This window comes from Mucilaginibacter sp. (assembly GCF_965225845.1).
Taxonomy (GTDB): Bacteria; Bacteroidota; Bacteroidia; order Sphingobacteriales; family Sphingobacteriaceae; genus Mucilaginibacter.
Genome location: NZ_CBDDBL010000002.1, coordinates 2,016,782 through 2,246,232 on the forward strand (window position 1 = coordinate 2,016,782; position 229,451 = coordinate 2,246,232).

General features: G+C 40.2%; 240 protein-coding genes and 2 tRNA genes (2 of these 242 running past the window's edge). 122 read left to right on the forward strand and 120 right to left on the reverse strand.

Features of this window, described 5'->3' with window-relative positions; genetic code table 11:
• From ACYZ0U_RS13030 to ACYZ0U_RS13040, 3 genes are all read left to right on the forward strand, one after another.
• Positions 1-236: the 3' portion of a hypothetical protein gene (locus ACYZ0U_RS13030; protein ID WP_461452914.1), read on the forward strand. The gene continues 814 nt to the left of window position 1, outside the view; the window shows 236 of its 1,050 coding nt (coding positions 815-1,050); the start codon falls outside the window, past its left edge; it ends in the stop codon at positions 234-236.
• Between the two features lie 122 nt (positions 237-358).
• Complete coding sequence (locus ACYZ0U_RS13035; RefSeq protein ID WP_461452916.1) at positions 359-1,723, forward strand: exonuclease domain-containing protein; 1,365 nt, start codon at positions 359-361, stop codon at positions 1,721-1,723.
• A gap of 108 nt (positions 1,724-1,831) precedes the next feature.
• Positions 1,832-2,392 (forward strand): pyridoxamine 5'-phosphate oxidase family protein, encoded by a 561-nt coding sequence (locus ACYZ0U_RS13040; RefSeq protein ID WP_461452918.1) that lies wholly within the window; start codon positions 1,832-1,834, stop codon positions 2,390-2,392.
• A gap of 91 nt (positions 2,393-2,483) precedes the next feature.
• Here ACYZ0U_RS13040 and pyrF read toward each other — a convergent pair whose 3' ends face one another.
• A complete protein-coding gene (pyrF, locus tag ACYZ0U_RS13045; protein WP_461453707.1) occupies positions 2,484-3,314 on the reverse strand; it encodes an orotidine-5'-phosphate decarboxylase in 831 nt (276 codons plus the stop codon).
• A 329-nt stretch (positions 3,315-3,643) separates the two neighbouring features.
• On the opposite strand from pyrF, the gene rho reads away from it, so the two are divergent.
• The 3 genes from rho (at position 3,644) to purS (ending at position 6,336) form a co-directional block, all read left to right on the forward strand.
• On the forward strand, positions 3,644-5,284 hold the full coding sequence (gene rho / locus ACYZ0U_RS13050) for a transcription termination factor Rho (protein ID WP_461452920.1): 1,641 nt from the start codon (positions 3,644-3,646) through the stop codon (positions 5,282-5,284).
• A 91-nt stretch (positions 5,285-5,375) separates the two neighbouring features.
• A complete protein-coding gene (gene pssA, locus ACYZ0U_RS13055; protein WP_461452922.1) occupies positions 5,376-6,101 on the forward strand; it encodes a CDP-diacylglycerol--serine O-phosphatidyltransferase in 726 nt (241 codons plus the stop codon).
• Positions 6,082-6,336, forward strand: coding sequence for a phosphoribosylformylglycinamidine synthase subunit PurS (gene purS / locus ACYZ0U_RS13060; protein WP_461452924.1), 255 nt, complete (start codon positions 6,082-6,084; stop codon positions 6,334-6,336). The genes pssA and purS overlap by 20 nt, the downstream gene beginning before the upstream one ends.
• Here the strand turns inward: purS and ACYZ0U_RS13065 are convergent.
• Positions 6,333-6,704, reverse strand: a complete 372-nt coding sequence (locus tag ACYZ0U_RS13065; protein WP_461452926.1) for an Hpt domain-containing protein — start codon at positions 6,702-6,704, stop codon at positions 6,333-6,335. The genes purS and ACYZ0U_RS13065 overlap by 4 nt on opposite strands.
• A gap of 6 nt (positions 6,705-6,710) precedes the next feature.
• The gene (folK, locus tag ACYZ0U_RS13070) at positions 6,711-7,202 is read right to left on the reverse strand and encodes a 2-amino-4-hydroxy-6-hydroxymethyldihydropteridine diphosphokinase (protein ID WP_461452928.1); all 492 of its coding nucleotides are present in this window, start codon (positions 7,200-7,202) and stop codon (positions 6,711-6,713) included.
• Between the two features lie 88 nt (positions 7,203-7,290).
• On the opposite strand from folK, the gene sppA reads away from it, so the two are divergent.
• From sppA to ACYZ0U_RS13100, 6 genes are all read left to right on the forward strand, one after another.
• On the forward strand, positions 7,291-9,069 hold the full coding sequence (gene sppA, locus ACYZ0U_RS13075) for a signal peptide peptidase SppA (RefSeq protein ID WP_461452930.1): 1,779 nt from the start codon (positions 7,291-7,293) through the stop codon (positions 9,067-9,069).
• 74 nt (positions 9,070-9,143) lie between these two features.
• On the forward strand, positions 9,144-10,817 hold the full coding sequence (locus ACYZ0U_RS13080) for a helix-hairpin-helix domain-containing protein (RefSeq protein WP_461452932.1): 1,674 nt from the start codon (positions 9,144-9,146) through the stop codon (positions 10,815-10,817).
• Between the two features lie 42 nt (positions 10,818-10,859).
• On the forward strand, positions 10,860-11,465 hold the full coding sequence (locus ACYZ0U_RS13085; RefSeq protein ID WP_461452934.1) for a DUF4254 domain-containing protein: 606 nt from the start codon (positions 10,860-10,862) through the stop codon (positions 11,463-11,465).
• The gene (locus ACYZ0U_RS13090; protein ID WP_461452936.1) at positions 11,465-12,505 is read left to right on the forward strand and encodes a glycosyltransferase family 9 protein; all 1,041 of its coding nucleotides are present in this window, start codon (positions 11,465-11,467) and stop codon (positions 12,503-12,505) included. The genes ACYZ0U_RS13085 and ACYZ0U_RS13090 overlap by 1 nt, the downstream gene beginning before the upstream one ends.
• Positions 12,502-12,975 carry a SixA phosphatase family protein gene (locus tag ACYZ0U_RS13095; protein ID WP_461452938.1) on the forward strand — a complete coding sequence of 158 codons (474 nt, stop codon included), beginning with the start codon at positions 12,502-12,504 and terminating at the stop codon, positions 12,973-12,975. The genes ACYZ0U_RS13090 and ACYZ0U_RS13095 overlap by 4 nt, the downstream gene beginning before the upstream one ends.
• A gap of 71 nt (positions 12,976-13,046) precedes the next feature.
• Positions 13,047-14,282 carry a BamA/TamA family outer membrane protein gene (locus tag ACYZ0U_RS13100; RefSeq protein WP_461452940.1) on the forward strand — a complete coding sequence of 412 codons (1,236 nt, stop codon included), beginning with the start codon at positions 13,047-13,049 and terminating at the stop codon, positions 14,280-14,282.
• Here the strand turns inward: ACYZ0U_RS13100 and dprA are convergent.
• On the reverse strand, positions 14,279-15,379 hold the full coding sequence (gene dprA, locus ACYZ0U_RS13105; protein WP_461452942.1) for a DNA-processing protein DprA: 1,101 nt from the start codon (positions 15,377-15,379) through the stop codon (positions 14,279-14,281). The two genes, ACYZ0U_RS13100 and dprA, sit on opposite strands and share 4 nt — an antisense overlap.
• Before the next feature lie 128 nt (positions 15,380-15,507).
• Here dprA and ACYZ0U_RS13110 point away from each other — a divergent pair, with 128 nt between their 5' ends.
• Positions 15,508-15,885, forward strand: coding sequence for a BlaI/MecI/CopY family transcriptional regulator (locus ACYZ0U_RS13110; RefSeq protein WP_461452944.1), 378 nt, complete (start codon positions 15,508-15,510; stop codon positions 15,883-15,885).
• Positions 15,882-18,551, forward strand: a complete 2,670-nt coding sequence (locus ACYZ0U_RS13115) for a TonB family protein (protein WP_461452946.1) — start codon at positions 15,882-15,884, stop codon at positions 18,549-18,551. Before ACYZ0U_RS13110 ends, ACYZ0U_RS13115 begins: the two co-directional genes overlap by 4 nt.
• Positions 18,552-18,581: 30 nt before the next feature.
• Here the strand turns inward: ACYZ0U_RS13115 and rsmG are convergent, their stop codons facing one another.
• The 7 genes from rsmG to ACYZ0U_RS13150 all read right to left on the reverse strand — a co-directional run bounded on the left by rsmG (position 18,582) and on the right by ACYZ0U_RS13150 (position 23,956).
• Entirely contained in the window at positions 18,582-19,208 is a 627-nt protein-coding gene (gene rsmG, locus ACYZ0U_RS13120) for a 16S rRNA (guanine(527)-N(7))-methyltransferase RsmG (protein WP_461452948.1), read from the reverse strand.
• Positions 19,198-19,803 (reverse strand): RNA polymerase sigma factor, encoded by a 606-nt coding sequence (locus ACYZ0U_RS13125; RefSeq protein ID WP_461452950.1) that lies wholly within the window; start codon positions 19,801-19,803, stop codon positions 19,198-19,200. The genes rsmG and ACYZ0U_RS13125 overlap by 11 nt, the downstream gene beginning before the upstream one ends.
• A complete protein-coding gene (locus tag ACYZ0U_RS13130; RefSeq protein ID WP_461452952.1) occupies positions 19,794-20,912 on the reverse strand; it encodes a glycosyltransferase in 1,119 nt (372 codons plus the stop codon). Before ACYZ0U_RS13130 ends, ACYZ0U_RS13125 begins: the two co-directional genes overlap by 10 nt.
• 500 nt (positions 20,913-21,412) lie before the next feature.
• Positions 21,413-22,012: an SOS response-associated peptidase gene (locus ACYZ0U_RS13135; protein WP_461452954.1), complete on the reverse strand. Its 600-nt coding sequence runs from the start codon at positions 22,010-22,012 to the stop codon at positions 21,413-21,415.
• Between the two features lie 60 nt (positions 22,013-22,072).
• On the reverse strand, positions 22,073-23,326 hold the full coding sequence (locus ACYZ0U_RS13140) for a Y-family DNA polymerase (protein ID WP_461452956.1): 1,254 nt from the start codon (positions 23,324-23,326) through the stop codon (positions 22,073-22,075).
• Positions 23,310-23,744: a LexA family protein gene (locus ACYZ0U_RS13145; protein WP_461452958.1), complete on the reverse strand. Its 435-nt coding sequence runs from the start codon at positions 23,742-23,744 to the stop codon at positions 23,310-23,312. Before ACYZ0U_RS13145 ends, ACYZ0U_RS13140 begins: the two co-directional genes overlap by 17 nt.
• Positions 23,732-23,956 (reverse strand): hypothetical protein, encoded by a 225-nt coding sequence (locus ACYZ0U_RS13150; protein ID WP_461452960.1) that lies wholly within the window; start codon positions 23,954-23,956, stop codon positions 23,732-23,734. The genes ACYZ0U_RS13145 and ACYZ0U_RS13150 overlap by 13 nt, the downstream gene beginning before the upstream one ends.
• A 500-nt stretch (positions 23,957-24,456) precedes the next feature.
• On the opposite strand from ACYZ0U_RS13150, the gene ACYZ0U_RS13155 reads away from it, so the two are divergent.
• Both ACYZ0U_RS13155 and ACYZ0U_RS13160 read left to right on the forward strand, forming a co-directional pair.
• On the forward strand, positions 24,457-24,714 hold the full coding sequence (locus tag ACYZ0U_RS13155) for a hypothetical protein (protein ID WP_461452962.1): 258 nt from the start codon (positions 24,457-24,459) through the stop codon (positions 24,712-24,714).
• A 671-nt stretch (positions 24,715-25,385) separates the two neighbouring features.
• On the forward strand, positions 25,386-26,420 hold the full coding sequence (locus tag ACYZ0U_RS13160) for a hypothetical protein (protein WP_461452964.1): 1,035 nt from the start codon (positions 25,386-25,388) through the stop codon (positions 26,418-26,420).
• 78 nt (positions 26,421-26,498) lie between these two features.
• Here ACYZ0U_RS13160 and ACYZ0U_RS13165 read toward each other — a convergent pair whose 3' ends face one another.
• Positions 26,499-27,248, reverse strand: a complete 750-nt coding sequence (locus ACYZ0U_RS13165; RefSeq protein WP_461452966.1) for a hypothetical protein — start codon at positions 27,246-27,248, stop codon at positions 26,499-26,501.
• Positions 27,249-27,354: 106 nt separating this feature from the next.
• Positions 27,355-27,648, reverse strand: a complete 294-nt coding sequence (locus ACYZ0U_RS13170; protein ID WP_461452968.1) for a hypothetical protein — start codon at positions 27,646-27,648, stop codon at positions 27,355-27,357.
• A 333-nt stretch (positions 27,649-27,981) separates the two neighbouring features.
• On the opposite strand from ACYZ0U_RS13170, the gene tgt reads away from it, so the two are divergent.
• The 5 genes from tgt (at position 27,982) to ACYZ0U_RS13195 (ending at position 33,175) form a co-directional block, all read left to right on the forward strand.
• Positions 27,982-29,112, forward strand: coding sequence for a tRNA guanosine(34) transglycosylase Tgt (gene tgt, locus ACYZ0U_RS13175; protein ID WP_461452970.1), 1,131 nt, complete (start codon positions 27,982-27,984; stop codon positions 29,110-29,112).
• A 17-nt stretch (positions 29,113-29,129) separates the two neighbouring features.
• Positions 29,130-30,236, forward strand: coding sequence for an LptF/LptG family permease (locus ACYZ0U_RS13180; RefSeq protein ID WP_461452972.1), 1,107 nt, complete (start codon positions 29,130-29,132; stop codon positions 30,234-30,236).
• Positions 30,236-31,138 carry a DMT family transporter gene (locus tag ACYZ0U_RS13185; RefSeq protein ID WP_461452974.1) on the forward strand — a complete coding sequence of 301 codons (903 nt, stop codon included), beginning with the start codon at positions 30,236-30,238 and terminating at the stop codon, positions 31,136-31,138. The genes ACYZ0U_RS13180 and ACYZ0U_RS13185 overlap by 1 nt, the downstream gene beginning before the upstream one ends.
• 866 nt (positions 31,139-32,004) lie before the next feature.
• Positions 32,005-32,283, forward strand: coding sequence for a LapA family protein (locus ACYZ0U_RS13190; RefSeq protein ID WP_461452976.1), 279 nt, complete (start codon positions 32,005-32,007; stop codon positions 32,281-32,283).
• Positions 32,255-33,175, forward strand: a complete 921-nt coding sequence (locus tag ACYZ0U_RS13195) for an NAD(P)-dependent oxidoreductase (protein WP_461452978.1) — start codon at positions 32,255-32,257, stop codon at positions 33,173-33,175. The genes ACYZ0U_RS13190 and ACYZ0U_RS13195 overlap by 29 nt, the downstream gene beginning before the upstream one ends.
• A gap of 74 nt (positions 33,176-33,249) precedes the next feature.
• Here ACYZ0U_RS13195 and ispE read toward each other — a convergent pair whose 3' ends face one another.
• Positions 33,250-34,053, reverse strand: a complete 804-nt coding sequence (gene ispE / locus ACYZ0U_RS13200; protein ID WP_461452980.1) for a 4-(cytidine 5'-diphospho)-2-C-methyl-D-erythritol kinase — start codon at positions 34,051-34,053, stop codon at positions 33,250-33,252.
• Positions 34,054-34,216: 163 nt separating this feature from the next.
• Here ispE and ACYZ0U_RS13205 point away from each other — a divergent pair, with 163 nt between their 5' ends.
• The 8 genes from ACYZ0U_RS13205 (at position 34,217) to ACYZ0U_RS13240 (ending at position 42,069) form a co-directional block, all read left to right on the forward strand.
• Positions 34,217-35,011 (forward strand): thymidylate synthase, encoded by a 795-nt coding sequence (locus ACYZ0U_RS13205; protein ID WP_461452982.1) that lies wholly within the window; start codon positions 34,217-34,219, stop codon positions 35,009-35,011.
• A 19-nt stretch (positions 35,012-35,030) separates the two neighbouring features.
• On the forward strand, positions 35,031-35,219 hold the full coding sequence (locus tag ACYZ0U_RS13210) for a hypothetical protein (RefSeq protein WP_461452984.1): 189 nt from the start codon (positions 35,031-35,033) through the stop codon (positions 35,217-35,219).
• A 55-nt stretch (positions 35,220-35,274) separates the two neighbouring features.
• On the forward strand, positions 35,275-35,472 hold the full coding sequence (locus ACYZ0U_RS13215; RefSeq protein ID WP_461452986.1) for a Fic family protein: 198 nt from the start codon (positions 35,275-35,277) through the stop codon (positions 35,470-35,472).
• Positions 35,473-35,586: 114 nt separating this feature from the next.
• Complete coding sequence (locus tag ACYZ0U_RS13220; protein ID WP_461452988.1) at positions 35,587-36,069, forward strand: dihydrofolate reductase; 483 nt, start codon at positions 35,587-35,589, stop codon at positions 36,067-36,069.
• A gap of 114 nt (positions 36,070-36,183) precedes the next feature.
• Positions 36,184-39,162: a protein translocase subunit SecDF gene (gene secDF / locus ACYZ0U_RS13225; protein ID WP_461452990.1), complete on the forward strand. Its 2,979-nt coding sequence runs from the start codon at positions 36,184-36,186 to the stop codon at positions 39,160-39,162.
• Positions 39,163-39,247: 85 nt separating this feature from the next.
• Positions 39,248-40,561: an NAD(P)/FAD-dependent oxidoreductase gene (locus ACYZ0U_RS13230; RefSeq protein ID WP_461452991.1), complete on the forward strand. Its 1,314-nt coding sequence runs from the start codon at positions 39,248-39,250 to the stop codon at positions 40,559-40,561.
• Positions 40,554-41,429: a hydroxymethylglutaryl-CoA lyase gene (locus ACYZ0U_RS13235; protein ID WP_461452993.1), complete on the forward strand. Its 876-nt coding sequence runs from the start codon at positions 40,554-40,556 to the stop codon at positions 41,427-41,429. Before ACYZ0U_RS13230 ends, ACYZ0U_RS13235 begins: the two co-directional genes overlap by 8 nt.
• Positions 41,430-41,478: 49 nt before the next feature.
• Positions 41,479-42,069 (forward strand): hypothetical protein, encoded by a 591-nt coding sequence (locus ACYZ0U_RS13240; protein WP_461452995.1) that lies wholly within the window; start codon positions 41,479-41,481, stop codon positions 42,067-42,069.
• 6 nt (positions 42,070-42,075) lie between these two features.
• Here the strand turns inward: ACYZ0U_RS13240 and ACYZ0U_RS13245 are convergent, their stop codons facing one another.
• Together ACYZ0U_RS13245 and fbaA are read right to left on the reverse strand one after the other, a co-directional pair.
• On the reverse strand, positions 42,076-42,501 hold the full coding sequence (locus ACYZ0U_RS13245) for a GNAT family N-acetyltransferase (protein WP_461452997.1): 426 nt from the start codon (positions 42,499-42,501) through the stop codon (positions 42,076-42,078).
• Positions 42,502-42,568: 67 nt separating this feature from the next.
• Positions 42,569-43,648 carry a class II fructose-bisphosphate aldolase gene (fbaA, locus tag ACYZ0U_RS13250; RefSeq protein ID WP_461452999.1) on the reverse strand — a complete coding sequence of 360 codons (1,080 nt, stop codon included), beginning with the start codon at positions 43,646-43,648 and terminating at the stop codon, positions 42,569-42,571.
• Positions 43,649-43,814: 166 nt separating this feature from the next.
• On the opposite strand from fbaA, the gene ACYZ0U_RS13255 reads away from it, so the two are divergent.
• The 3 genes from ACYZ0U_RS13255 to efp all read left to right on the forward strand — a co-directional run bounded on the left by ACYZ0U_RS13255 (position 43,815) and on the right by efp (position 45,716).
• The gene (locus ACYZ0U_RS13255) at positions 43,815-44,063 is read left to right on the forward strand and encodes a hypothetical protein (protein WP_461453001.1); all 249 of its coding nucleotides are present in this window, start codon (positions 43,815-43,817) and stop codon (positions 44,061-44,063) included.
• Between the two features lie 75 nt (positions 44,064-44,138).
• The gene (accD, locus tag ACYZ0U_RS13260) at positions 44,139-44,984 is read left to right on the forward strand and encodes an acetyl-CoA carboxylase, carboxyltransferase subunit beta (RefSeq protein ID WP_461453709.1); all 846 of its coding nucleotides are present in this window, start codon (positions 44,139-44,141) and stop codon (positions 44,982-44,984) included.
• A 171-nt stretch (positions 44,985-45,155) separates the two neighbouring features.
• Complete coding sequence (gene efp / locus ACYZ0U_RS13265; RefSeq protein ID WP_461453003.1) at positions 45,156-45,716, forward strand: elongation factor P; 561 nt, start codon at positions 45,156-45,158, stop codon at positions 45,714-45,716.
• A 104-nt stretch (positions 45,717-45,820) separates the two neighbouring features.
• On the opposite strand, the gene ACYZ0U_RS13270 is transcribed toward efp, so the two are convergent.
• From ACYZ0U_RS13270 to glmM, 4 genes are all read right to left on the reverse strand, one after another.
• On the reverse strand, positions 45,821-46,015 hold the full coding sequence (locus tag ACYZ0U_RS13270) for a hypothetical protein (RefSeq protein ID WP_461453005.1): 195 nt from the start codon (positions 46,013-46,015) through the stop codon (positions 45,821-45,823).
• 6 nt (positions 46,016-46,021) lie between these two features.
• Positions 46,022-46,291 carry a hypothetical protein gene (locus tag ACYZ0U_RS13275; RefSeq protein WP_461453007.1) on the reverse strand — a complete coding sequence of 90 codons (270 nt, stop codon included), beginning with the start codon at positions 46,289-46,291 and terminating at the stop codon, positions 46,022-46,024.
• Between the two features lie 193 nt (positions 46,292-46,484).
• A complete protein-coding gene (locus tag ACYZ0U_RS13280) occupies positions 46,485-47,621 on the reverse strand; it encodes a cysteine desulfurase family protein (RefSeq protein ID WP_461453009.1) in 1,137 nt (378 codons plus the stop codon).
• Positions 47,622-47,721: 100 nt separating this feature from the next.
• Positions 47,722-49,110, reverse strand: a complete 1,389-nt coding sequence (glmM, locus tag ACYZ0U_RS13285) for a phosphoglucosamine mutase (RefSeq protein WP_461453011.1) — start codon at positions 49,108-49,110, stop codon at positions 47,722-47,724.
• A gap of 84 nt (positions 49,111-49,194) precedes the next feature.
• On the opposite strand from glmM, the gene ACYZ0U_RS13290 reads away from it, so the two are divergent.
• Positions 49,195-49,776, forward strand: coding sequence for a phosphatase PAP2 family protein (locus ACYZ0U_RS13290; protein WP_461453013.1), 582 nt, complete (start codon positions 49,195-49,197; stop codon positions 49,774-49,776).
• On the opposite strand, the gene ACYZ0U_RS13295 is transcribed toward ACYZ0U_RS13290, so the two are convergent.
• From ACYZ0U_RS13295 to ACYZ0U_RS13335, 9 genes are all read right to left on the reverse strand, one after another.
• Positions 49,773-50,222 (reverse strand): MarR family winged helix-turn-helix transcriptional regulator, encoded by a 450-nt coding sequence (locus ACYZ0U_RS13295; protein ID WP_461453015.1) that lies wholly within the window; start codon positions 50,220-50,222, stop codon positions 49,773-49,775. The genes ACYZ0U_RS13290 and ACYZ0U_RS13295 overlap by 4 nt on opposite strands.
• Before the next feature lie 26 nt (positions 50,223-50,248).
• Complete coding sequence (locus tag ACYZ0U_RS13300) at positions 50,249-50,407, reverse strand: DUF5522 domain-containing protein (RefSeq protein WP_461453017.1); 159 nt, start codon at positions 50,405-50,407, stop codon at positions 50,249-50,251.
• Positions 50,407-51,348: an MBL fold metallo-hydrolase gene (locus ACYZ0U_RS13305; protein ID WP_461453019.1), complete on the reverse strand. Its 942-nt coding sequence runs from the start codon at positions 51,346-51,348 to the stop codon at positions 50,407-50,409. Before ACYZ0U_RS13305 ends, ACYZ0U_RS13300 begins: the two co-directional genes overlap by 1 nt.
• An 80-nt stretch (positions 51,349-51,428) precedes the next feature.
• Positions 51,429-52,022 (reverse strand): dephospho-CoA kinase, encoded by a 594-nt coding sequence (coaE, locus tag ACYZ0U_RS13310; protein ID WP_461453021.1) that lies wholly within the window; start codon positions 52,020-52,022, stop codon positions 51,429-51,431.
• 2 nt (positions 52,023-52,024) lie between these two features.
• Entirely contained in the window at positions 52,025-52,969 is a 945-nt protein-coding gene (locus ACYZ0U_RS13315; protein ID WP_461453023.1) for a CdaR family protein, read from the reverse strand.
• A gap of 126 nt (positions 52,970-53,095) precedes the next feature.
• A complete protein-coding gene (gene yajC, locus ACYZ0U_RS13320; RefSeq protein ID WP_461453025.1) occupies positions 53,096-53,377 on the reverse strand; it encodes a preprotein translocase subunit YajC in 282 nt (93 codons plus the stop codon).
• Between the two features lie 29 nt (positions 53,378-53,406).
• Positions 53,407-53,889 (reverse strand): DUF1573 domain-containing protein, encoded by a 483-nt coding sequence (locus tag ACYZ0U_RS13325; protein WP_461453027.1) that lies wholly within the window; start codon positions 53,887-53,889, stop codon positions 53,407-53,409.
• A 4-nt stretch (positions 53,890-53,893) separates the two neighbouring features.
• Entirely contained in the window at positions 53,894-54,838 is a 945-nt protein-coding gene (nusB, locus tag ACYZ0U_RS13330) for a transcription antitermination factor NusB (RefSeq protein WP_461453029.1), read from the reverse strand.
• 56 nt (positions 54,839-54,894) lie between these two features.
• The gene (locus tag ACYZ0U_RS13335) at positions 54,895-55,980 is read right to left on the reverse strand and encodes a Glu/Leu/Phe/Val family dehydrogenase (RefSeq protein ID WP_461453030.1); all 1,086 of its coding nucleotides are present in this window, start codon (positions 55,978-55,980) and stop codon (positions 54,895-54,897) included.
• A 199-nt stretch (positions 55,981-56,179) separates the two neighbouring features.
• On the opposite strand from ACYZ0U_RS13335, the gene ACYZ0U_RS13340 reads away from it, so the two are divergent.
• A complete protein-coding gene (locus ACYZ0U_RS13340) occupies positions 56,180-57,967 on the forward strand; it encodes an ABC transporter ATP-binding protein (protein ID WP_461453711.1) in 1,788 nt (595 codons plus the stop codon).
• Positions 57,968-58,103: 136 nt separating this feature from the next.
• Entirely contained in the window at positions 58,104-58,436 is a 333-nt protein-coding gene (locus ACYZ0U_RS13345; protein ID WP_461453031.1) for a DUF3276 family protein, read from the forward strand.
• A gap of 72 nt (positions 58,437-58,508) precedes the next feature.
• Here ACYZ0U_RS13345 and mgtE read toward each other — a convergent pair whose 3' ends face one another.
• Complete coding sequence (mgtE, locus tag ACYZ0U_RS13350; protein ID WP_461453032.1) at positions 58,509-59,882, reverse strand: magnesium transporter; 1,374 nt, start codon at positions 59,880-59,882, stop codon at positions 58,509-58,511.
• A 171-nt stretch (positions 59,883-60,053) separates the two neighbouring features.
• Between mgtE and ychF the strand changes: the two genes are divergently transcribed.
• Entirely contained in the window at positions 60,054-61,157 is a 1,104-nt protein-coding gene (ychF, locus tag ACYZ0U_RS13355; protein ID WP_461453033.1) for a redox-regulated ATPase YchF, read from the forward strand.
• Between the two features lie 69 nt (positions 61,158-61,226).
• Here the strand turns inward: ychF and ACYZ0U_RS13360 are convergent, their stop codons facing one another.
• Entirely contained in the window at positions 61,227-63,647 is a 2,421-nt protein-coding gene (locus tag ACYZ0U_RS13360) for a M1 family metallopeptidase (RefSeq protein ID WP_461453034.1), read from the reverse strand.
• A gap of 30 nt (positions 63,648-63,677) precedes the next feature.
• Positions 63,678-64,256 (reverse strand): HupE/UreJ family protein, encoded by a 579-nt coding sequence (locus ACYZ0U_RS13365; protein ID WP_461453035.1) that lies wholly within the window; start codon positions 64,254-64,256, stop codon positions 63,678-63,680.
• A gap of 126 nt (positions 64,257-64,382) precedes the next feature.
• On the opposite strand from ACYZ0U_RS13365, the gene ACYZ0U_RS13370 reads away from it, so the two are divergent.
• A complete protein-coding gene (locus ACYZ0U_RS13370; RefSeq protein ID WP_461453036.1) occupies positions 64,383-64,850 on the forward strand; it encodes a DUF6702 family protein in 468 nt (155 codons plus the stop codon).
• Here ACYZ0U_RS13370 and ACYZ0U_RS13375 read toward each other — a convergent pair.
• The gene (locus tag ACYZ0U_RS13375; protein WP_461453037.1) at positions 64,847-68,800 is read right to left on the reverse strand and encodes a Pls/PosA family non-ribosomal peptide synthetase; all 3,954 of its coding nucleotides are present in this window, start codon (positions 68,798-68,800) and stop codon (positions 64,847-64,849) included. The two genes, ACYZ0U_RS13370 and ACYZ0U_RS13375, sit on opposite strands and share 4 nt — an antisense overlap.
• A 105-nt stretch (positions 68,801-68,905) precedes the next feature.
• Between ACYZ0U_RS13375 and ACYZ0U_RS13380 the strand changes: the two genes are divergently transcribed.
• From ACYZ0U_RS13380 to ACYZ0U_RS13390, 3 genes are all read left to right on the forward strand, one after another.
• The gene (locus ACYZ0U_RS13380) at positions 68,906-69,535 is read left to right on the forward strand and encodes a 4'-phosphopantetheinyl transferase family protein (protein WP_461453038.1); all 630 of its coding nucleotides are present in this window, start codon (positions 68,906-68,908) and stop codon (positions 69,533-69,535) included.
• A 48-nt stretch (positions 69,536-69,583) separates the two neighbouring features.
• Positions 69,584-70,273: a MarC family protein gene (locus tag ACYZ0U_RS13385; protein WP_461453039.1), complete on the forward strand. Its 690-nt coding sequence runs from the start codon at positions 69,584-69,586 to the stop codon at positions 70,271-70,273.
• Between the two features lie 150 nt (positions 70,274-70,423).
• The gene (locus ACYZ0U_RS13390) at positions 70,424-71,029 is read left to right on the forward strand and encodes a hypothetical protein (RefSeq protein ID WP_461453040.1); all 606 of its coding nucleotides are present in this window, start codon (positions 70,424-70,426) and stop codon (positions 71,027-71,029) included.
• 489 nt (positions 71,030-71,518) lie between these two features.
• Here ACYZ0U_RS13390 and ACYZ0U_RS13395 read toward each other — a convergent pair.
• The 3 genes from ACYZ0U_RS13395 to ACYZ0U_RS13405 all read right to left on the reverse strand — a co-directional run bounded on the left by ACYZ0U_RS13395 (position 71,519) and on the right by ACYZ0U_RS13405 (position 73,746).
• Positions 71,519-71,590: transfer RNA gene (locus ACYZ0U_RS13395), tRNA-Arg, on the reverse strand.
• An 85-nt stretch (positions 71,591-71,675) separates the two neighbouring features.
• Positions 71,676-72,113, reverse strand: a complete 438-nt coding sequence (locus tag ACYZ0U_RS13400) for a DoxX family membrane protein (RefSeq protein ID WP_461453041.1) — start codon at positions 72,111-72,113, stop codon at positions 71,676-71,678.
• A 124-nt stretch (positions 72,114-72,237) separates the two neighbouring features.
• Positions 72,238-73,746: a carboxylesterase/lipase family protein gene (locus tag ACYZ0U_RS13405; RefSeq protein ID WP_461453042.1), complete on the reverse strand. Its 1,509-nt coding sequence runs from the start codon at positions 73,744-73,746 to the stop codon at positions 72,238-72,240.
• A 98-nt stretch (positions 73,747-73,844) separates the two neighbouring features.
• Between ACYZ0U_RS13405 and ACYZ0U_RS13410 the strand changes: the two genes are divergently transcribed.
• The 3 genes from ACYZ0U_RS13410 to ACYZ0U_RS13420 all read left to right on the forward strand — a co-directional run bounded on the left by ACYZ0U_RS13410 (position 73,845) and on the right by ACYZ0U_RS13420 (position 75,474).
• A complete protein-coding gene (locus ACYZ0U_RS13410; protein ID WP_461453043.1) occupies positions 73,845-74,090 on the forward strand; it encodes a DUF2630 family protein in 246 nt (81 codons plus the stop codon).
• Positions 74,091-74,201: 111 nt separating this feature from the next.
• Positions 74,202-74,543 (forward strand): hypothetical protein, encoded by a 342-nt coding sequence (locus ACYZ0U_RS13415; RefSeq protein WP_461453044.1) that lies wholly within the window; start codon positions 74,202-74,204, stop codon positions 74,541-74,543.
• 91 nt (positions 74,544-74,634) lie between these two features.
• Complete coding sequence (locus ACYZ0U_RS13420; protein ID WP_461453045.1) at positions 74,635-75,474, forward strand: oxidoreductase; 840 nt, start codon at positions 74,635-74,637, stop codon at positions 75,472-75,474.
• Between the two features lie 106 nt (positions 75,475-75,580).
• On the opposite strand, the gene ACYZ0U_RS13425 is transcribed toward ACYZ0U_RS13420, so the two are convergent.
• Positions 75,581-76,060, reverse strand: a complete 480-nt coding sequence (locus tag ACYZ0U_RS13425) for a Dps family protein (protein WP_461453046.1) — start codon at positions 76,058-76,060, stop codon at positions 75,581-75,583.
• Between the two features lie 96 nt (positions 76,061-76,156).
• Between ACYZ0U_RS13425 and ACYZ0U_RS13430 the strand changes: the two genes are divergently transcribed.
• The 3 genes from ACYZ0U_RS13430 to ACYZ0U_RS13440 are packed head-to-tail and all read left to right on the forward strand — an operon-like array spanning position 76,157 to position 78,523.
• The gene (locus tag ACYZ0U_RS13430) at positions 76,157-76,915 is read left to right on the forward strand and encodes a DUF4905 domain-containing protein (RefSeq protein ID WP_461453047.1); all 759 of its coding nucleotides are present in this window, start codon (positions 76,157-76,159) and stop codon (positions 76,913-76,915) included.
• A 20-nt stretch (positions 76,916-76,935) separates the two neighbouring features.
• Complete coding sequence (locus ACYZ0U_RS13435) at positions 76,936-77,889, forward strand: DPBB and LysM peptidoglycan-binding domain-containing protein (RefSeq protein ID WP_461453048.1); 954 nt, start codon at positions 76,936-76,938, stop codon at positions 77,887-77,889.
• Complete coding sequence (locus ACYZ0U_RS13440; protein ID WP_461453049.1) at positions 77,882-78,523, forward strand: uridine kinase family protein; 642 nt, start codon at positions 77,882-77,884, stop codon at positions 78,521-78,523. The genes ACYZ0U_RS13435 and ACYZ0U_RS13440 overlap by 8 nt, the downstream gene beginning before the upstream one ends.
• 258 nt (positions 78,524-78,781) lie before the next feature.
• Here the strand turns inward: ACYZ0U_RS13440 and htpG are convergent, their stop codons facing one another.
• The 6 genes from htpG to ACYZ0U_RS13470 all read right to left on the reverse strand — a co-directional run bounded on the left by htpG (position 78,782) and on the right by ACYZ0U_RS13470 (position 85,488).
• Positions 78,782-80,665, reverse strand: a complete 1,884-nt coding sequence (gene htpG / locus ACYZ0U_RS13445) for a molecular chaperone HtpG (RefSeq protein WP_461453050.1) — start codon at positions 80,663-80,665, stop codon at positions 78,782-78,784.
• 527 nt (positions 80,666-81,192) lie between these two features.
• Positions 81,193-82,437 carry a beta-ketoacyl-ACP synthase II gene (fabF, locus tag ACYZ0U_RS13450; RefSeq protein ID WP_461453051.1) on the reverse strand — a complete coding sequence of 415 codons (1,245 nt, stop codon included), beginning with the start codon at positions 82,435-82,437 and terminating at the stop codon, positions 81,193-81,195.
• 90 nt (positions 82,438-82,527) lie between these two features.
• Positions 82,528-82,953 (reverse strand): secondary thiamine-phosphate synthase enzyme YjbQ, encoded by a 426-nt coding sequence (locus tag ACYZ0U_RS13455; RefSeq protein ID WP_461453052.1) that lies wholly within the window; start codon positions 82,951-82,953, stop codon positions 82,528-82,530.
• Between the two features lie 43 nt (positions 82,954-82,996).
• Positions 82,997-84,253 (reverse strand): aspartate kinase, encoded by a 1,257-nt coding sequence (locus ACYZ0U_RS13460; RefSeq protein ID WP_461453053.1) that lies wholly within the window; start codon positions 84,251-84,253, stop codon positions 82,997-82,999.
• 63 nt (positions 84,254-84,316) lie between these two features.
• On the reverse strand, positions 84,317-84,784 hold the full coding sequence (locus ACYZ0U_RS13465; protein WP_461453054.1) for a GNAT family N-acetyltransferase: 468 nt from the start codon (positions 84,782-84,784) through the stop codon (positions 84,317-84,319).
• Entirely contained in the window at positions 84,784-85,488 is a 705-nt protein-coding gene (locus ACYZ0U_RS13470; protein WP_461453055.1) for a YggS family pyridoxal phosphate-dependent enzyme, read from the reverse strand. Before ACYZ0U_RS13470 ends, ACYZ0U_RS13465 begins: the two co-directional genes overlap by 1 nt.
• A 40-nt stretch (positions 85,489-85,528) precedes the next feature.
• Between ACYZ0U_RS13470 and ACYZ0U_RS13475 the strand changes: the two genes are divergently transcribed.
• Positions 85,529-86,083 (forward strand): DUF4296 domain-containing protein, encoded by a 555-nt coding sequence (locus ACYZ0U_RS13475; RefSeq protein ID WP_461453056.1) that lies wholly within the window; start codon positions 85,529-85,531, stop codon positions 86,081-86,083.
• Positions 86,064-88,424 (forward strand): endonuclease MutS2, encoded by a 2,361-nt coding sequence (locus ACYZ0U_RS13480; RefSeq protein ID WP_461453057.1) that lies wholly within the window; start codon positions 86,064-86,066, stop codon positions 88,422-88,424. The genes ACYZ0U_RS13475 and ACYZ0U_RS13480 overlap by 20 nt, the downstream gene beginning before the upstream one ends.
• A gap of 230 nt (positions 88,425-88,654) precedes the next feature.
• Here the strand turns inward: ACYZ0U_RS13480 and ACYZ0U_RS13485 are convergent, their stop codons facing one another.
• Positions 88,655-89,227, reverse strand: coding sequence for a hypothetical protein (locus ACYZ0U_RS13485; RefSeq protein WP_461453058.1), 573 nt, complete (start codon positions 89,225-89,227; stop codon positions 88,655-88,657).
• A 106-nt stretch (positions 89,228-89,333) separates the two neighbouring features.
• Here ACYZ0U_RS13485 and ACYZ0U_RS13490 point away from each other — a divergent pair, with 106 nt between their 5' ends.
• The 3 genes from ACYZ0U_RS13490 to ACYZ0U_RS13500 all read left to right on the forward strand — a co-directional run bounded on the left by ACYZ0U_RS13490 (position 89,334) and on the right by ACYZ0U_RS13500 (position 91,364).
• A complete protein-coding gene (locus tag ACYZ0U_RS13490) occupies positions 89,334-90,044 on the forward strand; it encodes a CoA transferase subunit A (RefSeq protein ID WP_461453059.1) in 711 nt (236 codons plus the stop codon).
• Positions 90,045-90,115: 71 nt separating this feature from the next.
• On the forward strand, positions 90,116-90,772 hold the full coding sequence (locus tag ACYZ0U_RS13495) for a 3-oxoacid CoA-transferase subunit B (protein ID WP_461453060.1): 657 nt from the start codon (positions 90,116-90,118) through the stop codon (positions 90,770-90,772).
• 91 nt (positions 90,773-90,863) lie between these two features.
• Positions 90,864-91,364, forward strand: coding sequence for a DUF4251 domain-containing protein (locus tag ACYZ0U_RS13500; protein WP_461453061.1), 501 nt, complete (start codon positions 90,864-90,866; stop codon positions 91,362-91,364).
• Between the two features lie 4 nt (positions 91,365-91,368).
• Here ACYZ0U_RS13500 and eutC read toward each other — a convergent pair whose 3' ends face one another.
• From eutC to eat, 3 genes are read right to left on the reverse strand one after another with little or no spacing between them, the layout of a single operon-like run.
• Entirely contained in the window at positions 91,369-92,136 is a 768-nt protein-coding gene (gene eutC / locus ACYZ0U_RS13505) for an ethanolamine ammonia-lyase subunit EutC (protein ID WP_461453062.1), read from the reverse strand.
• Positions 92,124-93,518, reverse strand: a complete 1,395-nt coding sequence (locus ACYZ0U_RS13510) for an ethanolamine ammonia-lyase subunit EutB (RefSeq protein ID WP_461453063.1) — start codon at positions 93,516-93,518, stop codon at positions 92,124-92,126. Before ACYZ0U_RS13510 ends, eutC begins: the two co-directional genes overlap by 13 nt.
• Positions 93,519-93,521: 3 nt before the next feature.
• The gene (eat, locus tag ACYZ0U_RS13515) at positions 93,522-94,862 is read right to left on the reverse strand and encodes an ethanolamine permease (RefSeq protein ID WP_461453064.1); all 1,341 of its coding nucleotides are present in this window, start codon (positions 94,860-94,862) and stop codon (positions 93,522-93,524) included.
• Between the two features lie 201 nt (positions 94,863-95,063).
• Between eat and ACYZ0U_RS13520 the strand changes: the two genes are divergently transcribed.
• Positions 95,064-95,306, forward strand: a complete 243-nt coding sequence (locus ACYZ0U_RS13520; protein WP_461453065.1) for a hypothetical protein — start codon at positions 95,064-95,066, stop codon at positions 95,304-95,306.
• Positions 95,307-95,376: 70 nt separating this feature from the next.
• Here the strand turns inward: ACYZ0U_RS13520 and alaS are convergent, their stop codons facing one another.
• Positions 95,377-98,139 (reverse strand): alanine--tRNA ligase, encoded by a 2,763-nt coding sequence (alaS, locus tag ACYZ0U_RS13525; RefSeq protein ID WP_461453066.1) that lies wholly within the window; start codon positions 98,137-98,139, stop codon positions 95,377-95,379.
• Positions 98,140-98,268: 129 nt separating this feature from the next.
• Between alaS and ACYZ0U_RS13530 the strand changes: the two genes are divergently transcribed.
• The 3 genes from ACYZ0U_RS13530 (at position 98,269) to ACYZ0U_RS13540 (ending at position 101,552) form a co-directional block, all read left to right on the forward strand.
• Complete coding sequence (locus ACYZ0U_RS13530) at positions 98,269-98,604, forward strand: MerR family transcriptional regulator (protein ID WP_461453067.1); 336 nt, start codon at positions 98,269-98,271, stop codon at positions 98,602-98,604.
• A gap of 154 nt (positions 98,605-98,758) precedes the next feature.
• Entirely contained in the window at positions 98,759-100,858 is a 2,100-nt protein-coding gene (locus ACYZ0U_RS13535; RefSeq protein WP_461453068.1) for a ComEC/Rec2 family competence protein, read from the forward strand.
• A gap of 61 nt (positions 100,859-100,919) precedes the next feature.
• Positions 100,920-101,552: a hypothetical protein gene (locus ACYZ0U_RS13540; RefSeq protein WP_461453069.1), complete on the forward strand. Its 633-nt coding sequence runs from the start codon at positions 100,920-100,922 to the stop codon at positions 101,550-101,552.
• Between the two features lie 73 nt (positions 101,553-101,625).
• On the opposite strand, the gene ACYZ0U_RS13545 is transcribed toward ACYZ0U_RS13540, so the two are convergent.
• Genes ACYZ0U_RS13545 through ACYZ0U_RS13560 form a run of 4 tightly spaced genes read right to left on the reverse strand, consistent with a single transcriptional unit; the run spans position 101,626 to position 104,916 of the window.
• Positions 101,626-102,237, reverse strand: a complete 612-nt coding sequence (locus tag ACYZ0U_RS13545) for a hypothetical protein (protein ID WP_461453070.1) — start codon at positions 102,235-102,237, stop codon at positions 101,626-101,628.
• A 2-nt stretch (positions 102,238-102,239) separates the two neighbouring features.
• Positions 102,240-103,505: an adenosylmethionine--8-amino-7-oxononanoate transaminase gene (bioA, locus tag ACYZ0U_RS13550; protein WP_461453071.1), complete on the reverse strand. Its 1,266-nt coding sequence runs from the start codon at positions 103,503-103,505 to the stop codon at positions 102,240-102,242.
• Entirely contained in the window at positions 103,502-103,942 is a 441-nt protein-coding gene (locus ACYZ0U_RS13555; protein WP_461453072.1) for an NUDIX domain-containing protein, read from the reverse strand. Before ACYZ0U_RS13555 ends, bioA begins: the two co-directional genes overlap by 4 nt.
• Complete coding sequence (locus tag ACYZ0U_RS13560) at positions 103,942-104,916, reverse strand: cation diffusion facilitator family transporter (RefSeq protein WP_461453073.1); 975 nt, start codon at positions 104,914-104,916, stop codon at positions 103,942-103,944. Before ACYZ0U_RS13560 ends, ACYZ0U_RS13555 begins: the two co-directional genes overlap by 1 nt.
• Positions 104,917-105,101: 185 nt before the next feature.
• Between ACYZ0U_RS13560 and ACYZ0U_RS13565 the strand changes: the two genes are divergently transcribed.
• Positions 105,102-106,295 (forward strand): pyridoxal phosphate-dependent aminotransferase, encoded by a 1,194-nt coding sequence (locus ACYZ0U_RS13565; protein ID WP_461453074.1) that lies wholly within the window; start codon positions 105,102-105,104, stop codon positions 106,293-106,295.
• 67 nt (positions 106,296-106,362) lie between these two features.
• On the opposite strand, the gene ACYZ0U_RS13570 is transcribed toward ACYZ0U_RS13565, so the two are convergent.
• A complete protein-coding gene (locus ACYZ0U_RS13570; protein ID WP_461453075.1) occupies positions 106,363-106,896 on the reverse strand; it encodes an outer membrane beta-barrel protein in 534 nt (177 codons plus the stop codon).
• A gap of 174 nt (positions 106,897-107,070) precedes the next feature.
• Positions 107,071-107,634, reverse strand: coding sequence for an outer membrane beta-barrel protein (locus tag ACYZ0U_RS13575; RefSeq protein ID WP_461453076.1), 564 nt, complete (start codon positions 107,632-107,634; stop codon positions 107,071-107,073).
• 924 nt (positions 107,635-108,558) lie between these two features.
• Between ACYZ0U_RS13575 and spt the strand changes: the two genes are divergently transcribed.
• From spt to ACYZ0U_RS13635, 12 genes are all read left to right on the forward strand, one after another.
• Positions 108,559-109,764, forward strand: a complete 1,206-nt coding sequence (spt, locus tag ACYZ0U_RS13580; protein ID WP_461453077.1) for a serine palmitoyltransferase — start codon at positions 108,559-108,561, stop codon at positions 109,762-109,764.
• Entirely contained in the window at positions 109,761-110,879 is a 1,119-nt protein-coding gene (locus ACYZ0U_RS13585) for a GNAT family N-acetyltransferase (RefSeq protein WP_461453078.1), read from the forward strand. The genes spt and ACYZ0U_RS13585 overlap by 4 nt, the downstream gene beginning before the upstream one ends.
• The gene (locus tag ACYZ0U_RS13590) at positions 110,876-111,862 is read left to right on the forward strand and encodes an NAD-dependent epimerase/dehydratase family protein (RefSeq protein WP_461453079.1); all 987 of its coding nucleotides are present in this window, start codon (positions 110,876-110,878) and stop codon (positions 111,860-111,862) included. The genes ACYZ0U_RS13585 and ACYZ0U_RS13590 overlap by 4 nt, the downstream gene beginning before the upstream one ends.
• Positions 111,863-111,891: 29 nt before the next feature.
• A complete protein-coding gene (locus tag ACYZ0U_RS13595) occupies positions 111,892-113,214 on the forward strand; it encodes an inositol-3-phosphate synthase (RefSeq protein WP_461453080.1) in 1,323 nt (440 codons plus the stop codon).
• 2 nt (positions 113,215-113,216) lie between these two features.
• Entirely contained in the window at positions 113,217-113,672 is a 456-nt protein-coding gene (locus ACYZ0U_RS13600; RefSeq protein ID WP_461453081.1) for a phosphatidylglycerophosphatase A family protein, read from the forward strand.
• Positions 113,672-114,043 (forward strand): GtrA family protein, encoded by a 372-nt coding sequence (locus ACYZ0U_RS13605; RefSeq protein WP_461453082.1) that lies wholly within the window; start codon positions 113,672-113,674, stop codon positions 114,041-114,043. The genes ACYZ0U_RS13600 and ACYZ0U_RS13605 overlap by 1 nt, the downstream gene beginning before the upstream one ends.
• A gap of 341 nt (positions 114,044-114,384) precedes the next feature.
• Positions 114,385-116,892, forward strand: a complete 2,508-nt coding sequence (locus tag ACYZ0U_RS13610) for a DUF5686 and carboxypeptidase-like regulatory domain-containing protein (protein ID WP_461453083.1) — start codon at positions 114,385-114,387, stop codon at positions 116,890-116,892.
• A 30-nt stretch (positions 116,893-116,922) separates the two neighbouring features.
• Complete coding sequence (locus ACYZ0U_RS13615) at positions 116,923-117,645, forward strand: CDP-alcohol phosphatidyltransferase family protein (protein WP_461453084.1); 723 nt, start codon at positions 116,923-116,925, stop codon at positions 117,643-117,645.
• A gap of 204 nt (positions 117,646-117,849) precedes the next feature.
• Complete coding sequence (locus ACYZ0U_RS13620) at positions 117,850-118,470, forward strand: sterol desaturase family protein (RefSeq protein ID WP_461453085.1); 621 nt, start codon at positions 117,850-117,852, stop codon at positions 118,468-118,470.
• Between the two features lie 97 nt (positions 118,471-118,567).
• Complete coding sequence (locus ACYZ0U_RS13625) at positions 118,568-119,407, forward strand: phosphatase PAP2 family protein (protein WP_461453086.1); 840 nt, start codon at positions 118,568-118,570, stop codon at positions 119,405-119,407.
• A 208-nt stretch (positions 119,408-119,615) separates the two neighbouring features.
• A complete protein-coding gene (locus ACYZ0U_RS13630) occupies positions 119,616-120,353 on the forward strand; it encodes a hypothetical protein (protein WP_461453087.1) in 738 nt (245 codons plus the stop codon).
• A 114-nt stretch (positions 120,354-120,467) separates the two neighbouring features.
• Positions 120,468-121,034 carry a CAP domain-containing protein gene (locus ACYZ0U_RS13635; RefSeq protein ID WP_461453088.1) on the forward strand — a complete coding sequence of 189 codons (567 nt, stop codon included), beginning with the start codon at positions 120,468-120,470 and terminating at the stop codon, positions 121,032-121,034.
• Here the strand turns inward: ACYZ0U_RS13635 and ACYZ0U_RS13640 are convergent.
• From ACYZ0U_RS13640 to ACYZ0U_RS13660, 5 genes are all read right to left on the reverse strand, one after another.
• Positions 121,031-121,237, reverse strand: coding sequence for a DUF1456 family protein (locus ACYZ0U_RS13640; RefSeq protein WP_461453089.1), 207 nt, complete (start codon positions 121,235-121,237; stop codon positions 121,031-121,033). The two genes, ACYZ0U_RS13635 and ACYZ0U_RS13640, sit on opposite strands and share 4 nt — an antisense overlap.
• Before the next feature lie 25 nt (positions 121,238-121,262).
• Positions 121,263-122,564: a DEAD/DEAH box helicase gene (locus ACYZ0U_RS13645; RefSeq protein WP_461453090.1), complete on the reverse strand. Its 1,302-nt coding sequence runs from the start codon at positions 122,562-122,564 to the stop codon at positions 121,263-121,265.
• Positions 122,565-122,619: 55 nt separating this feature from the next.
• On the reverse strand, positions 122,620-123,183 hold the full coding sequence (locus tag ACYZ0U_RS13650) for a DUF4337 domain-containing protein (RefSeq protein WP_461453091.1): 564 nt from the start codon (positions 123,181-123,183) through the stop codon (positions 122,620-122,622).
• A 65-nt stretch (positions 123,184-123,248) separates the two neighbouring features.
• A complete protein-coding gene (locus tag ACYZ0U_RS13655) occupies positions 123,249-123,500 on the reverse strand; it encodes a hypothetical protein (RefSeq protein WP_461453092.1) in 252 nt (83 codons plus the stop codon).
• Between the two features lie 44 nt (positions 123,501-123,544).
• The gene (locus ACYZ0U_RS13660; protein ID WP_461453093.1) at positions 123,545-124,222 is read right to left on the reverse strand and encodes a pseudouridine synthase; all 678 of its coding nucleotides are present in this window, start codon (positions 124,220-124,222) and stop codon (positions 123,545-123,547) included.
• Between the two features lie 216 nt (positions 124,223-124,438).
• Here ACYZ0U_RS13660 and ACYZ0U_RS13665 point away from each other — a divergent pair, with 216 nt between their 5' ends.
• Complete coding sequence (locus tag ACYZ0U_RS13665) at positions 124,439-124,876, forward strand: hypothetical protein (RefSeq protein WP_461453094.1); 438 nt, start codon at positions 124,439-124,441, stop codon at positions 124,874-124,876.
• A gap of 75 nt (positions 124,877-124,951) precedes the next feature.
• Here the strand turns inward: ACYZ0U_RS13665 and ACYZ0U_RS13670 are convergent, their stop codons facing one another.
• Positions 124,952-125,371, reverse strand: coding sequence for a response regulator (locus ACYZ0U_RS13670; RefSeq protein ID WP_461453095.1), 420 nt, complete (start codon positions 125,369-125,371; stop codon positions 124,952-124,954).
• Between the two features lie 140 nt (positions 125,372-125,511).
• Here ACYZ0U_RS13670 and ACYZ0U_RS13675 point away from each other — a divergent pair, with 140 nt between their 5' ends.
• The gene (locus tag ACYZ0U_RS13675; RefSeq protein ID WP_461453096.1) at positions 125,512-125,898 is read left to right on the forward strand and encodes a DoxX family protein; all 387 of its coding nucleotides are present in this window, start codon (positions 125,512-125,514) and stop codon (positions 125,896-125,898) included.
• Between the two features lie 5 nt (positions 125,899-125,903).
• Here the strand turns inward: ACYZ0U_RS13675 and ACYZ0U_RS13680 are convergent, their stop codons facing one another.
• Positions 125,904-127,463, reverse strand: a complete 1,560-nt coding sequence (locus ACYZ0U_RS13680; RefSeq protein ID WP_461453097.1) for a DHA2 family efflux MFS transporter permease subunit — start codon at positions 127,461-127,463, stop codon at positions 125,904-125,906.
• Between the two features lie 76 nt (positions 127,464-127,539).
• Positions 127,540-128,394: a helix-turn-helix domain-containing protein gene (locus tag ACYZ0U_RS13685; protein WP_461453098.1), complete on the reverse strand. Its 855-nt coding sequence runs from the start codon at positions 128,392-128,394 to the stop codon at positions 127,540-127,542.
• 117 nt (positions 128,395-128,511) lie between these two features.
• On the opposite strand from ACYZ0U_RS13685, the gene ACYZ0U_RS13690 reads away from it, so the two are divergent.
• Genes ACYZ0U_RS13690 through ACYZ0U_RS13700 form a run of 3 tightly spaced genes read left to right on the forward strand, consistent with a single transcriptional unit; the run spans position 128,512 to position 132,453 of the window.
• A complete protein-coding gene (locus tag ACYZ0U_RS13690; RefSeq protein ID WP_461453099.1) occupies positions 128,512-129,138 on the forward strand; it encodes a 2Fe-2S iron-sulfur cluster-binding protein in 627 nt (208 codons plus the stop codon).
• A gap of 10 nt (positions 129,139-129,148) precedes the next feature.
• A complete protein-coding gene (locus tag ACYZ0U_RS13695) occupies positions 129,149-130,132 on the forward strand; it encodes an FAD binding domain-containing protein (RefSeq protein ID WP_461453100.1) in 984 nt (327 codons plus the stop codon).
• Positions 130,129-132,453 carry a xanthine dehydrogenase family protein molybdopterin-binding subunit gene (locus ACYZ0U_RS13700; protein WP_461453101.1) on the forward strand — a complete coding sequence of 775 codons (2,325 nt, stop codon included), beginning with the start codon at positions 130,129-130,131 and terminating at the stop codon, positions 132,451-132,453. Before ACYZ0U_RS13695 ends, ACYZ0U_RS13700 begins: the two co-directional genes overlap by 4 nt.
• Here the strand turns inward: ACYZ0U_RS13700 and ACYZ0U_RS13705 are convergent.
• The 10 genes from ACYZ0U_RS13705 to ACYZ0U_RS13750 form a co-directional block, all read right to left on the reverse strand.
• Entirely contained in the window at positions 132,442-133,020 is a 579-nt protein-coding gene (locus tag ACYZ0U_RS13705) for a nucleotidyltransferase family protein (RefSeq protein WP_461453102.1), read from the reverse strand. The two genes, ACYZ0U_RS13700 and ACYZ0U_RS13705, sit on opposite strands and share 12 nt — an antisense overlap.
• A complete protein-coding gene (locus ACYZ0U_RS13710) occupies positions 133,021-134,130 on the reverse strand; it encodes an XdhC family protein (protein WP_461453103.1) in 1,110 nt (369 codons plus the stop codon).
• 115 nt (positions 134,131-134,245) lie between these two features.
• Complete coding sequence (locus ACYZ0U_RS13715; protein WP_461453104.1) at positions 134,246-134,974, reverse strand: esterase family protein; 729 nt, start codon at positions 134,972-134,974, stop codon at positions 134,246-134,248.
• A gap of 59 nt (positions 134,975-135,033) precedes the next feature.
• A complete protein-coding gene (locus ACYZ0U_RS13720; RefSeq protein WP_461453105.1) occupies positions 135,034-135,642 on the reverse strand; it encodes a GDSL-type esterase/lipase family protein in 609 nt (202 codons plus the stop codon).
• A 106-nt stretch (positions 135,643-135,748) separates the two neighbouring features.
• Entirely contained in the window at positions 135,749-136,654 is a 906-nt protein-coding gene (locus ACYZ0U_RS13725; RefSeq protein ID WP_461453106.1) for a metallophosphoesterase family protein, read from the reverse strand.
• Positions 136,655-136,835: 181 nt separating this feature from the next.
• Positions 136,836-139,316: a TonB-dependent receptor gene (locus ACYZ0U_RS13730; RefSeq protein ID WP_461453107.1), complete on the reverse strand. Its 2,481-nt coding sequence runs from the start codon at positions 139,314-139,316 to the stop codon at positions 136,836-136,838.
• A gap of 114 nt (positions 139,317-139,430) precedes the next feature.
• Positions 139,431-139,817 carry a hypothetical protein gene (locus ACYZ0U_RS13735; protein WP_461453108.1) on the reverse strand — a complete coding sequence of 129 codons (387 nt, stop codon included), beginning with the start codon at positions 139,815-139,817 and terminating at the stop codon, positions 139,431-139,433.
• Between the two features lie 176 nt (positions 139,818-139,993).
• Positions 139,994-140,497, reverse strand: coding sequence for a hypothetical protein (locus ACYZ0U_RS13740; protein ID WP_461453109.1), 504 nt, complete (start codon positions 140,495-140,497; stop codon positions 139,994-139,996).
• 130 nt (positions 140,498-140,627) lie between these two features.
• Positions 140,628-140,837: a hypothetical protein gene (locus ACYZ0U_RS13745; protein WP_461453110.1), complete on the reverse strand. Its 210-nt coding sequence runs from the start codon at positions 140,835-140,837 to the stop codon at positions 140,628-140,630.
• Between the two features lie 429 nt (positions 140,838-141,266).
• Positions 141,267-141,629, reverse strand: a complete 363-nt coding sequence (locus ACYZ0U_RS13750) for a hypothetical protein (RefSeq protein WP_461453111.1) — start codon at positions 141,627-141,629, stop codon at positions 141,267-141,269.
• A 547-nt stretch (positions 141,630-142,176) separates the two neighbouring features.
• On the opposite strand from ACYZ0U_RS13750, the gene ACYZ0U_RS13755 reads away from it, so the two are divergent.
• Complete coding sequence (locus tag ACYZ0U_RS13755; protein WP_461453112.1) at positions 142,177-142,425, forward strand: hypothetical protein; 249 nt, start codon at positions 142,177-142,179, stop codon at positions 142,423-142,425.
• Positions 142,426-142,437: 12 nt separating this feature from the next.
• Here the strand turns inward: ACYZ0U_RS13755 and mnmE are convergent, their stop codons facing one another.
• The gene (mnmE, locus tag ACYZ0U_RS13760; protein ID WP_461453113.1) at positions 142,438-143,838 is read right to left on the reverse strand and encodes a tRNA uridine-5-carboxymethylaminomethyl(34) synthesis GTPase MnmE; all 1,401 of its coding nucleotides are present in this window, start codon (positions 143,836-143,838) and stop codon (positions 142,438-142,440) included.
• A gap of 151 nt (positions 143,839-143,989) precedes the next feature.
• Here mnmE and ACYZ0U_RS13765 point away from each other — a divergent pair, with 151 nt between their 5' ends.
• Positions 143,990-145,048, forward strand: a complete 1,059-nt coding sequence (locus ACYZ0U_RS13765; protein WP_461453114.1) for a nucleoid-associated protein — start codon at positions 143,990-143,992, stop codon at positions 145,046-145,048.
• A gap of 8 nt (positions 145,049-145,056) precedes the next feature.
• Here ACYZ0U_RS13765 and ACYZ0U_RS13770 read toward each other — a convergent pair whose 3' ends face one another.
• The 8 genes from ACYZ0U_RS13770 to ACYZ0U_RS13805 all read right to left on the reverse strand — a co-directional run bounded on the left by ACYZ0U_RS13770 (position 145,057) and on the right by ACYZ0U_RS13805 (position 153,638).
• Positions 145,057-145,416 (reverse strand): DUF5655 domain-containing protein, encoded by a 360-nt coding sequence (locus ACYZ0U_RS13770; protein ID WP_461453115.1) that lies wholly within the window; start codon positions 145,414-145,416, stop codon positions 145,057-145,059.
• Between the two features lie 91 nt (positions 145,417-145,507).
• On the reverse strand, positions 145,508-146,308 hold the full coding sequence (locus tag ACYZ0U_RS13775) for a TIGR02757 family protein (RefSeq protein ID WP_461453116.1): 801 nt from the start codon (positions 146,306-146,308) through the stop codon (positions 145,508-145,510).
• A gap of 74 nt (positions 146,309-146,382) precedes the next feature.
• Positions 146,383-147,522 carry a cystathionine gamma-synthase gene (locus ACYZ0U_RS13780; RefSeq protein ID WP_461453117.1) on the reverse strand — a complete coding sequence of 380 codons (1,140 nt, stop codon included), beginning with the start codon at positions 147,520-147,522 and terminating at the stop codon, positions 146,383-146,385.
• Between the two features lie 72 nt (positions 147,523-147,594).
• On the reverse strand, positions 147,595-149,067 hold the full coding sequence (gene proS, locus ACYZ0U_RS13785) for a proline--tRNA ligase (protein WP_461453118.1): 1,473 nt from the start codon (positions 149,065-149,067) through the stop codon (positions 147,595-147,597).
• Positions 149,068-149,235: 168 nt separating this feature from the next.
• The gene (locus ACYZ0U_RS13790) at positions 149,236-151,137 is read right to left on the reverse strand and encodes an alpha-L-rhamnosidase (RefSeq protein ID WP_461453119.1); all 1,902 of its coding nucleotides are present in this window, start codon (positions 151,135-151,137) and stop codon (positions 149,236-149,238) included.
• The gene (locus ACYZ0U_RS13795; protein ID WP_461453120.1) at positions 151,112-151,900 is read right to left on the reverse strand and encodes a glycoside hydrolase family 78 protein; all 789 of its coding nucleotides are present in this window, start codon (positions 151,898-151,900) and stop codon (positions 151,112-151,114) included. The genes ACYZ0U_RS13790 and ACYZ0U_RS13795 overlap by 26 nt, the downstream gene beginning before the upstream one ends.
• A 191-nt stretch (positions 151,901-152,091) precedes the next feature.
• Entirely contained in the window at positions 152,092-152,841 is a 750-nt protein-coding gene (locus ACYZ0U_RS13800) for an ABC transporter permease (RefSeq protein ID WP_461453121.1), read from the reverse strand.
• 14 nt (positions 152,842-152,855) lie between these two features.
• Entirely contained in the window at positions 152,856-153,638 is a 783-nt protein-coding gene (locus ACYZ0U_RS13805; RefSeq protein WP_461453122.1) for an ABC transporter ATP-binding protein, read from the reverse strand.
• A gap of 140 nt (positions 153,639-153,778) precedes the next feature.
• On the opposite strand from ACYZ0U_RS13805, the gene ACYZ0U_RS13810 reads away from it, so the two are divergent.
• The 4 genes from ACYZ0U_RS13810 (at position 153,779) to ACYZ0U_RS13825 (ending at position 156,542) form a co-directional block, all read left to right on the forward strand.
• A complete protein-coding gene (locus ACYZ0U_RS13810; RefSeq protein WP_461453123.1) occupies positions 153,779-154,510 on the forward strand; it encodes a peptidase in 732 nt (243 codons plus the stop codon).
• A 12-nt stretch (positions 154,511-154,522) separates the two neighbouring features.
• Positions 154,523-155,371, forward strand: a complete 849-nt coding sequence (locus tag ACYZ0U_RS13815; RefSeq protein WP_461453124.1) for a transglutaminase-like domain-containing protein — start codon at positions 154,523-154,525, stop codon at positions 155,369-155,371.
• An 89-nt stretch (positions 155,372-155,460) separates the two neighbouring features.
• Positions 155,461-155,958, forward strand: a complete 498-nt coding sequence (locus tag ACYZ0U_RS13820) for a TspO/MBR family protein (RefSeq protein WP_461453125.1) — start codon at positions 155,461-155,463, stop codon at positions 155,956-155,958.
• A 41-nt stretch (positions 155,959-155,999) separates the two neighbouring features.
• A complete protein-coding gene (locus tag ACYZ0U_RS13825) occupies positions 156,000-156,542 on the forward strand; it encodes a hypothetical protein (protein WP_461453126.1) in 543 nt (180 codons plus the stop codon).
• A 21-nt stretch (positions 156,543-156,563) separates the two neighbouring features.
• On the opposite strand, the gene tamL is transcribed toward ACYZ0U_RS13825, so the two are convergent.
• Entirely contained in the window at positions 156,564-158,969 is a 2,406-nt protein-coding gene (gene tamL, locus ACYZ0U_RS13830) for a translocation and assembly module lipoprotein TamL (RefSeq protein ID WP_461453127.1), read from the reverse strand.
• On the opposite strand from tamL, the gene ACYZ0U_RS13835 reads away from it, so the two are divergent.
• From ACYZ0U_RS13835 to ACYZ0U_RS13845, 3 genes are all read left to right on the forward strand, one after another.
• Positions 158,960-159,709 carry a TrmH family RNA methyltransferase gene (locus ACYZ0U_RS13835; protein ID WP_461453128.1) on the forward strand — a complete coding sequence of 250 codons (750 nt, stop codon included), beginning with the start codon at positions 158,960-158,962 and terminating at the stop codon, positions 159,707-159,709. The genes tamL and ACYZ0U_RS13835 overlap by 10 nt on opposite strands.
• Before the next feature lie 48 nt (positions 159,710-159,757).
• Positions 159,758-159,828: transfer RNA gene (locus tag ACYZ0U_RS13840), tRNA-Cys, on the forward strand.
• A 30-nt stretch (positions 159,829-159,858) separates the two neighbouring features.
• Complete coding sequence (locus ACYZ0U_RS13845) at positions 159,859-160,032, forward strand: spore protein (RefSeq protein ID WP_461453129.1); 174 nt, start codon at positions 159,859-159,861, stop codon at positions 160,030-160,032.
• A 137-nt stretch (positions 160,033-160,169) separates the two neighbouring features.
• Here ACYZ0U_RS13845 and ACYZ0U_RS13850 read toward each other — a convergent pair whose 3' ends face one another.
• Positions 160,170-161,216, reverse strand: a complete 1,047-nt coding sequence (locus ACYZ0U_RS13850) for a quinone-dependent dihydroorotate dehydrogenase (RefSeq protein ID WP_461453130.1) — start codon at positions 161,214-161,216, stop codon at positions 160,170-160,172.
• A gap of 183 nt (positions 161,217-161,399) precedes the next feature.
• Here ACYZ0U_RS13850 and ACYZ0U_RS13855 point away from each other — a divergent pair, with 183 nt between their 5' ends.
• The 4 genes from ACYZ0U_RS13855 (at position 161,400) to purE (ending at position 164,525) form a co-directional block, all read left to right on the forward strand.
• Positions 161,400-162,158: an SGNH/GDSL hydrolase family protein gene (locus ACYZ0U_RS13855; protein ID WP_461453131.1), complete on the forward strand. Its 759-nt coding sequence runs from the start codon at positions 161,400-161,402 to the stop codon at positions 162,156-162,158.
• A 160-nt stretch (positions 162,159-162,318) separates the two neighbouring features.
• Positions 162,319-162,711, forward strand: coding sequence for a hypothetical protein (locus ACYZ0U_RS13860; RefSeq protein ID WP_461453132.1), 393 nt, complete (start codon positions 162,319-162,321; stop codon positions 162,709-162,711).
• A gap of 36 nt (positions 162,712-162,747) precedes the next feature.
• Positions 162,748-163,887 carry a 5-(carboxyamino)imidazole ribonucleotide synthase gene (locus tag ACYZ0U_RS13865; protein WP_461453133.1) on the forward strand — a complete coding sequence of 380 codons (1,140 nt, stop codon included), beginning with the start codon at positions 162,748-162,750 and terminating at the stop codon, positions 163,885-163,887.
• A 137-nt stretch (positions 163,888-164,024) separates the two neighbouring features.
• Positions 164,025-164,525, forward strand: coding sequence for a 5-(carboxyamino)imidazole ribonucleotide mutase (gene purE / locus ACYZ0U_RS13870; protein ID WP_461453134.1), 501 nt, complete (start codon positions 164,025-164,027; stop codon positions 164,523-164,525).
• Positions 164,526-164,590: 65 nt separating this feature from the next.
• On the opposite strand, the gene ACYZ0U_RS13875 is transcribed toward purE, so the two are convergent.
• Positions 164,591-165,154 carry a YqgE/AlgH family protein gene (locus ACYZ0U_RS13875; RefSeq protein ID WP_461453135.1) on the reverse strand — a complete coding sequence of 188 codons (564 nt, stop codon included), beginning with the start codon at positions 165,152-165,154 and terminating at the stop codon, positions 164,591-164,593.
• A 106-nt stretch (positions 165,155-165,260) separates the two neighbouring features.
• Here ACYZ0U_RS13875 and pdxH point away from each other — a divergent pair, with 106 nt between their 5' ends.
• Both pdxH and ACYZ0U_RS13885 read left to right on the forward strand, forming a co-directional pair.
• Entirely contained in the window at positions 165,261-165,911 is a 651-nt protein-coding gene (gene pdxH, locus ACYZ0U_RS13880) for a pyridoxamine 5'-phosphate oxidase (protein WP_461453136.1), read from the forward strand.
• On the forward strand, positions 165,908-166,405 hold the full coding sequence (locus tag ACYZ0U_RS13885) for an NADH-quinone oxidoreductase subunit C (protein ID WP_461453137.1): 498 nt from the start codon (positions 165,908-165,910) through the stop codon (positions 166,403-166,405). The genes pdxH and ACYZ0U_RS13885 overlap by 4 nt, the downstream gene beginning before the upstream one ends.
• A gap of 24 nt (positions 166,406-166,429) precedes the next feature.
• On the opposite strand, the gene ACYZ0U_RS13890 is transcribed toward ACYZ0U_RS13885, so the two are convergent.
• Positions 166,430-167,641, reverse strand: a complete 1,212-nt coding sequence (locus tag ACYZ0U_RS13890) for a leucine-rich repeat domain-containing protein (RefSeq protein WP_461453138.1) — start codon at positions 167,639-167,641, stop codon at positions 166,430-166,432.
• Positions 167,642-167,853: 212 nt separating this feature from the next.
• On the opposite strand from ACYZ0U_RS13890, the gene ACYZ0U_RS13895 reads away from it, so the two are divergent.
• On the forward strand, positions 167,854-168,978 hold the full coding sequence (locus ACYZ0U_RS13895) for an NADH-quinone oxidoreductase subunit D (RefSeq protein ID WP_461453712.1): 1,125 nt from the start codon (positions 167,854-167,856) through the stop codon (positions 168,976-168,978).
• A gap of 54 nt (positions 168,979-169,032) precedes the next feature.
• On the opposite strand, the gene ACYZ0U_RS13900 is transcribed toward ACYZ0U_RS13895, so the two are convergent.
• Positions 169,033-170,124 carry a S1 family peptidase gene (locus ACYZ0U_RS13900; RefSeq protein ID WP_461453139.1) on the reverse strand — a complete coding sequence of 364 codons (1,092 nt, stop codon included), beginning with the start codon at positions 170,122-170,124 and terminating at the stop codon, positions 169,033-169,035.
• 10 nt (positions 170,125-170,134) lie between these two features.
• Positions 170,135-170,704, reverse strand: a complete 570-nt coding sequence (locus ACYZ0U_RS13905; protein WP_461453140.1) for an RNA polymerase sigma factor — start codon at positions 170,702-170,704, stop codon at positions 170,135-170,137.
• A gap of 138 nt (positions 170,705-170,842) precedes the next feature.
• On the opposite strand from ACYZ0U_RS13905, the gene ACYZ0U_RS13910 reads away from it, so the two are divergent.
• The 3 genes from ACYZ0U_RS13910 to ACYZ0U_RS13920 all read left to right on the forward strand — a co-directional run bounded on the left by ACYZ0U_RS13910 (position 170,843) and on the right by ACYZ0U_RS13920 (position 171,774).
• On the forward strand, positions 170,843-171,040 hold the full coding sequence (locus ACYZ0U_RS13910) for a hypothetical protein (RefSeq protein ID WP_461453141.1): 198 nt from the start codon (positions 170,843-170,845) through the stop codon (positions 171,038-171,040).
• A 136-nt stretch (positions 171,041-171,176) separates the two neighbouring features.
• Entirely contained in the window at positions 171,177-171,416 is a 240-nt protein-coding gene (locus tag ACYZ0U_RS13915) for a hypothetical protein (RefSeq protein WP_461453142.1), read from the forward strand.
• Positions 171,417-171,546: 130 nt separating this feature from the next.
• On the forward strand, positions 171,547-171,774 hold the full coding sequence (locus tag ACYZ0U_RS13920) for a hypothetical protein (protein WP_461453143.1): 228 nt from the start codon (positions 171,547-171,549) through the stop codon (positions 171,772-171,774).
• Between the two features lie 70 nt (positions 171,775-171,844).
• Here the strand turns inward: ACYZ0U_RS13920 and ACYZ0U_RS13925 are convergent, their stop codons facing one another.
• Entirely contained in the window at positions 171,845-172,015 is a 171-nt protein-coding gene (locus ACYZ0U_RS13925; protein WP_461453144.1) for a hypothetical protein, read from the reverse strand.
• Between the two features lie 94 nt (positions 172,016-172,109).
• Between ACYZ0U_RS13925 and ACYZ0U_RS13930 the strand changes: the two genes are divergently transcribed.
• A complete protein-coding gene (locus ACYZ0U_RS13930; protein ID WP_461453145.1) occupies positions 172,110-173,612 on the forward strand; it encodes an ATP-binding cassette domain-containing protein in 1,503 nt (500 codons plus the stop codon).
• A 92-nt stretch (positions 173,613-173,704) separates the two neighbouring features.
• Positions 173,705-174,829 carry a cyclic dehypoxanthinyl futalosine synthase gene (mqnC, locus tag ACYZ0U_RS13935; protein ID WP_461453146.1) on the forward strand — a complete coding sequence of 375 codons (1,125 nt, stop codon included), beginning with the start codon at positions 173,705-173,707 and terminating at the stop codon, positions 174,827-174,829.
• A 66-nt stretch (positions 174,830-174,895) separates the two neighbouring features.
• On the opposite strand, the gene ACYZ0U_RS13940 is transcribed toward mqnC, so the two are convergent.
• Positions 174,896-175,771, reverse strand: a complete 876-nt coding sequence (locus tag ACYZ0U_RS13940; RefSeq protein ID WP_461453147.1) for a ferritin-like domain-containing protein — start codon at positions 175,769-175,771, stop codon at positions 174,896-174,898.
• 23 nt (positions 175,772-175,794) lie between these two features.
• Complete coding sequence (locus ACYZ0U_RS13945) at positions 175,795-176,481, reverse strand: ferritin-like domain-containing protein (RefSeq protein ID WP_461453148.1); 687 nt, start codon at positions 176,479-176,481, stop codon at positions 175,795-175,797.
• Between the two features lie 118 nt (positions 176,482-176,599).
• Here ACYZ0U_RS13945 and scpB point away from each other — a divergent pair, with 118 nt between their 5' ends.
• The 3 genes from scpB to ACYZ0U_RS13960 all read left to right on the forward strand — a co-directional run bounded on the left by scpB (position 176,600) and on the right by ACYZ0U_RS13960 (position 178,705).
• Positions 176,600-177,160 (forward strand): SMC-Scp complex subunit ScpB, encoded by a 561-nt coding sequence (scpB, locus tag ACYZ0U_RS13950; RefSeq protein ID WP_461453149.1) that lies wholly within the window; start codon positions 176,600-176,602, stop codon positions 177,158-177,160.
• Positions 177,161-177,296: 136 nt separating this feature from the next.
• Positions 177,297-177,497, forward strand: coding sequence for a hypothetical protein (locus ACYZ0U_RS13955; RefSeq protein ID WP_461453150.1), 201 nt, complete (start codon positions 177,297-177,299; stop codon positions 177,495-177,497).
• A gap of 83 nt (positions 177,498-177,580) precedes the next feature.
• Positions 177,581-178,705 carry a GNAT family N-acetyltransferase gene (locus tag ACYZ0U_RS13960; protein WP_461453151.1) on the forward strand — a complete coding sequence of 375 codons (1,125 nt, stop codon included), beginning with the start codon at positions 177,581-177,583 and terminating at the stop codon, positions 178,703-178,705.
• Between the two features lie 48 nt (positions 178,706-178,753).
• Here the strand turns inward: ACYZ0U_RS13960 and ACYZ0U_RS13965 are convergent, their stop codons facing one another.
• The 9 genes from ACYZ0U_RS13965 to ACYZ0U_RS14005 form a co-directional block, all read right to left on the reverse strand.
• Positions 178,754-179,095 (reverse strand): helix-turn-helix domain-containing protein, encoded by a 342-nt coding sequence (locus ACYZ0U_RS13965; RefSeq protein WP_461453152.1) that lies wholly within the window; start codon positions 179,093-179,095, stop codon positions 178,754-178,756.
• A gap of 159 nt (positions 179,096-179,254) precedes the next feature.
• Entirely contained in the window at positions 179,255-180,091 is an 837-nt protein-coding gene (prmA, locus tag ACYZ0U_RS13970) for a 50S ribosomal protein L11 methyltransferase (protein ID WP_461453153.1), read from the reverse strand.
• A gap of 12 nt (positions 180,092-180,103) precedes the next feature.
• Positions 180,104-180,559 (reverse strand): hypothetical protein, encoded by a 456-nt coding sequence (locus tag ACYZ0U_RS13975; protein WP_461453154.1) that lies wholly within the window; start codon positions 180,557-180,559, stop codon positions 180,104-180,106.
• 79 nt (positions 180,560-180,638) lie between these two features.
• Positions 180,639-181,403: a triose-phosphate isomerase gene (tpiA, locus tag ACYZ0U_RS13980; protein WP_461453155.1), complete on the reverse strand. Its 765-nt coding sequence runs from the start codon at positions 181,401-181,403 to the stop codon at positions 180,639-180,641.
• 23 nt (positions 181,404-181,426) lie between these two features.
• Positions 181,427-182,620: a putative sugar nucleotidyl transferase gene (locus ACYZ0U_RS13985; RefSeq protein WP_461453156.1), complete on the reverse strand. Its 1,194-nt coding sequence runs from the start codon at positions 182,618-182,620 to the stop codon at positions 181,427-181,429.
• A gap of 65 nt (positions 182,621-182,685) precedes the next feature.
• A complete protein-coding gene (locus ACYZ0U_RS13990) occupies positions 182,686-182,934 on the reverse strand; it encodes a type B 50S ribosomal protein L31 (RefSeq protein ID WP_179412777.1) in 249 nt (82 codons plus the stop codon).
• 125 nt (positions 182,935-183,059) lie between these two features.
• Positions 183,060-183,407, reverse strand: coding sequence for a nuclear transport factor 2 family protein (locus ACYZ0U_RS13995; RefSeq protein ID WP_461453157.1), 348 nt, complete (start codon positions 183,405-183,407; stop codon positions 183,060-183,062).
• 5 nt (positions 183,408-183,412) lie between these two features.
• Positions 183,413-183,685 (reverse strand): hypothetical protein, encoded by a 273-nt coding sequence (locus ACYZ0U_RS14000; RefSeq protein WP_461453158.1) that lies wholly within the window; start codon positions 183,683-183,685, stop codon positions 183,413-183,415.
• A complete protein-coding gene (locus ACYZ0U_RS14005) occupies positions 183,666-184,199 on the reverse strand; it encodes an RNA polymerase sigma factor (protein ID WP_461453159.1) in 534 nt (177 codons plus the stop codon). The genes ACYZ0U_RS14000 and ACYZ0U_RS14005 overlap by 20 nt, the downstream gene beginning before the upstream one ends.
• 161 nt (positions 184,200-184,360) lie before the next feature.
• On the opposite strand from ACYZ0U_RS14005, the gene map reads away from it, so the two are divergent.
• On the forward strand, positions 184,361-185,125 hold the full coding sequence (map, locus tag ACYZ0U_RS14010) for a type I methionyl aminopeptidase (protein ID WP_461453160.1): 765 nt from the start codon (positions 184,361-184,363) through the stop codon (positions 185,123-185,125).
• Between the two features lie 13 nt (positions 185,126-185,138).
• On the opposite strand, the gene ACYZ0U_RS14015 is transcribed toward map, so the two are convergent.
• The 3 genes from ACYZ0U_RS14015 to ACYZ0U_RS14025 form a co-directional block, all read right to left on the reverse strand.
• Positions 185,139-185,480 (reverse strand): HopJ type III effector protein, encoded by a 342-nt coding sequence (locus ACYZ0U_RS14015; RefSeq protein ID WP_461453161.1) that lies wholly within the window; start codon positions 185,478-185,480, stop codon positions 185,139-185,141.
• 213 nt (positions 185,481-185,693) lie between these two features.
• Complete coding sequence (locus ACYZ0U_RS14020) at positions 185,694-186,695, reverse strand: hypothetical protein (RefSeq protein ID WP_461453162.1); 1,002 nt, start codon at positions 186,693-186,695, stop codon at positions 185,694-185,696.
• Positions 186,696-186,829: 134 nt separating this feature from the next.
• Positions 186,830-187,180, reverse strand: coding sequence for a winged helix-turn-helix transcriptional regulator (locus ACYZ0U_RS14025; protein ID WP_461453163.1), 351 nt, complete (start codon positions 187,178-187,180; stop codon positions 186,830-186,832).
• 103 nt (positions 187,181-187,283) lie between these two features.
• Between ACYZ0U_RS14025 and ACYZ0U_RS14030 the strand changes: the two genes are divergently transcribed.
• The 3 genes from ACYZ0U_RS14030 to ACYZ0U_RS14040 all read left to right on the forward strand — a co-directional run bounded on the left by ACYZ0U_RS14030 (position 187,284) and on the right by ACYZ0U_RS14040 (position 189,988).
• A complete protein-coding gene (locus ACYZ0U_RS14030; protein ID WP_461453164.1) occupies positions 187,284-188,027 on the forward strand; it encodes an SDR family oxidoreductase in 744 nt (247 codons plus the stop codon).
• A 141-nt stretch (positions 188,028-188,168) separates the two neighbouring features.
• On the forward strand, positions 188,169-188,528 hold the full coding sequence (locus ACYZ0U_RS14035; RefSeq protein WP_461453165.1) for a hypothetical protein: 360 nt from the start codon (positions 188,169-188,171) through the stop codon (positions 188,526-188,528).
• Between the two features lie 20 nt (positions 188,529-188,548).
• On the forward strand, positions 188,549-189,988 hold the full coding sequence (locus ACYZ0U_RS14040) for an amidohydrolase family protein (protein ID WP_461453166.1): 1,440 nt from the start codon (positions 188,549-188,551) through the stop codon (positions 189,986-189,988).
• A gap of 76 nt (positions 189,989-190,064) precedes the next feature.
• Here ACYZ0U_RS14040 and ACYZ0U_RS14045 read toward each other — a convergent pair whose 3' ends face one another.
• From ACYZ0U_RS14045 to mce, 3 genes are all read right to left on the reverse strand, one after another.
• The gene (locus ACYZ0U_RS14045; RefSeq protein WP_461453167.1) at positions 190,065-190,790 is read right to left on the reverse strand and encodes a peroxiredoxin family protein; all 726 of its coding nucleotides are present in this window, start codon (positions 190,788-190,790) and stop codon (positions 190,065-190,067) included.
• Between the two features lie 29 nt (positions 190,791-190,819).
• Positions 190,820-191,224 (reverse strand): hypothetical protein, encoded by a 405-nt coding sequence (locus ACYZ0U_RS14050; protein WP_461453168.1) that lies wholly within the window; start codon positions 191,222-191,224, stop codon positions 190,820-190,822.
• A 176-nt stretch (positions 191,225-191,400) separates the two neighbouring features.
• Positions 191,401-191,811 (reverse strand): methylmalonyl-CoA epimerase, encoded by a 411-nt coding sequence (gene mce / locus ACYZ0U_RS14055; protein WP_461453169.1) that lies wholly within the window; start codon positions 191,809-191,811, stop codon positions 191,401-191,403.
• Positions 191,812-191,914: 103 nt separating this feature from the next.
• On the opposite strand from mce, the gene ACYZ0U_RS14060 reads away from it, so the two are divergent.
• The 8 genes from ACYZ0U_RS14060 to ACYZ0U_RS14095 all read left to right on the forward strand — a co-directional run bounded on the left by ACYZ0U_RS14060 (position 191,915) and on the right by ACYZ0U_RS14095 (position 199,532).
• Positions 191,915-193,126, forward strand: coding sequence for an IscS subfamily cysteine desulfurase (locus tag ACYZ0U_RS14060; protein WP_461453170.1), 1,212 nt, complete (start codon positions 191,915-191,917; stop codon positions 193,124-193,126).
• A gap of 113 nt (positions 193,127-193,239) precedes the next feature.
• Complete coding sequence (iscU, locus tag ACYZ0U_RS14065) at positions 193,240-193,653, forward strand: Fe-S cluster assembly scaffold IscU (protein ID WP_461453171.1); 414 nt, start codon at positions 193,240-193,242, stop codon at positions 193,651-193,653.
• A 120-nt stretch (positions 193,654-193,773) separates the two neighbouring features.
• Positions 193,774-194,100 (forward strand): HesB/IscA family protein, encoded by a 327-nt coding sequence (locus ACYZ0U_RS14070; RefSeq protein ID WP_158992955.1) that lies wholly within the window; start codon positions 193,774-193,776, stop codon positions 194,098-194,100.
• A 160-nt stretch (positions 194,101-194,260) separates the two neighbouring features.
• Positions 194,261-196,174 carry an AMP-dependent synthetase/ligase gene (locus ACYZ0U_RS14075; protein ID WP_461453172.1) on the forward strand — a complete coding sequence of 638 codons (1,914 nt, stop codon included), beginning with the start codon at positions 194,261-194,263 and terminating at the stop codon, positions 196,172-196,174.
• Between the two features lie 10 nt (positions 196,175-196,184).
• Positions 196,185-196,772: a DUF262 domain-containing protein gene (locus ACYZ0U_RS14080; RefSeq protein WP_461453173.1), complete on the forward strand. Its 588-nt coding sequence runs from the start codon at positions 196,185-196,187 to the stop codon at positions 196,770-196,772.
• A gap of 56 nt (positions 196,773-196,828) precedes the next feature.
• On the forward strand, positions 196,829-197,767 hold the full coding sequence (locus ACYZ0U_RS14085; protein ID WP_461453174.1) for a hypothetical protein: 939 nt from the start codon (positions 196,829-196,831) through the stop codon (positions 197,765-197,767).
• A 565-nt stretch (positions 197,768-198,332) separates the two neighbouring features.
• The gene (locus ACYZ0U_RS14090) at positions 198,333-199,073 is read left to right on the forward strand and encodes a hypothetical protein (RefSeq protein WP_461453175.1); all 741 of its coding nucleotides are present in this window, start codon (positions 198,333-198,335) and stop codon (positions 199,071-199,073) included.
• Between the two features lie 54 nt (positions 199,074-199,127).
• A complete protein-coding gene (locus ACYZ0U_RS14095; protein ID WP_461453176.1) occupies positions 199,128-199,532 on the forward strand; it encodes a YciI family protein in 405 nt (134 codons plus the stop codon).
• A 120-nt stretch (positions 199,533-199,652) separates the two neighbouring features.
• Here the strand turns inward: ACYZ0U_RS14095 and ACYZ0U_RS14100 are convergent, their stop codons facing one another.
• From ACYZ0U_RS14100 to ACYZ0U_RS14110, 3 genes are all read right to left on the reverse strand, one after another.
• A complete protein-coding gene (locus tag ACYZ0U_RS14100) occupies positions 199,653-200,378 on the reverse strand; it encodes an SDR family oxidoreductase (RefSeq protein ID WP_461453177.1) in 726 nt (241 codons plus the stop codon).
• 72 nt (positions 200,379-200,450) lie between these two features.
• Positions 200,451-201,344: an AraC family transcriptional regulator gene (locus ACYZ0U_RS14105; RefSeq protein ID WP_461453178.1), complete on the reverse strand. Its 894-nt coding sequence runs from the start codon at positions 201,342-201,344 to the stop codon at positions 200,451-200,453.
• Positions 201,345-201,614: 270 nt separating this feature from the next.
• On the reverse strand, positions 201,615-203,096 hold the full coding sequence (locus ACYZ0U_RS14110; RefSeq protein WP_461453179.1) for a TonB-dependent receptor: 1,482 nt from the start codon (positions 203,094-203,096) through the stop codon (positions 201,615-201,617).
• Positions 203,097-203,303: 207 nt separating this feature from the next.
• On the opposite strand from ACYZ0U_RS14110, the gene lysS reads away from it, so the two are divergent.
• From lysS to tsaB, 5 genes are all read left to right on the forward strand, one after another.
• Entirely contained in the window at positions 203,304-205,034 is a 1,731-nt protein-coding gene (lysS, locus tag ACYZ0U_RS14115; RefSeq protein ID WP_461453180.1) for a lysine--tRNA ligase, read from the forward strand.
• Between the two features lie 140 nt (positions 205,035-205,174).
• Positions 205,175-205,333, forward strand: a complete 159-nt coding sequence (gene rpmH / locus ACYZ0U_RS14120) for a 50S ribosomal protein L34 (protein ID WP_461453181.1) — start codon at positions 205,175-205,177, stop codon at positions 205,331-205,333.
• 70 nt (positions 205,334-205,403) lie between these two features.
• On the forward strand, positions 205,404-205,790 hold the full coding sequence (rnpA, locus tag ACYZ0U_RS14125) for a ribonuclease P protein component (protein ID WP_461453182.1): 387 nt from the start codon (positions 205,404-205,406) through the stop codon (positions 205,788-205,790).
• On the forward strand, positions 205,787-206,032 hold the full coding sequence (yidD, locus tag ACYZ0U_RS14130) for a membrane protein insertion efficiency factor YidD (RefSeq protein WP_461453183.1): 246 nt from the start codon (positions 205,787-205,789) through the stop codon (positions 206,030-206,032). The genes rnpA and yidD overlap by 4 nt, the downstream gene beginning before the upstream one ends.
• Before the next feature lie 69 nt (positions 206,033-206,101).
• Positions 206,102-206,785 (forward strand): tRNA (adenosine(37)-N6)-threonylcarbamoyltransferase complex dimerization subunit type 1 TsaB, encoded by a 684-nt coding sequence (tsaB, locus tag ACYZ0U_RS14135; RefSeq protein WP_461453184.1) that lies wholly within the window; start codon positions 206,102-206,104, stop codon positions 206,783-206,785.
• Here the strand turns inward: tsaB and ACYZ0U_RS14140 are convergent.
• The gene (locus tag ACYZ0U_RS14140) at positions 206,782-208,218 is read right to left on the reverse strand and encodes a DUF5723 family protein (protein WP_461453185.1); all 1,437 of its coding nucleotides are present in this window, start codon (positions 208,216-208,218) and stop codon (positions 206,782-206,784) included. The two genes, tsaB and ACYZ0U_RS14140, sit on opposite strands and share 4 nt — an antisense overlap.
• A gap of 110 nt (positions 208,219-208,328) precedes the next feature.
• Positions 208,329-209,924, reverse strand: a complete 1,596-nt coding sequence (locus ACYZ0U_RS14145) for a hypothetical protein (RefSeq protein WP_461453186.1) — start codon at positions 209,922-209,924, stop codon at positions 208,329-208,331.
• A gap of 87 nt (positions 209,925-210,011) precedes the next feature.
• Here ACYZ0U_RS14145 and ACYZ0U_RS14150 point away from each other — a divergent pair, with 87 nt between their 5' ends.
• The 4 genes from ACYZ0U_RS14150 to ACYZ0U_RS14165 all read left to right on the forward strand — a co-directional run bounded on the left by ACYZ0U_RS14150 (position 210,012) and on the right by ACYZ0U_RS14165 (position 214,138).
• Positions 210,012-210,404, forward strand: a complete 393-nt coding sequence (locus tag ACYZ0U_RS14150; RefSeq protein ID WP_461453187.1) for a DUF423 domain-containing protein — start codon at positions 210,012-210,014, stop codon at positions 210,402-210,404.
• Positions 210,404-212,890, forward strand: a complete 2,487-nt coding sequence (gene priA, locus ACYZ0U_RS14155) for a replication restart helicase PriA (RefSeq protein WP_461453188.1) — start codon at positions 210,404-210,406, stop codon at positions 212,888-212,890. Before ACYZ0U_RS14150 ends, priA begins: the two co-directional genes overlap by 1 nt.
• Before the next feature lie 18 nt (positions 212,891-212,908).
• Positions 212,909-213,373, forward strand: coding sequence for an OsmC family protein (locus ACYZ0U_RS14160; RefSeq protein WP_461453189.1), 465 nt, complete (start codon positions 212,909-212,911; stop codon positions 213,371-213,373).
• Positions 213,374-213,481: 108 nt separating this feature from the next.
• Positions 213,482-214,138: a protein-L-isoaspartate(D-aspartate) O-methyltransferase gene (locus ACYZ0U_RS14165; RefSeq protein WP_461453190.1), complete on the forward strand. Its 657-nt coding sequence runs from the start codon at positions 213,482-213,484 to the stop codon at positions 214,136-214,138.
• A 66-nt stretch (positions 214,139-214,204) separates the two neighbouring features.
• Here ACYZ0U_RS14165 and smpB read toward each other — a convergent pair whose 3' ends face one another.
• From smpB to ACYZ0U_RS14180, 3 genes are read right to left on the reverse strand one after another with little or no spacing between them, the layout of a single operon-like run.
• Positions 214,205-214,657 (reverse strand): SsrA-binding protein SmpB, encoded by a 453-nt coding sequence (gene smpB / locus ACYZ0U_RS14170; RefSeq protein ID WP_461453191.1) that lies wholly within the window; start codon positions 214,655-214,657, stop codon positions 214,205-214,207.
• A gap of 21 nt (positions 214,658-214,678) precedes the next feature.
• A complete protein-coding gene (locus ACYZ0U_RS14175; protein ID WP_461453192.1) occupies positions 214,679-216,565 on the reverse strand; it encodes an Nramp family divalent metal transporter in 1,887 nt (628 codons plus the stop codon).
• On the reverse strand, positions 216,562-217,212 hold the full coding sequence (locus ACYZ0U_RS14180; RefSeq protein ID WP_461453193.1) for a metal-dependent transcriptional regulator: 651 nt from the start codon (positions 217,210-217,212) through the stop codon (positions 216,562-216,564). The genes ACYZ0U_RS14175 and ACYZ0U_RS14180 overlap by 4 nt, the downstream gene beginning before the upstream one ends.
• A gap of 128 nt (positions 217,213-217,340) precedes the next feature.
• Between ACYZ0U_RS14180 and ACYZ0U_RS14185 the strand changes: the two genes are divergently transcribed.
• Positions 217,341-217,811 carry an Lrp/AsnC family transcriptional regulator gene (locus ACYZ0U_RS14185; protein WP_158992989.1) on the forward strand — a complete coding sequence of 157 codons (471 nt, stop codon included), beginning with the start codon at positions 217,341-217,343 and terminating at the stop codon, positions 217,809-217,811.
• Positions 217,812-217,880: 69 nt separating this feature from the next.
• Here ACYZ0U_RS14185 and ung read toward each other — a convergent pair whose 3' ends face one another.
• Positions 217,881-218,558, reverse strand: a complete 678-nt coding sequence (gene ung, locus ACYZ0U_RS14190; RefSeq protein ID WP_461453194.1) for a uracil-DNA glycosylase — start codon at positions 218,556-218,558, stop codon at positions 217,881-217,883.
• A gap of 73 nt (positions 218,559-218,631) precedes the next feature.
• On the opposite strand from ung, the gene ACYZ0U_RS14195 reads away from it, so the two are divergent.
• The gene (locus ACYZ0U_RS14195; protein ID WP_461453195.1) at positions 218,632-219,183 is read left to right on the forward strand and encodes a DUF2892 domain-containing protein; all 552 of its coding nucleotides are present in this window, start codon (positions 218,632-218,634) and stop codon (positions 219,181-219,183) included.
• 99 nt (positions 219,184-219,282) lie between these two features.
• On the opposite strand, the gene ACYZ0U_RS14200 is transcribed toward ACYZ0U_RS14195, so the two are convergent.
• On the reverse strand, positions 219,283-219,495 hold the full coding sequence (locus ACYZ0U_RS14200; protein ID WP_461453196.1) for a hypothetical protein: 213 nt from the start codon (positions 219,493-219,495) through the stop codon (positions 219,283-219,285).
• A gap of 129 nt (positions 219,496-219,624) precedes the next feature.
• On the opposite strand from ACYZ0U_RS14200, the gene ACYZ0U_RS14205 reads away from it, so the two are divergent.
• Positions 219,625-220,503: a ChaN family lipoprotein gene (locus ACYZ0U_RS14205; RefSeq protein WP_461453197.1), complete on the forward strand. Its 879-nt coding sequence runs from the start codon at positions 219,625-219,627 to the stop codon at positions 220,501-220,503.
• Between the two features lie 87 nt (positions 220,504-220,590).
• Here the strand turns inward: ACYZ0U_RS14205 and mscL are convergent, their stop codons facing one another.
• A complete protein-coding gene (mscL, locus tag ACYZ0U_RS14210; protein ID WP_461453198.1) occupies positions 220,591-220,992 on the reverse strand; it encodes a large-conductance mechanosensitive channel protein MscL in 402 nt (133 codons plus the stop codon).
• A 150-nt stretch (positions 220,993-221,142) separates the two neighbouring features.
• Here mscL and rpoN point away from each other — a divergent pair, with 150 nt between their 5' ends.
• The gene (gene rpoN, locus ACYZ0U_RS14215; RefSeq protein WP_461453199.1) at positions 221,143-222,618 is read left to right on the forward strand and encodes an RNA polymerase factor sigma-54; all 1,476 of its coding nucleotides are present in this window, start codon (positions 221,143-221,145) and stop codon (positions 222,616-222,618) included.
• Positions 222,619-222,666: 48 nt separating this feature from the next.
• On the opposite strand, the gene ACYZ0U_RS14220 is transcribed toward rpoN, so the two are convergent.
• From ACYZ0U_RS14220 to ACYZ0U_RS14235, 4 genes are all read right to left on the reverse strand, one after another.
• Positions 222,667-223,683 carry a PorP/SprF family type IX secretion system membrane protein gene (locus ACYZ0U_RS14220; RefSeq protein ID WP_461453200.1) on the reverse strand — a complete coding sequence of 339 codons (1,017 nt, stop codon included), beginning with the start codon at positions 223,681-223,683 and terminating at the stop codon, positions 222,667-222,669.
• Between the two features lie 261 nt (positions 223,684-223,944).
• Positions 223,945-227,460 (reverse strand): PKD domain-containing protein, encoded by a 3,516-nt coding sequence (locus ACYZ0U_RS14225; protein ID WP_461453201.1) that lies wholly within the window; start codon positions 227,458-227,460, stop codon positions 223,945-223,947.
• 131 nt (positions 227,461-227,591) lie between these two features.
• Positions 227,592-228,296 (reverse strand): NUDIX hydrolase, encoded by a 705-nt coding sequence (locus ACYZ0U_RS14230; RefSeq protein WP_461453202.1) that lies wholly within the window; start codon positions 228,294-228,296, stop codon positions 227,592-227,594.
• A gap of 92 nt (positions 228,297-228,388) precedes the next feature.
• A protein-coding gene (locus ACYZ0U_RS14235) for an ABC transporter ATP-binding protein (RefSeq protein WP_461453203.1) crosses the window boundary here: on the reverse strand, positions 228,389-229,451 show its 3' portion. Its footprint extends 698 nt past the window's final position; only the last 1,063 of its 1,761 coding nucleotides appear in the window; the start codon falls outside the window, past its right edge — the gene reads right to left on this strand; the stop codon is at positions 228,389-228,391.

A 229,451-nucleotide genomic window follows, 5' to 3' on the forward strand; every position in this document is an offset into this window, starting at 1 on the left:
TTTTGCTTGAAAATCCAGAATATATACCAAAGAGTTGGCAAGAAGTGCCTAATACTGACTTTGGTGAAGGTAATGATATCCGTGAAATTTACTTTTACGGAACAATTTATAAAGATAAAGTAGGGCACCTTCTTGTTCGTTGTTTAGACTATCAGAATGGCGAGTGGGAAGAACATCCTATGTGGCTGGTAGATACAATTACCGGAAATCAGTTTGCTGCAGTACGAGTAAAATAAATTTGAAACCAGTAAAACTGCATTTAAAATTCCACTAAATAACTACCTCAAATAGTGATATATCTTTATACTTTTTTATTTTTAACTAAATATATTAGCAAACATTTTCTACATTTACATCCATGTATGCAATTGTGGATATTGAGACGACAGGGGGGCATGCCAGCGCGAATGGCATAACTGAAATTGCTATTTGCATTCACAATGGCAAAAAGGTAATTGAACGATACGAAACCCTGGTCAATCCGCAACGCGATATTCCTATCTATATCCGTGCTTTGACCGGTATTAGTAACGAAATGGTGAGTGAAGCGCCACTGTTTAAAGATGTGGCGCATGATATTTATCACCTGCTGCATGGCAAGATCTTCGTTGCGCATAATGTTAATTTCGATCATTCTTTTGTGCGTCATCACTTGGCTTCGGTTGGGTATGACCTGCAATGCAATAAGTTATGTACGGTAAGGCTTGGGCGCAAGATATTGCCGGGATTGCCGTCTTACAGTTTGGGTAAGCTTTGTCACCATTTAGGTATTGGCAATAATAGCCGCCACCGTGCAGGCGGGGATGCGGACGCGACTGCAGAGCTATTCACATTGTTGCTGCAAAAAGATAAGGATAACCACATTACCAAAGCTTTAAAGCAAAACTCTAAAGAGCAGGTTTTGCCGCCTAACCTTCCCAAGGCTGATATTGAAAAGCTACCAATGATGCCCGGCGTTTATTATTTTCATGATGAAAAGGGCAAGGCAATTTATGTGGGTAAGGCGAAGAATATTAAGAAGCGTGTCTGCAGTCATTTTACAGGTAACAATACCGGCCAGCAGCGACAGGAATTTATGCGGAACATTCACCATATTACTTTCCAGGAATGTGGGACGGAATTAATTGCATTTGTGCTGGAGGCTGTAGAGATTAAAAGGTTATGGCCTAAATATAACCGTTCATTAAAACGATTTGAGCAAGCTTATGCACTATATGATTATATAGACCAACGCGGCTACATACGCTTAGCGGTTGATAAGCATCATAAATTTCAGATGCCGGTTTACACCTGCAATACGCTGTTTGAAGGTTATAGCTTGCTGAATAAGCTGATAGATACCTTTGAGCTTTGCCCTAAGCTATGTTTCATCCAAAAGAACAATGCAGAATGTATTGGCATACATAAGGATGGCTGCGCCTGTACTGGTAGCATGTCGCCCGATGAATATAATCAAAAGGTGACCATAGCTATTGAATCACTAAATGAAGCATTGCCAACTTTTGCTATCCGCGATGAAGGCCGCAGCGCCGACGAACATAGCTGCATATTGATCGAAAAAGGCCGTTTTTATGGGATGGGTTATGTATCGCACCATTTTAAGGTTGATGATATGCAACAGCTAAAGCAACACCTTACACCCTACCCGGGCAATGACTACATCAGGAATATCGTAACAGGCTACGCCACTAAGTTCCCGGAGCGGAAGGTGATGTTTGCATAGTACAACCTATTTCACTAAAGTTATTATTCTATCAAAAAAATTAATTAATGTAACACAATAGCATTATTTGTTGGTTAGTATTTAACATCTACCAATTAAAATAACGTTATGGACAGTATTAATAAAGAACAGCCAGAAGATAATTTCAAGAATTTAGAAGGCGCTGAAGCATGGGCCAAAGCCAAAGAAATAGCCGAAGATGCTAAAACCTGCTTTTTTTGCAGCGATATTAAAACCGGCTTGCCATTTTCAGCAAGGCCAATGTCGTTTCAAAAATTTGACGATAACGGCGATATCTGGTTTCTGAGCGCGGTTGACAGCCACAAAAACGAAGAAGTTAAGGAAGACCCAATGGTTCAACTATTATTCCAGGCATCGGCGCATGCGGGCTTTTTAAGTTTGTACGGTACTACCACCATTACTGCCGACAAGCAAAAAATAGAAGAATTATGGAACCCATTAGTTAAAACATGGTTTACCGAAGGTAAAGATGATCCTCGAATCCGTGTGATTCAGTTTTCGCCTACACAAGGCTATTACTGGGATAACAAGCATGGGGCAGCCGTTGCTTTTGTTAAAATGGCTGCGGGAGCGGTGTTAGGTAAAACGTTTGATGATTCTATTGAAGGGAAGTTGGAACCGTCAGAGGATGACGCGATAAAAAATTAAAAACCATGTCATTGGAAGGAACGAAGCAATCGCACGAAGTAAAACGAATATGTACATTTCGCGATTGCTTCGTTTCTCGCAATGACATTTTTTATATAATTCTAACCTTTTTTAATTCCACCTGCATTTCCTGCTGAATCTTTAAAGCCTCGGCACGGGCTGCGTCAGCAAAATCTTCGCCATTGCTTGCGTAAATTATAGAACGTGATGCATTTACGATTAAACCGCAATCTTTGGTCATTCCGTATTGGCAAACCTCTTGCAGGTTTCCGCCCTGTGCACCAACTCCGGGAACAAGTAAGAAATTGTCAGGTGCATATTTGCGAATATTCGTAAATTCAACGCTTTTGGTTGCCCCCACCACATACATTATCCTATCCGAACCGGCCCAGGTATTGGCTTTTTGGATCACTGACTCATATAGCGTACCGTTCTCCGTTTGTAAATATTGAAAATCCTTACTTCCCACCGATGAAGTTAGTGCTAAAATGATCACCCATTTTCCTTCGAAAGCTAAAAATGGGGTTACACTATCGTTACCCATATATGGCGCTACGGTTATGGCGTCAAAGCTCATCCCGGTAGCTTCCTTGTCAAAAAAAGCTTTGGCGTACATACCTGATGTATTGCCTATATCTCCCCTTTTGGCATCAATAATATTTAAAGTGTCAGCAGGTAAATAGTTTTCAGTAGCTATGAGGCTTTGCAGGCCTTTTAAACCACGGCTTTCATAAAAAGCAGCATTGGGTTTGTAGGATATGCATAAATCTTTTGTAGCATCTATGATCCGCTTGTTAAATTCAAAAATTGGGTCAGGATAGCTTTTCAGGAACGTAGGTATCTTATCGATATCGGTATCGAGGCCTACACATAAAAATGATTTTTTTAGTTTTATCTGCTCTATTAGCTGTTGGCGGGAGATCATGAACTGGGGAGATTATTTAATCATCAAAAAAACTAAAAAATAGCTTAACAGTTATAGGTATAAGCGATATTTATTTAAATAATTTGAAATCTGAAATAAAATGTCTACAATTGCATCGTTTTCCTTTGAATTTTTCTTGCGCTAAAGAAACAATTTAAAAATCCACGTCAAATATTAGTAGTACAGGTTTTTAGATATTCACAGCAAATTGCAGGATAAATTTCTCTCAGATAAATACTTCCGGGTTAATCTTAAAAACAGCGGGAATATTTATTGTTGCAAAACAAATAAACAATAACAATCTTTTTTGAACTATAATCCATCTCATGTCTGATACAATTGAATTGAACGACAAACTCGTTTCGGAGTTGCGCGAAATTGCAAAAAGTTTAGGTATTGCTGAAGCTGATGACCTTAGAAAGGCACAGTTGATCACAGCCATAGTTGAACAGCAAAATTTAATAGAGGCCGCCCGGGCCCAGCAAAGCACAGTTGAAAATAACTACTCTCCTAAACAAGATGATACCGAAAAACCAGCCCCTGAAGCAGCAGACAAAGGCCGCAAAAGGCTACGCACTATAAAAAGCTCTACCGAACCTCGCATTGAGGTTCCTTTGGATGACACCAACCTGTTTGATGAACAGGATGATGAGCCCCAACAGGAAGAAGAACAGGAAATTGTTGCTGCTGATCCCGTTGCTGAAACAGAACAACCGGGCCAAAGTGATGAAACACCAGTAAAAACTGAAGAACAGGCGGCTCCTGCTGAAGCTCGCCCGCAAAAATTCGAGCGCCGCATTAACCAGAATAACGTCCAGGCTAAAAACCAGGAGCCTGCTATTAACCTTGATTTTGATAATGTTATTATAAACGAAGGTGTACTGGAAATAATGCCCGATGGTTACGGTTTCCTGCGTTCATCTGACTATAACTATTTAACTTCGCCTGATGATATTTACGTATCACAGTCGCAAATAAAACTATTTGGCTTAAAAACCGGTGATACCGTTCGCGGTAGCATCAGGCCGCCAAAAGAAGGCGAAAAATATTTCCCTTTGGTGCGTGTAGAAGCGATTAACAACCGTTTACCTGCCGAAGTACGCGACCGTGTACCATTTGACCACTTAGTACCGCTTTTCCCATCAGAAAAACTGAGCTTATTTACAGATCCGGGTAATTATTCAACCCGTATTATGGATTTGTTCTCGCCTATAGGTAAAGGACAACGTGGTTTGATCGTAGCGCAACCTAAAACAGGTAAAACCATGTTATTGAAGGATGTGGCTAACGCGATTGCTAAAAATCACCCTGAAGTTTATTTGATCATCTTATTGATCGACGAACGTCCGGAAGAGGTTACCGATATGGCCCGCAGTGTACGCGCCGAGGTTGTTTCATCAACATTTGATGAGCCTGCTGAGCGCCACGTTAAAATAGCCAATATTGTACTGGAGAAAGCAAAACGCATGGTTGAGTGCGGCCATGATGTAGTTATTTTATTAGACTCTATTACCCGCCTTGCGCGTGCTTATAATACAGTTGCGCCAGCATCAGGTAAAATATTATCAGGTGGTGTTGATGCTAACGCGTTGCATAAGCCAAAACGCTTCTTCGGTGCTGCGCGTAATATTGAGGATGGCGGTTCATTAACTATCATTGCTACTGCTTTAACTGAAACCGGATCTAAAATGGATGAGGTTATTTTTGAAGAATTTAAAGGTACGGGAAATATGGAGTTACAGTTGGATCGTAAATTATCTAACAAACGAATCTTCCCGGCTATCGATATTACAGCATCGAGCACCCGCCGTGACGATTTATTGCTTGACCGTGATACCTTACAGCGAATTTGGATTTTACGTAACCACCTGGCTGACATGAATTCACAGGAATCAATGGAGTTTTTACAAGGCCAGATCAGGGGTACGAAAACTAATGAAGAGTTCCTGATCTCTATGAATTCATAATATTTTTATATTTATGAAGTTATATTTTTAATGAAAAGTTAATCTGTAACTTCATAAATATTTAAAATAATCCTGATACCTTCATCCGATAATGAAGAAGCGAGTGAAAAAACATCTTCCAAACGCAATAACTTGTTGTAACCTCTTCAGTGGTTGTATTGGTATTGTTTTTACTTTTCAGGAAAATTTAATCTACGCAGCTTACGCTATATTCCTGGCTGCTATATTTGATTTTTTTGATGGACTTGCCTCGCGCGTACTTCAATCCTATTCGGGTATAGGCAAGGACCTGGACTCATTGGCTGATATGGTAAGCTTTGGCGTATTGCCCTCAGCCATTATGTATGAACTGTTTTTACAAGCGCCGCAGGTACACAAACTTAGCCCATATTTAAACTTTATGGCATTTTTGATCCCGGTATTTTCAGCGTTAAGGCTGGCTAAGTTTAATGTTGATACCCGCCAGGCCGAAAGCTTTATTGGATTACCAACCCCTGCCAACGCTATCCTGATCGCGTCCTTTCCATTAATCATGGAACAGCACAGTGAATTATCCAAATATATCCTTAATCCTTTTGGCTTATCTATTTTTACTTTAGTAATGTGCGGATTGTTGGTGGCAGAATTGCCGCTGATGTCGCTCAAATTTAAGAACCGCGATTTCCAGGAGAATATTTATCGCTATTTACTGCTGTTATTTTCGGCTATATTGATACTATTTTTTAAATTCGCGGCGGTTCCGGTCGTGATACTTTTTTACATCGGCCTATCCATAATTCAATTCAAAAAACTAACACATGAGCAAATTCCAGGCTGAAATAGATGTAATGCCAAAAAAAGAAATTCTTGACCCACAAGGTAAGGCTGTAACAGGAAGCATGAAAAACCTTGGCTTATCTGAAATTCAAAATATCCGTATAGGTAAACATATTTCCCTTGAAATTGAAGCCGATAGTGCAGAAACCGCTCATGCTAAGGTTGAAGAAGCGTGTAAAAACTTGTTGGCTAACCTGATTATGGAAAGCTATTCTTTCAAAATAGAACAGATCTAAAGATTTGCTTCCTTTTCTGCCTTTATTTTCGCAAGCTCAGTTAGGTTGGCATTTATCATGCTGTTTACCTCGTTAAATTTCGAGGTTAAAGCTGCAAAATCAGGTGCTCCTGTTTTACAATCGTGCTCAATTTCCTGAATTAGAGCTTGTGAATTAAGCATCCCGAAGAAACCCAGGTTAGCTTTTATTTTATGCGCAGCCGATGATGCAGTCGCCCAATCCCGGGCTGTAATAGCAGTGCTGATCTCCTGCATTATTTGCGGAGATTGATCTAAAAACATGGCAATTGATTCCACAATAAATTCATCGCTGCCATCAGCAATGTCATGTAGAAAGGTTAGGTCAATATCGTTATTGTTCTCTGTCATAATGGTTTATGCTTCAAAATTATAAATTTTTACAACTAAATCATCCCTTAATTCATTATTCAATTCAAAAATAGTCTTTTTACAACCAGGGTGTTTAAATTTTGATGCAATTTCATTTAAGGGTGACAATGTGAAGCGCCTTTTATGAAGTTCAGGATGCGGAATTTGTAGATCAGGTTCATTTATTATCTCATCGCCATAAAATAAAATATCGATATCTATCGTCCGCGATCCCCATTTCTCCTCCCGTTTCCGGCCCAGCACAATTTCAATTGCCAGTATTTTTTCCAATATCAAACGCGCAGGCATATCAGTTTGTAATAATATTACCTGATTAAGGTAATCAGGCGCATCGCTTTTTCCCCAGGATTGCGTCTCATATATTGATGATTTTTCAATAATCAGCGCAATTTGTCCACTAATACGTTCTATTGCCTGTTGCAAAAACAATTGCCGGTTACCGAGGTTACTGCCTAATAATAAATAAACCTTATTCATGTTGTAACAAATATTATAGAACGCGCTCTTAATATTATACCATATTGAATTAGTAAATTTGCATAGATACTTATATTTATAACATTTAATGAAACAATTTTTCAAATTTGTACTGGCCACTATCGTAGGGCTTATCTTCACATTCCTTATTATAGTTTTTATCTGTTTCTTGATCGTAGTAGGCGCAAGCAGCGATAAAGGAGTACATGTTGATTCCAATTCGGTACTGCATATTTCCTTCAATGGTACCATTCCTGAGCGTACACCGAATAATCCATTAGCTGATATTCCATTTTTAGGTTTAGATGATAATAAAAGTGTAGGCCTTAACGATATTTTAGCCGACATTAAAAAGGCTAAAACCGACGATAATATTAAAGGTATTTACCTGGACGAAAGCTATATTGAATCGCAACAGGCAACAGTTGAAGAGATCCGCAACGCGCTTATTGACTTTAAAAAATCCGGCAAATTTATTATTGCTTATGCCGAGGTTTACACCCAAAGCTTTTATTATTTAGCTTCAGTAGCCGACAAGGTGTACATCAATCCAAAAGGAATATTTGAATTTAAAGGATTCAGTTCACAGATCACCTTCCTGAAAGGTGCTTTGGATAAATTAGGTATCGAAGCGCAGATCATCAAAGTAGGCACTTACAAAAGTGCGGTTGAACCGCTGATCTTAACCAAAATGAGCGATGCAAACCGCATGCAGGTTACCTCCTACTTAGGTTCTCTTTACGATCATTTTTTAACTAACATCGGCAAAAGCCGTAACATCAGTAAAGATTCATTATTTAATTATGCCAACAATTTAACTATACAATACCCGGAAGACGCTTTAAAATATCGACTGGTTGATGGTTTGAAATACAAGGACGAGATTTTAGATGAATTAAAGGCCCGCACCGGTACCAATAAAAAATCAAACGTAGCAAGCGTTGATTTGAACGAATATGCTAAAAGTGATGCCGAAAACGATTATAAAGATGAGAAAACAAGTTCATCGGGTGGTCGCATCGCTATAATTTATGCATCGGGCGAAATTACCGGTGGTGAGGGTGATGATAACACCATAGGTTCTGAAAGGATCTCGAAAGCTTTGCGTAAAGCACGTTTGGATAATAAAATTAAGGCAGTAGTGCTGCGTGTAAATTCACCGGGTGGCAGTTCTTTAGCATCAGATGTAATGTGGCGCGAGGTAATGCTTACTAAAAAAGCGAAACCTATCATCGTTTCAATGGGCGACTTGGCAGCATCAGGCGGTTACTATATTTCATGTGCAGCGGACTCGATATTTGCTGAACCGAACACCATTACCGGTTCTATAGGTATTTTTGCTATCCTGCCCAATATGCAAAAGCTGTTTAATGACAAGCTGGGGATTACTTTTGACGGCGTAAATACCGGCAAATATGCCGATTTGGGCGATATCAGTAAACCGCTTACACCTGATGAACGTTTAATTTTACAAAACCAGGTAAACCACGGTTATGATGATTTTACCAAAGCAGTAGCTGCGGGGCGCCATAAAACACAGGCATATATCAATAGCATAGGCCAGGGCCGGGTTTGGACCGGTGAGCAAGCCATAAAAATTGGTTTGGTTGACAAGTTAGGCAATATAGACGACGCCATACACAGCGCGGCAAAAATGGCTGGCTTACATGAATATAACCTGATTACTTATCCTGAACAAAAAAGCTTTTTTGATAAAGTCGGGTCGAACTTTAATGTAGAAATGAAAACCCGCGCGCTTAAATCGGAGCTGGGCATCAATTATAAATATTACGAGCAAATTAAAGGTATGACCGAAATGATGCGCACACCGCAAACCAGGTTACCTTACGATATTGTTGTGAACTAAATCAATAGTAAAATGTTTGGTGTAAAGCCGCTTTTACAAGCGGCTTTTTTTATTTTTACCGTTATAAATCTGCCATGGAAAATAAACCAATAGCCCGTACACTTCGCCTGTTATCACAACTGATGGAACTGCATGAGGTTAACCCGTTTAAAATAAAATCGGTTGCCAACGCAGCTTTTAAGGTTGATAAACTCCCTTTCCCTGTTGCAGGTAAAACTTTGGCGGAACTTGAAAAAATTGAGGGTATTGGCAAAAGTACCGCGGCTAAAATTATCGAGCTGATGGAAACCGGCACCATGGTCGATCTGCAGGATTTATTGAAAACTACCCCTGAAGGTGTTGTTGAAATGATGGGCATCAAAGGTATCGGCCCAAAAAAAGTGGCTATCATCTGGAAAGACCTGGGTATTGAAAACACCGGCGAGCTATATTATGCCTGTAATGAGAATAGGTTGATCGAGGCTAAAGGTTTTGGTTTAAAAACGCAAGAGGAAATTCGCAAGGCTATTGAGTTTAGAATGGCGAGCAACGGCAAGTTCCTGTATGCGCAGATCACACAGGAAGCTAATGATCTGCTTGAGCAAATAAAAACTGTATTTGTTGGCGGGCTGGTTGAATTCGCCGGGGAATATCGCCGCCTGTGCGAAATTATCAGTGAACTGGTTATCGTTTTAGGCAGCCGCGATCAACAACTGGCATTTAATACGTTTTGCAATTCGGGCATCCTGCAAAACATCACACAAAACGACAATCATATTAATGGTGAGCTCCCAAACGGCCTTTTGGTAGATATTGTTTGTGTAGAAAAGCGTTATTTTTATGAAGAACTATTCAGGCAAACAGGCAGCGATGGGCATGTGAAAGCTGTTTTAGACCGCGTAAATGATGAGTTAGACCAACCTACAAGTGAGGAACTTGTTTACATGAAGGCAGGCCTTGAATTTATGAATCCGGAGCTGCGTGAGGGTGATATTTTTATTGAAAAAGCTGCCAATAACAACCTGCCAACACTCATCAGCTATAATGATTTGAAGGGAACGCTGCATAATCACAGTACATGGAGCGACGGTATACATACCGTTGAGCAAATGGCTTTATATTGTCGTGACACACTAAAATTGGAGTATTTGGGCATGTGCGACCATAGCAAAAGTGCGTTTTATGCTAAAGGATTAAGTATTGAACGCGTTTTACAACAGCAGGAAGAAATAGATCACCTGAATAAAAAATTAGAAGGCTTTAAGATATTCAAGGGTATTGAATCTGATATTTTAAACGATGGTTCGCTGGATTACCCGGATGAGATCCTGAAAAAGTTTGATTTTATCGTGGCATCTGTACACTCCAACTTAAAAATGGATGAAGAAAAAGCAACCGCTCGTATAATAAAAGCGATTGAAAATCCTTACACAACCATTTTAGGCCACCCAACCGGTCGCTTGTTATTAAGCCGGAAGGGCTACCCTATCAACTACAAAAAAGTGATAGATGCGTGTGCCACGAATAATGTAGTTATCGAGATCAATGCAAATCCTTTCCGCCTTGACCTTGACTGGCGCTGGCACCAGTACGCGTTAGAGAAAGGCGTTATGCTATCTATCAATCCGGATGCGCACCGAAATGAAGGTTTTTTGGATATGCACTTCGGTATACTGGTTGCCCGTAAAGGCGGCTTAGCTAAGGAGCAGTGTTTAAACGCATTATCATTACCGGAGATCACAACTTTTTTTGAAAAGAAAAGAGGCTAAACCCACAATGAGCAGAATAAAATAATCTATTACCTTTGCAGAATGATAAGTGCGCAATGCAACCGTATTTTTGAACAGGTAGTTTCTGACTATCATCAGTTTAATGATATTTTCAAGGTGATTGTCAGTCCGTTTGCTGTTGGTAGTATTGACCATATACTATATACCAAATGCTGGATAGATACCGCGCAATGGCACATGGAAGATGAGATCCGTAACCCGAATATCGATCCACTCGAGGTTATCAAATGGAAACGTGCTATCGATAAATCAAACCAGGACCGTACGGACATTGTGGAAGTGATCGACTCTTACTTCTACGAAAAATATAAGGATATTATAGCCTTACCAACGGCGAAGATCAATACAGAAAGCCCTGCCTGGGCAATAGACAGGCTGTCGATATTAGCGTTAAAGGTTTACCACATGCAGGAAGAAAGCACCCGTACCGATGCCAGCGAATACCATTTATTGCAGTGCAGCGAGAAGCTATCGGTATTGTTGCAGCAACAGGTTGATCTTTCTTTAGCGATAGACGAGCTATTAGAAGACATTGAAAATGGCGATAAATACATGAAGGTGTACCGCCAAATGAAAATGTACAATGACCCCAACCTGAACCCGGTACTGTATAATAACAAAAAATAATGCCGGAACTGAAGCATATACTGGTGTTGCGCTTTACGTCCATGGGCGATGTGGCAATGACGGTACCGGTTTTAAAAGCATTGCTGGATCAAAATTCCGGGCTGCAAATTACCTACATTTCGAGGCCGCAGTTTGCGGATTTCTTTCAGGATATCCCCCGCTTAACCTACTTTCCTGCTAATCTTGATAAAGACTACAAAGGTTTTTTAGGAATGATTAAGCTATTCAATCAGCTTAAAAAACAACATAAATTTGATGCCTTTGCCGATCTGCATGGTAGTTTACGGACTAAAATTTTACGCAGGCTATTCAGGTTTTCAGGTGTAAAATATGCTTATATTAATAAAGGCCGAGAGGAAAAAAAGCTGCTTACCCGTTTTCCGAACAAAGTGCTTAAACCGTTAAAACGCACTACAGAGCGTTATGCTGATGTATTCCGTGCGCTTGGCTTTTCGCTGGATCTCGATTATAAATTAGTTAGATCGCCAAAACTTTTAACTGAAGATGTCACCAAAATAACAGGCGAGAAAACTAAAACATGGATCGGCATTAGTCCTTTTGCCAAACACGATGGTAAGATTTTCCCGTTGGAAAAGATGGAAGATGTGATTAGCGAGATAAGTAAACAGAATAATACTGTTTTTCTTTTTGGAGGGTCGGATAATGAAATGGCAACCAGTAATACCTGGGCATTGAAATATGAAAATGTTGTTTCGGTTGTACGAAAACTAACTATTAAACAGGAGTTGGTATTGATCAGTCGACTTGATGTGATGCTGAGCATGGATTCTGCTGGTATGCACATGGCATCGCTGGTTGGAACGCCGGCAGTATCCATTTGGGGAGCAACCCACCATTATGCGGGTTTTTTAGGCTATGGACAATCAGAAAGTGATATTGTAGCGGATAATATTGAATGCAGGCCATGTTCGGTTTATGGTGATAAACCTTGTTTCAGGGGTGATTATGCTTGTTTGCATCGCATCGAAACAAAAACGGTAATTGCACATTTAAATAAGTATACGACTAAGAAACCATGAAAAGATTATTGCTGATACGCCACGCAAAAGCCGAACAAGGATCTAATTCTGCTGATTTTGACCGCCCGCTTACACAATCAGGCATGCAGGATGCAGCCGTAATGGCGCAAAGACTGGTTGCAAAAGGCTATAAACCTGAACTTATCATTTCCAGTCCGGCCCTGCGCACGCATACCACCGCTAATATTTTTTCGGAGCATTTGTTATCACACGAAGTTGAAACAGACATTAAAATATATGATGCAAGCGAGAATACCTTACTGCATATCATCAATAACTTACCAGATGATCGGGATTTTATTGCGATAGTTGGTCATAATCCGGGCATCAGCCAAATACTGTATTATCTAACCGGTAAAATTAAAGATGTTCCAACCTGCGCCATTGCTGTAATTGAATTCGACGAGGACGATTGGAAAACCTTAAGCATGGAAATGGGCGATTTGATTTATTATGATGAGGTGAAATAAAACCTGGATGACTTGTTTTTCGTTAGTACGTTAAACTGATCATCTATGGTGAATATTAACTCAACTTGTAATTGAATAAACTTAAATTTTCACTATTAATACTAATAGTACCTTTTACACTAAAAGGATATAGCCAAACCGACTCTTCGAAAACGTCTTCTACGAAATTAAAAAATCAAGAAATAACACCTGTTGATTCATCAAAACAAAGGGATATTGCAGATGAGATCTATAAGTTTTTAGGCAAAACCGCCAAGCTTGAACAAGCTGCGCACCCAAAAAAAATAAACTTTTCTGTAGTGCCTGCAATTGGCTATAGTTTAACAACAGGTTTCGCTGCCGATTTAACATCTAATGCAGCATTTTATACCAGCAAAACTCATGATGAGAATCTATCCGAAATTGTAAGCAGCCTCGCTTTTGATACAAAAAGTCAGAAATTTTTTACTTCTAAAGGTGAAGTATGGGCAGATCACAACAATTATAAATTTGTGTCTGATATTCGGGCTGAAGAATACCCTATTGATACTTATGGCTTGGGCACCAACAGCACGTTAGCTGAAACCAATCCGTTAAAATATGATTACATAAGATTTTATGGTACTTTATACAAAAAATTCTTACCTAACTTTTATTTAGGAGCAGGTTATAATCTTGATTATCATTATGATATTATGCAACAAGGTAACCTGGATAAATCTGCTTCTGATTTTACAAAATATGGGTTTAGTACCTATTCGACCTCATCAGGCATAAACCTCGACGTTTTGTATGACAGCCGCAAAAACCCAATAAATCCATTAAACGGTGCTTATGCCAGCCTTATTTATCGCCAAAACATGGACTTTCTTGGCAGCACTTCTTCATGGCATTCGTGGTTACTTGATCTTAGGAAATATTATAAACTATCTCCCGCATCAAATAATATACTTGCTTTTTGGGCAATGGCAAACTTAGCTTCAGCCGGTACACCTTACCTGGATTTACCTGCAACAGGTATGGATATGTACAATAACAGCGGCCGGGGATATGCGCAAGGCCGCTTCAGGGGCCGGGATATGCTTTATTTAGAAAGCGAATACCGCTTTGGGATAACTCAAAACGGTTTATTGGGCGGTGTACTATTTATTAACGGAGAAACTCTGACCAACTATCCGGATAACCAGTTTCAAAAAGTGGCTCCCGCTGTGGGAACAGGAATAAGGATAAAGGCAAATAAGCACTCCGACAGCAATATCTGTATTGATTATGGCTACGGGATAGACCATTCGCACGGCTTTTTTGTAAACCTTGGGGAGGTATTTTAATTGATCAGGTACGTTTTGCCTGGTAGCGAACGGATATAACCCTGCATTTCCATATTTAGTAAAGTCATGGCTAACTGGCTCATGGGAATGTTAGCCTTTATGGTTAGATCATCAATAGCTAAAGGTGATTTATGCTGACGGATCAGTTCAAAAATCAGCATTTCTTCAGCCGAGAGATCAATCGGCAAAGTCAATTGCTGTTCGAAAGCAGAGCCATTTTCTACCTTTTCCCACCCCAAACTATTAGCCAGGTCGGCCGGGTTAGTCAACAAGCCTGCCTTATTATGCCTGATCAGGAAGTTGCATCCTTCAGAAAACTCATCACCTACTCTACCCGGGAAAGTAAATACATCCCGGTTATAAGAATTGGCTATTTCGGCAGTGATCAGCGCGCCGCCTTTTACACTGGCTTCAACCACTACGGTTGCATCGGCAATACCGGCAACAATGCGGTTCCGTTGCGGAAAGTTTTCCCTGTCGGGGATGGTGCCTGATGGATATTCGGTGAGCAAACCACCGTTCGCGATCATCTTTTCGGCAATGGCTTTATTCTGACTTGGGTAGAGTTTATCTAATCCATGTGCCAATACACCAACCGTGGGTACATCTTGCTTAACACATTCCTTATGGGCGCAAACATCTATCCCATAAGCTAATCCGCTTACAATTAATGCGTTGTAGGGCTTTAATTCTTCTACCAATTGCTGGCAGAGTTGCTTACCATATTCCGTAGCGTTACGTGTACCTACTACGCTTATAATACGCTGGGTATTCAGATCTGCATTACCTTTACTATATAACAAGATAGGTGAATCATTACAGATCTTTAAGCGCTTCGGATAGCGCGGATCGGTATAAAAAAGTACGTCTATATGATTCTTTTCTATAAATTTAAGTTCCTCTTGGGCTTTCCGCAGCGCTTCGTTTAGGTTCAGTTGCTCATAGGTTTTTGGGCCGATACCCGGCACACCCATCAATTTGCCCGGCGGTACGGTGAACACACGCTCGGCACTGCCGAAATAGCTGATCATGGATTTGGCTATTGTTGGGCCAATGTTTTTTAAATATGTAAGGGCAACCTGGTGAAGTGTAGACATAAAGGAATAAGTGTTCTAAAATAAAAAATTTCAAGCTAAAAATCGCTTTTTTAAATAAAAACTATAAAAATAGTTTGCAAACTAAAAATATAGTTTATACATTTACTCAACTATAAAGATAGTTTATTATGCAGATCAAAGAACTTACAAAGGCAGAAGAGCAGATAATGCAAATACTATGGCAATTGAACGAGGCTATTGTAAAAGATATCATTGAGCAAATACCTGAGCCCAAACCAGCCTATAATACGGTATCAACTGTTGTTAGGGTTTTAGAGGGTAAGGGTTTTGTGTATCATAAGGCCTACGGCAACTCGCATGTATATTTCCCGGTCATCAGTGAAGCGGCTTATAAAAAATTCACTTTTGATAAAATGATGAGCAGCTATTTCAATAACTCCTACAAAAGCCTGGTATCCTTCATCGCTGATGAAAAAAAATTGGGTATAAAAGAGCTGGACGAACTAACCAAACTAATTGAAAACCTAAAAACCAACAATAAATGAACTGGCTGTATTATCTTGCAGAAGCAAATTTGTACCTCGCTGTATTTTATTTAGCCTACTGCCTTTTTTTAAACCGCGATACGCATTACAGGTTAAAGCGTATTTACCTGATAGCTACCTGTATAGTTTCGTTTATACTGCCGGTTACACAAATAAGTGTGTTAAAGCCTGCCATACCAACCGAACCTGCAAGTGCTGTTACTTATGCAATCACCCCGCAACAAGCGATTTTAGGTACAGTTACTCAAGAAGTAGCTGTAACAGCACCCGTTATTGCTGCACCTGTGATAATTGAACATTATCCTTTAACTGAACACCATTTTACTTTAGGAGATTATTTATGGTATGGGTACCTGGCCGGCGCTGTGGCATTCTTAATCCTATTTTTTGTGAAATTATATGCATTATTTAAGTTGATGCGTAACAAAAACAGCGTTAAGCAAGGCGATTATAAAGTGATCTATCTATCAGACACAAATAGCGCATTTTCATTTTTCAACTATTTATTTATTGGCACTAACGCTAATGGTGCCGATACGATTATGAGGCATGAACTGGTTCACATCAGGCAAAAACACTCCGCGGATATTTTATTTGTGGAGATATTAAAGATCATCAATTGGTTTAATCCATTTATATATTTACTGCAAAACAGCTTAAAAACTGTACATGAATACATTGCCGACGAACAAACCGCGGCTAATGAAACCGACACCTTAACCTACTCTTCCTTTTTGGTAATGAACGCCTATGGTACAGGCGGTTCATCTATCACTCACTCCTTCTTCAATTATAACCTTTTAAAAAAGAGAATTATTATGCTAAATCAACAACGCTCCGGTAATTTGGCAAGGCTGAAGTACCTGGTAATTATCCCAATTTGTGCAGCATTATTATGCACATCAACACTCGCATTTAGTAAGAGCTATGTTTTGGTAGATCTTACACCCGCAAACCTAAAATCCGCAAACCGGTTCGCTACGGCAGGTCACGCAGCAAAACGAAAGCTTTTAAAAATCACTAAAAACGGCGTAGTAACAATAAGTGACCGGCTTGCTATCGACCAAAAAAACAAAAAAGTGGTATACACAGCAGCAAACATTACCGCTACAGACAAATCGTTACTGCTAAAAAATCAGCATATTAAGGTTGAGGTGGTTGACAGTACTGAATATACAACCACCGATGGAAAACCAATGCTACCCATTGTAAATGCTGACGGGTATTATATGATGGATCATTTTTTACACAAGAATATACATTATACCACTACCAAAGGCGAAAAAGGCGGAATGGTTGAAGTTGGATTTACGCTTGATAACGACAGGCATATAACAAATGCCAGGGTAGTTAAAAGTGGTGGAGCTAAATTGGATGCTTTGGCACTAAATGGTTTCAACAGTTATAAGGGAATTGTTAATGATGATGCCGGGAAAACTTTAAAAATAGATGTATTCTTTTTCACCAATGATTATTCCATATTCCCGCCTGATACAGGTAAAAATGATCCTGAATTTGGTGGAGCATTGATCATTACCAACTATAAATACCCTGAGAAAGTAACCAGTAAAGGTTATGAGTATGATGAAAGTGGTTTAGGCATGCCCGGTGCACATGGTGCGGAGTATGCAAAAGTTTTAATATATGGCAAAAACGGCGAGACAAACTGGTTTTATAAAAACAAATGCACCGATGCTGATTTACAAATGCTTAAAGACAAGTATGGCTATATATTCCCTTCGGGGTCATCTACCATTATACAATTTATGCACCCAAAAGATGTTAATAATAAGCACTTGGCATATATTTATGACGTTACCTCATATTTAAATGCCCCATATTCCGATCAGTTTTATGATTATATGATTAATAATGTTCAATACCCTGCCGGGGAGCAAAAAGCACTTAAAGGCGGAACGGTAGTGCTAAATTTTAACCTGGGTAATAACGGAACAATAAGCGATATACATGTAGCCCAAAGCGCAGGTAATGATTTTGACGAAGCCGCAGTAAATGCTTTACAATCATGTAAATTAACTATTAAAGATAATGCCGGTAAGCATAGTATAGCAATAGTATTTTGTGTGGCCGAAAAGAAATTCCGCCCTGCTGTTAGTGATAAGGTAAAGCAAAACGGCTATATAGGCGAATTAGCGGTATCGGATTTAAAATCACCGTTTGGAGAATTTAAACTTACACCACTATCTGCACCCGCATCACCCAAAACTGATGGCGCTATTACCGTACCGGAATATACAAAACCATTGAAAGAAATATACATCACAAGCCCATTTCCAAATAAAATACAGCTTAACCAAATAACACTTACAAGGGAAAAACCCAGTAATTATATACCCGGTGAACATCCATTGTTAATAGTTAACGGCATAATGTATTTTGTAAGCGGTAAATTGCCTACCGACGAAAAATTTCAATTTAATGCAACAGATTCAATGGTTGTAGCTAAAAAAAACAATGCTCAAATGATTAAACAACATGGTGACCGCTATAAAGAAGATCAGTTTTTCTTATATGGCAACGTTTCGGTAAGCATTTTAAAGATGGATGCGGGTTTAAAACCGACATCCAAAACTTATGCTTTAGCAAACCCATTAGACAAATTCAGCGACTCATTTAAGCATACCCAACCTATGGTAACGGGGTAGTTATTTACGACAAATAATTGATAATTAGAACTAAGCCTTTACGTAGATAACCTGCTTGGTTTCAAAAAACTGCTCCTCAAAATAATTTTTGAGGTGATATTGCTGAACGGCTAAACCCGATTCGGCAATTTCTTCGTTAAGGTCGCCGCCCTTTAAATACAGGATCCCGTTAGCCAACGTATTTTTTGATTGCTTGCTGAACTTACCTTTCACCCAGGGGTAAAATTCTTTCAATCGTGTAACCGCACGCGACACCACAAAATCAAACTTTTCATTCACCTGCTCGGCACGTAAATGCCCGGCTTTCAGGTTTTGCAAGCCCAAAGCCGAAGCTACTTCCTTAACAACCTTTATTTTTTTGCCGATAGAGTCAACCAAAAAAAACTGTGTTTCAGGGAATAAGATAGCTAATGGGATGCCGGGAAAACCGCCGCCGGTACCTACATCAAGCACATTTTCGCCGGGCAAAAAGGTTATTACTTTAGCTATGCCTAAAGAGTGCAGCACGTGGCGCTCATAAAGCTGGTCAATATCCTTACGCGATATTACGTTGATCTGGTTATTCCAAAAATTGTACAACTCCGGCAATTGTTCAAATTGTTGTTGTTGTTTTGGGGTGATATCAGGAAAATATTTGAGTAGAATGTTAGATGTCATCCCTGTTTACACGGTTAAGGATGTTGCCTAACAAAAAACGCGCCCTGAATAATTGGGCCTTTACTGTACCCAAGGGCAGATCAAGCTGCTGGGCAATTTCTTCGTAGGATAGCTCATCAAAATACCTCAGGGTGATCAGGTTACGGTAGCGCATCGGCAGGGTCTCTATCAAAAGCTTCAACTCCTCGGTTTGTTGTTTTTTGATGGATGATTCTTCGGGGTTTAACACATCGGCCTTGATCTGTAAGGTTTTATCCTCACCATCATCATCCATCATCCCGTGTATGGAGGTTGTATTAAGTTTTTTCTTGCGGATAAAATCGATACAGTTATTAGTTGCCACTCTAAAAAGCCAGGTACTAAAGGCGTAATCAGGCTGGTATTTTTCAAGTTTTTCAAAGGCTTTGGCAAAGGTTTCAACAGTAAGGTCCATCGCGTCCTCTTTGTTGTTAACCATTTTAAGCACCATAAAATAAATGGAATCCTTGTAGCGGTGCATCAGGTCGGCATAAGCCTTTTGGTTGCCTTCACGGGCTTTAACTACCAGGTGAAAATCGTTCTTCGCGTTCTCGGTAAAGTTTGCGTTTATTTCCATTGGGTGGTTTTAATAAAAGTAGCCATTAATCCAAACGTGTTAATATAAATGTAATAGCAAAAATCAAGCCCGGGTAAAAACCAAAGTAAATCCCTGGCATCCAGCTTCTTAAAAGTCTTGCTGTAAATAACTATCTGCAATATCAGCCTGAATATAAATATGCCTATTACCAGCATCGGTTCAAAGCTAAATATAAGGCATATCAGCAATAAAACATAGAATAAATATCCACTGATTGCATCGGCGCTCAGCATTCTTCTATGCTCGCTTTTATAATATTTTCCTACACCAAAATGGCGCTTTTTCTGCCTGTACCAACTGGCTAAAGTGCTCTTGCCATCGGTATAAACAAAGGTATCCGGGTGCAGCTCAACTGTTGTATTATCCTCGGTAGCATGCTGGTTTACAAACAAATCATCGTCACCAGCCATCAGGTGCATATGCGATGCAAATCCTTTAGCGCTGAAGAACAAGGTTTTAGTATAAGCCAGATTACGCCCTACGCCCATGTACGGCTCGCCATTCAGCGCGGCCGAAAAGTAGTTGATAGCCGCTTTCACCGCCTCGAACCTGATAAAGGGGCTCAAAAAGTTTTTGCTCCTGTTATAAGGCGCGTAGCCTAAAACAATTTGTGCGGGTGTAGTAAAGTTTGCGGCCATCCTGGCTATCCAATTTGCTGAGGCCGGCATACAATCCGCATCCGTAAATAACAAATGCTCGTTTTTAGCCGCCTTTATACCCAATGTTAAGGCAAATTTCTTACCAGTTTTAAAGCGGTCGTGCTCGGTTATGGTTACAACCTTTAGGTGTTTGTATTTTTTCTCAAATTCCTCCAATACCAGGTCCGATGTATCGTACGAACAATCATTAATAACAACTACTTCAAAATCAGGATAGTTTTGTTCGAGGATATGGGACAGGAAATGTTGTAGATTTTTAGCCTCATTGCGGGCACTGATGATGACAGAAATGGGGATGTTTACGGGCAATAATTCCTCCATCGGTTTATACCCGGCAAGCCTGCTATAATTATTAACCAGGTAATACAACTGAATAATAAAACAGAATTGAAACAGCAGAACTAACGCTTCCTTAATATACGTTTCCAAGCAATTATATAATAAGGGGCAAATTTGTTAAAAATCAGCGGATTTACAGTGTTTATAAGTGGGTTAAGTTTCCACAAATGGTGTTTTTTGATGGATAAGCGGATGTGTGTTGTTGAGCCGGTCGAAGTGTTGTGCGGTGGGTTAACAACGGCTTTTCGGTTGCCACTCATTGCCGCGGCAGGGGGCTAGTCCTTTTGTCTTGAAACAAAAGGACCAAAAATTCAAGTCAGTCCGAAGGCTTCTTTGCCGCACCGGCCTTTGCCCTGCAAAACGGGCAGAACCGGGGCTGGAATCTTTTTACTCCTTCGCTTCGCCGCTCTTGGCCTATGCTTCAGTAAAAATTTCCTATGCCCTGCAGCCACACTGGGCCGGCATTGTTCTGCCAGTTTTCAGCCGAAGCTGTCGGACTGACGGGGGTTGAGGTTCATAAATTAGCACGTCTTTGCGAGGTACGAAGCAATCTATATGCTATACAGAGCTACCCCGCAAGTTAGACGATACTACTTCTCAACCGTAATTTTAAGCGTTTCGGGCAAACAAGGCTTGCTTTGCAAAAACGCAACACGTTGTGTTCCGCTGTAATTTTGGTTAAGCCAGGTTTTGATGTCGCCGCGTTCTAAAATGGCGGGCATTCGGTCGTGGATCTCTGCCATTGCGCGGTTTGGGGGCATGGTGATCATTGCGAATGTGGGCAGCAGCACATTGGTTTTAATATCGATCCAAATATCCCAAAGCCCTGCAATGTAGAATGGTTTGCCATCTGCCCGCTCGATGCGGTAGGTTTTTTCGTGTTCCTTGTTATACTCAAAAAAAGCCTGGATGCGGATAACACAATGTTTTTTTCCGGTTAGCTCTCTCCACATACCTACTTTGAATAAACTTTCGATACGGGCATGTTTATTTTTACTGTGGATATTATCGTCTTCCATAGTTAACAATCCCCAACGGAATTGTTGAACTTTATCCGGCATGGCATCGGTCACTACCGGCAACATGGAACCGGGATTTCCTAAAGCATTTGCTTTAGGTGTGAACTGCCTGCCATCACGACCTGTTATGACGAGGTCTTTATTTTCTCCAATTAATACTCTTCCGCACATAGTATAAAAATAACGTACAAAAATACTAATTATTTTAGTAATTAAAATATATCTTTTAAATTAACGGGTTACAATAATATCCTTCCAACAAGTAGTGTATTGCTTACTCAGGTAATCTTGCTTCATTTTCCATGTTTTTTCATAGCCTTCGGCTGCCACTCGTAACGCCCCCCTGCCATAGCGGGCATTAATATCATCCATCACGCCGCTTAACACTTGCTGTTTGCTGTTGTCGTAATTGCTGAAAATATTGTATTGCACTTCGCCGGCGGGGATGATGCCCGTTGCGCGGATACCTGTTTTAAGATAATTGTAACCCGGCTGCCAAATTGCCTTTAGCGCTTGTACGCATATTTTGGTGATTTCCTGTGTACTATTGGTAGCGAAAGGGACTTTTACGGTTATGGACGGATAATGCTGATCGTGCTTTACATTGTGCTTGTTTGTCCTTATATATACAGTAAGCAGCATAGCCATACTTTTTTGCTGCCTTAGTTTTAGCGCGATAGTGGCTGAGTGCATGGCGGTGGCTTCTTCAATTTTTTCCAGTTCGGTTTGGTAATTGTTGAAGCTTTGGCTTGATTCGATACCTTTTGAGCGTTCCGCCACATCTTTTATCACGTTACAGGGTTTGCCCCAAAGTTCCTGGTGCAGGCGCCAGCCCTGTACGGTCATGTGTTGGCGAACCAACTCCGGTTTGAGCTGACGGAAGTCTTCGGCAGTTTTGATATTTAATTCCTGTAATTTGTTGTAATAAGCACGGCCAATGCCCCAAACATCTTCAATCGGGAAATTTTTTACGGTTTTAGCTATTTTGTCTTCAGTGTCAAGTACTAAGTAATCACGGCCCAATTTCTTGGCTGATTTATTGGCCAGTTTAGCCAGTGCCAGTGTTGGGCCTATGCCAAGCGTGATGGATAAACCGGTATCGCGCATTACATTGTGGCTCACCATTGCCGCATGCTTTTCAATGTCGAGTCCGCTGATGTTACCCAAAGCCATAAAGGCTTCATCAATACTGTAAACCATCAGCATGTAGGTATAACGGGCAAGGTTATTCATCATGCGGGCGCTCATATCGGCATATAATGCATAGTTACTGCTGAAGATGACCGCGTTATGTTCTTCCAATACCTTTCGCACCACAAATTCAGCATCAGCCATTTTAATGCCGATGGCTTTTGCCTCGTTACTGCGGGCTATGACACAACCATCGTTATTGGACAATACCACCACCACCCTGCCTTTTAACTGCGGCTGAAAAAGCGTTTCACAACTTACGTAGCAGTTATTGATATCAACATGCGCAAACAAAGCTGTACCTCCCTACACGATGCTGCGGCTGGATAACCGGGTTTAAAGTTAAGGTGACCACGCCAAAGCAAGTCCAGCTTTGGATATCTTCAATTATAATGGACTCGGCAGGTGTGTTAGCTTTGAGTACCAGTTTATTTTTTTCGGGGCGATATTCCCGGGTGTAGAAATAGCCTTCGTGGAAGAATACCACGATACTACCTGTTACGGGTGTTAGGGTGCGGTCGATAACCAATACATGATCCTCGCCGATCTGGTAGCCGGTCATCGCTTCGCTGCCCATGCGCATAAAAAAGGTGTTATCCGCATCGATAATGGTAATATCCGTGATATCCAGGGTTGGCTCTTCATGCGTAAGCATCGGCAGGCGAAAACCCAGTACATCTCTTTTTGTTGCCTGTTTTTTTATGCGCAGCATTGGCTTTCTTCCCTCCCGTCTTCCGCCGTAACGATCTCGTTTAAACCAACTCTTAAGTCCTTACCGAGCGCCTCATGCTGCTGGATACGCTTTTTTAATTTACCGTAATACTGCGTTTGGAACATACTCATGTGGTGCTTTAAGCTTTCCAACATTTCCATTGCTTCGCGCAGCATGGTTTCGGTGTAAGTAATATCGGCGGGTGCTTTCATGCTAGTTAAAATTGAAATCAAAAATATTAAACAATTATTTTAATTGCTAATATTTTTAGTATTTAATTATTAACATAAGTCGGAGGAATAGCAGTAAGTTGCCACAGGATGTACTCGATTGTTGCGCGGTGGGGTAACGATATTTTCGTTTTGATGAAATGTTTTCGCCTGCTCATTGCCGCAGGGGCTAGTCCTTTTGTCTTGAAACAAAAGGACCAAAACCTAAGCGAAGCGACCTCATGAACACCTTTAAAAAAAGCAAACAACAAGTGAATAATTCAAGACAGCAGGAAGGCTTCTTGCGCGCCTGGCCTGCTTCGTTTTCCCTGATTTCGGCTGAAGCTTTTCTGCTGACGGGGAGTACACATTTTTGCCATTGCGAGGAGGAATGACGTGGCGATCTTGTAGTTGGGAAGAGCGAATTATAAAAGGGATGCTTGTGCCTGTATCACTATTGCCAACAACATAATTATATTTAACTTCCAATAAAATTTTGGGAAATGGCTACGACAAAAAAATATGGTATCACCGAAAATAAAAAAGTTGAACTGGTTGCTTTAATGGCTAAAGTTAACCATGCTCAATTGGATGTGGACCGGTTACAGAATATTGTTGATGCGCTTTCTATAAGTAAATCTTCTGTTGCCACCTATCAGCAACTGGATGAGGCCACAACAAATCTTACAAAGGCACAAATAACACTAAAATCTTTTCAGTCTGCGTTAACAGCTGCAAATGCCGCAGCTTTAACCTCATAAATTTGAATGCTTGATTGGACACATGATTACGCGTACACCAGTAGAGGCTTCTTTTCTTTTTGTGATTGCTGTAAGGAAGAATGACGTTGCAAATTCATAGCAGAGCGGACTCACAAGCGGGACGCTTGCGATAGCGTGGGGGTAAGTTGTCGCAAGAAGTACTCGATTTGTGCGTAGTTTAACGAAAGCTTTTCGGTTGCCGCTCATTGCCGCTGCAAGGGCTATTCCTTTTGTCTTGAAACAAAATGACCAAAACCTAAGCGAAGCGACCTCATGAACACCTTTAAAAAAGCAAACAACAAGTGAATAATTCAAGACAGCAGGAAGGCTTCTTGCGCTCCTGGCTTTTCTGCAAATCAGGGAAAACCTGGGCTGGAAAGTTTGCGCCTTGCTTCGCCGCGCTTTGGCCGGCGCTCCGGCAAAAATTCCTATGCCCTGCATTTGCGCTCCGGGCCTGCTTCGTTTTCCCGGATTTCAGCTGAAGCTTTTCTGCTGTCGGGGATTGTGGGTATCACAAATTGTCATTGCGAGGAGGAACGACGTGGCAATCTCGTAGCTGTGCAGAGCGGTCTCACAAGCGGGACGCTTGCGGTAGCAGGGCAAAATTATTGTGGGAGTAGGAAATTATCTTAATTAAAATTATTACTACATTTAATAACTAAACTTTTACAATGCAAGCAACAGAAAGTTATTACAAACTAAGAGAATTGAATATTGACAGTGTTATTCATCCGGAATGGGGAATAAACGATTTTAGCAAGTTGAAACCAATTATTGAATCACTTTTGAAAATGATGCTAAGAATGGGTAATAATATCGCGAAGGTTCAAGAAATTCCGATACCACTTGCAGAGAAAGGAAATGAAATTATTGATAGATTTTATGCATCATTAAATGGCTTGTCCAAATTTGATATCGTTGCATCTCGTAATTTAGGTTTTAAGGATCAAGATGCAATGATTAAATCAGCTGATAAGATATTTTTTTCTTTTTTAACAGGTTCTACCAGTTTAGATAGCAATTCTGAAATCTTTTTAAACATTTACAATTCTATAATTAGTTTTGAGGATAACAGGATAGAGGATTTAAGCAGTCAGTTTTCTTTATTAGGTGCAGAGTTTGAAATTAATAAAAATTCTTATTTACAAAAAAATGAGGAGTTAGAAAAAGCTCAAAAACAATATCAAGATTTGATTGAATTGTTGACTAACAAAGCTAAGGAAATAACTACTGAAGATTATGCAGAAATTTTTAAATCTGAAGCTGACCATAATAAAGTTAACTCCTATATTTGGTTAAGTATAGCAATTATTTCATTTATTTTATTTCTACTGTTCCTGAAAAATGAAGATTATTTATTAGCTATAGATCCAAATAAAAGTTCTACTGTTATAACTATTGAATATTTGAAGCGCTTATTAGTTGTAAGCTTTTTAATATATGTAATCACATTTATTATAAAACAATATAGTATAAAAAAGCACTTACAAACAATAAACACTCATAGGCAAAACACGCTTAATTCTTATAATTTGTTCTTGAAGAGTATGGGTACTGCAGATCAGGATATTAGAAACTCATTAATGGTAGAAGTTGCGAGGGCAATTTATGAATCTGGACAAACTGGGTATATTAATTCAAAAGATGATAATACTAATAGTTCATCAATCTTAGAGGTAACGAAATTTATAAAGCCCAATTCTTAGTTACATGGTGTACCTTTTGAGTAAATAACGCATGGAACAATTCGATTGGAGAAGATATAGGATTTGAGGAAGTAGGAATTAAAGCGAATTTGCGATTAGCTCAGAAAGTAACAAATCAAAATCATTTCTAAAATCAACTTGCGTATCATTTGGTAACGGGTCTTTTTTTCGAGTGACTGAATGAGTAAAATTATCAGCTATGGACCTTAAAGACTCATTTAAAATACTCATACTTTTTTTAAAAGATTTTGAGCCATAACCACCCACAACTTGCTCGAAAGTTTTAAATCCAAATATTGGAGGAATATGATTTATTACTGTTCTAATTAATAACCCTACAGAGTAATAATTACTACTCCTCCAATTTGAATTAATTTCCTCACATAAACGTATTAACTTTGATAGGTCATAATTCGGATGGTCAATTGCTTTTAATTCATTTAATCTTTCCAAGTTCACAAACACACTTTCCTTCAAATTTACCAGTTTAGTTTTTTCATAGCCATAACTTAAATTTCCAATTTGTTGCTCTGTAACTTCTACGCCAAAAGTTGTTAGTTTTTCTGGCTTAACGTAAGCACCACCAAAGCTTTTGCTAAAAAGCATCCTTGACACACTCACCTCATTTATTTTATTAGTGTCCCAACCGCTTTCATTCATAAAAATTCTAAATTCAGTGACATCATTAAATCCATATTCTATTCCCGCTAATGTGACTGATGGTAATCCTTGTTTATAAGCAGTAATTAAAATATTAAGTTTTTCTTCTGATATGTCGAAAAGGCTTGTTACCGGGAAACTACCTTTAAAATATACATTGTAATTCATTTGTTGTTAAATATTATATCAAATCTATCATTAAAAGCCAATATTTTTCAGCCGCACATGTAAGTACTTAACTCACCTAATCGTTTATAAAGATATATTGTTCATCTTATCCGAAAATGTCCGTATCACAAGCAGGCAGACAGGTGTCAGTCATACTTATAATGTCATTGAAAAGTGGTGACAGGCATTTATGCTTCGAGTGCCTCGGCATGACAGTCAGATTTTGTAACCTGTTAGAGTTCTTACTAAATTTTCCCCGCATTAGCGATAGAAGTGGATACCGGCATTCGCGCTTAATGCCTGCGGCGTATGAACGTATAGCGCGGCCCGCTTCTACCTGCGGGAATGCCCTAATTAGCGAATGGAAAATGGCTGTTTCGTGACTGGTGAGTGGTTGCATTGGCGGGATTATGTTTCAAGTGTTGAAACAGGGAATTTGCAACTCACTTAATAACAATTACTTACTTGCAATTCTTGTTTCAGTGGTGAAACAAGTTGATATGATTAACTTTATGACTGACAATACTTTAGGTGTTCGGGCTTGTTTCAGTTATTTTGAGATGTTCGGGTAGTATCCGGTTGTGTTTCAGTGTGTTTCGGGGTATTTAGGTGTTATTTCTATACTGTTCGATCTTATTTGTTTATAGTGAAACATCTCCACATCTACCTATTTGCACATCTGCACATCCCCTATCTGCACATCCGCATAAATTTGCTAATTTTGCGCACTTAGATGAAATTTAAATTAACAGCCCAGGATCCGCATTCAAAAGCCCGCGCGGGCGAGGTCGAAACCGATCACGGAACCATACAAACGCCTATTTTTATGCCTGTTGGTACGGCAGGTACCGTAAAGGCCGTGCACCAGCATGAGCTAAAAAACGATATTAAGGCACAAGTTATACTCGGCAATACCTACCATTTATACTTAAGGCCGGGCCTGAATACTATTGAGCAAGCCGGCGGCCTGCATAAATTCAACGGCTGGGAAGGCCCTATTTTAACGGATAGCGGTGGTTACCAGGTATATTCACTTACCGAGGTTCGTAAGATCAAGGAAGAAGGTGTTACCTTCCGCTCGCATATCGATGGATCCAAACACCTGTTCACGCCTGAGAATGTGATGGATATACAACGCACCATCGGCGCGGATATCATCATGGCATTCGACGAGTGCACACCCTACCCTTGCGATTATAACTACGCCAAGCGCTCGATAGAAATGACCCACCGCTGGCTAAAACGTTGTTGCGACAGGTTTGACAGCACAGGCCCTAAGTATGGCTATAGTCAGACGCTTTTCCCTATTGTACAGGGCTCTGTTTATAAAGATCTGAGGGTGAGGTCGGCAGAGGTTATTGCGTCTTTCGAGCGTGAGGGCAATGCCATAGGCGGGCTCTCGGTAGGTGAACCCGCCGAAGAGATGTACGCCATGACAGAAGTTGTATGCAATATATTACCGGAGCAAAAACCACGTTATTTGATGGGAGTTGGCACACCGGTAAATATTTTAGAGAATATTGCGTTAGGTATTGATATGTTTGATTGTGTAATGCCTACCCGGAATGCCCGCAACGGTATGTTATTTACCAAAAACGGCATCATCAACATCAAAAACGAGAAGTGGAAAAATGATTTTTCGCCAATTGAAACTGATAGTGACCTGTTTGCGGATAAAGCATACACCAAAGCCTATTTAAGGCACCTGATACATAGCGGCGAAATGCTTGGCGCCCAGATAGCTACTTTGCATAACCTGCATTTTTATCTTTGGTTAGTGCAGGAAGCTCGGGAAAAGATCATCAGCGGGGAGTTTTATAACTGGAAACAGGTGATGGTGAAAAGACTGGCTGAAAGATTATAGTATACAAATAACTATAAATGAAGGAATTATATAACAGATACGTTAAAGTTATTGATAGATACATTATCAATAAATACCTGGGTACATTCGTGTTTACACTGGGTATTTTTATAGTGATATCTGTTGTGTTTGATATATCTGAACATTTGGATAATTTCCTTTCTAAACATGCTACGCTGTACCAAATCGCCTTTCAGTATTACGCGGGATTTATACCGTTTTATATCAATTTGCTGTCGCCGCTGATCAACTTTTTGGCGGTGATTTTCTTTACCGCTAAGATGGCAAATCAAACGGAAATCGTGCCGATTTTGAGTGGGAAAGCCAGCTTTAACCGCTTTCTGCGCCCCTATTTTTTGGCGGCTACCGTAATCTTTATTGTGTCATTTTTCGCCAATGTATACCTGATTCCTTATACCAACAGGTTAAAGATAGACTTCGAAAACACGCATGGTTTTAATGGAGACCAAAGCTCTACTAATAGCCAGGTGCACTTGAAACTCGACTTGCACACTTACGTTTACCTGGAGTCATTTCAACAGGAAAGCCACACCGGTTATAACTTTATTTTAGAGAAATTTAATGGTGATGACCTGAAGGAAAAGCTGTACGCGCCTACCATACAGTATGATTCTGTTAAGCGTGATTGGAAGCTTAACAACTGTACTATACGTTATGTAAATGGCCTCCACGAACGCCAGTTGATGGGGGTAAATAAAGATACAACACTGGATATGGTACCTTCCGACTTTGATGTTTTGCACGATGACAGTTATGATGCCATGAGTTTAAAGGTGCTGAATGTAGCTATTGCCAAGGAAAGAATTCGCGGATCCGGGGTTTTAAATAACATGCTTTATCAGAAATACAGGCGCTTTATTTACCCATTTTCCACCTTTGTTTTGATGCTTATTGGGGTTGCATTGTCATCACAAAAGGTACGCGGCGGAATTGGTTTACCCTTGGGGATAGGCATAATTTTGTGTTTTGCTTTCATCATAGCGGACAAATTCGCCTTTGTTTTTGCCGAAAAAGGAACCATGTCATCGTTGATGGCAGCCTTTATACCCAACATTTTATTTGGCTCATTAAGCGTATATTTGCTGTACAAAGCACCTAAATAATGCCCGAAAACAATGCGCCGCAAGGCATTAATAAGAGTCTTATAATACTTCATTTTACCGTATTCATCTGGGGATTTACCAGTATTTTGGGTAAATTAATCACTATTGAGGCCGTACAATTGGTATGGTACCGGGTTTTAATTGCCGCAATCTCGCTGTTTTTATATTTTAAATTCAATAAAAACAGCGTTAAAGTTGATAAAAAAACATTGCTAAAACTGGTATTAACCGGTGCCCTGGTGGGTGGTCACTGGATACTTTTCTTTGCCGCCATCAAGGCTTCAACAGTTTCTGTTACGCTGGTTTGCCTTGCGTCAATTACATTTTTTACGGCAATTTTTGAACCGATAATCAATAAAAAAAGCATCTCTAAATTGGAGATCGTTGCCGGTATATTTATTATTATTGGTATCCTGCTCATATTTGAATTTGAAACACAATACACTAAGGGTATCATTTTAGGCCTGATCAGCGCCATTTATGCAAGCCTTTTTTCCATTATAAATGCCCGGCAGGTAAAGAAAATTGAAGCCCCTGTAATTGCCTTTTATGAGCTTTCAGGTGCTTTTGCCTGGATAAGCATCTACCTTTTTTTAACTAATGGATTCGGCCAGGGCATGGTTTTACAACCATCAGATATCGGTTATTTACTCATCCTTGGCACCATCTGCACATCGCTCGCTTATGTCGCCGGCGTATCCGTAATGCGTGAATTCTCAGCGTTCAAAGTTGCGCTTGTTACTAACCTCGAACCCGTATACGGCATCATATTAGCATTCATTTTTTTTGGCGAACTACATAAACTAAAGCCTGGTTTTTGGTTAGGCGCGTTGGTTATTCTCTCAACAATCTTTCTTTATCCGGTAGCACAGAAGCAGATAGCAAGGCGTAAAAGCAAGTAATTATTACTTTTATTCAATCGATATATTCTCTACTAATCTTCAAATTTCTTGAAAATAACATACCTACACTTAAATAGGGGATAAGAAATCAGTATACACCAGGCACATTTTAAGCCATTCTAAGCGCTTATTTTTCTTTATGTAATTATCAAGGCTCAATCAAAAAACAATCATTCCTAAGCAAAATTCAATTATTAAATAGTGTATTGAAGCTTAACTTTAGGTCACCTTAAATTTCAAGCTATTTACCTCCATTTATTAAAACAAATAAGGGTAAAAAAATACAAATACAACAAAAAGTAAATTATATAAACATCATATAATCAGTATAATTATATAGATCAATAAAAAATTAAATTTAGCATAAACGCCTTATTGCAAACTCTAAATTACTATTATTTTTAGCAATTAGATAATTCAAGCTTAAAAATAGTATTTTATACATTAATAATCAGTTATTTAAACCATCAAATATAAAGTTTTTATATACATTTAGATTTACCAATTGCAATTGCAAACAAAGTGTATTGAAATCTAAAGCCACAGATTTTAAAAATTCCGATCAGAGAGCAAAAAATTCGAACAGATACAAGTAATGTTAAAAAACTTAATTTTTTAACGAAATCCATTTTCAAAAAAACAGGACGATTAAGAGTTTGTTATCTCAACAAGATCGCTTGTACCAATCATTAACAAAATCAAATAGGATAATTAATCATTTGCAACAATGGTGCCACATTAATTAAAAAGAAAATTATGTTATAATTCTATTTTTCAAAAAGTATTTAAAGCGATTAAAGCGGATTTAAAAAACCTCGCTAAAAAATCGGATATTGTAGAATGATCATCCATTATTAAAAATCATTATGAGAATAAAAACCATTCTAATAATCCTTATCACGGTAATGCTTACCGTAGTGCTGATGCAAAATACCGAATCGGTTACTTTTTCATTTTTGTGGGCGACTTTCAGAATGTCGAAATTAGTGATGATGACTGCCGTGGCAATTGTTGCTTTTATTTTAGGCGTGCTGGTCGGCAGGCCATCGCGGGTAAAAAAATTAGGGGGCACATTCATTGAAGGAGAACACCAACGTGAAGACCCCGATACACTAAGTGACGAAGACAAAGAATACATCAACTAATTATATGGAGAAGAAAATAGGATTTATAGGACTTGGCAACATGGGAATGGCCATGGCAAAAAATTTGATCGAAGCGGGTTATCACCTGCAGGTTTACAATCGCACAACATCCAAAGCCGAAGAGTTGGATGCCGCCTCTGTCACCATTTGCAAAACGCCGGCAGAAGCTGCCAACTGCGTAGAGGCATTAATCAGCATCGTGTCGGAAGACGATGTACTGTATGAAACCACCACAGGTGAAAATGGCATCCTGAAAACCTTTCCGAAAGGCGCTGTGCATATTTCGATGAGCACCATCGCCCCTGATACATCTGAGAAGCTTTATAAGCTTCATAAAAACTCGGGCAGCAACTATGTCACCTCGCCTGTATTTGGCCGCCCTGAGGCAGCCGCTGCAAGAAAGCTATTCATCTGCATCTCCGGGGATGCGGAGGCTAAAGAGATTGCCAAACCAATTTTGGAATGCCTTGGGCAACGGACTACAGATTTTGGTGAAAAAGTCGGCGGTGCCAATGTGGTTAAAGTAAGTGGTAATTTCATGATCATGGCATCAATGGAAATGATGGCAGAGGCTTTTACTCTCGCAGAAAAAAATGGGCTTGACCGAGCACAGGTGGCCGAGTTTTTTGGCTCAAGCCTTTTCGCCGCTCCCATCTATCAAAACTATGGGAAGCTTATCGCCAATAAGCAATTTGAGCCAGTTGGCTTCAAAGCCAGGCTAGGGCTTAAAGACGCCCGCCTTGCCCTTAAATTATCGCAGACAAGCGTTACCCCTATGCCGACTGTTTCATTAGTCCACAACAGGCTGCAGTCGGCTGTAGCTAAAGGCTGGGGCGACCGTGATTGGGTAGAGGGCGTATCGCGCGGTGTTAGCGAGGATGCAGGAGTTTAATTGATTTCTTAATTGAGATTTTCGATTTCGGATTTAGTCAAGCACTAAATCCGAAATCGAAAATTTGAAAAATTCTATATGTCATAAAACACCTGATTATCATCTTCCAGGTGCGACAGATCCGGCGTTGTCTCAAAGATCCCGAAAACAGACGCCCCGCTCCCGCTCATGCTGGCGAACAATGCGCCGGCTTCGTACAAGGCTGCTTTCACGCCACGGATCATGATGTGGTTTTTAAATATAGATTCTTCAAAATCGTTTTTGATATATTTTTTCCACTGGGAAACCGGCAGATCGATCAACTCATACAAGGTTGTTTTGATCGGCGCCGGCTTTACGCCTCGATAAGCTTCGGCAGTTGATACGTGCGCCGGCGGCATCACCAGCACAATTTTATATTTCGACAGATCAAGTCTGATGATTTCAAATTCATCACCAAGCTCAAAAGCAAATACTGGTTTACTTTCAATAAAAAAAGCACAATCGGCACCAAGTTTACGCGCGTAATTCTGCATTTGGTCAATGCTTAATTTCAGGCCGAATTGCTGATCCATCAATTTAATAAAAAAAGCCGCATCGCTTGATCCACCACCCAGGCCTGCCCCTATCGGAATATTTTTATGCAGATGAATTTTCACCGGCGGCAAGTCATGATCCTTTTTCATCAGGTGATAAGCCTTAATGCAAAGGTTGTCTTCCAGCCTGCCGGGAATTTCTAAACCCGAGGATTCAAAACTTAATTCATCAGCCGGGGTGATCTCCAGCACATCATTTATTTTTACGGGATAAAAAACAGTTTCAAGGTTATGATAGCCATCGGCGCGGCGCTCGATGATATTTAGGCCGATGTTTATTTTAGCGTTCGGAAAAATTACCATTATAAAAGATTAACAACGGTATGTATTTTTGCACATCCGTAGGATGGTAAAATTAGAATATTTTTATTTGTGTTTGTTAGTGGGTGTTGATTGTGTTTAAGTGGTGAATTAAGTTTAACCGAATCAACTCAATCAACATAACGGACCAATCAACTAAAACAACATGAAACAATACCTGGATTTAATGCGCCATGTGATGGAAACCGGAACGCAAAAGCACGACCGCACCGGGACGGGAACGATTAGTGTATTTGGCTACCAGATGCGTTTCAACCTGCAGGATGGATTCCCGCTGGTGACTACCAAAAAACTACATCTTAAATCTATCATCCATGAGCTGATCTGGTTTTTAAGTGGTGATACCAATATCGCTTACCTGAAAGAAAACGGCGTACGTATATGGGATGAATGGGCAGATGCCGATGGCAACCTTGGCCCAGTGTATGGTTATCAATGGCGATCTTGGCCTACGCCTGATGGTGGTCACATCGACCAGATAAGCCAGGTGGTGAACCAGATCAAAAACAATCCTGATTCCCGCCGCATGATCGTATCGGCATGGAACGTGGCTGATGTTAATCAAATGGCTTTGCCGCCGTGCCATAGCTTGTTCCAGTTTTATGTATTGGATGGAAAATTGAGTTGCCAGCTTTACCAACGCAGCGCGGATATATTTTTAGGTGTACCTTTTAACATCGCATCCTATGCCCTGCTCACTATGATGATGGCACAGGTTTGCGGTTTGGAGTATGGCAATTTCATCCACACCTTTGGCGATGCCCACATTTACAACAACCACTTGGAGCAAGCCAAACTGCAATTAAGCCGCGACCCAAGGCCATTGCCGACAATGAAGATCAACCCGGATGTGAAAGATATATTTGCATTTAAATACGAAGATTTCACGCTGGAGAATTATGACCCGCACCCGCACATTAAAGGGGTTGTTGCGGTTTAAAATTTTATTAAATTTGTATATGACCACAGTGCAGTTAAAATCAAAGATACAAAAAGCAATAGATAACGTGGCTGAAAATGTATTGCCTGAAATTCTTGATTTTATAAATTCAATTCAAAATCAACCTTCGAACAAGCCCGACGTAGATAAATTTATCGATAAGTTTTTTAAGGAAGATGACAATCTGTTAATATGCCTTGCTGAATGATTAATTTAGCATTCGCACTTAAAATTCATGATAGGTCTATGGCGGAAGTGAGGAAATGAGAGATAAAGGTTTGTTACTTTCAGCTCTTGCAAGGCCTTACGCAACTTTTGATCATCAAGAGCTATATCACACTACAGCAGACAAAGCTGATGCTATATTTGAAAGTCTAAATATCAATCACCCGTTTATCGATGGTAATAAACGCACAGCTTATATTTTTTGTTATATCCACTTTGTATTATTTCGGATTTGACATTATGGCTTTCGACAATAAAAAATATGAAATGACCATTGCAGCAAGCAGCGGTGATATTCGCTTTAATGAAATCAAATCATAGATCGAAGAACATTTAATACAAATTAATTCATGATAGTCTCCATTATAGTCGCTATAGGCGAAAACCACGCCATCGGCAAAAACAACCAATTGTTATGGCATATGCCTAACGACCTTAAACATTTTAAGGATATTACGTCAGGCAGTACCATCATTATGGGTCGCAAAACTTTCGATTCAGTTGGTAAGCCATTGCCACGCCGAAGAAACATCATAGTTACCCGCCAGAATATTACCATTTCCGGTTGCGAAGTAGTTAAATCTATTGAGGATGGATTGGCTTTATGCAAAAATGAAGACCAAGTATTCATTGGTGGTGGTGCCGAGATCTACAAACAGGCGATGCATTTAACTGATCGTATCTATCTGACCATTATTCACAAAAGTTTTGATGCGGATACTTTTTTTCCGGAAATAGATAAGTCGGAATGGAAAGAAGTTAAACGTGAAGATTTCGAGCCAGATGAGAAAAACCCACTTCCATATTCATTCATCACACTGGAACGGCTTTAACAATTTTTGTCATTTTTTTGTTTTAATTTAAAATTTCTTGATAGCGAAATTTTATTAGATTTGCCGTCTATTTTAAAAAAGCTATAAACTAATAATTTACATATATAATTAAAGATGCAAGGTAAAGGGGTTGTTAAATTTTTCGCCATATTGCTGGCGGTGGTGTGTTTGTACCAGCTTTCATTTACATGGGTAGCACGCAGAGTTCAAAATGATGCAAAGGCATATGCAAAAGGCGATCAGCTTAAATATAACGCTTATCTGGACTCTATGTCCACAATCCCGGTATATCCTATATTAGGTCATGATTACCAATACTGCGCAAATAACGAGCTTGCTTTAGGGTTGGACCTTGAAGGCGGTATGAGTGTTACCATGCAGATCTCGTTAAAGGAACTGGTAAAAAAATTATCAGACAATAATCCTGATATTGCATTTAACACTGCATTGAATAATGCGGAGGCTGATACCAAAACCAGCCAGAAGGATTTCATCACGCTTTTTGTAAGCGAATATGAAAAATTGAACCCTAACGGAAAGTTAGCCGCCATTTTCTCAACAAGAGATAACCAATCACACATCAAGTTTGATGCGTCAAACTCTGAAGTTGAAAGCTGGTTAAAAGATCAGGGTACTGCTGCGGTTAAACAATCGTACACTGTATTGAATACCCGTATCGACCAGTTTGGTGTAACTTCACCTAACATTCAGTTACAGGAAGGTACAAACCGTATCTTGATTGAGTTACCGGGTGTAAAAGATGAAGACCGCGTACGCAAACTGTTATCAGGTACTGCTAAGCTGGAGTTCTTCGAAACTTTTGAAAATGAGCAAGCTTACCAGGTACTGTCAAACGTTAATAAGGTTTTGGCTGCTACTAAAGCAAGCGCTGCTACCGATACTGCTAAAATTGCTGCTAATTCAACCGCAAAAGCAGATACTGCTACCGCTCCTGCTAAAGGTGGCTTATCATTATTAAATAAAGTTAATAAAACCGCTGCTACTGCTAAGGATACCTCAAGCGTGTCAGGTAAAAGCAAATTGGCCCAGCAAAATCCACTGTTCGCTATTTTGGCACCGGTTACTTACCAGGATCAAACAGGCCAGCAAAAATTACGCCCGGGACCAACTGTTGGCTGGTGCGCTATGAAAGATACTGCTACTGTTGATGCTTATTTAAGTAGCCCTACAGTAAAATCGGCTATCCCAAGCAACATGAAATTTTTATGGAGCGTTAAACCGATAGAAAAAACAAAAATATTTGAATTATATGCCATTAAATTAGTTGGTGCCGACGGTGCTGTGCTTGCAGGCGATGTAATTAATGATGCCCGTTCTGACGTTGACCAAAAAGGGAGCCCTGATGTAGTTATGGACATGAACTCACAAGGCGCTCAAAAATGGGCTACTATAACCCGTGAGGCATCTGCTGATCCAAACAACTTACAATCAATCGCCATTGTATTAGATAACAATGTTTACTCTGCTCCAAGGGTTGATGGTGAAATTTCAGGTGGTACATCTTCTATTTCAGGTAGCTTTACTACTGACGACACTAAAGATTTAGCCAACATATTAAAAGCGGGCCGTTTACCTGCTCCTGCTCAAATTGTTGACGAAAGCGTTGTAGGCCCGTCATTAGGCCAGGAAGCAATTAACGCCGGTTTATTATCAGAAGGCTTGGGATTGCTGGTAGTATTGGTATTTATCGTTTCTTATTACAATCGTGCGGGTACTGTGGCCGTTGTTGCTGTAATTGTAAACATGTTCTTCCTGATGGGTGTATTAACAGGATTACATGCGGTGTTAACCATGCCGGGTGTTGCGGGTATCGTATTAACCCTGGGTATAGCGGTGGATGCAAACGTATTGATCTATGAACGTGTACGTGAAGAAATGGCCTTAGGTAAATCAGTTCGTATTGCTATCAATGATGGTTTTAAACATGCTTTATCCTCCATCCTCGATTCAAACATCAGTACATTCTTAACTGGTTTAATCCTGTTCGTATTCGGTTCAGGTCCGATACAAGGTTTCGCAACTACTTTGATGATCGGTATAGTAACTTCATTATTCTGTTCATTGCTGATTTCAAGATTGATCTTTGAGTGGATGCTGTCTAAGGGATGGGATATCAAATTCTCAAACCCATGGAGTTCACATACCTTTAAAAATGCGAATTACGCATTTGTAAAAAACCGTTTCAAATTCTACGCCTTCTCCGGTATTTTCATCATTGCAGGTTTAATATCAATTGCAACCCGTGGTTTTAATTACGGCGTCGATTTTGAAGGCGGCCGTACATATGTAGTTCGTTTCGAGAACAAAAATGTAACTACCGAAGATGTTCACAACGCAGTTGATAAAACATTGGGCCGTGGTACTGAAGTAAAAACTTTCGGTACTGACATTAGTGTAACAACTAATTATCTGATTGATGATACCTCAGCAAATGCTGAGAATAAAGTAAAAAGCGCCTTAATATCTTCACTAAACGCGGGGGCATCTACGCACGTAGCAAAAGATGGCATCTTAAGTTCGCACAAAGTAAGCGCGACGATTGCTGATGAGTTGAAAAAATCAGCAGTTTGGACAGTGATCTTCGCCATCTTAATTATCTCAGCCTACATCCTGATCCGTTTCCGTAAATGGCAGTTCAGCTTGGGCGCGATGGTTGCAACAGCGCATGATGCCTTAATGGTGTTATCGTTCTTCTCTTTATTTAAAGATGTGCTACCGTTCTCCTTAGATATTGATCAGGCGTTCATCGCGGCGATATTGACCGTTATCGGTTACTCAATCAATGATACCGTGGTAGTATTTGACAGGATCCGTGAGTTCCTTGACTTGCACCATGCTAAAACTGATGATCCTAAAGTAGTAATCAATAACGCGATCAACAATACATTGAGCCGTACCATTATTACAGCTTTAACTGTATTCTTTGTATTGATCGTATTGTTCATATTCGGTGGTGATGTTATTAAAGGGTTCTCGTTTGCATTATTGATCGGGGTATGTTTTGGTACATACTCGTCTATATGTATCGCAACCCCGGTAATTGTAGACTTTGGAAAGAAAGATCTGAACTAATAATAAACTCAATATTTTAAAAGGCTCCAAAGAACATTTGGAGCCTTTTTTGTTTATACAATAGTCTGATTTAACAGCGTGTATTATGAACACTACCGATCAATCAAAATTTCCATTAGTTGTAATTGTTGGCGGCGGCTTTGGCGGCCTCGAGGTTGCCACAAGGCTTGCAGACGCACCTGTTGAAGTTTTAATGCTGGACAAACATAATTACCATACATTTCAACCTTTATTATACCAGGTGGCTTTAGGAAGCCTGGAATCGGAGTCTATCGCTTTTTCTTTGCGCAAAAACTTCGGCGGACAAAAGAATTTCCGCTTCAGGCTGGCAGAGGTAAATAGTGTAAATGCCGACAAAAATACCATTGATACCAATATTGGCGAGATAGCTTATGATTATCTGGTGATCGCTACCGGGTCAACCACAAATTTCTTTGGCAATAAAGAAGTGGAGCATTTTGCCATGCCGATGAAATCAATACCCGAGGCATTAAACCTGCGTTACCAGATCTTTCAAAATTTAGAAGATGCTGTATTAAAAAAAGTAAAAGAAGAACGAGAGCCTTATTTAACATTTGTATTGGTTGGGGCCGGCCCTACCGGTGTTGAGCTGGCAGGAGCAATCGCGGAATTCCGTAACCATGTGATGGAAAAAGATTATCCGGAACTCAAAAAAGAGGATGTTAAAATCTACTTGGCTGATTTTCTGCCTAAGGCTTTAGCACCTTTTTCTGACCAGGCATCAAACGCGGCGCATGATTACCTGCAAAACCTGGGCGTTGAATTGTTATTAAATGCCAAGGTTAGCAATTATGATGGTAACCAGATAACTTTTGAAGACGGCAAAGTCATCAAAACAAAAAGCGTGATTTGGTCGGCGGGTGTAATGGGTGTTGTGCCTGAAGGCTTTGCTAAAGATAAGATAGAGCGCGGTAACAAGATCCGTGTAGATAATATTTGTCGTGTTGATGGCCTAAGCAACATATTTGCCATTGGTGACGTGGCGGCGATGATCACGCCTGAAACGCCAAAAGGACATCCGGGTGTAGCACAGGTAGCTATTCAAATGGGCGATAATGTAGGTAAAAATATTCTTCACCTGGTTAACGGCGAAACTACCGAACCCTTTAAATATAATGATAAAGGCTCTTTAGCTACTATTGGGCGAAATAAAGCAGTTGCTGATTTGGGCAAGATCAAGTTTCAGGGATTTTTTGCCTGGTTAATTTGGATTTTTGTGCATTTATTCTCGCTTTTGGGTACGCGTAATAAATTGATCGTTTTTTTAAACTGGATGGCTAATTATGTAAATTACAATGGTGGCAGCAGGTTGATTATACGTAGATTTGTGCACGGCGAAGTAAAAGAAAACGCCGAAGAAGTAACCAAAGGTGAATAATATAACTGACCAAAGCATTAAAATTACCGAATGCCCGCGTGATGCTATGCAGGGTATACATGATTTTATACCAACCGAAGTAAAAGCTAATTACATTAATTTGTTATTGCAAGTCGGCTTTGACACCATTGATTTCGGCAGCTTTGTATCTCCCAAAGCTATTCCGCAAATGCAGGATACAGCTGAGGTTTTAAAAAAGCTTGATCTAAGCACTACAAGTTCCAAGCTTTTAGCCATTATCGCCAATTATCGCGGCGCAGAAGATGTGGTACAGCATAATGAAATAACTTACCTGGGCTATCCTTTTTCTATTTCGGAAACATTCCAGCAGCGTAATGCCAACACTTCGATACACGATGCCTTTGATACCGTAAAACGCATTAATGAGCTTTGTGCGGTTAAGAATAAAGAATTATTGGTATACCTTTCGATGGGCTTTGGTAATCCTTACGGCGATGAATGGAATGTGGAAATTGTACAAAAATGGACAGAGAAATTAGTTATCGAAGATATTAATTTCATTGCCTTATCAGATACTGTTGGTGTAGCAACACCTGCGCAAATCAGCGAAATTTACCCCGCACTGTGTAACACATTCCCTGATACTGAATTTGGGCTGCACCTGCATGCCACCCCGGATAACTGGCAACCCAAAATTGAAGCGGCCTATAATAGCGGCTGCAAACGTTTTGATGCTGCCCTTAAAGGTTATGGTGGTTGCCCAATGGCTAAAGACGAGCTTACAGGCAACATCGCTACAGAAAACCTAATAGGCTATCTACAAACACAAAACGAGTACCTTGGGCTTAATTTAGATAAGTTTGGCAAAGCTTTAGAATATGCCAATACTGTATTTAACATACATTAACAATTATTCCGAATTTTCATTCTTAGCTTTATAAATTAATTTCGAAATCATGAAAAAGGGCTTGTTCACTTTACTAATTCTTTGTTTTTTTGGTAAATGCTTTGCGCAAGGAACGGGTACCGGCTATTCTTTACCATTACCGGAAAAATGGAAATCAGAAACTATCCCCTTCCCTATCGACTTTGCACCTGGTATACCTTACCAGGGTATCGAAGAACTCCGCTTTACACCGGGCTGGGGTGATGCAAACAGCAATGAATATTGGGCTTATACTTTTCTATGGTTTATTGATGGCGCACCACAAGTAAACACCAGCCTGTTAAACACTTACCTTACAAGCTATTTTAATGGTCTGTACCATAGCAACAATAAAACATCCGCAGATAGTACCGGTTTCACAAAAACAACTATAAACACAACCACAACAACCTCTGGCGACCAGGAAACCTATAGCGGAAAAATATCTACACTAAATTTTCTAACCAAAAAACCAATTGAGTTTTATGCTACCGTCCACGTTCAACGTTATGCGGATGCAAACGAGACAGCTATATTTTTTGAAATTTCACCAAAACCTTACAGCAACCGGGTATGGAGCCAGCTAGATAATATTGTAAGCGGCTTTCAAATACAAAAATAGTATTGATTAAGCTTTCACCATTTTATAATGTCTTATACCCGCCTCGGTAAACTCGAGACCGTCTTTTACAAAGCCAAACTTCTCATATAAACCCACCGCATCCAGCTGCGAATTCAGATAGATATATTCAGCATCCTCAGGCAAATCATCTAAAACAGTCTTAACCATTTGTTGCCCTACTCCCATTCCCCTAAAATCATTTAATACAGCAAAACGTTCCAATTTATAACCGTTCCCGGTTTTACGCCAGCGACATGCACCGGCAGGTACGCCATTAACCTGAGCTAAAAAATGTGTTGATTCATCCTCATCAGCTTTTTCCAAATCGGTGGGACAATTTTGCCCTAAAACAAAAACTTCGTAGCGTATAGCATGCGCTATTTTTAACGTTTCAGCGTCATTGATCTTGTTTACTTCTACTTTCCTGTTCATCGTATTCTTAAAAGAAAAAAGCGCCAATGTTTATAACATAAGCGCTTTCAAATATACTTATCAGCAATTATAATTTGCTGGTAGCATCAATACAATTTAAGTCAGCAAACGCTTCAGTAAGCCTCTTTACAAAGTTCTCTTCACCTTTACGTAACCATACGCGTGGGTCATAGTATTTTTTGTTTGGAGAATCCTCACCTGTCGGGTTACCTATCTGGGTTTGCAGGTAGCCTTCGTTAGCCTTGTAAAAATCTTTAATACCTTCCCAGTAAGCCCATTGCATGTCGGTATCAATATTCATTTTGATAGCGCCGTATGATATCGCCTCACGAATTTCCTCCTGAGTTGAACCTGATCCACCATGAAATACAAAGTTGATGGGCTTTTCAGCAGTAAGATTAAATTTCTTTTTCACATACTCCTGTGAGTTATGCAAAATAACCGGTTGTAACTTCACATTCCCCGGTTTATAAACGCCATGTACGTTACCAAATGCAGCGGCTACGGTAAAGCGAGGGCTAATCTTTGATAATTCTTCATATGAGTATGCAACATCTTCTGGCTGAGTATATAAACGTGAGCTGTCAACATCAGAGTTGTCAACACCATCTTCTTCACCACCGGTAACACCTAATTCAATTTCAAGTGTCATACCTAATTTAGCCATGCGTGCTAAGTATTTTGATGAGATTTCGATATTCTCTTCAATCGGCTCTTCAGAAAGATCCAACATATGTGAGGAGAACAATGGTTTACCTGTTTCAGCAAAGAACTTTTCACCGGCATCTAATAAACCGTCTATCCATGGTAATAATTTTTTAGCGCAATGGTCGGTATGTAAAATAACCGCGATACCATAGTGCTCAGCCAATAAATGTACATGTTGAGCTGCTGATGTAGCGCCCAAAATACAAGCTTGTAACTTTGAGTTATCTAATGATTTACCGGCGTAAAATTGAGCCCCACCGTGCGACAATTGAATAATGACCGGGGATTTTACTGCAGCAGCAGTTTCCATCACAGCGTTAATAGTGTTTGTACCTATAACGTTAACAGCAGGCAACGCGAACTGATGCTTTTTAGCTGCTTCAAATAGCTCCTGCACCTGGTCTCCGTGCAATACGCCTTTATAATTTTTTAAGTCCATTTACTTTGATTTGGGCCTCGAAGTTATAAAAATTTTGAATATACGGTATCGATTTTTTAGATATAGCAGCTTCGATATTAGATTTTTGGATTGAAAATAAGAAGATTAGTGAGCAATAGTCAAATTATTTATATATTTAATCAGCCTATAAGCTTTTATTTACATAATGAAATGGACATTGATAATTACAGCAATAATTATTGGAGTTATAATAACCTTTTTAAGTGGAATATTACTTTTAATCGGTTTACTTAGTTTCTTTGTTGTTTGGAAACGTAATCCTGACTTAAATCCTATAGGTAGGTTTGTCTTTTTTATAACTATTCCCTTTTTCAGTTTAGGAATTTATATCTTAAAAAAGAATATCCAATATCTAACAGGTAAAAAATCATGGTATAAAGAAATTTCAAATTAAGCCTGTAATTCAAAAATCCCATATCTAAATAAAAATTCGTTTCTTTGTACCATATTGAAAGAGCTTGATATTGATATGGCCTGGTTTAAACGCGAGATAAAAGGAATAATTACGACCACTGAAGAAAAGAAGGAAGCACCGGACGGTATATGGAACAAATGTCCGGAATGTAAGAAACCGCTTCACTACTCAGAACAAGTCGAAAATCAATACGTTTGTCACTATTGCGGTTTTCATTTAAGAATAGGATCAAAAGAATATTTCTCCATCCTGTTCGATAATAACGAGTTTACCGAACTATTTGGCAACCTGCAATCGGGTGATCCGCTGCATTTTGAGGACACCAAAAAATATACAGACAGAATAAAAGATACCCAAAAGAAAACTGGGTTAAAAGATGCTATCCGTTCAGGAGTTGGTAAAATGAACGGCGAAGAGTTGGTGATTGCCTGTATGGATTTTAATTTCATTGGCGGGTCAATGGGATCTGTTGTTGGAGAAAAGATCGCACGCTCAATTGATTATAGCATTGCACATAAGATCCCTTTCCTGATGATCTCTAAATCAGGCGGAGCGCGTATGATGGAGGCTGCTTATTCATTGATGCAAATGGCTAAAACTTCAGCTAAACTGGCATTGCTTTCACAAGCTAAAATACCTTACATATCCTTATTAACAGATCCTACTACAGGCGGTGTAACTGCATCATATGCTATGCTGGGCGATATTAATATTGCTGAGCCAGGGTCATTGATCGGCTTTGCCGGGCCGCGTGTTATTAAGGAGACTATTAAAAAAGACCTGCCGAAAGGTTTCCAAACTGCAGAATTTGTCCAGGAACATGGTTTCCTTGATTTTATAGTTGACAGAAGAGAAATGAAAGAGAAACTATCATCATTTTTGAAAATGATATCAGCTTAAAAAATATACTATTTAATAAAGGGCTGTTCTTACAAAAGAGCAGCCTTTTTCATTTATAACTGTTATATAAATACTTACAAAAACAGCACACTGAAAATAACAACAATCAACTATTTATAATTCCCATAACTAATCTATCTTTGGGGTTCAAAAAAATACAATCATATTCTCATGGCAAAAGCGTCTGAAGTTAAAGTAGGAAACATATTACGTTTTAACGGTGAACTGGTAACCGTTATAGAAGTTTTACACCGCACACCAGGTAAAGGCGGTGCATTTTATTTAGATAAATTCCGTAATATAAAAACAGGCAGAATTGTTGAAGCACGTTTGGCTACTGACGAACAGGTTGAAATTTGCCGTGTTGAAACGAATGATTACCAATATTTATATGAAGAAGGTGATTATTTTGTGATCATGGATAATACAACTTATGATCAATTTAATATCCCGAAAACATTATTTGGCCCGGCAGCAAAATTTTTGAAAGAAGGAATGAGCGTAATCGTTTCGTTCGAGAGCGAAGAGCCTATAATGGCCCAGGCGCCTAACTTTGTTGAGTTAGAGGTTACTTATACCGAGCCTGCTGTTAAAGGTGATACCTCATCAGGTGCGTTAAAAAATGCTACTACCGAAAATGGTATTGAAATTAAAGTTCCTCTTTTTGTAAACCAAGGCGACAAAGTTAAAGTTGATACCAGGACAGGCGATTATGTTGAGCGTGTTAAATAAGTTATAAAACGCTTATACAACAAAATGCCCTGATTTCTCAGGGCATTTTTCATTACCGGTGTGTTTATAAAAATGGGATACTTACTCCCTCATTAGTCCGGCAATTATAACATTGGGCGCCTAGTGCTTTTCGTTCTTTCGGAGTTCTTTTTCTTTAATGCTCTTAAAGTACTTGCACCATTATCGTTTCCTCCTTCAGCACCTATAGTTCCCGAGTTTTGCTCGTTATTATAATTATTGCTGTGGATTGGTGATTTGCTGTCGCGAGAATCTCCCGACATGTTGTTTTCGGTTTTCATAATGTATTATAAGTTGTTTTCTGTACCTGGTTCGTGACCTACCATGCGGCCAGTTGTACGTCCGTTAGGGCGGCTAACAAAATCCGTTTCTGCGGGCCCTACTGATGGAAATTCTCTTCTTTCAGGTGGGGTTACATCATTTTTTTCACTGTATGATGTATCGCTTCCTTCAGACGGTTCAGCGAACTCATTTTCATGTGGGTACTCAACTTTTTCAGGCTCCGGTTGGTTTTTTTCAGGAAACTTGTTCGGATCTTTATCTTTATAATCTTCCATGACTGATATTTTGTTGTGCAGATGTTTTGGTACATCCACGGCTACATAATTTAACTATTAATTGATATATAGTTAAAAGCCAATATCATGCCAATAAGTTTATAAAGGTGAGCAAAACAAAACTCAATACACTAAGCTAGCTATATTACAACCTGTTACAATTTAAAAAAGTATAGATTTTTATTAAATACTATCAGGCATTAACCATACACAATTCGCGTATTTTAGCCAGTGTATAGTCAATCTCTTCTTTTGTAGTGTTTTTTGAAAAGGAAAATCTAACTGATGGACGTGATGGGCTTGCGCCAATAGCGGTAAGCACATGCGAACCGATATCGCTACCTGAGCTACACGCGCTGCCACCGGATGCGGAGATCCCCGCTATATCAAGATTAAATAATAGCATATCGGCCATCTCCATTTCTGGAAATGAAACATTCAAAACGGTATACAAACTATTCTCGGGGTCAATATTACCATTGAACTCAACACCTGGAATGCTTTCCTTTAGTTGCGCTATCATGTAGGATTTTAAATCCTGCATATGTTGCTGGTGTTGCTCCATATCACCATAAGCCATTTCCAGCGCTTTGGCAAGGCCAACAATACCATAAATATTTTCGGTACCACCGCGCATGTTACGCTCCTGTGCGCCGCCGTAAATAAGCGGTTTAATTTTTATACGGTGATTGATGTGCAAAAAACCTACACCTTTAGGCCCATGCAGCTTATGTGCTGAGCATACTACAAAGTGGGCTTTAAGCTTACTCAGGTCGTGTTTATAATGACCCATAGTTTGTACAGTATCACAATGATAAATGGCGTTGTAAGTCTCGCACAAGTCGCCAATGCGCTCCATATCCGATAGTGTACCTATCTCATTATTGGCGTGCATAATAGATACAAAACTGCGCTCATTACCCTTTAATAATTGCTCCAGGTGATCGTAGTCAATATTGCCCTTACTATCTAAATTAACAAAGCTCAATTTAATAGTTCCTACTTTTTCAAGTGCTTCAAAGGTGTGTATAACCGCATGGTGCTCAATGCGGCTGGTGATGGCATGTTTAATATTATGATCATTAATGCCGCAACGGATGGCCATGTTATCAGCCTCGGTGCCACTTGAGGTAAAGAATATTTCTGAAGGAGAAGTACCTAATAAATTGGCAATCGTTTTACGTGAACGCTCGATTAGCGTACGGGCCTCGCGGCCATGTGAATGGATTGATGATGGATTACCGTAAGTGGATTCCATCACTTTACACATTTCCTGTATTATTGCAGGATCAAGCGGAGTTGTAGCAGCATTGTCTAGATAAACGCGCATTTAGCAGTTATTAAAGGTCATTCAATTAAAGATTAGTTGAATAATCCGGACTAAAATTTTCGGAATTTCCGCCTTCGAGTCTTACGGACTTTTTAACCAATCAATGCAAATTCAAAATTTCTTTTATATCGGCAATAATCTTATTAGCCAGATTATTTGCGATCGTTTCCGAGTTTGCTTCCGAATAGATACGGATGATAGGCTCAGTGTTCGATCTGCGCAAATGTACCCATTCTTTGTCAAATTCTATTTTCAAACCGTCAATTGTGCTGTGCGGTTGTTTTTTGTATTTCTCCTCTACCTTTAAAAGCAAGGCATCAATGTCCATTTCAGGCGTTAACGTGATCTTATTTTTCGAGATAAAGTAGTCAGGGTAAGATGCTCTTAAAGCTGAGACTGTTTTGCCCGACTTTGCTAAATGTGTTAAAAACAAGGCTATCCCCACCAAAGCATCACGGCCGTAATGCAATTCAGGGTAGATAACCCCGCCATTACCCTCACCACCGATAACCGCATTGGTTTCCTTCATTTTGTTAACTACGTTAACCTCTCCTACTGCAGCCGCATTGTAAACCCCGCCAGCTTTCTCGGTAACATCGCGCAAAGCACGTGTTGATGACAGGTTTGATACCGTATTACCTTTATTATGTTTTAATACATAATCAGCTACCGCAACCAATGTATACTCCTCGCCGAACATGCTGCCATCTTCACAAACAAAGCAAAGGCGGTCAACATCCGGATCTACAGCTATGCCGATATTTGCCTTTTTGCTCAATACCTCTCGCGATAAAGCCTGCAGGTTTTCCGGTAAAGGCTCCGGATTGTGCGGAAACTTTCCATCAGGCTCGCAGTACAATTCGTGGATGGATTTAACACCCAAAGCTTTAAGCAAAGCCGGTACAAATATGCCACCTGTTGAGTTAACACAATCAATCACAACCTTAAAATCGGCAGCAGCAATTGCTTTAGTATCAACCAAAGGCAAAGCCAAAATTACGTCGATGTGTTTTTGCAGATAGCTGTCGTCTACAGTTACCTTGCCTAAATCATCAACTACAGCATAACTAAACTCACTTTTTTCGGCTATTTCCAGTACGGCTTGCCCGTCGGCATCGCTGATGAACTCGCCATTTTGGTTTAGTAGTTTGAGCGCGTTCCATTGTTTAGGGTTATGGCTCGCTGTGATGATGATACCACCCGCAGCCTGCTCGGCAGGAACAGCGATTTCCACCGTTGGTGTGGTAGATAAACCCAAGTCAACCACATCAATACCCAGACCCTGCAAAGTACCGATCACCAGGTTATTGACCATGCTACCTGAGATACGTGCATCGCGCCCTATAACTATCTTTTTTATACCTGATTGCTGCATAGCCCAGGTGCCAAATGCCGAAGTAAACTTTACAATATCTACAGGTGTTAAACCATCGCCCGCCGCACCGCCTATGGTGCCCCTAATGCCCGAAATTGATTTTATAAGTGTCAAAGTGTTCTTGTATTATTTGTAAGCAAAATTAAAATAATTAACGGATAGCCGCTTCATTTATTGGTTATATTTGGCGATATAATTATGCTTCAGCAGCTTCTACAATTCGACCGGCACTTATTCTACGCCATTAATTACGGGATGAGTAATCCTTTTTTTGATTGGCTGATGCCGCTGTTGCGAACGCCTAAGTTTTGGATACCGCTGTATATTTTTATTGCGGGCTTTTGTTTATGGAGATACGGCAAAAAAGGAATCATTATTATTGTACTGATGTCTTGTGCGGTTGGTTTTGCTGATTTTACCGGCTCAGGTATTGTTAAACCACTGATACAGCGGCAGCGCCCCTGCCACGACCCGATAGCCTCAATTAATGATGTAGAACGTGTTGGTTGCGGCGGTTATAGCTTCCCTTCATCGCATGCAACTAATCATTTTACCATGGCCATTTTTATGATTTTGCTTTGGTATAAACGCTGGCGCTGGATATGGTTTTGGGGAATATTTTGGGCAGGTAGCATTTGCTTTGCACAGGTTTACGTAGGCCTGCACTTCCCTATTGATGTTTTTTGTGGTGCCTTGTATGGTGGTTTTGTAGGATGGTTGTTTTATCAGTTATTTAAAAAGCTTCAGCCAAAATTTCCTGAATGGGTGCCAGCTATTTAACCCCTTAATTTATCTAAAAGATCGCTTAATTTACCTGCTTCTTCTTCGGTAAGGTTTTTTCCGATCATGTCTTTCGTTTTAAATTCAACTTCTATTTTCGACAGAATTTCAAGTCCTTTATCGCTTATACGGATATCAACTGCTCTGCGGTCGCAGGTGTTGGTACATCGTGAAACCAGTTCCTTTTGAACCAAGCGATCAACAATGCGCGATGCATCCGACATTTTATCCAGCATACGTTCCTTCAGCAAATTTACAGTAGCAGGTTTTGGATATTGCCCCCTTAATATACGCAGGATATTAAACTGCTGCATTGTAAGGTTATATTTTTCAAACTCTCCACGCAAGTGATTACTAAGCCAACTTTGGGTGTAGTTAATATTAATTACCGCCTTTTGGTAATTATCTTCAAACTTGGTGCTTTGTATTTCGTCTTCTATTCGCATTGCCTTATTAAATATAAATATCCTTATTATTTTTCAATTTGAGGGTCATCTTTAGGTTTTCCATAACTCCATGGGCAATGCAGGCACATGTTTTTGCAGCAATAACCCCGTTTTAAATGGTACACTTCTGTAAAAACGAAATTACCCTCCTCGTTAATATAATAGTCGATATTCTCTTCGAGCATTAATCCAATATTTTTACAAAAACATCATTTCCAAAATGTTCTTTTAAATGCCTGCCATTGCCATGCAGCGTCCAGATCTGCTCAGGGTCAACCTGTTTTACCGCCTCCAGGATATCATTCCAATCCACATGATCCGATATATACAGCGTATCATTTAAATTTACCTGCAAATTTTTCCATCCTGAAGCAAACAGTCGCTTTACACCTTTGGCATTGATATAACTATCGAACGTAAAAGGCGGCACGATATATACATACTCCTGTTGCTCCTTCATTAATTTGCGACCGTAAATTTGATACTTACCCGGTGAATAACCTAATTTTTCATAAATTGTGTTAATTGGCATAATACGGTGGTGTACCAGAATTTTTTTCTGAGGAGCATACTCATTAATCATTTGTATCAGGCGCTGACTTTTACCCAGGCCATAGGCACCCAATAAAACATTGATCTTGATGTCATTGAGTTTTTTGATCTCTTCAACCGGATCCGGGTGTAAAACCTCCGGATCAGCGAAAGTACTCTCGGTGATCAGCACGTCGGCCTTAACCCATTCAATCGGCTCACAGGTAGCATCGGATTGTACTTTGTAATCGCCGGTATAAAGATATCTGACACCCTCATAAACCATCAATACCTGCGCGGAACCCAGCATATGCCCGGCTGAGACAAAAGTAACCTCAACGCCTTTAATGGTAAACGACTGATGATATCCAACTATATTAAATACATTTGCCGCGTTTTTACCATACCGCAACTGCATAAAAGCTGCCGTAGCATCGGTACAAAAAACTTCGGTATTGCCGCTAATGGCATGATCGGCATGGGCATGGGATATTACGGCTTTGGCAACCGGCTGCTTAGGGTCGAGGTAAAAATCGCCATATTTACAGTAGATGCCGTTTGTATTGATAGAAAGAAAATCGTCTTTGATAGTCATTATAAATAACAAGCCAATTCAAGCGTCCACGCTTGAATTTTGTTGATTGTAAGCGTGGACGCTTAAATTGTCATAATGAGTTAAGCCCTCATGTTTAGAAATTGCTCATGCAAGGCCAAAACCTGCGGTATAACCAATTCGGTATTATCGTTCTTAATGGAATAATCAGCTAAATCCAGTTTTTTATCTTCGCTGAACTGCCGGGATTCTCGTTTTGATATTTCATCCTTGCTAAACCCATCACGAAGCATCACCCTTTCTATTCGCATGTCCAAAGGCGCTGTAACCATAATGGTTTTATCGCACAATTTATACGAATCACTTTCAAATAAAAGGGCCGCCTCTTTTAACAGGTAAGGCACATCAGTATAACGCTTTTGCCAGTCATCAAAAGCCCTAAACGTTGCCGGGTGAACTATGCTGTTCAGTTTTTTCAATTCAGCTTCATTATTAAAAACTATACCGGCTATGTATTTACGATTAAGCGTCCCATCTTCAAAGTACGATTGCTTCCCAAATGTTTCTCTGATCTCGTTGATTAAGATAACATCTTCGGTCATTACCTTTTTAGCCTCATCATCGGCATAAAAAACAGGGATACCCAATACCCCGAATATTTTGCTTACCGTAGTTTTGCCGCTGCCAATATTACCGGTTATTCCTATTTTAAGCATCTCTATTTTTTAACAATGAAGTCAATATTTTGCGGATTAACACTTATTATTTTACAAAATGGCGGCATCCGGGTAAGTTTTACAGGCAGGGTACTGTATCCGTTATTCTTCCATAAATTTAAGTCGGCCTCAGCCTCAAAATAATCCTCGTCGGTTTCGGCATAACGCCTTAACGAGGTTACAAAAGTAACAGTAACCTTTTGCGGAAACATATTTACGTTATAAAACTCATTGTTATTAATCAATTTTACAGGTATCTGTAATGTCTTCTCAGTAAACTCATCTATGGGATAAACGACATCAACAGATTTAGGGTAGATCGTAATATTACCCTCGTTAACAGGTTGCAGGTTTACACGGGTTCGGATAGTTTCACTCGCCTTTTTTACGATCAGCGAATCTGTATCCCATTCGGTTATTTTATTAAGCCGTTCGGTTGGGCCAACTATATTGATATAAGATGGCCTTAAAATAGGATTATTTGCCTGCGCGAATTGCTGCTGATAGCTGATACGGCTCAATAATTTTATAGGTACGCGCTTTTCCATTCGATTTAAAAAATCGAAGTAGAGTGTATCAGGGTTAAAGTTTACCACTTCGTGGTTTGCATCGCCATCTACAATTTGAGTTTGCTGCAAGCCGAGTACCACATAATTGCCGTTACTAAGCGGACTAAGATCAGCATACAGAACATTGCTGCTACCATGCATCATAGTATACAACATTTGCCAGCCGGTACCTTTAATGGTAACATCAACTGTATCTGACTGTAAAGAGTGGAAAGAGCGCTTCTGCGGGATGTTTTTATAACTCAGCACCCTTTTTACGGTGTAATTATACGGGTTTGACAATGTAATACATAACCACGCCAAAGCAGCCAGCACCAGGCATGTAAAAAATGCCGATAGTCGCCTTTGTTCATTAGCGGATAGTTTTATTATTGCCATTTATTAAAAAAGTTAAAAGGTAAAAGTTGAAAGTTAAAAGCCAATAAATGCCTTAATCTCCATCTTTTACCTTTTTATTTAATTTGAATGTTACTTTTAACACTGAACATTCAACTTTCAACTCAACTAAGCTTTAACCGGCGTGTTCAATGCTTTTGAGGCATCTAAAGATATTGCCGATTTATCATAACGGGTTTTGTGTCCGCTTTCGTGCTCAATTAAAAAAGTCGTCTCACCAACTTCGGCAATTTTACCGTGAGCTCCTGCGGTAGTAACTACCTTATCGCCTTTTTTCAAGTCGTTTACAAAGTTTTTCTGGTCTTTTTGTTTTTTAACCTGCGGACGGATCATGAAGAAGTAAAATACTACTACGATCAGTACCAGCATTACAATTTGCTGTGTAGCCATGATTTATTTTATGTGTTATTTTATTAAATTTATTGTTTCTGCAAAACCTCGCCAACCAAATGCACAACATTTTGTGCAGGATTTGTATTGGCAGTAATGGTAACCATTTTATCCTGTAGACCGTGTTTACCCAAGCTGTTAAATACAACTTTTATTGAATCGCTTTGACCCGGGTTTATAGGCGTTTTAGGCCAGTTTGGCGTTGTGCAGCCGCAACTTGCTACCGCGTTAGTTATAATTAACGGCAGTTTGCCTGTATTGGTAAATTTAAAGCTGTAGGATACCTTATCGCCGGTTTTTATCTTGCCAAAATCAAACGAGTCTTTGTCAAAATTCATTACCGGGCCTTTGCTTGTTGTAGCTGATACCGTACTTCCGGCAGGTGTAGCTGATGCGCCTGCCGCTGCAGGTTGAGCCGCAGATGAGTCGGCTGTGGTTGCGGTTTTTGCAGCCTGGTTACAAGCTGATAATAATATGCCTGTTGCTAATATGCTTAAAACAAGTTTTTTCATGACATTATTCTATTAAACCCCGTCCTATTTTATTTATTTTTTTCTGAGCCTTCAGCTCGATCAAAATCTTGTCCAAGATACCGTTTAAAAATGAATTACTTTTAGGTGTACTAAATTCCTTTGAGATTTCCAGGTACTCATTAATAGTAACCTTAACCGGTACTGAAGTAAAGTTAAGGAACTCGGTAATTGCCATCTTCATCAGCAAAGTGTCCATCATCGCAATACGATCAGGTTCCCAGTTTTGCGTTTTTTCAGCAATCATTTCTTGGTATTCTTTATCGTGCTTTATATTTTGTTCAAACAAATTCACAATAAACTCGCGGTCTTCTTCCCAGTTACCGGTAACCTCGGCCAATTTATTTTGCTTAGCATCTTCAGATGCAAAATTCTTAAATGTTTTGGCTATTAAAGCTTGCAATACATCCTTATCAACCGGCCAAAAAATAAACATGTCTTCAAAAACCTGTTCAGCTAATGATGATTTTAGAATTACTTTTTTGAAAATGAATTTGATAATGTCCTTATCAGTTTGGATGGTATCACCGGTATGTTTCAGGTATTCCGCATACTCAGTTGAGTTTTTCAGAACGATAAAAAGCGTTTTGGCAAGTTCAGGCTCAAAGCTCCATTCAACTTTATACTTTTTTAAAGCGACAAGATATTCCTTATTATCATTTAACGTGGTGATAAAACGGTTGCTCAGGATCTTCAGATTTGGGTTTCTGTCCTCTTCACTTTTAATGTGTTTGTTTGAGCGCTCAATGGCATCAATTTCGGCATAATTAGCTACTTCTGAAATTAACGATAACATCCAGATATACATTTCATATACCTTATCAATGCTCTGCAGCAAATTTTTCTCCTGGACTTTAATGTCGCTGTCTGTTTGATGAAAAGCATACAATGCCTGTAATACTTTTACCCTTAGGTGCCTTCTGTTTAACATAATTGTAAGAACGATTTTTTGCCGGCTACATCCCGGCGGTTGTTATTTATTTATTATTAGTATGACGATTTTACTTTTTTAATGTCCGCTATTCGTTTTTCTGCAATTTTATTTGCCGCTTCTATTGATGAAATACTTTCGGCTTTAGAAAGTTTTAAAACATTTCGTGTTGCATCATAAATATTTTCGGTAAGCTGCATGGTACGCTTTTTTGTAAAGCCCATCAACTCTGAATAACAATTAATTAGCCCACCCGCGTTAATTACGTAATCAGGTGCGAACAGAATGCCTTTTTTAAGCAGCATTTCTCCATGAACCTGCTCATCCTCCAGCTGGTTATTGGCAGATCCGGCTATAATTGCGCAATTCATTTTATTAATGGTTTGCGTGTTTACGGTTGCCCCCATTGCGCAAGGTGAATAAATATCCGCGTCAATGTCAAAAATATTATTGTGCGCTATGGCTTCCGCGCCGTATTTTTTGGCTACCTGCCTTAACAGATCCTCGTTAATATCACTGATATATACTTTGGCTTTTTCATCGCGTAGTATCTTCACCAAATTCTCGCCCACATGGCCTATACCCTGTACAATAACCGATTTGCCTGCTAAGCTATCATTGCCATAAAGCTCTTTTACAGCAGCTTTCATCCCCATAAAAACACCTTGTGCTGCTACAGGTGCCGGGTCGCCGCTACCGCCAACGCTTTCGGGCATGCCGGTAACATATTGCGTTTCCATGCGGATGTATTCCATATCGCGCGGGTTCGTACCTACATCCTCGGCCGTAATAAACTCACCGTTCTGGTTTTTAATAAAGCGACCAAATTTGCGCAGCAATGCTTCGTTTTTATCCCTGCGTGAATCACCAATGATCACAGCTTTACCCCCACCCAGGTTTAAACCGTTAATAGATGCCTTGTAGGTCATGGCTTTTGAAAGCCTTAACACGTCGCTTAAAGCATCTTCTTCGGTTTTATAGGCCCACATGCGGGTACCGCCCAAAGCAGGGCCTAATGTAGTATCATGAATAGCGATGATAGCTTTCAACCCCGTCTCAGGGTCGCTGCAAAACACAATTTTTTTATGCCCCAGCGCCTCAAGCTGGCTAAATATTGATTCGGTTGATTTTTGGAGCGGCATTTTATTAAGCGTAAGGCTTGCTGCAAAAGTAGATGTTTTTTTCGGTGTGACAAAATGTATTGGCCGATAGACTATAGTCGATGGTCAATAGATATAATCATAGCGTCATGCTATGATCTTTAAATTGAAAAATCAAATCGATTAATGTAATTTTGAACTTTGGGGCCATGAACTATCGACCATGGACTTTAGACTTACTATGAACGATCTCGCTTACCTCAATAAATTTCTTTATAAATACCGCTGGCGATTAATACCGGGAATATTGTTTGTAGTTATCTCGAATATATTTAGCGTTTTGCTTGCCCCAGTTGTGCGCATGGCATTTGATATGGTAGCCGATAACATCAGCATTTATGAGCTTTTCAGCGGATTTAACAGGCAGGAGGTTATCTACAAAATATTCGGATCTGGCTTATTACTATTTGGGCTGGTGGTGTTGGGTTTATCGCTGGTGCGGGGTTTATTTTTGTTTTTTATGCGGCAAACTATCATCCTCATGTCGCGGCATATTGAGTATGATCTTAAAAACGAGATCTATGCACATTACCAGGTACTATCACTGGCTTTCTATCGCCGGCATAACACCGGCGATCTAATGAACCGCGTAACCGAAGATGTATCCCGTGTACGCATGTACCTGGGGCCGGGGATTATGTACAGCATGAATACGATCATCCTGTTTGCCATGGTGATTTATTTAATGCTCACCGTAAACACCCGTTTAGCTATATTTTCAATATTACCATTGCCTGTTTTGGTAGTGATCATATTTTACATCAACAACGTCATCAATTTCCGCAGCGAAAAGATCCAGGAACGCTTATCCATACTTTCCAGCTTTGTGCAGGAGAATTTTTCGGGTATCCGGGTAATCAAATCATATGTTCGTGAAAACTTCGTCCGCAAAAACTTTGCTGATGAAAGCGAGCATTATAAAACGCACTCTATGGCATTGGTAAAGGTGCAGGCACTGTTCTACCCTACCATGTTGTTGTTAGTGGGTATCAGCAACGTGGTCATTATTTATGTTGGCGGCGTGGAGGTGATGAAAGGCAACATCAGCGCAGGTAACATAGCTGAATTTATTGTGTACCTCAATATGCTTACCTTCCCGGTAATGTCGTTAGGATGGGTAACTTCGCTTATCCAGCGTGCGGCCGCTTCACAAAAACGGATCAACGAGTTTCTGCATGAGCAACCCGAGATCATATCGCCCAAAGTGCCCAAACAAAACATCAGCGGACAGATCACATTTAATGATGTTTCTTTCAAATATCCGGATACCGGCATTCAAGCCTTGAAAGATGTATCTTTCAAAGTAAACCCCGGCGAAATGGTGGCTATTATCGGGCGTACCGGCTCGGGTAAATCAACTATAGCTAATTTACTGATGCGCATGTACGATACCACAGGTGGCGAAGTATTGATTGATGGGCAAGCGTTAACACAGTATAATTTGGAAGGTTATCGCTCCCAGATTGGTTTTGTGCCGCAGGAAGTATTTTTATTTTCGGACACGATTGCCAATAATATTGCTTTCAGTGCCGATGTATTAGACATGCCTGTTGTTGAGCAGGCTGCAAAGGACGCTGCCGTTTATAAAAACATAATGGAGTTGGAAAAAGGCTTTGAAACGTTAATTGGTGAGCGTGGCGTAACCTTGTCAGGCGGACAAAAACAGCGTGTTTCCATAGCCCGTGCCATTGTTAAACAACCGCAGATATTGGTGTTTGATGATTGCCTTTCTGCCGTAGATACCCGTACTGAAGAGGAAATCCTGAATAACCTTGGCCACGTAATGAAAGGCAAAACCAGCATCATTATTGCTCACCGTATATCAACCATAAAAAATGCCGACAAGATATTAGTGATGGATAACGGTCAGATTATTGAACAAGGTAACCACAAATTTCTGATGGAGCAAAAAGGTACCTACTTTGAGCTTTACGAGAAGCAATTGCTGGAAGAGGAAGAAAATGCATAAATGCTGGATAACGTAAAAACGACTGAATTATTTTACACTAAAGCAACTATTTATTACAATAATATTGAATTAAATACTTGCAAATTGAAAATTTATTTATATTTATGCCAATCAAACTAATTACAATTGATTTTATATGGGAGATTTTGACAACAGAGAGCGTGAAGAGGTATTCTCAAAGAAGGTAAGAGCAGGGAAAAGGACTTATTTTTTTGATGTAAAAGCAACACGATCAAACGACTATTATGTTACGATTACAGAAAGTAAAAAACGTTTAGAGGACGGCGTTTTCATCAAACACAAGATTTTTTTATACAAAGAGGACTTTGAGAAATTTGCTGAGGGATTAAAAGAAACTGTTGAATATATAAAAGATCACCAGGAAGTAATTGAGAAACGTTACGAATTCAGCGAAACCCCGGAAGTAGCCAAAACATCGGCTGACGAAGATTTCTCTTTCGAAATATAAGCCCAAACTAAACTTATTATAATTTATGTAGCCTCCTGTTTTTTGAACAGGAGGTTTTTTTTGATATTTTTATCAGTGATGCATTACGGGACCAAAAACTATCATCGCTATATTAAAATATATAACTAATCCGGTTACATCAACTAATGTAGCTACAAATGGCGCTGATGAAGTAGCCGGGTCAAACCCGATTTTCTTTAAAATAATAGGCAGCATTGAACCTGCAAGCGATCCCCATAACACTACACCTATCAAAGCAAAACATACAGTTAAGGCCATCAGCAACCAGTGCACACCGTAAATGCTGCTAAAAGTAGTCCATAACGCCACCCGAGAAAAGCCAATTATACCTAAGATAACGCCCAGCATTAAACCGGAGAGTATTTCGCGCCGCATAACACGCCACCAATCTGCAAGTGTAACTTCGCCCAATGCCATAGCCTGTATAATTAATGTTGATGCCTGCGACCCGCTGTTACCACCGCTGGAAATGATTAGCGGAACAAAGAATGCCAGCATGGTTACGGCTTGCAATTCGCCGCCGTAGGATTGCATGGCTGTTGTGGTAAGCATCTCACTTAAAAACAAGATGATGAGCCAGCCAACACGTTTTTTAACCAATTTAAACAGGTTGATATCTAAATAGGGTTCATCTAAAGCTTCGGTACCGCCAATTTTTTGTATGTCTTCCGTGTACTCTTCGTTTGCTATCCACAAAATATCGTCGACAGTAACAATACCTAACAGTACATTTTCCTTATCAACTACCGGTAATGCAGTGCGGTTATTCATCCTGAAGGTATTAATAGCTTCTTCCTGCGGATCGCCGGCGTTTAAGGCGATCATACGGCCATCCATCAAATCGCTGATTTTTGTTTCCGGGTCAGCCAGCAATACTTCGCGTATGCGGATATCGTCCAATAAAACACCTTTATCGCCAATTACATAAATTACATCAATTGTTTCTGAATTTTTACCATACTGCCTGATGTGCTTTAACACACGGTCTACATCCCAGGTTCTCTTAACACTGATGTAATCCGGGGTCATCAACCTGCCAACGCTATTTTCTTCGTAGCCCAATAATGCTAAAGCTTGCTTCCTGTCGGCTGCTGAAAGGTGCGTAATAAGTATGGAGACGGTATCACCATGCAAATCGCTAAATAGAGAAGTACGGTCATCGGGTGGTAATTCGTTAATGATCTCAGCAATTTTTTTCCCGGATATCTTTTTTAGGATGCGTTCCTGGGCATGAAAATCCAAAATACGAAATACGTTTACGGCACGCTTAACAGAGAGTGTTTCTATAAATTTAGGCCCATGTTCCGGCAGCTCACTAATTAGTTCTTCTACGTCAGATATATTAAGGTTGTCCAGATAATTTTTTAATTCTGCATCATTCTTCTGTTGCAGCAATAATTCTACTTTTTCAACCATATCTTCCATAAATTCAATTTTACATGTTTTTAAATTTTGCTTAGCTATAAACGTCGACAAAAGTGGGTTTAATTTTTCGAATAACAAGGCCGTTTTTTCTGTTATCTTTGCGCCCGAAAAGAATAAAACAATATAAAGTTGGTATGTCTTTATACTAACTGCTTGATACTAAAATAATATATGGGATTACAATGTGGTATAGTAGGTTTGCCGAATGTGGGTAAATCAACACTTTTTAACAGCTTATCTAACGCTAAGGCACAGGCGGCAAACTTTCCGTTTTGTACTATTGAGCCAAATGTTGGCGTAATTACCGTGCCGGATGAGCGTTTGACAAAATTAACCGAGATCGTAAATCCGAAAAGCATTGTTCCTAATGTTATTGAGATAGTTGATATCGCGGGCCTTGTAAAGGGCGCCAGCAAAGGCGAAGGCTTGGGTAACCAGTTTTTGGCTAATATACGTTCAACCAATGCCATCATCCACGTTTTACGTTGCTTTGATAATGACAATGTGATCCATGTTGATGGTTCGGTTAATCCTATCCGTGACAAGGAGATCATCGATACTGAATTGCAGTTGAAAGATCTTGATTCAATAGAAAAAAAGATCCAGAAGGTTGAAAAAGCTGCCAAAGTAGGTAACGATAAAGAAGCTAAAAAAACTTATGATGTTTTAACGGTTTATAAAAACCACCTGCTTTCAGGCAAATCAGCGCGTACAGCGCCTGTTGCGGAAGAAGACCAGGAATATATTGCTGATATATGGCTGCTTACCGCAAAACCTGTAATGTACGTTTGTAATGTTAGCGAAGGTGATGTTAACACCGGCAACACTTATGTAGAGCAGGTAAAGGAAGCTGTAAAGGATGAAAATGCACAGGTATTGATCATATCTGCACAAATAGAATCGGAAATTGCTGAATTAGAATCATACGAAGAGCGCCAGATGTTTTTGGATGATCTGGGTTTAACTGAATCAGGTGTAAACAAACTGATCAAGTCTGCTTACAGCTTGTTAAACCTAGCTACCTACTTTACCGCAGGTGTGCAGGAAGTACGTGCCTGGACTATTACCAAAGGCTTTACAGCCCCACAAGCTGCCGGTGTTATCCATACCGATTTTGAAAAAGGATTTATTCGTGCCGAGGTTATTAAATACGAAGACTTTGTGAAATTCAACGGATCTGAAACCGCTATCAAAGAGAACGGTAAGCTGGCTGTTGAAGGCAAAACTTACATAGTTGAGGATGGCGACATCATGCACTTCAGGTTTAACGTATAACCATAAAAAAATAAAACTGAGCAGGCCGGTCGCATAAACTACCGGCCTTCTCTATGTATGAATTTATCTTTATTTATTTGAACTGCCTGACACCTGCATAGGATTAATAGCACCTGTAGATTGCCCGCGTGCAGCAGCGTTGCCCAATTTCTGTTTAAAGATCTCGAACTTTGACGGTGACGGTAGTTTACCCCAATAGTTATTGGTTTCGTCAATATCGGCAGTTTCGCGCATTGGATCCAGTTTGATCGACGCTACTTCTTTATCCTGAACATAGAATTTTGAACAATGCTTTTCATTCAGGCGCCAGATCTGGGCAGGAATACGGTCGATTTGCTTGGTTCCGTCAACAAAAGTAAACTCCACAATAATTGGCATAACCATACCTCCTTTATTGCTAAAGTTTAGCTCGTAAAAATATTTACCTGCATATTTTTGGCGTTCCTCATCGGTTAGTTCTTCTGCGGGGGCATGCTGCGGAGGCGTCTGCGATTTGATCATCCCGTTAAATTTCGCGGTATCAACATTTGATAAGCCACGATCATATTTGTAATAAAAATCGTGTACAGCAGTGTCCTGATCAACATAAAACTTAATGTTCTTGTCTTCCCTGTTTCTAACCTTAGAAATATCATCAAAACTGTTAACAGCAGGAGCGGCAAGTTTGGCGGCAGCAACGGATTGCCTTCTTTCCTCACGGTCCGCACGCCTGTCGTTTAGGTCAGCCTTGGCGACTTTAACCGAGTCGAGCGAGATATCAACCGGGTCGGTTCCGTAAAACCAGCCTCTCCAAAACCAATCCAGGTTTTCGCCGCTGGCATCTTCCATCGTTCTGAAGAAATCAGCCGGGGTTGGGTGTTTAAATTCCCAACGGCGCGCATATTCTTTAAAGGCAAAGTCAAATAACTTACGGCCCATAATGGTTTCACGCAAAATATTAAGCCCGGTGGCCGGTTTGGTATAAGCGTTAGGCCCGAAACGAACAATATTTTCAGAGTTGGTCATGATAGGCTCTAACTCATTTTTAGGCAGTTTCATGTAGTCGACTATGGTATATGCCGCGCCTTTTTTACTTGGGTATTTGTTATCCCAAAGCTCTTCGGTCAGGTATTCAACAAAAGAGTTTAAGCCCTCATCCATCCAGGTCCACTGGCGCTCGTCGCTGTTTACGATCATCGGGAAAAAGTTGTGCCCAACCTCGTGAATGATCACACCTATCATACCATTTTTGGTGCTTTCGCTGTATGTACCATCCTTTTCGGTACGGCCGTAATTAAAGCAGATCATCGGGTACTCCATACCGTTTGATGCTTCAACACTTTGCGCCACCGGGTATGGGAAAGGGAATGTAATGCTTGAATAGGTTTTTACCGTATGTGCAACCAAACGGGTGGAGAACTTGCTGTATAAGCCGTATGCTTCTTTGCCGTAATAGCTCATGCACATAACCGTATTTGGGCTGCCTTCAACCTTTTGTCCCATACCATCCCAAATGAATTTACGTGATGATGTCCATGCGAAATCCCGGACATTATTTGCCTGGAAAACCCAGGTTTTTTTGGCTGTAGATGGATGTAATTCCGCATATTTAGCCTCATCAAGCGTCACCATTTGTACAGGCACATTTGATGTTTTGGCCCTGTTATAACGCGCCAATTGTTTTGGTGATAATACAGCGCTGTAATTTATACATTGCCCTGTACCACCCACGATATGATCTGCAGGAACAGTCATTTGCACATGGAAGTTACCGAAGGTTAAAGCAAACTCGCCCCTGCCTGTAAACTGGTGGTTTTGCCATCCCTGGAAATCGCTATATACGCACAGGCGCGGGTACCATTGCGTCATGGTGAACAGGTAGTTTCCATCACCCGGAAAATACTCATAACCACCACGGCCGCCAAGGCTTAACCTGTCGGATATTTTATATGTCCACTTAAGATTAAAAATGTATTGCTGGCCGGGCTTTAACGTCGCAGGCAGATCAATACGCATCATGGTTTTATTGATAGTGTAGGACAGCGTTTTACCTAAAGCATCGGTAATGCTTAAAATTTTATCTCCATAACCATTGTCCTCGTTTGACTGTTCAAGCCTGTCCAAAGCCAATGTTCCGGCACCGCCCGGCATTATAGAGCTGTTTTGATAGTTAGCGTTGTTAAAGTTATTATGCTGATTTTCATCCAACTGCATCCAGATATAATCCAACGGATCGGGTGAATTATTGTAATAGGTGATAGTCTCCGTACCGGACAGCTCCAGGTTCTTTTCGTCCAGGTCGCATTTAATGTTGTAATCCGCACGTTGCTGCCAGTATTTTGTTCCGGGCGCACCGCTGGCGGTACGTTGCTCATTTGGGGTTGTCAGGATAGTACCTAACTGCTCAAACTTGTTCCCGTGGTTGCTGCCGGGATTGTTTTGAATATCCTGAGCGGATACAGCACCCGCGATACTCAATACAGCAATAGATAAAGTACAAAACTTTCTCATGTTCAATAATATAATAAGATCAGTTAATAGTTAAAACGGTAACCTTTCCAATGCCATCTTCAAAGCGAGCGCGAACACACCCGAAGAAAGGAAAAAAACCCAGTTGCGCCTGTTTACCTTCATATAATTCAAAAAGAAAACAGACAGCAATAATATAATAGCCACTACAAATATTTGCCCGGCCTCAAGACCTATATTAAAGCCAAATAAGCCCCAGCCTATGGTTTGATCCTGTGCCAGCATAATGCGGATAGCGTTTGCAAAGCCCATGCCGTGTATCAAACCAAAAAACAATGCAAAATAATAATTTATCCGTTCACTTTTAACTTTTGAATCAACTTGATACAAGTTGATTGCTGCTGTAATGAAAATAGTGCACGGAATTAAGAATTCAACCCATTTTGAGGAGAAACGGATAACATCCAAAACCGAAAGGGCCAGGGTAAGCGAATGCCCGATAGTAAAGGCAGTAACCAGGATCAGTACGCGTTTAATATCCTTTACAGTGTATACACAGGCAAGGGCCAATATAAACAACTGGTGGTCGAGCGCATCTTTGCTGATGATGTGCTCCCAGCCCATCTTAAAATAAAAACCAATATCAGACATTGCAACGAGGGGTTAAAAGTTCTAAATTTAACGCCTTTAGCTTATTTATACAACAAGCATCCATTCATGAGCTTATTTAAATTTCAAACGGCATTATATTGTTACATTTTGGTCGCGAATTTTGCAATGGCAAATAGCATAATCAAGCCTCTACCGCACCCTATCCATGTAAGCACTACCAGTATTGAACACAGCAAAAAGGATGGTAAATTACAGGTGATCTGCACTATGTTTACTGATGACCTTGAAGCCGGACTGGCTAAACAGTATGGCGGCAAAATTGACCTTACCCGTGCAGATATGCACGCAGCAATGGATGTGCTGGTGAAAAAATATATTGCTGCCAACCTCGACATAAAAACACCTGCGGGTACTGCAACGCTGCATTACCTCGGCTTTGAAATTAACCGCGAGGCCACCGATGTATACCTGGAATCAGATGCAATACCTGCACCGCAAAAAGTTACCGTGCAGGTAAGTTTATTACAGAATTTATTTGATGATGAAATAAATATCGTACATATTATTGTAAACGGCCTTAGAAAAAGCGAGAAGCTCGATTACCCCGATAAATTAGTTACGCAAGTCTTTTAATTATTCAGCGGTTTAACCGGGCTGCCTGTCCAATCTGTTCCGGGAGCAAGGCGTTCGCCCTTCATTACCAATGAAAGTGCTTCAATGCGGGTGTCATCGCCAATCTCGCTATCATACAAAATGATAGTTCCGGGGCCAATACTACTACGGCAGCCAATTTTTATCGGGCCAACCTTCATCACCCTGTCTTCAAACAAGTGGGTTTGCGGTCCGCAGTCTTCGTTTAAGGCGCTATCATCACCAATACTTACCATATCAAACTCGGTAACATCGGTAGTATTCATAAACACGCGTTTGCCGGTTTTTAAACCTAATAAACGCATTAGTACCGGCAACCAAGGTGTACCACGCAAGAAATCAAGCATAAAAGGAACAGACAATGCTTCGTAGGTAGAGGTGATCGCTTCGCTGCGCCACACATGCCATGTCCACATCGGTTTTTGCCTGGCTTTGTATTTGCCGACAAACAACCATTTCAACAGCACCGTTAACAGGAATGCCGGTAAGCCCATGTAAAAAAGATAATAGAACGGGAAATATAGAATGATCTTCCATAATGGCTCTTGTGTCACCAAATCGTGTCCATAGGCTATGAATAGTATAGACGAACAAATGATAGCGCTCTCCGGCAAAATCACACGGATAAACTCCACTATGGCACGAGCGGTATAGCGCAGCTTCGTTGGTTTCGTGGTCAATTTATCCGAAAATAAATTACTCTCCTGCCGGCGCGGAAGCGGGATAGCCGGCGAACCGAACCAATCTTTAGCAGTATTATCTGTCATTTGCTGCTCATCAGGCGGTGTGGAGAGCACACCGATCAACATATTGCCTTGCAGATGATAGCCTTGCGGTATAAGCGCGCTGTTGCCTACAAAGCTGTAGTTATCTATGGTAGTTTTGCTTAACACCAATTGCTGTCCGCGGATATCAGCCTCGCCCAAAGTAACTGCATCGGCAACAAAAGCGCCGTCGCCTATTTCGAGTAATGGATGGGTAACGCTGCTTGCGGTTGAGATTTCAGTACCCTTACCAATTCTTGCACCAAGCGAACGGAAGAATCCCGATACAAATACAGTAGCGTATATGGGGTGCATTACGATGAGGTTTAATGACAATAACTGATCTGCAAACCATTTTCGCACATAAAATGGGCTATAGATAGGATATTTGCCTGGTTTAACATCCCGTTGTAAGATGCGGGTTATGATCACGGTTTCAGCTGTAAATAAGATAATGTATAGCAATGCCAGTAAAGGTGCACCAATCATATAAGTAAAATCGTAGTCGGATGCCGCATTATCCAGCTTATTGATCTCGATAATGGTTGGTAATAAAGGGATCAGGATGATAAATGGAAAAACCAGTATCGACAACAAAAACGTAAGCTTATATTTTCTCCTAACAGCATCAGAAACAAAAAGCGGCTGCGGCAGATCTTCAATGTTTTTTTTGTCTTTAAGTATTGCAGGGCTTCCTTGCCAAACCTCGCCCTCAGCAATTGTTTTACCGGACTGCAGGTGACTCAGATCCTGTAATTCGCCCCAGTCTTTAATCACAGTACCACCTGAGATAATGGCGTTACTGCCAATGTAAGCATGCTCGCCAATAGTTATTGAGCGTAGCTTGAGCAGGCCATCCTCAACGTAAGCATTATTGAGTGTTACCTTTGAGCTGAGGCTTGCATCGCTGCCAATAGTTATCAAATCCTCGGCACCAAAATAAAAATCGCTGAGCTGAGCGTCGGGCGCAATCTTCATTCCCAACAAACTTAAATAAACCGGGTAGAGCGGCGTACCGTTCAAAAACTGTGCAGGCAATAAACGCTGCATGGTTTTTACAAACCACCACCTGAAATAATATGTGCCCCATAAGGGATAATCACCCTCCCTCATTTTACCGATAACCAGCCATTTGGTACTGATACAAAGCACGGTGAATAATGGCGGGATAGCAGCAAATAACACTAAAGAAGTTATTATGGAGTACAACACGCTATCCGTTTCCTGGTTTACATAGTAATAGCCTAAATAAGGGATGAATATCTGGAAAGCGAATAAGCCGTAGATCACTAAAACAGCAACACTTTGCGCAAGCCAGCAGCTGATATGGCGTAAAAAAGGCACATTTTGATGTGTTTTTGTACGGATATTCTGCGTGGTTCGCTCTTTGTCCCATTCGATAATTAATTTACTTAATGGGCGGTGCATGTAAATATCTTTTAACGATGCGTGCGGCAAACCGGCATCCCTGCGTAATTGCGAAACAAAACCCGCTGCCAGTAAAGAGTGGCCTCCCAGGTCATCGAAAAAGTCCATTGATGGCGCGATGGTTTTGTTCGGGAAAACGCGATGTAAAACCACCATGATCCTGTCATGCACAGGAGCGTTCAGGTCAAGCGCCTCTTGCGCGCCAGTTTCTGCAAACACATTCGGTATAGGCAATCCCTTGCGGTTTATCTTGCCGCTTGGCATGCGCGGCATATCCTTTAGTGTGACGATCGTATCCGGCACCATGTATGATGGCAATGACCTCGCCAGGTCAACCCTGAACAGGTTTTCCTCAATGCAAACCTCATCTTCCATCACCACATAACCAACCAAATGCTCCTGCCCTATGCTATCCTTTTTTACAGCAACGGCAGCAGACCTTACACCGGTTATGGTATTTAGCACAGTTTCTATTTCACCCAATTCAATACGGTAGCCGCGCAGCTTGATCTGGTCATCCAAACGGCCGTGCAGATCTATATTACCATCAGCATCCATTACAGCGGCATCACCGGTGCGGTAGATCCTATCGCCCGGCAATTGAGCAAGACTTGCGGGTTTGGGTATAAATTTTTCGATAGTTAAGGCCGGTAATTTCACATAGCCTGATGAAAGCCCCGGACCGGAGATCACCAATTCGCCCTGCTCGCCGAAAGGGACCGGGTTTAGGTTTTCGTCAACAACGGCCATATTATAATTTGGCAATGGCTGCCCGATCACGATATCATCGCCCGGCGTTAAATTAGCTATGCTGGCTGTTACCGTAGTTTCTGTAGGGCCGTAACTGTTGTAAAATTTGATCCCCTGCTTTGCCCATTTGGCTAAAACCTGTTGGGTACAAGCCTCGCCACCGGCATTTACTAATCGCAGTGATGGTATACTGTTTTCCATAATCGCCAATAAACTTGGCACAGCATGCAAAATGGTTATGTTTTCCTTTTTTAGCGTATCACCTAATTCGTCAATGGCTTTCGAGGTGGTATTGTCTGCAATCCACATAGTGGCACCGGCAAAATAGCTCATCCAGGTTTCCTCGCACCACATATCGAACGATACCGAGAAACCCTGGTAAACCTTATCCTCTGGCTTAATATTAAATACACTTTGCTCGGCCCTTACCAGGTGGCAAATTTGTTTATTACTGATGGGAATACCCTTCGGCTTGCCTGTACTGCCTGAAGTGTAAAGCACATAAGCGCAATCGTTGGGTTGTGGTCCTTCGGGTAATTCGAGTGGGTTAGCAGCGTCATTTTTTATTTTTCCGAACTGTTTAGGGATCTGAAATATCGGGCAATTAGCGTTTAACTGATCCATACTGAAACAGGCCGAAGCGCCAACTTCTTCTAAAATCACTTCAACCCTTTCGGCAGGCATTTCCCTGTCGATAGGTACATAGGCAGCGCCTGCCTTTATAATACCCAATATAGCAATATGTAGCTCTAAACCACGTTTCCACCAGATGGCTACGGATTTGCCGCGGCCGATGCCTTTTTTCATCAGGAACGATGCAATTCTATCGCTCCAGGCATCTAATTCCGAATAAGTTAATTGCTCATTATGAAAAATCAGGGCGGTTTTATCGGGGTATTGTTTTGCTGAGGCTTTAAAAATGTCCGAAAGCGTTTCTTCCCTGATCAGATCGGGGCGGTCATCGCCTAAGGCAATACTTAATGAGTTCATAACTGGAATTTGTGTCTGTATGACAAAATAAATAGGCTAAGGTTTATAGGTTTATTTAATAAACACGTAACTCTTCTATTACATTTGCTGCTGTTATATTTGGTTATGATGATTTGCCTCTATAGTGAAATAAATGACCTATGGGACGACCAAAAACTTGGTGCGAAACTACAGCTATTGCCTGAAAATTTGCAACCGGATGTGTTAAATAAAAAATATCTTTCCGACAGGGAATTATCTATTACGGGTAAGTTGCTCTTACAAAATCTCTTAAACAAATTCGACATAAACACCCGGTTAGATAATCTATTGTACAACCAATACCACAAGCCCTATTTTAACGCCGGATTTGATTTTAATATATCCCACTCCGGAAATTTAGTGATTTGCTGCGGTACGGATAAAGGCAAGATTGGCATCGATATAGAACTTTTTAAACCGATAGACCTCGCTAACTACACCAACTATTTCACTCAAAATGAATGGGAACACATCAACAGCAGTTCAGACCCGATCAGCGAGTTTTATTACTATTGGACGCGTAAGGAAGCTGTGTTAAAAGCAATAGGTACCGGTTTTCATATTGCGTTGGATTCCATTGATGTATCGGGCGAGAGTTTGATAGATGATAACATCCTGTATCATTTAAAAGCCTTAAATATTGATAAGCGTTATCAATGCCATATAGCGACAACCGAGCCTCATCAACAGATCGATATTTTTAAGATCGAATAGTTAATTCGTTATTTTGTATTTTTAACGCATCTACCAACTGATCTCAACATGCCTATACATTTCAACACCTTTATACATCTTATTTTTATTGGGTTTGTGGCACTTTTTCCAGTGGTTAATCCCCTGGGGACGGCATTTATTTTGAGCCCTTATTTCTCGGATCTGACCCGTAAGGAAAGATTAAGCGCGGTAAAGCGGATCACCTTTTACTCCTTTATTATTTGCGCCGTAACGCTGTTTGTAGGTCATTGGATTCTGGAATTGTTTGGTTTGTCAATACCCATCATCCAGCTTGCAGGCGGGATCATGATCTGCAAAATAGGATGGGAGTTTCTCTCGTCCAACAATACTGATGCTCAAAAAGATAAAGCCAGCAGCAGTAAAGAACTGGAAAAGATAAAGGAGCTGGAGAATAAGCTTTTTTATCCGATAACTTTCCCCATCACAGCCGGCGCAGGAACCATTGCCGTACTTTTTACCCTGAGCGCGCAAAGCGCGGATAAAGACATTTCGATCTATCTGGTCAATATGGGTGCATTATTTATTTCGGTGATCGGGATTTGCTTACTCATATTCATATTTTACCTGAATACCAACCGTTTGATCAGCTATATCGGCACCCATAATGAGGAGATCATCAACCGGGTAATGGCATTCTTGATCTTTTGTGTAGGGTTGCAGATCGCATCCGGCGGTATCATTCATTTGGTGAAGGCCGGGTTTAATTGGGGCAATTAATACATAGCTTTAAGCACACGCATAACGCTTGCACCAGCAAAATAAACACAGGGCTTTATATATGAATCTGCAAGAACTTAAAGCATTTGGTAAAATTTTGAAAACAAATTTCAAGTATTGTGAATTATTAATTTCATATTTTTACGGCAAATGAACCATTTCACAGAAACCAATAAGCTTCTCAAAAACAGTAGTTTTTTCTATACCATCGCGATAGGCATGGATAGTAACTATATGTATGTAAGTGATAATTATGATAAGAATTTTGATTTTGTAAAGGATTCCTTGCTGGGCAAACAGTTTTCTGTTACGCTTCATCCCGATGACATACGTATTTGCGCCGAAGTTGGTATGAAATGTTTTCAAAACCCGGGAAGGCTTTTTCCGGCTACTTTGCGTAAACACGACGGTAAAGGTGGCTTTGTGATTACCCAATGGGAAATGCAAGCTATGTTTGACGACCAAAACCAACCTTTAGGCATTTATTGTATTGGTTATAATATTACAGATTACGTGCAGTCTCGGTTTGAACTTGCTAATGCACAAACAGAAATAGAAACGCAAAATAATAAGCTGACAGAGATCGGCCTTTTACAATCACATGTTATACGTAAGCCCTTAGCAAATATTATGGGCCTTGCCAATATATTAAGCACTATGGAAATGGACGCCAACGTACAAAGTATCATCCAAATGCTGATGGATAGCGCCAAAGGGCTGGACAGCGTTATACAGGATATTTCTAATATGATATAGCAAAGGATTCTTGCGGGAACTGTAAATATAAATTACACTGCTATTCCTGCCTTCTCAGGTTCCTCTCCGAGAGAACCTGAGAAGGCTAACCAGGGAAGCTATTATAGCTATTACCTCTGAAGTTTAATAATCTTAAAAAATAATAATGTGGTTATAATTAGCAAGCCACTAAATCCCACAGGAGCAAGTATCATCTTCCATTCGATGTGGCTTTTAAAGGAATTTATTACAACAACAAAAGCCCACACAGTTAGCATAAGGTTAGGTATGAAAATAACCTTTGCTTGTTTCAACTTATCACTTTTTTGATCCATGTTGTAAAAATAGAGAATAATATTACTTTAAAAACATTAAAGATCTTATAGTTTTAGTCTTCGCAGGGTACTCTCCGAGATACCCGTCGGACACTGCTTAGAGACTTTGCGGGAATTCACAAAAAAAGCTTTTCTAAATATAGAAAAGCTTTTTGAATTTTGACTTGATTAGGCGTGTTCCCGACGAGATTCGAACTCATATCAGCTGAACCGGAATCAGCAATTCTATCCATTGAACTACGGGAACAATAGTTGTGCAAATATAGAATTTTGTTAGCTATATCGCCATTCCAATTCAAATTACATTGCAGGCGTTTTTCCGTTCAATATATTTATACCGATGCGTTCTCTGTGCTGTGTTCAACAACAGGTTGTTTATTCTCTAAGAATAAAAAGCTTACAATACACACCAGCACCACTAACGGTATCCAGAATTGGCTATGCGGATTGAAACCGTCTTGCCGCATGTTCACAAAAAAGACGGCGCCAAGTATTACAGGTAAGTTAAACAGCGAAAACATGCGCGCGTAAATATTCAGCGCTATGCAGATGCCGCCAAAAATATTCAGGATCACAATAAGCTGTGCCAGGAAGTTTATAGAAATAGATAAGCCTAAAATATCATCAACCCCGGTTTGTTTCAGGTAGAGGTCGAGCAGGTCAAGGTTCATCAGGAATGATACACCGCGCCAGATCAGTATCAGTCCAAGAATTATTCTTAAATAATCAACCCATTTAGGATGGTTTTCACCCCAAATCTTAATTTGCATCAACGATTTCATGGTGTTATATATTGGTTATATAAATATAACGGAAATGTTACACAATTGTGCAAATTATTTTTCAACTAAATAACTCATGTACAACTATTTAAACTCAATGCAAATTACCTCATCACTTTAACAAAAAACAACCCGACGGAAACGAAGGATCATTATAAACGTGCTTTAAATTGTTGATATAAGGCGATTTGTCCAATACAAATACAGGCCGTGTTTCGGTATTATAATTCGGCCAAAGCTGGTCGCCTATTTTAATGTTATCCTCCCCCTTTATAAAGCTCACCCATGCGCTGTGTACCTGCAACGCCAAAAGTGAATCTACCTGTTTAGCATGTTCGGGCATATACCATACATAAGATAATTCGCCGCCATGGGTAGCGCTGCCGCCATTCTTATTGTAGTCAAATCGGTATTTCCAAACCGGGTTGCCATCCTGCGCCAGTTCAGCTGCGAAGCGGTAGCTGTGCATTTGATACATGTATTGCGTTAACACCTTTATAGCGGCGGAATCCGGCGTGTTGTGTGTTAAAGCCATTTGATAAGCAGCTAAAATCTGCTTAAAGTTATCGCCGAACCATCCTTTTAAAACAATACTATCTGGGCGATAGAGCCGTTTATCGCCCCACATAAATAACAGGCTTTCATATTTTGTGGTACCGATAAGTACCCTGACCTTGGGGCTACCATGCTCATTGATATATTGATAAGGGTCTCCGGTAATAATTAAGCCGTCATTAACCGGCCCGAAGTAATTGGTGCCTTGCCTGCTTATAACTTTGCCCTCAGCTTCTATTATTTTTTCGGTGGATAACCCAAACAGATTAGACGCGTTATTGACCGATAAGCTATCCAACATCCTTTTCCTGATCGATTTAGCTGTACTGCTGTCCCGTATGCACTGTACTCCCCCGCTTTCAATAATCAGCTGGCTGTAATATCCCTTAGCCGCCGGACTAACATAAATTGCACTCACCAATTTAGCCCCGGCGGATTGGCCCATTACAGTTACTTTGGATGGATCGCCGTCAAATGCAATGATGTTTTGTTTGATCCATTTAAGTGCCATAATACAATCCAGCAAGCCGTTGTTGCCTGATGTTGCGTAGGCTTTATTCACATCACCCAAATAAGTAAAACCGAAAGCGCCCAAACGGTAATTTATAGTGATAGTGATGATGCCGTCGTTATCCGAAAATGCATGCCCGTTATTACCTTTGCCTGCACCGTTGGTCATACCGCCGCCGTGGATCCAAACCAGCACAGGCATTTTTCCTGCTGGATGATTTGCGGGTTGATAGATATTCAGGCTCAGGCAATCTTCGCTGCCGATAACTTTTTTCTGCGCGCCGACATATTGCGCAGAGATACTACCGAATTTATCACACAAAAGTGTATCAGTCCACGGTGCATGATTTTGCGGGGCTTTAAAACGCAGGTTGCCAACCGGCGGCTGAGCGTATGGAACACCCTTAAAAACGATCGATTGATTTTCTGCAACGCCCTTTATGTATCCGTCTGAAGTTTTAACTACTGTGTTCTGAGCGTTTAAACTGTGACTAAATATTAACGATATTCCTAATAAGGCAAACTTTGTAAGTCCACATTTTTTTTCTGAACGCATAATTAGGTAGTTGGTTATCAAAGTTAAACTATCTTTAATAAATATGTGCAACCTATTCAAAGCAAGTAATTATCTTAGCAATTCACAAAACATCTATTATGAGCAATCCATCAAACGACGGCGCGGCAATGTCGCACATTAAAGCATTAACTGAACGCGAGCAGGAATTATACGGCAAAGAAAACTTAAGCGATAACGACGTAAAGGAACTGCACAAGATCAAGTTAGAGCTTGACCAATACTGGGACTTACTGCACCAGCGCCAAGGTTTACGCGATGCCGGTAAAAATCCTGATCAAGCCGAAATGCGCAGCTCGGATATGATTGAAAATTACGAAGAGTAGTATCGCATTTGCCTGATTGTTAACCTTATATTAAAAACAAGTGTAGCTTTTGGATTAAAAAGGGTGGTTTATCCTGCAATCCTTATTTTTAATTATACCTTTACACCCTACATGGAAGAAAGAACTTACCTACAAACCTGGAAAAAATATCTCCCGGTTATTCGCCTGCATTTAAAAAGAAGTTTGACCGAAGATCAGAGCTTCAAGTTGAACATTACAGATTTTGAATCAGCCGGAGATCGCGGTAAATCAGGTTATACTTTCAGCATCACTATTGAAAACGGTAAAGCTACTACCAGCTTAAGCGGCGCTCCCGTAGCCCGCGACCTTTACGAAGCGTTAAGATCAGACGAAGCGATCAAGGCTATCCTGCAGGATAAAAGCGTAAAAATAGCTGTTGGCAAAACATTCTTATTAAGCATAAAAACTTCTACTATATCAGCTTATAAATAGCATTATTCCTCTTTTATAATTATCAAAATGTATTTGGCCTGACAAACATTTTGCTCCTGTGTTGTTATTTTAATTACAAATAAAATCACCTATGAGCAAAGTATGGTTTATAACAGGCTGTTCCACCGGGTTTGGGCGCGAACTTGCCAAACACGTATTGGAATCGGGCCACAAAGCAGTGGTCGCATCGCGCAAAACTGAGGATGTTGAAGACATCACCAAAGATTACCCGGATACAGCCATCGCGGTAAAACTGGATGTAACTAAGGAAGACGAGATCAAATCATCAGTTGATGAAGCAATTAAAAATTTCGGGCAGATAGATGTATTGGTTAACAATGCCGGTATAGGCTATTTTGGCGCGATAGAAGAAAGCGAAGACGATGAAGTCCGTCGCATGTTCGAGATCAATTTCTGGGGCTTAGCCAACATGACCAAAGCTGTATTACCGCTAATGCGTAAACAACGTAGCGGCAATATCGTTAACATCGCTTCTATTGGCGGTTTAGTAGGTTTTCCTGCGGTGGGTTACTACAACGCGACTAAATTCGCGGTTGACGGTTTCTCGGATGCATTGTCTAAAGAAACTGCGCCATTGGGCATCAAAGTTACCGTGGTTTGTCCAAGTGGTTTCCGTACGGATTGGGCTGGAAGATCAGCCAATAACAGCAAAATTGTAATTAATGATTACAAAGATACCGCTGAGACCAACAAAAACAACATCCGCAATGTGAGTGGCAAACAAGCCGGTGATCCGGTTCGCGCCGCAAAAGCAATTGTTGTAGCAGTTGAATCAGCAAATCCGCCGTTGCACTTGTTGTTAGGCGTTGCTGCCCTAAAGGGTGCACGCAATAAACTGGAAGTTTTGAAAAAAGATTTTGATGCGTGGGAAGATACTACCACAGGTGCGGATTTCCCGGCTGGAGAATAAATAAACAATGTCATTGCGAGAACGAAGCAATCGCGAACTGTGCATTTTGACCTGTATAGCATCCGGTTGCTTCGTTTTTCGCAATGACATTTTAATAGTATGCTAATTAATCCTCGTTAATAAACGAGCGCAGCATCCAGGTATTTTTCTCTTTAAACTGCATAAAACGGTTCACCATATCGTTGGTACCGTCATCGCCGGCATCAGCAGTGATCTCTAATATTTCGCGTTCTATCTCAATTAGTTCAGCCATGTCATCAACCAAAGCTTTAACCATCGCAGTATCTTTCATGCCGATGGTATCAATCTCCTTTAACCTGGCCGTTTTAATATAATCAGCAAAAGTACTGTATGGCGATTTGCCCAGGGTTAAAATACGCTCCGCAAGCTCATCAATGGTAACCAAAGCTTCGGTATATAATTCTTCAAATTTAACGTGCAGCGTAAAAAAGCTTTCGCCTCTAACATTCCAGTGGCAACCACGCAGCTTTTGGTAATGGATGTGATAATTGGCCAGCAGATCATTCAAATGATCTACAACAGGTTTTACTTCTTTTTCTTTTAAACTAATTTTTTCAGCTTTCATAATATGATAATTGTGCCATAAAAAAACCCGTATACATCGGGCTTTGTTTCACAAATTTAAGCTGAAATATGATTAATAAACCTACTTTTACCTTTTATGACAGTGCATCAACCTTACATAGCTCAGCAATTTAACGGGGACATCTGGCGGATGGAAATTGATGAAATTACCGACACAATTTTCATCGAGATCCGTAACGAAGCCGAAAAACAGGTGAGTTTTTCATCGATAGATCTGAATACAGGCAATTTAAATTTCAAGGATCTTGTCACCTCCGAACGCTGGCTTACCGGGATAGAAACCGCTTTTGATGGTGTGTTGCTTTTACATAATTACCAGTCGGCAAGCGGGCCAACACATCGCGGGATTACCGCCATTGATACTGATGCAACTGTATTATGGACCAATTACAACCAGGCGTTCGATCACCTAACCATTAAAGGGCCAATACTTTACGATACCCAGATCCAGCCAAAAAAAATCTATTTAGCAGATGTTAAAACAGGAGCCGTAACACGCTTATATGAACCAACTGTTTTGCCCGGTATAAAAAGCAATATTACTGTCCCAGGCATGGTTTTACCTGAAACTTTGCCGCACGATTTGCTTACCTTTTCGGTTTTTGGAAATAGTGTGCATTATCTGGAGTACAATAATTTCAGAATTGTATCTTTGCACACTTTGCAGGCGGGGGTGTTAAAACAATATCTGTACGTAATGGATGGATCGGTTAAAGTATACGAAGATTTATTGAATACTGATATACAAAAGTTACAACCGGAGGCGTTTATATTACATAAAAACCGCTTGATCTATATTAAAAACAAGACCGAATTAAAAGTTTTAAGCTTATAAATTAAGGATTATAATTTATTATGAAATTTAGGATTTTACTGCTCGTTACGCTTCTGTTATTATCAACAACCGCTGTTTTTGCTAACTCCCTGCGCGACTCTATCGGCGTGGAAAACAAGGATGGCAAAAAAGTTATCCTGCACAAGGTAGACCCAAAAGATAACTATTACTCTTTAGGCCGTAAATATAAAGTGAGCCCGAAAGAGATTATGGCCTTTAATAATAACGCAACCATGCAAATTGGTGTCATCATCAAAGTACCAACCGACAGGCCTTTTTTAGAGTCATCATACAATACACCGCAAAAACCGCAGGTAGTAGTGGTTAAGCCTCAGCAGCGCTCAAATCCGCCGATACCGGTACAGCAGCCTGTTCAACAACAACCTGCGGCCCAGCCGCAACAAACTGTTGCTACCACAAGCAATGTGCCTACTCAGAATTATAAGGTATCAGCTGGTGAAACCCTATATTCAATAGCCAAACGTTTTGGTACTACCGTAGAAGATATTACCCAAATAAACGGTTTAACATCAACAACATTATCGCCGGGCCAGGTAATTAAAGTACGTGCCGGCCAGGGAGCAGCTCCAGTTCCTCCTGCAGCAACCCCGGTTGCGCAACAAAACACCACAAGTGTGGTAGCTGCCGATAGCGCCAACGCCACAAAATTTAACGCCAACCACTATGGTTTGTATGAAAAAGACGAAAAAGGCGTAGCCAGCTGGATAGATGATGCCGACCTTGACCCTAATAAAAAATTAGTATTGCACCGCACTGCGCCAATTGGCACAGTTATTAAAATAACCAATCCAATGACTAACCTGACCACTTATGCTAAAGTGGTTGGCCGTTTTACCGATAACCAGGCAAACAAGGATGTGATCATCGTGGTAACCAAAAATGTGGCCGATTCTTTAGGCGCCTTGGATAAACGCTTTCATGTAAACATAAGCTACGGTAGCCCTAATGAATAAACCTTTTATAATTGGTATTGCAGGAGGCAGCGGCTCAGGCAAAACCTTTTTTTTAAAGTGTTTCTTAAAGCATTTCAGCCACAGCGAAGTAAGTTTGGTATCGCAGGATGATTACTATTTTCCTGTTCCGCCCGACATGACCGCGGAAGAAAACAAGCATTTCAACTTCGATTTACCAGACACGATAGACCATCAGCATTTTGAGGATGATATACAAAGCCTGTTAGATGGCCGGTCAATTACTAAAAAGGAATACACGTTTAACAACCCAAGCGCAATTCCTAAAATTCTCGAGATCAAATCAGCGCCGATCATCATTGTTGAGGGTTTGTTTATCCTGCATTTCAGAAAGATTGCGGACCAACTCGACCTTAAAATTTTTATTGATGCCGATGACGATGTTGCGCTGCAACGCCGCATAAAACGCGATTTGGTTGAACGCGGCTATTCGCACGACGATGTGATGTACAAATGGATAAACCACGTTGTACCCGCCTATAAAGAGTTCCTGCTACCCTATAAAAATGAATGCGACCAGGTGATCGTAAACAACTCCCACGTTGCCGAAGACATTATTTGCGTAACAGAGAATATTTCTGAAGATTTAAGGAAAAAGGTTTTAGAGGATAAATAATTGGTCGTTCCCGCTGTTTATACACCCCATCAGAAGAAGTGAATCGCGCTATCCCGCTGGCGGTTTCACATTTTTGCTAAAGCGGAAATTTATTTTTTTATGTCACTTCGATCGGAGGAAGAAATCTTATAAACCATGCATAATTGGACTATCAAGTCGGAGAGAATTTCGTCCTCTGGTCGAAATGACAATCTAAAATATTATTAAAAAAAAGCCATCCGTTAAAAAACAGATGGCTTTCTCATAAACTTATTAAACTTAAATCAAATTAACACTTCTGTTAACAAACTCAGTAAGCTCTGCTCCTTTTAACAGGCCTTGGGATAGCAGCGCCAAATCAAATGCTTGTTTGGCTAAAGTTGCCTGGGCATCTTCGTTATTATCCTGCAAAATGCGGCTGATCAGTTTGTGGTTGCCGTTTACAACTACTTTGTAGTTGTCGGGCATGCTGCCGTAAAAGCTCATTCCGCCGCCCATAGCTGCCATATCTTTCATGCGGCGCATAAACTCATCCATGGTCACGGTTACCGGTAGCTCGTCAGGGTTAAGGCTTTCCAGCTCAACTTTGTAGGCCGGTTTGTTGATGGCTTTGTCGAATATCGATTTCACCTTGGTGATCTGCTCTTCAGTTAAAACTGATTCAGGGTTTTCATCCTTCGCGATCAGCTTGTCGGCTACATCGGCATCAACACGTTTAAGTGATGTTTTCTCTAATTTTTGCTCTAACTGGCTGATAAAGTGCGTATCGATAGGAGAATCCATCAATAACACATCATAACCCTTTTTATTGGCTGATTGGATAAACGCATCCTGTTTTGACGGATCGTTGGTGTAGATGTATACCAACCTGCCGTCTTTGTCAGTTTGTACCGGTTCTACCTTTTCTTTGTATTCCTCTAAAGTGAAATTTTGTTTAGTGGTGTTGGTCAGCAAAACAAAATCTTTGGCTTTGTCATAAAATTTATCTTCGCTGATCATCCCGTATTTTACAAATACGCCGATGTCGCTCCATTTCTCTTCAAAGCCAGGACGGTCGTTTTTAAACAGTTCTGCTAATTTATCAGCCACTTTTTTAGTAATATAGCTGTTAATTTTTTTAACGTTGCTATCAGCCTGTAAGAAGCTACGGGATACGTTCAACGGGATATCCGGTGAATCGATAACGCCATGCAATAACATTAAAAATTCAGGCACGATATCCTTTACCTCGTCAGTAATAAATACCTGGCGCGAGAATAATTTGATCTTATTTTTTTGTACCTCGAAATCGTTTTTCAGCTTAGGGAAGTAAAGTACACCTGTTAAATTGAAAGGATAATCCACATTAAGGTGGATCCAGAATAAAGGATCTTCGCTGAAAGGATAAAGTTCTTTATAGAATTTTAAGTAATCCTCATCCTTTAATTCAGATGGCGCTTTTGTCCAGATCGGGTTGGTATCATTGATGATATTATCAACCTCAACAGAAATGTATTTTGGTTTGCCTTCTTCGTCAACACCATCTTCTTCCTCTTCGGTTTTTGTGCCGAATTTGATTGGTACTGGTAAGAATTTGCAATATTTATCCAGGATCTCCTGTAATTTGTATTTGCTTAAAAACTCTTCAGATTCGCTGTTGATGTACAAAGTAATCTCTGTACCACGTTCTGCTAAAGTGCCTTCGCCAATTTCAAATTCAGTACTGCCATCGCATACCCAGTAAGCAGGTTCAGCGCCATCCTGGTAGCTCAGGGTTTGTATCTCAACCTTATCGGCAACCATGAATGCAGAGTAAAAACCTAAACCAAAGCGGCCGATGATCTCATTGGCATCTTTAGCTTCTTTAAACTTCTCCATAAACTCGGTAGCACCCGAGAAAGCGATCTGATTGATATATTTTTTTATTTCATCGGCTGTCATACCCAGGCCGTTGTCGCTGATGGTTATTGTCTTTTTGTCTGCATCAAAAGCAACTTCAACGCGCAGGTCGCCCAGCTCGCCATTGTACTGGCCTAATGATGCCAGGCGTTTGATCTTTTGGGTAGCATCAACCGCGTTTGATACCAGTTCGCGCAAAAATATCTCATTATCTGAGTATAAGAACTTCTTAATTATCGGGAAAATATTCTCGGTATGTATCGAGATCGTTCCTTTTTCTGACATAGTATTTTCTGTAAATTGTTTATTAATGATTATGATTTAAGTCATAACAAGGGTTGTTCCAAAAGGATTAAGCTTGTCAAATTGGCAGTAGAGAGAAGAGTTTTCTTTATTTAGATATTAAGGAAAATTGTGTATTGCATTGTAAACTTATCACATGCAAAAGCACGAGATACTTACAATTATCATTTATATTATATTGCCTTTTATTGGGCTTGTAATTTTTCTTCGGCTTAGAAAAAAAATGGAGAATGAGAAAATCATGAGCCCGCCAATATTAGCCTACTTTATAATTTTTTTTAATTATGGAGGTTTATTGACGGTGGTTTTAACAAATTATTTTTTGCAATGGTCAGGAATAGCTTCGTTAGGCGTGTTTTATTTATAGCCTCAATACTAATGATTACAATAGCCTTTTATCTTTACAAAGACAGGAAAGTATCATCTATCACAAATCTGGCTACATAGCAAGCGCAATGTATGTTATATTACTTCCCTTAATCTTTGCAATTATATGTATGTTTGAATAATCAAATCTTCTTAAACACAACAATTCCATTATGCCCACCGAAGCCAAAAGTATTGCTCATAGCCACGTTTACTTTATGCTCGATAGCGTGATTTGGCACCAGGTTCAAATTTGCCGGGAATGCAGGATCAAGTATTTCGGTATTAATGGTTGGTGGTAGTATTTGTTTATCAATAGCTAACAAACACAGTATGGCTTCAATAGCTCCTGCCGCACCTAACAAGTGACCGGTCATTGATTTTGTTGCACCTATTTGCATAGCAGTTGGGCCTGTGCCGGTTAACGAGGTTACGGCCTTCAATTCAGACAGATCTCCTATCGGGGTAGACGTAGCATGCATGTTTAGATAATCCACATCAGCCATGCTAATACCTGCTTCATTTAATGCTAACTGCATTGCTTTTGCTGCACCCAAACCTTCGGGATGGGTAGAGGTCATGTGGTAAGCATCCGCTGTCATAGCCGCGCCGGTTAACTCGGCATATATCTTAGCACCGCGCGCAACAGCGTGCTCGTATTCTTCTAAAACTAAGGCACCTGCACCTTCGCCCATAACAAAACCATCACGATCTATGTCAAACGGCCTTGAGGCATGCTGAGGATCATCATTACGGTTCGACATCGCTTTCATCGCACTGAAACCGCCGATAGATGCTTCAACAATCGGCGCTTCTGATCCGCCAGTGATCACAATCTTAGCCTTACCTAAACGGATGTAGTTGAATGCATCCATTATAGCTGTATTTGATGTCGCGCAAGCTGAAACCGCAGTATAATTGATTCCCATATAGCCATGACGAAGCGAGATCATCCCTGATGCCATGTTGGTTAAAAACTTAGGCACAAAAAACGGACTATAACGGGGGCTACCGTTGCCTTTTGCATATTCAGTAACCTGTTGCTCAAAGGTTTCCATACCACCCTGGCCCGATCCCCATATAACACCCACATCAAACGGATCCATTTTCGAAAAATCAAACCCTGAATCTTTTATTGCCTCATCTGATGATACAATAGCATATTGGGTAAAGGTATCTGTACGTTTAATATCCGCACGATCCATGTGATCCGCGGCGTTAAAATCTTTTAATTCACAGGCAAATTGTGTACGAAATAATGTAGGGTCAAAGCGTGTAATACGGTTTGCGCCGCTTTTGCCGGCTAATGCGTTTTCCCAAAATGTTTTGATATCGTTTCCCAGCGGAGTTAAGGCGCCGATGCCTGTTACAACAACTCTATTAAGCATTATAGTTCTGTATAAATGATCACAAAATTAATAAAATATACCACTTGGTATTATTCTACTGACTTGCAAAGGTAAAATTTATATTAATATTTAGGCTTCTCCCCAGGCAGTAATTACCAGGCTTCGGCTACCGCCGTAATTGCGATGCTCGCACAGGTAAATGCCCTGCCAGGTGCCCAAAGCCAACCGGCCATTGCGGATAGGGATAGTAACCGAACTACCCAGTATGGCCGCTTTTAAGTGAGCAGGCATATCATCGGGACCTTCATCATCATGCTGATAATCTGGGTCGTTCTCAGGCGCTACTTTGTTAAAATACATTTCGAAATCCTTACGCACGGTAGGGTCTGCATTCTCATTAATGGTAAGTGATGCCGAAGTATGCTGAATGAACACCTGCATAATGCCTGTTTTAAACTCGCTGACCTGCGGCAGCGCTTGTATCACTTCAGAAGTTATCAAATGGAAACCGCGCTTGCGTTGGGTAAGTGATATATGTTGCTGGTGGATTTTCATAAACAATTAACATTTATGTTGATGAAAAGTTCAAGCCACATGCTTACCTGACAACCATTTGTGCAGTATTCCTGCTGATCTGTTCCAATAATGTAACCTTACCTTCAGTTAATTTTTTCAACGATCCAAGGGTGTAGTGGCGGGTGGTGAACAGTGTAAGGTTATTGTTATATTTAACTTTAAAGTTACTGCTAACCAATTGCAATAGCCTTTTTAAACGTTCATCATCCTCATCAAAGCAAACGGTGAAGCTTAAAGCCGATGTTTGCATCATGTTAATCTTGATATGGCATTTAGCGAACAGGCTAAATATCTCGCTTAAATGTGTTTCTGAAATAAAAGCGTAGTCCTTCGCCGATAGCGATAATAATACCTGGTTTTGTTTCAGGATGATAACCGGCTTCACATAATGATCGTGGCCATTTTCCTTAATAACGGTCCCCGAAGCAGTTGGATCATTAAATGGTTTTACCAGCAAAGGTATCTTAGCGTTTTGCAGTGGCTTTATTGTCTTGGGGTGGATGACAGATGCACCATAGTAAGTCATTTCAATGGCCTCTGAATAGGGAAGCTCATCAAATTTGATGGTATCCTTAAATAGTTTAGGATCAGCATTTAATATGCCGGGGACGTCCTTCCACGTAGTAACGGATTCCGCACCCAAGCAGGAAGCCAGGATAGACGCTGTATAATCCGAACCTTCGCGACCTAAAGTAGTGGTGAAGTTTTCCGATGTTCCACCTAAAAAGCCTTGTGTAACTATTATGCTTTTTTCAAGCATGGCAGGAATATCTTTTACAGTGGTTTCCCTGGTTTTATCCCATTGTACTACACCTTCGCGGTAAGTATTATCGGTATGAATATATCCGCGTACATCCAGCCATTGACTTTTTAAGCCGATCTTATTGAGATAGGCATTAACTATTCGTGTAGAAACCAATTCACCCACAGAAACGATCTGATCATATATAAAGTCATAATCATCATGCGGCTCGTCCTCCAGCATCCAGTCTATCTCAACAAAAGTATTGGCTACCTCATCAAAAACAGGATCGTTAGCATCAAATATCACGGAAAGAATGTGATAATGGTATTTTTTTATTTCTTCGTAAACCTCGTGTACATCTTCGGTTTGGTTAAAATATTCCTTTGTTAGTTTTTCGAGCGCATTAGTTGTTTTACCCATCGCCGAAACCACGATCAGCAATTGATCGTCTGTATAATTGTTAACTACTTTACCAAGATTTACTATACCGGCAGCATCCTTTACCGACGCGCCTCCGAATTTAAAAACAAGCATTATTTAAGATATTGAGATTACCATACCACGGCAATATTAACGAATTTATTTTAGCGCGACAGATCAATATTTAGCAGCCTGTTCTTGTGACAGCGATGCATTTAGCCAGCCACCCTCAATGTTCGCTTCGTATTTTTTATAAAAACCAATAGCAGGCTCGTTCCAATCCAGCACCTGCCAAACCATTCCGCTGTAACCTAATTCATTTGTTTCTTTAATTATTTGCTCAAATAGCAGCTTACCTATGCCTTTACCCCGGTATTCTTTGGTCACTATAAAATCTTCTAAATATACCCGGCGGCCTTTCCATGTTGAAAAACGGACATAATATAAAGCAAAGCCGATTATTACATCATGATTCACCGCCACAAACGCTTTCCATACAGGGTTGTTTCCAAAACCGGCATCTTCAAATTCCTGTAATGCTACAGTTACTTCTTCGGGTGCCTTTTCAAATATAGCCAACTCATTTACCAGCTCTAACAAACGCGGGCAATCTTCTTTTTTAGCAACTCTTAGGGTAATGTCCATTAGTTTAATTCCGGATTGATAGTTTTAAAATGCTTAATTACTCTGGTGCCAAAAATGGTACTGCCTAATCGCACCATTGTGCTACCTTTTTCAATTGCGATCTTGTAATCGGAAGACATGCCCATTGACAAGGTATCGAAACTCTTTTCTTTACGGAAAAAACTTTGTTTAATGCCTTTAAAAAATGTATCTAATTCATAATATTCATCGGCTATTTGTTTTTCGCTTTCGGTGTTGGTAGCAATACCCATTAACCCTCGGATCCTGATATTTTTCAATTCTGCAAATTCGTCAGACCGAAGTAACTCTATCGCCTCGTCAAAACCTAAACCGAATTTTGTTTCTTCATCCGCTATATATATTTGCATCAGGCAATCAATAACACGGTTGGCTTTTAGCGCATGTTTATTGATCTCCTGCAAAAGCTTCATACTATCAACCGACTGGATCATGCTCACGAATGGCGCTATGTATTTTACCTTATTGGTTTGCAGGTGTCCTATTAAATGCCATTCTATGTCCTTTGGCAGTTGCTCCTGTTTTTCAACCAATTCCTGCACCTGGTTTTCACCAAATATTCGTTGACCGGCTTCATAGGCCTGCAATATATCTTCGTTGGGTTTCGTTTTTGATACGGCTACCAGGGTAACTTTTAGTGCACCGGTTTCTTTTTTTAGGCTGATGATATTATCTGCAATGCTCATTTATACGTATTTTTGCTGAATTAAAGCGCTAAATTACAGAATGCACAAATATATAATCTTGTTTTTTTCAGTATTGACCTTATTATGTTCCTGCAAGGGCGGCGATACACCACCTGATGGCATTCTGGACACGGAAGAGATGATCAATGTACTTATCGATGTACATACGGTTGATGGGAGTATGGTGATGTATAGCCAAATGCAGGATACTTTATATAAATATGGTCTATTGCGCTATAGCATGATATTTCAAAAGGATCATACAGATTCGTCGCAATTCAGAAAAAGTTTTAAATACTACACATTGAGGCCCGCAGTATTTAGCAATATGTATACAACAGTTTTAAAGCGTTTACAGAAAAAGACAGATTCGCTTACAAAACTCTTAACTATACAAAATAAAAATAAGAGCCCCGTTCCCCCGTCAACAGGTGGCAGGGTACCTGTACAGCCTGTGTCCCCGGGCCAGCCAATACCGGCAAAGCCGGGAATGATGATGAATCCTAACCAGGCAGCGATCACGAAGTTTTCTGCCAAAAGAGATTCAATTCTAAAACAACGTTTAAAAGAACAAAATGCTTTACCCAAAAAGTAGTGTTGATAAGCTTGGATTTACCGAGATAAAAGAACTTATAAAGAAGCATTGCCTGAGTATTATGGGCCAGCAAATGGTAGATAAGATACAGGTAATGAATAATTATGACCTTATCCGCAAATTTTTAAGCCAGGCCAATGAGTTTATGAATATCCTGATGAATGATGCTGTTTTACCAATTCAGCATTTTTTCGATATTAAAACGCTGGCTAATAAAGCCCGAATTGAGGGCGTTTTTTTAAGCGAGGAGGAATTTTACCAGGTACAGGCGTCGTTAACTACGGTGTTTGCTGTTATTGCCTATTTTAATGAGCGTGAGGGTCAATATCCTAATTTGGAAGCCTTGTTTGAGTATTTGCCGATAGAAAAGTCCATCCTCAAAAAGATAGACCAGGTTATCGATCCCAAAGGAAAGATCAGGCCGAATGCATCACGCGAATTGATGGATATTACATCAGGTATTGCCAAAGCTGAGCAGGAAGCCCGCAAGAAAATAGATCAGGTATTTAAAGCCGCATCCGGTAATGGCTGGACGGCCGATGGCTCACTAACGGTGCGCGACGGGCGCTTATGTATTCCTTTATTGGCGGAGAACAAGCGTAAACTGAAAGGTTTTATTCATGATGAGTCAGCTTCAGGCCAAACGGTTTATATGGAACCTGAAGAGGTTTTTACACTTAACAATAAAATCCGCGATCTTGAATTTGACCGCAGTCGTGAGATCATCAAAATACTCACCGCTTTAACAGATGAATTAAGGCCTTATGTGCCATTGTTATTAAGCTATCACGGTTTATTAACCAAACTGGATTTTGTTAGGGCTAAAGCCTTATTTGCGATTGACATTGAGGCCGAAATGCCGGTTGTGGTTAACGAGCCGGGATTAAAACTGGTAAATGCACGCCATCCGCTGCTGTTTTTGAACTTTAAGAAAGAGCAGAAAACGGTTGTACCGCTAAATGTCCGGATAGATAATACCGACCGAATTGTTGTGGTATCCGGTCCAAATGCCGGGGGGAAATCCGTTTGCATGAAAACGGTTGGCCTATTGCAGATGATGGTGCAGGCTGGTTTGCTGATTCCTGCTGATGAAGCCAGCGAAATGGGTGTGTTCAGGGAGTTTTTTGTTGATATTGGTGATGACCAGTCGATTGAAAGTGACTTGAGTACGTATAGCGCCCACCTGTCCAAAATGAAAACGTTTGTGGAGCAGGCTAATGGTAAAGCCCTAATCCTGATTGATGAGTTTGGTACTGGTACCGACCCGCAATTTGGTGGCCCGATAGCAGAAGCGGTATTGGAATCACTCAACAATAAAAAGGTGCGTGGCATGGTAACCACCCACTATTCAAACCTGAAGATCTTTGCCAGCAATACCGAGGGATTGGAGAACGCATCGATGTTGTTTAACAATACCGAGATGAAGCCGCTTTATATTTTAGAGGTAGGCAAGCCAGGTAGTTCCTATGCATTTGAAATTGCGCAAAAGATCGGCCTGCCGCAAAATGTGCTCAATTTAGCCAAAAGTAAGATCAGCGCAGGACAAAAAAAGGTGGATACTTTATTGGTTGATCTTGAGCGTGAAAAGAAAGAGATATACGATACCAAAACAAAACTCGACAGGCAGCAAAGGCAGGTAAATATATTGTTAGCGGAGAACGAAAAGCTTAAAAGCTATCTGGAGGAAAACCAGAAAGCACTCATCCGTGATGCAAAGCAGGAGGCTAAGAACATCATCCTGAATGCTAACAAGCTGGTTGAGAATACGATATCCGAAATCAAAAGCAGCAATGCCGATAAGGAACGTACCCGTGAATTACGCGAGAACCTGACCCGCGAAGTACAAAAGAATACTGTTAAAGTTGAGGTTAAAAAGCCGGTTGCTGATCCGGATGAATTAAAGGTTGGCGATTGGGTTAAGCTAAACGACTCCGAAACTACAGGGCAAGTGATGGAGTTTGCCCGGGATAATGTGATCATCGCCATTGGCGACCTGCGTACAGTGGCTAAGAAGAATAAAATACATAAGGTATCTAAGAAAGAAGTGCCTAAAGAGATCAGGAAGAATTTTAGTGCCAATACAGGAGATATAGCCAGCTTTAGCCCGGAGATCGACGTTCGTGGAATGCGCACAGAGGACGCTTTAGCAGCCATTGAACGTTTATTCGACAGAGCGGTTATGATGAGTTTCGGCAGTTTGAAGATCATCCATGGCAAGGGTGACGGCATCCTGCGTAAGATGATCAGGCAGTACCTTAAAAAGTACGACCAGGTTGACCGCATGGAAGATGAACATGCCGATCGTGGTGGTGATGGAATCACTTACGTCTACCTTAAGTAACAGGATTTCGTATTAGTGTATCACGAAATGAGTGAAACAACTGGTACATTTGGAACTATTAAAGCTCTAAAAACGACCTTAAACAGGGCAAAAAAGGCATTGTTATGTTGATTTTATGCCCAAAAACAAGCACTTTTAGCCTAAAACCACCTGTTTTTGCACATAAAAATACATAAAGAGCACCAAAAATAACATCTTTTACCGGTATTATTCGGTTTTTTGAAACAGTTTTATTCGCCAACTTTTAGCTGGGCCGGCAGTTCATTTGGGCCGGGGATGTTGGTTTCGCGTTCCTCTTTTTCTATTTCATCACCATCGGTTCCGTCGTTATCATCTGTGCCTTCGGTGTAGGGTTGCTGCGGATGCGGGCGGTCGTTTTCGCCGTCACCTCTTTTAACTTCTTCGGGTTTTGGATCTGTATTTTCCATGGTTTTATTGAATTCTGCTTTGCTGTAATTGGGTGCGCCGTCCTGATTTTTGACGGTGAAGTTACTATCCTCAGGATGTTCTTCCGACGGTTCTTTCCTGTCAAAATACGCATTCGTGCTGCCTGCCAATTGCGATGGGTTATTTTTGTCATTCCCGGCAGGTGTTAAGTTCTCCTGTCCGAATTTTTCACCGCCCGTACCTTGCCCTTCTGTTGGGTGCGGCTCAAAATCGCCCTTACCGAATAGGTAGGTCTTCTCCAGGTCCTTTTCATCCAAACCCGCGCCGTCATCGGTACGGTAAGCGTTGGGTTCGGTATTATTATTTGTTTGCTGACGATTATCATCTTCAGCAAATTCTTCATCTTTATAAATCATTGGTTTACTATTTATCGTATTAATATAATAAACCTAAACCAATAATTGTTTTAACTAATCATCATCAAAAAAGCCTAATTTTACAGTACCAATTATATAAAAATTCATGAATAAAGTTGTTAGCGGCGCCGATGAGGCCATTCGCGATATTGAGGATGGCATGACCCTGATGTTAGGCGGGTTTGGATTGTGCGGCTTGCCCGAAAAATGTATCGCCGCACTGGTTAAAAAAGGCATAAAGGAACTTACCTGTATCTCCAATAATGCGGGTGTTGATGACTTCGGGATAGGCTTGATGCTGAAGCAGCGCCAAGTTAAAAAAATGATCGCATCCTATGTTGGGGAGAATGCCGAGTTTGAACGCCAGCTATTGAGCGGTGAGCTTGATGTTGAGCTCATCCCGCAAGGTACTTTGGCTACCCGCTGTATGGCTGCAGGTTATGGGATGCCTGCTATATTTACCCCCGCAGGTATCGGCACCGAGATCGCCGAAGGCAAGGAAATACGTAATTTTAACGGCAAGGATTATTTGATGGAAATGGCTTTTGATGCCGATTTCGCCATTGTAAAAGCCTGGAAAGGTGATACCATGGGCAACCTGGTTTATCGCAGTACCGCACGTAATTTTAACCCGGTTATGGCGATGGCGGGTAAGGTTACCATTGCCGAGGTGGAGTATTTGGTTGAACCGGGCGAACTCGATCCGGATCATATACATACGCCCGGAATCTATGTACACCGGATTTTTCAGGGCGAAGATTATGAGAAGCGAATTGAAAATCGGACAGTGAAGCCCCAAACAAACCCTCCCCGATAGGGAGGGCTTTAAATATTTATTAATTATTTATACAAAGTCTCCCCTGCCGCGGGAGATTTACAGGAAGCAAGATGTTAGACAAAGAAGGTATAGCAAAACGTATTGCTAAAGAAATAAAAGACGGTTATTACGTAAACCTGGGAATCGGGATTCCAACGCTTGTAGCCAATTATATCCCCGATACCATGGATGTAGTGCTTCAGTCCGAAAACGGGTTGCTGGGCATGGGGCCGTTCCCTTTTGAGGGTGAGGAGGATGCGGATACCATTAACGCCGGTAAGCAAACTATTACCAAATTGCCCGGCTCTGCTATTTTCGACTCGGCGATGAGCTTTGGGATGATTCGCGCTAAAAAAGTTAACCTGACCATCTTAGGCGCGATGGAGGTTTCAGAAAATGGCGATATCGCCAACTGGAAGATCCCCGGAAAAATGGTGAAAGGCATGGGTGGCGCAATGGATCTGGTAGCATCGGCAGATAATATCATCGTGGCTATGCAGCACGTAAATAAAGCTGGAGAATCAAAACTATTGCCACAATGCAGCTTGCCTTTAACCGGGGTAAATTGCGTTAAAAAAATAGTGACCGAATTAGCTGTATTAGATGTGTTGCCGGGTGGTGGGTTTAAATTGCTTGAACGTGCGCCGGGTGTTAGTGTGGATGATATTATTAAGGCAACTGCAGGCAAACTGGTTATTGAGGGAGACATCCCGGAAATGCAACCATAATATTATGTAATGAACTAGCTGATAAACAATTGTTCCCGATCAATGTATTGATAACATATTTTCTTCGTTAATCTATTTTAATCGATGTTTTATGAAAACATTTATCAAACTATCAATAACTATCCTGGTGTTCTCGTTTGCAACTGCCAGTGCCCAGCAAACCGCAAAACAGGCCAGGCAGCAGGAAAAAGCTAAAGCTATAACTGATAAAATAAATTCCCTTAAATACACTTTTGTTGCAGAATATGTGCAGCCATTAGGCGGTAGGCAAAGATACCTTACCAGTGAGTACGACCTGCGGGTCACTCCGGATTCGGTAATTGCTTATTTGCCCTATTTTGGCCGCGTATACATGGATGTTCCGTATAATCCTTCCGACGATGGTATAAAATTCACCTCTACAAAGTTTGATTATAAAATAGATCCTAAGAAAAAGGGCGGCTGGACCATTATTATTGATTTGCATGATGTTAAGCGTACCAGTCAAATATATTTACAGGTATTTACAAATGGATCAGCCACATTACAAGCTACCAGTAATACACGCGACGCGATTACTTTCCTTGGGCACATTAAAGACAATGAGAAATAAGGAATTATTTTCCTGAAAGCAAACCCTGGTTATCCTTTAACCCTACGCCGGATAATTTAATGCGGAAAGCTTCCTGTATCAGGTAAAATATCTTTTCAGCGGCAGGCTTAAACTTCAAACCCAGTGGGCGGATATTGGAAATACAATTACGTGATTCATCTGTCAGTCCTGGCTTTGGTTCATAAGTAAGATAGGCGCCAATACTATCTGCCGAACTTAACCCGGGCCGCTCACCAATAAGGATAACAGAAAGCTTCGCGTTTAAATGATGAGCGATTTTATCGCTCACCGCCACCCTCCCCTGTTCTACAAAGCATAATGGCGCGATACTAAATTTTGCATCGGTTAAAAGTGGTATCAAGAAAGCCAATAACCCGGTGATATTTTCATTAATGGCAGAGGCAGAAAGTCCGTCGGCTATAATTAAACAAACATCATAGTTTCCGGCTTGCGACTTTAGTTGGTTGGCGGATGATTTCTTTAGCTTTCTTCCCAAATCAGGCCTTTGTAAATATTGGGCGCGGTTTTCCGCTTTGCTATGCAGCAGCATCACGGGCAGATTGAATTGTTTCAGATCATTCGTAAGGGTGTCGACATCCAATACCGAATAAACGGCATCGCGCGCATGCGCATGTGCCAGTTTAAATCCCAGCATTTGTTTGGTGGGGATGCTCGCCCCAACGCGGCCTAACCCTATCCGCGCAGCGGTAAATTGCTTCAAGTGATCGATTGGATCATCCGGAATATCTGAACCTTTAACTACTTTATCCATAACGCCCCGAAATGATTTAATAACCTGCTTTGATTATTATCTGCAAGCTCGCCTTTTGTATCCACAATCCCTTGCTTCATCAGCCAGGCTCCAAACTCGGGAGCGGGTTTTAAGCCCAGCACCTTTCTTAAATACAAAGCGTCATGAAACGAGGTCGACTGGTAATTCAACATAATATCATCCGAACCGGGTATGCCCATAATGAAATTGCAGCCTGCAACACCTAATAAGGTAAGCAGGTTATCCATATCATCCTGATCGGCTCCGGCATGGTTGGTGTAGCAAACGTCCACACCCATCGGCAGGCCCAAAAGCTTACCGCAAAAGTGGTCTTCCAGCGCCGCGCGGATGATCTGCTTGCCATCATACAAATACTCAGGCCCAATAAAACCAACTACGGTATTTACCAGCAAAGGCTTAAACTTTCGGGCAATTGCATAGGCCCGCGCCTCGCAGGTTTGCTGATCAACACCATGATGCGCGTTGGCCGAAAGTGAACTACCCTGCCCTGTTTCAAAGTACATTACATTATTGCCAACCGTACCGCGATTTAACGATAGGGTAGCTTCATAAGCTTCCTGTATCAAGCCAAGGCTCACACCGAAACTTGTATTAGTAAGCTCGGTACCGCCAATGGATTGAAAACAAAGGTCAACCGGTGCATCCTGATTTTTATTAATGAGTTCGAGCGTTGTGGTAATATGGCTCAATATGCAGGATTGCATAGGGATGTCGAACTGCTGCCGGAGCGTGTCAATCATCCGCAGCAAATTCATTACATGGGCGGGACTGTCTGTAGCGGGATTAATACCGATACAGGCATCGCCGATGCCATACAGCAAACCGTCGATCATACTGGCGGCTATTCCTTTTGGGTCATCTGTTGGGTGATTAGGTTGTAAACGGGTTGAGAAATGTCCTTTCAAACCAATCGTATTTCTGAATTTGGTAACCACCTCGCATTTTTTTGCCACTGCGATCAGGTCCTGGTTGCGCATGATTTTGGATACCGCCGCAACCATTTCAGGCGTTAAACCGGCTTCAATGCTTTTTAGGTTTGATGTTGAAGTTTCGTCCAGCAACAGCCAATCCCTGAACTCGCCAACGGTCAAATAGCTTATCGGGCCAAAGGATATTTCATCATGACTGTCGACGATCAGCCGGGTAACTTCATCCTCTTCATAAGGTATAACCTGTTCGCTCAAAAAATTCTTTAATGGCACATCCGCCAATACGATCTGCGCAGCAATACGCTCCTCGTAACTTTCGGCACACAAGCCTGCCAGCGCATCCCCTGTACGGAATGGTGATGCTTTTGCAATCAAGGTTTTCAGGTCTTTAAAGCCGTAAACTTGTCCGCGTATAGTGGTTTTGTAACTCATAATTCAGACGATAGCTGGTGCCACCATATTTTCCTCCACCAATAGTTCCTTATGTTTTCCCATCAACACAAAAACAATGGTAATTACAGCTAATAACGCGAAAAACACCAAACTCACCATAAAATGATAATAAATGATCGCGAATAAAGATACCGCCGAAATGATCAAAGCCACCGCCGGAAATATTGGGTAAAATGGTGATGAAAACGGCCGCTCCAGGCCAGGTTCTTTTTTGCGCAGGATAAATAAGCTGATCATGCTCATCATGTACATAAACACCGCGCCCATTGCGGATAATATCACAATATTTTCTGCCGTATTATCAAAATACAAAGCAATCATGCTGACAACTCCTCCTGCTATCAGCGCCCAATAAGGCGTTTGAAAATGTTGGTTTAGTTTGGATAGAAACCGGGGTAAGTATCCACTGCGTGCCATGGCATAAACCTGCCGCGATGAAGCCAGTATGGTACCATGAAATGAGGCGATCAATCCAAACAAACCAATACTGGCGAATATCTTGGTTAAGCCGTTGGCTTTGCCTAAAGCAATGGCAATCGATTCAGGCAATGGATCGAGCACATTACTTAGCCGGTGCCAGTCGGTTATGCCTCCGGTGAGTATCATTACCCCAAAAGTTAGAAAGATCAATGTAGCCAAGCCTGATATATACCCTATCGGTATGTTTTTTTTAGGTTCTTTTACTTCTTCGGCAACCATGGCCACGCCTTCAATCGCCAAATAAAACCAAACCGCGAAGGGCAAAGCCGCGAATACCCCACCCCAGCCAAATGGCATCGGGTGACTTAAATAATTACTCATTTTAAAATGCGGACCAACCACGCCCATGAATAACAATAATTCTGCTACTGCGAGGATTGTTATGACGACTGAGAATGTAGCGGATTCCTTCATGCCGGAAATATTGATCCCGATGAACAGGACGTTAAAAAACAATGCCGACGGAATAATGGGAACAGCTGGATATAAAAAATGCAAATAACTGCCCAAGGCGGCAGCGATTGCGGGCGTGGCAAACAAAAAATCGATCAGCGTGGCATAACCGGCAATTAATCCGCCGAACGGCCCCATCGCCCGGTACGCATAAGCAAAAGCGCCGCCTGCATGCGGGATGGCTGTGGTTAATTCGGTATAGCTGAAAATGAACGTGATGTACATTACCGTAATGATGACGGTGGCTATTAAAAAGCCGATAGTGCCTGATATGCCCCAGCCATAATTCCAGCCGAAATATTCGCCGGAAATGACCAGCCCCACGGCAATTGCCCACAGGTGGATGGGTTTTAAAACTCGTTTTAACTGTGCGGTTGCGGTATCAGCCATAAGCAAAATTTGTTCTGCTTAAATTACTGAAATAGTTTGATTTTCAAATCGTTATTTCCGCTTTTTTAATCTGATAGAGATTTGGTTACAACGCTCATAACTTTGTGATAAAAAAGTTACAAAAAATATAATTCCACCTCAAACACTTTTATTGGGGTATTGTTTATTAGTTATCAGAATAAACCAAAAATTTATTTTATCATGTTAAGAATTAGTATCCCGTCTAACGGGCCATCAAAGATCAATTTTTCGTCGTTTATGAACTACCTGTTGCCTGTGCCGCCAAAAGGCATTGATAGTGAGGTAAATAACGATGCAGTTTTGTTGTTTGATAATGAACAGGAAGCCATAAAATATGCAGATAGCCTGAAACAATTGCCGGGTTCACAAAAGAAGGTAGGTAACGAAATTGTAAATACTATTATGCGTTTAGCACGCAGATAATTTTAAAAATCAGGTTAAATATAAAATTATATAAAAAGAGCGTCAAAAAAAACTGGCGCTCTTTTTATATTTAAGCGATAAAGCTTTTCGCTTTTTCAAGTGCCCTGTCCAACCCGCTTAGATCTTTGCCGCCGGCTGTAGCAAAAAACGGCTGACCGCCGCCGCCGCCCTGGATCTCCTTAGCCAGTTCACGAACGATGTTACCCGCATTCAAACCTTTATCTTTCACTAAGTTTTCGCTTAGCATTACGGTCAGGTTTGGTTTGCCGTCGATATCAGCAGCAAGCACCAGGAACAGGTCGCTTACAATATCCTTTATTTGGTAAGCAAGGTTTTTAACCGCATCGGCATTAGGCAATTCAACCTTTTGGGCGATGAAGTTGATGCCATTGATATGCTCAGTCTTCTCAGCCAGTTCAGTTTTCAGGCCGGATGATTTTTCAAGGATAGATTTTTCTATTTCTTTTTTAAGCTTGGCATTTTCTTCTATCAGGCTTTCAACGCTTTTGGATATATCCTTCGGGTTTTTTAGTAATTCCTTTAATTGCTGGACCAGTTTACTTTGCTCGTTAATAAAGTTTTCAGCAGCAATACCGGTAATAGCCTCAATACGGCGTACACCCGCAGCAACTGCGCTTTCTGAAACTATTTTAAAGTAACCGATAAAACCGGTAGCCTTTACATGCGTACCACCGCAAAGCTCCTTACTAAATTTATCATCGAAGGTAATTACACGTACCTTATCGCCATACTTCTCACCAAATAAGGCAGTTACGCCGCTTTGGATGGCAATGTCATAAGGCACGTCGCGCTCCTCTTTTAAAGTAATATTTTCGCGGATCTTTTCATTAACAATGGCTTCTATCTTGCTGATCTCTTCCTCAGTTACTTTAGCAAAGTGCGAAAAGTCAAAACGCAAATACTCCGCATTCACCAATGAACCTTTTTGGTTTACGTGCGCTCCCAAAACCTGTTTCATGGCAGCATGCAGCAGATGCGTTGCCGAGTGGTTATTGTTGGTACTGTTACGTTTTTGAACATCAACAATGGCGGTTAGTGCGTCGTCAATATCTTCCGGCAGCTTATCCACAAAATGAACGATCAGCCCGTTCTCTTTTTTGGTATCGGTTACGTTGATTACCTCACCATCCGGGAAGACCAGCTCCCCGGTATCACCTACCTGGCCGCCGCTTTCGGCGTAGAAAGGTGTTTTATCCAGCACAACCTGGTATTGTTCTTTCCCTTTTGCGGTTACCTTGCGGTATTTTACCACGTGGGCAACGCTTTCCGTTTCATCATAACCGGTAAACTCAACGGTATCATCATCTTTTAAAATAATCCAGTCACTGGTATCAATAGATGTGGCAGCACGGGAACGAGATTTTTGGGCTTGGAGGGCTTCTTCGAAACCCTTAACATCAACTGTAAGCCCTTTTTCCCGAGCCATTAATTCGGTTAAATCTAATGGAAAACCGTAAGTATCTGATAGTTCAAAAGCAAAGTCGCCAAAAATAATTTTGCCTGCTAACAGGTTAGCAATATCTGCCGAAAACTCGAAACCCTTTTGCATAGATTCTTCTACTGATTTCGGTTCTTCATTCAATAAATCATGTTTTTGGATAAGATTAGCCTTCTCTTCACGATTAATTAATCTCGTTAAATAAACTGTAAATCTTTGCAATCCATTTTCTAAAGTCCTCAAAAAGCTATTTTCCTCCTCTAAAATCACCTTCTGCACAAAATCCTTCTGACTGTACAACTCGTCAAAAACACCCTTAAACTGCTCCGCCAACAAAGGCACCAAAGTATTTAGAAATGGCTCTTTAAAACCTAAATATTGGTACTGATACCTAACCGCCCGGCGTAATATCCTGCGGATAACATAACCCGCTTTATTATTTGATGGCAACTGCCCGTCGCTTATCGCAAAACTGATCGCACGAATATGGTCAGCCATTACACGCATGGCAACGGCTTCGCTCCAATCTGCATCGCCGGGTTTAGCGGCGCTATCGTATTTCTTGCCTGATTTTTCCGCAATGAATTGGATCATCGGCTGAAAAACATCCGTATCATAGTTCGAAGTCTTACCTTGCAGCACCCTTACCAAACGCTCAAAGCCCATCCCCGTATCCACATGTTGCGCGGGCAGAGTTTGCAATGAGCCGTCCTTTAAACGGTTAAACTGCATGAACACGTTATTCCAGATTTCAATCACCTGGTCATGGTCGGCGTTTACTAGTACTGCGCCGCTTTCAGTGTCGCGCACAGCTTGCGGGCGGCTATCGAAATGGATCTCCGAACATGGCCCGCAGGGACCGGTTTCGCCCATTTCCCAAAAATTGTCCTTCTTGTTTCCGGGTAGTATGTGGGCTTCATCTACATACTGTTTCCATAGGTCGTAGGTTTCGGTATCTTTCGCCAGGCCTTCCTTTTCGTCACCCTCAAAATAGGTAACGTAAAGGCGGTCTTTATCTAATTTATAAACTTCGGTCAATAATTCCCAGCTCCAGGCAATTGCTTCTTTTTTAAAGTAGTTGCCAAAGCTCCAATTACCCAGCATTTCAAACATGGTATGGTGATAGGTATCGATACCCACTTCCTCCAGGTCGTTATGCTTGCCCGAAACACGCAGACAACGCTGGGTATCCGCAACGCGTGGATATTTGGCTGGTTCCTCGCCCAAAAAAATGGCCTTAAATTGGTTCATACCGGCATTGGTGAACATCAATGTCGGGTCGTTTTTAACAACTATAGGTGCCGAAGGAACAATAGTATGTCCTTTAGCAGCAAAAAAATCTAAAAAAGCCTGGCGTATCTCGGTAGCGGTCATAGGATGCAAATATAGGTTTTTGAATGATTTCGGATGTCGGATTTTCAATTTCGGATTGATAGAAAATAATCAATCTTTTAAATCGGAAATCGAACATCCAAATTCCGAAATTCATAATTACATTTGCAAATGCCTTACAAAGAACGCGAGATCAGCAAAATGTACTACACCATGGGTGAAGTATCGGCTATGTTTGATGTTAATCAATCATTGATAAGGTTTTACGAAAAAGAATTTGACGTTCTTCAACCCAAAAAGAATAAAAAAGGCAACCGCTATTTTACCCCAGAAGACCTTGAAAACCTGAAGATCATCTTCCACTTGATCCGCGATAAAGGCTATACGTTGAATGGTGCCAAAGAGCACCTGAAAACCAATTCCGGCGAAACCAGGGAAACCCAGCGTGTGATCGATTCGCTCGAGAACATAAAAAAATTCCTGTTAGAGGTTAAAGACCAGTTGTAATTATTGGGGGAAGGAGTATCTTTATTGATTAATGCTCTAAACCCTGTCATTTCGACCGACAGGAAGAAATCTTCTTCTCCCTGCATAGTTCGCTTTACAGATCAAAGAAGATTTCTTCCCGTACCTCGTTCGAAATGACAATTGGAAAGTCACAATGATAGCAAATCACAAAGGCGAAGTCCCTTTTGTAATTTTAATAATTCCGTTTTTGTTAGGCCTAACTTTAAGCCTAAACTATGCGGGTTTTATTGTTCCATCTATTCTAATCATCCTGCTTATTGCTTTTTCCATTACATTCATAACCTTAAACATCGGTTATAAACGGTTTAATATTTATAAGATAAGATGGATAGGCGGAGCGCTCATTAGCCTGATATTAATTTTAGTGGGTTGGATAAGCGTAGCCAACCACAGCGAACTTAACCGCAACAACCATTTCTCTAAAACACCATCGCAGTTTTTGGTCATGCGGATCAATAACGAACCTGTTATAAAAAAAAGTTTGTTGAGATTTACCGGTACAGTTGAAGAAACAATTAATAAAGGCACTAAAATAGCCAGCAGCGGAACGTTATTAGTTACCTTAAAAGATAGTTTAGCGCAAAGCCTATCTTATGGCGATGAAATATTGCTGCCATCAAACTACTCCCCTGTAGACCCTCCCTTTAACCCTGCTGAGTTTAATTACAAGAATTACTTAGCTGACCAAAACATTTATTACCAGTCGTTTTTTTTTGGGCACCATTTTGTTCTGCTGGCGCACGATTCAGGCAATCCCGTTGTTGCCTATGCTTTAAAATTAAGGCAACAATTAATCAGAAAATTAAGAGCTAACATCCATGATCCCAATGCCTTTGCCGTAGCATCAACCATGCTATTAGGTTATCGGGCAGATTTAAGCAATGACATATTACAAGCCTATTCCCAAACCGGGACGGTTTATGTGTTGACTGTTTCAGGTTCGCAGGTGGCGATTATTTATTTGCTGCTGACTTACTTGTTAAGTTTTTTGAGGCACCACAAATATGGAAAAGTATTTAGAGCACTATTGATCATCGGCATATTAGGTTACTATGCCTTGCTAACCGGATTTTCGCCCGCAGTATGCCGCGCGGTTTTAGTAGTAAGCATGATCGTGATCGGCAGAACGTATAATCAATACATTAATACCTTGAATATCCTGGCATTCTCCGCATTTGTTTTGCTGTTATACAACCCGCTGTTTATTACCGAGGTTGGATTCCAATTGGCATACATTGCTGTTGCAGGATTGATCATTTTCAGGCCGATAGCGTATGGTTGGTTCAACTTCAAAAACAAATTTGCCGACAGGCTTTGGTCGATATCAGCGGTGTCGATATCAGCGCAACTCGTTACATTTCCGTTGAGCGCGTTTTATTTTCATCAGTTCCCGGTTTATTTTTTGGTGAGCAATGTGCTGGTTATTATTCCCGCGGCAATTATTATGTATACCGGGATACTTTATTTACTGCTGCCGCAGATAACTTTTGTATCGCAATATTTAGGCTGGATTTTGGAGAAAACGATCTTAATCATGAACCGGGCACTGACCGCTATTCAGCATTTCCCTATAGCAATTATCAATAAGATATGGCTAAATACCGCAGAATATCTTTTGCTCTATGCCATCATCATCAGCCTGTTTTATTTTCTGTATGATAGAAAAGTTTGGCTGCTTCGATTGAGTTTAATTTGTTTTTTATTATTGAGTTTAAATTTAAGTTATGATAGAATTAGCTCCCTGCAAACTAATAGCATCGCCTTTTTAAACCTGCGCAGCCATACCGGAATTGTTATGAGGCGTGGCAACAATGCGATAGTATTGTCGGATTTGGGTGATACGGATAAAAACTACCGCTATTCCGTTCAGCCTTATTTGGATAGCTGCAAGATTAATATCGTAAGCGTTTGTAATTTAAAGCAGGATATCAACACTCCATTCGTGCTAAAAAAATCAAACCTTATTCAGTTTGAAAATAAGCGGGTTGTACTTTTCGACAGATCAATTAAAAATTACCGGTTTGATGATAAACTAAGAACAGATTATTTATATATAACGGGTAATCCTTACATCGATTTTAGCAACATCAACAAGAATTACACGTATCAAAAATTGCTCATCAGCGCAAGCAACAGCGATCGGTTTTTAAGTGAAATTCGGCAGATAAAATGGCCTGCTGCAAATTTTATGGTGTTAAAACGTAACAAAGCGCTGGTTGCCGTATCTAATTAAAATAAAAAGAATTTGGTTTACATAAACAAATCCCTAAATTGGTTTAAAATCTAAAGAAATTATGAACATTAAAGTATTAGCAGCTGCACTGGGCCTTACCCTTACAGCAGGTGCAATTAAAGCAAACGCTCAAAAAGCCTATACAAACGGATATTTCTCCTTTGATACCGAGCTACGCGGCAACCCTGCAACTGTAAACAACTATTTTTCGCCGGATTCATCTGCATCTGTTATCACTTTTGGTGCCGGTAATGTTAAAATATTGGGCGATGCTAAACATGATTATTTAGCCATTGTGTTGGATATACCCGTTGCGGGTATTAAAAAAGCCGGTATTGCAACTCCTGCAGAAATAGAGCAGTTTGCTACCAATGTACCAACTTTTACCTACACACCTTCTACTGAAACTAAAACCATATCCGGTTTTAATTGCAAAAAGATCGTAGCGAAAGATAACAAAAGCGGCAAAACCTACGATGTTTGGGTAACCAACGATGTTACTGTTCCATCAACGGCAATACCTTTTTACTACAGCGCTATTGGTGCATTTCCTGTTCAATATACAGCTTTTCAACAAGGCCAGGAAATTAGCATAACTGTTAAAAGCATAACTGAGGGTAAAGCACCTGCAGGAACATTTGTTATCGCAAAAGATATTGATAAAGTAGGTATGGACGATCTGAATGCCCAATAAGTAAAAAAGCCTTCAACGTAAAAAAGCCATCCGTTAATTAACGGATGGCTTTTTTACGTTGAATTTATATTTCTTAATTTTTTAGAATAGCTCCCAGTTCATTTACCCAGCTATTAAATAAACGGGTTTCCATATCTACAGCCTTTTGGGCGTGCAGTTGCCAGTCAGGCGAAAAATGCTGCAGCTGGTTAATCATTTCTTCTAAATGCCCCTCCTCTTCTAATATAATCGATTTTACGTTCACCTTGCTTCCTGTGCTATCCAAAGCACCCTGATAAACCGGGTAAAGCTCATCGGCACGAACTTCAATAGCGTAGGTAACTAAAAGGTATGCGGCAAACCTAAGCTCACGGCCTGACAGTTTTAGCTCGTTTTTAAGATAGCGACAAACGTCAACATCCAGTTGGTTCAAATAATATTTGCTGTAAGCAGGTGCCAGCAGGTATTCGCCGGAATATGTTGGGCATAAACCTTCAGCCACTTTTTCTATTTGCTTTTTGAGGTAGAAAGCATGGCGATGCTCTTCAGCAGCATGTTTAAGTATAATGTATGTTACAGTAACCGGGTCTTCGCTTGCGGAGATTTTTCGCGCGCCGGTATTTTCCATCAACGAAAGGGTGTTTAGCCAGCGGGCATGTAATTGATTATCGGCTATTATTGTAGGTAGTATGTTTGATAGTTCCATTTTTAGATCTCTTCGAGCGCCTGCTCAATTTTGGCGTAAATATAGTTTAGCTCGTCATCGGTAATGCAATACGGAGGTAAAATATACAGGATGTTGCCCAAAGGCCGCAAAATTATACCGGCATCAATAAAATACTGGTAAAGCCTGTCACGAAGCGAGCTAAAATAAGAGGTGTTGTCGCCTATCTCCCATTCAAATGCTACAATTGTACCTGTTTGGCGAATAGTTCTCACCTTTGGATGAGCCTTTATTTTATCAGCGAAAGCACTGTGCCTGGCCTCAATCCGCCTGATGTTTTGCATAGTGGCATGCTGCAAAGTAATATCCAAGCTCGCTAATGCGGCTGAACAGGCAACCGGGTTCGCGGTATAAGAATGCCCGTGAAAGAGTGTTTTTAACTTATCATCAGATAAAAAAGCATCGTAAATTTGTTGCGTGCAAGTAGTTAAACCTAAAGCCATGGTACCGCCTGTTAAGCCCTTTGAAAAGCACATGATATCCGGTTGCTGAGTTAAATAATCACAGGCAAATAACTTACCGGTACGCCCAAAACCGGTGAATACTTCGTCGGCAATGGTTAGCACACCCTCTGTAATACAATGTTCAAGTAGCTCATCCAAGTACTCCGCCCCGTACATGATCATTCCAGCCGTTCCCTGGATCAGCGGCTCGAATATGAAGCAAGCTAATTCAGATTTGAGATCTGAGATCTGAGATTTGAGATCTTCAATATTTGACGCATCTGGCAGGTCAATAAATTCTACCTCAAATAATAAAGAATCAAACGCCGCTGTAAAAGCGCTGCGCCCACTTACGGCCATAGCGCCAAAAGTATCGCCGTGATAAGCGTTTTTAAATGCCAGCATTTTGGTACGTGGCTTGCCCTGGTTGTTCCAGTATTGCAGGCACATTTTAATGGCAACTTCAATAGCGGTTGAGCCATTATCAGAATAAAAACTTTTTCGTTGGTTTGATGGTAATACCGCGAGCAATCGTTCTGCCAATTTAACTGCAGTTGGATGTGTAAAACCGGCAAATATCACGTGTTCTAAAGTTAATAGCTGCTCCGCTACTTTTTGGCCGATATATTTATTGGCATGCCCGTGAATATTAACCCACCATGATGATACCGCGTCGATATATTTTTTTCCATCCTCACTATATAAACAAGCACCTTCACCCCTAACTATTGGGATTGGCCGGGCGGCGGTTTTCATTTGGGTATATGGGTGCCAAATTACGGCAAGGTCCCTATCTGCTAAACTCATAAATTCTTTATTAAAAGCCCTGCAACATATTTATCAATTGGGAAAGTGAAATCAGCTTCTGTTAATTCGCTCAACTTAATCCAGCGGAACGATTGCAATGGCTCAACATCTCCGTCAAAATCAAAAACTTTGGTTTTAAACTTTAATTGCAGAGTATCGGTATTCTTAATTAAATAATAAACGCTGATGATCTGTGAATCGTTAAAAGCCGACTTCACGAAAAAGTCTGTCGTATAAAAATGATTTAAAATCTCAACTTCGGCATTGCATTCTTCCACAAACTCACGTTTCAGGCCGTCAGTCATTCCCTCACCATACTCCAAACCACCGCCGGGGAATTTAGTGAATTGCATGCCGTATTCCTGCTCATCGCTCACCAGAATCTCCTGGTATTCATTTATAAGTAAGCCATATACTCGTACATTAAAATAGCTCATTAATCTTCAAAGTGTTTTTTGTTCCTGATAACCTTTTCCATTGTCCATGGGATGCGAATGGTTTGCGCCTCTGATCGTATCGGGCAATTCGGCATGCTGCAATAGTGGCAGCAATCCGGCAAACATGGGTCGGCGTGTATAAATAACTCTGTTTTGGTAATATTACTATTCACCAGCTTATCTACCAGCGATACCTCGGAATGAACACGGTTCAAATCAAGGTAATTAGGCAGCGTTATGTGGCAATCGATGTGCAGCTCATTACCATACTTCTGTGCACGGAAGTTGTGCAGGTCTATCCACTCATCCCGACGTTGTTCATCCAACATCTGAACAATTTCAGTAACTACGCCAAAATCGGCTTCATCCATTAATCCTGCAACCGAGCGTCGAACCAGTTTATAACCTGTAAACAATATGTATAAACCAACAAATATGGATAGCAGGCTATCAAGCAATAAAATCTTGGTAAAATAAATCAGTAACAAGCCAACAACTAAACCTAAACTGGTCACCATATCAGTTATCAGGTGGCGGCCATCGGCCTCAATAGTTATAGATGGGATCTTTTTACCTTGGCCAATCATATAATATCCCAGGCCGCCATTTACAGCGCCGGTTATACCTATAATAATAGCACCGACTAACAGGTCATGAATAGCATTAGGATAAAAGATGCCATAAACTGATTTTGCGATAATGATAACTCCCGCAATGCCAATCAATGAGCCCTCAATAAATACGGAGAAATATTCTACTTTTCCGTGGCCGTAAGGATGGTTCTCGTCCCGGGGTTGCGACGCCAGGTAAATGCTAAAGAATGCGAACGAACTTGCCAATACGTTTACAATACTTTCAGCAGCATCAGTTAATACAAAGTTTGATGATGTTAAAAAATAAGCTCCAAATTTAGCCCCCATGAGTATTATACCCGTGATAAGCGAAATAAGAATGATCCGTTTTTGTTCGCGCAAAGCAGTTAAATTTATTGCCAAATTTATAAATAACCCTTGTATTATTTCAGCTTAAACTCGAAACTTACAAGTATTAAGTTTACCACATTTAATTATCTGCAAAAATTCACGTTCGCTTAACACAACAGGCCAAACACTTACGAGTTTTTATATATTTGCCGCAATTAATAAATAATTTATTTAACATGAGTGCACTAAGTAACAGGATCAACAACCTGTCTGAGTCGGCAACTATAAAAATGGCTAAAATGGGCCGTGAGCTTGCCGCCAAGGGCGTAGACGTAATTAGCCTAAGTTTTGGCGAACCGGATTTTCATACACCTGAACACATTAAGGATGCTGCCAAGAAGGCGATGGATGAAAATTACACCTATTATACACCAGTAGCGGGTTACCCTGAACTACGAAAGGCCATTGTTAAAAAGTTAAAGGACGAAAATGGTTTGGATTATGATTTTAGCCAGATTGTGGTTTCAACAGGTGCAAAGCAATCAATCGCCAACGCCGTATTGTGTTTGGTTAACCCGGGCGATGAAGTGATCATCCCAACCCCATACTGGGTATCATATAGCGAAGTTGTAAAATTGGCTGAAGGCGAAAGCGTATTTATTGATACTGACGTCAGCACCGATTTTAAAATATCTCCTGAGCAATTAGAAGCGGCAATTACGCCGAAATCAAAATTGTTTATGTTCTCTTCGCCAAGCAACCCAACCGGCAGTGTTTACAGCAAAGCTGAGTTAGAGGGTTTAGCGAAAGTATTTGAAAAATACCCAAATATCTGGATCATGTCCGACGAGATCTATGAGCACATCAACTACGGCGAAAAACATGAGTCTATTGCGCAGTTTGACAGCATTAAAGACCGTGTAATCATCATCAATGGTTTCTCAAAATCTTACGCTATGACCGGCTGGAGGATTGGCTACTCCGCATCAAACAAAGAAACCGCCGCTGCTTTTGATAAATTACAAGGCCAGATCACATCGGGTACCTGCTCTATTACACAACGTGCTGGCATTGCTGCTTATGAGGGTGGTTTAGAAACTGTTTTGGCAATGCGTGAGCAATTCAAAAAACGCCGCGACTTAGTTTATGGCTTACTAAGCGAGATAGAAGGTTTAAAAGTTAACCTGCCTGATGGCGCATTTTATTTCTTCCCGAACGTAACTTCATTTTTCGGTAAAAGCTACAATGGCAGAACGATCAATGATTCTGACGAGTTAGCAATCTATTTATTAGAAGAAGGACATGTTGCAACTGTAGGCGGCGATTCATTCGGTGACCCTAAATCATTACGTTTATCATACGCTGCATCGGAAGAGCAATTGACCGAAGCCGTTAAACGCATAAAAGCTGCTTTAGCAAAATTGCAATAAACTAAATATAAATGCAAAGAGAAGCCCTTGCCAATTATTGGGAAGGGCTTCTCTTTTAACTAAAAAATTACAGTTTAAAGCCGTAAGCTATTCTTAAGCCAATTATACCATAGCTGTAATCCTGGCCCGATAAGTTTTCGTAACGTAAGCCCAAATCAATCCCTGCAGAAGTTGCATAACCAATGCCCGGAGATAATATTAGTTTGACGTCCTTTTTGTCGGTCGAAATATCTTCTTTGGTTTCGAAACCGGCACCTCCTTCAGCACTAAAATACCATTTTGGCGCGAAGAAAATTTTTGCGCCAATTTTTACCGGCACAATGCCAATATCTTTACCACTATAGTTTTTAGAGAACAGGTTATAATAACCCGATGTAAGCATTAATGCAACAGGGTTACCAACATTGTATTGTAAACGTGCTGTACCACCCAATTCAAATTTATTATAGCTGGCTGTTGCATCAGTTAAACCCGTTTCAAGGCCAATACCTAACCTCCATGGGCTTGGAGCTGGAGTAGTTGTTTGTGCTTTTGCACTCGATCCGAAAAATAGAGCCGCTGCTGTAATCGCGGCAACTATTAAGTTTGTAGATTTTTTCATAATTGTAGTTGTTTTTCTATTCTTGGTCACAATTACGTTGCCAGCCCTGCTCAATATAGCTTTAGGGAATGACAACTATCTACAACCTCAGTGACTACTCAAAATAGTATGAACATAAAAAGCCCACTGAATAATTCTCAATGGGCTTTCCTTCTTGTTGTGAGTTATTATTTCTTATAATCCAAAACCGTAAGCTAAACGTAGGCCAACTACACCGTAGTTAAAGTCCTGACCTGAATAGTTTTCATAACGTACACCAAGATCCCAGTGTTTGCTCGCATAACCAACTCCCGGAGATAATAATAATTTAGTACTGGTTTCTGATGCTCTGTCATCAACTACTCCCTGGTGTTCAAAAGCTTTGGTTTCAATACCAATACCTGCTTCACCACTTAGGTAAAAACTTGGAGCAAAGAAATATTTAACACCTACCTTAACCGGTACCATACCTAATGACTGATATTTTTCACCTGTTAAAGGATCGTTTTTACCAAAGAAGTTGTAATAACCAGATGTTAAAGTAAGGGCTACATTTTTTGATACCCCGTATTGTAATCTTGCTGTTCCACCTAAATAAAGGTTTGAATAATCATGAGCATCACCTGTTACTACACCACTTTCAACGCCTAATCCGAAACGAAATTGGTTTGGTGTAATTGTTTGTGCTTTTGCACTTGATCCGAAAAATATAGCTACTGCTACTGCTGCTGCGGCTACTAAGTTTGTTACTTTTTTCATTGTTGTGTAATTATAAGTTGTATAAATAAATTGTTCTTTATTTAACACCGACTTTACAAATACTTTGCCAACGTGCCAGTTTTTACGTAAAAGTTAATCAAACGAATAACTTTTTTTTATACTCTTCAATAAGTTATAAATCAATTTCAAAAGCTTATTAACTGATAATCAAATGTTTTTAGCTAAATCTGTTTAAGATATATAAACGGGCATTTTTATTAAAAAAATCAGCATATAAATTATGCATGCAAGTTTTAAGGTGAGGATAAATATGTATGCTATTTTATATTTTTAATGGTCAACAAAGCTAAATTTCTTCAAATTTGAGCACTGTTTTCATTTGTTTTTCATGCCAAACACATTGTTTAAGTTTTTTTTTGGCAAAAATTTACAATAGGATTTTATAGTCAAATTGTCTATATAAAAGCCTTACCTTGTTATTAATTAAACTATATGATATAAATCTAGTCAATAACTTTAATTATTTACGTATATGTACATATCTTATATCATTACAAAAAATAAGTTTACGTAAACAAAATGTTAAATTAATTATTGAGACAGATAGATTATTTACTTATATTAGAAGTATAATTGTAAATTATTAACCTAAAATAATTATAAATCATTTGTTTTTTTTATAATTTCCAAGAGCTCAAGTCAGTATTTTATTTTTGTTTTAAATATGTAAACGTTAAGTAAAAATGAGATTATTGAGTTATAAAAGGCAGAGCTATTTATAGCTGATTTAGATGTTTTTACAACAAATTTTAAAATATTGGTACCGTTTTTATAAAAAATTTAATTAATTTGCAGAACATGAATAAGACTGCGATTACTTAGTGTTTAAAAAAATTACACGCTAAACATAGGTTATATAATTATTCATGGTATTTTTACAAAAAATTTAAGCAGGGTTAATACATGGTTAAAAAACTACATGGGAAGATTGCTCAGTTCCAAGTTGCAAATTTACTTAGGGAGCGAGGATTGTACCCTTATTTCAGGCCAATTGAGTCGGCACAGGATACCGAGGTAATGATAGACAATAAGCGGGTGCTAATGTTTGGCTCAAATTCATATTTGGGTTTAACAAATCATCCGAGAATTAAAGAAGCTTCAAAAAAAGCTATTGATAAATATGGTACAGGTTGTGCAGGATCAAGATTTTTAAATGGCACACTTGATATACACATAGAGTTAGAGAATAGGTTAGCCAACTATGTTGGTAAAGAGGCTACTGTTTTATTCAGTACTGGTTACCAGGTTAACCTTGGTGTACTTTCATGCGTAACCGGGCGTAATGATTATATTATACTTGATGAATATGACCATGCTTGTATAATTGATGGCAGCAGGCTTTCCTTTTCAAAAGTAATAAAGTATGCCCACAATGACATGGCCGATTTGCAGCGCAAATTGAGTATACTTCCTGAAGAGGCCGTAAAAGTTATTGCCGTTGACGGTATTTTCAGTATGGAAGGAGATATTGTCAAATTGCCACAAATAGTAGAACTTGCCGATCAATATGGTGCTAATATTATGATTGATGACGCTCATAGTTTGGGTGTAATAGGTGACAAAGGTGCAGGTACAGCTTCCCATTTCGGCCTAACTAAAGATGTTGATTTAATTATGGGAACCTTTAGTAAATCATTAGCTTCATTAGGCGGATTTATAGCCAGCGATAGAGACACTATTGATTACCTTAAACATCGTGCCCGTTCATTAATGTTTAGTGCAAGTATGACACCAGGCTCTGTAGCAAGCGTTATTGCGGCATTAGATATAATTGAATCTGAACCGGAACGCATCAAAAAACTTTGGGACAATACCAATTACGCTATGAAACTCCTTTTAGATGAAGGATTTGACCTTGGACCAACAGAAAGCCCGATATTACCTATATACGTACGCGATAACGACAAAACATTTTTGGTAACTAAACATTTACAGGCGGCAGGTGTATTTGTTAATCCTGTTGTTTCGCCGGCCGTTCCATCTGATTCATCTTTACTGCGTTTCTCATTAATGGCTACTCATACGTTTGAGCAAATTGATGAAGCTATAGAAAAAATAGTTAAAGCATTTAAAGAGATTGGCGTAACTGCTGTTAAAGAAAAAATATGATTGAAGTAATTCCTGTCAGCTCTAAAAAAGAGCTGACAGATTTTATAGATTTCCCACACGATCTATACAAAAACGATCCCTGCTACGTTCCCGAACTATTCATCGCTCAAAGAGACTTGCTGACCAAGCATCCTTTTCACAAACACAACTCGTTACAAACATTTATTGCTTACAAGGATGGTAAAATTGCTGGCCGTATTGCCGCAATTTTAAACAATTCGCATAACGAGTTTAATAAGCGTAACGACGGTTTCTTCGGCTTTTTTGATTGCATTAATGACGATGCTGTTGCAGCTGAATTATTCAATACTGTTAAAAACTGGTTAAAGGAAAAAGGTGTTACTCAAAAAATTATCGGCCCGGTTAATTTCTCAACCAATGAACCTTGTGGTTTATTAGTACAAGGATTTGACAGCTCGCCGGTTTTAATGGACACCTACAACGCGCCTTATTATATAGACCTGTTAGAAAAATTAGGCTATGAAAAACAGATCGACCTGATATCATGGAACTGGGAAGGACAAAATTATGATGATAAATCAGTACGCTTATTAAACACTTTGCAGGAGCGTTTAAAACGGAATAATATAATTATTCGCAGTATAAACCTTAAGGATTTTAAGAATGAGGCTATCAAACTTCGCGAAGTATATAATAAAGCATGGGATCAAAATACAGGATTTGTGCCGATGAGTGACGAGGAGTTTGATTATCTCGCTAAAGATCTTAAACTAATCCTTGACCCGGAATTTTGCCTTATAGCCGAGCAGCAAGGAAAAATCGTGGGTTTTGGTTTGGCTTTGCCGGATTATAACCAGATTTTCAAAACCATAAAACGCGGCCGCTTATTGCCCACCGGGATCTTTAAGTTATTACTTAATAAAAAGAAAATATCGCGCATTCGTATTTATGCTTTAGGGGTGATAGAGGGTTATCGTAAAATGGGTATCGAGGCCTGCCTTTACGGAACCATTATTAAACGGTATAAGGAACGTGGCTTTAAATGTGCCGAAGCCGGCTGGACGTTGGAAAACAATGTACTTATCAACAACGCCATCATCGCCATAAAAGGCGATCCCTACAAAAAGTACAGGCTTTACGAAAAAGATATATGAAAAAGCGGGTTTTAATAACCGGCGCAAGCGGCTTCGTTGGTTATCACTTAATTGAAGAAGCGCTGCAACATAACCTGGAAGTTTTTGTGGCTGTGCGCAAAACCAGCAAGGTAGATCATCTGAAGCATTTAAATATTATTTTTACTTATCCTGAGTTAGGGAACATAATCGAACTCAAAAAGGAACTAAAAGAAAAGCAATATGATTATATCGTCCATGCCGCTGGTGTTACTACGGCACGATCTGCCGATGAGTATAATATCATAAATGCCGAATACACTTTTAACCTTGCCGCTGCCGCCAAAGCAACCGACATTAATTTAAAAGCTTTTGTATTAATAAGCAGCCTTGCAGCGGTTGGCCCGCTTAACACTTTAGAAGGCATAATTACAGAAGAAACACTACCCCACCCAATTACTGCTTACGGTAATAGCAAACTTTTGGCCGAAGAAAAGCTAAAAAGTATATCATCACTAAATTATACCATTTTAAGACCAACAGCCATTTACGGCCCAAGGGATAAAGACATATTTATTTTTTTTAAACAACTGAAAGCTGGTATTGAACCGTATATAGGCTATAAGGATCAGAAATTGAGTTTTATTTATGTAAAAGACCTTGCACGCGTGGCAATTAAAGCATTGTTTACCAGCGATCAGCGTACTTATAACTTAAGCGACGGTAATTTTTATAACCGTTATGAATTAGCTGCGATTGCTAAAAATGTGCTAAATTTGAAAACCGTTAAATTTCATCTGCCTGTAAATTTTGTGCGACTTATTGCATTACTATCAGAAAAAGTCGGTTCTTTGAACAATAAAGCGGCTGTACTTAATTCTGAAAAATTGCTGGAATTAATGGCCGTCAACTGGTTTTGCGAAATTGAAAAAGCAAAATACGATCTTGGTTACTACCCCCTTTACAACCTTGATTCAGGCCTGGCTGAAACTCTTAACTGGTACAAAACAAATAAATGGCTTTAGCCATAACACGATTAATTAAAATAAAGTAAATGAAAAGTAACATTCAACCTGCCGAAGGAAAACTGGGAATTTTAATACCGGGATTAGGCGCAGTAGCTACTACACTGATTGCCGGTGTTGAAGCTGTAAAGAAAGGTGTATCACAACCAATAGGTTCTCTAACGCAAATGGGAACAATTCGTTTAGGTAAAAGAACGGAAAACCGTAACCCTAAAATTAAAGAGTTTGTACCAATTGCTGATTTGAACGATATTGTTTTTGGTGGATGGGATGTTTACTCAGATAACGTTTACGAAGCTGCCATGCACGCTAAAGTGCTTGAAGAAAGCTTGTTAAACAAAGTAAAAGATGGTTTGGAAGCAATTGTACCCATGAAGGCTGCTTTTGATAAAAACTATGCTAAAAACCTGATAGGCACACACGTTAAAACCGGTACCCGATATGAGCTTGCTCAAGAGGTGATGCAGGACATTAAAAATTTTAAAGAAAAAAATGGTTGCGACCGTATAGTTTTGATCTGGTGCGGATCAACTGAGATTTATTACGAAACTTCAGCAATTCACGAAACTGTTGAGGCTTTTGAGCAAGCTTTGTTAGATGATGATAAGCTGATTTCTCCAAGCATGATCTATGCTTACGCTGCTTTAAAAATGGGCATCCCGTATGTTAACGGTGCACCAAATTTAACAGTTGATACCCCTGCTTTGGTTGAGCTTGCAAAACGGACCAATACGCCGATTGCTGGTAAAGATTTTAAAACAGGCCAAACTTTAATGAAAACTATACTTGCACCGGGCCTGGCTGCACGTTCATTGGGCGTATCTGGCTGGTTCTCTACAAACATATTAGGTAACCGCGATGGTTTGGTTTTGGATGATCCGGATAACTTTAAAACCAAGGAAGTTTCAAAATTAGGTGTACTGGAAGATATTCTTCAACCTGAAAGAAACCCTGAGTTATATGGCGATCTGTATCATAAAATACGGATTAACTATTATCCGCCTCACGGTGACAACAAAGAAAGCTGGGACAACATCGACATATTTGGCTGGTTAGGCTACAAAATGCAGATCAAGATCAACTTCCTGTGCCGCGACTCTATTTTAGCAGCGCCAATTGCACTCGACTTAGCTTTGTTTATTGATTTGGCTAAACGTGCAAACATGAGCGGCGTTCAGGAGTGGTTATCATTCTATTTAAAATCGCCTCAAACCGCACCGGGTTTGCCTGCAGAGAACGATATATTTAAACAACTAATGAAACTGCAAAATACTCTACGACACATTATGGGCGAAGATTTGATCACACACCTGGGCTTAGATTACTACCAGGACCTGGTTGACGTTTTATAGGAATGTTATTTTTTAAACTGAGTGCCACCAGCCTGGGCATTGGGTATATTGGCAAAGGCGCCGGAACAGTTGCTGCTGTTGCGTGTTGCATTTGCTGGTACCTATGTTGGGCTGGTGGTTATCCACCCTTATTATTATCAGTTATAATTACCCTGCTCATTACTGCTTTAGGAGTATGGGCAGGTAATGTGGTTGAACCCCTATGGGGAAAAGACCATCAGCGTGTGGTGATTGATGAAGTAGCCGGAATGTGTATCGGCTTGCTTTTTTTACCGGTTAATGTAAAATATGTGTTATGCGCATTAATATTATTCCGGTTCTTTGATATAACAAAACCGCTTTATATACGTAAAATGGAGCATTTCCGCGGCGGATGGGGTGTTATGGCCGATGATGTGCTTGCCGGTGTATATACTAACGTGCTAATGCAGGCCGTTGTAGCGTTTAAACTATTTTAATGTCAACTTTTATTAAAGCCCAGGCTTCCTCCATTATTTCAACAGGAGCCGATTTGCTTACAACTGTAATTTGCAAAGAGTTCCTGGGCATTTGGTATGTTGCGGCCAGTTTTATAGGCACATTTGTGGGTGGTGCAACAAATTTTGGTTTAGGCAGGCGTTGGGTTTTTGATGGCAGGCATAAAAAAGTGCCCGTTCAGCTGGTGAAGTATCTGATAACCTGGAGCGGTAATTTATTATTAACAACTTCCGGAGTGTTTATCATAACCCATTACTGTGGTATCAGTTATTTTATATCAAAAATCATAGTGGCTGTTACAGTAGGTATATTCTATAACTACATGTTACAAAAACGGTTCGTATTCGCATAGTCAAATATCGAGAGCGTTAAGAAATATCACTCTAAAGATTTTTTGACCTTTTAACTACACTTTACAATAAGTTAATTTACAAATTAATCAAGCGATTAATTAACTTTGCATCCAGAAATAATACAGAATTGATTTGATAGTATTATTTAAAACTGATAGTTAGTTAAAATCGTAACTCAATTCATTTCTAAATATCAATATCAATTTATAAAACGTTAATCATTAGAAATTTCTTAAACAAATAGCTAATTTTTAAAACAAAAATTGTATTGCTGAATTGCATTAAATACATGGAATATAAACACTTACTTAAGAAATTTTCTTTTTTAACATTCCTTCTGATGTTTGCCAACACCTTGTTTGGGCAAACTACTACAGTAGTAAACGGAACCGTAAACGATGCCAGTACTAAAAGGCCATTGTCCTATGTTACAGTTACATTTGCCGGTACTTCTATCGGTGCCAATACCGACGATCACGGAAAATTCAGCATAAGTACTACCCAAAGTGTTGATCATATCAGGATATCATTTGTGGGTTATAAAGATGCGGTTTTACCAGTGGTTGCCGGCCAAACACAAACCGTGAACGCCAGGATATTCCCCCAAGCACAAACTTTAAGTACAGTTACAATTCGCGCAGGTAAAAAACCTAAGTACCGTAATAAGGACAACCCGGCGGTGGAATTGATAAGGCAGGTAATAGCCCATAAAGAAGCAAATCGTCCTTCTTCCTATAACTATGTTCAATATAAGGAATACGATAAAATGGTATTCTCTTTCGCTAACGTTTCAGATAAGTTTTCAGATAGAAAATTTTTTCAAAAATATAAGTTCATTATTGATAATCGCGATAGCACATCTGTTCCCGGTAAATCATTGCTTCCCGTGTATCTCGATGAGAAATTAGCCCAGGTATATTACCGCAAATCGCCATCGAAAACAAAAACTGATATCATAGCACAAAAAAAGGTTGACTTTGGCGCCGCTGTAGACGCGGATGGTGTTAGCCAATATTTTAAGCACATGTATGCCGATATTGATATTTATCAAAACAGCATATTTTTAATGACGAACAACTTCCTTAGCCCAATTGCTGTAAGTGGCCCAACATTTTACAAGTATTTTATTACAGATACGATTCAAGTTGACGGCAAAAAAGTGGTTGAGCTAAGTTTTACCCCTCGTAATACTACAGACTTACTGTTTATGGGTAAAATTTACGTAACGCTTGATGGTAATTACGCGGTTCAAAAAGCAAGGCTGTATGCCAATAAAAACATTAATCTAAACTTTGTAAAAGATTTGCATGTCGACCTTACTTTTGAAAAAAATCCGGACGGACGTTATCATTTGAGTAAAAACAGCATGATAGCTGACTTTGGATTTAATAAAAACAAAGATGGTGGTTTGTATGGCACCAGGACGGTTACATTTAACGATTATAAAATAAATGTGCAGCAACCTGATAGCGTTTACGCTGGTAATGAGGTTACTGAATTAGAAAATTCATCAAGTAGAAGCGATCAGTATTGGAGCCAAAACCGATTAGATACCTTAACTACTGCTGAATCCAAAGTTTATAAAAATACCGATAGTTTAAGAAACATGCCGTCGTTTAAACGGCTTACAGATATCGCGACTATACTATTAGCCGGTTATAAAGGTTTTGGCTGGTTTGAAGTTGGGCCTGCTAACACATTTTACAGCTTTAATCCTGTTGAAGGCTTACGATTGCGTGTAGGTGGCAGAACTACACCGCAGCTTAGCACAAGGTACTATTTTGAGACTTACGCGGCCTATGGATTTAAAGATGAAAAGTGGAAGTACTTTTTAAGCGCTACTTACTCATTAAACGATAAATCTATTTACAAATTTCCGCAGGATTACATCCGGGCAAGTTATCAAAAGGATGTAACTATACCGGGCGAAGATTTACAATTTGTACAGGAGGACAACTTTTTGCTGTCATTTAAACGTGGTAATAATGACAAATACCTGTATAATGATTTTTACCGGTTGAACTATGTTCACGAGTTTGATAGCCACTTTTCGTATAATTTAACATTTACAAATCGCACACAATCCCCTGCCGGTTCATTATCGTTCTTAACTGAACAGAATAACAATCTGACAAATATACAGGACCTGACCACATCTGAAGCTAATTTACAATTACGCTATGCGCCGGGTGAGCAATTTTACCAGGGTAAAATATATCGTATACCAATCCCTAACGCGTTCCCTGTTTTTGAGCTTGATTATACGCAGGGTTTTAAGAATGTATTTAGCAGCAGCTACTCTTACCAAAAACTACATGCCCAAATTGATAAACGGTTTTACAATTCACAGTTTGGTTTTGCAGACGTAAGGGTTGAAGCCGGGCATATATTCGGGCAAGTGCCTTACCCTTTGTTAAATATCTTTCGTGCGAATCAGACGTATGCTTATGATCTTTACTCATACAACTTGATGAACTTTTTAGAGTTTGTGGGCGACCATTATGAAAGTATAAATATCGACCAGCATTTCCAGGGGTTCTTTTTTAACAAGATCCCGTTGCTGAAAAAATTAAAATGGCGCGAAGTGGCATCATTTAAAGGTATATGGGGCGGCGTTAGTCCGGAAAATAATCCATATTTACACGCTAATTTATACCAGTATCCAGTTTATCCTGACGGAAGGCCAATCACTTATTCTTTAGGAAGTACACCGTATATTGAAGCCAGTGTTGGTATAGAAAATATATTTAAATTTGTTCGCGTAGACTTTGTTAGGCGCTTTACTTATTTAGATAACCCGGACGTTGCTAAATTTGGTGTACGTGTATTAGTTCAATTTGATTTTTAAATAAAACAACCTAACATTATATTATAAATAATGGCACAAGAAACCTCAGCTCGCAAAAACATTCAATTAGGTATTTACAAGGTTATTGATCCTTTTGTTAAGGTATTGATAAAATTGGGCCTGACACCTAATGCAGTAACCACTATTGGTTTCGTGTTGAATGTTGGTGTAGCCATAATATTTATTATTGGTGGCGAAAAAGGTAACCGCGGCGATCTTACTTATGTAGGCTGGGCTGGTGCTTTGATCTTATTTGCAGGTTTATTTGATATGCTTGACGGACAGGTTGCACGTTTAGGCAACATGAAATCAACCTTTGGCGCCTTATATGATTCTGTTTTAGATAGATACAGCGAACAGATCATGTTTTTGGGAATATGTTATTACCTTGTTGCACACCACTATTTCCTTAGCTCAATTTTCGCCTTTATTGCCCTTATGGGATCAATGATGGTGAGTTATGTACGTGCCCGTGCCGAAGGACTGGGTGTTGAATGTAGCGGCGGGTTAATGCAACGCCCCGAACGTGTTATTACGACAGGGGTGTTCGCTATTATTTGTGGTGTTGCTTCTTTATATATTGGCGGTGATTATAAACTATATGTACCCGGCATCAAATTCCATGTTTTTGAAACCATGTCTATATTCACCATACCAATTACAGTGATGGCCATATTAACCAATATTACAGCTTACAACAGGTTAATGGGATCAAAAAAGTCCATTGAAGAGATGGAAAAAAACAACAAATAAGTTATGCGATAAATTCATTTATCACGTTGATAAATAAGAGCATTGTAAAATATCATATCTTAGCAATAATTAACCAAAGCGTTTATACTTCAAAAAAACTTTAGTAGAATTGTAACCGGTTAATTTTTTAAGGTTAACTTAACATTGATTAATAAGTTTTATAAACAGGCAGAGAAATTTTACCATTTTAAACCCTGATGCACTATGGCAAAAAAATTTGTATCCAATTCAGAGGAATCAGTAAGGATGTTTAAAAGCGACCTGTTGGAGGGCTTGTCAAAAGTCCACTTCACTGTGCCCCTATTTATTTTTATCCCTGTTATTGGCTTTTGCATTTACAAGTGCTTTGAACTTTCAATCGGCATAATTTCTTTTTTTGAAATGTTTGCACTTGGCTTATTCATCTGGACCTTTGTTGAATATGTAATGCACCGTTTTGTATTTCATTACATGCCACCGGATAAACCGTGGGCCATGCGTTTGCACTTTATCTTTCATGGCGTTCACCATGATTACCCGAGTGATGCCAAAAGGCTTGTATTACCACCTTCGGTTAGTATTCCATTAGCTACAGGATTTTTCTTTTTATTTAAGGCGATATTACCTGTTAATACCATTTTCGCTTTTTTCCCGGGCTTTATTTTAGGTTACCTTTTTTATGACATATCGCATTATGCTATACATCATTTTAATTTTAAAGGAATTATCTGGAAAAAGATCAAACAACACCACATGCTTCACCATTACCAGGACCCCGCAAAAGGTTATGGTGTAAGTTCACCCCTATGGGATAAAATATTCCGTTCAGATTTTATAAAAAAATAGCACAATGGGGGCTATTGACAATAGCATTAGAGTAAATTTCAAGTCAATAGTAATTGTTTCGCTGCTTTCTGTCGCGTATCTTTTGCTATCATCTTACATGGTAGGGTATAAATCCGATCAGCTTACGCTGGTATTCATATTTAATATCATGTTTTACTTGTCGGCTATTACCCGCAAGTTTATACTGGGTTTTTCAATCTTTATTTTTTACTGGGTGATCTTCGATTATATGAAGGCCTTCCCCAATTATAATTATTCTACAGTTCATATCGCCGACCTTTACAACTTCGAAAAGCATATTTTCGGTATTAATGTAAACGGAAAAACCCTAACCCCAAATGAATACCTGCGCATAAAAGGCACTAACTTTTTAACCATTGTTACCGGCTTGTTTTATTTATGCTGGATACCTGTGCCGCTTTCATTCGCCGCATATTTGTTTTTCAGGAACAGAAGACAATTTTTATATTTTGCATTCACTTTTTTGTTGGTCAACCTATTAGGGTTTGTTGTATATTACTTGTATCCCGCGGCACCGCCATGGTATGTGCAAATACATGGCTTTACCTTCCATCCCCTAACAATGGGTAACACTGGCGGACTTGCTAAATTCGATACCTATTTTCATATCAATCTTTTCAAATCTATCTACGCAAAAGGTTCAAATGTTTTTGCGGCTATGCCGTCGCTGCATTCTGCATATCCTGTTATCGTGGTATATTATGGTTTCAAGAATCGTTTAAAATGGGTTAACGCTATATTTATCCTGGTAATGATGGGCATATGGTTCACGGCAGTATATGCAAGTCATCACTATGTAGTTGATGTTATTGCCGGAATAATCACCGCTACAATAGGTATTAATCTATTTAATCTTATTATCCGCAGTAAGTTTATTGATCGACTTTTGAACAGATACGAGGCTGTGATTAGTTAGTTTTTATATTTTACAAATACTGTACTAATTTTAGTACTATCTTATTTCCACTCTCATACTCGCATGTGGGAAAACAAAATAGTTATCAACATTTTCGTCTCACTACCAGCCATTTAACTCATAATATTTGCCATATATAAAGCAGAGTTAATTATATTATAAACGGGCATGTTATTTGAATATAGTAAATATATTTAGGTTCCGTTTTATGAAGATACTACTTACAATATCAGCTTTCATACTCTTAGGCATAGCGAAATTATCAGCAACACCGGTAAACATCGATAGCCTTAAACAACAAGTTGCTTTAACCAGCGACTCATTAAAAGCACCTTTATATACACAGATTGCCGGTACTTATCTTAATTACGATACTATAATCAGCAAAAGGAAAAGATATATATACCAGGAAAACGCAATTGCTTATACCTTACAAGCTATCCATTATTATTCCAGGTATAATGATACTACGGGCTTGCGTACAAGCTTTGATAATTTAGCAAAGGTATACCGTTCAGAAAAGAAGTTTAGCCAGGCAAAATGGTTTATTTTACAATCTAATACGCTGGCACGTGCTAAAAATGATGTTCCGAATATCATATCGTCGTTATTAGAATTAGCGCTTATAAAAACCGATATAAAAGATTACACTCTTGCTATGCGTGATTTGAATGAGGCATTAAAACTTTCATCAGCAAATCACCTGTCAAAAACCGAATCAGATGTGCAGATGGGTTACGTTACGCTTTATAATAATATGAAGCTATATACCAAAGCAGACATTGCCCTAAAAAGGCACGATGCCATAATTGACAGCATCACTCGTGGTAATGATATGAAAATAGTCGCCGCAACCGACTCTATCCAACGCAAAAAAAAATTATACTTAACCAGCAACAGGCGCGTTTACAAAGCAAACTCAGCAAAGAGAATAGCCTTATTATAGTACTGGTCATAGCAATCGTACTCATATCAATGTTTATAATCTTTCTTTATAAACAACGCAAAAGCAAATAAGATCAAATTAAACTTCTGCGGTTTTTTACAGTCATACTACGATATGAGAAGATTGATTTTAAGCTGTTTGTTTATGGTATTGTTCCTGTCAAGCAAAGTTTATAGCCAGCAAACAGGTACACCGGAATTTAAGCACGAATTTTTAAAGCAGATAAACCACGTAAGAGAAACAGGTTGCACATGCGGCACAATTTATATGCCTCCTGCTCCGCCATTGACCTGGAATGATAATTTGGAAAAAGCAGCGCAAGGACACGCCTGGGACATGTCGAACAATAATTATTTCAGCCATACCAGCAGGGATGGCCGAAGCATGGAAGATCGGATTGTTTTTGCAGGATACATTTTTAAAGGGTTCAAGAGTTTCGCGATCGGCGAAAATATTGCTTTTGGGCAAAATGATATTAACGAGGTAATGAACGGCTGGATAAAAAGCCCGGGGCATTGTAAAAATTTACTGAATCCCCAATTTAAAGAGGTTGGCGTTGCCGAAAATCATAAGTATTGGGTGCAGGATTTCGGCGGCAGGCAATCATTCACATTAGAGCAGCAACGCGAAATAAAAAGCGGCCAGTTAAAATTGGTTTCAACCAGCAGCCCAGAGCATTAATCTGTTTTGGGCCCGCGTTTGTAAATAATCAATCCATTTAAAAAATTACGCAGAATCTGGTCGCCGCATGGCTTAAAATTTGGATGGTCTTCTTTACGGAAAATCGCTCCTAATTCAGTTTTTGTTATTCTGAAATCAGCGAGTTGTAAAACTTCAATAATGTCATCATCAGTAAACTTCAGGGCTACCCTAAGTTTTTTCATAATATCATTGTTGCTCATATGTTATTTATCTTGAGATTTCAATTTTAACCTTTTTATTTTTTATTTTCTCGTTTTTTATCAAGTTAACCGCCTTTACTATCTTATTACTTTTCACGGCTACATAGGATGTATGGTCTAAAACTTCTATTAAGCCAACATCGTTTTTTTCCAGTTCACCTTTTTTCAGTAACAGGCCTACAATGTCTATCTTGTTTACCTTATCCTTTTTACCTGCGGCGATATATAGGGTTTCCCACGGAGTTGACCTTGGCAGGGTATTATTAGCGGGCAGTTCCTCTATCTCCGGCAACGTTTTTAAATACGAAGGCAGCTCATCAGGCGCAAGTATTAAATAAGATGTCCCTTTGGCGTGCATACGAGCTGTACGCCCGTTACGATGCGTAAAAGCCTCCTCACTATGCGGCAATTGATAATGGATGATATGTTCGATTTCCGGAATATCTAAGCCGCGTGATGCCAGATCAGTGGTGATCAATAAGCGATGGCTGCCGTTCCTGAATTTTAATAATGCGCGTTCCCTGTCTTCCTGCTCCATTCCGCCATGAAAAATATCATGTACCAAGCCCTGATGCCACAACAATTCGCTTATTCGTTCCACTGCATCGCGGTGATTACAGAAGATTAGGGTAGCCTCGTTACCTATCTTGCAAACTAAAGAAAATAACACATCAAGCTTATCAGCCGCATCTGCTATAACCGCTTTTAGCTTAAGATCGGGCACATTTGATTTATTGCGAAGAAAATTCAGTTCGATAGGATGCTTTATGCCAGTAAACGCCGGGATATCCTGCATCTGTGTAGCAGAAGTAAGCACGCGTTTCTTTAATGATCTTAGTTGTTTAATAATGTACGACATGTCATCCTGAAAGCCAAATTCAAGCGCTTTATCAAACTCATCCAATATCAGCGTATGAATTTTATCGGCACTAAAAGTTTCGCGCCTTAAATGGTGGGCTATTCGCCCCGGAGTACCAATAAGCAAAGCCGGCGGTTGGGATAAATTATCTCTTTCAATTTTGGTAGAGTGGCCACCATAGCAGCAATTCACCTTGATGCCATTGCCCATGGCTTTAAAAACCTGTTCTATCTGTAAAGCAAGCTCGCGCGAGGGTACTAATATCAGCGCCTGTACAAATGGGATATTAGCATCCAAACTATCCAACAAAGGTACAAGGAAGGCAAGCGTTTTACCGGAACCGGTTGGAGCAAGCAGAATAATGTCGCTACGTTTATCAGCATTCAACGCGGCATGCTGCATTTCGTTTAGCGCGCTTATCTTTAAATTCTCCAGTACCTGTTTTATCATTTGCCTTGCTTATAATGCAAAGGTAACAATTACAAGCTGCGCGAAATAAACTTAATTAGTAATGCAAAAAGAAAAGCTCCTGCAACAGGAAGAATAAACCGATAGCCGCAAAGCTTAGGCTTACGAGCCACAAAGGCTTTCGCCGGGTGATGATTGATATAGCGCCGATAGCTATAGATGCCTGGAAAAGCGTTACCCCACGGGCCAGCACATCATGCCGTTCAACGTGCGTATCCGATTCCCTTTGGTACTCGGTAGCTTTTTGCATGATCTCCTTTAGCTGTTGCTTGTATTGGGCGATCTTTTTATTATCGACAGTATCAGATTGTTTCCCCAAAATTACAAGCATATGATCAGTCGAACTTAACAATTCAGCCTTAATGCCTTTCGACTGGTAAAAAGCCCATTGATCTGATGCATGGATCTGGGTTAACATAGCATCATCGGCATGGTTGCCGGCCAAAAGGCTTGTTATAGCGGCTAAAACAGCAATCACAGCTGTAGATAGGGCAACGTACATTACCCACTTTTCCTTATCCTCGCCATAGTGTAATATTTCATGCGCGTGTTCATCACTTTGCTCATGAATTTTTTCTGAAAAGTCCTCTATCTCGTCCATGTAATTATATATTTCGCGGTATGATTACGGGATAAATATAACAGGATTTTTTGCGAACCTAAAGATCAATTATTGCTATGGGGCAGGTAACTTTCCTGGTTAACCTTTATAAAATCAGCTATGGCAATCAACTCGTCGCGGGTAAACTCACATAAGCCATTGTATATCCAGTAATCCTGTTCAAACTTCATATCACCCAGTAAAAGTTCGCCTTTACTTAAAACAAATTCGTCTGATTGTATTTTGGTGTCGTTTGTAATAGTGACATTTTGCTCGCTACCGTTTAAATTAAAAGCGTATTGTAAAGTAGTATTCATTTATAAATAACGTAGTATAAATTCTTTTGTTTAGGCTGAGGCCTTTACCAGCCCACCAATTGCATAACCCGCTTAAATTCAGGTTGTAATTCTGCCGTAATGTTTACAACATTGCCGGTAACAGGGTGTATGAATGATAGTTTTGACGCATGGAGCAACATAGTTGTCATTTCCCAGTTGGCTTTAAAAAAACGGTTCTGCTTATTGCATCCATGGGTACGGTCTGCAATTATTGGGTGAGAGATATGTGCCATATGCTTCCTGATCTGGTGCATTCTGCCTGTCGAAGGTGTAACCTCTATCATGGAATATCTCGATGTTGGATGCGAACCTAATGGCACATCAATTTCGGCACGTTGTAAAGTGTTATAACTGGTGAAAGCATCCTGTAAAGTGCCATTTTCCTTTCGTAACGGATAATCAATATCGTCGCTATCAGGCGTATGACCGCGTACGATAGCTAAATATTTCTTCTGCACTTTATTTTCGGCAAATTGCTGATGCATCGCTATTTCAGCATCTTTATTAAAGGCAAATAATAAAACGCCGGCAGTTTTTCTGTCCAGCCGATGAACCGGGTTTACCCATTGCCCTACTTGGTCGCGCAGCATTTGCAGGGCGAACTCATCTACATCAGCTGCAATTGACGAACGATGAACTAAAAGGTCGTGCGGTTTATTGATAGCGATTAGATGTTCATCCCTGAATAAGATTTCTAACATGCGGTGTATTGTGTTTTTTCCGCAAAGATAGTTTATTATAGCTGATGCCTAATCCGGGCGATATTATAAAATCGTATGTTTTATAACGTAGACTAATAAAAACAACTTTGGATTCATTCTGTGCTTTTTGTTCATGTTAAGCCCTATCTGCATACTTAACATAAATATAATATTAACTTCACATTATATTCCTATACATTTGTTGCACAAAAATTTATGAAACAGCCAAAACAACAATCACCCGTTAAGTCGGCCCGCAAATCCGCGAAACTGGATATACAACAACGCATTATTGCAACAGTAAAAGCAATAGCCACAAATTTTGGACAGGACGAAAGTAAACTGGCCAAAAAGTTCCAGAAAAAGTCAAAAAAACTGGCAAAAAAAATATCTGAAGAATTAAAAATAGCTAAACCTGCAGCAGCAGAAAAAGTTAAAGAAGCTAAAACTGCTAAAGCAACTTTAGCAGTAAAACCTTCAGAAAAACCCACCAAACCAGTTGCCGCTATAAAAGAAGAAACAAAAGCCACTGAGGCTAAAGCTACTGTAAAAAAAACTGTAGAAGCTAAACCGGCTGCAGAAACAAAAGCTGCACCTAAAGCTAAAGCTGCAAAAACAGCTGCACCTAAAGCAAAAGAAGAAGTTGCAAAATAAGTAACTAAAAGTTCTTAAAAAGAAAAGGCTGCTCTTTTATAAAAGAGCGGCCTTTTCTTTTTTCTAAGAAACTAATTAAGCCGTTTGGCTAACAATGTCTCTTGAAATGGAGATCAGGTTATCGCTGGTAAAGGGTTTGGAAATAAAGTTTTTAACAAAATAATAATCCTTAGCACGATTAATATCTTTATTAAATATTGATGCCGATACAATGTACACATTGATCTTTTTTGACAACATTGGATAAATTGAAGCCAATGCATCTAAAACTTCCCATCCATCATACTCGGGCATACTTAAATCCAGAAATATCGCGTCAGGTAAGTGTTCAGTGTTATTCTGATGTTTGACCAAATAATCAATTAATGGAAGGCCGCTATTATAATAAGATACCTTGTTAAAAACAGGATGTTTTACAAGGTTAAACTTTATTATAAATTGATCCATCTCGTTATCATCCACTACAAACAAAGTACTCATAACTTTTTTAGTCATCTAAAAACAATTATCAAGCCAATAATCTAATTACATTAATTATAGATTAACCTTTTTTAATTAAAAACATAAAAAAGTTTTTTTCAATAAAGTAACTTTTTATTTAATCAACAAATAATTAGCTATGCTGTTAGTTGTATATGAAAAACGAAACGATTAAAACCGGTGCCAGAATATTGTTAGGAGGTGCTTTGATATTTGCCGGAATTAGCCATTTAACCTTTGCCAGAAAGGAGTTTCGTGCCCAGGTGCCGGATTGGGTACCTTTGGAAAAAGATGAAATTGTAATCTATTCAGGAATTGCAGAGATTGCGCTGGGAACCGCCCTTGTGGTAACTCCGAAGAAATATAAAAAAACTATAGGAGTGGTAGCTGCCGGATTTTTCACCGCGGTATTTCCAGGTAATATTTCGCAATTCATGTATCACCGTTCTGCATTTGGGCTTAATACTAATGAGAAACGCTTTGCAAGGTTACTATTCCAACCGGTTTTGGTATATTGGGCATGGAAAAGCACTCATAAATAATATTATTAATGCGCATCCGGGAGTGTTACTTTTCCCGCTTTTACCGCTTTTCGTTTTTTTATGGTCATTAAAACTAAAGGTATACAACCTGCATTTAAAATAGCCAGCAGCAGGAATGCATCCATATAACTCATTAAAAAAGTTTGCCTTACTACAGTATTTTCCAGCGCACCAAGGGATTGTTGCACCGCGCGCAGATAAGTGGAACCATGAGCCATAAAATTGCGAATAAAGGATTGCTGCCGCATTATGGTTTGCGTGTCAGATGCAGTAACATGGCTGATAAGCGATGTGCGGTTAGCTGCAGCACGTTGCGCAATATAAGTATTGATCAGCGCGATACCAAATGACCCTCCCATTTGCCGCATCATGTTATTAAGGGCTGCGCCTTGCGGTATTTCTGCAGGCTTAAGCTCAGATACAGCCAATGCGGTTAACGGTACAATAAGTAATGCCGCACCTAATCCCCGGCAAACAAGCGGGATAAAAAAGTAAGCGCTGCCGGTTTCTAAATTCGAACCCGACATCATAAAACCAAACATGGCCGATAAACCGAATCCGCAAATGATTAAATATTGCGGGCGGATACCGCTTTGCAGCATCTTGCCTAAAAATGGTGAAATCATGGCTGCCATTAGTGTCCCCGGCAATAGCATAGTGCCCGTTTGGAATGCGGAATAGCCAATGATTCGCTGCGAATACAATGGGAACACAAATACTGCGCTGAACAAACCAAAGCCCAAAACAAAGGTCATGATGGCGGAAATGGATAACGTGGTGCTTTTCAACACCCGAAGGTTTATTACAGGGAATGGGATCTTCAATTCCCACCAAATTAATGTGCTCAGGCAAATGACAGAAATAATAGTCAGTACAACAATATACGCTGCCGAGAACCAGTCGTCAGTTTCCCCGCGTTCCAAAACTACCTGCAACGCCCCCACACCAACTGCGAGCAGAAAGATACCAAGCCAGTCAATCTTTCGCCCGTCTACCGATCTTTTTGTAGGTTTAAGATAGATGAAAGATAACAGCGCTGCCATTAAACCGATAGGAATATTTACATAAAAGATCCATTGCCATGATAAATTATCAACAATATAACCACCCATAACAGGTCCTATGGATGGACCAATAATGATACCCAAGCTGAATATTCCACTTGCTGTACCGCGATCTTTTGGAGCGAATGTCTCAAATAGAATGGATTGTGAGGTGGATAACAAAGCACCACCACCAATACCCTGGAAGAACCGAAACGCAACAAGCTCCCATAAATTATGCGAGAAGCCGCACAGAGCAGATGCCAAGGTGAATAATAAGATTGAACCTATGTAATATTGTTTCCTGCCAATTTTTTCAGCTAAAAAGCTGGTCATTGGTATTACAATAACATTGGCTATGGCGTATGATGTGATCACCCAGGCTGTATCCTCTAACGAAGCGCCTAAATTACCGCTCATGGTATTGATGGATACGTTGACAATGGTCGTATCTATCAGCTCAATAATTGTAGAGGTGATGATGGTGACAACGATGATCCACTTTCTGAAACCGGTTTCCATTAGTATAAATTTTGATGGCGCAAATAAACCGGCTTTTTAAAGCTGATGAAATAGCTGCTTCCGCTTAATGATAGGACTATTTGCGGTATTGCTCACGAAAAGCTATAGCAGATATACCTGTCACTTTGCGAAAGATACGGGAAAAGTAAGAGTGATCATTATAACCCAGGGCGTGAGCTATCTCTTTTACGGTAAGATGACTGTAGTATAGCAGGCGCTTGGCTTCCATAATTATTTCCTGGTGTATCCAATAACTTACAGGGAAGCCTGTCATTTTTTTGAGTGATTCGTTTAGATAGGACTCTGATACATTTAGTTTGGCCGCATATTCAGCGGGACTTTTGACGCATCGCAATTCAGCAACAAGCAGGTTTTTAAATTGACGTGTGAGTTGTGCCGGTCGTGATACTTTCAAATCCATACCAGAATAACCACTGTAACAACCTGCAGCAATGGCTAAGAAAGAGCGTAACAAGGCGTGAACTACCGGTACATAAAAAGGATCGGAACTATCCTCGTTATATTTCTCATAGAGTAAAGCCAACAAATTATGACATTGGTTGAGCTGAATTTCGCTCATTAAATAAGGTTGCTGTAAAAGCAAATTGCTTTCAAACACATTCCTGCATTCAGGTGGAATCAACGCGGTATCAATAGCAAGGAACCAGCCATCAACCTCTTTATTTTGAATACGATTGTGCACCTGCGTTGGTAACACATAATACAAATTGCTAGCCTTTATGCAAACCCGGTTAAAATCGATCAGCAGAGATCCGGAACCGCTTTTAAGTACAAAAAATATATAGTGGTCATCCCGGTGGGCTTCTAATGCCTTTTGATCTTCGCGGGGAAGATCGCCATTTTCAAAGCGTTTAAGCTCTAAACCAATACTGGATTTATCCTTTAATGCATGTACCGGGATGCCTTTCATCGCTCAAAAGTAAACATTTTACTTATTGATAGTTAAAGCAGCCTAAGCGTATAATTATTTCATTATAAATTAAACATTTGCTTTATAAGAAGTGTTCTTAAAGTAATCAATAGCACAATGGAGAATATGGACAACTCATCCAAAGATAAAGATAGCCCCAAAGGTGGCACAACCCGGCGACAGTTTTTGGGCCAGGTTGGATTTGTAAGCGCTGGTTTGCAATTGGCACCGTTGCTTTCGAAAGCGACAGGCGTATTACCTGATAATGAGGCTTTGCCTGCAGAGCCAATAAACGTTACAATGATGGTTAATGGCAGCCAAAAAACATTAACGCTTGACACACGTGTAACTTTACTTGACGCCCTGCGTGAAAAAATGCATTTGCCTGGCACTAAAAAAGGATGTGACCATGGCCAATGCGGCGCCTGTACCGTTTTGCTTGATGGCAGGCGGATTAACTCATGCCTGCACCTTGCTGCAATGTGCGAAGGAGCGCAAGTAACCACTATTGAAGGCCTTGCCAATGGCGACCAGTTGCACCCTATGCAGGAAGCCTTCTTAAAACATGATGGTTTTCAGTGTGGATATTGCACTCCGGGGCAAATCTGTTCAGCAGTAGGATTAGTTAAAGAAGGCCATGCCAAAACAGATGCTGAGATAAAAGAGCTGATGAGCGGCAATATTTGCAGATGCGGCGCTTATCAAAATATTGTGGCAGCCATAAAAGAAGTTCAAAACGCTTAAACCCTGAACTATGCAACCATTCAGATACATTAGGGCACACGATAACCAGGCAGCAATTCGCGCTGCGGGCACAAACGAAGCCAAATTTATAGCAGGCGGCACCAATATGCTCGATCTGATGAAACTAAATATCGAAAACCCTAAACAGGTAATAGATATCAACAAACTTTCACTTTATAAAATTGAGGAGCTTGAAAACGGCGGTATCCGAATTGGCGCGCTGGTTAAAAACAGCGATCTGGCTTATCATCCAACAATCATTAAAAAATACCCGGTACTCTCAGAAGCTATATTAGCGGGCGCATCCCCGCAATTAAGAAACATGGCCACAACCGGCGGCAACTTAATGCAACGCACACGCTGCCCTTATTTTTATGATACCGATTTTGCCTGTAATAAACGAATGCCGGGTTCGGGATGTGCTGCCATTTCCGGATTTAATCGCATGAATGCGGTTTTGGGTACAAGCGACAAATGTATTGCTACACACCCATCAGATATGTGCGTTGCTATGGCAGCCTTAGGTGCAATTATCCATATACAAGGGATTAAGGGTACACGTGCTATATCATTCGCAGATTTTCATTTATTGCCGGGACAAACGCCGAATATTGAGCACAATTTGCACCAGGATGAACTCATTACGCACGTGGAGATCCCTGCATTATCGTTCGCTAATAAATCACATTATTTAAAAGTGCGCGACCGGGCATCATATGAATTCGCTTTGACTTCGGCTGCGGTAGCGCTGGATGTTGAGGGCGGAAAAATTAAAGGGGCGAGAATTGCATTAGGAGGCGTTGGTACCAAACCCTGGCGCACTATAGCTGCGGAACAAGCTTTGATCGGAGCGCCTGCAAACGCGCAAACTTATCGTAAAGCCGCTGATATTGCTTTGGCAGGTGCCAAACCATTTAAAGATAACGCATTTAAAATTGAACTGGCTAAACGTACTCTGGTACGTGCTTTAAAAACAGCGGAGGGCATGTCATGAACGAATCACTTGGAAAACCGATAGACCGCGTTGACGGCAGGTTAAAAGTTACCGGCGCTGCAACTTACGCTGCCGAGTATCAAATTAAAAACCTGGCTTATGGTGCGCCGGTTTTAAGTACTGTCACTAAAGGCCGTATTAAAGATATAGACATACAACAGGCAGAAAAAATGCCCGGAGTAATTGGTGTAATGACAAGCGAAAACTGCATGATGTTGCACTCGCCATCGGGTTCAGACCCCGGCAGCGGAAAATTCGCTGAAAAAGATTTGCTACCATTGCAAAATGATCGTGTGCTTTACGGCGGGCAATATGTTGCCGTAGTAGTTGCCGAAACCGCGGAACAAGCAGAACAAGCTGCGGCAGTAATAAAAATAACTTACGAAGAACAAAAACCTGTTGTAGGATTCGAAGCTAATTTTGCTACTGCTTATCAACCGGGTTCGGGATTGGGTGGCGCAAAAACCCAGGAAAAACGTGGAGATGCTGATGCTGCAATGAAATCCGCCGCAATTACCACCAATGAAACTTATACTACCCCTGTTTACAGCCATAATGCTATGGAGCCACATGCTACGATTGCTGAGTGGAATGGTGATAAGCTAACTGTTTACGACGCTACGCAATCTGTGATGGGTGTACAGGGATTGTTATCAACAATATTGGGTGTCCCTAAGGAAAATACGCAGGTATATGCTTTATATATTGGCGGTGGTTTCGGGTCGAAAGGATTTACATGGGCGAACACCTTATTGGCGCCAATGGCCGCCAAGCAATTTAACCGCCCGGTAAAGATCGAGTTGAAAAGGCAGCAGGTGTTTTCTGCCGCAGGCAGGCGTACGCAAACACAGCAAAAAATTGGCTTAGGCGCAGGCGTTGATGGTAAATTGACATCTATTAAGCATGATACCATTTCGGAAACATCATTTGTAGATGAATTTGTTGAAACAGCCGGCGTTGCCACCAGCATGATTTACAGCAGCCCTAACGTTGAAGTTAAACATAGCCTGGTACGACTTAACCGTGGAACTCCATGCCCTATGCGCGCGCCCGGGGAATCAGTTGGGATGTATGCGCTTGAAGTTGCTATGGATGAATTAGCCAGCAAATTAAAAATGGATCCCGTTCAACTCAGGATATTAAACCATTCTGATATGGATGAGCAAAAGAAAAAGCAATTCTCATCAAAATATTTAAAAGAATGCTATCAGCGTGGCGCTGAAGCTATTGGCTGGAGTAATCGCAACGTTGAGCCTGGCACAACCAAACAAGGCAATTTATTAGTTGGCTATGGCGTAGCTACCGCTACTTATCCGGCTAACAGGAGCGCTTCATCAGCCAAAGCAACCCTATTTGCTGACGGGCACGCTGAAATACTTTGTGGTACGCAGGATATTGGCACAGGCACCTATACAGTTATGACCCAAGTGGCTGCTGATGCTTTTGGGCTGCCCGTTGATAAAGTAAATGTTAAATTAGGTAGTAGTTCTTATCCTAAAGGAGCGCAATCAGGCGGCTCACAGGTGTCAGCAAGTGTCGGGCCTCCAATTAGAGCTGCCGCTTTGGGTGCTGTAAGTAAAGTAGTTAAAATTGCTATCGCTGATCCAAAGTCACCCCTGTTTGGTAAAAAAGAAGAAGATATTATTGCTAATAATGGCCACATCCAACTGAAGGATAACGCCAATAAAGGTGAATCTTTTATGGCTATACTAAGCCGTAAAGGCATGGATAAAATTGAAGCAAGTGCTAAAACTGATGTCTCAACGCGCCAGCAGCAGCAGTCCTCGCCTGCGCCTGATGGAAGCCCCGAAGCGAAAATAGAAGCGGAAAGTAAAACCAATGCGGCTGTACAAGCCGATGAAAAAACAGACCGAAAGGATTATGTTTTCCATTCATTCGGCGCTCAGTTTGCTAAGGTTTTAGTTGATCCTGACTTGGGGACTATTCGAGTGGAAAAAATCTCCAGTGTTATGGACATCGGAACTGTAATGAATTTAAAAACCGCAACTAATCAAATAATGGGGGGTATTTTATTCGGCATGGGTATGGCTTTGATGGAAGAAACAAAATACGATCCAAATAATGGCCGTTTAGTGACACGCGACTTAGCGCAATATCTTGTTCCGGTACATGCAGATATTCCGGAAATTGATGTGCAATTTATTGAAAAACCGGACCCGTTCATTTCTCCCATCGGCGCAAGAGGCATTGGAGAAATTGGTGTTACAGGTATGGCAGCAGCGATTGCAAATGCGATTTATAATGCCACTGGAAAACGTGTTAGGGATTTACCTATCACGCCGGATAAGCTAATCGTTTAATAATTTTAATCTTTCATAATCCTCGGGAGTGTCAATATCGATACTCCCCTTTTCAAATGGGATGTAATCAACAAATTGGGTATTCTTTTGAATAATTTTTTTTGCGCCCTCATGCCCTTGCAGCTTTAATAAATCGTTAAATATTGCCCTTTCAAATAATGCCGGCACCCCTGCTATGCCATTATACTCACTGGCAATTATCAATTTATTCGTTTCCGCTTGTTTTGATACCAGGTTACTCAGTAATTTTTCATCTGCAAAAGGCTGATCGCATAACAGGATAATGGTTTTGTCAACCATTTCATCTTTCATAATTTCATTAATACCCGACCTTATGGAAGATGCCATCCCCTCTTTCCAATGTTTGTTATAAATGGTTTTAACATTTGCTGGTGATGAGATATTATCAGCGTTAGCGCCGAGCACAACAACAATAGGTTCGCATGCTGATTTAATCCCCGTCTCCACAGCGAGCTGCAAAAGCGTTAGGCCATTAAATATTAAATTTTGTTTGGGCTGCCCCATCCTGCTTGATTCGCCTGCTGCAAGTATGATTAAAGCTGTCATTTAAGCGCTGTGAATAACAGTTGTTTTATATTTTAACGGATGTCCGTTTCTTTCAGAAAATACTGCTTTTATTTCAGCAACAATTGATAAGGCTATTTCTTCAGATGTTTCAGAACCTATATCCAAACCAACAGGACCGTGAATAGCTTCCAGGTTTTTGTCTGTTATAACAGCACCGTCTTCCTCCAACTCATCTAACATTCGTTCCAGCTTCTTTTTAGGCCCTAAAATACCAATGTAAGCGGGTTGTAAAGGCAAAAGTTCTTTCAGAAATGCAATTTCATAATTATAATTATGTGTCATCAGCACAAAAGCTGTCCATTTATTCAACACCAGGTTATTCAGTACTTTTTCCGGCCTGGCCAGTACTATTTTTTGGGCAGACGGAAAGCGTTCGACAGTAGCATAATTAGGCCTTCCGTCAACAACCGTTATATTCCAGCCAATTATTCCTGCCATTCTGGTTAACGGTATGGCGTCGTTACCCGCACCTAAAATAACCACGGATATCAACGGTTTAATGCATTCGATAAATACGGTATGATTATTATAAGTAGTGATAGATGAGTTACGGCTGCATAATGCATTTTCTGCAACATTATACAATTCATTTTTATAATCCAGCAAATCTAATCCTTTCGAAATTTCCTGCCCGTCGGTCAAACATAAACATGAACCGGGCTGTGGTGCTTTCCTGTCCTTTAATGAAAATATAGTAACCAAAACTGAGTAACCTTTTGAGGCAATTACAGCCCTTAATAAACTGATCGGGTTTATTTCCTCATCATTAATTGGTTCTATTAAAATATGTATAATACCATTACAACCTAAACCTACGCCTAATTTAGCATCATCATCATCCATTGTATCATAGGTAACTAAAAGAGGTTCTTGTTGCAGGATAACCATTCGCGCTTTACGCAGTGCGTCACCTTCAAGGCAACCTCCGCTGATCGCTCCGGTTAGTTGGCCGTCTTCGGTGATCAACATTCTTGCGCCGGCCCGCCTATATGCGGATCCTTCGACCAAAACAACTGTGGCAAGCGCTGTCTTCTTACCGGCCTTAAGGGCCTGATCATGGGCGGCAACAATGTCAATCATCTCTTTCATGCTAAACTAATAACATTTACTACCGTTATTGGTTTTAAAAGTATGTTGACGTATGGATACCTGGCTTTTTATCAATGGTTATTATAAAACATGCAACCATGTGTTCGCGATATATTTAAAGATAGAGTTTCACCATCTTTCTCCAGCTACGCGCTGTATGGGCAAAACCATCCCAGGTGTAAAAGCGGTGATCAATGCCCTTGTTCCAAAGCAAATTATCAAATTCAAGGTTATCGTACTTAAAAGGATCTGTATCACCTATAACCAGCATGATATCAAGTTTGCGTATAGCATCTAATAATATCCCTTCGCTTATATTGGCCATAAACTGCAGCGGCATATTAAAATAAATGTTTTCATTATGATAACCATCAAACAAGTCCCTAAAATATTGAACTGAACGGGTAAGATCGTACCTGCCGCTCATGCAAACCAATTTATTAAATAATTGAGGGTATTTGAAAACAATATTGGCCGCGTGATAAGCCCCCATGCTACAACCGGCAACTTCAAAATCGTTTTCAGGTTTTCTTATGCGCATAAAGGGCAAAACTTCGTTTAGGATATACTGTTCATATTGCAAATGGCGGTTTATCCTATCGGCCGGGTGAGAGCACTGGCGATAAAAACTCTCGTTATCAATACTATCTACACAAAAAAGCTGTAACTCACCGTTATTTATACGGTCGGCAAGGGCGGCAATTATACCCCAGTTCTCATAATCGTAAAAGCGACCCATTCTTGGCGGAAAAAAAAGTACAGCTTTACCGGCATTACCAAATGTCAGCAGCTCCATGTCTCTTCCAAGCTTGTCACTGTACCAACGATGATACTCCCTGTTCATAACATGCCTAATTTTTGCCGAATATCCCGGTTGTATATTAACTACTGATTAAAAAACGATTAAATATATTCGTTAAAAGCACTTTTAACAGCATTTTTCCAAATCTGATAGCCTTTTTCACTCATATGCAGGCCATCGCTTAAATAATATTCCGCGTTAGGATAACCGTCAGCGTTAAGCATTGCCGCGGAAATGTCTATCCAATGCCAATTCGGATGGTTCTTATTTATTTCAGCTGCTATTAATTCATTGGTATATTTAAACTGACCGGCCAAGCTCCAGCGGTTAATACTTGGTTTTAATGAGATGAAAAAACAGGGTAATGCGTTAAACCTCTCTGTTACCCGCTGGGTAAACTCCTGGAAAAAAATAAAAACTTCTTCCGGATTTCTCCCATCTCCGAGATCATTATCTCCTGCATAAAAAACCAATCTTTTAGGTTGATAACCGGCCATTACGCGATCAAAAAACCAGGTACAGGCGGCAAGCGTAGAGCCACCAAACCCAAGATTTATTGGTTTATATTCTTTAAAGTGATCAAAAAGCGAACCCCATAACCTAATGGAAGAACTACCATAAAATAATGTTTCTGGCTCAATAGTTATTTCTGCACGTACTTTTTCTAATCTTTTTATTTCATCTTCATACCAAACCATTATTTCTTTCATTATCTGTCGCCAAACCTAAATAAATGATTTGAAAAAGAGCGTTCGTTATTTTGATGAAAATTACAGCCCATTAAAATATGATGGAATAAAGTACAGACAAAAAATCTTAATAATTGACGTATTGCTCGTTAAAACTGCCATCTGCAAAAAGATCGATAACGCCATAGCCAGGGGCTGTTTCACGCCTGTTACCCTCCCACCAGGCGCCACTTACCGCACCATCGCAAATGTAGGTCACATTGTTATAAACTACCTTATCACGCAGGTGGATATGCCCGGCAAGGCATAACTTTACATTGGGGTGTTTGTAAAACAGGCTTATAATTTTTGCATTATCGGTATGCATATCGCCGCCGAGCATTGTCCAGCGGTTAACCGTATCATCTTCAATCAGATTTGTAGCTGTTAGAATAGGTATATGCGACATAATCATAATTGGCATATTAGCGTCAGTAGCTTCAATTTCGTTTTGCAGCCAGGCAAATTGCTCATCTCCAAGTTTACCTATATACCATGTATTGTCAATATCAAGGTGCACGCTATCCAATATTATAAATTTCCAGCCAGCCTGTATAAAACTATAGTAAGGTTTAACCAATTGCAGCTGCCCCATACTATACTTTTTACCATAAAATGTTTGGCCCTTGTCGTTCTCACTCCACCAAATGTCGTGGTTTCCCAGGCAGTAGTGTACAGGTAAACCGCATTCAGATTTCATAATATCATGCGTTAGTTTCCATTGCGCATTGATCGTGCTTATGTTTTCTTTATTTATATCGAAAACAATATCACCTCCATTCATGATAAGATCAGCCTTGGGTGACAAATTCTGCACGTGATGTAAGCATCGTGTAAATCTTGCAGGTGCATCAAATTTATCCTTCAAATGAATATCGGTAAGGTGGGCAACGCGCAATACGGGCTTATTGTTACCTGCCAGGGTGGTACTTTTGATAATAGATGGCGCCAATAACAGGCCGCCAATATTTTTTATGGCTGAACGTCTTTGCATATATTGCAAAGTTGATGTTTTGATTTTAATTTAACATTAAATTTCGAGCCCTAAACTGGAAAAATGTACACCCAATCGTATTTGAATGTGATCAACAAAGTTTTGTTTATAAAAAAGTTAACTGCTTTGAACTTTATTTCGAAGGAATGGCAATGCTTAATCATTGCCATTCCTTATTCTTTTATTCTGAAGCGGCTGATTTGTTGATGTTACTACTAAAAGGGAAGATTAGTTTGAAACTGATGTTCCGTCCCATGTTATAAATACCCTGGCTTTGGCGGATTACTGTTGCCGGAGTGCCATTATACGCCAAAAAATATTGCGCCAAATTCAAATGATCGGCATAAGCCACATTGGTTAGATTAGTGCAATTAACATATAAAGCGCATATCGTCCTTCCTGATTTAGGATTGACTATATTGGTACCTACACCGGCATTAAATATGGTGTACTGCACAGAGGGTAATTCGGTATAAAACGCACTGTAGACATTCTTTTGCGCCCAGTCGTGTTGTAAGCCAAATTTCATATAGCATCCTCTTAAAACAGCGTTATGCCCGTCAGCCAGCCTTAATTTAATTTCGGAATTTAAGTGCGGGGCCGGGATATAAGGCAGGTGCTTTGTTGAATCTGTTTGATTAGGGATACGCGAATGAATATAGGTGAACCCGTTATCTAACTCAAACCATTTAGCCTCAGCCGGATGCATATTTAAGAAGCCGGAAACACCTTCAATTATAGCGGTGTTGGCAGATAAGTATTGATATATAGGAAATCCGTCTGATAACTGGTCTGTACGGTCGGCAAAGATAAAATTACTGATATGGTTGTAAAAGCCATCTGCCTCCACACTTACGTCCTTACCATCATAACCATAAGCCAGGTCCACTTGATAACCCTGCTCTGCTTTCAAATTAATATTACCGATATCCACCAAATTGGAGCCGATATTCAACCCATTGCTGGTCAGTTCGTTGATCGCCGGAGCCCGATAACTTTTGGAAATGTTCAGTTTAATATATTTATTATCAGGCAATTGGTAAGAAGCGCCAAGGCTTCCGGAGAACCCACTATAGGTATTATTAAACCCATTAAACTGCACAGTAGATCCTGGGGTTCCTGCCGAGACAATATTTCCACTGTCATCAAGTGACATCGGATCGCCAACGAAGTCCGTGCGATCAAATCTTAAACCTCCACTCAATGTTAGGTTTTTAAAGTTTTTTTCCACAATAGCGTATCCGCCTAATTCAAAATTGGTGTAATTAGGAATTTCGTAATCCGGCACGTAAGGTGCCTGTGGCGCAGCTCCATTATGCTGAAATTCATACAAACCATTAACTCCAGCGGTCAGTTTCCATCCCGAGCTATCGCCGGCTAACTGGTATTTGAACGAAAAAGGCACATCGTTTACTAACAAATTTCCGGAACCCATGATGCCTGTATCAATATCATGGTGCACACTCCTGGTGAAACCAACATCCAGCCCGAAACGACCTTTACCCGCATTAATACTGTTTTGCCACCAGGCCTGGTATTCACCCAAACTTTTATCACTTGCGATGTTCGCGCTGTAGGATAAAAAATCGGCCCTTGTTGGGTAAATCTTTCCGTTCTGTGGGAAATCAAACATAAAACGTCCTGTACTATCGCGGTTCCCATCAGGCAATTCTATCCTCCGGTGTAAAGCACTTAAAGTAAGACGCGAATACCCCCATGACCTGTTGATGCAAAGTATCAACCTCGCGTTTACCTGGTTCCAGGCAGTTCCCCAAACATAACCATCTTTAGGATCAGAATAGCTATGTGCTTCTTCGCCGCTTGCCTGTAAACTCCAAACAAAACCATTATGATTACCTGCTACATTTAATGATGTTCCCAGGTAGCCGTTGTTAGTATGATATTCTGTAAGCACGCTACCTAAAATGGTACCATTTTCAGGTAAAGGAGCGGATTTGAAACTAATTACCCCTGCTTCAGCGCTGGCACCATATTGCAGCGAAGCCGGCCCCCTGATAATTTCAGCATCATGAACCGCGTAAGGGTCAATCAGTATGCCATGATCATCTCCCCATTGGAAGTCTTCCTGCGGAACACCATCCATTAAGGTGAGCACACGGTCAAAACCAAGCCCGTTAATTTGAGGTTTGGTTGTACCCGAACCCTCCGTAGTCTCGTTAACACCTGGCTGCGAGGCTATCTCATCAATGGCTGTATTATAAACGCCCTCAAGGATCATTTTATTAGTAACAACTGCTATTGGTATGGTGGCACGCTTGCGGGTAGTTGTATTACCCAAGGCTGTAACTACAATATCCGAAAGTTCATAGTTTGATGTTGACAATTTAAAATCAACAGAATAGGTATCACCCAGATTAATTACCTTGGTTTCACTGGCATATCCTATTGCGCTCACTTGGATAAGATACTCACCTTTCGGCAATCGTTTAAGGATGTAAAAACCGTTTGCGTCAGTACTGGTACCTAACTTCAGATCGGGTATGGTAATACTTACGCCTGGTACGGGCTGACCTGTAACTTTGTCGGTTACTCTGCCTGTGATCTTACCATCAACCGGAGTTGTTTTACAAAAAGCGGTTTGAGCTGATGAGATGATCAATAAAATAAAAAATAAAATAAAATATCGTAATTGAGTTTTCATATCATTATATCGTTCAAGTGCAGCCATCCATATGTTTAATATTTAACGGTTACACTTATTAATTCTTAAAAAATAGGCTTCAACCTTTCGCAGGTTTAACTTGAATAGAATGTACTAACTCAATGACTTGGGAGGTCTAAAAACAGTGTCCAAATAATGACTGGTGTAGGCATAGGCTAAAGTATGAATGCTTACAGACACCTGATCAATTATAGCCGGCTCTTGGAATAAAAAGCTGAAAGGTTCCTTTAAAAATGATACTTCAACACGATTTGAGCCACTTCTAGAAGTTTGTTTTTTCTCGTTTTCTTCAGCTTGTTTTATCTTTCGCATAAAATAGCATCTGCCATTACAATGAAGGCTGGGCTTAAAACGATTAATGCAAAGGTTTTGAGAGATATATTGCCGGTTCAATTTAAATCCGGCATATTCTAACACCATCGAGAAGTTCGCGATGAAAACCGCAAAAATCAGGGACCATATGATCAGGCGTTTGAGCATATCTACTTTATACTTGTTTAATTATTAACTGGATTCTTCAATTAGTTGATATATTTCTTCTTTATTTAAGCCTTCACATACGCAAACATATCCCTATGCTGATCAATCTGCATCAAGACACCGCGATGTAAATAATACCCTGACTAAAAGTAATGGTAGTAAGATATCTACATACCTTACATCTTCATTTTGCTGTCCATATGCACTGAAGTATCCGGCTTAATTTTCAGTTGCTTTAAATAATTTCCCGATGCTTTCAGCACGTCCTTATATAAACTATCAATCTTCAGCACTTCGATCTTTTCAGCGGTGAAATATTCCAGTGTTTCCTGGCTTGTTTTTCCTTTAAAGTCGTTGTTATAAGCGTGCATCCAACTTTCCATCTGGTCATCGGCATACCCGAGTTTTTTATTTAGGGCATTAATCTGTATCCGTGTTAAGGAGGTATCTAAACCAGCTTGCCGAAGTTTTAATTGTTTTAATCCGGATTTCAGCAGGGCATTAAATCTAATTTCGTCGTTTTCAGCCATGCCGTCTTCATTCATGATTTTATCATGGATATCAAGTACTTGTTTCCTCGCAGCCAGGTAATCTGCATCATGCTTACACGAGCTGATGACGATCGGTGCACACAGGATTATTAAGGATATCAGGTAGTACCTGATAGATATGGTAAACATAGTTTCGCTTTAAAAATGAATTTATCCTTTGAATAATTAGGCTGTTTTTTAAACCAAACCGATTTAAGATAAACTAAAATTGAATTATATAATGCAGGCGGTTATACGGGGTATCGACCTGTAAATTAAATTAAACGACTTTTGGCGGGAGTAAAATTGAATAGGAAAGGTGGATCAAACCTGGGATAATGGCTTTGGGGTAGATTGGCTTTGGCATATCTTCTTTAAATGCTGAAAGCGCAACAGGAATTATTGCCGGAAGTGCTTCCTGGTAATGATTTTGCTGGTTAGCGCGGTCCTGTTTTTTTTCATTTTCCTGCGCTTCTTTGATTTTTCGCATAAAATAACAATGCCCGTTGCAATGCAACCATGGACGAGATTTGTTTACGCAAAGGTTTTCGGCAATATATTTATGGTTGAGCTCAAAACCAGCATAAATGAAGAAACGCGAAAAGTTGGAGCTGATCAGCGCTACAAGCAAACATATAGCAATTGTTTTTTTGAGCATTTGCGCAAAGGTAACAGATAATGCAAGCGATATTTAAAATTTCTACTTGTTTAGAACCGTTCTTAACAAGCTTAATAAAGAATTTATTAAGCGATGTATTTGTATATAGACCTATATAAATTTTATAATTAAACTTAGGGGGTATCATAATCTTAAATATTTGAATATATCAATATTAATTACGTGCCTACAAACAAAATGTAGATTATGCCGTAGTATACTTATGTTTTATTCGCCGCGACAAAACGATAAGGTTATGATTTACAAGCGGTCTTTTTGGGTTACTTTTGCCAAAAACGCAGGCAGTGCATTGATACTTCTTTTAGTAATAAATACCGGGTGTAAAAAGAATGATACATCTCCGGCACGATCGAACATATCATTCGATATTACGCTCGGCTCAGAGGAAAACGTCATTCCACCTTCTTCCCCAGGCCTTTCATATAGCCCTGACGAACATTTATCATACTTAGCCAATACGGGTGGTGGTTTCAGTATTTGGTTTGCTGCCGATGGTGGTACCGTGGGCTTTTCTACGCCGGATCTATTGCATTTGACATCCTTAAAATCGGACAATGGAGTTCCATCACCGCTCCTTGCTCCCAGTGGCCCAGGTACTGCCACATTTGATGCGGATTACGCTGGTTCAGGAAGTGTAATCAAAGCGGCAAACGGATCAGCTTTACTGATGATCTATCATGCAGAAAATCACCTGTTTGGGACAGTTCATAGCAATGGAAATCCTTTTTATGCAGGAATAGGATTGGCTCGGTCAACCAATGGCGGGATCACATGGGCGCGCACAGGTGAGATTCTTTCAGCCCATGATCCCCAGATGTCTACACAAACTTCAGGCGGAGCAGGGATTGGGACACCGTCGGCCATAGAAGCGAATGGATATATTTATGTATTTTTTCGTGAGATAGATCCTCAAAGCAATTTGGAAGGTATTGGCATTGCCCGTGCGCCAATTGCTGAAGATGCAGCAATTGGGAGCTGGCAAAAATATCTTAATGGGGTTTACACTTCGCCGGGGCTTGGTGGTGCCTTCACTCCGCTTAAAATTACTTTAGATGTTAATGCCAAGTCCGACCACCGGCAACCTTTCGTCACTTTTAATACTTACCTTAATGTTTATGTTCTTACCATAGTTGGGAACGGCGGAATATATATGTGTACCTCGACAGATCTGGTTAACTGGACAGCAGGGAAAGTGATATTACCTGCACCCGTGCCCGATGCAACTGTAACTGCATCAACAGCCCCTTATAATTGGTACCCTACGCTTATATCACCCGATCAGCCATCAGAAACAATAACCGATAAGGCAGGATATCTGTATTATGCAAAGGGCGCTAATAACGGAACTTCCTATCATACCATGTATAGACGCACCTTTGAGTTATCACTTACAAAGTAAATAGTGTCCCCATTACTTCCCGATACAGAACTTACTAAATATATTCTCCAACAGATCATCAGTAGTAACAGTCCCTGTAATCTCGCCTAAATAATGCAGGGCTTGTTTAATATCGGTCGCCAAAAAATCAGAAGTTATGTTGGAATCAATTCCGTTCAGTACTTTTAATAACGATTCTTCAGTTTTTTGAAGTGCCTCGAGGTGACGGATGTTGGTCACCAGCGTTTCATTACCGGTTAACTTATCTTTTATGGCTGTGTGATAGATCTTATTTTTAAGTTCATCGATATAAAATTTCTCTTTAGCTGAAATTATCACAGACTGCTGGCTGTGCGGTAAATTATTAATCTCTTCCTGCAATAATAAATCGATCTTGTTAGCTACAATCAGCATTACTACACCTGGCTTTTGCAGGCTTTCTAAATCCTGATTAAGCTCTGCTAAAGTAATCTGCTCAGCATCATAAACATAAATCAATAGCGCTGACTGCCTGATCTTTTCCATTGTACGCTCTACTCCTATGCGCTCAATAGCATCCGTTGCTTCGCGGATGCCAGCAGTGTCTATCAGCCTGAAATTGATGCCATGAATATTTAAAACTTCTTCAATAGTGTCGCGTGTGGTGCCGGGGATATGACTTACAATGGCTCTTTCTTCGTTTAACAGGGCATTTAACAAAGTTGATTTCCCTGCATTTGGCCGACCAGCTATCACCGTATTTACACCCATTTTAATGGCGTTACCCAATTCAAATGATTGTATTAAAGAGCCAATTATACGTGTAATATCGTGCGTTAATTTTTTAAGCTGATCGCGGTTTGCAAACTCCACATCTTCTTCAGCAAAATCCAGTTCTAATTCCACTAACGAAGCAAAATTTACTAATTGCTCCCGTAAGCCCTTTAATTGATTGCTAAAACCACCACGTAACTGGTTTAAAGCCACTTGTTGTGAAGCTTTTGAGTTTGACGCGATCAGATCGGCAACGGCTTCGGCCTGGGAGAGGTCCATTTGCCCGTTTAAGAAAGCGCGCAAGGTAAATTCACCAGCTTTTGCAGACCTTGCCCCTTTTTTAATCAGCAGCTTAATGATAGACTCAATAATATAAGCGGAACCATGACAGGATACCTCTACCACGTTTTCGCGTGTATATGATCTCGGAGCGATAAATAATGAGACTAAAACTTCATCTAAAATTAGGTCGCCATCAGCAATACTTCCGAAATGGATAGTGTGTGATTCCTGTTTGGTTAAGTCCTTTCCTTTGAAAACGCTTTGGGCAATATTAATTGCTTCCGGACCGGAAAGGCGTATAACGCCAATAGCTCCGCTTCCGGAGGGTGTGGCAAGGGCAACAATGGTTTCTTCTGTATTGGTCATTTGGGTCGTTTCGCTTCGCTGTAATTGAGTCATTGATCCGACTAAATAATAGCATCAATTCTGTAAATTCTATAATCCCTTAAATTCTGATCAAAAGTCGTTATTTAAGCGCAATGTTCCTGCCATAATTTTGTAAGTATAAAATCGGCAGGCATCATACAAAAAACCTAAATTCGCAAGTAATATGGTAACTTTTTTTGAAGCTTCGCTCGATACTATTTCTGTTCACCACGTTGGTAATCCAACTAATAATGAATTCTATGCCTTATCAGATAAGCCGCTTGAGCTTAAAGACGAGGTGATCCCTACCCTTTTGATGCAGTATTTTTTAAAGCCGTTTGAAAAAGCGAACGAGGTTTACCACCTGATGCACAGCAGCGGCGACTTGAATCTGAACGAAATTCATCATTTTGCCACACAGGTTTTTGAGGATAAGAGCAAATTTCATGAAGTATCGGAACAGATCACCAAATACCTTCACGGCGTATCTAATCATCCTAATATTAAAACCGGGGAGTTGTATATAGTTTACTTTAATAAAGTACAGATTGAGGGTAACCCGCTGGATGCAATAGGCATTTTCAAATCAGAAAATAAAGAAACTTACCTGAAGGTGTACCCGGAAGAAGGTGGCTTTGGTGTTGATTACGAGGAGAATGCCATCAACATCAACAAGCTGGATAAAGGTGTTTTGATCTTCAACATTGAAAAAGAAAATGGCTTCAAGGTTGTAGTAATTGACAAAACCAACACCAACCAGGAAGCTGCAGTTTACTGGAAGGATAATTTTCTGCAATTAAAAATCCGTAACGACAGTTTTAACCAGACCAGCAATACCTTAGGCATCTACAAAAACTTTGTGACCCAGAAACTGGATGATGAGTTTGAAATGAGCAAGGCTGATAAGATCGACCTGTTAAACCGCTCAATGAAGTATTTTAAGGAGAAGGACACCTTTGATATAGATGAATTTGCGGATGAAGTTATCGGTAACGAAAAAGCAATTGAATCATTCAAAAACTTTAAAAGCCAGTACGAACAGGAGTTTGATTCGCCTATTTCGGATACATTCGAAATTTCAGATAATGCGGTTAAGAAGCAAGCCCGCGTTTATAAAAGCGTACTAAAGTTGGATAAGAATTTCCACATTTACATTCATGGCGATAAGGAGTTGATAGAGAAAGGTTTTGACGATGGCAGGGCCATGAATTATTATAAGGTTTATTTCAAGGAAGAAAATTAGGATTTCACTCAATAGTCATACGCTATCTGCATAAACTTTAATACCTCTTCATTCACATCTTCCACATTATAGATCCTTAAATGATGGTTAAACTGGTGAGCATCGCCGGGTACTTGTGCTATTTTTTGGAAACATAAGTTGTCGGGATATTCCTGTTTAAATGGGAATACTACGTGGATAAAGTTTTTGCCTAACTGAGTTACCCAGGCAATTCTGCGGTGTGAGTTGGCAATGCCAATCATGGTTTTGGCTGGATGGATGGTGACAGGAGCAAGTTTTTGGTATTCGTTAATGAAGTGATTAAAGAGCGATAAGGTTTGTTCGGATTTACCGGTAAGGAAAGCAGAAAATTCGTTATCTGATTGCATAATTTAAATATACTAATCAGACTTTAAAGTTGAAGAAGATTTTTCGCTGCGCTCAAGAGATAGTTTCTCCTATCGTCGAAATGACAATTAATTAAAATTTCTCCTCTATCCCCAAACCAAACAAAGCGAAATCATATTTAACAGGATCAGCCGGATCAAACTCCCTCAAGCGTTCCGTTAGCTCAACGGCGGTTTGCCAGTCTGTTTGTTTGCGGGCGATGAGGTTGAGCTTGCGCGCTACCCGGTCTACATGCAGATCGCAGGGCATAATCAGGTCGGCGGGTTTGAGCTGATTCCAGATGCCGAAATCTACACCGTAATCGTCTTTACGCACCATCCAGCGCAGGAACATATTCAGCCTTTTGCAGGTTGATTTTTGCGAGGGTGAGGAAACATGTTTTTTGGTGCGATGCGGGAAATCAGGAAGTGAAAAGAAATACTTTCGGAAGTGATTTAATGCCGATTCAACCGGCGTTTGGAGGTTTACAGATTCTTTGCTACCGCTCAGAATAGCAGTTTTTGCTGGAATAAACGCATCTTCTAACGACTCATGGTTTTCATAATGATAGCGAAAGAAAGCTATAAAATACAGTGTATCAATATCATTAAATGTGCGGTGCTTAAAATGGAGCAGCTTTTTAAGATCGGTTTCGTGGTGGTTGATGATAAAATCGTAGGGTGCGCCATCCATCAGGTCGATCAGCTCTTTGCATTTGTTTATGATGGTAACACGTTGACCCCAAGCTAAAGTCGCCGCCCAAAATCCCATGATCTCGATATCCTGCTTTTTGGTGAACAGGTGCGGGATGGAAACCGGGTCGTTTTTAATGAAATCCGGCTGGTTATATTGCGCGACTTTGGAATCAAGAAAGGCTTTGAGATTTTCTATCATTTATTTAGTATCAAGTAACTAGTATCAAGTAGTAAGACAAGGTTTACTTGATACTAGCTACTTGATACTATGTACTATGCTAACGCTTGTTTCAAATCTTCTAACAAATCTTCCACATCTTCTACTCCTACGCTTAGGCGTAACAGGTTATCGACTACGCCGGCTTTGTCGCGCTCGGGTTTGGGGATGGAGCCGTGGGTCATGCTTACGGGGTGGTTGATGAGTGATTCAACGCCGCCTAATGATTCCGCCAAAGTAAAAACTTTGAAAGATGAAGCTACGCGGAAAGTTTCTTTCAGATCAGCATCCTTCAATACAATGGAGATCATGCCACCAAAATCTTTCATTTGCTTTTTGGCAATATGGTGATTTGGATGATCGGTAAAGCCCGGCCAGTATATCTTTTCAACTTTCGGATGTGTTTTCAGGAATTCGGCGATGATCCTGCCATTCTCGCAATGGGCTTTCATGCGCAGGTGCAGCGTTTTGATACCGCGCAGTACCAGGAAGCTATCCATAGGCCCTGGAGTGGCTCCGCAGGCGTTATAGATGAACCATAGTTTCTTGTAAGTGTCCTCATCATTCAGCATTAAAGCGCCCATCACCACATCAGAGTGGCCGCCGATATATTTGGTTACTGAATGCATCACAATATCTGCACCCAGATCGATCGGGTTCTGCAGGTATGGCGAAGCAAAGGTATTGTCAACCACCAGCTTCAGGTTTTTTGCTTTGGATATTCTGGCAACCGCTTCAATATCCACAATACGCATGGTTGGGTTAGTTGGCGTTTCAATCCATATCAGTTTAGTATTTTCATTTACATATTGGTTGATCAATTCCGGATCAGCCAGGTCGATAAAATGGAATTTGATGCCATAGTTGGCATATATTTTAGTGAAGATCCGGTAGGAGCCACCGTATAGGTCATTGCCTGTAATTACTTCATCACCCGGCGCTAATAGTTTCATTACCGCATCGGTAGCGCCCATTCCGCTTGAAAAAGCCAAACCATATTTGGCATTTTCCAAAGCTGCCAAACAATTTTCCAGGGCATGGCGGGTTGGGTTGGTACCACGGGAATATTCATAACCCTGGTTATCGCCCGGCGATTTTTGCCAGTAGGTAGATGTTTGGTATATCGGCGTCATTACCGCCCCTGTTGACGGATCGGGCTCCTGCCCTGCGTGTATAGCTTTAGTTGCGAATTTCATTTAACTGGTTAATTAAGTGAATGGTTGATTGGGTGAGTGGTTAAACTTCAACTAATCAACCATCAATCAATATTAATAGGCACGGGCAAACAATACTCTTTGGGTTGATGGCTTACCGGTTAAGATACATTTGCCTTCTTCCTGTTTATTGTTCAAAGGTATGCAACGGATTGTTGCCTTAGTTTCATCTTTTATCTTTTGCTCGGTTTCAGGCGTACCATCCCAGTGCGCTGAAAGAAACCCCGGTTTTTCATCTAACAAGCGTTTGAAGTCCTCGTAATTGTCAACCTCGGTGGTATTTTCAGCACGGAAAGTTGATGCCTTTTGGTAAATATTGGTTTGGATATCTTCTAACAACGCTTCAATGTGTGCTGCCAGACCTTCCTGGTTAACGGTTTCTTTGGTTTTAGTATCACGACGGGCAAGCTCAACTGTTCCGTTTTGCATATCGCGGCTACCAATAGCAACGCGTACCGGTACGCCTTTCAATTCGTATTCAGCGAATTTTGCGCCGGGGCGGTGGGTATCGCGTTTATCGAATTTAACAGAGATATCTTTTGCTTTCAATTCTTTAGTAAGCGATGCTACAAAGGCTGAAATATTCTCCAATTCTTCATCATGCTTATAGATCGGCACAATTACAACCTGGATTGGCGCTAATTTTGGTGGCAATACCAAACCTGCGTCATCAGAGTGGGCCATGATCAAAGCACCTATCAAACGGGTTGATACGCCCCATGAAGTAGCCCAAACATAATCCAGTTTGTTATCCTTGCCTGTGAATTTCACATCAAAAGCCTTAGCGAAATTTTGCCCTAAAAAGTGCGAAGTACCTGCTTGTAAGGCTTTGCCATCCTGCATTAATGCCTCGATGCAATAAGTATCCAAAGCACCTGCAAAACGCTCGTTTGGTGTTTTGCGGCCTTTTACAACCGGTAACGCCATCCAGTTTTCAGCAAATTCTGAATATACTTCCAGCATTTGTTCAGTTTCGGCAATGGCTTCGTCAGCTGTAGCATGGGCGGTATGTCCTTCCTGCCATAAAAACTCGCTGGTGCGTAAAAACAAACGCGTACGCATTTCCCAACGCATTACATTAGCCCATTGGTTAACCAAAATAGGCAGGTCCCGGTAAGATTGGATCCAGCCGCGGTAAGTGTTCCAGATAATGGTTTCAGATGTTGGGCGGATGATCAGTTCTTCTTCCAGTTTGGCGTCTTCATCCACAATGATATTGCCGTCGCCATCGTTTTTTAAGCGATAGTGGGTTACCACGGCACATTCCTTAGCGAAACCTTCTACGTGGCTCGCTTCTTTTGAGAAAAAAGACTTGGGGATTAGCAGCGGAAAATAAGCGTTACTGTGGCCGGTGTCTTTAAACATCTTGTCCAAAACAGCCTGCATTTTTTCCCAGATAGAATAGCCGTATGGCTTAATGATCATACAACCCCGAACCGGCGAATATTCGGCCATGTCGGCTTTTATAACCAGGTCATTATACCATTGCGAGTAATCTTCTTCTTTACTTATAACCCCTTTGCTCATTATCTTAAAATAGAATTGTGAAAACGTATGAACGCCAAATTTAGAAATTAAAACTTATTTAAGCGGATGTTTTCAGATTGATTTGAAAAGCATGGCGGCACCAACCCAACCCCACTTCGCTTGTCGGCCATCTTTTCGCATTCGGCGGAAAGATGGTGAAAAATGATCTTATTTCACGTCAAACTCGTAACTACCTGCTACAACTTTGTATTGTTGAGTCTGATTGATCGAACTACCTTTAAAATAAACCTTTTCTCCAACAGGGAAATTAATGGTCGCGGTTGAATTTGCAGGAATAGTTACCTTATACTTTACCATTTTCCCCTCACGTTTCCATGAAGAAACTATCTGGCCATAAGGACCAACGTGCGTGGCTTCGAAATGATCAAGACCATCTACAAAGTTTGGCGACAGGATGACGTTTTTAAAGCCGGGTTGATTTTCATCTATTTTGATTCCCGCCAATCCTTTATACATCCAGGCACCTATCTCGCCGAACATGATGTGGTTTAATGACAGGTCTCTTTTCGCGCTGATGTTCCAATTCTCATATAACGTGGTCGCACCATTCACAATCCACCAACCCCAAGATGGAGCGGTATCCTGCGAGGCTAAACGATAGGCGGTTTGTGCTTGTCCGTTATCACTTAATGCGCCTAAAATTGCTTTGGCGCCTAAGATTCCAACATCCAAATGAAAGTTGTTGGCGGCTACTGAATCGGCAAGGTTGGCGGCTACTTTAGTTTTCAGGCTGTCGGGTACAATACCCCAGTAAAGCGGTACGGCTTGCTCGGTTTGATGACCTTTGGCGTAAACACCGCTTTTGGGGTCAAGGTATTTAGCGTTTATAGCATCCTTAACTTTTTTAGCTAAAGCTGAATAAGTTAAATAATCACCATTTCTGCCTAATAATTTAGCTGCCCTAGCCAGGATATTTACATCGGTATAATAATAAACTGACGAAGTCAGTTCAACTGGTGTGGTCGATTTTACCGGCGCCCAATCGCCCAATCCCCAGGTTGTTAATCCTGTTGGGTACATGTAATTGATGTGATCTACATAACGTTTAATGTTATCATAATTGTCGCTCAAGATCTTAGTATCGCCATAAAATAAATAAACATTCCAGGGGATGATGGCGATGGTACTCGTCCAATCCGGACCATTACCCCACTCATAACCCCAGCCATCTGTCGGCACTATGGACGGCAACACCCCATTAGGTTGCTGCTCATCGCGGTGGTCGGCCATCCACTTTTCGTAAATGGTGATGCCATCAAAATTATACATCCCGGTTTCGCTGGCTATCTGGGCATCGCCTGTCCAGCCGTTCTTTTCACGTTGCGGGCAATCTGTTGGGTATCCCTGTAAGTTCGATAAATAAGATGCATTTGTTGCGGCCCAGATTTTATTGATCAGATCACTTGATGAATTGATGGTACCAACCGGGGTTACATCGCTGTGCATGAAATAACCAACCAGACTTTCTTTGTTTAATTTGATGGCTTTATTGCTTTTTACCTCAACGTACTCAAAGCCCTTGTAGTTAAAGTGCGGCATAAAGGATTCTTCACCTTTACCGTTTAGTTTGTAAATGTCGGTAGCATAAGGATCATAGGTTTTGCTTGCAGAATCAAGGAAGTAATCAACATTGGATTGGTCAGGGTAACCATCTTTATACAACCGTTCAGCGTGGATCAACTTTACTACCGTATTTGAATCGCCATTTAATGTGATCTGGCTCACGCCAGCGATGTTTCTGCCCAGATCGAATATGTAGGTTGAATCATTGATCTTGTTCATGCTTTTGGCAGGGATCCGTTCCACATTGCGGATAGGCTGCATAGCCTCCGATACAATATTTGCAGATGGTGCCTGGCGAAGTGTTATGCCATTCCATTTTTTATCATCAAAATCAGGCAGATCCCAACCTGACTTTTCTAAACGGGCATCGTAATGTTCGCCGGTGTAAATACTATTAAAGACTATCGGCCCGGTTGATGTTTTCCAACTTCTGTCTGAAGTGATCGTTTCAACCGAACCATCAGTGTAAGTCACTCGTATATCCAAGCAGAAAGTTGGCCTTGCACGCCAAGGGGGCACGCTCATAATCCCAAACACCAAGGGATTGAAAATTATACCAGCCATTCCCTAAAATTACACCGATAGCGTTTTTACCATCTTGTAATTGATTGGTAACATCATAGCTCACATACAGGTTGCGGCGGTCGAAACGTGTGAACATCGGGTCAAGGCGGTGGTTTCCGATCTTTTTACCGTTGATATACAATTCGTACAAACCAGCGGCAGCTATATACGCCTTTGCCGATCTGATGTGCTTAGCAGCCTTAAAAGTTTTACGGAAGTACCCGGCAGGTTTTGTTTTGATGTCGTTATCATCACTTATCCAGTAGCCCTTCCAATTATGCATGCCCATTAAACCGGTTTCAAAGCTGGCTACCGATGCTGATTTAGTTACTTTGCCGGTTTTATCCCACAAACAAACTGTCCAGTAATATTTGGTGAAGGGTTGTAATGCTTTGCCCTGGTAGCTTACCAGGTTTTTAGCGGATGTAACTTTAGCGGTTTGCCATACATTGCCTTTACCATTTTTTACTGCAAGTGAATCAGTGCTAACAAACAGTTGATAGCCAGACTGGAATGCTCCTGCCCTGTCATCCTTTAATTGCCAAATAAACCGCGGATGTGTCGCATCCATCCCGATAGGATTGATCAAATATTCGCATTTTAAATTTGTTGGTTTGGGCGATTGGGCAAATGTATTTAAAGATAATAACACAAAAACAGACAGGCAGAATAACGGTAATTTCATAGTGTAAATGGTAGTTTGCTAAATGCTTGACCTTATTGAGCATCAAAGTATAAGGATACCTCCAAATATCAGAAATAAAATTATAAAAAGTGCTGACACTGTTTTGTCAGTAATCTTGCGCTCGTTTGCAACGAGTGCTTAATAAGGGTTTGCGATTGTATTGCGATACGCATTGCAAATGCGAAAAACTATTACTTAGTATTCCACTTAAAGTTTTTTATGCCGATCACAGCAAATACGATAGTGTAGCCAAGGGTTACTAAAAGCGCATTTGTGGCATCAATAGTCCATGAACCAGGTGTCATGCCAGCAGCAAGGATAGTTTTTACCGTGCCGTACGGCGACCACTGTGTCATTTGCCCAATCTGCTTTCCCAGTAGTCCCATCCCACCAAATAAACCTATGATGACAAATGAGAAGTAAACCAGCCTTGAAGTGGAGTTTACTGTTTCAGGATTTTTGATCAGCCCAACAATAACCTGACCCAAAGCTAAATAAACTGCACCGCCAATTATTGCTGTAATATATGTTACCAAATATCCTATTGGGCTTAGCGTAATTTTATCATAATCATAGCCTACAATAAATATGGCTGTGGTTATTAACGCGATCATAGTCAGTTGCACAAGTATGCGGCTCATCATAATCGTCCAGTTTGGTGCCGGGGCGACACGCAAGCGTTGAAAAATGCCTTTATCCCTATCGCGGGCAATAGAATTGGTATAACCCATTAAACCGATTGCAATTAAACCATAAGTAAGGCTGTTAGATAAAGCAAACGGACCGCCCATTTTAGCAACCAAGTCTTTCCATGAAACCAATATAACTATCGGCACTAAAAAAACCATTACAACGGCCCGACGGTTGCGCCATAACGTGGTGAAATCAGCTTTCAGTAAAGCGCCAAGTACGGTAGATGTTTTTGGTATGATTGTTTCCATAATATTTTTTGATTTTATGCGCGAACGGCTTTACCGGTTAGCGCGATGAATACGTCTTCGAGTGTTACCCGGCCTTTGCGGGATACTGCAATTACTTCAGGGTCGTTTTTATGTTTTTCTATCAGCGCCTGTGGCGTATCAATTGTAATTACCTTACCATGATCTATAATACCGATACGGTCGCAAACGGATTCCGCCTCTTCCATGGAGTGCGTGGTCAAAACAACCGCATGCCCGCGTTCGCGGATAGCTTCGATGCGTTCCCAAAGCTGTCGGCGTGATTGCGGGTCTAGGCCGGTGGTGGGCTCATCCAGCAAAACTAATCTGGGGTTATGAATGGTTGAGATCACCAGCGATACCCGTTGCTGCTGTCCTCCGGAAAGTTGCCCAAACCGTTTGCCCGCAGAATCTTCCAAACTAATATCCTTTAAAATTGCTGATAAACGTTCCCTGGTTAATTTAACGCCATATATACCTGCAAAGAGTTGTAATATTTCGCTAACCTTTAATTCCGGCTGAAAGCTGGTTGACTGTAACTGTACCCCCATCGATGCCCTTGCATTTAAGGGCTTTTCTCTGGCATCATGGCCATCAACCAAAACTGTTCCTGATGCGTATTTGATCAAACCTTCTATAGCGCTTAACGTACTGGTTTTGCCTGCACCATTCGGGCCGAGCAAACCGAAGATTTCGCCCTGACGGACATCAAACGAAACTTCTTTAACTGCCTTAAATGTGCCGTACTGCACACACAGGTCGGTCACTTTTAAAATACTTTCCGGTAGTATATTATCCATTGATGATCGGTTTTATTAGTTAGATACAGCACTTACAAGAATATTACACCTCAATATTAATTAATTTAAATTAGTTTATCCCACCTGTTAATCTTCATTAATTGTCTATTTTGGCACCCACAAATTTTTTATATTCAGTAATGACGTATTGTTTAGGCATAAAGGTTAAAGAAGGTTTATTGGCGTTGGCCGATACCCGCATTACCTCCGGAACGGATACCACCGTAAAAAAGAAAATAACGATAGAACAAAAAGACGGCTTTTCGCTTTTTATCATGACCAGCGGGTTAAGGTCAACAAGAGACAAGGCGATAGTTTATTTCCAGGAATTGCTTGAAACCAAAGATTACAATAAGCTTTATAAAGCCGTAAATGCTTTTGGCGAACAGGTAAAACGTGTTGCATCTGAAGACAAAGCATCGCTGGAGAAAGCAGGATTTAACTTCGACCTGAACACCATAATTGGCGGACAATTGAAGGATGATGATGAACATAAGCTTTTCCTGCTGTATCCTGAAGGTAACTGGGTTGAGCTGGGACAAGGTGCCCCATATGTTATAATCGGGAACTCCGGGCATGGTAAGGCGATACTGAACCGTACGCTAAACGAAGATTCGAGCCTGAAACTGGCTTTAAAAACCGGTTTCCTGTCGTTTGATTCAACAAGGGTAAGCTCCAATAATGTTGATTTCCCGATTGACGTCGCGCTCTACAAAAAAGACAGTTTTCATATTGTGGAGCAACGTTATGAGAAACGTGACCTGGAGAATATATCCATACAATGGGCCGAGGAATTGAAGGCCGCGCTGGAGCATATATCCGAAGATTGGATGGATGTGGCGTTTAATAAATTAGCTAAAGAGACTACTTAAAATAGAAAAAGAATGAAATTTGATGTGTTCACCGAAATGCAGTATACCGCCAATTCCCCGGGCACATTAATTTTAAATATACATGCTTTACGCACCCCAAACCAAACGGTAATAAAGGAAGCTTTTACCATTGAGCCCTATATTAAAGTTGAAGAGTTGGTTTTAGGAAATACCGAGAACCGGTTGATCCGTTTTGAGATCACTGAGCCGGGAAACATCAAACTATCCTACAACGCAACAGTTGATAACTGCTATACCATCAGCGATCATTCACAAAAGGAGGAGCCATTCATCGCGCATATGGATGCTTCTGTCCTGCCTTACTTGTATCCAAGCAGGTATTGCCAGTCAGATAAATTGTATCGCTTAGCAAATAACCTCTTTGGTCATATCCCCCACCAGTTCGACCAAGTTATAGCTTTGACAGGCTGGATCAATAAAAACGTGCAATACATGAGCGGTTTTTCCAACGCGCAAACCTCGGCCTATGATACTGTCACCCAACAGGCTGGTGTTTGCAGGGATTTCGCGCACTTGGGCATCGCGCTTTGCCGCGCATTAACTATACCCGCCCGTTACTTTACAGGCTATGCCTACCATTTAAAACCGGCAGATTTTCATGCCTGTTTCGAAGCCTATTTAGGCGGTGAATGGGTTTTGTTTGATGCCACGCACCTGGTACCGCTAAATGGCCTGGTTAAAATAGCAACAGGGAGGGATGCCGCCGATACCGCCATCGCTAATATTTTTGGTGACATTATTTTTACTACCATGCAGGTAACCTGCGAGCTGGCCGAGGGTGAAACCTTTGAGCCTTTCTTTTATGCTGATGGGGTTTACCAGGGGCTGTCGTATTTATAGTTATTATCACTCATGGCGAAGAATAACATGGTTCACATAAAGACGTTCAAAACCAAACTTAAATCTATATATTTGGTTGATAGCAACATATGCGACCAAAATCTTTAAACACAAAATTCCAGTTTGTTCCATTTGTCATTAGCCTGGCTATTACGCTTGCTATTGGTTTTGTTGCGTCTATATTCACCCGGCCACAGATAGCAACCTGGTATTTAACTTTAAAAAAGCCTTCGTTTAATCCGCCTGATTTCGCTTTCCCAATTGCGTGGACCATCTTGTATATTTTGATAGCGATAGCTGCTTACATTGTCTGGAAAAAAAGAAACCGGGCTATTACGTATAAAGCCACAGCCACAATTTACTTTATACAATTGCTACTCAATTTTTCATGGTCGATTATATTTTTTGGGATGCATCAAATTTTTGGCGGGCTCGCAATTATTACGTTTTTATGGATAAGCATAATATTTAACATAGGCTGGTTTGGTAAATTCAGCAAAACGGCGGCATGGCTGCTGGTGCCTTATTTACTTTGGGTGAGTTTTGCATGGCTGTTAAATTTGAATATTTACTTGCTTAACCGATAACAAAAACTGTACTTTTATTTTACAATCACAAACCATACTACATGAGGAAGCCGTTTTTAATTTTCTGCCTGATGATGATCACAAGCGTTTTTGCTTTAGCCGATACATCGCCCATACAACATTTTAAGATAGCAGAAAACCCTTATGAGCAAAACCAGGTATCATTAGTAATAACCGATTCACTTAATAATACGTTGGATAATGTTAACGGTGATTACGTATTTACGCTAAATGGCTTTGAGGATACTTTGAAATTTACAAGCGGCGTTGCGTTTTACAAGCACAAAATTGATAAATCAACTTTTTTATACGCCCGCCATGTGGATGAGAACGGCGGCGCAACCTTATCATCATTATACTACGTTTATAAAAGCGAAAGTAAGCTAGTGCCAATACACATCAGCTGGATGTGGTTGCTCATCATCCCTTTAGCACTTATTTTATTAGCTTATTTATTTAAACGGTTTATTATTATAGCGGTAATCATTTTTATTATTTTCGCCTATTTTAACTTCCATAATAACTTGAGCATACCAATATTTTTCCAGAGTATATTCGATGGTTTGAAACACATTTTTAACTAATCTATAGCCCTAATCTTCAGCTTAAAAAGGCATCCCTATACCAAAGTTCAACTGCAAAAAGTTGTATGTATTGGGGTAATTGGTAAATGCATAGTTAGATTTAAATGACCCCGAATGAAACAGTTCGTTGAAATGTTCAATCAACACCCATTGATCGGATCCGTTAAATTCCGGGTCTTTAAATTTAAGTGCAGCATCAAGTCTGAATACAAAAAATCCGAGATCGAAACGTAACCCGGTTCCTATATCCATAGCTATCGATTGTGGTAATTTTACAAGATTAAACAGGCCATTGGGGTTTTCGATAGCACTGAACGGATTTGCCGGATCCTCTTTAACATTACTTAAACGCCAAATGTTACCCGCATCCATAAATAATGCACCCCTTAAAATCGATCCAAAAAAATTATCGGATAATTTATACCTGAACTCTGTATTAGTAACCAATTTTATCTCTCCAAACTGGTCTAAATACTGAAATTTTGCCCTATCGTTACTCGCCGCACTACTGTCCCCTCCAGGCCCATAACTTGCCCTGTTAAACTGACCGGGGCCCAAGGTACGGGGCAACCAGGCACGCATATCGTTTGATCCCCCTGCGTAAAACTCCTTTTCAAATATCATAGCAGTACTATTGCCATAAGGCACGCCCAATCCGGCATCTACTCTAAAAATTAATTGTTTTTCGCCGCCTAAGCTTTTATATAGCCTAAGGTCAACCTCGGTTTTTGAATACTGCGCAAAGGGATAACCAAACAAGGTGTGCTCCCCTAAAGAATCTTTGGCAGAATGTATTAAATGGCTTAACGCCCACAACGTATTGCCGCCAATATCAAGGTTTCCCCTAAAATAAATAAAATCTCGGTAAGTGTTTAGCTTATTGGCATTTAGTATATAACTATACTGGCTACCTGTTGTAAAAACTGTACGGCCAATAAGGTCTATGTACGCATATCTGTCCTGGCTTCTTAATGTTGCTGCGGCGGCCGGATCAATAACGCCTTTTGTAAACTCAACATCAATTGGAGTGATGAGGTGTTCTTTATCCGGCGTTTCAAAAAAGTCGTAAGTGATTGAATTTATAAAACTCTGGCGTTTAACTAACTGGCTTTGATAAAACAGTGTATAATTTGTTGAGAACGTAGTATGGGGAACACCATACTTACCTGGCTTTGCAAAATTAAACGGAGAAATGATACCCGGGAAGATCAAGCTTACACCCGCGCTAAAATCCTGGTTTTCTATTGAGCCTTCAGTAGCGGCATTTGCACCTGTATTAAATAAAATACTCTCGTTAAGCTTTATCTGTAATATCGCCGCATCTTTAAAAAGATCTCTTTCGGTAAAGGTGTTTCCGATATTGTAACCATACTGGCCTGCTGCAAACAAAAACTCACCTTCCACCCTGTCTGACATCTTTTTTAATGGTACAATATCAATTTTCGTATCTAACCGGTTGCTGCTGTCAGCCAATTTAACATAGGTTGGATTGGGCACATTCTTAAATACATTTAACTCGGATAGCCTGTTTGTAGTTAAATTTTGATTATCGATATTATAAACCTGGCCTTTCTTCTGGAAAATATAATCGGTTACCACATGCGGCTTAAACTTGTGCGAAAAATCAACAAACCGAAACTGTGAATCAACCTGTATGGTATCAGCTTTGCCGGGTGTTTTGCCATTACTTTGGGCTATTGTTATCAGCGTATTATTTATTTTATAAATAGGATGTGCCGATTTACCATCGGGGTTGTTGATGATCATTTTTACATCAACAATCCCTTTATTAAAGGTGGTATCACTATTGAAACTGATATACTGGCGATAAAAATCATAATAACCATTGCGCTTCATTTGCAAATAAAAAGCGTCCCTGTCTGCCGAGAGGCTGTCGGTATCAAAACGTTTGCCCCTTACCACATTTGAAAAAATCCCGGGTGATGTTTTATATAATGCTTCCACCTTTTTATCGGCAATGCTGTCTGTAAAGTTCCTGACCCTGAACATCGGGCCCTCGACCGTGGTAAAGATAAGTTCCGCTTTTTTCTTTTTTATGCTGATAGAATCAGTAACCCGGGCCTTCAGGTAACCTTTATTCTGAATATACTTCTCAATTTGAAAACGCGAAAATTCGACAAGTCCGCTATCTAATATCGCAGGTGGTTCACCAATATCTTTTTTACCATTCTTACTGAACAGGTAATAGATCTCCAGGTTGATCACATTGTTAGGCTGCTGCTCCTTATCTACATAGTTTACCGCGTTAAGGGCAAACTCCTTATCCATACCTTTTATGGTTATTTTGCGCACCAGGGCCTGGTCAGGCTTTAATCTGCGGGTAAGGCTACAGTTTGAAAGTGTAAAAACCAGGAATATGCTTAATATTGTAAGGCGAAAATTATACCTGGCTAAAAATGCTTTCAAAATCACAAATCAGTTTTTTAAAATCTTTACAACAAAAAAAGTTTCGTATTGAGCACGGCGCGTTCATAGTTGAAGGTTACAAATCAATTGTTGATTTTGCAAATTCCGCCTACTCAATTGTAACAATTTACTATACAAATGCAATCGACCCAAAATTGCTGAAATTATCGGGAAAAATAAACTTTAATGAAATTTCGTTAACCGATTTGGAAAAGATCAGCTCATTAAAGTCACCACAAGATATTATAGCGCTGGTAAAAATACCCGATTGGCCTGTTTTAAATGCTTCTTCATTAAAAAATAAATTTGCCATAGTACTTGATGGTATCCAGGATCCCGGAAATATAGGTACCATCATCCGTACGGCCGACTGGTTTGGCATTAATCATATTATTTGTTCCGCCGATACGGTTGATGTTTATAACCCAAAGGTTGTACAAGCAACCATGGGTTCATTGGCGCGAGTTAACATTTATTATGTTGAGCTTACTCATTTTTTAAAGGACATCAAACTGCCGATTTTTGGCGCGGCCCTGGATGGGTCAAATATTTACAAAACCGATTTCGGTAATGAAGGACTGGTAGTTATGGGTAACGAAGGCAATGGCCTGAGGCCCGAAATTATTGACCTTGTGCAACATGCAGTTACCATACCGCGAACAGGTAGGGCAGAATCCTTAAATGTCGGGATCGCTACGGCTATATTTTGTTCAGAAATAAAGCGGAATTCGTACAAATAAAACTTGGCAGCCAAATAATTATTGCTATTTTTGCAGCCTTGAAAAAAAGGTCGGGTGGCCGAGTGGCTAGGCAGAGGTCTGCAAAACCTTTTACAGCGGTTCGAATCCGCTCCCGACCTCAAGATAAAAAACATTAAAAATACAAAGTCATGGGTGTTACACGTTTAAAAAGAAAAGATAGAAAAAACAAAACTACTTCACGTTTAGAAGTACAGTTTTTAAAGAACGCTACTAACCTTGAGCCGGGAAGCCGCTCAGCAGAGCCAAAAAATAGCCAGATTGCTAAAAACAATGCTGCATTATTAATTGCTGCAGGTAAATAATTCAGCGCTTTATATATGAATTAAATCCTGCTGGTTAATAACCGGCAGGATTTTTTGCGTTTTATAGTTTGGTTATTCTCTCTCTCTTACACCTTTCATTCCCCACCCCGTTCAGAAAGACAAAACTATAAATTGAATTATATGGATTTCAATATCGCCTTATTAATCCTGCCGATCAACCCGGGTCCTTCGTAAATAAAACCGGTATAAAGCTGTACCAACGACGCGCCGGCAGCTAATTTGTCCAAAGCATCCTGCGGAGAGTGAATCCCGCCCACGCCGATTATCGGGAACGAGCCATTAGATTTTTCAGATAGATATTTAATAACCTCGGTTGAGCGTTTGGTTACCGGCTTGCCGCTTAATCCGCCTGTTTCATTTTTGATGTTATCAGGCGAAATTAAATTCTCCCGTCTAATGGTAGTATTTGTAGCAATTACACCTGCAATGCCGCTTTGCTGAACGATCTCCACAATATCATCCAATTGTGTATCTGTCAAATCCGGCGCAATTTTTAACAGGATCGGCCTGCTGATACCATTTTTTGAATTACGCTGCTGTAAGGTGCTTAGCAAATTCATTAGCGGTTCTTTTTCCTGTAATTCGCGCAAGCCGGGCGTGTTAGGTGAGCTTACGTTTACCACAAAATAATCTACAAGATCAAATAATCTGACAAAGCATTTGATGTAATCGTTAACTGCTTCTTCGTTTGGGGTAACCTTATTTTTACCGATGTTGCCACCAATTATAATTCCTTTTTGTGATGACGGTGTATTTTTGCGGTATGCTTCAATATGCTTGGCTACTACCTCCATCCCCATATTATTAAACCCCATACGGTTTATCAAGCCACCATCGGCAGGCAGCCTGAACATGCGTGGTTTGGGGTTGCCATCCTGAGGTAAAGGTGTTACTGTACCTACCTCAATAAAGCCAAAGCCAAGATTAGCCATTTCGCTGATGACGTCGGCATTTTTATCAAAACCTGCAGCTAAGCCAACAGGGTTTTTAAATTTCAGCCCAAAAACTTCTTTTTCTAACCGGGAATCATTCATAGCCCAAACCGACCTGATAAAAGCGCTGCCGCCGGGAATGCGGTTAAAACGTTTTAAATTACGGGTTACAAAATAATGCACCTTTTCAGGATCGAACTTAAAAAGTATGGGCTTAAGTAAAGAATACATACCGCGAAGTTAAGGGTTTTTTGGTTAGTTGATAGTTCATGGTTGATAGTGAAACCAGTGATACTATTTTAACTTTTATTTTTGATATTTTGCAAATAGCAATCGTCAACAAAAACATTAATTATATTAGCAATACCAATTCGAAGCAACATTTGCGTAACCGATTAACTATACACATCTGCCATGATCCTAAAAAACAACCGCCGTAACTTTATTAAAAATGCCGCCATTGGCACTCTGGCCGCTATAGCTATACCCGATATTATTTCATCTGCATACGCTGAAGAAAGAGGCAAAAAAACTGTACTCGATCAAAACGATATTATACTTTTCCAGGGGGATTCTATCACCGAATGGGGGCGCGATAAAAACAAAACCATTGCAAATGATTTTGGCTCATTAGGTTCAGGTTATGTTTTATTGACCGCTACCGAGATTTTAAGGGCTTACGCGCCCAAAAATCTGAAAATTTACAATAAAGGCGTAAGCGGCAATAAAGTATTTCAATTGGCTGACAGGTGGGATACAGACACTATAGCACTAAAACCTAATGTATTAAGTATTATGGTTGGTGTTAATGACTATTGGCACACAATTACTTCAGGGTATAAAGGTACATTAGAAACCTATCATATTGATTATAAGAAATTATTAGGACGTACTCAACAAGCTTTGCCGGGCGTAAAACTGATTATTGGTGAAGCTTTCGCCATGAAAGGTGTAAAAGCAGTAGATGATTCATGGTACCCGGCATTTGATGGTTACCGCCAGGTAGCCCGTGAAATAGCCGATGAATTTGGTGCGACTTTTATACCCTATCAAAATGTTATGGATGAGGCTTTGAAATTGGCCCCGGCTGAATACTGGTCTATTGATGGCGTACACCCTACACCGGCAGGTGCAAGTTTAATGGCACAGGCCTGGTTAAAAGCGGTGAAGTAACCCTTTAAATCTTCCTCAAGGAGAGAATTTTGATATGTGCTACTCCTCCCCTTTTTGCAGGGTGGGAGTGGGTTTACCGTCATTCACAATTCATCATTACAAGCTCATTATGACTTTTTGCTGGTTACGCTTACCTTTGCAGCATAACAGCATCGCCCCCATGACAAAACAATTGCTCAAAACGCTCTTTACAACCTTTATCATATCGGTAATTTTAGATATTGCTACAACTTGTATTTATTTCGCCATTACACAACGACACAGCAATTTTGACTATATGACCATCCTCAAAATGGTCTCGTCAGGTGCATTTTTACTGAATATCATTTTATTGCTAATGGTATTGCCAGTGTTATTTTTCTCACTACCGCATATTCGCGCTAATATTTCAATGCGTTTCTTACTATATTTTGCCGGGCCTATCGTTTTTTTGATCACAGCATCGGTAATGCAGTTGGGGCCGGTAAATAAATTGTTCTATTTATCAAGCGGCATTATATTTACAATCGTTCATGCCATTATGTATTTCAGGTTGGTAAGAAAGATGGTTTAGGCTTTTTGAAAGATTTAGGGTAAACTTGCAGCATAAATGAAAACATTTTACGGAGACTTAAAACTCGGCATTTTGGGCGGCGGACAATTAGGACGTATGCTGATACAACAAGCTATTAATTATAATGTTACCGTTAAGGTACTTGATCCTGATCGTGAGGCGCCCTGCAAAAAGTTGTGCGATGAATTTGTAGTCGGCTCCCTGGGTGATTACGAAACCGTTTATAATTTCGGTAAAAAAGTGGATATGCTTACCATCGAGATAGAGAAGGTAAATGTGGAAGCAATGGAACAGCTGGAAAAAGAAGGCGTTTTGGTTTATCCGCAACCGCGCATCATCCGCTTGATACAGGACAAAGGCTTACAAAAACAGTTTTTTAAAGAAAATGGTATCCCGACTGCTGATTTCAAGATCATATCATCACCTGAAGAATTAGAAGAAAGCCATATCCCGTTCCCATATATTCAAAAACTACGAAGGGATGGTTATGATGGCAAGGGCGTTTATAAAGTTATTGACGAGTCGTACCTTGATAAAGCTTTTACCGAGCCAAGCCTGATTGAGCGTTTGATTGATTTTGAAAAAGAAATTGCCGTAATAGTTGCCCGTAACGAGAACGGCGAAATAAAAACATTCCCGATGGTGGAAATGGAATTTAATCCCGAAGCTAATTTGGTGGAGTTCCTGATCCAACCTTCTACTTTACCATTTGAAGTGCACCAGGAAGCAGAGAACATTGCTAAGAATATTGCTGAGACACTTAAAATAGTAGGCATATTAGCGGTAGAAATGTTTTTAGATAAACATGGCAAAATATTAGTAAATGAGTTGGCTCCGCGTCCGCATAATAGCGGGCACCAAAGCATTGAGGGTAATGTAGTGTCGCAATTTGAACAACATTTAAGGGCGATATTTAACCAGCCTTTGGGCGATACCGCCTGCCTGAACAATGCCATTATGGTAAACGTTTTAGGCGAAGGTGGTTATGAAGGCCCGGCAGTTTATAAAGGCATCGAAAAGATATTAAAATGCGCCGGGGTGTATGTACATTTATACGGCAAGGCGCTTACTAAACCTTTCCGCAAAATGGGGCATGTGACTATTGTGGATGCGGACAGGGAAAAGGCGGTTGAGAAAGCCAGGTACGTGCAAGAGACATTAAAAGTGGTTAGTTAATTGCCACCCTTCATTGCGAGGAACGAAGCAATCTATATGCTCTACAGGGCAGAAAGCAAAGTTTTAACTCGCAATTAGGATAAGCTTATATATAGATTGCTTCGACGCTCGCAATGACGCACTTAAATAATAAAACTATGAGTCACTCTCCCAAAGTAGGAATTATAATGGGCAGCAAGTCCGACTTGCATATTATGCAGGATGCTGCCGATGTTTTAAAGGAATTAGGTGTCGATTACGAAATTACCGTAGTATCGGCTCACCGAACGCCTGATCGCATGTTCAGCTATGCCCGTGCTGCTGCTGACCGTGGTATAAAGGTGATCATTGCCGGTGCTGGCGGCGCCGCTCATTTGCCGGGTATGGTGGCTTCTTTAACTCATTTACCTGTAATTGGTGTGCCGGTTAAATCAAGCAATTCTATTGATGGCTGGGATTCAATTTTATCTATCCTGCAAATGCCAAATGGTATTCCTGTAGCAACAGTGGCGCTAAATGCTGCAAAGAATGCAGGTATTTTAGCTGCGCAGATCCTTTCAACCGGTGATGAGTTCCTGGTCAAAAACCTGATCGCTTATAAAGAAGAATTGAAGAGAAAAGTTGAAGAATCGGCAAAGGAGTTAGAGAATAGAGATTAAAAGTAGAGATTAGTTAAGTTTCAATCACTTCAAAATCACTCATCATCCCATCACTAAATCGCTCATTAATTTAAAGCCGGATTTTCCGGAAAATTGGCGATGTGCGCATAACGCGTACCAAGGCTGATCACTACATCACGCCATAAGGTACCTTCGTCATGACTGAATAAGGTATCCTGATTAAATTTATCGGCAACCATCCATACATTTTCATGTAGTTCAGCATCTAACTGGCCAATTGTCCAGCCAGAGTAACCGGTAAAAAATTTGATCTCACTTTCTTTTAGCTGGTAGTTGGATACCAGGTCTTTCACCACCTCAAAATTTCCACCCCAAAACATGCCTTCTCCAATTTCTATTCCATTAGGGATCATGTCCGGGCGGCTATGGATAAAATGTAAAGTATTTTTACCAACTGGGCCGCCAACGTATACAGGCATTTCTGAGTAGGAGGTATCAGGCAAAATATCACCCAGCAAATATTCACTTTGGTGGTTCAATACAAAACCCACCGCACCTGATTCAGCATATTCTGTCAGGATAATAACAGATCGTTTAAAATTAGGATCCATCATAAATGGTTCCGAAATTAACAAGCGCCCAACAGCGGCGGAGATTGAGCTAAGCATATGCGTATATTTAAATATATAACAACGATAATAAAAATATGTTCATTTTCTGAAAAATGAGACATATATCATATATACGGTTCATTTAATTAGTAAGTTTGTATTAATGGACCAAAACGAGTTACAAAATATGCGGCAGGACTATAGCGCTGCCGAATTATCAGAAGACGCAACAAAAGGCGACCCGATTAAACAATTTGAAAAATGGTTTAACGAGGCCGTGGAAGCACAAGAACATGAGCCCAACGCCATGACTTTAGCTACCGCGACTTATGACGGCCGCCCATCAGCCAGGATAGTATTATTAAAGGGTTTCGATGCTTCTGGATTTGTGTTTTATACCAACTATTTGAGCCGTAAGGGGAAAGAGATCACCAAAAACCCATTGGGCGCATTGACTTTTTTTTGGGGAACGCTGGAAAGACAGATTCGCATTGAAGGTACTATCGAGAAGTTGAGCAAAGAGGAATCAGATAAATATTTTAAAGTACGCCCGCGTAAAAGCCAGTTGGGCGCTGTTGCTTCGCCGCAGAGCCAGGAAATACCGAGCCGTGATGTTTTGGAAAAGAAATGGGAAGAACTGGTTGAAGAATATGGTGAGGATAAGGATATCCCAAAACCATCTTACTGGGGTGGTTATGTGCTGAAACCACGTTATGTTGAGTTTTGGCAGGGTCGCCGCAGCCGTTTGCACGACCGCATCGTTTACAAAAAGATTGACAACAAAAACTGGAAAAAAGTCCGTTTGGCACCATGAGTTTTGAGGGTATTAAAGCATTACTGGTCGCTAAATTTGGCGATGACATAATTGTTGGTGAGGAAACTAATGGCTTACAAGAAGCATTGCTTATTGATCCTGATCGCATTGCCGATGTTTGTTTGGAGCTTCGCAATAACCCGGACACTTACTTTGATTTTTTAAGTTCGTTATCAGGCATTGATTATGGCGTTGAACCGGGTAAGTTTGGTGTGGTTTATCATTTGGCATCTATCCCATATAAAACACAATTGACTTTAAAGATTAGTAAAGAGAATAGTCGCGAAGAAAACAATTTGCCATCTTTTCCAAGTATTGTTTCGGTTTATCGGTCGGCAGATTGGCACGAGCGTGAGGCATATGATATGCTGGGGATACTTTTTGAAGGCCACCCGGATTTAAGGCGAATTTTAATGCCGGATGATTGGGAAGGATTTCCGTTGAGGAAAGATTATAAGAATGCCGAGTATTATAAGGGAATTAAGATTGATTGATTTGGGATTTCGGATTATAACATTTCAATTACCTATATATCGATTATCCTCGTTTTTTTTGAATCTATCCGGTACTACCAAACTCTTGTTACGTCTTATATTAATATATTTAATATAAAGTAATTGTTGAATCTCGGAGATTTTTATTAGTTGGTCATTATCTGTTAATGTAAAGTTTTTCAATAAAGTACTATTTGTAATATCAATGTTTTCCAATTTAGGTAATGACCTAATTTCTATTACTTGTAAATTATTATTTTTTACAAAGTTTATCGTTTTCAAAGAATCTAACCCCATCAAATCAATTTCTTTTATCGATCTGCAGTTTAATATTCCATCAATATTTTTTACAGGCGTATAACTCAGGCTTACAATATTTAAGTTCATTTTGCTCATGTCAAAATCCCATTTTTTCAAAGATGGTAAATTCCCAATATATAGCTTCTTCAAGGATTTAGACTCAGATATTTTGGATATATCATTCAAGTTTTGAATATATTCAAGCGACAATTCTTCTAAATTCATCGAACCTAAATCAAAATCCAGTTTTTTCTTTGAATTATTACTATCCTCGATGTAAAGACTTTTTAATGACCTACACTTATCCAAGCCTCTAAGGCTTTTTAAATTTCGGTCCTCATCTAAAGATAAAGTAACCAGATCAAGTTTTGATAGTTTTTGAAAATCTATTATTTCCAATTTGAGACCTTGTAGTTCAAGTGTTTTGATTGATTTACACGTGGAGAGAGAATTTAGATCTTTTAATTGATCAGCTCCCCGTATAACAAGCGATTTTAGTTTTCGTAAATTATTAAATTCAGGTAATTCAAAACCTGTGTAATATTCTAAATTAACAGATCTTAAGTTTTTCAATTTATTGAGTACAGAAACGTCAAATAAGTTTGTGGGGATAATATCACCTCTCATTTCACCATTCCTCATATCGTCACGTCTTACAGTAATATCTTGCAGAGAATCAGACAAAAGACTAATTTCTTTAGGTAATACCTTAACACAGACAATAAGTGTAAGCTTATGAAAGAATTTTATTTTCTCAAAATTTGCGAGGTCTGTCGTAGAGTCAATAATAATCTCATAATGAGACGAACTATGACTTGTTTTAACCCATGCAATATCTCTTGCAGTCAAATTGTTCAAATTTAGCCTAATCGTTCCTGGCTGCGCGTATAAAAAACATGAATTAAAAAGCAAAAAAAGTAATAAAAGCTTTCCCATAAGTTATTAGTGCCAATATTAAACAAAACTATGTAAATTATTCTTGCCGCTATATATTATCATTTTGCAGACATAACCACCTTTTAAAGTAGCCAGCTATAAAAACTTACTATTATATTTACCCAATTAAAAAAGGTTAAACATTCATACTGAAATTGAACCAGGCATTACAACGATATACTGAAAAAATAGCCAACGCTGCTGTTGAGGATATGGTGCTGAACATGGGGCCGCAGCATCCGTCGACGCATGGAGTTTTGCGGTTGGAGTTGATCACCGACGGTGAGATTGTTAAAGAGGTTATCCCCCATCTGGGTTATTTGCACCGTTGTTTTGAGAAGCATGCAGAATCGCTCACCTATCAGCAGACCATTCCGTTTACCGACAGGATGGACTACCTGGCATCGATGAATAATAGCCACGCCTTTGTAATGGGCGTTGAACGGATGTTAGGCATTGATAAAGATATCCCGAAACGTATTGAATATATCCGTGTATTGGTTTGCGAGCTGAATAGGATCGCTTCGCACTTGATAGCGATTGGTACTTATGGTATTGATATCGGCGCATTTACACCTTTCCTGTGGTGTTTTAGGGATCGAGAGCATATAATGGGTATGCTGGAGTGGGCTTCGGGCTCTCGAATGTTGTACAATTATATTTGGGTTGGCGGTTTATTTTATGATTTACCCGTTGGCTTTGAAGAACGCTGCCGCGAGTTTGTGGATTACTTTAAACCCAAAATGGTTGAGCTGAACCAACTTTTAACCGATAATCAGGTATTTATTAGTCGCACCGCTAATGTGGGCGTATTGCCGCTGGATGTGGCTATTAACTATGGTTGCTCGGGGCCAATGCTGCGGGGATCGGGATTGAAGTGGGATTTGCGGAGGATTGACGGGTATTCCATCTATCCTGAACTGGAATTTGACATCCCGGTTGGTACAGGCCTGATGGGTAGTGTGGGTGATTGTTGGGACAGGTATAAAGTCAGGATCGATGAAATCGAGCAATCGCTGAAGATGATCGAACAATGCCTTGATCGTTTACAAAAAGAATTGAAACGCACCCCGGAGTTTGACCCGCGTGCTAAAATGCCTCGTAAGATTGTTCCCAAAGCACAGGATTATTATGTGCGTTGCGAAGGTGCTAAAGGCGAACTGGGTTTTTATTTTATGTGCGACGGAAAATCAGAGATTCCTACACGGGTAAAATCCCGCGGACCGAGCTTCAGTAACCTGTCTGTACTGCCAGAAATATCCAAAGGCGTAATGATTGCCGACCTGATAGCGATCGTCGGTTCTATAGATTTTGTATTGGGCGAGGTTGACCGCTAAGCAATAAAAAGGCCTCCGTTTGGAAGCCTTCTGTTATTGTGAGTTGATGATTGCTTATTGATAAACCTTAACAATGAACACATAATTGTTCAATTTTTTAACTTGCTGCACCAGGCTTAATCCGGCTAAAGTATTTTTTGTATTCAGGCTGATCTTTTTAGATAAAGAATCAGAAGGTATATTGTGGATCGCATCTAACAGGTAGCTGGTTTTCACCGCGAAATGTACACCTTCTAACTGTGTTTGTTTCGCCTGCACAATACCTACTATATTTCCATGATTATCAATTAATGGACTGCCGCTATCACCAGCGTTTATTGGGATCGAGATCTGGTAATCCAAACTATCGCCGTTTAAACCTACTGCTGATGTTACCTTTCCTTCTTCAAAATGAGCTGCATCCTGTGGATACCCATAAGTATAAACGCTTTCAGCCAGGTCGCTTTCAGCCTTTTTAAAGGTATACGGTACAGCACCCAGGTTTCTGAATGAGGTATCAACAATCTTTAAAATAGCGATGTCGTTTGCAGGTTCTGTATATAAAACTTTCGCTTTAAATGATTTTCCGGCACCGTTCTGTACATAAACAGAATCGGCACCATTGATTACATGGTAATTGGTAACGATTAAACCATTAGAGGTAATGGCAAAACCTGTGCCCCTAAACCTTTCTGTATTGGCAAACCTTTCAGCCCTGCCGTTTTGCGAAAGCTTTTGGTTAATCTTATCCGTCTTATTTTTAAGGTTACCTACTTCACGGCGCAATGCAATGTATTGCGAATCCTGGTTGGTCATTTTACCTGTTAAGAACATGATACTTAACACAGCAAAAATAGTAACAGAAGCCGCTACCGATATTTTTGAATGATGGTTACGCCATAACCTCACCACCCATGACGGATGAACCATCAATTCTTCGGTTAAGGTATGCACATCTATCTCGTCATGAATCGCATTCAGGCGGCCTTCAAGCGCCAAACGGTCACTGTACTGTTTTAACAGCCTGGTAAAACCTTTATGCTCGTTAACCTTAGCATCAACAGCAGTATTTTCCTTACGGAGCAATTCAAACTGGTTTACTTCTTCCTGGCTCATATCGCCATTAAGATAACGTTCAATTTCTTCCTGTAATTTGTACTCGTTCATTTTTCGCCTATTATTTCTGCTGAAAAAAAAATTTCTTCAGCCGTTGCAAACATTTATATTTCTGCGTTTTAGCATTATCGGCATTGGTATATCCAAACTTTTCGCATATATCCTGCATGCTCAGGTTGTGGATATAAAAATCCTCCATTATTGTCTTGCACGGTTCGCCTAATAACTGGAGCGCACTCTCCATTTTACTAAACTGTATATCCATGTCGCTCTGTTTTTCAACCTCATCCTCAACATGCATATGATCCTGAAAATCCCTTATATCTCCACCAAACCTGCTCATGTGGCTCAGTCTTTTTAACCAAAGCCGCCTGCAAACCGAGTAAATAAAGGTTTTAAGCTTACTGCTTAATTCAAAATCGCCCGCTTTTATTTTGTTATATAATATAATAACGGCCTCCTGGTAAATATCCTTGGCATCATCCGCGGTACCGTTATTATTAATTATCAGCTGTAAGATCATCGGGAAGTAAGCCACATACATGCGCTTTAATACACTTTCCGAATTGTTTAAAATCCCTAAAATAACCTCACTATCTGTTGGTATTGAATCTTTTAATTCTTTATTCACCTGATAATATCACTATTAATACAAATTATATGAAATTGTAACCCTGTTATTTATAAAAAACTTTTTTAAAAAATATCGGTTACCTTTTTGCGAAATGCGCATTAATGCAAAGTAAACACTTAAATAAATATAAACATTATGAAAAACATTCTTAAAACATCATTAGTAGCTTTAACAGTATTAACATTTGCTGCTTGTGGTTCAAAAAAAGCAACTTCAGGTGTTGACTCAACCACTGTAAAAGTTGACTCAACTACAAAAACAACAGTTGACAGCACTAAAAAAGATACTGTTAAAGTTGATACCACTAAAAAAGATACAACCAAAAAAATGTAATTTGATAAGCAGGCCGGCAGACCAAATCAGCCAGCCTGTTTATTTAAAAATTGCTGGCCATATTAATTATTTGACAGGCAATGGGTTACTTTTTATAAATAATTGTATTAAACAGATATCACTAAAAAATATAACCATGAAAAACACATTTAAAGTTACTGCATTAGCATTAGTAGTTTCACTTTCAGTTGCTGCTTGCAGCGGAAACAAAAAAGGCGGTTCAGGCGATAGCACTGCTGACAGTTCAAAAAAAGTAGATTCAACAAAAGTTGTTAAGGACACCCTTAAAAACGATACTACAATTAAAAACGACAGCACTCACAAAGACACTACAGTTAAAGTTGTAACCAAAACAACTGAAACTAAAAAGAAATAATAAACCCCTGATTATTAGTTTTTTTTCAATTTAAAAAGGTAATCCGTGATTTTTTTTTCAAATTCATGGGTTACCTTTTGTTATTTTAGGTATTAATCAGCAAAACTATTAATCACTTAAAAAAATTAACATGAAAAATTCAATCAAAGTTAGCGTATTAGCTTTAGCTATCGCTTGTTCTTTCGCAGCTTGCAAAAGCAAATCTTCTTCAGCTTCTGCAGATTCAGCTAAAATGGCTGATTCAGCTAAAGCAGCAGATTCAGCTAAAATGGCTGATTCATCAAAAATGAAAGCTGATACCGGCAAAATGAAAGCTGATTCAGGTAAAATGGCTAAAGACACTGCTAAAAAAATGTAATTCTTTTTTTAGAAAAACAAAAAGCCCTGTTCGCAGGGCTTTTTGTTTTGTAGATTTTTGTAAGTTATATTTATGACTTACCACCTGTGAAAAGCGATATTACCCAAATAATAATTGCTATAACAACAATTACTGCTATAATACCTACAACAGCGCCTGCTTTAAAAATACCGCCGATAACGGCACAACTGCTCATCGTCATCACAACAAGAGCCACTAATAGTAAACTTAAATTTTTCATGATAAATAGTTTTTTGATTGAATTTTGAAAATTAACACAATAACTATACCTGTTTGTAAAACAGATAAGTATTTTTACCGCCTTACTATCTGCTATGAACAATCTCCTACTATCCATACAGCACGCAGGCGTTCGCAATTTAAATAATCATATATTCAAAAGCCTGTCATTCAGCATAAAAAAGGGTGAAAACTGGGCACTAATAGGCAAAAGCGGTTCAGGTAAAAGTGCCTTGTTGCAAACTATTGCAGGCAGGTTTAATGTTACCGGAGGTGAAGTAAAATATGTTTTTTTTGACGAGTTTTTAGCACACCACCCAAATCATAATCCTACCCTAACTCATCATAAGCTGATCGCATTGGTGGAGTCGAAACATCATTTCAGGAACCTGTCAAACACCACCGAGTTTTATTATCAACAGCGCTATAATTCATCTGATTCGGAAGATGCGCAAACTGTTGCGGAATATTTAAGTGACATTAAACCAGTTGAAGGCAGCAATAACTATTGGAACTTTAATAAGGTTATTGAAACATTACGTTTAGAAGCTTTACGAAGCAAACAACTTATAAAACTATCCAACGGGGAAACCAAGCGGTTACTGATCGCGGCGGCACTGATCAAAAACCCTGTTTTGTTATTGCTGGATACACCTTTAACAGGGTTGGATGTGCAAACACGTGCGCTGTTTAATACCATATTAAGTGAGATTACAGATTCGGGTATTTCGGTAGTGATCGCTACCTCTCCACGGGAGATACCAGACGCGATAACTGACATTGCTGTTTTTGAGGATGGCGAAATTGTACAGACCATCAAAAAGGCAGATTTCAATCCTGATCATTTTAAAGATGAAATTCAGCCAAACGTCGATACTGACAAATTAATAGCCCTACTCACCAACGTTGAAAAGCCTACCTATACCTACATGGTGAATATGAATAACGTCCATATTAAATATGGCGAGAAAGTCATTCTAAATAAGGTTAACTGGCAAGTATTGCCCGGTGAGCGCTGGGCATTGCTTGGACCAAATGGTGCGGGAAAATCGACCTTATTAAGTTTGGTTAATGGCGATAACCCGCAGGCTTATGCCAATGATATTGTTTTGTTTGATAAAAAGCGTGGCAGTGGCGAGAGTATCTGGGATATTAAAAAAAAGATAGGCTTTGTATCGCCGGAGCTGCATCAATACTTCCCGACTGATAATAGTTGTTTACAGGTGATCGAATCTGGGTATTATGATACGCTAGGTTTATTCAGGCCAAGTCAAAGAGCTAAGGCTGATACCGCTTTGAGCTGGATGCAGGCGTTAGAGATTGATAAATATTCCCGCACGCTATTAAAAAACATCCCTGCCAGCGCCCAGCGTTTGTGTTTGCTGGCAAGGGCATTAATCAAAAACCCCGACCTCCTGATATTTGACGAGCCATGCCAGGGAATGGATGAATATCAGCAAATGAATTTTAAGCAGATTGTGAATACCATTTGCGATATGAGCGATGTAACACTGATCTATGTTACCCATTATCAGCATGAGATACCGGATAGTGTGACGAAGGTTTTGCGGTTGGATAAGGGAATGTCAGTAGAATAGTTGCCAGATTTAAACTTCATAATCTAAATGTCAGCCTATTGTTACTAATCGCTAAAAACTATTCGCTAATCAGTTTTTAGCTATATTTGTGTATGAATACAGCCGATCTGTTACAGCGCGCTTTACAGTTTGATTTCCTGAGCCAGGAAGAGGGTGTTTTTTTGTATAACAATGCCTCTACACCCGATTTGATGTACGTAGCTAACGAGCTGCGTAAAAAGCAGGTTCCGCATGGTAAAGTTACGTGGCAAATTGATAGGAATGTAAATACCACTAACGTTTGTATAGCTAACTGTAAGTTTTGTAACTTCTTCCGTCGTCCGGGGCACGAAGATAGTTATATAACGGATATCGAAACCTACAAAAAGAAGATTGAAGAAACCTTCCGTTATGGTGGCGACCAATTGCTTTTACAGGGCGGCCACCACCCTGATCTGGGTTTATCTTTTTATACTGACCTGTTTAAACAATTAAAAGAATTATATCCAACCCTGAAACTACACTCTTTAGGCCCGCCGGAAATTGCCCACGTAGCGAAACTTGAGAATATGAGCCATATTGATGTATTGCGTGCGATGAAGGAATCAGGTTTGGATTCTTTACCAGGTGCAGGCGCCGAAATATTGAACGACCGTGTACGCAGGCTGATCTCCAAAGGAAAATGCGGCGGCAAGGAATGGCTTGATGTGATGCGCGCGGCCCATCAGCTTAATTTGCCGAGCTCGGCTACGATGATGTTTGGTCACGTGGAAACAATTGAAGAGCGTTTTGAGCATTTAGTGTGGATCCGCGAGGTACAATCCGAAAGACCGGAAGGCCATTATGGCTTTGTAGCATTTATTCCATGGCCTTTCCAGGATGATGGTACTTTGTTGCGTAAAGTTAGAGGTATCACCAATAACGTCACCGGCGATGAATACATCCGCATGATCGCTTTAAGCCGAATAATGCTACCAAATATTAAAAATATTCAAGCGTCATGGTTAACCGTGGGTAAACAAATAGCTCAAATATGTTTACAAGCCGGTGCTAATGATTTTGGCTCCATCATGATCGAAGAAAATGTAGTATCTGCCGCAGGCGCACCGCACAGGTTTACTGCAAAAGGCATCCAGGATTCCATTTCCGAAGCAGGATTTGAACCACAACTTCGGAACCAAAAATATGAATGGCGTGATATACCGGTTCAAATTGAAGAGCAGGTGATCAATTATTAAAAATAACATTTACAAAAAAAAGCACCGCATAAAATTTATGCGATGCTTTTTATACAGTAAACTATTTTAATTAGTCATAGCAAAAGCCGGCACTAAAATAGCCAATACTTCTGCCATTGTTAAAGGCTCATCAAATGCAGCTGTTGCAGTTGCTTCTGATGTTGTAGTACCTTCCGGACTTGGCAAATTCAGGATATTTACACCACCCTGAACAGTAGTATTTTCAGGAGTTGCACCGGCATAGTTAGCATTAACCTGAGCAATTCCGGTATCGTTACCTAAAGCAACACTGCTTGTGATCCAAGGAGTGATAGCCACCCCTTTAGTTGAAAGTAAATATCGGATTGCAGATGCGTGTCTTGCTTCAACCGCGTGGATATCCAATGCTGCAGTTAAATAAGTTTGGTTACCTAATAAATTAGGAGCCTGGCCTTTGTAGGCACGTACACCTGTATCTTCAAAAGCTAAAGCAACTTCTAAAAACGTAGTGTAGTTGCTGAATACGTTTGCAAACGGACCATTACCTGAGCCACTGCCACCAGTATAGTCAACATATTTAAATGAAGCTTTAGTAACCGGGGTACCACCAGCTGCGCTGATAGCGTTTGTTAAAAAAGTAACGTGGTTGTTTTCATCAGCCTGTATGTGCGCAACGTATGATGCATCACCAACTAAACCTGATGTTCCCATACCTGTGTTGTAAAAACCTGCTTCTAACAACTCTAAAGTTAAAGCGAAGTTAAGAGTTGCCAATACAGTAGCAGATGCGGTTTGGCCATATGCTTTTTTAAACAATGTACCTAAAGCAAATGGTACGGCAGCTACAGCTACTTTAGAACCAAAGCTGGTAATATTTTTTATCGCGTCGCGACGTGGGCTGATCCTGTCATTAAATTCCGGGTCAACTTTTTCTATTTCTTCTATTATACTAAATAAGTTCATGATCTTGTGGGATTAAAGGGTGATTAACTAAAGCTGGTTGCTGAAACCTTTGTTTTTAAATAAACATTTGCACCAGCTAATACAGCACTTGGGGCGTTGCTGATATTTAACCCGGTACTAGTACTAACCTGATCGCTTGAGGTAAAATTACCAGCTGTTATTAAATTACCGATTAAAGATGCATGCCTTGCCTCAACAGAAACAATGCTGCCTGCAATCCCTAAATAAGCAGGGTTTTGAATGTAGTAAGCAATACCATCATAAGCAGTTACGCCTAAATCTTCAAAAGCTTTAGCAGCTCCTAAAACTGATGCCCTGCTTGAAAAGTTAATAGCACTAAAATCAGGAGTTAAACCCATGATAGCACTTGTTCCCAATGCAGCCTTAAAAAACTCACGGTGACATACTTCGTGGTCGCGTATTTCAGTTAATAACGTTAATTCAGTTGATGGCATGCTTGCATATGGAGTAGCAATTACCTGTAAGTAAAATGCTGCTTCTAATTGTTCCAAAGCGTAAGCGAAGTTTAATACACCAACGTCGCCACTGCCAACATCAGTAACACCAGCTGTTGGTGTAACGTTATGGTCTTTATGGCAGGCTGCAGCGGATAATAATCCAATTCCCGCTACTCCTGCACCGGCATAACGTAAAAATGACCTGCGGGCCATATTTACATTACCATTGTTTAAATCTGTTTCTGTTTTCATAATAGATTGTTAATTTTATAAGTTTATAGTTTATATACGCTTGAATTGAACAAACAGTTTTTACAATAGGTTTACTTTGCTACAACCACACAGAATACGCTCCACATTTACAGCTAAAATGTTAAATAAAGAACTACATATTGAGGCATTAATATTTTCATCAGAGCAAAGTTTGCGTGTTGAGGAAATAGCCTATTGCCTGCAGGCCTCCTTAGAAACCGATGTTAGTATTGAAGACATTAACCAATGCATTTTAAATATACAGCATAAATACAGTGCTAAGCATTTGGCTATAGAACTGGTTAAAGTGAACAACGGATACCAGTTTTTAACAAAAAAGGAATTTCACCCGGTTATTAATTTATTGCAGGCCCAACGATCAAAAAAGAAGCTGAGCCAGGCGGCTTTGGAAACACTTGCGGTCATCGCTTATCGCCAGCCAGCAACCAAAACCGATGTTGAACAAATACGCGGCGTAAATTGCGATTACTCGATACAAAAGCTGCTTGAAAAAGAGCTGATTGCCATTGTGGGGAAATCTGAAGCGGTTGGGAAACCAATTCTTTATGGCACAAGCGGCCTTTTTATGGAGTATTTTGGGATAAACAGCATGAATGATTTGCCTCATATAAAAGAACTTACTACTGAAGAAAGCTCGATTGGAGATGTTACAGAATAATTTAAATCATTTTTTTAATAAAAATGGATTTTAATTATTTTTACTAATAAATAACTTCACTATTTGTGAAAACACAATTTGTATTTTATTTGACTTAAATTTACATTGAATTAAGTTTTAAACTAAAAATTCGACAATGGGAACTCCGAAAAAACCTGCAAAGAAACAGCCAGATTCAAAAAGTACCGGCGCAAAAAAACCGGCACCGGCACCGACGGATCCTAAGGCTAAGAAAAAGATTATTGATGATGAGGACGATGAGGAGTTTGACATGCCGCTTGATGAAATAGGTGGCGGGTACGACAGCTTTGAGTTTGACGAAGAAGACGATTTTTAAAATATTACATCATATAAGTGATAAAGCATTCAGGACATGCCTCTGGATGCTTTTTTTATATTTGGCAAACGCATCAACATAAAATGGTTATAAAAGAGGTTAAGGATAAGATCACAAAAAAAAAATTTCTGGATGTAGCGCGCAAGATCTACCAAAATGATGAGATTTGGGTTTGCCCGTTGGATAACGACATTGAAGCTATATTCGATCCGCAGAAAAATAGTTTTTATAACCACGGCAAATGCACCCGCTGGATATTAACCGATGACAACGGTGGACTAATTGGCCGTATAGCTGCATTTATCAATAACGAAAAGGCCTTTAATTACGAACAACCTACCGGCGGAATGGGCTTTTTCGAATGTATCAATAATGAAAAAGCCGCCTTTTTATTATTCGATACAGCAAAAGAATGGTTAAAGCAAAATGGTATGCAAGCCATGGATGGCCCGATCAATTTTGGCGAAAATGACACCTTTTGGGGATTGCTAAGTGAAGGCTTTACCTCGCCGCCATCCTACGGAATGAATTATAACCCGGAATATTATAAAGATTTTTTTGAGCATTATGGGTTTAAAACGCAATACGAACAGATCACTAATTATTTAAATGTTTTAAAGCCCTTCCCTGAACGATTCAGGCGGATTGCTAACTGGGTGATACAAAAGCCGGGATATAGCTTTAAAACACTTAAGGCAAACAAAATTGAGGAATTTGCCGCCGACTTTATTGAAATTTATAATGACGCCTGGAACGGTTTTGAAAATTTTGTACCGATAACCCATGCTACTATTTTAGAAAGCTTTAGAAAGATGAAACCGCTGATGGATGAAAACCTCATCCTGTTTGCCTATGTAAACGGCGAGCCTGCATCCTTCAATATCGTTTTGCCGGATGCTAACCCTATGATAAAACCATTAAAGGGTAAGCTTGACCTTAAAGGAAAACTAACCTTTTTATACCAAAAATGGAAGGGCGTTAAACGCATGCGCGCCATTGTTATGGGTACCAAGCAAAAATTCCAAAACCATGGCCTGGAGTCCGCTTTATTCATAAAACTGGGTGAATATGTATTACCATTAAGCCAATACGAAGAAATGGAACTTTCCTGGGTTGGCGATTTTAATGAAAAGATGATCGCCCTGCATGCGGCAATGGGCAGCACATTCGGCAAAAAACATTTAACTATGCGCTATATTTTCGCATAAAAAAAGAGCTTAGTTTTCACTAAGCTCTTTTTTAAAATCTCTATCTTGTTAAGCTATTTCGCGTTTGTGCCTTAATTCTTCAAAAAGCTCAATTACTTTCTTTTGAAGTTCTATAACTTCATTTTCACGGTCGTTAAGGCGTTTATGAACGTTTTCAAGTTCAGTAATAAACTTTTGATCGTTCTCGGTTTCATTAAAAGTAAGTAACTGTACAACACCCATTTCAAACAGTGTTGCTATTTGCTCTAGTCTCGACAAATTGATATCCGTAATACCGGTTTCTATTTTTGAAAACGCCGGTATCGAAATATCAAGACGTTTTGCAACATCTTCCTGGCTCCAGCCCTTTTGATGACGTAGTAACCTTATTTTTTTTCCCAGTGTCTTCATATAAAAAATTAAAAATCGTGAGTATTGCGCAATAGTTAATAAAGTTATGATTATTTTTTAATAAACTAATAAATTATTAAAAAATAATTTTACTAATTTATTTATTTCCAGTTCATTATCAATTTATTAAACCCTTATACGTAAAATAAAGTAAAAAAGTTATTTAACAAACTTTGCAGCTACCCAGTCTTTATCTTTTTTATGAATAATATATTTTAATCCATATTTACGGGCCTCATCCATAATAATATCAAGGTCGGGCTGTTCATAAAATCCGCTTAAATATAGCTCACCGTCAGTTTTTAATATTTCGCTGTAGCTCAATATTTGGTCCAGTAAAATATTACGGTTAATATTAGCCAATATGGTATCATATTGATCATTAGGTATCACTTCTTTTGATCCGCACAACGCTTCAATATTATCAATATTATTAAGCTGTGCGTTCTCTATCGTGCTGTCAAAACACACGGGATCATAATCAATCGCGGTAACCTTTTCAGCGCCTAATTTTGAGGCCATTATAGCGAGTATACCTGTCCCGCAGCCCATATCCAATACATTTTTACCGGCGAATTCATTCTCCAGCATCAACTGCAGCATCATAGATGTGGTTTGATGGTGGCCCGTCCCAAATGCCATTTTGGGATCGATCACGATCTCATATTCGAACTCGGGCCTGGGTTCATGAAAAGTAGCGCGTACATAAATTTTGTCGCCAATCAGGATCGGTTCGAAATTACTTTCCCAAACCTCGTTCCAGTTTTTTTGAGGGATGAGCGTGATCTCATAACTGAAAGTAAACATTTCGCGGTAAGGCTCTATGGCGTCTATCAGTTTTGCCTCATCAAAATCATTAACCCGGATGTAGGCTTTAAAGCCAAATTCCAGTTCCTCAAAAGTATCAAAACCCACTTCGCCCAGGGTGTTGATCAGCATATCCTGCTGGTAATCCTCCGTAGCGATCACGATAAAAAGTAGTTCGTAATAATTCATTCCGGATAGAAATTATTCAGTAGCGGGCTTGGCTTTGTGTTTCAGTTTTATTTTGCCGCCAACAATCAAACCCAGCATAAAAAAGTTAATGATCCAGTAAGCCAGTTGAATTAGTAGCATTTGTACCGCCATATCAGCAAGATGTAGCCAGCCGGTTTGTTCATCCCAAATGATGTAAGCGATGGCTCCTGCAAATCCTGTACAAATTAAGCCCAAAACAGTTACGGCGGCATCTTTGCCCACCATTGACCAGGAGTGCGCTATTTCCCAAACAGGTAGTACGATCACATATTGGGTTAACAAAGCGGTTATAAAATACAAAGGCCAGAAATAGTAAAAGCAAGCCATAAAAGCATGTAAACTCCCCTGCCCCATATCGCCCAAATGAATTGGGAAAATGATAGATTGCAGCAACACGATTACCGCGAAAACTACAAAACCTGCAAATGGGGGAAGGAATGTTTTCATGTTAGATATAAAATTTGAGACGTGAGATGGGAGTAAAAGATCTTGTCTCAATACTCATATCTCACATCTAGTACCTAAATTAATTGAACACCTTTACAATATCAACAAAATCTCTCGATTTTAATGATGCGCCACCTATCAAACCGCCATCAATATCCGGCTGAGCGAATAGTTCAGGAGCATTTTTAGGATTACAGCTGCCACCGTATAAAATGGTTGTGTCATCAGCAACCTGCTGGCTATATTTTGTAGCGATTTCCTTACGGATAAAAGCGTGGATCTCCTGTGCCTGATCGCTACTTGCGGTTACACCTGTGCCAATAGCCCAAACCGGTTCGTACGCGATAACTAATTTAGCGAAGTTAGTTTCATCTAAATGAAAAACACCGTCAGCCAATTGGTCTTTAATTACCTGGAAATGCACTTCCGATTCACGTTCTTCCAAGGTTTCGCCGATGCAAAAAATTGGTTTTAAGCCATTTGCTAAAGCTGTATCAGTTTTTTTTGCTAACAATTCATTAGATTCATGGAAATACTGGCGACGCTCAGAGTGGCCTAAGATCACATACTCTACACCTACTGATTTTAGCATTTTGGCTGATATTTCGCCTGTATAAGCGCCGGCTTCAGCCTGATGAGCGTTTTGCGCACCAACCGAAACTTTATCATAACCTTTTGCCATTTGCACCAAACTGTGCAGGTGTATAAACGGACTGCAAACAACGGCTTCCTGTTTACCGGTAATTTCGTCCTTAACCATATTGGTTATTTCTGAAAATAAGGCCAAGCCCTCGTTATAATCAAGGTTCATTTTCCAGTTTCCGGCAACTATTTTTTTTCTCATTTTAATTGTGTTGTGTAAAAATTCTAAATGTAAGTTTCTCTATATGTTTTGGTCAGTTCAAATACTTCTTTCAGGATATTCTGCTCGTTCTCATCAAAATCACGATGCTCACGGCGCTCAAACACCTTGGCTGTGGTTTCCAGCATTTTATTCAGGGCATACTCTTCAAAACCAAACTGTGCTCCGCCCCAGGCAAAATCGGGTATATTGTTGGGTGGATACCCGGCGCCAAAAACATTGGAGCCAACACCTACAACCGTGCCCGTATTAAACATGGTGTTAATGCCGCATTTCACATGATCGGCCATGATCAAACCACAAAATTGCAGGCCCGTTTTACGATAGGCTTGAATAGTATAATCCCAAAGTTTTACTTCGGCGTAATTATTTTTCAGGTTGGAGTTATTGCTGTCTGCACCAATATTGCACCATTCGCCAAGTACAGAGTTACCTAAATAACCTTCGTGCCCCTTGTTGGAATATCCCCAGATAACGGCATTATTAATTTCGCCGCCTACCCGGCAATACGGACCAACAGTAGTTGCCCCATAAATTTTAGTCCCCATTTTCACCTGCGAATCGCCGCAAATAGCAAATGCACCACGGATGTTGGTTCCCTCCCATATCTCGGTATTTTTACCAAGATAAATTGGACCGTTGATGGTACTGAAGGTATTGCACTCAGTTTGTACATCATCCTCAGCAAAAAAATCATTGCCGATGATAGTGTTTGTATTACTGATGGCAGCGCTTGTACGGCCGCTGGTTACCAGCTTAAAATCTTTTCTTAGTTCGATATCATTCTTGCGGAAAATATCTTCGGGATATTTGATGGTTACTGCAAGGTTTTCGTAATTGATCGCCTGCCCATAGTTGAAATTCGTGGTAAAGTGTTTGGCATCCGATTCATTTAATCGAACCGCGATCAATTGATCCTTATATTTCAAGGCATCGCCAACGCGAAGTTTATCAATAACTTCCACCAAATCAGCATCCGGACAAAAAGCGCCGTTGATGAAAATGTTATCAGCCGTGATGTTTATTGGGAACTTACCCTGCAAATAAGCGTGGGTATGAAACGAAAAATCAGTTTTCAGATGCTTGGCCCACTTTTCGGCAATGGTAAAAATGCCAATGCGTAGGTCGGCAACAGGGCGCGTATAGGTTAGCGGGAGTAGGGATTGGTGCGCGTTATCTTCAAAAAGAATAATTGCCATGGCGCAAAAATAAAAAAGTCTCCCGATGTATCGGGAGACTCTCCATATTATTTATGAACAAATAATTATTTCTTGTTATAACGGGTACGGAATTTATCGATACGACCAGCGGTATCAACCAATTTCATTTTACCAGTGTAGAACGGGTGTGACATGTGTGAAATCTCTAATTTCACCAATGGATACTCGTTACCATCTTCCCATTTTACAGTTTCACGGGTATCGATGCATGATTTAGTGATGAAAGAATAGTCGTTAGACATATCTTTGAATACAACTAATCTATAATTTGATGGGTGCAGATCTTTTTTCATTATATTTACTTCTTATAAAAGAGGTGCAAATGTAGTAATAAAAGTTAAAAGTCAAAAGTGAAAAGTAAAAAAAAATGCTAAACCTTGATTTATTAAATTTAAGGGTTTTCGTGACATTACACGCTTCATTCAATATTCATACTATTAAGCAAACCCTCATTAATTATATATACGTGCTTAACGTTTCCATCAAATAAAATATTTCCTTCCAGATCTTTTACCAGTTGATAAACTTCAACTTCAATCTCTCCGTTTGGGCGTTCAGTAATTGATAGCGGCTCAACTTTTGGGTTTAACTCGTTCCATTGCCTTGTCCAATATTCCCTGACGGCATCCTGACCTACCACGTAACCATCCTCAAATGCTTTGGGCCAATGGATATCGGGGTGTATTACGGTGAATACGGAATCAATATCCCTGCTGTTAAAGCCTGCATAAGCTTTTTGAATTATAGCTGTGTAGTTTGAATTCATTGTATTTAATGCTTTTTGAACAAATTAGCGATGCGCTGCACAAAGCCGCGATGCTGTGGATTGGTTGTTAAAATATTTTGTACGGCGATGATCTCATCCTTTATCCTTTTTCGGCCATATTGCCCCATAATTGTATAGGTGCTTTTTTGATACTTTACATCGTTCTCCAAATCCTCACTCAATATCACATTCGCTTCAAACAAAAGTTTGTCGCCGGGGTGCATGCTGCCCAACAAATAATCGTCGATAGCCCTGATTTTATTCAATGAAGTCCGCATAGCTTAATGATTTTTGTCTAACCGTTTCCCTTACTTTCTCCAGGCATTTATATTTTGCTACCGTTGCCGAATGAGTGCTTGTATAGCCAAATAGTGTAGCCACATCCCCTACCGGCAAATGATCGTAGTAATAAGCTTTAAGCAACTCCATGCATTTTTTACCTGCGGTACTTAGGTAGTGCATTAATTTGTTGGTGGAGTGCTGTTCATCTGCAATCTCCACAGCGTCAAAATCATTTAAAGGCTCGTTTTTATTGGTCGCTTTAGAATGTTGCAGCCATAACCTTTTGGCTATCCCTACGAGGTAAGCTTTCTCATTTACAATAGTTTCAGTTTGCGCTGATACAACTTTTTCGTAATAGATGACCAGCGTATCCTGGAAAATATCCTGTGCTTCTTCTAGGCTGCCACCCATCCGGGCCACATATCGCGCAAATTGGGGAAACGCTTTTTTATAAAGCGCCAGGAAGAAAGCTTCACGCAATTCGACTGTTGATAATCTGTTATTTTCCATCGCTGTAAGGAGTGTTTATTTATCAGGTGTAATATATGCAGGAAATATCACCCATGAAATTACATTTTTGATTTGTATGATTAATGATCACTTGATATCAGCCATGAAATACGGCATCAAATAAATTATTTGTTATTTTTGCGACATATAAAAGTTTAAAAATGTCTATAACTACCGAGGCTGAAAGAATTGGGATACAGCAGGCAAGTGATGCTGTTGCCATTACGCTTAAAAGGATGCGCGAGTTTGCCAAACCGGGTATTTCCACCAGGCAACTTGATGAGTACGGCGGCGAATTACTGGCACAGATGGGCGCGAAATCTGCACCATTGTTAACCTACGATTTCCCCGGATACACCTGCATCAGCATAAATGAAGAGACAGCGCATGGTATCCCCTCGGCAGATAAAATTCTTAAAGAAGGCGACCTGGTTAATATTGATGTATCAGCAGAATTAAATGGTTTTTGGGCTGATAACGGTGGCTCGTTTGTTTTGGGCGAAGATATCCATGGGCATGGTAAACTGGTGGAGGCATCTAAAGATATCCTGAGAAAGGCGATCAGTAACATCAAAGGCGGTGTCAGAATTTCGGAGATCGGCAGGTTGATCGAAACCGAGGCTAAAAAAGCAGGTTATACAGTCATTAAAAACTTAACAGGCCACGGCGTTGGCCGCAGTCTGCACGAAGAACCGCACGAAATAGCTAACTACTGCGACAGGTATAATACTGATCGTTTCAAAAAGAATTCGGTGGTTGCGATAGAGACCTTCATTTCAACAAAATCAACCATTGCGGAAACACAAGCCGATGGCTGGACACTACACGGTAATAAAGGCGGTTTTGTAGCCCAGCACGAGCATACCATTATGGTTACAGGCGGCGAACCTGTGATATTTACGGCACAAAACGGTATTTGGGATTAGTGACTGACTTAACTTATTTTAACACCAACGCCGGACTTTCAAACGAAACACCTTCCCAGCCGTGGATCATAAATTGCCTGATGTTTTGATGATCGGTTGCATCCGGGTGAGCCAGTACGGATTGGTAATGCTCTGCAAACAGGTAAAGCGTATCTTCCTTGCTTAGGTTGTTTTGCTGAGCAAAAGAGAAAACTTTGGCGCTACCCTGGTTTTGTGTTGCTTCATTATAAACATCACCATTTTTAAACGCGGCGGGCTGATGCTGATAATAGGTTTCTATAAAAGCCAAAACCTGGCTAAAAGATATTGAATTTTGCTTTAGATCTTTAATTAGCGTTGATAGTTGCTCAGTCATTGTGATTGTGTTTTCGGGTTCGAAAATACGATAAAAAGAAGAACAGACGGGATATTGCCAACTATTGAAAGCGATCAAATCTCCTCAGGGTTTAAATTCAGCAAGGTTTCTGGAAGATCGGAAATTATATTTCTTCTGCCTCCTGTTAGAAAGAACTTAATTGATTTGTCTATAACCATCTATTAAAGAACCTCTTATCTGATGCAGGCAACGCTATAACTCACCTTCTAATGCCTTCTTCAACTGACTCAAAAATTCGGCTACACTTTTCGCACTTCCCGATGTCGGTTCCTTCGCAGCACACCCCATTATAACGAAATTTTTCACATCATCCATCTGCCATATCGCCGCACCGCTCATTTCGGGATAATTCTTCTTAAAATCTTTTAACTGGGTTTTTATCTCCTCAACTGATTTGCTTCCCTTATAAGTATCACATGTGCTAAACGAACCACGTACCATAAATATCGGATATATCGGTTGCTTAGGTTTAAGCGCCAATACCCAATCTTTTATTTCGTTCTTTATGCCACCGTCGTAACACTGCAAATACAAGGCATCAACCACATTTGCATCTGATGACTTTAAAATATCGCCCCAATAAGTGTAGCCTGTAAAAGGGCATAACGTCATGTGCATGTTTAGTTTTGCCGCAATCTTACCCATCGCATTAATAGAAGGGCTGTCATAAACAGACTCGTCATCAATACAAAATGCATCGGCACCCAGCACTTCTTTTAACACCTTACAGATATTATATAATGTACTTTGCTCGCCAATGCCGGTCACAATACCAGGCACCGTCTTAGCTGGATCGTACCAGTCGCGGATAAAATCATAGGTGTTTGGCGGCTGCCCATACCAACGCCCTTCCAGTAAAATTTCAATCCGGGATATAGAAGATTTCTTTTTGAGATCAACAACCCTTCTCACATAAGAAGAATCTCCCACCCATTTGCCGTTATGGATAACGGGTTGATGAGAATCACCTGAATACAAGTCTCCATTTGCATGAATATAAAAACTGGATAACAGCAGCGTATTAAAGCCGCTGTTTTTTAATAATCTATATGTTGTATCATTGCCAGGATATAAACCTCTGCCAAACATGGCCAAATTCCTGGCAGGCAACGGAGCGGCGGGAGCATATATTTGTTGTGTGAAACCTAAATGAGAAAAAGCAAATAAAAAGATAACTAAAAATAATGCCTTCATAATTAACGATAAATAATAAAGCCTAATTTAAGCACAAATTTGCTGATAATTCCAGCACTGCGCCCAAGCATTGTTTAAACTTGTTGGCAGAGCCTTTTGGTATCAGGCTCAAATAGCCTACTAAAATTTAATTATTATTTACCGGTAATCACTCGTCGGTGCTCCATTCCCCACACAGCAAGATTGTTTATGATGGTCTGCAAGGTCATGCCGTATTCGGTCAGCTTATACTGGACGCTTATAGGTTGTGTATCTAAAACTGTTCGTTTTAATAGCTTATTCATCTCCAGCTCCTTTAATTCTTTGCTCAGCATTTTGTTGGATATGCCGGTTACATCATTCAATATATCAGAAAACCTTCTTTCGTTATAATAACAAATAGACGAGAGGATCGAGATCTTCCATTTGCCGTTCAGCACATCCATCGCATCATGAACGGCCATTATTTCTTTTTTGTGCCCCGGCACACATACATAGTCAGCCATAAGTTACCTTGTTACCCAAAAGTTGCCGTTACTTTTGGTTACAAAGTAACTAAAATAAATTTAAGTACCCTATGTTTGCATCGCAATAAATAAAAATCAAATCATGAATTTTACAAGTAAAAATGTAGTTATAACCGGCGGAACAACCGGAATTGGATTGGCAACCGCAAAAGCATTTATAAACGCAGGCGCCAATGTTTGGATAACAGGCAGGAGTGCCTGCAATTTGCAAAGGGCTGCCGAAGAGATCAACAGTGCGAAACTAAAAACAATTGTTTCAGACACCTCGAAGCTGGCAGATATTTCGATCCTTGAAAAAACGGTGATTGAAAACGGTGAGAAATTAGACGTACTTTTCCTTAATGCAGGAATAGCCACATTTACCCCAATTGTACAAACAACAGAAGCCGATTTCGATGCGCAATTTAATACCAATGTAAAGGGCCATTTCTTCACCCTGCAAAAAATGATTCCGCATTTGGCAGATGGGGCATCGGTAGTGTTTACATCCTCAGTAGTATCAACAGCAGCCAATTTAGGGACCAGTGTTTACTCCGCAACAAAAGGCGCGTTAAATAAAATAGCCCAAATTGCGGCGAACGAACTGGCGGAAAGAAAGATCCGCGTAAACATTGTTAGCCCCGGACCAATTTTAACGCCGGGCTTAGAGTCTGTAGTGCCTGAAGAAGCAAAAGCATACTTAGCCGGAGCTACCGCATTGCAGCGATTAGGCCATGCTGATGAAATTGCCAAAACGGTATTGTTCCTTTCTTCAGCTGATGCAAGCTTTATTACCGGCACGGAAATAGTAGCCGATGGTGGTTACCTTACTTATGTGTCGAAATAAATTCCCCCTCCCATCTTTATTCAACACAAAAAGCGGCGTAATGCCGCTTTTTGTGTTTGAGGATAACCAAACCTTGATCTGTGGGCTAAATAATTTATTTTTAATTAAGCTATTTAATTGTGAAACAGCTATTTTAGTATTATGAAAACTAAACTAACCTTATTATTAGTGGCATGTTGTGGGCTGATGGCTTTTGTACAAATAAATTTAACCGGTAAATGGGTTGGCCACATCCCGCGCCCTCACAGTACAGATACAGCCACGTTTGTTTACGAGTTGCAGCAAACCAACAATACCCTTACCGGTGATATTATTGGCCCTGATGGTGGCAGCGTTCCTATTGATAGCGGCAAGGTTGCAGGCAACAATTTTTCTTTCGGCATTACGGAGGGCAATGGGTATGTGAAAATAACCGGCATTTATTACACCGATTCGCTAAGCTCAAATGTGGCATTGCCTAATGGCCGCGTATTGCATATGAAGATGCTGCGATCAAAATAGCTTATCAGTCGGTAATATATATGAACAAACTTTCGAGGATCATCATCATTGGTTTTGGTACCGTTATTGGTTGCCTGGGTTTTGCCGATCGTGTTCATGCACAGGCTGCCTATCCTTATTCGGCGCAGGCTTATATTGCATACAAACAGGATACGATAGCCTTTACCCATTGCTACCTTGCTGATGTGATCCATAAAACGGTTTTGAACGATGAAACGATTGTCATCGCCCACGGCATTATCATTAAAACAGGTAAAACCAAAGCGGTGCAAATTCCTCATAGCGCAACCATAATTGATTGCACCGGGAAAACCATATTACCCGGTTTTGTACTGCTGCATGAGCATATGTTTTATCCGGCAGCCAGCGTATCGCCCTACTATGTACATTACAAGCAGTTGCCGGTAAGTTTCCCAAGTCTTTACCTTGCCTGCGGCGTTACTACCGCACGCACTGCGGGCAGTGTGGAGCCATATTCTGATCTGTCATTAAAAAAAGAAATAGACACCCATCAAATCATTGGGCCTTCACTTTATGTAACGGCGCCTTATATGGAGGGCGAAGGTGGTTTTGCGCCGCAGATGCATGAGATCACCACAATAGATGAGGCTAAAAGATTTGTGAATTTTTGGGCTGATGAGGGTTTTACTTCCTTTAAAGCGTATATGAACCTCAACCGTTCTGTATTGAAAGCTGCGATTGATGCAGCCCATGCAAGGGGATTAAAAATAACCGGGCATTTATGCGCGGTAACCTATCGCGAAGCGGCTGAAATGGGGATAGACCAGTTAGAGCATGGTTTTTTTGCCGCTACGGATTTTATACCCGGCAAGCAGGAGGATGCCTGCGTATCGGAACTTAATCCGTTTAAACACATTGATCCGCGTGGCAAACAGGCGAAAGATTTGATAGATGTGCTGATTAAACATAAGGTGATCCTTACCTCCACCCTGGCGGTTTTTGAAGGATTGTGCAAGCAGGATACGATAACACAAAATGTTCTTGATGCGATGTCGCCGGATACACGAGATATGTACCTGAAGTACTACAGCCACGAAAGGAGTGCTGATATGGATAGCGCTATGGTCAAGGAATTTGTAATGGAAAAAGAGTTTGCCGATGCAGGTGGTTTGCTGTGTGCCGGGACTGACCCAACGGGTAATGGCGATGTACTTGCGGGCTACGGAAGTCTGCGCGCTATTGAACTGCTGACCAAAGAAGGATTTACGCCTATTGAAGCTATCCGCATAGCTACCTATAATGGAGCACTTGCTTTACAGGCACAGCAAAACATTGGTTCTATTGAGGTGGGCAAGCATGCCGACCTGGTAGTGATCGATGGAAACATTACAGACAACATTAACAACATTGAAAAGACCGAATGGGTTTTTAAAGATGGCGTTGGCTTTAATTCGCAGAAGATATTGCAGGGGTTGAAGGGGCAGGTTGGAAAGTATTGATTAACTTATCAGCAGTTAAATTTACACCATGCACAACCACAAGCTGCAAGCTAGCGGTGGGCAAGGATCTGGATTATTACTTAGTCAATAAACTGCTAATTAATGGTATTATTTTAGATTCGAAATCATCGTTGTAACCGGAGGTCGCATTGGCTATTTTCCCTTCTTTATCGATACAATAAAAAAGAGGCGCACCAGATAAATGATATGATCTGGCCACATTATTCCCATCGCCACATACGGTATTTTTTATATGGTATTTTTGTTTAAATTCTGTTACAGCCTTTCTGCTATCTCTGTTGCTAATACTTACTAATACGAAATTTTGGTCTTTATATTTGTCACAAATCCTATCCAGTGGTTGAAGGGATTCCATACAGGTACCGCAACCAATAAAAAAGAAGTCCATAAGTACAACTTTGCCTTTCAATTGTGACAATGATATACGTTTACCTTCCGAGGTATATAAAGTCCAATCAGGTGCAACTATTCCCGGCGCTAACAGCGGCAATTTGGTTTCATTCTTTTGCGGATGAAAACCTGTTGGTATGTTCATCATATTTAGGTGAACATTATGCTGATTAAATTTAAAATTTGAATATTGGAAAGATGTAGTATAGTTAATAACTTCGGTCGATAACAGCACTCTCCCCTTTACAGTTGTTAATTTCGGCAGACCTGATACTTTATCAACAAATACATCTATATCGGTATGAAGATGCTCGTTATTTATTATGGTATCATAAATATGAAAAATTGAATGATTGCAAAGGGTACTATTTATCAATGTATCGCCAGCCATTTCCGATGGTTTCTTTTCAGGTCTTTCCTTTAGCCATCTAAAAAACAGAGCAGTGCCGATGTATTATTTCTCATCCAATACCTTTTGATATCATCATAGGTATATGTGCGATCATCTGGAGATAGGATCATGAAGTTTTTACCATTGTACAGGTCTATGATATGTTGATCTTTTCCCTGCGTTTCACGACTAAACAAATAACCTGTATTTACATCACCGGGGGTTTTTTGAAATGTATCTTTATGCTGCCTTATGGTAGTTTCATCGGTATGATCAAGTACTTTTTCAATCGCCTGATAGCTAAAATTTTTATATCCCTCCAGTTTATTTATTGCATTTTCAATTAACGATATCTGTGCATCTGCATTAACGGCAAAAAGAATGACTGAAAAGCAAACTAAGAATTGAATAAATCCCTTTTTAAGATAATTCATAATTTTGTGATAATGTGATGATTTCAGCTAAGTTTTAATTGAAATACAGGTTATAAACTTTTTCAAATTAAGGTGTGTGTTTACACATCTCTCAAATAATGTTAAATCAATATTTCTAACTTATTTCGGTATCCATTTATTATCAGGAATAAGTTCACTTAACACATTTTAACAAATTAATTCGTTTCCTCCACACTTTCACACAACTCCACCAAAACCCCATTCGTCCCTTTCGGGTGCACAAAGCAAACCAGTTTATTATCTGCACCCATCTTGGGTTTCTCGCTCAATAAAACAAAGCCTTCATTTTTGAGGCGCTGCATTTCGGCGTGGATATCATTTACCTGGAAGGCAATGTGGTGGATGCCCTCGCCTTTTTTGGCTATGAATTTGGCTATGGGGCTATCGTCGGAAGTGGCTTCCAGTAGCTCTATTTTGTTGGGGCCGCATTGCAGGAAAGCGGTGAGTACATTTTCGGATGCCACCTTCTCGGTCTTATAAACCGTCGTATTCAGAAGCTTTTCATAGATACTACCCGCTGATTGTATGCTGTTTACGGCTATGCCGATGTGCTCGATTTTTTCCATTCCCAAATATTGCAAATTAATGACTGCCTGCATTTATTTGTCCTTGTTTTGAATGATTTTAAATAAAAACTTTGTATATCTTTGTACTGTTTAATTGAAAGATATGAATATCCCCGTTTATTTGGATAATAATGCTACCACTCCCATGGATCCAAGGGTACTGGAAGCGATGCTGCCTTATTTTGTTGAGAAATTTGGAAACGCGGCAAGCCGTAACCACCCTTTTGGCTGGGTAGCTGAAGAAGCTGTTGACTACGCCCGCGAGCAAGTGGCTAAATTAATAGGTGCAAGCGAGAAAGAGATCATCTTTACCTCTGGCGCTACTGAATCGGACAACCTGGCTATTAAAGGCGTGTTCGAGATGTATAAAGAAAAAGGTAACCACATTATTACTACCGTTACAGAGCATAAAGCTGTGCTTGATGCTTGTAAACACGTAGAAAAAATGGGCGGTAAGGTAACTTATCTTCCTGTTAAAGAAGATGGTTTGGTTGACCTGGAATTATTAGAAGCCAGCATGACCCCTGAAACTATTTTAGTTTCGATCATGTATGGTAACAACGAGATCGGCGTTATTCAGCCAATAAGGGCTATAGCGGATATTGCACACAAGCATGGCGCTTTAATGATGACAGACGCTGTACAGGCTGTTGGTAAAATACCGGTTGATGTTAATCGTGATGGTATTGACTTGTTAGCGTTATCTGCCCATAAATTTTACGGCCCTAAAGGTGTTGGCGCATTATACGTTCGCCGTAAAGGACCACGTGTTAAAGTTACTGCCCAAATGGACGGTGGCGGCCACGAACGCGGTATGCGCAGTGGTACTTTAAACGTACCCGGCATTGTTGGTTTAGGTAAAGCCTGCGAGCTTTGCATTGCCGAAATGGAAAGCGAAGCAAAACGTTTATCAGCTTTACGCGATAAATTACAGGCTGGTTTAACTGTGCTGGAGGAAAGCTATGTAAATGGCAACCAGGAGCACCGCTTACCACATGTAGCTAACATCAGCTTCAAATATGTTGAGGGTGAAGGTTTAATGATGGCGATGAAAGACCTGGCTGTATCATCAGGTTCGGCTTGTACATCAGCTTCGTTAGAACCATCTTATGTGTTGAAAAGTTTAGGCCTGTCGGATGATTTGGCACACTCTTCAATCCGTTTTGGTTTAGGCCGTTTCACTACCGAAGAGGAAGTTGATTACGCTGTTGAAGTAACTAAAAAAGCGGTTACCCACCTGCGCGAACTTTCACCACTTTGGGAAATGTTTAAAGAAGGTATCGACCTTGACTCGATTGAGTGGGCGGAACATTAATTGATTTGTAAATAAGAGATGGGCAGATATGCAAATGCCTGCGCTCTTCATTAATAAAATATATAAGATAAAAAGCTTTTGACTTTTTACTTTTGACTTAAAAACTTAATAAAATGGCTTATTCAGAAAAAGTAATTGATCACTATACTAACCCCCGCAATGTTGGCACTTTAGATAAAGCCAGCCACAAAGTAGGTACAGGTTTAGTTGGTGCCCCTGAGTGCGGTGACGTTATGCGCCTGCAGATACAGGTTGATGATAACAACGTGATCACAGACGCTAAATTTAAAACTTTCGGCTGCGGATCAGCAATCGCGTCATCATCATTAGCTACCGAATGGCTTAAGGGCAAAAGCATCGATGATGCCATGAAAATTGACAACATGGATATTGTTGAAGAACTTGCGCTTCCGCCGGTTAAAATTCACTGCTCAGTTTTGGCAGAGGATGCTATTAAAGCAGCAATTAATGACTATCGCGTTAAAAACGGCATGGCGCCGATTGAAAGCGAAAAAGTACATCACTAAGATTAGTAGCTGGTATTTAGTATCAAGTAGTTAGATTTTTACTTGTTACTAAATCAAATATTCAAGTGTCAGGCGATTTTGTCTTGATACTTGCTACTAACTACTTGATACTAAATTAAGATGGTAACAGTAACAGATAAAGCGAAAGATAAAATAGATCACCTGGTGAAGGATTCCGGCTTGGATGAGTCGTATTTCCTGCGGGTATCTGTTCAGGGTGGTGGTTGCTCAGGCCTGTCCTATAATCTCGACTTTGATAACGAAATAAAAAAAGGCGACCAATTCTTCGAAGATAAAGGCGTACGCCTTGCTTTGGATATGAAGTCGTTCCTGTACCTTGCCGGTACCGAGCTTGATTTTAGCGATGGCTTAAATGGTAAAGGCTTCAACTTCCATAACCCTAACGCAACACGTACTTGCGGTTGCGGGGAGAGTTTCTCGGTTTAGTTTTAGATTACACGATTTTAAATATTATTGCACCGATTTTACGAAAGTAGAATCGGTGTTTTTTGTTTAATCGATTGTCATTTCGACTGGAAAGACAGCGATATAAATCTTTCATAAAAATAATTTAGATTTGTTTTCTGATTAATACCGATTATCCCTGATGAACATATCAACTGACATTAATACAGTCCCTAAATTTATACGTAATACTGTTGCAAACATTCATCCCGTAACCGCTACCTTTTTAAAGCACAAGGTTGGCGATACCTGGGTTGAGATCACTTACGAGCAGGCTTTAGAGAAGATCGACGCGATATCGGCGTGGTTCCTGAACATTGGGGTACAAAAAGGCGACCGCCTTGCCCTGATCATTGAGAACGGTCCGGATTATGTGTATTACGACCAGGCGCTGCAACAGATCGGCGCGGTAAATACGTCCATCTACCCTACCCTGAGCGAGGCAGAGATTGAATATATCCTAAATGATTCAGGCGCTAAGACCATCCTTGTCGGCAACCCATTCCTGCTGCGTAAGGTGGCTAAGATCGCCAATAATTGTCCCGAGCTGATCCGAATTATCCCGGCATTTGAGGATTATGAAAAGAATTTGGGTAAAGGACCATTAAACGCGGGGGTTATCGGTTTTAAAAAACTAATAGAAGAAGGTTTGGCTTTGGTTGTACAACATACGTCTGCGATCGAGATTGCACGTGAAGCCATTTTGCCGTCTGATCTTTCTTGCTTGATCTACACTTCGGGTACTACAGGTACGCCCAAAGGTGTAATGCTTACGCACCATAACCTTTGCGAAAATGTGCGTGTTTGCCTGATACAGATCCCTGTTATTGAGTCGAGTGATTTATTTTTGTCGTTTTTGCCGCTGTCGCACGTATTTGAACGTACGGCTACTTATCATATTTGTTTGGCTGCTGGTTGCCAGATCGCCTTCGCGCAGAGTTTGGAGCTATTGGCCAAAAACATGGGTGAGGTTAAGCCTACGGTAATGAACTGCGTACCGCGTCTGCTGGAGCGCATCCACGATAAAGCGATTAAAGGCGGCACCGAAGCCGGCGGAATGAAAGCCAATATATTTTTATGGGCGCTGAAGACCGGCAAGCAATACCGTGAGGTAAATGAAAGCGGCAGGAAACCGGGGGCGATACTGAGCTATGAATTTAAATTAGCTGATAAACTGGTTTTCAGCAAGATAAAAGAGAAAACCGGCGGCAGGTTAAAGTTCATGATCTCAGGTGGTGGCGCGTTACCTAAAAATATCGGTGAGTTTTTTGGTGACCTGGGTATTAAGGTGTTGGAGGGGTTCGGTTTGACGGAGACTTCGCCGGTGATGTCGGTTACGGAGAATGACAGGCAGGTTTATGGTACGGTTGGCCGCATTATCCCGGGCATTGAGGTTGCGATACAGAACTATGAAACCCGCCAGATCCATACCATACAAACTTATGAAAGCTTTAACCCGGAGTATGAATCGCCGGAGGGTGAGATCATTGTGCGCGGTCATTGCGTGATGAAGGGCTATTGGAATAAACCGGAAGAGACTGCCGCGGCTATTGACAGCGATGGCTGGTTCCATACCGGGGATATTGGCCGTTACTACAAGGGCAACCTGCAAATTACAGACAGGTTGAAGAATATGCTGGTGAATGCTTATGGAAAGAACATTTACCCCACCCCGGTGGAGAATACATATTTGAAGAGTCCGCGCATTGAGGGGGTGTTTTTAGTGGGTGATAAACGGGAGTATGTTACGGCTATCATCATCCCGGCAAAGGAAACCTTGCAGGAAACCTTTCATTTAAAGGATGAGTTTTTCGCGGACCAGGACTTGTTTATTAATAATAAAGAGATTGTGGATTGGATAGGCCAGGATGTGCGCAGGCTGTCGAACGAATTGGCGAAGTTTGAGCGGATCAAGAATTTTAAGATCAAGCGGAACCCGTTTAGTATGGATGAGGGTGAGATAACGCCTACGATGAAGGCTAAGCGGAAGGTGATTGAGAAGAAATACGCTGATTATATTGATGAGATGTATTTGACGGAAGTAGATGCGGAGTAAATGACATATAATGGCAAAAGGAGAACTTACAACTACACCAATAAGAATAAATAGTCTAAGAAATAAGATTATTGAAGGAGATATTAAAATTCCGCCTTTTCAAAGAAATTTCGTTTGGAAGCAAGAACAAGTAATTGAATTATTAGATAGCATAATCAATGACTATCCAATAGGAAGCGTATTATTATGGGAAACTAACGAAGATTTACCTTCAAAGCGAAATATTGGTGGCTACAACTTACCAGAAAGCAAAGCCGAATATCCAATTAATTATGTACTTGATGGTCAACAACGAATAACCTCAATATTTGGAGTTTTTAGTGTTGGATTAGAATACAATGATCCAGATAATGCTATCAATGTTTTTGAAATTTACTACGATTTAACAATTGAAAAATTTATAAGTAAGAAAGATTTAAATCTTACAAATAAGTATTTACCGTTAAAATTGATATTTGACAATTACAACTTTAATACACATATCCAAGAGCATAGTTTCTCCCAAGAAGAAACGAAAGAAGCAGTTAGATTACAATCTCTTTTTCAAGACTACGATGTGCCCACTGTTACTATTAAGAAAAGAACCAAGGTGAAGTAGGAATAATATTTGAAAGAATAAATAATACGGGCACACCACTATCAACTTTGGATTTAATGATCGCTTGGACATGGATGGAGGACTTTCATTTAAAGGAAAAATTTTTAGAAATCTACGAATCCCTTGAAAATAAAAATTTTGGAAATACTAAGGACAAGATTTTGCTTCAATGTTTGTCAGCAATTTTAAAAAGAACTACTAAAACGAGCGAAATTTTGACGCTAAATCCAGATTCTGTAAGAGAAAATATGGAGTTGTTAAAAAGAAGTTTAGAGCATGCCATTGATTATGTTTCAACACAATTCAATGCAAAATCAGAGGATTTTTTACCCAAAGCTCAACAATTAGTTGCCCTTACTTACCTATTTTCAAAAAAGAATTCATTAACCTCGCAACAGACCAAAACGGTACAAAATTGGTTTTGGCGTACCTCTTTTTCTGACAGATATTCTTTTTCGACTGATGCGAAGATGGATGAAGATCTATTATTTATAGATGATTTATTAGCAGACAATTTTGAATCAATATATAAATATACAAGTGAAATTAATACACAGACGTTGATGAAGCAAACGTTTTCAAAATCAAATCCATCAGTTAGAGCGACCCTCCTTCTGCTTTCAAAATCTAATCCATTGGATTTGACAAATGGCCACATTATTGACACAGGACAAGCATTATCAAATTACAATAGAAAAGAATACCATCACATTTTTCCAAATGCCTACCTAAAGAAAATTGGTAGAAGAACCACTGAGATTAATTCAATTTGTAATTTTTGCTTTCTACCCGCAAATTCCAACAAGATCATTTCTAACAAAAAACCATCAGACTATTTTTTTAACATTATCCCCAACGATAATATTGACCATATTTTGGACAGCAATATAATTCCCAAAAGAATGGCCTTATATGAAAAAGATAGCTATGATGATTTTCTCTATGAACGAGCAAATTTGATTATACAAAAGATAAAAATTGCTACTAACGAATAATTAAATACCACCAAGACTGTAAAGTTTTTTTTAACCCCCACTGGTTTAAGAGTTAGCGCAGCGCTCTTAAATTCATCATGAAACCAAGACTTTGTCTGGCTTATAAAAATAAAAAGTTTTCGTTGCCCAAATATTCCGATACATAACCCGGACGGAGTCCTACTTTTTATCATTTAATTTAAGAGCGCTGCGCTAACTCTTAAACCAGTATAGGAGACCCTGCGGAAACTAGAAAATCGCACTCTTTTGTAAATATCAATGATTATCGCTTATCTTGGTTCGAGAATTAATCGTACCCCGCAGGGTCCTCTGCGAGAGACCCTGCGGAGACTATAATCAGTAACATAAATAAGCAAAGTAAATAATTTTAATATTTCAAAGAACGTTCGTAGCTCTTTCACAAGAGCGGGTGACCGGTACATACAAATTTCGGCAAATGGTTTGGGATAAGTACTGACACCGTTTTGTCAGTACCGTGAAATTTCAGCTAAATCGCCGTAAATAAGCGCATTAATAAATAAGACTTTTAATTATATTTGGTCATATCTAAATTCAAATAGTCACAATGAAAAAGCTTTGTATTGTATTGATCCTGTTCCTGGGTTTTGGTTTATCAGCTCTTAAGGCGCAGGATGACCCCTATGTTTATCGCCCGGGCAGGGTTACTTTTAAAGATGGGTCCGTTGTAAGCGGCATGGTGCGCTTACACGATGATGCTCCGTGGTATAACCAGCGCTACATCTGGTTTATCGATTCGGCTTCATATGCCGCCAACCCCAATGTTAAGGGTAAAAAATACAGGGCCGACGATATGCAAATGTATGAGGTTGGAACCCGCATATTCGATAAAGTGCATTACGTGAACATCGAAAACCTACAATTGAAAAGCCTTGGCTCCAATGATCATATGATGGAGCGTTTAACTATGGGGAGCATCACTTCACATCGTTTTTATGACTACCCGGCCGATGCGTCTATAGATTATGGCACCGAGGAAAAATTAGCAGAAGATGAAGCACAGCGAAAACATGACCTGTTGGCAGGTTACAAGATTCTGTGTACAAAGAATGATGAAACCAAACCACATAATGCCTTTGATATGGACCTTGTAAAATATTTGGCAGAAGTGCCTGCGGTACAGGAAAAATATCAAACAGGTGGCTACGGAAACCAGCCCATGGTTGCACACAAAGGCCTGATGGCTAAAATGATTGCAAATGCAAAAAAAACAGCATTTAAGCAGGAAGAAGCTGACGCCATTATAGCAGCATTTAACGATTATAATGCACAGATTGCTTCGAAGTAAGTTGTAAATAGCAAATATTTTTAATTATTGATTAAACGATAAAAAACATTAACCATGAAATACCTGTTTGCCTTAACCTTTTGTCTGTTCGCGTTCGGTGCGTTTGCACAGCAAGCACAAAACCAGTATATTCTGATCATCAGGTCGAAAGTTCCGGTAAAAGCTTCGCAGGAGGCTATTACTACTAATATTCAGCATTGGACAGCCTGGATGACAGATCTTGGTAAAAATGGTAAAATTGCCGGCGGCTACAGGCCTGTTAACGACGGCGTAACCTTAAAGTCGGCAGATAAACCGGCTATCGAAAGTTCCTATGTTGCTAACGGCGAACTGGTAAGTTCATTTTTGATCATTAACGCAGCTGACATGGCCGAAGCCAAACTGATCGCCGCGAAATGCCCGGTATTTGAATTGGATGGTAATGTGGAAATAAGGCTGTTGCGGAACACAGCGAATTAATATACAATTGTCATTTCGGCCAGAGGGAGAGATCTTCTATAATTTGCAAAGCGAATATATACTTGGTAAAAAAAGATTGCTCCCTCTGATCGAAATGACAATTAAATAAATCCAAGTTCATTACCAGGGGCTAACCCCTGTCTCCGGGTTATTATCATCACTAAAGAAGCCGCCGGTTGGGCCTTCTTGACCGATGGTAGCGTACTTTACTATACGTGCAGCAGCATCCTCAACCGTACCGGGACCATTGTGATGGTTAAAATCAGTCGCGGTATAGCCGGGGTCTACGGCATTTACTTTAAAGGCAGTATCCTGCAACTCATAAGCCAATACAATGGTATAGGCGTTCAAGGCAGATTTTGACGGACCGTAAGCGGCGCTCTTAACTTTGTAATACTTCCAGTTCGGATCGCTATGTAGGGTAAGCGAACCTAAGCCGGAGGTTACGTTTACGATCCTTGGCTCTGATGATTTCTTCAGCGTTGAGATAAATGCCTGCGTTACGTTAATTACACCAAAAAAATTGGTATCGAACACTTCGCGGATGGTATCGGTTTTAGCTTCAAGCGCGGTCTGCGGGAAGCTGCCGCTGATACCTGCATTATTGATCAATACATCTAATGAGTCGATCTGCCTTGCGGCGGCTTCTATAGATGTAAGGTTAGTTACATCAATCTGGATGGCTTCTAAATTCGTTAAGCCTTCTTCCTTTAATTTAGCAACGGCTTCTTCGCCTTTGGCCTTATCGCGGGCGCCTAAGTAAATAAAATATCCTTGTTTTAATAATTGTCGGGCGGTTTCAAAACCAATGCTTTTATTGGCTCCTGTAATCAGTACTTTTTTCATGTGAGGTATATTGTTTTATTATAACACAAAAGTAGCCAGTATGTTAGCAATGAAAGTGTACTCCCGCAGGTATTACTGGTACATTTCACGGATGGTGGTACGGTATTCCACCGGGGTGTGCTTTACCAGCCGTTTAAAGAAACGGTTAAAGTACGATGCATCCTCGAAACCCAGCTGAAAAGCGATCTCCTTAATAGAATGCTCGGTATGAAAAAGTAATCTTTTGGCTTCAAGGATCAAACGCTCATGAATATGGGCGATGGCAGGCTTGCCGCTTTGCTCCTTCACCACCTCGCTTAAATGCCCGGCGGAGATATTGAGCATATCGGCATAGGCTGTAACCTCGTGTGTTTGAGTGTATGATTCTTCTATTTTTGATAGATAGCGCTTCAGCATCAGCCTTTCAGGCGATTGGGTTGCGCTGCTATACTGCTCGTTATACAGCCTGCTCAGGTAGATCATCAGCACTTGGATATAACCCATCATCATACCATGCTGCCAGTTATTCCTGATGAGGTATTCGGCATACATCTTCTGCAGGATGTCATCGATAAAAACCACATCATCAGGACTTAAGCTCAAATCATGCCCATTGTGTTTATTTTGTATGATAGGCAGTTGCTTTAATGAACTTGCACCCTCCAACGCCAAAAACTCCTGTGTAAAAGCAACCAGCATGCCGGTTAATGGTTCGGCCTCTTCCTTCAGCTGTACCTGGTTGGGTACGGTAAAGTAGAAGGTATCGGGTTTTAAGGTGTAAGGCATCATGTCTATCCAATGGCGGCTGCTCCCCTGCCTTACCAACACGAAAAAATAGTAATCCTTACGGTGTGGCCGCAAAAAATCCGACCGCATCATACTCATGCTGCAATCTGATTTCTCCATCCGCAGCATTTTATTGTTGGTGCGGATATCAGGCTCCAGCTGAAATTTGGGAATGACGGTTTCGGTATCGGAATAATACATGGTACAAATAACGGGAAAAAGATGCTAAAAAGTGTTTCGTTTGTATTTCTAACCGGCATAAAAACGGTCATTTTTATGGATCTTTCGGGTAATTTTCAAGCAAAAGAGGGCTATTGCAGGTCACTTTTGGACGAAATAATGGCAAAATCATGCTTTTTGAATCGATTTCAACACCTAAAAACCCACTTTTTGAGTCATTTTAGCCAAATAAAATGCCTAAAAAGTGTACTAAATGTTCCACTTGTTTAACCTGTATTTTTTGAAACAATATTAGTTGGCTGTGCCTTCGTTGGTCTCCGTTAATACCTGGTCTTTACCAGCTGCTACTATAGGCGTATAACCAAACAACTGGCGCTCCTTGATCATGGCGGCTACCTCAACCGGTACATATTGCTCCCAGCCTTCAACACCCTGTTTAATCAGTTGCAGTACGATATCAGTTTGAACATGCAGGTTGTTCTCGTTATAATGGTGAATATCCTCTATCTTATTATTAGCGATTAAGTATCGATATAAGTCAATCAAATGCGCAGGCGGATTGAACCTCAGGCAGTTCCAGATAATACCATCGCGTAAGGTTGGATAAATGAACAGCTTTACCTTACGGCTAAAAAGGGTGGCAAAGGACTCCAAAATCCCGCCGGGAAGGTCTTTATAATGCTCTTCAGAAAAAATATATTCTAAGTTAGGAAAGCCTAAAACTACGCCCAGTTTTAAGATAGTGATCTTAGACAGGTAGGAAACCAGTTTATAATACTCATGAAAGTTAGAAATCAACACCGTTTGCCCAAGCGAACAAAGGATATCTACCCGATCCAGAAAATCCTTTTCGTCTATTTCTGCTGTTTCATCGGCATTACGTTCTTTAAGGGACTGTAGCGTTAACTCGGTGATCACTACCACGTTATTGGCATCAACATCCGGTTCAGCCATAAACTGCTTTACCCCGGTATTCAGCATATCCAGATGCACATTGATGATTGGGCGGAAACGACCGCGGATCACCACAATATGTTTCTTATACAATACTTCAGATGGTTGCTGATTCTTACCATCCGGGCCAAATACCGCAGCATCAGAGAAACCATATTTTACCAGGTGCAGGCTCATTAGTCTGTTATCAACCTTTTTAAAGTTCGGCCCTTCAAAACGGATCATATCTATCTGCAAACGATCTTTTGACAGCTCGTCCATCAGCGATAATAAAAATAGCTGCGGGTTATCATGATAATAATAACAAGCGTAAATCAGGTTCACACCTAAAACACCTATAGCCTGCTGCTGCAAATTATTATCATTATCAAGCATTTTAACGTGCAGTACAACATCATTAAACTCCCCGTTTGGTTCTAACTGGAACCGAACGCCCATCCACCCATGACTATCATTTGTTTTATGATAGTTAAGAGCAGACATGGTATCCGAGAAAGCAAAAAAGGTAGTTGTATTTCCTCGCTGCTCAGCAAGGCGTTCAATCAACAGGCCATATTCGCGCTCCAGCATGGCAATTAAACGTGGTTCGCTTACATATCTGCGGGTTTTTTGTACCCCATAAATGGCGTCAGAAAAAGTCATGTCATAAGCCGACATGGTTTTAGCTATAGTCCCGGCAGCTGCTCCCGCTTTAAAAAAATTGGCTGCAACATCCTGTCCTGCACCTATTTCAGCAAATGAACCGTAAATTTGTGGGTCGAGATTGATAGCTAAAGCTTTTTGTTTTGTGCCGATATCCGTATTTTGAGTGGGAACCATACGTTTAATATTTAGTATTACGGGAGCAGTTTCCCTGGGTTAACAGGTTGCGCAAAAATACGCTTTTTTAATTAATCGTTATATAAAATTTAGCCTTAAGTGTATGCTTTACACCACCGGATTTGCCCATTTGTTAATAAATGGCTTGTTTACAAACACATCGCTGCATATCTAAAAAAACGCTATTTTTGCAGCTTTAATAATAATATGAGTATTGCATTATCCGAACAGGAAATTTTACGCCGCGAATCATTAAAACAACTTCGCGAATTAGGCATCAACCCTTACCCTGCCGAAGCTTTTGATGTTACCGCGTGGGCACAAGATATTACAGAAAACTTTGAAGCTAACCCCGATACCTACCAGCATGTAACCCTGGCGGGCCGCATCATGACGCGCCGTATTATGGGCAGCGCTTCGTTTGCTGAATTGCAGGATTCTACCGGCCGCATCCAGATCTATTTAAAACGCGACGATATTTGTCCGGACGAAGATAAGACCCTTTACAATACTGTATTTAAGAAACTATTAGACATAGGCGACTACATTGGCGTTAAAGGCTATGTATTCCTGACCCAAACCGGCGAAATTTCTGTTCATGTGCAGGAATTGTTCGTATTGTCTAAATCACTAAAACCACTCCCCGTTGTAAAACGTGACGAAGAAGGTAATATACATGACGGATTCACCGATCCTGAGCAACGTTACCGCCAACGCTATGTGGACCTGACCGTTAACCCGGATTTTAAACAGATCTTCATTAGCCGCTCCAAAGTGATCAGCAGCATGCGCGAGTACTTTAACAGCCAGGGCTGGATGGAAGTGGAAACTCCGATACTGCAACCTGTTCATGGTGGGGCGGCTGCAAGGCCATTCGCCACGCACCATAATACACTGGATATGCCGCTGTTTTTGCGCATAGCCAACGAGCTTTATTTAAAACGACTGATTGTTGCCGGGTTTGACGGTGTATATGAGTTTGGCAAAATGTTCCGTAACGAGGGCATGGACCGTACGCATAACCCTGAATTTACCTCGGTAGAAATATATGTAGCCTACAAAGACTATATATGGATGATGGAAATGGTGGAGAAATGCCTGGAGCATGTTGCCCTCGCGGTGCATGGCATCCCTGTAGTGCAATACGGCGCTAACGAGATCAATTTCGCAGGGCCGTATGAAAAGCTTTCCATGTATGATTCTATCCTGAAATATACAGGTACCGATGTATCTGCAATGGATGAGGACGGTTTGCGCAAAACTTGTGCTAATCTCGGTATCGAGACTAATGAGAGCATGGGTAAAGGCAAATTAGTCGATGAGATCTTCGGCGCCAAAGTGGAAGCTAACCTGATACAGCCAACTTACATTACCGACTACCCAATTGAAATGACGCCGCTTGCTAAAAAGCACCGCAGTAAGGAAGGTTTGGTAGAACGCTTTGAGTTATTTGTAAACGGTAAAGAAATAGCTAACGCATACTCCGAACTAAACGACCCTATCGATCAGCGCGAGCGTTTCGAAGACCAGTTATTGTTAGCGGGCCGTGGTGATGATGAGGCGATGGCTATGGATGACGACTTTTTGCGCGCATTAGAGTATGGCATGCCACCAACTTCAGGATTAGGTATCGGTATCGACCGTTTGGTGATGATGATGACCAACCAAAGCACTATCCAGGAAGTACTATTCTTCCCACAGATGCGCCCTGAAAAGAAATCAAAAATAGCAACGCTTGATGATTTTGTAAACATTGGTGTGCCGCCTGAATGGGTACCCGTACTGAATAAAATGGGCTTTAACACCGTTGAAGAACTGAAAGCCGCAAACCCCAATAAAGTATTTAACGACCTTGGCGGGATGCGCAAAAAATTAAAATTAAATATTGATATGCCTGTAAAAGAGGCAGTCATGGCGTGGTTTAAGGATAAAGATTAGTGATTTGAGGTAAGAGATTTGAGGTAAAAATCCTAATCTTTAAAGATCATTGAACATTTTGACTTTTGACTTTTGACTTTTAATTTTTTATCGCTACATTTGCGCTCTTGTTTTTTAAAACAACGATAGAATAAATAATCATGAAAAGAACTTTCCAGCCTTCTCAAAGAAAAAGAAGAAATAAACACGGTTTCCGTGAGCGTATGGCATCAGCTAACGGCAGAAGAATATTAGCAAACAGAAGAGCTAAAGGCAGAAAAAGATTAACAGTATCTGACGAAGGTAAGCACAAAGCTTAGGCTGGTAGTTTTCTCCTTTTTAGGGGATTGAGCCGTAATATGCTTAATTTTCGGTTCAGCATCAGCACATATGTATACTTTTAAGAAAGAAGAACGGTTATGTAATAAAAAGCTTATTGATCAGCTTTTTCATAGCGGTTCTTCTTTTTTATGTTACCCATTCAAGGCATCCTGGCTAGTAGTCGAAGATGCTGTCCAGTCAGTTCCTGCCCAGCTTTTAATCTCTGTTTCTAAACGGCGCTACAAACATGCGGTAGACCGTAACCTGGTAAAACGCCGCCTTCGCGAAGTCTACCGTTTAAATAAGCAGCAGCATCTGTACGATTTACTTATTGGCTCAAACAAAAAAATTATTATTTCTATTGGATATGTGGGAAAGCAGATCGAGTCATTTGAACTTTTTGATAAAAAGATGCTCAAGCTTTTTAAACAGTTAAGCGAGGAACTGGCTAAATGATGCTGATCTATAATCTTATCAAGTCTATCATTGGCGGCATATTTTTGGTGCTAATCAAAATCTATCAATATTTTATTTCTCCATTAACAGGCGCCTCCTGCCGCTACACCCCTACCTGTTCGCAATATGGTGTAGAAGCCATAAAGAAACATGGCGCATTTAAAGGCGGATGGTTAACTTTGAAACGCATTGCCAGCTGCCACCCCTGGGGAGGCCATGGGCATGATCCGGTACCGGATTAAATTCAAAAGTCAAAATTCAAAATAGCCAGTTTTGTCTTGCTACTTGATACTAAATACTCAATACTGAAAATGATTTTACAAATAGAAACTGCTACCACCGTTTGTTCCGTTGCTTTGGCAAAGGATGGCGAAGTATTGGCTTTTAAGCAGATAGATCAGCGCAATGTACACGCGGAGGTGATCACTTTATATATTAACGAAATATTGAATTCAACCGGCACTAAATATAGCGAGCTTGATGCAATAGCGGTAAGCTGTGGACCTGGTTCATATACCGGTTTACGCATAGGTATATCTACCGCCAAAGGTTTATGTTATGCTTTAGAGAAACCTTTAATTGCCATTGAAACGCTGGAATCCATGGCTTATGGTGCTATTACAGAAAGCAAGTTAGCAAAAGGAAACATATTGCTTTGCCCGATGATAGATGCGCGCCGTATGGAAGTTTATACGGCTATATTTAATTCGAAAGGCGGGCGAATAGCGGCAACATCGGCAGAGATCATTGACGAGAACAGCTTTACCGATATTTTGCAGGATAACAAGATATTGTTTTTTGGCGATGGTGCCAATAAGTGCGAAACAACCTTACTTCATCCAAATGCGTTATTTTTGCCGGGGTTTATCAATTCAGCTACACATCTTACACTTAAAGCAAAAGAAAAATTTGAATCAAAGGATTTTGAAGATGTGGCATACTTTGAGCCATACTATTTAAAGGATTTTATCGCAGGGAAAAGAAAGGCTGATTAATCTGATAAGGCTTTATCATCGTTTGGTTTAAACAATTTGTCCCACATCCTTCCTAAAAATCCTTTTTCGCCCATTGGTATGTGGCTTGCATTCATTGGATGTTCTATTACCGGGCCGAATTTTATGGAGAAACCAAAAGATATGTCGGTTCCTAAAAATTCACCGCTTTTCATCGCCTGGCTTTTATCTTTTAAACCTGTTTGCAACAAACCTATGCTTTGCGATAGTGCATCGCTACCAATAAAAAACTCGCCGTTTTGTGATTTGATCATAAATTGACCGCCAATTTTAAACAGGTTTTGATTACTATAGCTTGTAACCAGGCTTACAGAATAATTATTATATTGTATAGGGTTTACCATAGCCACTATGAATCCGTTATAAAAAAGCTCTTTTGATGCGATTAACGAAGGCGCATAACGCACATTTGTAAACTCATCACTAACCAGGAAAGATTTCGAGATACTCGCCTCAAATGTACCGTCTAAAGGTGTGTTATACGATTTTTTTATACCCTTGCCTTGCTGTGTAACGCCATCATTTGCAGCATCTAACACATAAGTTTCTCGGTCTGGCGAGGAAAGATTGTATATTCCTGTTTCGCTGTTAAAATCATATTCTTCAGCTTCCTTGTTCCAGTGGATAAAGCCCAGGTTTTTTAGATTAGTTTGTATAATAAATGCATCCGTAGTACGGTAAGTGGTTCCTATACTAACATCTAAACCCGGGTTACTAAACGGTAATTTACTAAAACCCGCCTTTCTGTCCGTTCCTTGTAATCGTAACGCAGCCGTATCTGCTGCTTTATTAAAAGTAATGCTCGATTGATCTATCTTAACGTTTTCAGTACTCATGCCCGATACTGAGGCAATCCTGAAACCAAATGCCAATTGTTTGGTTACCTGCTCACGATAAGTAATACCGAATTCATTATATAATTGATAATTATACCGCGAATTAAAAACATTATTGTATGAATTGAGCGGAAAATTTTCGGAACCATTTAACAACGCGATACTCTCATCGGTAAAGGCTCCCCGCCCATCTAATTTGGTATCTGTAAAAAAACCAAGTTCGGTATTACCATCAAAGCTGCCGAAAACTTTGAACATAATGGAATAAGCGTTAGCATTTACCGTGGCATAATTATATTTATTGCCTGCGCCAATTTGCAAAGCGGAGTTGGTGTAATAATTATTGATATACCTGTTTTTTAAAGTTTGCTGCGCATCACCGGTTACAGATACATTCACATTAAAGTTAGGCACCAAAAAGTTGAACGCGTAATAACGACTGGTATCCGGAGTAAAGGATTTTTGAGATGGGTTCTCGAACGAGTCGAACAACGTACCCGTGTTATATTGCCCGTACTCCTGGGCAAACAGTTTTGAAGCAAATAATAGCAGAGTAAGAACTAATAAAATTTTCTTCATAAACTAACAATAATCAATTGCACACTAAAATAAACCATTTTGACCACAACCCATGTACGTGCGATCACTTTTAATACTAATAAGCTGTTATCTTTATGTTAACAACAGTATTATCGAAATTGGTTGTTTACGGCTGCGGTGTCAACATTGTTCAGCCTCATGCAAAAGTTAGTGTAAAAATTATTTTCGGCAGATGACAATTGAAAGGATGCGCCGTAGAAGTTTTTCCATCCGGGGTTATTTCTTTGGTAAGAATCATACATATCCGGCAACATATCTTTTTTCAAAATAGATTGCGAATTTTTGAAGTTAATAAAGAAAGCCACATTGCTCCTTTCCGACAGCAGATCATAGAATTGGTTGTATTGATCAATCTTACTCAAAAACTTGCGGTTTAAGTAAGTATCTGAATAGCTGGTGAGCTCCTTTTGGCTGGTAGCCAGGATCAGGTAGTTATCCAGGATCATAAAGTAAGGCTTTTTCAGCACACCAAAAGCATCACCCAATAAAAAGAATGGCAGTTTATTGTATTTAAACTGGCCGATATGATCTGTAACCATATTGCTGATGTTCAGCATAAATGGCAGTAGCTTTGAGCCATCTTTAACGGAAATTATTGCATATTTCTCTTCATAACGGGTGGTTATTATAGCAAATTCATTACCAAGCAAGTTATTAAATTCGGTTCTCAGGTTGATTCCCGCTTCAGACTTTATCTTGTCAAAAAGCTGATCCTGTTCCTGCTTAATGCCTGCCTTTATATGATATTGATAAAGATCTGAACTAAACTTACTGGGATCAGATACAGAAAAATTGGTGCTGTAAGCCGTTGTAGACGGGAAAATATCCTTCAGGTGGTTAAAAACAGGCTGCTGCCCGGTAAACAGGTTTAAATAAGTGATGTTATTTTTTTCCAATGTTGATACACCGGTAAACATGAACGCGTCATCTTTATAGTTCAGGCTTAAAACAGCCTTTGCGGATAACATCTTAAAACTCCGGAATATATCCGTGTTGTTCGCAAATAACTTATCGAACAGCGGTGTTAGCTGCCCATAATTCAAATACAAATTCGCCAATGAGTTGTGGTTTTGCTGTTCGGATAATAGCACAAACCCATGCTTATCGCCCATAAATTTAAACTGTGCGCTTCGTTGTGCTAATTCCTGAGAAAAACTCGCAGAATAAACACCTTCGCCTTTATCAATCACATAAAAACGCTTTTTAATGGAGTTAAAATAAATACCATACCCTTTTACACCATTAATATGTAATGGAGTAATGATCAACCCGCTGTTTTTTTGTGAGGCGATCTGGTCTACCAAAGCAGCATCAAAACCTTTTGCGGCTGATAGTGTAAGCAACAGGTCAACACCTTTATCTTTCAGCGGATGCAGGGACACAAACAAACTTTGCCCGCTTAAATACTTAGCGATCAATGGGTTGTTAATTAGCTGGCTTCTTACCGTATCCAGATCGGTGACATTATCTACACCAACGGCAGACTGCAGCAGTGTATTACCATTAAAAATATCGTAAAAGCTTTTCTCATTCGTAAACTGGAATATCAGCGCGGCATCATCAGGTATGGCTGCCATAACGCGACTGGTATTTGATCCCGGTAGATTCAGATTTTTGAAATACACCACCGTAATAGCTGCCGTGGCTATCAATAAAAATATGGTGGCAATAATCTGTCTCTTCATAATAGTTTACTGCTGCAATTTATGATTTTTACCAACGGTCAATAAACAAATACTTTCCTTTGGTTAACTTAGCGTTTTATCCCTATAATGAATAAACGAATAGTTGTTACCGCTTCGATATTTGGTTTGCTGGCCGTAGTAGCAGGAGCATTTGGCGCCCATGGTTTAAAACCTTACCTGGATGCCGACAAACTCGAGGTTTGGCACACTGCAGTACAATACCAGTTTTACCATGTTTTCGCGCTGTTGTTCCTTTCAACAATTGCACGTACCAAAAATAACTTAATTACCACCACTTATTACCTGTTTACTGTAGGTATCGTGTTTTTTTCGGGATCGTTGTATCTTTTGGCTTGCCGCGACCTGTTAGGCTATAGCTGGCTTATTTATTTCGGCCCGGTTACCCCATTAGGTGGTTTGCTATTTATCATTGGGTGGATAACCCTTGCTATGGCTGCATTTAAAACAAAGGCTGCCTGATGTTAGAGTTTACCGATGCCGCATATACCGACCGCCAAACGCTTTTTGTTGAAGTGATACTACCCTTAGCTATAGCTAAAAACTATACCTACCGCGTACCGTTTGAACTGAATGACAGCGTAGCTATAGGCAAGCGGGCCGTGGTGCAATTTGGTAAAAGCAAATTGTACACCGCCATCATCGCCGGGATCGGCACAAAGCCTCCTGAAAAATATGAAGCCAAATATTTGGTGGAATTATTGGACGACAAGCCCGTTGTAACCCACGAGCAACTCCACTTTTGGCACTGGATAGCTGATTATTACATGTGCAACCTGGGCGAGGTAATGAACGCCGCCCTCCCATCTGCCTTAAAATTAGCCAGCGAAACCAAGATCGTTTTAAATAAAGATTTTGAGATTGATAAATCAGCCCTGCATGATAAGGAATATTTAATTATTGAAGCGCTGGAAATCCAACCTGAACTAACCGTTAGCGATATTGTAAAACTACTCGGGCAAAAAACGGTAATGCCGATTTTGAAGGGTTTGTTTGAGAAGAACATCATCCATATTTCTGAAGAAGTTAGCGAGCGTTACAAACCTCGGCGGCGGACCTTCATCACACTCAACCCTATTTATAATAACCCCGACCAGCGCCAGGAACTATTTGCTATCCTTGAAAAGAGAGCGCCTAAACAGGCAGATGCGGTATTGGCCTATTTGAAACTATCGCGTACGCAAAAAAGCATTTCTAAAAGCGAATTAATTGAAGAAAGCGGAGCGGGTGATGCCAGCATTAAAAGTTTGATTGAAAAAGAAATCTTCATCCCGGAATATAAAAATATTAGTCGCTTATATTACGAAGAGGAAGAAGTTATAAACGGATTCCAGCTTAGCGAGCAACAGCAAGGTGCTTTGCAAAGCATAAGCGACCAGTTTGCTGAGAAAGATGTGGTTTTACTCCATGGTGTAACCTCATCAGGCAAAACACAGGTTTATATCCGGTTGATCGAAGAAATGATCAACTCTGGCAGGCAGGTACTTTACTTATTGCCTGAAATTGCACTTACTACACATATTATTGAGCGTTTACGCATGTATTTTGGCGCGGATATCGGCGTATACCACTCCCGTTTTAATGATGCCGAACGTGTGGAAGTTTGGCAAAAGGTATTGAACCATGAATACAAAGTGGTGCTTGGCGCGCGTTCATCCGTATTCCTGCCTTTTAATGATCTGGGGCTGATTATCGTTGATGAAGAACACGAAACCTCCTACAAACAATATGACCCTGCTCCACGCTACAACGCGCGCGATGCGTCGATTTTTTTAGCCAACATGCATGCCGGTAAGGTTTTGCTTGGATCGGCTACACCATCTTTTGAAAGTTATTACAATGCCCGCACCCATAAATATGGTTTTGCTGAATTGATGGAACGTTTTGGTGGTGTGGAAATGCCGCAGGTCGAGATAGTCAGCATCGCCGAAGAAACAAAAAAGAAAACGATACAATCACATTTTACAAGTGTATTGATTGCCGATATACAACAGGCTTTGGCTAATAAGGAACAGGTGATCCTCTTCCAAAATCGCCGTGGTTATGCGCCTGTTTTAATGTGCAAGGTTTGTGCCTATGCCCCAAAATGCATTAATTGCGATGTAAGCCTTACCTATCATAAAAGCAGTGGTAAATTGCATTGCCATTATTGCGGTTATCGCGAGGATTCGCCATCAATTTGCCCGGCATGCGGATCAACACATTTGGAATATAAGGGTTTCGGTACCGAAAAGATCGAGGATGAATTAAGCATGATCCTTCCGGAAGCGCGTATCGCGAGGATGGATTTGGATACTACCCGTTCTAAAAATTCGCTGCAAGTGATACTCAACGATCTCGAAGAAAAAAAGATCGATATATTAGTCGGTACCCAAATGGTGGCTAAAGGTTTAGACTTTGCAGATGTAACCGTCATTGGTATCATCAATGCGGATAGCCTGCTTAAATTTCCGGACTACCGTGCTAACGAACGCAGTTTTCAAATGCTGGCACAGGTAAGCGGACGCGCAGGCAGGCGGGGTAAGCAGGGTAAGGTTGTGATCCAAACCTATGATCCCGGCCACCGGGTTATAAAACAGGTTATTGAAAATGATTACGCAGATTTGTATTTCACGGAGATGAGCGAGCGTAAGAATTTTAGTTATCCGCCTTTTTCCCGTTTGATCAATTTAGATATTAAGCACAAAGAGCCTGAAGTGTTGTACAATCAGGCCCAATATTTAGGAAACGAACTCCGCAAGCATTTCGGCGAGCGGGTTATCGGTCCGCAGCCGCCATTGGTTAGCCGCATACGAAATTATTATATTCAATCTATCTTACTTAAGTTTGAGAAAGATAACGTTTCCATTAATAAAGCAAAAGCCATTATCAGGGAAACGATCACACAATTTCAAACAACCAAACTGAGTAAAGGCAGCATTGTACAACCTGATGTAGATCCTTATTGACTATTTAAATCATTCGACATGAACCACTTTTATAAAGCTACTATTAACTGGACGGGCAATTTGGGTAAAGGTACAAGTCAGTACAAAGCATATAGCCGTAATCACGAAATAAGCAGTGAGGATAAACCAACCATTTATGCTTCGTCTGATCCAAGCTTCCGTGGTGAAGGCACAAGGTATAATCCCGAGGAATTGTTTGTGGCATCCCTTTCATCATGCCATATGTTGTGGTATTTGCATTTATGTTCTGAAGCTGGTGTTGTAGTTATTGATTATATAGATAACGCGACAGGCACCATGACCGAAACTGAAGATGGCAGCGGACACTTTACAGAAGTTACCCTGCACCCTGTTGTTATTGTAACGGAAGCGAGTATGGTTGATAAGGCTAACGAGCTGCATTACGAGGCACATAAGTTTTGCTTTGTGGCAAATTCATGTAACTTCCCGGTGCATCACAATCCAACCTGCCAGGTGATTTAAAACGTGGATAAATATCCCGTCTGTATATCAGCTACATGAAATTATACAGTGGGGCATTACGCTTAGCATCATTAATAATCTTTAAAAACGTGGTATATTAGCCTTACAATGGCACACAAATACATCGATAATTACCGAGAGCAAGGGGCAAGAAAAAAGCTGGTTGAGGTTTTAAGGAAGAAAGGTATCGAGGATGAAAATGTGTTAGCCGCCATCGGCTCCATGCAACGCCATTACTTTTTTGATGAGACATTCTGGAACCAGGCTTATAAAGATATTGCCTTTCCAATAGGTGCGGGACAAACCATATCACAGCCTTATACTGTTGCTTATCAAACTGAATTATTACACATCCGCAAAGGCGACAAAGTATTGGAAATTGGTACCGGCTGCGGCTATCAAACCTGCATCTTAATGAAGCTTGGCGCTAAAGTTTATACCATCGAAAGACAGGAAACTTTATACGAACGTACCAAACAGGTATTACCTTATATTGGCTATAAGCCTCATTTCTTTTTAGGCGATGGATCAAGAGGAATAGCTGAACACGCAACTTACAATAAAATCATCGTTACCGCCGGCGCACCAACTGTACCCGAAGAATTATTAAAGCAATTAGCCATTGGTGGTATTTTAGTTATCCCTGTAGGTGATGCAGAACAGCAAAAAATGGTTACAATACTAAAGACCGGTGAACATGACTATGAGAAGCACGTGCTGGATACTTTCAGGTTTGTGCCTTTAAAGGGTGAGAATGCATGGTAATTCATTTTTTATAAACTTTTTCATTCTGATTTCTATGAAATTGAAAATCCGAAGTCCCAAATCGAATTACCTTTTCATCGCCCTATCTATCTCCACTTTAATATCACGCTCTTTCATGGTTTCGCGTTTATCAAAAGTCTTTTTACCCTGGGCTAAGCCTATTTCCAGCTTGGCAAAACCGCGTTCGCTGATGAATAGCGCTAATGGCACTATGGTCAATCCTTTTTCTTCACCACGGGTTAGCAGTTTTTTTAACTCCTTTTTATTCAATAACAAAACGCGGTCGCGTTTGGCTTCATGGTTGTAGAATGAACCGAACGAGTACTCCGAAATATGCAAATTGCGCACATAAAGCTGACCGTTAATAAACGTACAAAAAGCATCATTTATATTGGCCTTACCCTCGCGTATTGATTTTATTTCTGTACCTAATAGTTTTATACCGGCAATATATTTATCCAGTATGGTATACTCAAAATAGGCTTTTTTATTCTTTATATAGATCTTATCGTCACTCATTACACTGCAAATATAGCCGTTTTATTTAGTTTGAGGTTTTACTATCAGTACGGGCACCTTAACCATGTGCCGTACTTTGTTAACAGTAGTACCAAAAAGCAGATCCTTAATGGCCTTATGCCCATGTGAACCCATCACAATAAAATCGACACCCTCCCTTCTAACTATCTCTGCTATGGATGTAGCCGGTGAGCCATATCCAATTTGGGCATTCGCTTCGTAATGCAGTTTACGCATGGCATCTACATAACGCTGTAAATTATCCACATCACTTTGGGTTTCCTGGTCTAACACCTCATTACCGTTATACCGGGCACCGGCAGTTTCAACCACATGTATTAACGTATAAACCGCATGTTTACCACCCTGCATAATTGCATGCCTGATGGATTCTGTGTCGTTCTTTGAAAAATCAATACTCACCGCAATGTGGTGATATTTGATAGCGTCTAATTCATCAATTACAGTTGCCAAGCCATGAGGCACATAAGTTGGCTGATCCTTGTGCTTAAACAATAACGGACGCAAAAATACATACAGCATCAACAAGGCTATGGCCAACACAAAAGGCTCAACCAAAAAGTGCATCCAAATAGCCGATGAATGTGACGCATGGATCCATTCACCCAACTGCTGGATAACCAATTGCGCATTCAAACCAATAATCAATACCGCGCAGCCCCAGGCCATAATTTTTGTTTTCAGGTCGATGGCAAACTTGCCCATCTTCTTTTTGTCGGACACAAAGTGGATCAGCGGCACTACCGCAAACCCCAATTGCAAACTCAGCACAACCTGGCTTAATATGATCAGGTTTCCTAATCCTGTTTCACCCGAATAAAGTATGGTAAAAACTGCAGGCACAATAGCCATTAATCGCGTAAGCAAACGGCGTAGCCAGGGTTCAATGCGCAGGTTGATGTGCCCCTCCATAATGATCTGCCCGGCAAGAGTACCTGTTATGGTGGAGCTTTGTCCGGAGGCGATCAGCGCTATGGCAAACAGTATAGGTGCTATTGAGCCAAAAATATGTTCCAGCAATTTGTAAGCATCCTGAATTTCAGCAACCTTAAAAAAACCATTCGTAAAAAATGCACTGGCTGCTAATATTAAAATAGCCGCGTTAACTATAAAAGCCACGTTAAGCGCGATTACCGTATCGAAAATATTGAACTTGATAGCTGACTTTATACCGGCATCTGTCCGGTTTATTTTTCGGGTTTGCACCAGTGACGAGTGTAAATACAAATTATGCGGCATTACCGTTGCGCCAATGATTCCTATTGCTAAGTATAAAGCGTTTCCACTTAACATATTAGGTATAAATCCTTTGGCAATAGCTACAACATCCGGTTTAACAATAAACATTTCTACCAAAAAGGCCACGCCGATGATAAATATCATCGATACGATAAAACCTTCTAGTTTGCGCATCCCCTTATTCATCAAAAAGAGCATCAAGACGGTATCGGTTATCGTAAGCGAAACTCCCCAGATCAATGGCAAATGAAAAAGGAGGTTTAAGCCTATCGCCATACCGATGATCTCTGCCAGGTCACAAGCGATAATTGCTACCTGGGCCAAAATATACAGGCAAAAATTAATGAAACGATTATAGGTGTGTTTTGATGCCTGGGCCAGATCCAAACCACGTACGATGCCTAATCTCGCGCTCATCGATTGTAGTAAGAGCGCTATTAAGTTTGATACGAACAGGATCCATATCAAGCGGTAGCCAAAGGCGCTGCCACCGGCTATATCAGTTGCCCAGTTTCCGGGATCCATATACCCAACGCTGATCAGGTAAGCCGGGCCAATAAATGCCATAAATTTGCGCCATCCGGTTTTATTTTCGGTTGACACGGAGCTATGGACATTGGCTAAGGATTCGTTGCTGTTATCGCTCATATTACAATTAATAAATTATTAGCTACTTCGCGGCTGATGTGTACTTTGTTATTATCTATTTGTAATACGATAGAATGATCATAGTCAATTATTTCTGTCACTGTTATTTTTCTCCCAATTGTAAGTTGTTGTTTTTCCAGGTACTGCAAAAACGAAGGGGAATGATCCCGTACACCTGAAATTATCCCGTTTTCATCAACACCAATCGTAGCTATTGGTTTAAGCTCATGCGATTTAAAATTACCGTTACTGTCAGGTATCGGGTCGCCATGCGGATCATATTTAGGGAAATTCATAAACTCATCTAATCGGTCAACTAATTCTTTGGATGATATATGTTCCATTTCCTCCGCCATTTCATGCACCTCATCCCATTTAAAATTCAGCTTCTTCACCAAAAAGTGTTCCCAAAGCCGGTGCTTACGAACAATTTGCAGCGCTATCTTTTCCCCCGTGGCAGATAAGCTAACACCCTGGTATCGGGTATAGTTTATCAATTGTTTATCAGCCAGTTTTTTAAGCATATCGGTAACCGAGGCCGCTTTGGTGTTTAGCAGTGCGGCTATCTGATTTGTGCTCACATTTTCAGTATTGAGCGATAGGTGGTAGATAGACTTTAAATAATTTTCTTCGGCTAAAGTATTCATTTTAAACAAATCTAATAATAAATTTAGACAAGTCTAAATTTGTATATTAAAGAAATTTATTTTTGCGAAAGCCTTTTTTCAAAAAATTTTATTTTGTGAGATTAGGAAAATATATCTTTGTACCCATTATGGCAGCTGAACTCGATAAAATAGATTTGCAAATCCTTAAGATTTTGCAGGAGAATGGACGTATTACAAATCTTCAACTTTCCAATGAAATAGGGCTATCACCCGCTCCCACTTTGGAACGCGTGCGCAAACTGGAAAATGCCGAATATATCAAAAGTTACCACGCTTTGGTTGATGAGGAAAAGCTTGGTTTAGGAATCAAAACCTTTATACAGATCTCGCTGGATTTTCACCAGAAAAATACGATACAAACCTTTGTTGATGAGATACAGAACATACCCGAGGTAACCGAGTGTCACCACGTAACCGGACAATGTGATTTTTTACTTAAAGTATATGTTCGCGATATTAAATCGTACGAACAATTGATCATGGAAAAGATAAGCCGCATCAGCGTGGTAAAAACCTTCCAAACCATGATGATCATGTCAACCAGCAAAAAGGAACCGATAGTTCCGTTGGAATACTAAATTGATGTGCAGATTATAAATGTGCAGATATGCAGATGAAATAATTTGCACATCTGCATATGCGCACATTTAATTTATTTGCCAATCAATCTCTTTCTTCCCTTCTTTTTTCAGAATCTCGTTAGTTTTTGAAAACGGCTTTGAGCCGAAGAAACCACGATCGGCAGAGAACGGCGATGGGTGGGCGGATTTGATAATAAAATGTTTTTTCTGATCGATCAATTCAGCCTTGGCCTGCGCGAATGCTCCCCAAAGTATAAATACGACACCTTGCTTTTGGTCGGATATGGTTTTGATCACCATATCGGTAAAAGTTTCCCAGCCTTGTTTTTGGTGTGAGCCTGGTGTTGCTGCGCGTACCGTTAAGCTTGCATTCAATAATAACACACCTTGCTCGGCCCATTCAGATAGATTACCATGCGATGGGGTTTTGAAGCCGGGAATATCGGTTGCTAACTCTTTATAAATATTGGATAGTGACCTCGGGACAGGAATACCTTTCTGAACAGAAAAAGAGAGTCCGTGCGCCTGGTTCGGGCCGTGGTATGGATCTTGTCCTAAGATCACCACCTCTACCTTATCAAAAGGGGTTTTATTAAAAGCAGCAAAAATATCTGCGTTTCTTGGGTAAACAACCTGGCCCGATTCCTTTTCATTTTTAAGGAAATCCCGTAGCTTAACCATGTAACCCTTGTCAAATTCAGCCCCTAAAACTTTAAGCCATGATGGCTCCAAATCTACTGCCATAAATATTTATTCTATTGTTGATTTAACGTGCAAATAAACGGATATTTGCACTCAATTTATTGAATTACAAATTATGTCAAATATTTTTAGGTTAATAATATCCTGTGTGTTTTTTGGCGGAGCCGTAGCGCTTTGTGCAACAGGCTCATGGTGGTGGGGTATATTGGTATTACTTTTAGGCGGCATCGTTTTGCTTAGCTTTTTCTTTAATGAAAACATGATTATATCGCAATGGTTTTTACGTAAAGAACAAAGCGACAAAGCTGAGCAATGGCTATTAAAAATTAAGGATTACGAAAAGGAATTAAACAAAAGCCAATGGGGTTATTATAACTTGCTGATCGGTTTGGTTGAATCGCGCAAAGCGCCTTTAAAATCTGAGAAATATTTCAAAAAATCATTGCAGTTAGGCATGAAAATGTCCCATAACGTAGCATTGGCTAAAATAAGCCTTGCCGGTATAGCCATGGCTAAACGCAACAAGCGCGAAGCACAAATGTACTTGTCAGAGGCAACGAAAGATGATAAAAACAAATTGCTAAGCGAGCAAATAAAAATGATGAAGGCCCAAATGGCCCAAATGGATAAGCAACAAGTGGTAAGAGGCGGGTTTAGGCAATTCTAAATAGCAAAACAATCCAAAAAACATATCGAGGCGCAAATAGTATTTGCGTCTCTTTTTTTTGATATATACCGGAGCGCATATTAATAAGCGACCGGTAGATTATTTTTCTTCCAGTGAACTGAAATAGTCTGGCTCTGATGAAAAATTTTGATTTGCAGCTAAATGACGCTCATGAATTATAAAATTCTCTTCAGCAGGATTAGCAACCTCAACCATTTTGAGCAGGCTCCTGATAAACGACAGGTTAAAATTGCTCCTGTTAAGTTTTATCAAATATTCGTTTTCTGTTATTTCTAAGATTGAATTAGTCATATCTTTATTTTTTTAGGATATCAGTTCGTAAAAGTAAGCAACCTTATTTCTACGAAAGTTTTATTCCTTTTAACATTTCATTACCAAATTGTTATCAAATTTAATTTAAGAGTACATTCACTGCCACTTATGAAATTCACAACCCTGCTGATCCTTGTTTTTTCTCCTCTATTCTGCTTTTCCCAGGATAGCCTTTCAACTCATTACAAAATTTTCAATACCAAAACTCAAAAGGCAGCATCTGTCAATGATATTGTTGCCGATATGAAGCATGCTGATGTTCTTTTTTTCGGCGAAGAGCATAATGATTCCATAGGGCATCAGTTGGAATATATCTTATTAAAGAAGCTTTCATTGCAATATTCAGGCAAGACTGCCTTATCCATGGAAATGTTTGAAACCGATTGCCAAACCGTATTGAATGAATATTTAAACAGATTGATCCGAGATAAGAATTTTGAAACTGATGCCCGCGTTTGGCCTAATTATGACGACTATCGCCCACTGATTGAATTTGCAAAGGACAATAAACTACCTGTTATTGCGGCAAATGCACCCGCCAGATATACCAACATGGTTAACCGGTTAGGGCTAAATAGCTTGCAGCAATTGGACGCAACAGGCAAATCATACCTTCCACCCTTGCCTGTTGATACCGCTACCGGTGCTTATCTAAAAAAATTCGACGATATTATGGGCGGTCACAGTGCTATGCCGGGCATGCAGATGTACCAGGCACAAAACTTATGGGATGCAACCATGGGCTGGTCAATAGCCAAATTCATTAAAAATCATCCGGACTATAAAGTGCTGCAAATAAATGGTGGCTTTCACAGCGAAGAGAAGTTGGGCGTACCGGCACAACTACTTCATTATTATCCAAAAGCGAAGATTATGAACATCGCTGTTTACTCTGATGACAATTTTATAAATCCGGATTGGAGCAAACTCAGCAAAATGGGCGATTATATTATTTTGACAGACCCTAAGTTGCCGAGAACCTTTTAGGAAAGAATCAAGTACCAAGAGTCAAGAATAAGATAAAACCTTAATATCATCTTGATTATTGGCTCCTGATTCTTGACTCTTAAAAAACTATTTTTTAGCTAACAGATCGCGTATTTCAGTTAATAAGGTTTCTTCCTTAGTTGGCGCTGGGTCAGGTGCTGGTGCTGCGGCTTCTTCTTTTCTTAAAGAATTTACACCTTTAACAATTAAAAATATACAGAAAGCAACGATAACAAAATCGATAATATTATTAATAAATAAACCGTAGTTAATGGCTGTTTCAGGAGTTTTGCCTACAGCAGGTTTTAGCACATATTTCAGGTCTTTAAAATCAATGCCGCTCAATAACATTCCTAATGGCGGCATTATAATGTCATTTACCAATGAGGTGACAATTTTACCAAAGGCAGCGCCAATGATAACACCCACAGCAAGATCAACAACGTTTCCCCTGCTGGCAAAATCTTTAAACTCTTTTACTATCGACATACTAAAAAATTAATTTTCACTAATTTATTAAATAAAAACTTGCTTATGCAAACAAATAACAGGTTTTTACCTTTTAAAACATTAACTGATTACCATAATTAATGTTTAAAGTTATAGGTAATTTGATGTATTTTTGCGCTATTCATATATATGTTAAAACAGAATCTTCAACAAAAACTTTTACAAAAACTCTCTCCTCAGCAAATACAATTTATAAAGTTGTTGCAGGTGCCCACTGTTTCGTTAGATACCCGTATTAAAGAAGAGTTAGAGGAAAACCCCGCCCTTGAAGATCTTAGCTTAACTAATCTTAACGAACCCGAAGAACAATACCCTGACCGTGACCCTGACGAAGACACTTACAATGGTGATGAAGAAAAAGGGGAAATGGATGAATTTAACATTGATGATTATTTACAGGAAGATACGGTAAACGACTATGGCTCGCGTTACGATCAGAATGGCGACGATGAGGATGAACGTAAAGAAATACCTATTGCCGTTCAAAGCTCTTTTTTTGAAAGTTTACAGGCGCAATTAGACCTGCTTCCTTTATCAGATAAAGATTTCCAAATTGGTAAACAGATCATCGGCAGTTTAGATGATGATGGTTATTTGCGCAGGCCGATCATGTCATTAACTGACGATCTTGCCTTCTCGCAAAATGTAATAGCCGAGGATGAAGAGGTTGAAGAGATGCTGGCGGTTATTCAAAGCTTCGACCCCCCGGGCGTAGGCGCACGTAGCTTGCAGGAATGCCTGTTGATCCAGTTGCGTAAAAAAGACCCCAATGATCCTATCATAAAAAAAGCAATTAATGTTGTTGAACATTATTTAGATGAATTTACCCGCAAGCATTACGACAAGCTGGAAAAATCGTTAAATATGACTTCAATGGAATTGCGTGGTGTAGTGAACGAGATATTAAAGCTAAACCCAAAGCCAGGCGATAGTAACGAGGTAAACACCAAGCAAATGCAGGTAATACCCGACTTTCACATCGTTAACAGCGATGGTGTACTAATACTCACCCTTAATTCAAAAAATGCGCCTGAACTCAGGGTAAGCCGTTCTTACCAGGAGATGTTTCAGCATTATGATAAGGCATCTCAAAAAGATAAAAAACTAAAGGAAGCGGTACAATTTGTAAAGCAAAAACTTGATTCGGCAAAATGGTTTATTGATGCGATTAAGCAGCGGCAGCAAACATTGTTGAAGACTATGAATGCTATTATGCAATATCAATATGATTTCTTTTTAACCGGTAATGATAAAAATCTGAAACCGATGATATTAAAGGATATTGCCGATAAGATCGGGATGGATATATCTACCGTATCGCGTGTTGCCAACTCAAAATATGTACAAACCGAGCATGGTACTTTCCTGTTAAAATCTTTCTTCTCTGAAGCGATTCAAACTGAAAGCGGCGAAGAAGTATCAAACAAAGAGGTTAAAAAAATACTGGAAGAGCATATTGGTAAAGAAGATAAACGCCATCCTTTGGCTGATGAAAAACTGACTGACATACTAAAAGAAAGCGGATACAACATTGCCCGCCGTACTGTAGCCAAATATCGTGAGCAAATGAACATCCCGGTTGCAAGGTTGAGAAAAGAATTGTAGTTAAAGATTAGAGATTAGTTAGTTAAGATTAATCCAATCTCCAATTAATCAAAACTCCCGTTGCGGGCAAGTTACCTTATAACGGTTGTTCAATAAAATACTTAATACGATTTCGTGAGTACCATTGCTAACTGTATTTAGGGCAGAGGTTGTAATGTCATAAGAATAGCCCACGTTGATCAGCGAGTTAACGTTGAATCCGGCTAATACGCCGTATGAGTCACCATGCCGGTATGAACCGCCGATCCAGAAAATATCGCGGAAAGATATTTTTGCATTTACATCATAAGTAATCGGCACCGGGTTGATCACTTTTACCATTACCGATGGCATCAATGTCAAATCATCCGACATGTAGATCTTATAACCTGCTGTAAAAAAATATTGAGGCACAGTTTTACTTTGGTCTGCTGCATCCTTAGCATCAAAATAAAGCTTTTCAGGCAAAACCTGTTGTACTGATGCACCCAGGTAATAATTTGATGCATAGGCCCAAACGCCTACACTTAAATCAGGGCTCCATATACCACCGTTAGCGCCATCAACAGCCGGGTCATCAGGGGTTGTAGTTGTTAAAAGTGAGGTATTTAAACTTGTACGGGCAACACCTGCAGCAACACCCAAAGATAGGTTAAGTTCACTTGTCAAACCGATATGATAAGCGTAAGTAGCATCAATATTAGTGGCTGTTACTGGCCCGGCTTTATCCGATACAACCATAAAACCAATGCCATGGTGATTTGGGGCTGCCTCATAATTTTGCAGATAAGAACGGCTTGCGGGGTCGGCAGTACCTGCGGCCGGCATTTCGCTGGCATCGCCATTTAAAAAATCATCACCCAATGGGGCGCTTACTGTTAAGTAACTGGTTGTAGGCGCGCCCTGCAAGCCGGTCCACTGGCTGCGATACCCCAACTTAACATCGGTGTAGTTCTCAATACCACTAAGCGCCGGGTTCAATAAAAAATTATTAAAAACATATTGCGTGTACTGTGGCTTTTGCTGCGCCTGCAAAACTGCTGCAATTGAGATCAATAAAAATAAAACGAGTAAAAGTCTCTTCATTTATAAAATAAATATCCACCCTTTAATAACATCATGAGTTATTAAAAGAATCAAATAACAAAACAAGAATGCTTGCAGGGTAGACAGGTTTATATAGCCCTGATTAATAGAACCATATTTCGGTAACGAATATAGCTTTTATACATAATCATTGCATATATTAACCTCATAAATTTAATATTTTAGCAAAATTTAACATTTTAATCGTTTATCGTAACACTAAAATTACATATCAAATTATTAAAAATATGGAAGATGCAACTATTTGAGGATAGTTAATGAACCTGAAACTGTCTTACGGCCATTTTTTGGATCTATAATATAATAATATACCCCCGCCGGCAAACTGCTGCCTTTATATTTTCCATCCCACGGGTTAGGATATCCTACAGAATAAAACAACCGTTCACCATATCGGTTAAAAACCTGGACCACACAATTTGGATAACTATCCAGGTGTTGTATCTCCCAATAATCATTTATGCCATCGCCGTTAGGCGTAAAAGCATTCGGTACAACTATGTTTGGTAATACCTGCACAAAAACAGGTGCTATTGCCGAGCAACTATCTGCCCCTGTAACAGTTAAAGAGTATTGCGTATCTGTTGCCGGACTCGCGATAGGGCTTAAAATATCGGGATCACTTAAACCTGTTGAAGGCGACCACTTATAAGTTAAATTGCTTCCCGCTACTTTAGCATCCAATGTAACACTTCCACCTTGTAATATGATATATACAGAGTCAACTTTGATCACAGGTGTTTGCTCTACATTAACCTGTTGCGATGTTGCGTAGGTACAGCCATTAACAGCCGTGAAATTATAATTTATAGTGTAAGTACCAACAGCCAAATTAGCAGGGTTAAAAGCACCTGATGAAGTTATCCCGGGCCCGCTAAATATTCCTTTACCAGCGTAATTCCCGGTGTTATATACCGGAATATTTACCAGGCCCGCCCCCTGGCACACGTTTCCGATCGGTGATACGGTAATCGATGGATTACCGTTAATCGTAATCGTAGAATCTACCAGGCTTTCGCAGGATTGGCTTGAGCCTGAATAAACAACCATGCGCACATCATAATTTTGTGTGCCCGAAGAATTGAAAAGCGGATACTGGTGTTGGTGCTTCCTATTAGCAGGCATGGTACTTTGCGTGTATACTACAGTATCCGATGGGTTATTGTTATAATCAAAATACCATACTATTTTGGTGATCTTACCAAAATTAACGGATGATTTGTCGTCAAACACAACCAAATTACTGCTGCAAAGGTCATTTCCATTTTCAACAGAGAATGCAGCCACCGGATTAGAGCCGTTAACTGTAAATTGTTGGGTTAACGTTGAAGAACAACCATATTTTGAGGTGACAGTTAAGGTAACATTATAATATGCCGCTGCAGAATAAACATGTACAGGATTTTTTTGTGTAGATGTATTAGGATTAGAAGCTGTAGCATTTTGATCGCCAAAATTCCATAAATAGGTAAATGATGAAGCCGTAGTATCGGCTATCGCGCTATTGTCCGTAAACCGGGCCGAACCTTCGGCCAGGCAAACATCGGGCATTGTAAAATTAACCACAGGCAAAGGGTGTATTGTAATTGGTTGTGCATAAGTTAAACTAACGCAACCATCACTGTTTATTACTCTTAACTTAACAGTGTCGGTACCGGTATTAGCATAACTATGTGTAACTGCCGCACCTTTAGTGGTAACCGTATCTTTAATCCCATCACCAAAATCCCATAGCCATTGCTTAATAGCACCGTCAGCTGTTGTAGATTGATCAGTAAACGAAATAATTTCATTAATACAATCAGGAGTTGACGCTGTAAAATTGGCCACAGGTTTAGCATCAATATGAAGATTAGGAATATTATAGATGGAAGTGCAACTATCAACATCTGTAACGGTAAGGCTTACATTGTAATTGCCGGGATTTAGATACTTATGTATCGGGTTTTGAAGTCGTGATGTTTGGTTGTCACCAAAATTCCATAACCAGCTTTTCAACGCGCTAACACCAGTGGTTTCATCTGTAAATTGAGTAGAATCGCCCAGGCAGGTTTTGCCGACGGCGAATTTCGCTACCGGGGGATCGGTTATTATAAAATCCAGCTCAATATTTTCTGTCGATCCGCATATATCGGCATTAGGGTTAAAAACTGTGGCAACGGCAGAGTAAGTCCCGCTGGTGTAAACTACAGGATCTTTTGGATAGGTATACACATACAATGTTTGTATTCCTTTCACAACAGAATCTTTAACAATAGGGTTATTTTCAATATAAGGCGCTGTACCGTTTTCAAAATTCCATTGTATACTATTTGTTTTATAGGGTAAGGTTAGCTGTAGGTTATAATTAACGCCACTACAGCCGTTACTTTGCGTACTATCAGTTTGAGGATTTTCCAAAGCGATAAACTCATTGAGATTTTGCAAATTAGCCCCGGCCGCATACCCGTAGGATTCATGTTGGCCAAAACCATACGCTATCGCATTAAATCCTGTATTAGCGGCTATAGTATGCGGCCCGTTGACAACCGGGATTTGCGCATATGAATACAAACTATTAGTAGGTACACCTGTAAATGAAGTGTAAGGCTGCCCATCCAATACAAACGACGATACAGCGTTTGACGGAATCAGCACATTGATGTAACTGTTAAGTATCTTATAATTACTGGTAGAATATAATGTTACATGGCTCAAGGTTTGTTCGAGTGGAGTAAGAAAAATCATTTCTGGGTCACCTACATCATTTGTAATATTGCCACAGGTAGGTGTGTTGCCTTGTGATACCGCATATTGCGCTACTTGTATCGGTTGATCTGCAGTAATAATATTAGGAACAGATGAGTTGAACGTATAATAAAACCCATTGGTAAACTGATTTTGGCTTAATACCTGGCCATTTAAAGTAACATTGGTGTTGGGGTTACTTAAAATGATCCTGAAAATATCAAAATCGCGGTTTGAAAGCGGGACTGTGATATAGTTCTTTCCCCATGATGCCGTTGGATATACCTGTTGAAAAAGATTATCGGATGAATTATCTTTATAGTTACATCCGATCGCAATGCGTGTACTGCCGGAAAAAACCGCTATTTTTTTACATGTATTTGTACCCGAACTCACTGATTGTATAATTGTCCCGGTAAGATCATTACTGGCAAGGCCCTGGTAAACATCGCCGGTGTTTAGCGTAACTGAGAATGATTTATTAGCAGCAGTTCCATCAATTAATTGTGCTGTTGGTGTTATTTCAATAGTTGTGCTATCCTCGGTGGCAATAACCATAAATGTTGAGTAAGCTGTTTCGTTTGCAGTTTGTATATAGTTAATGGAATAATAATCTTTACCCAGTGTAGTTACAGGAAGCAACAAAGTGGCACCCGATGATTCATCGGCGAAAATATGCGCGTATATGGCAACTGGTTTTAAGGACGTTATATGGATCCCGTAATGGTATGTACCCAAGCCGGCCATATAATTAGATGTGGGCATCGTTAAAATAGTTACCTCGTTAGCTGTAACTGTATAGGGCATGGATGCTGCGCCATTCTCAAACGTTACTGTACCCGATGTGTTAACATCTGATGTTATGTACAGGTCCATCTGGCTTGGCGATTGAGAACTTGTTGGCGGGTTAGTATTAGCCATGTAAGCCGTCCAAAACTCGGTGCCTTTACTCGTACTACCCTGCGAATAAACATGCAGGGAGATACTCAAAAAAATCACAGCAATAGCTATTGAACGTAAAAATTTCACTTATATTAATTCGGGTTTATAACTGTTAAAGTTAATGAATACCAATAGTTTAAAAGCATGTAAAGCTATTAAAGAAAGCTTTACAACGCAATTATTTATATTGATTTACCATTAACAGTATATTACTTTAATTAGAAAAACTTATCCGGATTTGGTACCAGGTTCAGGAATGATTCAAAATTTTCCTGATAGTGTGATTGATCGAGCTTATAGTAAAACGCGCCTTTTTTTGATGATTGCTTATCCTTTTCGGGTTGTTTTAATAATAAACCTGTCGATAATAATTTACGACTGAAATTCCGGTCGTCAAATTTAGTTTGATATACACCTTCATACAGTGCCTGCAATTGCGGTATGGTAAACCGCTCAGGCAATAGCTGAAATAAAATTGGGTGAAGCGCCGCTTTATACATCAGCTGCCTTTTTGCCAGTTTAACCATTTCGTTATGGTCAAATATTAAATCAGGCATTTCGCTTAGTAAAAACCACTCAGCATGGTATTCGTCATTTAATTGCTGCTCATATTGATGAATATCTATCAGTGCAAAATAAGCTATGGATAAAACCCGCTCTACAGGATCCCTGTCAGGGCTACCAAAAATGTGAAATTGCTCCAGGTAAACATTGTTTAAACCTGTCCTTTGTTCCAAAACACGGTTGGCAGCATCGTCAGGGCTTTCCGAGGGCTTAACAAATCCACCCATCAGGCTCCAGCTTCCTTTTTCAGGATCAATACTACGCTGTACAAGTAATAATTTTAGGTTAAAACCATCAAAACCAAACACAATACAATCTGTGGCAACTAAAATTCCTTTTTCACCGGAATACTTTAACATAATGAGCTTTAAGTTTTATACAAGTGTAAATATAATTCAGGACAATTAAGCTGCAAAGCGCCGTATGTAATCTTTTTATTTATTGCTGGCTATTAACTGGTCCGTTTACCTTTTAAAAGCATTTTCATAGCATCATCTAATGATCCTGCACGTGTCACTTCACCGGAGTTAACAAAAAAGATCTCATCGGCATTGCGGATAGTATTTAACCGGTGCGCAATGATCACCCGCGTTGTGGTTTCGGGTAATTTATTCAAAATATCCTCTAACAATTTCTCTGTTATAGTATCAATATTGGCGGTCGCCTCATCCAATATCAGCAATGCCGGGTTGCGTAATACCGCACGCATAAAGGCAATTAATTGCTTTTGGCCTAAGCTTACGCTATCCCCGCCTGATACCACTTTGGTATCCAGTCCCTGCTCAAACAGTACAAGCAATGTTTCCAGGTTGGCATCAGTTATTACCTTTTCTAATTGCTCATTAGTATAATCTTTATATAAATCATTACCATACAAAATATTTTCTCTTACAGTACCTGTAAACAAGAATGGTTCCTGCAATATAAAACCTATCCTTTTTGTTTTTTCTGTTGGATCATACGAACGCAAATCCCTGCCATCTAACAAAACCATGCCGGCTGTAGGGTCATATAAACGGGCAATTAATGATGCCGTAGTAGTTTTACCACCTCCAGTTGGCCCAACCAATGCATAAGTTTTGCCCTGCTCAAGCTTAAAGCTAATGTTATGTAATATCTCCTGACCTTCTGCATAACCAAAATGCACATTCCTAAATTCCAACAATGGTGCCGCTGGCTCGGCAACTATACTTTCAACTTTAACCAGGTTGGTTTCTAATGATAATATTTGCGAAATCCTGTCCCATCCTGCCATTGCTAATTGAAAGTTGGCCCATAAAGCCGCCAGCTGCCTCAACGGATTATAAAATAAAGTAGCGTAAGAAAGGTAAGAGATCAATCGCCCGATACCAATATTGCCTATACTTACCAGGTAAATACCATATGCCAGCACCATTAATTGCGCTATACTGGAGAAGAAGCTATAAACCGGCAATAGCACGTTATTTGCCAGGCCCGCACCTATCGCAGTTCGGTAATTTTCGCGATTGGCCTCATCAAAGCGTTTACGGAAA

Bases quoted from the DNA above. Each gene is read 5' to 3' on its own strand.
- ACYZ0U_RS13035 (WP_461452916.1), top strand. From the start codon at position 359: ATGTATGCAATTGTGGATATTGAGACGACAGGGGGGCATGCCAGCGCG.
- ACYZ0U_RS13040 (WP_461452918.1), top strand. From the start codon at position 1,832: ATGGACAGTATTAATAAAGAACAGCCAGAAGATAATTTCAAGAATTTA.
- rho (WP_461452920.1), top strand. From the start codon at position 3,644: ATGTCTGATACAATTGAATTGAACGACAAACTCGTTTCGGAGTTGCGC.
- pssA (WP_461452922.1), top strand. From the start codon at position 5,376: ATGAAGAAGCGAGTGAAAAAACATCTTCCAAACGCAATAACTTGTTGT.
- purS (WP_461452924.1), top strand. From the start codon at position 6,082: ATGAGCAAATTCCAGGCTGAAATAGATGTAATGCCAAAAAAAGAAATT.
- ACYZ0U_RS13065 (WP_461452926.1), bottom strand. From the start codon at position 6,704: ATGACAGAGAACAATAACGATATTGACCTAACCTTTCTACATGACATT.
- folK (WP_461452928.1), bottom strand. From the start codon at position 7,202: ATGAATAAGGTTTATTTATTATTAGGCAGTAACCTCGGTAACCGGCAA.
- sppA (WP_461452930.1), top strand. From the start codon at position 7,291: ATGAAACAATTTTTCAAATTTGTACTGGCCACTATCGTAGGGCTTATC.
- ACYZ0U_RS13080 (WP_461452932.1), top strand. From the start codon at position 9,144: ATGGAAAATAAACCAATAGCCCGTACACTTCGCCTGTTATCACAACTG.
- ACYZ0U_RS13085 (WP_461452934.1), top strand. From the start codon at position 10,860: ATGATAAGTGCGCAATGCAACCGTATTTTTGAACAGGTAGTTTCTGAC.
- ACYZ0U_RS13090 (WP_461452936.1), top strand. From the start codon at position 11,465: ATGCCGGAACTGAAGCATATACTGGTGTTGCGCTTTACGTCCATGGGC.
- ACYZ0U_RS13095 (WP_461452938.1), top strand. From the start codon at position 12,502: ATGAAAAGATTATTGCTGATACGCCACGCAAAAGCCGAACAAGGATCT.
- dprA (WP_461452942.1), bottom strand. From the start codon at position 15,379: ATGTCTACACTTCACCAGGTTGCCCTTACATATTTAAAAAACATTGGC.
- ACYZ0U_RS13110 (WP_461452944.1), top strand. From the start codon at position 15,508: ATGCAGATCAAAGAACTTACAAAGGCAGAAGAGCAGATAATGCAAATA.
- ACYZ0U_RS13115 (WP_461452946.1), top strand. From the start codon at position 15,882: ATGAACTGGCTGTATTATCTTGCAGAAGCAAATTTGTACCTCGCTGTA.
- rsmG (WP_461452948.1), bottom strand. From the start codon at position 19,208: ATGACATCTAACATTCTACTCAAATATTTTCCTGATATCACCCCAAAA.
- ACYZ0U_RS13125 (WP_461452950.1), bottom strand. From the start codon at position 19,803: ATGGAAATAAACGCAAACTTTACCGAGAACGCGAAGAACGATTTTCAC.
- ACYZ0U_RS13135 (WP_461452954.1), bottom strand. From the start codon at position 22,012: ATGTGCGGAAGAGTATTAATTGGAGAAAATAAAGACCTCGTCATAACA.
- ACYZ0U_RS13145 (WP_461452958.1), bottom strand. From the start codon at position 23,744: ATGCTGCGCATAAAAAAACAGGCAACAAAAAGAGATGTACTGGGTTTT.
- ACYZ0U_RS13150 (WP_461452960.1), bottom strand. From the start codon at position 23,956: ATGAAAGCACCCGCCGATATTACTTACACCGAAACCATGCTGCGCGAA.
- ACYZ0U_RS13155 (WP_461452962.1), top strand. From the start codon at position 24,457: ATGGCTACGACAAAAAAATATGGTATCACCGAAAATAAAAAAGTTGAA.
- ACYZ0U_RS13160 (WP_461452964.1), top strand. From the start codon at position 25,386: ATGCAAGCAACAGAAAGTTATTACAAACTAAGAGAATTGAATATTGAC.
- ACYZ0U_RS13165 (WP_461452966.1), bottom strand. From the start codon at position 27,248: ATGAATTACAATGTATATTTTAAAGGTAGTTTCCCGGTAACAAGCCTT.
- ACYZ0U_RS13170 (WP_461452968.1), bottom strand. From the start codon at position 27,648: ATGCAACCACTCACCAGTCACGAAACAGCCATTTTCCATTCGCTAATT.
- tgt (WP_461452970.1), top strand. From the start codon at position 27,982: ATGAAATTTAAATTAACAGCCCAGGATCCGCATTCAAAAGCCCGCGCG.
- ACYZ0U_RS13180 (WP_461452972.1), top strand. From the start codon at position 29,130: ATGAAGGAATTATATAACAGATACGTTAAAGTTATTGATAGATACATT.
- ACYZ0U_RS13185 (WP_461452974.1), top strand. From the start codon at position 30,236: ATGCCCGAAAACAATGCGCCGCAAGGCATTAATAAGAGTCTTATAATA.
- ACYZ0U_RS13190 (WP_461452976.1), top strand. From the start codon at position 32,005: ATGAGAATAAAAACCATTCTAATAATCCTTATCACGGTAATGCTTACC.
- ispE (WP_461452980.1), bottom strand. From the start codon at position 34,053: ATGGTAATTTTTCCGAACGCTAAAATAAACATCGGCCTAAATATCATC.
- ACYZ0U_RS13205 (WP_461452982.1), top strand. From the start codon at position 34,217: ATGAAACAATACCTGGATTTAATGCGCCATGTGATGGAAACCGGAACG.
- ACYZ0U_RS13210 (WP_461452984.1), top strand. From the start codon at position 35,031: ATGACCACAGTGCAGTTAAAATCAAAGATACAAAAAGCAATAGATAAC.
- ACYZ0U_RS13215 (WP_461452986.1), top strand. From the start codon at position 35,275: ATGAGAGATAAAGGTTTGTTACTTTCAGCTCTTGCAAGGCCTTACGCA.
- ACYZ0U_RS13220 (WP_461452988.1), top strand. From the start codon at position 35,587: ATGATAGTCTCCATTATAGTCGCTATAGGCGAAAACCACGCCATCGGC.
- secDF (WP_461452990.1), top strand. From the start codon at position 36,184: ATGCAAGGTAAAGGGGTTGTTAAATTTTTCGCCATATTGCTGGCGGTG.
- ACYZ0U_RS13230 (WP_461452991.1), top strand. From the start codon at position 39,248: ATGAACACTACCGATCAATCAAAATTTCCATTAGTTGTAATTGTTGGC.
- ACYZ0U_RS13240 (WP_461452995.1), top strand. From the start codon at position 41,479: ATGAAAAAGGGCTTGTTCACTTTACTAATTCTTTGTTTTTTTGGTAAA.
- ACYZ0U_RS13245 (WP_461452997.1), bottom strand. From the start codon at position 42,501: ATGAACAGGAAAGTAGAAGTAAACAAGATCAATGACGCTGAAACGTTA.
- fbaA (WP_461452999.1), bottom strand. From the start codon at position 43,648: ATGGACTTAAAAAATTATAAAGGCGTATTGCACGGAGACCAGGTGCAG.
- ACYZ0U_RS13255 (WP_461453001.1), top strand. From the start codon at position 43,815: ATGAAATGGACATTGATAATTACAGCAATAATTATTGGAGTTATAATA.
- accD (WP_461453709.1), top strand. From the start codon at position 44,139: ATGGCCTGGTTTAAACGCGAGATAAAAGGAATAATTACGACCACTGAA.
- efp (WP_461453003.1), top strand. From the start codon at position 45,156: ATGGCAAAAGCGTCTGAAGTTAAAGTAGGAAACATATTACGTTTTAAC.
- ACYZ0U_RS13270 (WP_461453005.1), bottom strand. From the start codon at position 46,015: ATGAAAACCGAAAACAACATGTCGGGAGATTCTCGCGACAGCAAATCA.
- ACYZ0U_RS13275 (WP_461453007.1), bottom strand. From the start codon at position 46,291: ATGGAAGATTATAAAGATAAAGATCCGAACAAGTTTCCTGAAAAAAAC.
- ACYZ0U_RS13280 (WP_461453009.1), bottom strand. From the start codon at position 47,621: ATGCGCGTTTATCTAGACAATGCTGCTACAACTCCGCTTGATCCTGCA.
- ACYZ0U_RS13290 (WP_461453013.1), top strand. From the start codon at position 49,195: ATGCTTCAGCAGCTTCTACAATTCGACCGGCACTTATTCTACGCCATT.
- ACYZ0U_RS13295 (WP_461453015.1), bottom strand. From the start codon at position 50,222: ATGCGAATAGAAGACGAAATACAAAGCACCAAGTTTGAAGATAATTAC.
- ACYZ0U_RS13300 (WP_461453017.1), bottom strand. From the start codon at position 50,407: ATGCTCGAAGAGAATATCGACTATTATATTAACGAGGAGGGTAATTTC.
- ACYZ0U_RS13305 (WP_461453019.1), bottom strand. From the start codon at position 51,348: ATGACTATCAAAGACGATTTTCTTTCTATCAATACAAACGGCATCTAC.
- coaE (WP_461453021.1), bottom strand. From the start codon at position 52,022: ATGCTTAAAATAGGAATAACCGGTAATATTGGCAGCGGCAAAACTACG.
- ACYZ0U_RS13315 (WP_461453023.1), bottom strand. From the start codon at position 52,969: ATGGCAATAATAAAACTATCCGCTAATGAACAAAGGCGACTATCGGCA.
- yajC (WP_461453025.1), bottom strand. From the start codon at position 53,377: ATGGCTACACAGCAAATTGTAATGCTGGTACTGATCGTAGTAGTATTT.
- ACYZ0U_RS13325 (WP_461453027.1), bottom strand. From the start codon at position 53,889: ATGAAAAAACTTGTTTTAAGCATATTAGCAACAGGCATATTATTATCA.
- nusB (WP_461453029.1), bottom strand. From the start codon at position 54,838: ATGTTAAACAGAAGGCACCTAAGGGTAAAAGTATTACAGGCATTGTAT.
- ACYZ0U_RS13335 (WP_461453030.1), bottom strand. From the start codon at position 55,980: ATGCCGCTCCAAAAATCAACCGAATCAATATTTAGCCAGCTTGAGGCG.
- ACYZ0U_RS13340 (WP_461453711.1), top strand. From the start codon at position 56,180: ATGAACGATCTCGCTTACCTCAATAAATTTCTTTATAAATACCGCTGG.
- ACYZ0U_RS13345 (WP_461453031.1), top strand. From the start codon at position 58,104: ATGGGAGATTTTGACAACAGAGAGCGTGAAGAGGTATTCTCAAAGAAG.
- mgtE (WP_461453032.1), bottom strand. From the start codon at position 59,882: ATGGAAGATATGGTTGAAAAAGTAGAATTATTGCTGCAACAGAAGAAT.
- ychF (WP_461453033.1), top strand. From the start codon at position 60,054: ATGGGATTACAATGTGGTATAGTAGGTTTGCCGAATGTGGGTAAATCA.
- ACYZ0U_RS13360 (WP_461453034.1), bottom strand. From the start codon at position 63,647: ATGAGAAAGTTTTGTACTTTATCTATTGCTGTATTGAGTATCGCGGGT.
- ACYZ0U_RS13365 (WP_461453035.1), bottom strand. From the start codon at position 64,256: ATGTCTGATATTGGTTTTTATTTTAAGATGGGCTGGGAGCACATCATC.
- ACYZ0U_RS13370 (WP_461453036.1), top strand. From the start codon at position 64,383: ATGGCAAATAGCATAATCAAGCCTCTACCGCACCCTATCCATGTAAGC.
- ACYZ0U_RS13375 (WP_461453037.1), bottom strand. From the start codon at position 68,800: ATGAACTCATTAAGTATTGCCTTAGGCGATGACCGCCCCGATCTGATC.
- ACYZ0U_RS13380 (WP_461453038.1), top strand. From the start codon at position 68,906: ATGATGATTTGCCTCTATAGTGAAATAAATGACCTATGGGACGACCAA.
- ACYZ0U_RS13385 (WP_461453039.1), top strand. From the start codon at position 69,584: ATGCCTATACATTTCAACACCTTTATACATCTTATTTTTATTGGGTTT.
- ACYZ0U_RS13390 (WP_461453040.1), top strand. From the start codon at position 70,424: ATGAACCATTTCACAGAAACCAATAAGCTTCTCAAAAACAGTAGTTTT.
- ACYZ0U_RS13400 (WP_461453041.1), bottom strand. From the start codon at position 72,113: ATGCAAATTAAGATTTGGGGTGAAAACCATCCTAAATGGGTTGATTAT.
- ACYZ0U_RS13405 (WP_461453042.1), bottom strand. From the start codon at position 73,746: ATGCGTTCAGAAAAAAAATGTGGACTTACAAAGTTTGCCTTATTAGGA.
- ACYZ0U_RS13410 (WP_461453043.1), top strand. From the start codon at position 73,845: ATGAGCAATCCATCAAACGACGGCGCGGCAATGTCGCACATTAAAGCA.
- ACYZ0U_RS13415 (WP_461453044.1), top strand. From the start codon at position 74,202: ATGGAAGAAAGAACTTACCTACAAACCTGGAAAAAATATCTCCCGGTT.
- ACYZ0U_RS13420 (WP_461453045.1), top strand. From the start codon at position 74,635: ATGAGCAAAGTATGGTTTATAACAGGCTGTTCCACCGGGTTTGGGCGC.
- ACYZ0U_RS13425 (WP_461453046.1), bottom strand. From the start codon at position 76,060: ATGAAAGCTGAAAAAATTAGTTTAAAAGAAAAAGAAGTAAAACCTGTT.
- ACYZ0U_RS13430 (WP_461453047.1), top strand. From the start codon at position 76,157: ATGACAGTGCATCAACCTTACATAGCTCAGCAATTTAACGGGGACATC.
- ACYZ0U_RS13435 (WP_461453048.1), top strand. From the start codon at position 76,936: ATGAAATTTAGGATTTTACTGCTCGTTACGCTTCTGTTATTATCAACA.
- ACYZ0U_RS13440 (WP_461453049.1), top strand. From the start codon at position 77,882: ATGAATAAACCTTTTATAATTGGTATTGCAGGAGGCAGCGGCTCAGGC.
- htpG (WP_461453050.1), bottom strand. From the start codon at position 80,665: ATGTCAGAAAAAGGAACGATCTCGATACATACCGAGAATATTTTCCCG.
- fabF (WP_461453051.1), bottom strand. From the start codon at position 82,437: ATGCTTAATAGAGTTGTTGTAACAGGCATCGGCGCCTTAACTCCGCTG.
- ACYZ0U_RS13455 (WP_461453052.1), bottom strand. From the start codon at position 82,953: ATGAAAATCCACCAGCAACATATATCACTTACCCAACGCAAGCGCGGT.
- ACYZ0U_RS13460 (WP_461453053.1), bottom strand. From the start codon at position 84,253: ATGCTTGTTTTTAAATTCGGAGGCGCGTCGGTAAAGGATGCTGCCGGT.
- ACYZ0U_RS13465 (WP_461453054.1), bottom strand. From the start codon at position 84,784: ATGGACATTACCCTAAGAGTTGCTAAAAAAGAAGATTGCCCGCGTTTG.
- ACYZ0U_RS13470 (WP_461453055.1), bottom strand. From the start codon at position 85,488: ATGAGCATTGCAGATAATATCATCAGCCTAAAAAAAGAAACCGGTGCA.
- ACYZ0U_RS13475 (WP_461453056.1), top strand. From the start codon at position 85,529: ATGCACAAATATATAATCTTGTTTTTTTCAGTATTGACCTTATTATGT.
- ACYZ0U_RS13480 (WP_461453057.1), top strand. From the start codon at position 86,064: ATGCTTTACCCAAAAAGTAGTGTTGATAAGCTTGGATTTACCGAGATA.
- ACYZ0U_RS13485 (WP_461453058.1), bottom strand. From the start codon at position 89,227: ATGATTTATAAAGATGAAGAATTTGCTGAAGATGATAATCGTCAGCAA.
- ACYZ0U_RS13490 (WP_461453059.1), top strand. From the start codon at position 89,334: ATGAATAAAGTTGTTAGCGGCGCCGATGAGGCCATTCGCGATATTGAG.
- ACYZ0U_RS13495 (WP_461453060.1), top strand. From the start codon at position 90,116: ATGTTAGACAAAGAAGGTATAGCAAAACGTATTGCTAAAGAAATAAAA.
- ACYZ0U_RS13500 (WP_461453061.1), top strand. From the start codon at position 90,864: ATGAAAACATTTATCAAACTATCAATAACTATCCTGGTGTTCTCGTTT.
- eutC (WP_461453062.1), bottom strand. From the start codon at position 92,136: ATGGATAAAGTAGTTAAAGGTTCAGATATTCCGGATGATCCAATCGAT.
- ACYZ0U_RS13510 (WP_461453063.1), bottom strand. From the start codon at position 93,518: ATGAGTTACAAAACCACTATACGCGGACAAGTTTACGGCTTTAAAGAC.
- eat (WP_461453064.1), bottom strand. From the start codon at position 94,862: ATGGCTGATACCGCAACCGCACAGTTAAAACGAGTTTTAAAACCCATC.
- ACYZ0U_RS13520 (WP_461453065.1), top strand. From the start codon at position 95,064: ATGTTAAGAATTAGTATCCCGTCTAACGGGCCATCAAAGATCAATTTT.
- alaS (WP_461453066.1), bottom strand. From the start codon at position 98,139: ATGACCGCTACCGAGATACGCCAGGCTTTTTTAGATTTTTTTGCTGCT.
- ACYZ0U_RS13530 (WP_461453067.1), top strand. From the start codon at position 98,269: ATGCCTTACAAAGAACGCGAGATCAGCAAAATGTACTACACCATGGGT.
- ACYZ0U_RS13535 (WP_461453068.1), top strand. From the start codon at position 98,759: ATGATAGCAAATCACAAAGGCGAAGTCCCTTTTGTAATTTTAATAATT.
- ACYZ0U_RS13540 (WP_461453069.1), top strand. From the start codon at position 100,920: ATGAACATTAAAGTATTAGCAGCTGCACTGGGCCTTACCCTTACAGCA.
- ACYZ0U_RS13545 (WP_461453070.1), bottom strand. From the start codon at position 102,237: ATGGAACTATCAAACATACTACCTACAATAATAGCCGATAATCAATTA.
- bioA (WP_461453071.1), bottom strand. From the start codon at position 103,505: ATGAGTTTAGCAGATAGGGACCTTGCCGTAATTTGGCACCCATATACC.
- ACYZ0U_RS13555 (WP_461453072.1), bottom strand. From the start codon at position 103,942: ATGAGCTATTTTAATGTACGAGTATATGGCTTACTTATAAATGAATAC.
- ACYZ0U_RS13565 (WP_461453074.1), top strand. From the start codon at position 105,102: ATGAGTGCACTAAGTAACAGGATCAACAACCTGTCTGAGTCGGCAACT.
- ACYZ0U_RS13570 (WP_461453075.1), bottom strand. From the start codon at position 106,896: ATGAAAAAATCTACAAACTTAATAGTTGCCGCGATTACAGCAGCGGCT.
- ACYZ0U_RS13575 (WP_461453076.1), bottom strand. From the start codon at position 107,634: ATGAAAAAAGTAACAAACTTAGTAGCCGCAGCAGCAGTAGCAGTAGCT.
- spt (WP_461453077.1), top strand. From the start codon at position 108,559: ATGGTTAAAAAACTACATGGGAAGATTGCTCAGTTCCAAGTTGCAAAT.
- ACYZ0U_RS13585 (WP_461453078.1), top strand. From the start codon at position 109,761: ATGATTGAAGTAATTCCTGTCAGCTCTAAAAAAGAGCTGACAGATTTT.
- ACYZ0U_RS13590 (WP_461453079.1), top strand. From the start codon at position 110,876: ATGAAAAAGCGGGTTTTAATAACCGGCGCAAGCGGCTTCGTTGGTTAT.
- ACYZ0U_RS13595 (WP_461453080.1), top strand. From the start codon at position 111,892: ATGAAAAGTAACATTCAACCTGCCGAAGGAAAACTGGGAATTTTAATA.
- ACYZ0U_RS13600 (WP_461453081.1), top strand. From the start codon at position 113,217: ATGTTATTTTTTAAACTGAGTGCCACCAGCCTGGGCATTGGGTATATT.
- ACYZ0U_RS13605 (WP_461453082.1), top strand. From the start codon at position 113,672: ATGTCAACTTTTATTAAAGCCCAGGCTTCCTCCATTATTTCAACAGGA.
- ACYZ0U_RS13610 (WP_461453083.1), top strand. From the start codon at position 114,385: ATGTTTGCCAACACCTTGTTTGGGCAAACTACTACAGTAGTAAACGGA.
- ACYZ0U_RS13615 (WP_461453084.1), top strand. From the start codon at position 116,923: ATGGCACAAGAAACCTCAGCTCGCAAAAACATTCAATTAGGTATTTAC.
- ACYZ0U_RS13620 (WP_461453085.1), top strand. From the start codon at position 117,850: ATGGCAAAAAAATTTGTATCCAATTCAGAGGAATCAGTAAGGATGTTT.
- ACYZ0U_RS13625 (WP_461453086.1), top strand. From the start codon at position 118,568: ATGGTAGGGTATAAATCCGATCAGCTTACGCTGGTATTCATATTTAAT.
- ACYZ0U_RS13630 (WP_461453087.1), top strand. From the start codon at position 119,616: ATGAAGATACTACTTACAATATCAGCTTTCATACTCTTAGGCATAGCG.
- ACYZ0U_RS13635 (WP_461453088.1), top strand. From the start codon at position 120,468: ATGAGAAGATTGATTTTAAGCTGTTTGTTTATGGTATTGTTCCTGTCA.
- ACYZ0U_RS13640 (WP_461453089.1), bottom strand. From the start codon at position 121,237: ATGAAAAAACTTAGGGTAGCCCTGAAGTTTACTGATGATGACATTATT.
- ACYZ0U_RS13645 (WP_461453090.1), bottom strand. From the start codon at position 122,564: ATGATAAAACAGGTACTGGAGAATTTAAAGATAAGCGCGCTAAACGAA.
- ACYZ0U_RS13650 (WP_461453091.1), bottom strand. From the start codon at position 123,183: ATGGACGAGATAGAGGACTTTTCAGAAAAAATTCATGAGCAAAGTGAT.
- ACYZ0U_RS13655 (WP_461453092.1), bottom strand. From the start codon at position 123,500: ATGAATACTACTTTACAATACGCTTTTAATTTAAACGGTAGCGAGCAA.
- ACYZ0U_RS13660 (WP_461453093.1), bottom strand. From the start codon at position 124,222: ATGTTAGAAATCTTATTCAGGGATGAACATCTAATCGCTATCAATAAA.
- ACYZ0U_RS13665 (WP_461453094.1), top strand. From the start codon at position 124,439: ATGAAACAGCCAAAACAACAATCACCCGTTAAGTCGGCCCGCAAATCC.
- ACYZ0U_RS13670 (WP_461453095.1), bottom strand. From the start codon at position 125,371: ATGACTAAAAAAGTTATGAGTACTTTGTTTGTAGTGGATGATAACGAG.
- ACYZ0U_RS13675 (WP_461453096.1), top strand. From the start codon at position 125,512: ATGAAAAACGAAACGATTAAAACCGGTGCCAGAATATTGTTAGGAGGT.
- ACYZ0U_RS13680 (WP_461453097.1), bottom strand. From the start codon at position 127,463: ATGGAAACCGGTTTCAGAAAGTGGATCATCGTTGTCACCATCATCACC.
- ACYZ0U_RS13685 (WP_461453098.1), bottom strand. From the start codon at position 128,394: ATGAAAGGCATCCCGGTACATGCATTAAAGGATAAATCCAGTATTGGT.
- ACYZ0U_RS13690 (WP_461453099.1), top strand. From the start codon at position 128,512: ATGGAGAATATGGACAACTCATCCAAAGATAAAGATAGCCCCAAAGGT.
- ACYZ0U_RS13695 (WP_461453100.1), top strand. From the start codon at position 129,149: ATGCAACCATTCAGATACATTAGGGCACACGATAACCAGGCAGCAATT.
- ACYZ0U_RS13700 (WP_461453101.1), top strand. From the start codon at position 130,129: ATGAACGAATCACTTGGAAAACCGATAGACCGCGTTGACGGCAGGTTA.
- ACYZ0U_RS13705 (WP_461453102.1), bottom strand. From the start codon at position 133,020: ATGACAGCTTTAATCATACTTGCAGCAGGCGAATCAAGCAGGATGGGG.
- ACYZ0U_RS13710 (WP_461453103.1), bottom strand. From the start codon at position 134,130: ATGAAAGAGATGATTGACATTGTTGCCGCCCATGATCAGGCCCTTAAG.
- ACYZ0U_RS13715 (WP_461453104.1), bottom strand. From the start codon at position 134,974: ATGAACAGGGAGTATCATCGTTGGTACAGTGACAAGCTTGGAAGAGAC.
- ACYZ0U_RS13720 (WP_461453105.1), bottom strand. From the start codon at position 135,642: ATGAAAGAAATAATGGTTTGGTATGAAGATGAAATAAAAAGATTAGAA.
- ACYZ0U_RS13725 (WP_461453106.1), bottom strand. From the start codon at position 136,654: ATGCAAAGACGTTCAGCCATAAAAAATATTGGCGGCCTGTTATTGGCG.
- ACYZ0U_RS13730 (WP_461453107.1), bottom strand. From the start codon at position 139,316: ATGAAAACTCAATTACGATATTTTATTTTATTTTTTATTTTATTGATC.
- ACYZ0U_RS13735 (WP_461453108.1), bottom strand. From the start codon at position 139,817: ATGCTCAAACGCCTGATCATATGGTCCCTGATTTTTGCGGTTTTCATC.
- ACYZ0U_RS13740 (WP_461453109.1), bottom strand. From the start codon at position 140,497: ATGTTTACCATATCTATCAGGTACTACCTGATATCCTTAATAATCCTG.
- ACYZ0U_RS13745 (WP_461453110.1), bottom strand. From the start codon at position 140,837: ATGCGAAAAATCAAAGAAGCGCAGGAAAATGAAAAAAAACAGGACCGC.
- ACYZ0U_RS13755 (WP_461453112.1), top strand. From the start codon at position 142,177: ATGTGTACCTCGACAGATCTGGTTAACTGGACAGCAGGGAAAGTGATA.
- mnmE (WP_461453113.1), bottom strand. From the start codon at position 143,838: ATGACTCAATTACAGCGAAGCGAAACGACCCAAATGACCAATACAGAA.
- ACYZ0U_RS13765 (WP_461453114.1), top strand. From the start codon at position 143,990: ATGGTAACTTTTTTTGAAGCTTCGCTCGATACTATTTCTGTTCACCAC.
- ACYZ0U_RS13770 (WP_461453115.1), bottom strand. From the start codon at position 145,416: ATGCAATCAGATAACGAATTTTCTGCTTTCCTTACCGGTAAATCCGAA.
- ACYZ0U_RS13775 (WP_461453116.1), bottom strand. From the start codon at position 146,308: ATGATAGAAAATCTCAAAGCCTTTCTTGATTCCAAAGTCGCGCAATAT.
- ACYZ0U_RS13780 (WP_461453117.1), bottom strand. From the start codon at position 147,522: ATGAAATTCGCAACTAAAGCTATACACGCAGGGCAGGAGCCCGATCCG.
- proS (WP_461453118.1), bottom strand. From the start codon at position 149,067: ATGAGCAAAGGGGTTATAAGTAAAGAAGAAGATTACTCGCAATGGTAT.
- ACYZ0U_RS13795 (WP_461453120.1), bottom strand. From the start codon at position 151,900: ATGAAATTACCGTTATTCTGCCTGTCTGTTTTTGTGTTATTATCTTTA.
- ACYZ0U_RS13800 (WP_461453121.1), bottom strand. From the start codon at position 152,841: ATGGAAACAATCATACCAAAAACATCTACCGTACTTGGCGCTTTACTG.
- ACYZ0U_RS13805 (WP_461453122.1), bottom strand. From the start codon at position 153,638: ATGGATAATATACTACCGGAAAGTATTTTAAAAGTGACCGACCTGTGT.
- ACYZ0U_RS13810 (WP_461453123.1), top strand. From the start codon at position 153,779: ATGACGTATTGTTTAGGCATAAAGGTTAAAGAAGGTTTATTGGCGTTG.
- ACYZ0U_RS13815 (WP_461453124.1), top strand. From the start codon at position 154,523: ATGAAATTTGATGTGTTCACCGAAATGCAGTATACCGCCAATTCCCCG.
- ACYZ0U_RS13820 (WP_461453125.1), top strand. From the start codon at position 155,461: ATGCGACCAAAATCTTTAAACACAAAATTCCAGTTTGTTCCATTTGTC.
- ACYZ0U_RS13825 (WP_461453126.1), top strand. From the start codon at position 156,000: ATGAGGAAGCCGTTTTTAATTTTCTGCCTGATGATGATCACAAGCGTT.
- ACYZ0U_RS13835 (WP_461453128.1), top strand. From the start codon at position 158,960: ATGCTTTCAAAATCACAAATCAGTTTTTTAAAATCTTTACAACAAAAA.
- ACYZ0U_RS13845 (WP_461453129.1), top strand. From the start codon at position 159,859: ATGGGTGTTACACGTTTAAAAAGAAAAGATAGAAAAAACAAAACTACT.
- ACYZ0U_RS13850 (WP_461453130.1), bottom strand. From the start codon at position 161,216: ATGTATTCTTTACTTAAGCCCATACTTTTTAAGTTCGATCCTGAAAAG.
- ACYZ0U_RS13855 (WP_461453131.1), top strand. From the start codon at position 161,400: ATGATCCTAAAAAACAACCGCCGTAACTTTATTAAAAATGCCGCCATT.
- ACYZ0U_RS13860 (WP_461453132.1), top strand. From the start codon at position 162,319: ATGACAAAACAATTGCTCAAAACGCTCTTTACAACCTTTATCATATCG.
- ACYZ0U_RS13865 (WP_461453133.1), top strand. From the start codon at position 162,748: ATGAAAACATTTTACGGAGACTTAAAACTCGGCATTTTGGGCGGCGGA.
- purE (WP_461453134.1), top strand. From the start codon at position 164,025: ATGAGTCACTCTCCCAAAGTAGGAATTATAATGGGCAGCAAGTCCGAC.
- ACYZ0U_RS13875 (WP_461453135.1), bottom strand. From the start codon at position 165,154: ATGCTTAGCTCAATCTCCGCCGCTGTTGGGCGCTTGTTAATTTCGGAA.
- pdxH (WP_461453136.1), top strand. From the start codon at position 165,261: ATGGACCAAAACGAGTTACAAAATATGCGGCAGGACTATAGCGCTGCC.
- ACYZ0U_RS13885 (WP_461453137.1), top strand. From the start codon at position 165,908: ATGAGTTTTGAGGGTATTAAAGCATTACTGGTCGCTAAATTTGGCGAT.
- ACYZ0U_RS13890 (WP_461453138.1), bottom strand. From the start codon at position 167,641: ATGGGAAAGCTTTTATTACTTTTTTTGCTTTTTAATTCATGTTTTTTA.
- ACYZ0U_RS13895 (WP_461453712.1), top strand. From the start codon at position 167,854: ATGGTGCTGAACATGGGGCCGCAGCATCCGTCGACGCATGGAGTTTTG.
- ACYZ0U_RS13900 (WP_461453139.1), bottom strand. From the start codon at position 170,124: ATGAACGAGTACAAATTACAGGAAGAAATTGAACGTTATCTTAATGGC.
- ACYZ0U_RS13910 (WP_461453141.1), top strand. From the start codon at position 170,843: ATGAAAAACATTCTTAAAACATCATTAGTAGCTTTAACAGTATTAACA.
- ACYZ0U_RS13915 (WP_461453142.1), top strand. From the start codon at position 171,177: ATGAAAAACACATTTAAAGTTACTGCATTAGCATTAGTAGTTTCACTT.
- ACYZ0U_RS13920 (WP_461453143.1), top strand. From the start codon at position 171,547: ATGAAAAATTCAATCAAAGTTAGCGTATTAGCTTTAGCTATCGCTTGT.
- ACYZ0U_RS13925 (WP_461453144.1), bottom strand. From the start codon at position 172,015: ATGAAAAATTTAAGTTTACTATTAGTGGCTCTTGTTGTGATGACGATG.
- ACYZ0U_RS13930 (WP_461453145.1), top strand. From the start codon at position 172,110: ATGAACAATCTCCTACTATCCATACAGCACGCAGGCGTTCGCAATTTA.
- mqnC (WP_461453146.1), top strand. From the start codon at position 173,705: ATGAATACAGCCGATCTGTTACAGCGCGCTTTACAGTTTGATTTCCTG.
- ACYZ0U_RS13940 (WP_461453147.1), bottom strand. From the start codon at position 175,771: ATGAACTTATTTAGTATAATAGAAGAAATAGAAAAAGTTGACCCGGAA.
- ACYZ0U_RS13945 (WP_461453148.1), bottom strand. From the start codon at position 176,481: ATGAAAACAGAAACAGATTTAAACAATGGTAATGTAAATATGGCCCGC.
- scpB (WP_461453149.1), top strand. From the start codon at position 176,600: ATGTTAAATAAAGAACTACATATTGAGGCATTAATATTTTCATCAGAG.
- ACYZ0U_RS13955 (WP_461453150.1), top strand. From the start codon at position 177,297: ATGGGAACTCCGAAAAAACCTGCAAAGAAACAGCCAGATTCAAAAAGT.
- ACYZ0U_RS13960 (WP_461453151.1), top strand. From the start codon at position 177,581: ATGGTTATAAAAGAGGTTAAGGATAAGATCACAAAAAAAAAATTTCTG.
- ACYZ0U_RS13965 (WP_461453152.1), bottom strand. From the start codon at position 179,095: ATGAAGACACTGGGAAAAAAAATAAGGTTACTACGTCATCAAAAGGGC.
- prmA (WP_461453153.1), bottom strand. From the start codon at position 180,091: ATGAATTATTACGAACTACTTTTTATCGTGATCGCTACGGAGGATTAC.
- ACYZ0U_RS13975 (WP_461453154.1), bottom strand. From the start codon at position 180,559: ATGAAAACATTCCTTCCCCCATTTGCAGGTTTTGTAGTTTTCGCGGTA.
- tpiA (WP_461453155.1), bottom strand. From the start codon at position 181,403: ATGAGAAAAAAAATAGTTGCCGGAAACTGGAAAATGAACCTTGATTAT.
- ACYZ0U_RS13985 (WP_461453156.1), bottom strand. From the start codon at position 182,620: ATGGCAATTATTCTTTTTGAAGATAACGCGCACCAATCCCTACTCCCG.
- ACYZ0U_RS13990 (WP_179412777.1), bottom strand. From the start codon at position 182,934: ATGAAAAAAGATCTGCACCCATCAAATTATAGATTAGTTGTATTCAAA.
- ACYZ0U_RS13995 (WP_461453157.1), bottom strand. From the start codon at position 183,407: ATGAATTCAAACTACACAGCTATAATTCAAAAAGCTTATGCAGGCTTT.
- ACYZ0U_RS14000 (WP_461453158.1), bottom strand. From the start codon at position 183,685: ATGCGGACTTCATTGAATAAAATCAGGGCTATCGACGATTATTTGTTG.
- ACYZ0U_RS14005 (WP_461453159.1), bottom strand. From the start codon at position 184,199: ATGGAAAATAACAGATTATCAACAGTCGAATTGCGTGAAGCTTTCTTC.
- map (WP_461453160.1), top strand. From the start codon at position 184,361: ATGTCTATAACTACCGAGGCTGAAAGAATTGGGATACAGCAGGCAAGT.
- ACYZ0U_RS14015 (WP_461453161.1), bottom strand. From the start codon at position 185,480: ATGACTGAGCAACTATCAACGCTAATTAAAGATCTAAAGCAAAATTCA.
- ACYZ0U_RS14020 (WP_461453162.1), bottom strand. From the start codon at position 186,695: ATGAAGGCATTATTTTTAGTTATCTTTTTATTTGCTTTTTCTCATTTA.
- ACYZ0U_RS14025 (WP_461453163.1), bottom strand. From the start codon at position 187,180: ATGGCTGACTATGTATGTGTGCCGGGGCACAAAAAAGAAATAATGGCC.
- ACYZ0U_RS14030 (WP_461453164.1), top strand. From the start codon at position 187,284: ATGAATTTTACAAGTAAAAATGTAGTTATAACCGGCGGAACAACCGGA.
- ACYZ0U_RS14035 (WP_461453165.1), top strand. From the start codon at position 188,169: ATGAAAACTAAACTAACCTTATTATTAGTGGCATGTTGTGGGCTGATG.
- ACYZ0U_RS14040 (WP_461453166.1), top strand. From the start codon at position 188,549: ATGAACAAACTTTCGAGGATCATCATCATTGGTTTTGGTACCGTTATT.
- ACYZ0U_RS14045 (WP_461453167.1), bottom strand. From the start codon at position 190,790: ATGGCTGGCGATACATTGATAAATAGTACCCTTTGCAATCATTCAATT.
- ACYZ0U_RS14050 (WP_461453168.1), bottom strand. From the start codon at position 191,224: ATGAATTATCTTAAAAAGGGATTTATTCAATTCTTAGTTTGCTTTTCA.
- mce (WP_461453169.1), bottom strand. From the start codon at position 191,811: ATGGAAAAAATCGAGCACATCGGCATAGCCGTAAACAGCATACAATCA.
- ACYZ0U_RS14060 (WP_461453170.1), top strand. From the start codon at position 191,915: ATGAATATCCCCGTTTATTTGGATAATAATGCTACCACTCCCATGGAT.
- iscU (WP_461453171.1), top strand. From the start codon at position 193,240: ATGGCTTATTCAGAAAAAGTAATTGATCACTATACTAACCCCCGCAAT.
- ACYZ0U_RS14070 (WP_158992955.1), top strand. From the start codon at position 193,774: ATGGTAACAGTAACAGATAAAGCGAAAGATAAAATAGATCACCTGGTG.
- ACYZ0U_RS14075 (WP_461453172.1), top strand. From the start codon at position 194,261: ATGAACATATCAACTGACATTAATACAGTCCCTAAATTTATACGTAAT.
- ACYZ0U_RS14080 (WP_461453173.1), top strand. From the start codon at position 196,185: ATGGCAAAAGGAGAACTTACAACTACACCAATAAGAATAAATAGTCTA.
- ACYZ0U_RS14085 (WP_461453174.1), top strand. From the start codon at position 196,829: ATGATCGCTTGGACATGGATGGAGGACTTTCATTTAAAGGAAAAATTT.
- ACYZ0U_RS14090 (WP_461453175.1), top strand. From the start codon at position 198,333: ATGAAAAAGCTTTGTATTGTATTGATCCTGTTCCTGGGTTTTGGTTTA.
- ACYZ0U_RS14095 (WP_461453176.1), top strand. From the start codon at position 199,128: ATGAAATACCTGTTTGCCTTAACCTTTTGTCTGTTCGCGTTCGGTGCG.
- ACYZ0U_RS14100 (WP_461453177.1), bottom strand. From the start codon at position 200,378: ATGAAAAAAGTACTGATTACAGGAGCCAATAAAAGCATTGGTTTTGAA.
- ACYZ0U_RS14105 (WP_461453178.1), bottom strand. From the start codon at position 201,344: ATGTATTATTCCGATACCGAAACCGTCATTCCCAAATTTCAGCTGGAG.
- ACYZ0U_RS14110 (WP_461453179.1), bottom strand. From the start codon at position 203,096: ATGGTTCCCACTCAAAATACGGATATCGGCACAAAACAAAAAGCTTTA.
- lysS (WP_461453180.1), top strand. From the start codon at position 203,304: ATGAGTATTGCATTATCCGAACAGGAAATTTTACGCCGCGAATCATTA.
- rpmH (WP_461453181.1), top strand. From the start codon at position 205,175: ATGAAAAGAACTTTCCAGCCTTCTCAAAGAAAAAGAAGAAATAAACAC.
- rnpA (WP_461453182.1), top strand. From the start codon at position 205,404: ATGTATACTTTTAAGAAAGAAGAACGGTTATGTAATAAAAAGCTTATT.
- yidD (WP_461453183.1), top strand. From the start codon at position 205,787: ATGATGCTGATCTATAATCTTATCAAGTCTATCATTGGCGGCATATTT.
- tsaB (WP_461453184.1), top strand. From the start codon at position 206,102: ATGATTTTACAAATAGAAACTGCTACCACCGTTTGTTCCGTTGCTTTG.
- ACYZ0U_RS14140 (WP_461453185.1), bottom strand. From the start codon at position 208,218: ATGAAGAAAATTTTATTAGTTCTTACTCTGCTATTATTTGCTTCAAAA.
- ACYZ0U_RS14145 (WP_461453186.1), bottom strand. From the start codon at position 209,924: ATGAAGAGACAGATTATTGCCACCATATTTTTATTGATAGCCACGGCA.
- ACYZ0U_RS14150 (WP_461453187.1), top strand. From the start codon at position 210,012: ATGAATAAACGAATAGTTGTTACCGCTTCGATATTTGGTTTGCTGGCC.
- priA (WP_461453188.1), top strand. From the start codon at position 210,404: ATGTTAGAGTTTACCGATGCCGCATATACCGACCGCCAAACGCTTTTT.
- ACYZ0U_RS14160 (WP_461453189.1), top strand. From the start codon at position 212,909: ATGAACCACTTTTATAAAGCTACTATTAACTGGACGGGCAATTTGGGT.
- ACYZ0U_RS14165 (WP_461453190.1), top strand. From the start codon at position 213,482: ATGGCACACAAATACATCGATAATTACCGAGAGCAAGGGGCAAGAAAA.
- smpB (WP_461453191.1), bottom strand. From the start codon at position 214,657: ATGAGTGACGATAAGATCTATATAAAGAATAAAAAAGCCTATTTTGAG.
- ACYZ0U_RS14175 (WP_461453192.1), bottom strand. From the start codon at position 216,565: ATGAGCGATAACAGCAACGAATCCTTAGCCAATGTCCATAGCTCCGTG.
- ACYZ0U_RS14180 (WP_461453193.1), bottom strand. From the start codon at position 217,212: ATGAATACTTTAGCCGAAGAAAATTATTTAAAGTCTATCTACCACCTA.
- ACYZ0U_RS14185 (WP_158992989.1), top strand. From the start codon at position 217,341: ATGGCAGCTGAACTCGATAAAATAGATTTGCAAATCCTTAAGATTTTG.
- ung (WP_461453194.1), bottom strand. From the start codon at position 218,558: ATGGCAGTAGATTTGGAGCCATCATGGCTTAAAGTTTTAGGGGCTGAA.
- ACYZ0U_RS14195 (WP_461453195.1), top strand. From the start codon at position 218,632: ATGTCAAATATTTTTAGGTTAATAATATCCTGTGTGTTTTTTGGCGGA.
- ACYZ0U_RS14200 (WP_461453196.1), bottom strand. From the start codon at position 219,495: ATGACTAATTCAATCTTAGAAATAACAGAAAACGAATATTTGATAAAA.
- ACYZ0U_RS14205 (WP_461453197.1), top strand. From the start codon at position 219,625: ATGAAATTCACAACCCTGCTGATCCTTGTTTTTTCTCCTCTATTCTGC.
- mscL (WP_461453198.1), bottom strand. From the start codon at position 220,992: ATGTCGATAGTAAAAGAGTTTAAAGATTTTGCCAGCAGGGGAAACGTT.
- rpoN (WP_461453199.1), top strand. From the start codon at position 221,143: ATGTTAAAACAGAATCTTCAACAAAAACTTTTACAAAAACTCTCTCCT.
- ACYZ0U_RS14220 (WP_461453200.1), bottom strand. From the start codon at position 223,683: ATGAAGAGACTTTTACTCGTTTTATTTTTATTGATCTCAATTGCAGCA.
- ACYZ0U_RS14230 (WP_461453202.1), bottom strand. From the start codon at position 228,296: ATGTTAAAGTATTCCGGTGAAAAAGGAATTTTAGTTGCCACAGATTGT.